The organism is Cryobacterium sp. AP23 (assembly GCF_054075385.1).
The window spans coordinates 2,490,842-2,712,247 of sequence record NZ_CM133415.1 but is presented as its reverse complement, the minus strand read 5'-3'; the positions used below and the strand labels follow the sequence as shown (position 1 = coordinate 2,712,247).

The 221,406-nt window shown below is 68.7% G+C and carries 223 protein-coding genes, 1 tRNA gene and 2 pseudogenes (2 of these 226 only partly in view); 118 read left to right on the top strand and 108 right to left on the bottom strand.

The window, feature by feature from the left end; genetic code table 11:
• The 3 genes from kdpA to ACU5E9_RS12855 all read right to left on the bottom strand — a co-directional run.
• Positions 1–536 carry the 5' portion of a potassium-transporting ATPase subunit KdpA gene (gene kdpA, locus ACU5E9_RS12865; RefSeq protein ID WP_456810311.1) on the bottom strand. 1,138 nt of this gene lie to the left of the window's left edge, so the window shows 536 of its 1,674 coding nt (coding positions 1–536); it begins with the start codon at positions 534–536; its stop codon lies beyond the left edge, outside the window.
• Positions 536–625 carry a K(+)-transporting ATPase subunit F gene (gene kdpF / locus ACU5E9_RS12860; protein ID WP_456810310.1) on the bottom strand — a complete coding sequence of 30 codons (90 nt, stop codon included), beginning with the start codon at positions 623–625 and terminating at the stop codon, positions 536–538. The genes kdpA and kdpF overlap by 1 nt, the downstream gene beginning before the upstream one ends.
• A gap of 460 nt (positions 626–1,085) precedes the next feature.
• A complete protein-coding gene (locus ACU5E9_RS12855; protein ID WP_456810309.1) occupies positions 1,086–1,595 on the bottom strand; it encodes a septum formation family protein in 510 nt (169 codons plus the stop codon).
• Between the two features lie 265 nt (positions 1,596–1,860).
• Between ACU5E9_RS12855 and ACU5E9_RS12850 the strand changes: the two genes are divergently transcribed.
• From ACU5E9_RS12850 to ACU5E9_RS12840, 3 genes are all read left to right on the top strand, one after another.
• Entirely contained in the window at positions 1,861–2,361 is a 501-nt protein-coding gene (locus tag ACU5E9_RS12850) for a Dps family protein (protein WP_456810308.1), read from the top strand.
• A 166-nt stretch (positions 2,362–2,527) separates the two neighbouring features.
• Positions 2,528–2,983 (top strand): SRPBCC family protein, encoded by a 456-nt coding sequence (locus ACU5E9_RS12845; protein WP_456810307.1) that lies wholly within the window; start codon positions 2,528–2,530, stop codon positions 2,981–2,983.
• A 337-nt stretch (positions 2,984–3,320) separates the two neighbouring features.
• Positions 3,321–4,433: an LCP family protein gene (locus ACU5E9_RS12840; protein ID WP_456810306.1), complete on the top strand. Its 1,113-nt coding sequence runs from the start codon at positions 3,321–3,323 to the stop codon at positions 4,431–4,433.
• Here ACU5E9_RS12840 and kduI read toward each other — a convergent pair.
• Positions 4,430–5,260 (bottom strand): 5-dehydro-4-deoxy-D-glucuronate isomerase, encoded by an 831-nt coding sequence (gene kduI / locus ACU5E9_RS12835; RefSeq protein WP_456810305.1) that lies wholly within the window; start codon positions 5,258–5,260, stop codon positions 4,430–4,432. The two genes, ACU5E9_RS12840 and kduI, sit on opposite strands and share 4 nt — an antisense overlap.
• Before the next feature lie 417 nt (positions 5,261–5,677).
• On the opposite strand from kduI, the gene ACU5E9_RS12830 reads away from it, so the two are divergent.
• The 4 genes from ACU5E9_RS12830 to ACU5E9_RS12815 all read left to right on the top strand — a co-directional run bounded on the left by ACU5E9_RS12830 (position 5,678) and on the right by ACU5E9_RS12815 (position 9,489).
• Entirely contained in the window at positions 5,678–7,138 is a 1,461-nt protein-coding gene (locus tag ACU5E9_RS12830) for a glycoside-pentoside-hexuronide (GPH):cation symporter (RefSeq protein ID WP_456810304.1), read from the top strand.
• A 75-nt stretch (positions 7,139–7,213) separates the two neighbouring features.
• A complete protein-coding gene (locus ACU5E9_RS12825; protein ID WP_456810303.1) occupies positions 7,214–7,945 on the top strand; it encodes a fumarylacetoacetate hydrolase family protein in 732 nt (243 codons plus the stop codon).
• Positions 7,946–7,954: 9 nt separating this feature from the next.
• Positions 7,955–8,188: a tautomerase family protein gene (locus ACU5E9_RS12820; protein ID WP_456810302.1), complete on the top strand. Its 234-nt coding sequence runs from the start codon at positions 7,955–7,957 to the stop codon at positions 8,186–8,188.
• Positions 8,189–8,268: 80 nt separating this feature from the next.
• Positions 8,269–9,489: an LCP family protein gene (locus tag ACU5E9_RS12815; protein ID WP_456810301.1), complete on the top strand. Its 1,221-nt coding sequence runs from the start codon at positions 8,269–8,271 to the stop codon at positions 9,487–9,489.
• Between the two features lie 26 nt (positions 9,490–9,515).
• Here the strand turns inward: ACU5E9_RS12815 and ACU5E9_RS12810 are convergent, their stop codons facing one another.
• Positions 9,516–9,896: a DUF5655 domain-containing protein gene (locus ACU5E9_RS12810; RefSeq protein WP_456810300.1), complete on the bottom strand. Its 381-nt coding sequence runs from the start codon at positions 9,894–9,896 to the stop codon at positions 9,516–9,518.
• Between the two features lie 65 nt (positions 9,897–9,961).
• Here ACU5E9_RS12810 and ACU5E9_RS12805 point away from each other — a divergent pair, with 65 nt between their 5' ends.
• The 4 genes from ACU5E9_RS12805 (at position 9,962) to ACU5E9_RS12790 (ending at position 14,923) form a co-directional block, all read left to right on the top strand.
• Positions 9,962–10,513 (top strand): TetR/AcrR family transcriptional regulator, encoded by a 552-nt coding sequence (locus tag ACU5E9_RS12805; protein ID WP_456810299.1) that lies wholly within the window; start codon positions 9,962–9,964, stop codon positions 10,511–10,513.
• A 94-nt stretch (positions 10,514–10,607) separates the two neighbouring features.
• Entirely contained in the window at positions 10,608–12,911 is a 2,304-nt protein-coding gene (locus ACU5E9_RS12800; protein WP_456810298.1) for an MMPL family transporter, read from the top strand.
• A 30-nt stretch (positions 12,912–12,941) separates the two neighbouring features.
• Entirely contained in the window at positions 12,942–14,273 is a 1,332-nt protein-coding gene (locus ACU5E9_RS12795) for an MFS transporter (protein ID WP_456810297.1), read from the top strand.
• A complete protein-coding gene (locus tag ACU5E9_RS12790; RefSeq protein WP_456810296.1) occupies positions 14,270–14,923 on the top strand; it encodes a nucleoside/nucleotide kinase family protein in 654 nt (217 codons plus the stop codon). Before ACU5E9_RS12795 ends, ACU5E9_RS12790 begins: the two co-directional genes overlap by 4 nt.
• A 33-nt stretch (positions 14,924–14,956) precedes the next feature.
• On the opposite strand, the gene ACU5E9_RS12785 is transcribed toward ACU5E9_RS12790, so the two are convergent.
• On the bottom strand, positions 14,957–15,751 hold the full coding sequence (locus tag ACU5E9_RS12785) for a DeoR/GlpR family DNA-binding transcription regulator (RefSeq protein WP_456810295.1): 795 nt from the start codon (positions 15,749–15,751) through the stop codon (positions 14,957–14,959).
• A gap of 56 nt (positions 15,752–15,807) precedes the next feature.
• On the opposite strand from ACU5E9_RS12785, the gene ACU5E9_RS12780 reads away from it, so the two are divergent.
• Positions 15,808–16,488, top strand: coding sequence for an NUDIX domain-containing protein (locus ACU5E9_RS12780; RefSeq protein WP_456810294.1), 681 nt, complete (start codon positions 15,808–15,810; stop codon positions 16,486–16,488).
• Positions 16,489–16,537: 49 nt separating this feature from the next.
• Here ACU5E9_RS12780 and ACU5E9_RS12775 read toward each other — a convergent pair whose 3' ends face one another.
• Together ACU5E9_RS12775 and ACU5E9_RS12770 are read right to left on the bottom strand one after the other, a co-directional pair.
• Positions 16,538–17,023, bottom strand: a complete 486-nt coding sequence (locus ACU5E9_RS12775) for an SRPBCC family protein (RefSeq protein ID WP_456810293.1) — start codon at positions 17,021–17,023, stop codon at positions 16,538–16,540.
• A 37-nt stretch (positions 17,024–17,060) separates the two neighbouring features.
• Complete coding sequence (locus ACU5E9_RS12770; protein ID WP_456810292.1) at positions 17,061–17,537, bottom strand: SRPBCC family protein; 477 nt, start codon at positions 17,535–17,537, stop codon at positions 17,061–17,063.
• 386 nt (positions 17,538–17,923) lie between these two features.
• Here ACU5E9_RS12770 and ACU5E9_RS12765 point away from each other — a divergent pair, with 386 nt between their 5' ends.
• The 3 genes from ACU5E9_RS12765 to ACU5E9_RS12755 all read left to right on the top strand — a co-directional run bounded on the left by ACU5E9_RS12765 (position 17,924) and on the right by ACU5E9_RS12755 (position 19,700).
• Complete coding sequence (locus ACU5E9_RS12765) at positions 17,924–18,847, top strand: hypothetical protein (protein ID WP_456810291.1); 924 nt, start codon at positions 17,924–17,926, stop codon at positions 18,845–18,847.
• A gap of 47 nt (positions 18,848–18,894) precedes the next feature.
• On the top strand, positions 18,895–19,275 hold the full coding sequence (locus ACU5E9_RS12760; RefSeq protein ID WP_456810290.1) for a hypothetical protein: 381 nt from the start codon (positions 18,895–18,897) through the stop codon (positions 19,273–19,275).
• 107 nt (positions 19,276–19,382) lie between these two features.
• The gene (locus ACU5E9_RS12755) at positions 19,383–19,700 is read left to right on the top strand and encodes a DUF7882 family protein (RefSeq protein WP_456810289.1); all 318 of its coding nucleotides are present in this window, start codon (positions 19,383–19,385) and stop codon (positions 19,698–19,700) included.
• A gap of 15 nt (positions 19,701–19,715) precedes the next feature.
• Here the strand turns inward: ACU5E9_RS12755 and ACU5E9_RS12750 are convergent, their stop codons facing one another.
• A complete protein-coding gene (locus ACU5E9_RS12750) occupies positions 19,716–20,531 on the bottom strand; it encodes an MBL fold metallo-hydrolase (protein ID WP_456810288.1) in 816 nt (271 codons plus the stop codon).
• Positions 20,532–20,668: 137 nt separating this feature from the next.
• Complete coding sequence (locus ACU5E9_RS12745; RefSeq protein WP_456810287.1) at positions 20,669–21,682, bottom strand: zinc-dependent alcohol dehydrogenase; 1,014 nt, start codon at positions 21,680–21,682, stop codon at positions 20,669–20,671.
• A 166-nt stretch (positions 21,683–21,848) separates the two neighbouring features.
• Between ACU5E9_RS12745 and ACU5E9_RS12740 the strand changes: the two genes are divergently transcribed.
• Positions 21,849–22,781 carry a LacI family DNA-binding transcriptional regulator gene (locus tag ACU5E9_RS12740; RefSeq protein WP_456810286.1) on the top strand — a complete coding sequence of 311 codons (933 nt, stop codon included), beginning with the start codon at positions 21,849–21,851 and terminating at the stop codon, positions 22,779–22,781.
• Positions 22,782–22,866: 85 nt separating this feature from the next.
• Here ACU5E9_RS12740 and ACU5E9_RS12735 read toward each other — a convergent pair whose 3' ends face one another.
• Positions 22,867–23,559: a DUF4386 family protein gene (locus ACU5E9_RS12735; protein WP_456810285.1), complete on the bottom strand. Its 693-nt coding sequence runs from the start codon at positions 23,557–23,559 to the stop codon at positions 22,867–22,869.
• A 183-nt stretch (positions 23,560–23,742) separates the two neighbouring features.
• Positions 23,743–24,300 (bottom strand): TetR family transcriptional regulator, encoded by a 558-nt coding sequence (locus ACU5E9_RS12730; protein ID WP_456810284.1) that lies wholly within the window; start codon positions 24,298–24,300, stop codon positions 23,743–23,745.
• Positions 24,301–24,352: 52 nt separating this feature from the next.
• On the opposite strand from ACU5E9_RS12730, the gene ACU5E9_RS12725 reads away from it, so the two are divergent.
• The gene (locus ACU5E9_RS12725) at positions 24,353–26,077 is read left to right on the top strand and encodes an FAD-dependent oxidoreductase (protein WP_456810283.1); all 1,725 of its coding nucleotides are present in this window, start codon (positions 24,353–24,355) and stop codon (positions 26,075–26,077) included.
• On the top strand, positions 26,074–27,141 hold the full coding sequence (locus ACU5E9_RS12720; protein ID WP_456810282.1) for an SDR family NAD(P)-dependent oxidoreductase: 1,068 nt from the start codon (positions 26,074–26,076) through the stop codon (positions 27,139–27,141). The genes ACU5E9_RS12725 and ACU5E9_RS12720 overlap by 4 nt, the downstream gene beginning before the upstream one ends.
• 178 nt (positions 27,142–27,319) lie before the next feature.
• On the opposite strand, the gene ACU5E9_RS12715 is transcribed toward ACU5E9_RS12720, so the two are convergent.
• Together ACU5E9_RS12715 and ACU5E9_RS12710 are read right to left on the bottom strand one after the other, a co-directional pair.
• Positions 27,320–28,255 carry an SDR family NAD(P)-dependent oxidoreductase gene (locus ACU5E9_RS12715; protein ID WP_456810281.1) on the bottom strand — a complete coding sequence of 312 codons (936 nt, stop codon included), beginning with the start codon at positions 28,253–28,255 and terminating at the stop codon, positions 27,320–27,322.
• Complete coding sequence (locus ACU5E9_RS12710; protein ID WP_456810280.1) at positions 28,255–29,052, bottom strand: SDR family NAD(P)-dependent oxidoreductase; 798 nt, start codon at positions 29,050–29,052, stop codon at positions 28,255–28,257. The genes ACU5E9_RS12715 and ACU5E9_RS12710 overlap by 1 nt, the downstream gene beginning before the upstream one ends.
• A 54-nt stretch (positions 29,053–29,106) precedes the next feature.
• Here ACU5E9_RS12710 and ACU5E9_RS12705 point away from each other — a divergent pair, with 54 nt between their 5' ends.
• On the top strand, positions 29,107–29,712 hold the full coding sequence (locus tag ACU5E9_RS12705) for a TetR/AcrR family transcriptional regulator (protein ID WP_456810279.1): 606 nt from the start codon (positions 29,107–29,109) through the stop codon (positions 29,710–29,712).
• A gap of 6 nt (positions 29,713–29,718) precedes the next feature.
• Here ACU5E9_RS12705 and ACU5E9_RS12700 read toward each other — a convergent pair whose 3' ends face one another.
• Complete coding sequence (locus ACU5E9_RS12700) at positions 29,719–30,819, bottom strand: hypothetical protein (protein ID WP_456810278.1); 1,101 nt, start codon at positions 30,817–30,819, stop codon at positions 29,719–29,721.
• 230 nt (positions 30,820–31,049) lie between these two features.
• On the opposite strand from ACU5E9_RS12700, the gene ACU5E9_RS12695 reads away from it, so the two are divergent.
• From ACU5E9_RS12695 to ACU5E9_RS12655, 9 genes are all read left to right on the top strand, one after another.
• Complete coding sequence (locus ACU5E9_RS12695; RefSeq protein WP_456810277.1) at positions 31,050–32,057, top strand: sugar phosphate isomerase/epimerase family protein; 1,008 nt, start codon at positions 31,050–31,052, stop codon at positions 32,055–32,057.
• Complete coding sequence (locus tag ACU5E9_RS12690; RefSeq protein WP_456810276.1) at positions 32,054–33,814, top strand: dihydroxyacetone kinase family protein; 1,761 nt, start codon at positions 32,054–32,056, stop codon at positions 33,812–33,814. Before ACU5E9_RS12695 ends, ACU5E9_RS12690 begins: the two co-directional genes overlap by 4 nt.
• Positions 33,811–34,278, top strand: a complete 468-nt coding sequence (locus ACU5E9_RS12685; protein WP_456810275.1) for a ribose-5-phosphate isomerase — start codon at positions 33,811–33,813, stop codon at positions 34,276–34,278. Before ACU5E9_RS12690 ends, ACU5E9_RS12685 begins: the two co-directional genes overlap by 4 nt.
• A complete protein-coding gene (locus ACU5E9_RS12680) occupies positions 34,278–35,288 on the top strand; it encodes a 4-hydroxythreonine-4-phosphate dehydrogenase PdxA (RefSeq protein WP_456810274.1) in 1,011 nt (336 codons plus the stop codon). The genes ACU5E9_RS12685 and ACU5E9_RS12680 overlap by 1 nt, the downstream gene beginning before the upstream one ends.
• A 35-nt stretch (positions 35,289–35,323) precedes the next feature.
• Positions 35,324–36,088 (top strand): triose-phosphate isomerase family protein, encoded by a 765-nt coding sequence (locus ACU5E9_RS12675; RefSeq protein ID WP_456810273.1) that lies wholly within the window; start codon positions 35,324–35,326, stop codon positions 36,086–36,088.
• A 77-nt stretch (positions 36,089–36,165) separates the two neighbouring features.
• Positions 36,166–37,137, top strand: coding sequence for a tripartite tricarboxylate transporter substrate binding protein (locus ACU5E9_RS12670; RefSeq protein WP_456810272.1), 972 nt, complete (start codon positions 36,166–36,168; stop codon positions 37,135–37,137).
• Positions 37,134–37,691: a tripartite tricarboxylate transporter TctB family protein gene (locus tag ACU5E9_RS12665; RefSeq protein ID WP_456810271.1), complete on the top strand. Its 558-nt coding sequence runs from the start codon at positions 37,134–37,136 to the stop codon at positions 37,689–37,691. Before ACU5E9_RS12670 ends, ACU5E9_RS12665 begins: the two co-directional genes overlap by 4 nt.
• A gap of 9 nt (positions 37,692–37,700) precedes the next feature.
• Positions 37,701–39,209: a tripartite tricarboxylate transporter permease gene (locus ACU5E9_RS12660; RefSeq protein ID WP_456810270.1), complete on the top strand. Its 1,509-nt coding sequence runs from the start codon at positions 37,701–37,703 to the stop codon at positions 39,207–39,209.
• 63 nt (positions 39,210–39,272) lie between these two features.
• On the top strand, positions 39,273–39,968 hold the full coding sequence (locus ACU5E9_RS12655) for a GntR family transcriptional regulator (RefSeq protein WP_456810269.1): 696 nt from the start codon (positions 39,273–39,275) through the stop codon (positions 39,966–39,968).
• A gap of 14 nt (positions 39,969–39,982) precedes the next feature.
• On the opposite strand, the gene ACU5E9_RS12650 is transcribed toward ACU5E9_RS12655, so the two are convergent.
• A complete protein-coding gene (locus ACU5E9_RS12650) occupies positions 39,983–40,561 on the bottom strand; it encodes a DUF1697 domain-containing protein (RefSeq protein ID WP_456810268.1) in 579 nt (192 codons plus the stop codon).
• Positions 40,562–40,682: 121 nt separating this feature from the next.
• Between ACU5E9_RS12650 and ACU5E9_RS12645 the strand changes: the two genes are divergently transcribed.
• A complete protein-coding gene (locus ACU5E9_RS12645; RefSeq protein WP_456810267.1) occupies positions 40,683–41,144 on the top strand; it encodes an SRPBCC domain-containing protein in 462 nt (153 codons plus the stop codon).
• A gap of 143 nt (positions 41,145–41,287) precedes the next feature.
• Positions 41,288–42,748, top strand: coding sequence for an MFS transporter (locus tag ACU5E9_RS12640; protein WP_456810266.1), 1,461 nt, complete (start codon positions 41,288–41,290; stop codon positions 42,746–42,748).
• 139 nt (positions 42,749–42,887) lie between these two features.
• Here ACU5E9_RS12640 and ACU5E9_RS12635 read toward each other — a convergent pair whose 3' ends face one another.
• From ACU5E9_RS12635 to ACU5E9_RS12620, 4 genes are all read right to left on the bottom strand, one after another.
• The gene (locus ACU5E9_RS12635) at positions 42,888–43,280 is read right to left on the bottom strand and encodes a hypothetical protein (protein ID WP_456810265.1); all 393 of its coding nucleotides are present in this window, start codon (positions 43,278–43,280) and stop codon (positions 42,888–42,890) included.
• On the bottom strand, positions 43,277–43,852 hold the full coding sequence (locus tag ACU5E9_RS12630; RefSeq protein ID WP_456810264.1) for a PadR family transcriptional regulator: 576 nt from the start codon (positions 43,850–43,852) through the stop codon (positions 43,277–43,279). Before ACU5E9_RS12630 ends, ACU5E9_RS12635 begins: the two co-directional genes overlap by 4 nt.
• Positions 43,853–44,038: 186 nt before the next feature.
• The gene (locus ACU5E9_RS12625; protein ID WP_456810263.1) at positions 44,039–44,653 is read right to left on the bottom strand and encodes a hypothetical protein; all 615 of its coding nucleotides are present in this window, start codon (positions 44,651–44,653) and stop codon (positions 44,039–44,041) included.
• Positions 44,654–44,662: 9 nt separating this feature from the next.
• On the bottom strand, positions 44,663–45,526 hold the full coding sequence (locus ACU5E9_RS12620; RefSeq protein WP_456810262.1) for an endonuclease/exonuclease/phosphatase family protein: 864 nt from the start codon (positions 45,524–45,526) through the stop codon (positions 44,663–44,665).
• Between the two features lie 205 nt (positions 45,527–45,731).
• Here ACU5E9_RS12620 and ACU5E9_RS12615 point away from each other — a divergent pair, with 205 nt between their 5' ends.
• From ACU5E9_RS12615 to ACU5E9_RS12585, 7 genes are all read left to right on the top strand, one after another.
• On the top strand, positions 45,732–48,275 hold the full coding sequence (locus tag ACU5E9_RS12615) for an MMPL family transporter (RefSeq protein ID WP_456810261.1): 2,544 nt from the start codon (positions 45,732–45,734) through the stop codon (positions 48,273–48,275).
• Positions 48,272–48,910 carry a TetR/AcrR family transcriptional regulator gene (locus ACU5E9_RS12610; RefSeq protein ID WP_456810260.1) on the top strand — a complete coding sequence of 213 codons (639 nt, stop codon included), beginning with the start codon at positions 48,272–48,274 and terminating at the stop codon, positions 48,908–48,910. The genes ACU5E9_RS12615 and ACU5E9_RS12610 overlap by 4 nt, the downstream gene beginning before the upstream one ends.
• Positions 48,911–49,099: 189 nt before the next feature.
• Positions 49,100–49,366, top strand: coding sequence for a Sec-independent protein translocase subunit TatA (gene tatA, locus ACU5E9_RS12605; protein WP_456810259.1), 267 nt, complete (start codon positions 49,100–49,102; stop codon positions 49,364–49,366).
• Positions 49,367–49,372: 6 nt separating this feature from the next.
• The gene (tatC, locus tag ACU5E9_RS12600; protein ID WP_456810258.1) at positions 49,373–50,173 is read left to right on the top strand and encodes a twin-arginine translocase subunit TatC; all 801 of its coding nucleotides are present in this window, start codon (positions 49,373–49,375) and stop codon (positions 50,171–50,173) included.
• Positions 50,174–50,207: 34 nt separating this feature from the next.
• Positions 50,208–50,537 (top strand): Sec-independent protein translocase TatB, encoded by a 330-nt coding sequence (locus tag ACU5E9_RS12595; protein WP_456810257.1) that lies wholly within the window; start codon positions 50,208–50,210, stop codon positions 50,535–50,537.
• A gap of 13 nt (positions 50,538–50,550) precedes the next feature.
• Positions 50,551–51,153 (top strand): fumarylacetoacetate hydrolase family protein, encoded by a 603-nt coding sequence (locus tag ACU5E9_RS12590; RefSeq protein WP_456810256.1) that lies wholly within the window; start codon positions 50,551–50,553, stop codon positions 51,151–51,153.
• An 8-nt stretch (positions 51,154–51,161) separates the two neighbouring features.
• Positions 51,162–52,130 carry an acetylxylan esterase gene (locus tag ACU5E9_RS12585; RefSeq protein ID WP_456810255.1) on the top strand — a complete coding sequence of 323 codons (969 nt, stop codon included), beginning with the start codon at positions 51,162–51,164 and terminating at the stop codon, positions 52,128–52,130.
• Positions 52,131–52,134: 4 nt separating this feature from the next.
• On the opposite strand, the gene ACU5E9_RS12580 is transcribed toward ACU5E9_RS12585, so the two are convergent.
• Positions 52,135–52,818 (bottom strand): FadR/GntR family transcriptional regulator, encoded by a 684-nt coding sequence (locus tag ACU5E9_RS12580; protein WP_456810254.1) that lies wholly within the window; start codon positions 52,816–52,818, stop codon positions 52,135–52,137.
• Between the two features lie 283 nt (positions 52,819–53,101).
• On the opposite strand from ACU5E9_RS12580, the gene ACU5E9_RS12575 reads away from it, so the two are divergent.
• From ACU5E9_RS12575 to ACU5E9_RS12545, 7 genes are all read left to right on the top strand, one after another.
• Positions 53,102–54,592, top strand: a complete 1,491-nt coding sequence (locus ACU5E9_RS12575; RefSeq protein WP_456810253.1) for an ABC transporter substrate-binding protein — start codon at positions 53,102–53,104, stop codon at positions 54,590–54,592.
• Between the two features lie 60 nt (positions 54,593–54,652).
• The gene (locus ACU5E9_RS12570; RefSeq protein ID WP_456810252.1) at positions 54,653–55,606 is read left to right on the top strand and encodes an ABC transporter permease; all 954 of its coding nucleotides are present in this window, start codon (positions 54,653–54,655) and stop codon (positions 55,604–55,606) included.
• A 2-nt stretch (positions 55,607–55,608) separates the two neighbouring features.
• Positions 55,609–57,594: a dipeptide/oligopeptide/nickel ABC transporter permease/ATP-binding protein gene (locus tag ACU5E9_RS12565; RefSeq protein ID WP_456810251.1), complete on the top strand. Its 1,986-nt coding sequence runs from the start codon at positions 55,609–55,611 to the stop codon at positions 57,592–57,594.
• On the top strand, positions 57,591–58,394 hold the full coding sequence (locus tag ACU5E9_RS12560; protein WP_456810250.1) for an ABC transporter ATP-binding protein: 804 nt from the start codon (positions 57,591–57,593) through the stop codon (positions 58,392–58,394). The genes ACU5E9_RS12565 and ACU5E9_RS12560 overlap by 4 nt, the downstream gene beginning before the upstream one ends.
• Positions 58,395–58,413: 19 nt before the next feature.
• Positions 58,414–59,340, top strand: coding sequence for a dihydrodipicolinate synthase family protein (locus tag ACU5E9_RS12555; protein WP_456810249.1), 927 nt, complete (start codon positions 58,414–58,416; stop codon positions 59,338–59,340).
• A complete protein-coding gene (locus ACU5E9_RS12550; protein ID WP_456810248.1) occupies positions 59,337–60,272 on the top strand; it encodes an ROK family protein in 936 nt (311 codons plus the stop codon). Before ACU5E9_RS12555 ends, ACU5E9_RS12550 begins: the two co-directional genes overlap by 4 nt.
• A gap of 87 nt (positions 60,273–60,359) precedes the next feature.
• The gene (locus ACU5E9_RS12545; protein ID WP_456810247.1) at positions 60,360–61,037 is read left to right on the top strand and encodes an N-acetylmannosamine-6-phosphate 2-epimerase; all 678 of its coding nucleotides are present in this window, start codon (positions 60,360–60,362) and stop codon (positions 61,035–61,037) included.
• A gap of 19 nt (positions 61,038–61,056) precedes the next feature.
• Here the strand turns inward: ACU5E9_RS12545 and ACU5E9_RS12540 are convergent, their stop codons facing one another.
• The 3 genes from ACU5E9_RS12540 to ACU5E9_RS12530 all read right to left on the bottom strand — a co-directional run bounded on the left by ACU5E9_RS12540 (position 61,057) and on the right by ACU5E9_RS12530 (position 64,231).
• Complete coding sequence (locus tag ACU5E9_RS12540; protein ID WP_456810246.1) at positions 61,057–62,202, bottom strand: hypothetical protein; 1,146 nt, start codon at positions 62,200–62,202, stop codon at positions 61,057–61,059.
• 165 nt (positions 62,203–62,367) lie between these two features.
• Entirely contained in the window at positions 62,368–63,405 is a 1,038-nt protein-coding gene (locus ACU5E9_RS12535; protein WP_456810245.1) for an LLM class flavin-dependent oxidoreductase, read from the bottom strand.
• A 121-nt stretch (positions 63,406–63,526) separates the two neighbouring features.
• Positions 63,527–64,231: an NADPH-dependent F420 reductase gene (locus ACU5E9_RS12530; RefSeq protein ID WP_456810244.1), complete on the bottom strand. Its 705-nt coding sequence runs from the start codon at positions 64,229–64,231 to the stop codon at positions 63,527–63,529.
• A gap of 57 nt (positions 64,232–64,288) precedes the next feature.
• On the opposite strand from ACU5E9_RS12530, the gene ACU5E9_RS12525 reads away from it, so the two are divergent.
• Positions 64,289–64,630 (top strand): winged helix-turn-helix transcriptional regulator, encoded by a 342-nt coding sequence (locus tag ACU5E9_RS12525; protein ID WP_456810243.1) that lies wholly within the window; start codon positions 64,289–64,291, stop codon positions 64,628–64,630.
• An 86-nt stretch (positions 64,631–64,716) separates the two neighbouring features.
• Here ACU5E9_RS12525 and ACU5E9_RS12520 read toward each other — a convergent pair whose 3' ends face one another.
• The 3 genes from ACU5E9_RS12520 to ACU5E9_RS12510 form a co-directional block, all read right to left on the bottom strand.
• Positions 64,717–65,139, bottom strand: a complete 423-nt coding sequence (locus ACU5E9_RS12520; RefSeq protein WP_456810242.1) for a DoxX family protein — start codon at positions 65,137–65,139, stop codon at positions 64,717–64,719.
• Between the two features lie 66 nt (positions 65,140–65,205).
• Positions 65,206–65,964, bottom strand: a complete 759-nt coding sequence (locus tag ACU5E9_RS12515) for a hypothetical protein (protein WP_456810241.1) — start codon at positions 65,962–65,964, stop codon at positions 65,206–65,208.
• A gap of 159 nt (positions 65,965–66,123) precedes the next feature.
• Positions 66,124–66,921: a carbonic anhydrase gene (locus ACU5E9_RS12510; RefSeq protein WP_456810240.1), complete on the bottom strand. Its 798-nt coding sequence runs from the start codon at positions 66,919–66,921 to the stop codon at positions 66,124–66,126.
• Between the two features lie 340 nt (positions 66,922–67,261).
• Here ACU5E9_RS12510 and ACU5E9_RS12505 point away from each other — a divergent pair, with 340 nt between their 5' ends.
• Positions 67,262–67,708 (top strand): hypothetical protein, encoded by a 447-nt coding sequence (locus ACU5E9_RS12505; protein WP_456810239.1) that lies wholly within the window; start codon positions 67,262–67,264, stop codon positions 67,706–67,708.
• Positions 67,709–67,896: 188 nt separating this feature from the next.
• On the opposite strand, the gene ACU5E9_RS12500 is transcribed toward ACU5E9_RS12505, so the two are convergent.
• From ACU5E9_RS12500 to ACU5E9_RS12455, 10 genes are all read right to left on the bottom strand, one after another.
• Positions 67,897–68,817: a carbohydrate kinase family protein gene (locus ACU5E9_RS12500; RefSeq protein WP_456810238.1), complete on the bottom strand. Its 921-nt coding sequence runs from the start codon at positions 68,815–68,817 to the stop codon at positions 67,897–67,899.
• Positions 68,814–69,809, bottom strand: coding sequence for a glycosyl hydrolase family 32 (locus tag ACU5E9_RS12495; protein ID WP_456810237.1), 996 nt, complete (start codon positions 69,807–69,809; stop codon positions 68,814–68,816). Before ACU5E9_RS12495 ends, ACU5E9_RS12500 begins: the two co-directional genes overlap by 4 nt.
• Positions 69,810–69,818: 9 nt before the next feature.
• Positions 69,819–70,610, bottom strand: a complete 792-nt coding sequence (locus ACU5E9_RS12490; RefSeq protein ID WP_456813539.1) for a carbohydrate ABC transporter permease — start codon at positions 70,608–70,610, stop codon at positions 69,819–69,821.
• A 161-nt stretch (positions 70,611–70,771) separates the two neighbouring features.
• Positions 70,772–71,722, bottom strand: a complete 951-nt coding sequence (locus ACU5E9_RS12485; RefSeq protein ID WP_456810236.1) for a carbohydrate ABC transporter permease — start codon at positions 71,720–71,722, stop codon at positions 70,772–70,774.
• A gap of 70 nt (positions 71,723–71,792) precedes the next feature.
• Entirely contained in the window at positions 71,793–73,025 is a 1,233-nt protein-coding gene (locus tag ACU5E9_RS12480) for a sugar ABC transporter substrate-binding protein (RefSeq protein ID WP_456810235.1), read from the bottom strand.
• A gap of 167 nt (positions 73,026–73,192) precedes the next feature.
• Positions 73,193–74,200 (bottom strand): LacI family DNA-binding transcriptional regulator, encoded by a 1,008-nt coding sequence (locus ACU5E9_RS12475; protein ID WP_456810234.1) that lies wholly within the window; start codon positions 74,198–74,200, stop codon positions 73,193–73,195.
• Positions 74,201–74,430: 230 nt separating this feature from the next.
• Complete coding sequence (locus ACU5E9_RS12470) at positions 74,431–76,137, bottom strand: glycoside hydrolase family 13 protein (RefSeq protein ID WP_456810233.1); 1,707 nt, start codon at positions 76,135–76,137, stop codon at positions 74,431–74,433.
• Between the two features lie 55 nt (positions 76,138–76,192).
• Entirely contained in the window at positions 76,193–77,110 is a 918-nt protein-coding gene (locus ACU5E9_RS12465; RefSeq protein WP_456813538.1) for a carbohydrate ABC transporter permease, read from the bottom strand.
• Positions 77,111–77,115: 5 nt separating this feature from the next.
• The gene (locus ACU5E9_RS12460; protein ID WP_456810232.1) at positions 77,116–78,003 is read right to left on the bottom strand and encodes a carbohydrate ABC transporter permease; all 888 of its coding nucleotides are present in this window, start codon (positions 78,001–78,003) and stop codon (positions 77,116–77,118) included.
• A gap of 22 nt (positions 78,004–78,025) precedes the next feature.
• On the bottom strand, positions 78,026–79,270 hold the full coding sequence (locus ACU5E9_RS12455) for an ABC transporter substrate-binding protein (protein ID WP_456813537.1): 1,245 nt from the start codon (positions 79,268–79,270) through the stop codon (positions 78,026–78,028).
• A 151-nt stretch (positions 79,271–79,421) separates the two neighbouring features.
• Between ACU5E9_RS12455 and ACU5E9_RS12450 the strand changes: the two genes are divergently transcribed.
• Positions 79,422–80,642: an ROK family protein gene (locus tag ACU5E9_RS12450; protein WP_456810231.1), complete on the top strand. Its 1,221-nt coding sequence runs from the start codon at positions 79,422–79,424 to the stop codon at positions 80,640–80,642.
• An 88-nt stretch (positions 80,643–80,730) separates the two neighbouring features.
• On the opposite strand, the gene ACU5E9_RS12445 is transcribed toward ACU5E9_RS12450, so the two are convergent.
• The gene (locus ACU5E9_RS12445; protein ID WP_456810230.1) at positions 80,731–82,023 is read right to left on the bottom strand and encodes a GNAT family N-acetyltransferase; all 1,293 of its coding nucleotides are present in this window, start codon (positions 82,021–82,023) and stop codon (positions 80,731–80,733) included.
• Between the two features lie 161 nt (positions 82,024–82,184).
• On the opposite strand from ACU5E9_RS12445, the gene ACU5E9_RS12440 reads away from it, so the two are divergent.
• The 3 genes from ACU5E9_RS12440 (at position 82,185) to ACU5E9_RS12430 (ending at position 86,714) form a co-directional block, all read left to right on the top strand.
• A complete protein-coding gene (locus tag ACU5E9_RS12440) occupies positions 82,185–85,292 on the top strand; it encodes an esterase-like activity of phytase family protein (RefSeq protein WP_456810229.1) in 3,108 nt (1,035 codons plus the stop codon).
• 335 nt (positions 85,293–85,627) lie between these two features.
• Positions 85,628–86,164 (top strand): NUDIX domain-containing protein, encoded by a 537-nt coding sequence (locus tag ACU5E9_RS12435; protein WP_456810228.1) that lies wholly within the window; start codon positions 85,628–85,630, stop codon positions 86,162–86,164.
• A gap of 64 nt (positions 86,165–86,228) precedes the next feature.
• Complete coding sequence (locus ACU5E9_RS12430) at positions 86,229–86,714, top strand: GNAT family N-acetyltransferase (protein ID WP_456810227.1); 486 nt, start codon at positions 86,229–86,231, stop codon at positions 86,712–86,714.
• 16 nt (positions 86,715–86,730) lie between these two features.
• Here the strand turns inward: ACU5E9_RS12430 and ACU5E9_RS12425 are convergent, their stop codons facing one another.
• Positions 86,731–88,248 carry a hypothetical protein gene (locus ACU5E9_RS12425; protein WP_456810226.1) on the bottom strand — a complete coding sequence of 506 codons (1,518 nt, stop codon included), beginning with the start codon at positions 88,246–88,248 and terminating at the stop codon, positions 86,731–86,733.
• A gap of 271 nt (positions 88,249–88,519) precedes the next feature.
• Complete coding sequence (locus tag ACU5E9_RS12420) at positions 88,520–89,236, bottom strand: TetR/AcrR family transcriptional regulator (RefSeq protein ID WP_456813536.1); 717 nt, start codon at positions 89,234–89,236, stop codon at positions 88,520–88,522.
• Positions 89,237–89,358: 122 nt separating this feature from the next.
• Here ACU5E9_RS12420 and ACU5E9_RS12415 point away from each other — a divergent pair, with 122 nt between their 5' ends.
• Together ACU5E9_RS12415 and ACU5E9_RS12410 are read left to right on the top strand one after the other, a co-directional pair.
• Positions 89,359–90,093, top strand: coding sequence for a DUF4386 domain-containing protein (locus ACU5E9_RS12415; protein ID WP_456810225.1), 735 nt, complete (start codon positions 89,359–89,361; stop codon positions 90,091–90,093).
• Complete coding sequence (locus ACU5E9_RS12410) at positions 90,090–91,085, top strand: NAD(P)-dependent alcohol dehydrogenase (RefSeq protein ID WP_456810224.1); 996 nt, start codon at positions 90,090–90,092, stop codon at positions 91,083–91,085. The genes ACU5E9_RS12415 and ACU5E9_RS12410 overlap by 4 nt, the downstream gene beginning before the upstream one ends.
• A gap of 81 nt (positions 91,086–91,166) precedes the next feature.
• Here ACU5E9_RS12410 and ACU5E9_RS12405 read toward each other — a convergent pair whose 3' ends face one another.
• The 3 genes from ACU5E9_RS12405 to ACU5E9_RS12395 form a co-directional block, all read right to left on the bottom strand.
• Positions 91,167–92,342: an alcohol dehydrogenase catalytic domain-containing protein gene (locus ACU5E9_RS12405; protein ID WP_456810223.1), complete on the bottom strand. Its 1,176-nt coding sequence runs from the start codon at positions 92,340–92,342 to the stop codon at positions 91,167–91,169.
• Positions 92,343–92,511: 169 nt separating this feature from the next.
• Complete coding sequence (locus tag ACU5E9_RS12400) at positions 92,512–93,432, bottom strand: 5'-3' exonuclease (protein WP_456813535.1); 921 nt, start codon at positions 93,430–93,432, stop codon at positions 92,512–92,514.
• A gap of 90 nt (positions 93,433–93,522) precedes the next feature.
• The gene (locus ACU5E9_RS12395; RefSeq protein WP_456810222.1) at positions 93,523–94,179 is read right to left on the bottom strand and encodes an ANTAR domain-containing protein; all 657 of its coding nucleotides are present in this window, start codon (positions 94,177–94,179) and stop codon (positions 93,523–93,525) included.
• A gap of 194 nt (positions 94,180–94,373) precedes the next feature.
• On the opposite strand from ACU5E9_RS12395, the gene ACU5E9_RS12390 reads away from it, so the two are divergent.
• Both ACU5E9_RS12390 and ACU5E9_RS12385 read left to right on the top strand, forming a co-directional pair.
• The gene (locus tag ACU5E9_RS12390; RefSeq protein WP_456810221.1) at positions 94,374–94,736 is read left to right on the top strand and encodes a PadR family transcriptional regulator; all 363 of its coding nucleotides are present in this window, start codon (positions 94,374–94,376) and stop codon (positions 94,734–94,736) included.
• The gene (locus ACU5E9_RS12385) at positions 94,736–96,085 is read left to right on the top strand and encodes a permease prefix domain 1-containing protein (RefSeq protein ID WP_456810220.1); all 1,350 of its coding nucleotides are present in this window, start codon (positions 94,736–94,738) and stop codon (positions 96,083–96,085) included. The genes ACU5E9_RS12390 and ACU5E9_RS12385 overlap by 1 nt, the downstream gene beginning before the upstream one ends.
• A 6-nt stretch (positions 96,086–96,091) precedes the next feature.
• Here ACU5E9_RS12385 and ACU5E9_RS12380 read toward each other — a convergent pair whose 3' ends face one another.
• Positions 96,092–96,877: a GAF and ANTAR domain-containing protein gene (locus ACU5E9_RS12380; RefSeq protein WP_456810219.1), complete on the bottom strand. Its 786-nt coding sequence runs from the start codon at positions 96,875–96,877 to the stop codon at positions 96,092–96,094.
• A 6-nt stretch (positions 96,878–96,883) separates the two neighbouring features.
• Positions 96,884–97,549 (bottom strand): GAF and ANTAR domain-containing protein, encoded by a 666-nt coding sequence (locus ACU5E9_RS12375; protein ID WP_456810218.1) that lies wholly within the window; start codon positions 97,547–97,549, stop codon positions 96,884–96,886.
• A 153-nt stretch (positions 97,550–97,702) separates the two neighbouring features.
• Between ACU5E9_RS12375 and ACU5E9_RS12370 the strand changes: the two genes are divergently transcribed.
• Positions 97,703–98,203: a DUF6328 family protein gene (locus tag ACU5E9_RS12370; RefSeq protein ID WP_456810217.1), complete on the top strand. Its 501-nt coding sequence runs from the start codon at positions 97,703–97,705 to the stop codon at positions 98,201–98,203.
• 2 nt (positions 98,204–98,205) lie between these two features.
• Here the strand turns inward: ACU5E9_RS12370 and ACU5E9_RS12365 are convergent, their stop codons facing one another.
• Positions 98,206–98,451, bottom strand: a complete 246-nt coding sequence (locus ACU5E9_RS12365) for a hypothetical protein (RefSeq protein ID WP_456810216.1) — start codon at positions 98,449–98,451, stop codon at positions 98,206–98,208.
• A gap of 143 nt (positions 98,452–98,594) precedes the next feature.
• Between ACU5E9_RS12365 and ACU5E9_RS12360 the strand changes: the two genes are divergently transcribed.
• From ACU5E9_RS12360 to ACU5E9_RS12340, 5 genes are all read left to right on the top strand, one after another.
• Positions 98,595–99,764 (top strand): epoxide hydrolase family protein, encoded by a 1,170-nt coding sequence (locus tag ACU5E9_RS12360; protein ID WP_456810215.1) that lies wholly within the window; start codon positions 98,595–98,597, stop codon positions 99,762–99,764.
• A 113-nt stretch (positions 99,765–99,877) separates the two neighbouring features.
• A complete protein-coding gene (locus tag ACU5E9_RS12355) occupies positions 99,878–100,690 on the top strand; it encodes a cation-transporting ATPase (protein WP_456810214.1) in 813 nt (270 codons plus the stop codon).
• A gap of 56 nt (positions 100,691–100,746) precedes the next feature.
• Complete coding sequence (locus ACU5E9_RS12350) at positions 100,747–101,112, top strand: hypothetical protein (protein ID WP_456810213.1); 366 nt, start codon at positions 100,747–100,749, stop codon at positions 101,110–101,112.
• Between the two features lie 103 nt (positions 101,113–101,215).
• Entirely contained in the window at positions 101,216–102,178 is a 963-nt protein-coding gene (locus ACU5E9_RS12345; protein ID WP_456810212.1) for a quinone oxidoreductase family protein, read from the top strand.
• Positions 102,179–102,285: 107 nt separating this feature from the next.
• The gene (locus ACU5E9_RS12340) at positions 102,286–102,513 is read left to right on the top strand and encodes a thioredoxin family protein (RefSeq protein ID WP_456810211.1); all 228 of its coding nucleotides are present in this window, start codon (positions 102,286–102,288) and stop codon (positions 102,511–102,513) included.
• A gap of 77 nt (positions 102,514–102,590) precedes the next feature.
• Here ACU5E9_RS12340 and ACU5E9_RS12335 read toward each other — a convergent pair whose 3' ends face one another.
• Together ACU5E9_RS12335 and ACU5E9_RS12330 are read right to left on the bottom strand one after the other, a co-directional pair.
• Positions 102,591–102,851 (bottom strand): GlsB/YeaQ/YmgE family stress response membrane protein, encoded by a 261-nt coding sequence (locus ACU5E9_RS12335; RefSeq protein WP_456810210.1) that lies wholly within the window; start codon positions 102,849–102,851, stop codon positions 102,591–102,593.
• Positions 102,852–102,922: 71 nt separating this feature from the next.
• Positions 102,923–103,240 carry a hypothetical protein gene (locus tag ACU5E9_RS12330; protein ID WP_456810209.1) on the bottom strand — a complete coding sequence of 106 codons (318 nt, stop codon included), beginning with the start codon at positions 103,238–103,240 and terminating at the stop codon, positions 102,923–102,925.
• Positions 103,241–103,393: 153 nt separating this feature from the next.
• Between ACU5E9_RS12330 and ACU5E9_RS12325 the strand changes: the two genes are divergently transcribed.
• The 5 genes from ACU5E9_RS12325 to ACU5E9_RS12305 all read left to right on the top strand — a co-directional run bounded on the left by ACU5E9_RS12325 (position 103,394) and on the right by ACU5E9_RS12305 (position 109,425).
• Entirely contained in the window at positions 103,394–103,969 is a 576-nt protein-coding gene (locus ACU5E9_RS12325; protein WP_456810208.1) for a MarR family winged helix-turn-helix transcriptional regulator, read from the top strand.
• 23 nt (positions 103,970–103,992) lie between these two features.
• Entirely contained in the window at positions 103,993–104,457 is a 465-nt protein-coding gene (locus tag ACU5E9_RS12320; RefSeq protein ID WP_456810207.1) for a MarR family winged helix-turn-helix transcriptional regulator, read from the top strand.
• Positions 104,458–104,641: 184 nt separating this feature from the next.
• On the top strand, positions 104,642–106,858 hold the full coding sequence (locus ACU5E9_RS12315; protein ID WP_456810206.1) for a putative bifunctional diguanylate cyclase/phosphodiesterase: 2,217 nt from the start codon (positions 104,642–104,644) through the stop codon (positions 106,856–106,858).
• 95 nt (positions 106,859–106,953) lie between these two features.
• Positions 106,954–108,048 carry a Gfo/Idh/MocA family protein gene (locus ACU5E9_RS12310; RefSeq protein WP_456810205.1) on the top strand — a complete coding sequence of 365 codons (1,095 nt, stop codon included), beginning with the start codon at positions 106,954–106,956 and terminating at the stop codon, positions 108,046–108,048.
• A gap of 9 nt (positions 108,049–108,057) precedes the next feature.
• Positions 108,058–109,425 (top strand): glucose-6-phosphate dehydrogenase, encoded by a 1,368-nt coding sequence (locus ACU5E9_RS12305; protein WP_456810204.1) that lies wholly within the window; start codon positions 108,058–108,060, stop codon positions 109,423–109,425.
• A gap of 52 nt (positions 109,426–109,477) precedes the next feature.
• Here ACU5E9_RS12305 and ACU5E9_RS12300 read toward each other — a convergent pair whose 3' ends face one another.
• Entirely contained in the window at positions 109,478–109,867 is a 390-nt protein-coding gene (locus tag ACU5E9_RS12300; protein ID WP_456810203.1) for an MmcQ/YjbR family DNA-binding protein, read from the bottom strand.
• A gap of 59 nt (positions 109,868–109,926) precedes the next feature.
• Between ACU5E9_RS12300 and ACU5E9_RS12295 the strand changes: the two genes are divergently transcribed.
• Positions 109,927–110,103, top strand: coding sequence for a hypothetical protein (locus tag ACU5E9_RS12295; protein WP_456810202.1), 177 nt, complete (start codon positions 109,927–109,929; stop codon positions 110,101–110,103).
• A 13-nt stretch (positions 110,104–110,116) separates the two neighbouring features.
• On the opposite strand, the gene ACU5E9_RS12290 is transcribed toward ACU5E9_RS12295, so the two are convergent.
• Positions 110,117–110,187, bottom strand: a tRNA-Gly gene (locus ACU5E9_RS12290).
• Positions 110,188–110,257: 70 nt separating this feature from the next.
• Between ACU5E9_RS12290 and dcd the strand changes: the two genes are divergently transcribed.
• Together dcd and ACU5E9_RS12280 are read left to right on the top strand one after the other, a co-directional pair.
• On the top strand, positions 110,258–110,863 hold the full coding sequence (dcd, locus tag ACU5E9_RS12285; RefSeq protein WP_456810201.1) for a dCTP deaminase: 606 nt from the start codon (positions 110,258–110,260) through the stop codon (positions 110,861–110,863).
• Between the two features lie 122 nt (positions 110,864–110,985).
• On the top strand, positions 110,986–111,507 hold the full coding sequence (locus ACU5E9_RS12280) for a hypothetical protein (protein ID WP_456810200.1): 522 nt from the start codon (positions 110,986–110,988) through the stop codon (positions 111,505–111,507).
• A gap of 38 nt (positions 111,508–111,545) precedes the next feature.
• On the opposite strand, the gene ACU5E9_RS12275 is transcribed toward ACU5E9_RS12280, so the two are convergent.
• Positions 111,546–112,721, bottom strand: coding sequence for a haloacid dehalogenase type II (locus tag ACU5E9_RS12275; RefSeq protein ID WP_456810199.1), 1,176 nt, complete (start codon positions 112,719–112,721; stop codon positions 111,546–111,548).
• Between the two features lie 290 nt (positions 112,722–113,011).
• Here ACU5E9_RS12275 and nrdD point away from each other — a divergent pair, with 290 nt between their 5' ends.
• Both nrdD and nrdG read left to right on the top strand, forming a co-directional pair.
• Entirely contained in the window at positions 113,012–115,228 is a 2,217-nt protein-coding gene (gene nrdD / locus ACU5E9_RS12270) for an anaerobic ribonucleoside-triphosphate reductase (RefSeq protein ID WP_456810198.1), read from the top strand.
• A 10-nt stretch (positions 115,229–115,238) separates the two neighbouring features.
• On the top strand, positions 115,239–115,841 hold the full coding sequence (gene nrdG, locus ACU5E9_RS12265) for an anaerobic ribonucleoside-triphosphate reductase activating protein (protein WP_456810197.1): 603 nt from the start codon (positions 115,239–115,241) through the stop codon (positions 115,839–115,841).
• A 23-nt stretch (positions 115,842–115,864) separates the two neighbouring features.
• On the opposite strand, the gene ACU5E9_RS12260 is transcribed toward nrdG, so the two are convergent.
• Positions 115,865–116,413, bottom strand: coding sequence for a hypothetical protein (locus ACU5E9_RS12260; RefSeq protein ID WP_456810196.1), 549 nt, complete (start codon positions 116,411–116,413; stop codon positions 115,865–115,867).
• Positions 116,414–116,567: 154 nt separating this feature from the next.
• Between ACU5E9_RS12260 and ACU5E9_RS12255 the strand changes: the two genes are divergently transcribed.
• The gene (locus tag ACU5E9_RS12255; protein WP_456810195.1) at positions 116,568–117,395 is read left to right on the top strand and encodes a CPBP family intramembrane glutamic endopeptidase; all 828 of its coding nucleotides are present in this window, start codon (positions 116,568–116,570) and stop codon (positions 117,393–117,395) included.
• Here ACU5E9_RS12255 and ACU5E9_RS12250 read toward each other — a convergent pair.
• Positions 117,392–117,679 carry a DUF1905 domain-containing protein gene (locus tag ACU5E9_RS12250; protein WP_456810194.1) on the bottom strand — a complete coding sequence of 96 codons (288 nt, stop codon included), beginning with the start codon at positions 117,677–117,679 and terminating at the stop codon, positions 117,392–117,394. The two genes, ACU5E9_RS12255 and ACU5E9_RS12250, sit on opposite strands and share 4 nt — an antisense overlap.
• Before the next feature lie 26 nt (positions 117,680–117,705).
• A complete protein-coding gene (locus ACU5E9_RS12245; protein WP_456810193.1) occupies positions 117,706–118,371 on the bottom strand; it encodes a GntR family transcriptional regulator in 666 nt (221 codons plus the stop codon).
• A 322-nt stretch (positions 118,372–118,693) separates the two neighbouring features.
• Between ACU5E9_RS12245 and ACU5E9_RS12240 the strand changes: the two genes are divergently transcribed.
• The 4 genes from ACU5E9_RS12240 to ACU5E9_RS12225 are packed head-to-tail and all read left to right on the top strand — an operon-like array spanning position 118,694 to position 124,014.
• The gene (locus ACU5E9_RS12240; protein ID WP_456813534.1) at positions 118,694–119,857 is read left to right on the top strand and encodes an NRAMP family divalent metal transporter; all 1,164 of its coding nucleotides are present in this window, start codon (positions 118,694–118,696) and stop codon (positions 119,855–119,857) included.
• Positions 119,858–119,874: 17 nt separating this feature from the next.
• Entirely contained in the window at positions 119,875–120,660 is a 786-nt protein-coding gene (locus tag ACU5E9_RS12235; protein WP_456810192.1) for a LamB/YcsF family protein, read from the top strand.
• 13 nt (positions 120,661–120,673) lie between these two features.
• A complete protein-coding gene (locus ACU5E9_RS12230) occupies positions 120,674–122,293 on the top strand; it encodes a 5-oxoprolinase subunit B/C family protein (protein ID WP_456810191.1) in 1,620 nt (539 codons plus the stop codon).
• On the top strand, positions 122,290–124,014 hold the full coding sequence (locus ACU5E9_RS12225) for an acetyl/propionyl/methylcrotonyl-CoA carboxylase subunit alpha (RefSeq protein ID WP_456810190.1): 1,725 nt from the start codon (positions 122,290–122,292) through the stop codon (positions 124,012–124,014). Before ACU5E9_RS12230 ends, ACU5E9_RS12225 begins: the two co-directional genes overlap by 4 nt.
• Before the next feature lie 105 nt (positions 124,015–124,119).
• Here the strand turns inward: ACU5E9_RS12225 and ACU5E9_RS12220 are convergent, their stop codons facing one another.
• From ACU5E9_RS12220 to ACU5E9_RS12195, 6 genes are all read right to left on the bottom strand, one after another.
• A complete protein-coding gene (locus ACU5E9_RS12220; protein WP_456810189.1) occupies positions 124,120–124,572 on the bottom strand; it encodes a VOC family protein in 453 nt (150 codons plus the stop codon).
• Between the two features lie 66 nt (positions 124,573–124,638).
• The gene (locus ACU5E9_RS12215) at positions 124,639–124,974 is read right to left on the bottom strand and encodes a nuclear transport factor 2 family protein (protein WP_456810188.1); all 336 of its coding nucleotides are present in this window, start codon (positions 124,972–124,974) and stop codon (positions 124,639–124,641) included.
• A gap of 84 nt (positions 124,975–125,058) precedes the next feature.
• Positions 125,059–125,865: a MerR family transcriptional regulator gene (locus tag ACU5E9_RS12210; protein WP_456813533.1), complete on the bottom strand. Its 807-nt coding sequence runs from the start codon at positions 125,863–125,865 to the stop codon at positions 125,059–125,061.
• Positions 125,866–125,935: 70 nt separating this feature from the next.
• Entirely contained in the window at positions 125,936–126,826 is an 891-nt protein-coding gene (locus tag ACU5E9_RS12205) for an aldo/keto reductase (protein WP_456810187.1), read from the bottom strand.
• Positions 126,827–126,939: 113 nt separating this feature from the next.
• Complete coding sequence (locus ACU5E9_RS12200; RefSeq protein ID WP_456810186.1) at positions 126,940–127,647, bottom strand: alpha/beta hydrolase; 708 nt, start codon at positions 127,645–127,647, stop codon at positions 126,940–126,942.
• A gap of 73 nt (positions 127,648–127,720) precedes the next feature.
• Positions 127,721–128,314: a TetR/AcrR family transcriptional regulator gene (locus tag ACU5E9_RS12195; protein ID WP_456810185.1), complete on the bottom strand. Its 594-nt coding sequence runs from the start codon at positions 128,312–128,314 to the stop codon at positions 127,721–127,723.
• Between the two features lie 33 nt (positions 128,315–128,347).
• On the opposite strand from ACU5E9_RS12195, the gene ACU5E9_RS12190 reads away from it, so the two are divergent.
• Positions 128,348–129,340 (top strand): DMT family transporter, encoded by a 993-nt coding sequence (locus tag ACU5E9_RS12190; RefSeq protein WP_456810184.1) that lies wholly within the window; start codon positions 128,348–128,350, stop codon positions 129,338–129,340.
• Between the two features lie 26 nt (positions 129,341–129,366).
• Here the strand turns inward: ACU5E9_RS12190 and ACU5E9_RS12185 are convergent, their stop codons facing one another.
• Positions 129,367–129,747: a DUF2255 family protein gene (locus ACU5E9_RS12185; RefSeq protein WP_456810183.1), complete on the bottom strand. Its 381-nt coding sequence runs from the start codon at positions 129,745–129,747 to the stop codon at positions 129,367–129,369.
• A 216-nt stretch (positions 129,748–129,963) separates the two neighbouring features.
• Here ACU5E9_RS12185 and ACU5E9_RS12180 point away from each other — a divergent pair, with 216 nt between their 5' ends.
• The gene (locus tag ACU5E9_RS12180) at positions 129,964–131,082 is read left to right on the top strand and encodes a DNA alkylation repair protein (RefSeq protein ID WP_456810182.1); all 1,119 of its coding nucleotides are present in this window, start codon (positions 129,964–129,966) and stop codon (positions 131,080–131,082) included.
• On the opposite strand, the gene ACU5E9_RS12175 is transcribed toward ACU5E9_RS12180, so the two are convergent.
• Positions 131,079–132,185, bottom strand: coding sequence for a zinc-binding alcohol dehydrogenase family protein (locus tag ACU5E9_RS12175; protein WP_456810181.1), 1,107 nt, complete (start codon positions 132,183–132,185; stop codon positions 131,079–131,081). The two genes, ACU5E9_RS12180 and ACU5E9_RS12175, sit on opposite strands and share 4 nt — an antisense overlap.
• Positions 132,186–132,292: 107 nt before the next feature.
• Here ACU5E9_RS12175 and ACU5E9_RS12170 point away from each other — a divergent pair, with 107 nt between their 5' ends.
• The 3 genes from ACU5E9_RS12170 (at position 132,293) to ACU5E9_RS12160 (ending at position 134,018) form a co-directional block, all read left to right on the top strand.
• Positions 132,293–132,856 carry a helix-turn-helix domain-containing protein gene (locus tag ACU5E9_RS12170; protein WP_456810180.1) on the top strand — a complete coding sequence of 188 codons (564 nt, stop codon included), beginning with the start codon at positions 132,293–132,295 and terminating at the stop codon, positions 132,854–132,856.
• Positions 132,857–132,918: 62 nt separating this feature from the next.
• Positions 132,919–133,518, top strand: coding sequence for a TetR-like C-terminal domain-containing protein (locus ACU5E9_RS12165; RefSeq protein WP_456810179.1), 600 nt, complete (start codon positions 132,919–132,921; stop codon positions 133,516–133,518).
• Positions 133,519–133,526: 8 nt separating this feature from the next.
• Positions 133,527–134,018, top strand: a complete 492-nt coding sequence (locus ACU5E9_RS12160) for an FBP domain-containing protein (protein ID WP_456810178.1) — start codon at positions 133,527–133,529, stop codon at positions 134,016–134,018.
• Between the two features lie 19 nt (positions 134,019–134,037).
• Here ACU5E9_RS12160 and ACU5E9_RS12155 read toward each other — a convergent pair whose 3' ends face one another.
• The 3 genes from ACU5E9_RS12155 to ACU5E9_RS12145 all read right to left on the bottom strand — a co-directional run bounded on the left by ACU5E9_RS12155 (position 134,038) and on the right by ACU5E9_RS12145 (position 138,276).
• Positions 134,038–135,117 carry a carboxylate-amine ligase gene (locus ACU5E9_RS12155; protein ID WP_456810177.1) on the bottom strand — a complete coding sequence of 360 codons (1,080 nt, stop codon included), beginning with the start codon at positions 135,115–135,117 and terminating at the stop codon, positions 134,038–134,040.
• Between the two features lie 119 nt (positions 135,118–135,236).
• Positions 135,237–136,748 (bottom strand): amidohydrolase family protein, encoded by a 1,512-nt coding sequence (locus ACU5E9_RS12150; protein ID WP_456810176.1) that lies wholly within the window; start codon positions 136,746–136,748, stop codon positions 135,237–135,239.
• A gap of 49 nt (positions 136,749–136,797) precedes the next feature.
• On the bottom strand, positions 136,798–138,276 hold the full coding sequence (locus ACU5E9_RS12145) for a purine-cytosine permease family protein (protein WP_456810175.1): 1,479 nt from the start codon (positions 138,274–138,276) through the stop codon (positions 136,798–136,800).
• Positions 138,277–138,409: 133 nt separating this feature from the next.
• On the opposite strand from ACU5E9_RS12145, the gene ACU5E9_RS12140 reads away from it, so the two are divergent.
• Entirely contained in the window at positions 138,410–139,912 is a 1,503-nt protein-coding gene (locus ACU5E9_RS12140; RefSeq protein WP_456810174.1) for a PucR family transcriptional regulator, read from the top strand.
• Between the two features lie 118 nt (positions 139,913–140,030).
• On the opposite strand, the gene ACU5E9_RS12135 is transcribed toward ACU5E9_RS12140, so the two are convergent.
• Complete coding sequence (locus ACU5E9_RS12135; RefSeq protein WP_456810173.1) at positions 140,031–140,831, bottom strand: isocitrate lyase/PEP mutase family protein; 801 nt, start codon at positions 140,829–140,831, stop codon at positions 140,031–140,033.
• 84 nt (positions 140,832–140,915) lie between these two features.
• On the bottom strand, positions 140,916–141,563 hold the full coding sequence (locus ACU5E9_RS12130; RefSeq protein ID WP_456810172.1) for a DNA-3-methyladenine glycosylase: 648 nt from the start codon (positions 141,561–141,563) through the stop codon (positions 140,916–140,918).
• Positions 141,564–141,750: 187 nt separating this feature from the next.
• Between ACU5E9_RS12130 and ACU5E9_RS12125 the strand changes: the two genes are divergently transcribed.
• Both ACU5E9_RS12125 and ACU5E9_RS12120 read left to right on the top strand, forming a co-directional pair.
• The gene (locus ACU5E9_RS12125; RefSeq protein WP_456810171.1) at positions 141,751–141,975 is read left to right on the top strand and encodes a hypothetical protein; all 225 of its coding nucleotides are present in this window, start codon (positions 141,751–141,753) and stop codon (positions 141,973–141,975) included.
• 88 nt (positions 141,976–142,063) lie between these two features.
• Positions 142,064–142,618, top strand: a complete 555-nt coding sequence (locus tag ACU5E9_RS12120; protein ID WP_456810170.1) for a hypothetical protein — start codon at positions 142,064–142,066, stop codon at positions 142,616–142,618.
• A gap of 75 nt (positions 142,619–142,693) precedes the next feature.
• On the opposite strand, the gene map is transcribed toward ACU5E9_RS12120, so the two are convergent.
• Positions 142,694–143,470 (bottom strand): type I methionyl aminopeptidase, encoded by a 777-nt coding sequence (map, locus tag ACU5E9_RS12115; RefSeq protein ID WP_456810169.1) that lies wholly within the window; start codon positions 143,468–143,470, stop codon positions 142,694–142,696.
• 141 nt (positions 143,471–143,611) lie between these two features.
• Here map and ACU5E9_RS12110 point away from each other — a divergent pair, with 141 nt between their 5' ends.
• The gene (locus tag ACU5E9_RS12110) at positions 143,612–144,190 is read left to right on the top strand and encodes a sugar O-acetyltransferase (RefSeq protein WP_456810168.1); all 579 of its coding nucleotides are present in this window, start codon (positions 143,612–143,614) and stop codon (positions 144,188–144,190) included.
• Between the two features lie 7 nt (positions 144,191–144,197).
• Positions 144,198–144,767, top strand: coding sequence for a TetR/AcrR family transcriptional regulator (locus ACU5E9_RS12105; RefSeq protein ID WP_456810167.1), 570 nt, complete (start codon positions 144,198–144,200; stop codon positions 144,765–144,767).
• Between the two features lie 12 nt (positions 144,768–144,779).
• Here ACU5E9_RS12105 and ACU5E9_RS12100 read toward each other — a convergent pair whose 3' ends face one another.
• The 4 genes from ACU5E9_RS12100 to ACU5E9_RS12085 form a co-directional block, all read right to left on the bottom strand.
• Entirely contained in the window at positions 144,780–146,108 is a 1,329-nt protein-coding gene (locus ACU5E9_RS12100) for an MFS transporter (RefSeq protein WP_456810166.1), read from the bottom strand.
• A gap of 74 nt (positions 146,109–146,182) precedes the next feature.
• Positions 146,183–146,686 carry an N-acetyltransferase family protein gene (locus ACU5E9_RS12095; RefSeq protein WP_456810165.1) on the bottom strand — a complete coding sequence of 168 codons (504 nt, stop codon included), beginning with the start codon at positions 146,684–146,686 and terminating at the stop codon, positions 146,183–146,185.
• A gap of 67 nt (positions 146,687–146,753) precedes the next feature.
• The gene (locus ACU5E9_RS12090) at positions 146,754–147,263 is read right to left on the bottom strand and encodes an SRPBCC family protein (protein WP_456810164.1); all 510 of its coding nucleotides are present in this window, start codon (positions 147,261–147,263) and stop codon (positions 146,754–146,756) included.
• Positions 147,264–147,360: 97 nt separating this feature from the next.
• Positions 147,361–147,843, bottom strand: coding sequence for a 2'-5' RNA ligase family protein (locus tag ACU5E9_RS12085; protein WP_456810163.1), 483 nt, complete (start codon positions 147,841–147,843; stop codon positions 147,361–147,363).
• A 224-nt stretch (positions 147,844–148,067) separates the two neighbouring features.
• On the opposite strand from ACU5E9_RS12085, the gene dnaK reads away from it, so the two are divergent.
• The 5 genes from dnaK (at position 148,068) to ACU5E9_RS12060 (ending at position 153,091) form a co-directional block, all read left to right on the top strand.
• Positions 148,068–149,933: a molecular chaperone DnaK gene (gene dnaK / locus ACU5E9_RS12080; RefSeq protein WP_456810162.1), complete on the top strand. Its 1,866-nt coding sequence runs from the start codon at positions 148,068–148,070 to the stop codon at positions 149,931–149,933.
• Positions 149,933–150,625: a nucleotide exchange factor GrpE gene (locus ACU5E9_RS12075; RefSeq protein ID WP_456810161.1), complete on the top strand. Its 693-nt coding sequence runs from the start codon at positions 149,933–149,935 to the stop codon at positions 150,623–150,625. The genes dnaK and ACU5E9_RS12075 overlap by 1 nt, the downstream gene beginning before the upstream one ends.
• Positions 150,618–151,622 (top strand): DnaJ C-terminal domain-containing protein, encoded by a 1,005-nt coding sequence (locus tag ACU5E9_RS12070; RefSeq protein WP_456810160.1) that lies wholly within the window; start codon positions 150,618–150,620, stop codon positions 151,620–151,622. The genes ACU5E9_RS12075 and ACU5E9_RS12070 overlap by 8 nt, the downstream gene beginning before the upstream one ends.
• Positions 151,623–151,631: 9 nt before the next feature.
• Positions 151,632–152,045, top strand: a complete 414-nt coding sequence (locus ACU5E9_RS12065; protein ID WP_456810159.1) for a heat shock protein transcriptional repressor HspR — start codon at positions 151,632–151,634, stop codon at positions 152,043–152,045.
• A 107-nt stretch (positions 152,046–152,152) separates the two neighbouring features.
• On the top strand, positions 152,153–153,091 hold the full coding sequence (locus ACU5E9_RS12060; RefSeq protein ID WP_456810158.1) for a LysR family transcriptional regulator: 939 nt from the start codon (positions 152,153–152,155) through the stop codon (positions 153,089–153,091).
• Positions 153,092–153,154: 63 nt separating this feature from the next.
• Here the strand turns inward: ACU5E9_RS12060 and ACU5E9_RS12055 are convergent, their stop codons facing one another.
• From ACU5E9_RS12055 to ACU5E9_RS12025, 7 genes are all read right to left on the bottom strand, one after another.
• Entirely contained in the window at positions 153,155–153,457 is a 303-nt protein-coding gene (locus tag ACU5E9_RS12055) for a putative quinol monooxygenase (protein WP_456810157.1), read from the bottom strand.
• Positions 153,454–154,338 (bottom strand): aldo/keto reductase, encoded by an 885-nt coding sequence (locus ACU5E9_RS12050; RefSeq protein ID WP_456810156.1) that lies wholly within the window; start codon positions 154,336–154,338, stop codon positions 153,454–153,456. The genes ACU5E9_RS12055 and ACU5E9_RS12050 overlap by 4 nt, the downstream gene beginning before the upstream one ends.
• An 18-nt stretch (positions 154,339–154,356) precedes the next feature.
• Complete coding sequence (locus ACU5E9_RS12045; RefSeq protein ID WP_456810155.1) at positions 154,357–155,358, bottom strand: NAD-dependent epimerase/dehydratase family protein; 1,002 nt, start codon at positions 155,356–155,358, stop codon at positions 154,357–154,359.
• On the bottom strand, positions 155,355–156,326 hold the full coding sequence (locus ACU5E9_RS12040; protein ID WP_456810154.1) for an aldo/keto reductase: 972 nt from the start codon (positions 156,324–156,326) through the stop codon (positions 155,355–155,357). The genes ACU5E9_RS12045 and ACU5E9_RS12040 overlap by 4 nt, the downstream gene beginning before the upstream one ends.
• A 93-nt stretch (positions 156,327–156,419) precedes the next feature.
• Complete coding sequence (locus tag ACU5E9_RS12035; protein ID WP_456810153.1) at positions 156,420–157,379, bottom strand: hypothetical protein; 960 nt, start codon at positions 157,377–157,379, stop codon at positions 156,420–156,422.
• 148 nt (positions 157,380–157,527) lie between these two features.
• On the bottom strand, positions 157,528–158,460 hold the full coding sequence (locus ACU5E9_RS12030; protein WP_456810152.1) for a carbohydrate kinase family protein: 933 nt from the start codon (positions 158,458–158,460) through the stop codon (positions 157,528–157,530).
• 30 nt (positions 158,461–158,490) lie between these two features.
• Positions 158,491–159,054 (bottom strand): dihydrofolate reductase family protein, encoded by a 564-nt coding sequence (locus ACU5E9_RS12025; RefSeq protein WP_456810151.1) that lies wholly within the window; start codon positions 159,052–159,054, stop codon positions 158,491–158,493.
• Between the two features lie 165 nt (positions 159,055–159,219).
• Between ACU5E9_RS12025 and ACU5E9_RS12020 the strand changes: the two genes are divergently transcribed.
• Positions 159,220–159,522 (top strand): hypothetical protein, encoded by a 303-nt coding sequence (locus ACU5E9_RS12020; protein WP_456810150.1) that lies wholly within the window; start codon positions 159,220–159,222, stop codon positions 159,520–159,522.
• A gap of 15 nt (positions 159,523–159,537) precedes the next feature.
• Positions 159,538–160,497, top strand: a pseudogene (locus tag ACU5E9_RS12015) (NtaA/DmoA family FMN-dependent monooxygenase); the annotation flags it as partial.
• A gap of 12 nt (positions 160,498–160,509) precedes the next feature.
• Here the strand turns inward: ACU5E9_RS12015 and ACU5E9_RS12010 are convergent.
• From ACU5E9_RS12010 to ACU5E9_RS12000, 3 genes are all read right to left on the bottom strand, one after another.
• Positions 160,510–161,472: an aldo/keto reductase gene (locus tag ACU5E9_RS12010; protein WP_456810149.1), complete on the bottom strand. Its 963-nt coding sequence runs from the start codon at positions 161,470–161,472 to the stop codon at positions 160,510–160,512.
• Positions 161,473–161,609: 137 nt separating this feature from the next.
• Positions 161,610–162,893: an NtaA/DmoA family FMN-dependent monooxygenase gene (locus ACU5E9_RS12005; RefSeq protein ID WP_456810148.1), complete on the bottom strand. Its 1,284-nt coding sequence runs from the start codon at positions 162,891–162,893 to the stop codon at positions 161,610–161,612.
• A 10-nt stretch (positions 162,894–162,903) separates the two neighbouring features.
• Positions 162,904–164,187 carry an NtaA/DmoA family FMN-dependent monooxygenase gene (locus tag ACU5E9_RS12000; RefSeq protein WP_456810147.1) on the bottom strand — a complete coding sequence of 428 codons (1,284 nt, stop codon included), beginning with the start codon at positions 164,185–164,187 and terminating at the stop codon, positions 162,904–162,906.
• A gap of 246 nt (positions 164,188–164,433) precedes the next feature.
• On the opposite strand from ACU5E9_RS12000, the gene ACU5E9_RS11995 reads away from it, so the two are divergent.
• From ACU5E9_RS11995 to ACU5E9_RS11970, 6 genes are all read left to right on the top strand, one after another.
• On the top strand, positions 164,434–165,906 hold the full coding sequence (locus ACU5E9_RS11995) for a UTRA domain-containing protein (protein WP_456810146.1): 1,473 nt from the start codon (positions 164,434–164,436) through the stop codon (positions 165,904–165,906).
• 214 nt (positions 165,907–166,120) lie between these two features.
• Positions 166,121–167,782 carry an ABC transporter substrate-binding protein gene (locus ACU5E9_RS11990; RefSeq protein WP_456810145.1) on the top strand — a complete coding sequence of 554 codons (1,662 nt, stop codon included), beginning with the start codon at positions 166,121–166,123 and terminating at the stop codon, positions 167,780–167,782.
• 55 nt (positions 167,783–167,837) lie between these two features.
• On the top strand, positions 167,838–168,713 hold the full coding sequence (locus tag ACU5E9_RS11985; RefSeq protein ID WP_456810144.1) for an ABC transporter ATP-binding protein: 876 nt from the start codon (positions 167,838–167,840) through the stop codon (positions 168,711–168,713).
• Positions 168,710–169,507: an ABC transporter ATP-binding protein gene (locus tag ACU5E9_RS11980; protein ID WP_456810143.1), complete on the top strand. Its 798-nt coding sequence runs from the start codon at positions 168,710–168,712 to the stop codon at positions 169,505–169,507. Before ACU5E9_RS11985 ends, ACU5E9_RS11980 begins: the two co-directional genes overlap by 4 nt.
• A gap of 25 nt (positions 169,508–169,532) precedes the next feature.
• Positions 169,533–170,543 carry an ABC transporter permease gene (locus ACU5E9_RS11975; RefSeq protein WP_456810142.1) on the top strand — a complete coding sequence of 337 codons (1,011 nt, stop codon included), beginning with the start codon at positions 169,533–169,535 and terminating at the stop codon, positions 170,541–170,543.
• Positions 170,540–171,484 carry an ABC transporter permease gene (locus ACU5E9_RS11970; RefSeq protein WP_456810141.1) on the top strand — a complete coding sequence of 315 codons (945 nt, stop codon included), beginning with the start codon at positions 170,540–170,542 and terminating at the stop codon, positions 171,482–171,484. Before ACU5E9_RS11975 ends, ACU5E9_RS11970 begins: the two co-directional genes overlap by 4 nt.
• A gap of 21 nt (positions 171,485–171,505) precedes the next feature.
• Here the strand turns inward: ACU5E9_RS11970 and ACU5E9_RS11965 are convergent, their stop codons facing one another.
• The 3 genes from ACU5E9_RS11965 to ACU5E9_RS11955 form a co-directional block, all read right to left on the bottom strand.
• The gene (locus tag ACU5E9_RS11965) at positions 171,506–172,123 is read right to left on the bottom strand and encodes a hypothetical protein (RefSeq protein WP_456810140.1); all 618 of its coding nucleotides are present in this window, start codon (positions 172,121–172,123) and stop codon (positions 171,506–171,508) included.
• A gap of 109 nt (positions 172,124–172,232) precedes the next feature.
• Positions 172,233–172,796, bottom strand: a complete 564-nt coding sequence (locus tag ACU5E9_RS11960; RefSeq protein WP_456810139.1) for a GrpB family protein — start codon at positions 172,794–172,796, stop codon at positions 172,233–172,235.
• Between the two features lie 53 nt (positions 172,797–172,849).
• The gene (locus ACU5E9_RS11955) at positions 172,850–173,434 is read right to left on the bottom strand and encodes a TetR/AcrR family transcriptional regulator (protein WP_456810138.1); all 585 of its coding nucleotides are present in this window, start codon (positions 173,432–173,434) and stop codon (positions 172,850–172,852) included.
• Between the two features lie 180 nt (positions 173,435–173,614).
• Here ACU5E9_RS11955 and ACU5E9_RS11950 point away from each other — a divergent pair, with 180 nt between their 5' ends.
• A complete protein-coding gene (locus ACU5E9_RS11950) occupies positions 173,615–174,235 on the top strand; it encodes an NADPH-dependent F420 reductase (protein ID WP_456810137.1) in 621 nt (206 codons plus the stop codon).
• Between the two features lie 92 nt (positions 174,236–174,327).
• The gene (locus tag ACU5E9_RS11945; protein WP_456810136.1) at positions 174,328–175,098 is read left to right on the top strand and encodes a hypothetical protein; all 771 of its coding nucleotides are present in this window, start codon (positions 174,328–174,330) and stop codon (positions 175,096–175,098) included.
• 58 nt (positions 175,099–175,156) lie between these two features.
• On the opposite strand, the gene ACU5E9_RS11940 is transcribed toward ACU5E9_RS11945, so the two are convergent.
• Positions 175,157–176,449, bottom strand: a complete 1,293-nt coding sequence (locus ACU5E9_RS11940) for an NtaA/DmoA family FMN-dependent monooxygenase (protein WP_456810135.1) — start codon at positions 176,447–176,449, stop codon at positions 175,157–175,159.
• Positions 176,450–176,748: 299 nt separating this feature from the next.
• On the opposite strand from ACU5E9_RS11940, the gene ACU5E9_RS11935 reads away from it, so the two are divergent.
• Positions 176,749–177,123 carry a cupin domain-containing protein gene (locus tag ACU5E9_RS11935; RefSeq protein WP_456810134.1) on the top strand — a complete coding sequence of 125 codons (375 nt, stop codon included), beginning with the start codon at positions 176,749–176,751 and terminating at the stop codon, positions 177,121–177,123.
• Positions 177,124–177,204: 81 nt separating this feature from the next.
• On the opposite strand, the gene ACU5E9_RS11930 is transcribed toward ACU5E9_RS11935, so the two are convergent.
• The 3 genes from ACU5E9_RS11930 to ACU5E9_RS11920 form a co-directional block, all read right to left on the bottom strand.
• Positions 177,205–177,705: a glutathione peroxidase gene (locus ACU5E9_RS11930; RefSeq protein ID WP_456810133.1), complete on the bottom strand. Its 501-nt coding sequence runs from the start codon at positions 177,703–177,705 to the stop codon at positions 177,205–177,207.
• Positions 177,706–177,846: 141 nt separating this feature from the next.
• Positions 177,847–178,695 carry a DUF1206 domain-containing protein gene (locus ACU5E9_RS11925; protein ID WP_456810132.1) on the bottom strand — a complete coding sequence of 283 codons (849 nt, stop codon included), beginning with the start codon at positions 178,693–178,695 and terminating at the stop codon, positions 177,847–177,849.
• 7 nt (positions 178,696–178,702) lie between these two features.
• On the bottom strand, positions 178,703–182,077 hold the full coding sequence (locus ACU5E9_RS11920; protein WP_456810131.1) for a DEAD/DEAH box helicase: 3,375 nt from the start codon (positions 182,075–182,077) through the stop codon (positions 178,703–178,705).
• Positions 182,078–182,191: 114 nt separating this feature from the next.
• Here ACU5E9_RS11920 and ACU5E9_RS11915 point away from each other — a divergent pair, with 114 nt between their 5' ends.
• Positions 182,192–183,361: a class I SAM-dependent methyltransferase gene (locus tag ACU5E9_RS11915; RefSeq protein ID WP_456810130.1), complete on the top strand. Its 1,170-nt coding sequence runs from the start codon at positions 182,192–182,194 to the stop codon at positions 183,359–183,361.
• Between the two features lie 114 nt (positions 183,362–183,475).
• On the opposite strand, the gene ACU5E9_RS11910 is transcribed toward ACU5E9_RS11915, so the two are convergent.
• The 7 genes from ACU5E9_RS11910 to ACU5E9_RS11880 form a co-directional block, all read right to left on the bottom strand.
• Positions 183,476–184,093, bottom strand: coding sequence for a histidine phosphatase family protein (locus tag ACU5E9_RS11910; RefSeq protein ID WP_456810129.1), 618 nt, complete (start codon positions 184,091–184,093; stop codon positions 183,476–183,478).
• Positions 184,094–184,140: 47 nt separating this feature from the next.
• The gene (locus tag ACU5E9_RS11905; RefSeq protein ID WP_456810128.1) at positions 184,141–185,460 is read right to left on the bottom strand and encodes a glycosyltransferase 87 family protein; all 1,320 of its coding nucleotides are present in this window, start codon (positions 185,458–185,460) and stop codon (positions 184,141–184,143) included.
• Between the two features lie 165 nt (positions 185,461–185,625).
• Entirely contained in the window at positions 185,626–186,483 is an 858-nt protein-coding gene (gene purU / locus ACU5E9_RS11900) for a formyltetrahydrofolate deformylase (RefSeq protein ID WP_456810127.1), read from the bottom strand.
• Positions 186,483–187,112: a sarcosine oxidase subunit gamma gene (locus tag ACU5E9_RS11895; RefSeq protein WP_456810126.1), complete on the bottom strand. Its 630-nt coding sequence runs from the start codon at positions 187,110–187,112 to the stop codon at positions 186,483–186,485. Before ACU5E9_RS11895 ends, purU begins: the two co-directional genes overlap by 1 nt.
• Positions 187,105–190,074 carry a 2Fe-2S iron-sulfur cluster-binding protein gene (locus ACU5E9_RS11890; RefSeq protein ID WP_456810125.1) on the bottom strand — a complete coding sequence of 990 codons (2,970 nt, stop codon included), beginning with the start codon at positions 190,072–190,074 and terminating at the stop codon, positions 187,105–187,107. The genes ACU5E9_RS11895 and ACU5E9_RS11890 overlap by 8 nt, the downstream gene beginning before the upstream one ends.
• The gene (locus tag ACU5E9_RS11885) at positions 190,071–190,394 is read right to left on the bottom strand and encodes a sarcosine oxidase subunit delta (RefSeq protein ID WP_456810124.1); all 324 of its coding nucleotides are present in this window, start codon (positions 190,392–190,394) and stop codon (positions 190,071–190,073) included. Before ACU5E9_RS11885 ends, ACU5E9_RS11890 begins: the two co-directional genes overlap by 4 nt.
• 28 nt (positions 190,395–190,422) lie before the next feature.
• Positions 190,423–191,643, bottom strand: coding sequence for a sarcosine oxidase subunit beta family protein (locus ACU5E9_RS11880; RefSeq protein WP_456810123.1), 1,221 nt, complete (start codon positions 191,641–191,643; stop codon positions 190,423–190,425).
• Between the two features lie 131 nt (positions 191,644–191,774).
• Between ACU5E9_RS11880 and ACU5E9_RS11875 the strand changes: the two genes are divergently transcribed.
• Positions 191,775–192,446: a GntR family transcriptional regulator gene (locus ACU5E9_RS11875; protein WP_456810122.1), complete on the top strand. Its 672-nt coding sequence runs from the start codon at positions 191,775–191,777 to the stop codon at positions 192,444–192,446.
• Between the two features lie 17 nt (positions 192,447–192,463).
• Here the strand turns inward: ACU5E9_RS11875 and ACU5E9_RS11870 are convergent, their stop codons facing one another.
• The gene (locus ACU5E9_RS11870) at positions 192,464–193,255 is read right to left on the bottom strand and encodes an IclR family transcriptional regulator (protein WP_456810121.1); all 792 of its coding nucleotides are present in this window, start codon (positions 193,253–193,255) and stop codon (positions 192,464–192,466) included.
• A 241-nt stretch (positions 193,256–193,496) separates the two neighbouring features.
• On the opposite strand from ACU5E9_RS11870, the gene ACU5E9_RS11865 reads away from it, so the two are divergent.
• Both ACU5E9_RS11865 and ACU5E9_RS11860 read left to right on the top strand, forming a co-directional pair.
• A complete protein-coding gene (locus ACU5E9_RS11865; RefSeq protein WP_456810120.1) occupies positions 193,497–194,225 on the top strand; it encodes an isochorismatase family protein in 729 nt (242 codons plus the stop codon).
• Positions 194,226–194,260: 35 nt separating this feature from the next.
• On the top strand, positions 194,261–195,613 hold the full coding sequence (locus ACU5E9_RS11860; protein WP_456810119.1) for an MFS transporter: 1,353 nt from the start codon (positions 194,261–194,263) through the stop codon (positions 195,611–195,613).
• A 90-nt stretch (positions 195,614–195,703) separates the two neighbouring features.
• On the opposite strand, the gene ACU5E9_RS11855 is transcribed toward ACU5E9_RS11860, so the two are convergent.
• From ACU5E9_RS11855 to ACU5E9_RS11840, 4 genes and pseudogenes are all read right to left on the bottom strand, one after another.
• Positions 195,704–197,248, bottom strand: coding sequence for an APC family permease (locus ACU5E9_RS11855; protein WP_456810118.1), 1,545 nt, complete (start codon positions 197,246–197,248; stop codon positions 195,704–195,706).
• A gap of 37 nt (positions 197,249–197,285) precedes the next feature.
• Positions 197,286–198,161, bottom strand: a complete 876-nt coding sequence (locus ACU5E9_RS11850; RefSeq protein ID WP_456810117.1) for a universal stress protein — start codon at positions 198,159–198,161, stop codon at positions 197,286–197,288.
• Positions 198,158–200,218: pseudogene (locus tag ACU5E9_RS11845) on the bottom strand (primary-amine oxidase); the annotation flags it as partial. The gene ACU5E9_RS11850 and the pseudogene ACU5E9_RS11845, both read right to left, overlap by 4 nt.
• Positions 200,219–200,234: 16 nt before the next feature.
• The gene (locus tag ACU5E9_RS11840; RefSeq protein ID WP_456810116.1) at positions 200,235–201,665 is read right to left on the bottom strand and encodes a gamma-aminobutyraldehyde dehydrogenase; all 1,431 of its coding nucleotides are present in this window, start codon (positions 201,663–201,665) and stop codon (positions 200,235–200,237) included.
• A gap of 273 nt (positions 201,666–201,938) precedes the next feature.
• Here ACU5E9_RS11840 and ACU5E9_RS11835 point away from each other — a divergent pair, with 273 nt between their 5' ends.
• From ACU5E9_RS11835 to ACU5E9_RS11820, 4 genes are all read left to right on the top strand, one after another.
• Positions 201,939–203,318, top strand: coding sequence for an LLM class flavin-dependent oxidoreductase (locus tag ACU5E9_RS11835; protein WP_456810115.1), 1,380 nt, complete (start codon positions 201,939–201,941; stop codon positions 203,316–203,318).
• 53 nt (positions 203,319–203,371) lie between these two features.
• Complete coding sequence (locus ACU5E9_RS11830) at positions 203,372–204,388, top strand: methionine ABC transporter ATP-binding protein (protein ID WP_456810114.1); 1,017 nt, start codon at positions 203,372–203,374, stop codon at positions 204,386–204,388.
• Positions 204,385–205,119, top strand: coding sequence for a methionine ABC transporter permease (locus ACU5E9_RS11825; RefSeq protein WP_456810113.1), 735 nt, complete (start codon positions 204,385–204,387; stop codon positions 205,117–205,119). The genes ACU5E9_RS11830 and ACU5E9_RS11825 overlap by 4 nt, the downstream gene beginning before the upstream one ends.
• A 150-nt stretch (positions 205,120–205,269) precedes the next feature.
• Complete coding sequence (locus ACU5E9_RS11820) at positions 205,270–206,184, top strand: MetQ/NlpA family ABC transporter substrate-binding protein (RefSeq protein WP_456810112.1); 915 nt, start codon at positions 205,270–205,272, stop codon at positions 206,182–206,184.
• 188 nt (positions 206,185–206,372) lie between these two features.
• Here ACU5E9_RS11820 and ACU5E9_RS11815 read toward each other — a convergent pair whose 3' ends face one another.
• Positions 206,373–207,116: a class I SAM-dependent methyltransferase gene (locus tag ACU5E9_RS11815; RefSeq protein ID WP_456810111.1), complete on the bottom strand. Its 744-nt coding sequence runs from the start codon at positions 207,114–207,116 to the stop codon at positions 206,373–206,375.
• A 73-nt stretch (positions 207,117–207,189) separates the two neighbouring features.
• Between ACU5E9_RS11815 and ACU5E9_RS11810 the strand changes: the two genes are divergently transcribed.
• The 4 genes from ACU5E9_RS11810 (at position 207,190) to ACU5E9_RS11795 (ending at position 209,527) form a co-directional block, all read left to right on the top strand.
• The gene (locus ACU5E9_RS11810) at positions 207,190–207,468 is read left to right on the top strand and encodes an ArsR/SmtB family transcription factor (RefSeq protein ID WP_456810110.1); all 279 of its coding nucleotides are present in this window, start codon (positions 207,190–207,192) and stop codon (positions 207,466–207,468) included.
• Between the two features lie 11 nt (positions 207,469–207,479).
• Complete coding sequence (locus ACU5E9_RS11805; protein ID WP_456810109.1) at positions 207,480–207,872, top strand: VOC family protein; 393 nt, start codon at positions 207,480–207,482, stop codon at positions 207,870–207,872.
• 184 nt (positions 207,873–208,056) lie between these two features.
• On the top strand, positions 208,057–208,983 hold the full coding sequence (locus ACU5E9_RS11800) for an intradiol ring-cleavage dioxygenase (RefSeq protein ID WP_456810108.1): 927 nt from the start codon (positions 208,057–208,059) through the stop codon (positions 208,981–208,983).
• Positions 208,984–209,056: 73 nt separating this feature from the next.
• Complete coding sequence (locus tag ACU5E9_RS11795; protein WP_456810107.1) at positions 209,057–209,527, top strand: MaoC family dehydratase; 471 nt, start codon at positions 209,057–209,059, stop codon at positions 209,525–209,527.
• A gap of 93 nt (positions 209,528–209,620) precedes the next feature.
• Here the strand turns inward: ACU5E9_RS11795 and ACU5E9_RS11790 are convergent, their stop codons facing one another.
• Positions 209,621–210,373, bottom strand: coding sequence for an SDR family NAD(P)-dependent oxidoreductase (locus tag ACU5E9_RS11790; protein WP_456810106.1), 753 nt, complete (start codon positions 210,371–210,373; stop codon positions 209,621–209,623).
• Positions 210,374–210,549: 176 nt separating this feature from the next.
• On the opposite strand from ACU5E9_RS11790, the gene ACU5E9_RS11785 reads away from it, so the two are divergent.
• Genes ACU5E9_RS11785 through ACU5E9_RS11770 form a run of 4 tightly spaced genes read left to right on the top strand, consistent with a single transcriptional unit; the run spans position 210,550 to position 214,470 of the window.
• Complete coding sequence (locus ACU5E9_RS11785) at positions 210,550–211,464, top strand: VOC family protein (protein WP_456810105.1); 915 nt, start codon at positions 210,550–210,552, stop codon at positions 211,462–211,464.
• A complete protein-coding gene (locus ACU5E9_RS11780) occupies positions 211,461–212,114 on the top strand; it encodes an alpha/beta hydrolase (protein WP_456810104.1) in 654 nt (217 codons plus the stop codon). The genes ACU5E9_RS11785 and ACU5E9_RS11780 overlap by 4 nt, the downstream gene beginning before the upstream one ends.
• The gene (locus ACU5E9_RS11775; protein ID WP_456810103.1) at positions 212,111–213,151 is read left to right on the top strand and encodes an LLM class flavin-dependent oxidoreductase; all 1,041 of its coding nucleotides are present in this window, start codon (positions 212,111–212,113) and stop codon (positions 213,149–213,151) included. Before ACU5E9_RS11780 ends, ACU5E9_RS11775 begins: the two co-directional genes overlap by 4 nt.
• 53 nt (positions 213,152–213,204) lie before the next feature.
• Positions 213,205–214,470, top strand: coding sequence for an MFS transporter (locus ACU5E9_RS11770; protein WP_456810102.1), 1,266 nt, complete (start codon positions 213,205–213,207; stop codon positions 214,468–214,470).
• A 9-nt stretch (positions 214,471–214,479) separates the two neighbouring features.
• Here ACU5E9_RS11770 and ACU5E9_RS11765 read toward each other — a convergent pair whose 3' ends face one another.
• The gene (locus ACU5E9_RS11765; protein ID WP_456810101.1) at positions 214,480–215,466 is read right to left on the bottom strand and encodes an aldo/keto reductase; all 987 of its coding nucleotides are present in this window, start codon (positions 215,464–215,466) and stop codon (positions 214,480–214,482) included.
• Positions 215,467–215,516: 50 nt separating this feature from the next.
• Complete coding sequence (locus ACU5E9_RS11760; protein ID WP_456810100.1) at positions 215,517–216,422, bottom strand: helix-turn-helix domain-containing protein; 906 nt, start codon at positions 216,420–216,422, stop codon at positions 215,517–215,519.
• Between the two features lie 101 nt (positions 216,423–216,523).
• Here ACU5E9_RS11760 and ACU5E9_RS11755 point away from each other — a divergent pair, with 101 nt between their 5' ends.
• Entirely contained in the window at positions 216,524–217,708 is a 1,185-nt protein-coding gene (locus ACU5E9_RS11755) for an MFS transporter (RefSeq protein WP_456810099.1), read from the top strand.
• Between the two features lie 183 nt (positions 217,709–217,891).
• Here ACU5E9_RS11755 and ACU5E9_RS11750 read toward each other — a convergent pair whose 3' ends face one another.
• The 3 genes from ACU5E9_RS11750 to ACU5E9_RS11740 all read right to left on the bottom strand — a co-directional run.
• On the bottom strand, positions 217,892–218,782 hold the full coding sequence (locus tag ACU5E9_RS11750; RefSeq protein WP_456810098.1) for a fumarylacetoacetate hydrolase family protein: 891 nt from the start codon (positions 218,780–218,782) through the stop codon (positions 217,892–217,894).
• Positions 218,783–218,810: 28 nt separating this feature from the next.
• Positions 218,811–219,965 carry a beta-galactosidase BglB gene (gene bglB / locus ACU5E9_RS11745; RefSeq protein ID WP_456810097.1) on the bottom strand — a complete coding sequence of 385 codons (1,155 nt, stop codon included), beginning with the start codon at positions 219,963–219,965 and terminating at the stop codon, positions 218,811–218,813.
• Positions 219,966–220,063: 98 nt separating this feature from the next.
• Positions 220,064–221,406: the 3' portion of an MFS transporter gene (locus ACU5E9_RS11740; protein WP_456810096.1), read on the bottom strand. It continues 16 nt past the right edge of the window; the window shows 1,343 of its 1,359 coding nt (coding positions 17–1,359); its start codon lies off the right edge, out of view; the stop codon is at positions 220,064–220,066.

Here is a 221,406-nt window from a genome sequence, read left to right as displayed (position 1 = left end):
AGCGGCAGCAGCAGCCGCAGCACCCCGCGGGTGAGGTCCACCCAGAAGTTGCCGATGGTGCCGGAGCGGCGCAGCATGAGCCCCCGCACCAGAGCGACCGCCACCGCCAGGCCCACTGCCGAGGAGACGAAGTTCTGCACCGCGAGGCCGGCGATCTGCACCGTGTAGCCGAGGGTGACGTCGGGGGAGTACGACTGCCAGTTGGTGTTGGTGACGAACGACACGGCGGTGTTGAACGAGAGTCCCTCCGGCACCGCCGGGAAGCCGAGCGAGTAGGGCAGCACGGCCTGGGCGCGCTGTATGGCGTAGACGAACAGCACCCCCACCAGCGAGAACGCCAGCACGCTGCGCAGGTACGCCGGCCAGGTCTGCTGGCCGCGGGCATCCACCCCGATCAGGCGGTAGAAGCCACGCTCTACGGCGAGGTCCTTTCGGGAGGTGTAGATCGTGGCCATGTAGTCGCCGAGCGGCCGGTAGATGACGACGAGCACGGCAACGAGGGTGAGGGCCTGCAGGATGCCCAGCCAGACCGACACTAGAACCGCTCCGGTTTCACCAGGGCCAGCACCAGGTAGCCGAGGGCGCCGACGGCCAGCACCGCGGCCACGATGTCGAACACGATCACAGCTTCGCCACCCCCCAGGCGACGACGCCGATCAGTGCGAACACGGCGATCACGCCGAGCACGTAGACAAGGTCAAGCATGAAATTTCTCCGTCCGTAGGCCGCCGCGGTCAGCGGTCGGCGCCGTGCTCCCCAGGAGCACCAGACGAGTAGACACCCCGGTTCGGTCGCACACGGGATTCCTAACGACTCCCTAACGCCGAAATCCCGCGACCCGTGAGTTCGGCCCCGAATGTTCGCGTTGTGCGGGATTCAGCTCACGGTTCGCGGGCATGAAAAAAGCCCCGGTGCTGCTCGCGCTTTGGGGGGAAAGGGAGCTGGCACCGGGGCCAATCGTTGGAGTGGGGGAACTCCATGTGCAACAGTACGTGGTCTGCGCTGCGAGCGGGCTGGACGCGGCCTAAGAAGTTTCTATGTTCGCGATTTTTGTGCCCATGCCGGCCACACCCGGGACCGGTGGGTCAGAGGGCCACGCCGGCGAGTGAGCCGGTGGTCTTGTCCGCTCCCATCACGATGCAGAGGATCTCGCGGTCGCCGTTCTCCCAACTACCCTCGGTCGGCGAGAGGTAGTTGAAGTCCAGCGCGGATTCTTCGTAGGACGTGCCGACGAAGTTGGGGAATTCGGCGACACAGCCGTCTTCGGCGGCCTGGCTGATGACATCGTCGCCCGGGTAGGCTTCCTCGGCGCTCACGTCGAAGGCGAAATACGCCTCGTAGTCGTGGGCTTCGGAACAGGGGATCGCCTGGACGCTGTCGATCTCCTCGGCCTCCTCGTCGTTGAAACAATCGCCGACGGCGAGGGAGAAGACATCGGCCTCGCCGGCCTCGCTGATCTCCTGCGTGTCGGCGTCGCGGGCCGCTTCCTTAGGGAAGAGGTCGGTGATCGCGCTGCAGCCCGAGAGCGCCAGGGCGCCGACTGACAATACGGCGGCGACGAGGACCAGGCGCAGGCGAGGGACGGCGTGGGACATGGTGGTGCCTTTCGAAAGCGGGGACGGGCGTGCGGGACGGCACGAAGGGATGTGTGCCACGGCGAGACGCGATGGCCGCCGGCGCTCGAACCCCGAAAAAAATTGGCGCTGGCGGCGATTCCATATTGGCCGAATTCGAAACATCTGCGCAAGCATCCGGTCGTGAATTTACGGCGGGACCGACTAGGGTTCTGTCTGAAACAGGCGCGGCACGAGCTGGCCATTCGGCCGTCATCGTTCCCGCCGACGACGAAGGGAATCACCAATGAAGGCATCCGCAGAGCTCGGCAGCAACCTGCAGTCGGTGCTCGTCGACCTGATCGAGCTGCACGTCCAGGGCAAGCAGGCGCACTGGAGCGTCGTGGGTAAGAACTTCCGCGACCTTCACCTGCAGCTCGACGAGATCATCGACGACGCCCGTATTTTCACCGATGAGCTGGCCGAGCGGATGCGCGCGCTCGACGCCCTGCCCGACGGACGCACCGAGACCGTCACCAAGACCACGCACCTGCCCAAGTTCCCCGCCGGCGAGGTCGACACCACCGAAACGGTGATCCTGGTCACGGCGCTGCTGACCGCCACGGTCGACAACATCCGCGAGATTCACGAAGCAGTCGACGAAGAAGACCCGGCCAGTGCGGACATCTTGAACGGCTTCATTCTGAAGCTCGAGCAGTACATCTGGATGGTCAGCGCCGAGGACCGGAAGCCCCGGAAGGCCACCGCCAAGGATTCCACCCGGCCGGTCGGCACCGCCAAGATCTGAGCACCCGGGTAGGACCGCCACCTCAGCAGGGGAATAGGCGGATCGGGTGCCCGGCGTGACGAATCACCATTCGGCACCGTCACAGCAGTAGCACCAATTCGCACCATCGAGCTCGCGGCCGCCGCGAGCCACGACAACCCCGCGACACAGGACAGAGGATGACCCGATGACCCAGGTAATCGAAACAATCGACGTGGATGTTCCGGTCCGCACCGCCTACAACCAGTGGACCCAGTTCGAGTCGTTCCCGCAGTTCCTCGACTTCGTCGAGAGCATCAAGCAGCTCGACGACACCCACACCCACTGGAAGGTGAAGATCGGCGGCGCCGTCCGCGAGTTCGACGCCGAGATCTCCGAGCAGCACCCGGACGAGCGCGTGGCCTGGAAGAGCACCTCAGGCGACGAGCACCACGCCGGAGTGGTCACCTTCCACCGGCTCAGCGACACCACCTCCCGGGTCACCGTGCAGCTGGACTGGGAAGCCGAGGGCTTCCTCGAGAAGGTCGGCGCGGTGTTCGGCGTGGACGACCACGTGATCCGCAAGGACCTCAAGCAGTTCAAGACCTTCGTCGAGAACCCCGCCCACCAGGGCGAGGGCTGGCGCGGGGACGTCACCATCTAGGCTGACACGGTTCAACCTGACACGGTTCAACCTGACACGGTTCAACCCAACACCGTTCAACCCGACACCGTCGGCGCCGCGGGGAGTATTCCCCGCAGCGCCGACGGTGTTTCGGTTGGAGTGCTACATTCCCTGCTGACACGGTACGAGGGACTCGATCGGTGACCAGGGACCAGCAGAGCACTGCCGCCGTTGCCGCCACTGCGGCAACTCCCGCAGGCGTTGCCCGGCACGGCCGGCTCAAGCGGTCGAACCCGGTCACGAGCCTGCTGGCCATGGTGGCCGTGGCCCTGGTCGTGCTCCTCGTCAGCGGCGCCGCGGTCGCGGCGCTCTTCGTGTGGCAATTCACCAGCGAGGTGTCGGCCAACTCGATCGAATCACCGGCGACGGTGACACCCAGAAGCCGATCAACATCGGCAGCTACGAAGACGGGTTCAACATCCTCATCGTCGGCGTGGACAACGACGCCGCCCAGGGCGCGGCCTACGGCATCCGTGACATCGCCCTGAACGACGTGAACATCCTGGTGCACGTGTCGGCCGACCACGCCAACGCGGTGGTGGTGAGCATCCCCCGGGACCTGATCGTGGCGCATCCGGACTGCACGAACCCCGACACCGGCGAGCAGGTCGGCGAGGTGTCGGCCGCACCGATCAACCAGGCCATGGCGCGGGGCGGCCTGCCCTGCGTGGTCGACACCGTCGCCGGGCTGACCGGGCTGGACATCCCCTTCGCCGGACTCGTGTCCTTCAGCGGGGTCGTTCGGATGAGCGATGCGGTCGGCGGCGTGCCGATCTGCCTGTCCGAACCGATCAACGATCCCCTCGCCGACCTCAACCTCCCGGCCGGCACGAGCGTCGTCGCCGGCCAGACGGCCCTGTCGTTCCTGCGCAGCCGGCACGGCGTCGGCGACGGCAGCGACCTGTCCCGGATCTCGTCGCAGCAGCTCTACCTGGCCTCGCTGATGCGCACGGTGCAGGGCGACGGCACCTTCACCGACCTGCCCCGGCTGCTCTCCCTGGCCAACGCGGCGGCCCGCAACATCCAGCTCTCCACGACGCTGGCGTACCCGGAGACCATGGTGTCGATGGCCCTGGCGATCAAGGACATCGAGCCGGAGCGGATGGTGTTCGTGCAGTATCCGGGAACCACCGAGAACCCCGCCTACCCGGGCAGGGTGACGCCGCTCCAGGACCTCGCCGACGCGATGTTCGCCAAGATCACCGCCGACGAACCGTTCTCGCTCACCGCCGAGGAGCCGGCGGAGGCGCCCGTCGCCGACCCGCCGGGGGACACCCCGGCCGATCCGGCGGTCGACCCTGCGGCCGACCCCGCTACCGACCCGGCGACACCGGATGCGCCGACGCCGACGCCCGCGCCGGAGGTGCTGGACGGGCTCACCGGCCGGACCGCCGCTGATGAGTCCTGCGCGGAGGCGTTCAGCGGCTAGCGCAGCTCGGCGGGCTGGACGTGGTCCATGTCGTCGAACGCCTTGTTCTCGCCGGCCATCGCCCAGACGAACGAGTAGCTGCCGGTACCGAAGCCGCTGTGCAGCGACCAGCTCGGCGAGATGATCGCCTCGTTGTTGGCCACGACGAGGTGGCGGCTCTCGGTGGGCTCACCCATCAGGTGGATGACGCGGTGCTCGGCAGCGAGGTCGAAGTACAGGTAGCACTCGGTGCGGCGGTCATGGGTGTGGGCCGGCATGGTGTTCCACATGCTGCCCTCGCTGAGGACGGTCACGCCCATCACGACCTGGCAGCTCTGCACGCCATTGGCGTGGATGTACTGGTTGATGGTGCGCTCGTTCGAGGTGGTGGGGTCGCCGAGCTCGCGCACGGTGCCCTGGCCCTTGGCGACCAGCGTGGTGGGGTACGCGGTGTGCGCGGTGGCCGAGAAGAGGTAGAACGAGGCCGGTGCGGCCGCGTCGGCGCTGGTGAAGACCACATCGGTCACACCCCGGCCGATATAGAGGCACGCGCCCGGCTCGAGGTCGTAGCCGGTGCCGTCGACCGAGATCGTGCCGGCGCCGCCGACGTTGACGATGCCCGCTTCCCGGTTCTCGAAGAACGTGTCGGTGCGGAGCAGGTCGAAGGTGCCCAGCGTGATGCTGGTCTGCACCGGGCGGGCGCCGCCCAGCACGATGCGGTCTTCGTGGGTGTAGGTGGCGCGGAACTCGTCGTCAGCGAAGAGATCGTCGACCAGGTAGTTCTCCCGGAGCGCCGCGGTGTCGAATGTGCGGATCTGGGCGGGATTGGTGGAATGACGCAACTGCATTGTTTTTCTCATTTCCTGGGGAGGCATCTGCCGCGGGCCGCGGCGGCGAAGGCTGATGTTCCGTCTCGCGGAACAACATACCAGTAATCTATGCCCGTGCGGAACATTGCCGCCGAAATAAGGACTTAGGTCCCATGGTATATAGGCGCGCCGCCCGTACTCTGAGTCTGTACCACGGCCAAACATTCCGTCCAGCGGAATCCGCGGCGTGGGACTGAAGCTCAACGAGGAGGAACCAGTGAACCCGCCCGCCGCCCGGCCCGCAGCATCCGCCGCCGGCGCACGCACCAGCTTCGGCTGACTCCTTACGCGCCCGCCTGACCGGCGCATCTTCCCCACCCCGCCCGCGTGCCCGTCCTCGGCCGCGTCGCCCTCCACGCACACCCATGATTGCAACCGAAAGAGTGATAGCGCCCCATGAGTATCCAAGACAACATTGACGTCGTCCCGGACGCAGCGCCCGTCGTCGCAGCCGACGAGGCTGAAGGCACCCTCACCGGAAAGGAGAAGGTCGCCTACGGGTTCGGTGACCTCGGCAATGGGTTCATGTTCGACCTCGGCCAGGCCTACCTCACCAAGTTCTGGATCGACACCGCGGGCATCGGCCCGGCAGTCGTCGCGCTGATCTTCGTTCTGGTCAAGCTCTTCGACGCGGTGATGGACACCGTCGCGGCGCTCTTCATCGACGGCCGCAAGGTCGGCAAGCGCGGCAAGTTCCGCCCGGTGATGATGGTCTCCGCCTTCATCCTCGCGGTGATGACCGTGGTCACCTTCACCATGCCCGACGTGGCCATGGGCTGGAAGATCGCCTTCGCCGCCGGTACCTACGCCATCTGGGGCGGTGTCTACTCCTTCGTCAACGGCCCGTACGGTTCACTGGCCTCGGTGATGACCCGCAACATCAAGGAACGCGCCCAGCTCGCCACCTCCCGCCAGGCCGGTTCGCTCGGTGCCCAGTGGATCTGTGGCATCGCCTTCATCCCGATCATGATGATGCTCGGTGGCATGACCTCCAAGAACTACATGTGGGCCGCCCTGGTCATGGCCGTGCTCGGCATGGCCTCGTTCGCGCTCTGCTACCGCGGCACCAAGGAACACGTTGTCGTGAACCGGGAAGCCAACAAGGAGAAGACGAGCCTCAAGGACTACGGCCGCGCCGTGCTCACCAACCGGCCGCTGCTCGGCCTGGTGCTGATGAGCCTGTTCACCATCTCGTCGATGAACGTGAACAACATGATGATGATCTTCTTCGCCGAGTTCAACCTCGGCAACATCGCCCTGATGGCCGTGCTCAACTTCGTGATGATCGGTGCCTCCATCGTGGGCATCATGTTCATTCCGAAGCTGGTCGTGCGTTTCGGCAAGAAGCGCACCGTCATGGTGAGCTTCGCTGTTGCGGTGGTGGCCAACGGTTTGAACTTCATCATCCCGACCAACCTGTGGACGTTCATGATCCTCGTCACCATCGGGTACGTCGCCCTGTCCATCCCCAACGGCATCACCTGGGCCTTCGTCTCCGACACCATCGACTACGGCGAATGGCACACCGGCGTGCGCCGTGAGGGCATGACCTACGCGGCATTCAGCTTCTCGCGCAAGGTCTCGCAGTCCCTCGCCGCTCTGGTGGGCGCCGGCATGCTCGCCGTGTCCGGCTACGTGGCGCAGGCCACGACGCAGTCGGAAGGCACGCTGCTCGGGATCAAGGCCGTGATGACGCTGTACCCGGCCATCGCGCTCACCATCGCCGCCGTCATCATCTACTTCATCTACAACATGAACGACGACAAGTACCGTCGCATCGCCAAGGACCTGAACGAGGGCCGTTGGGAACACGGCATCATCGGCGAGAGCACCCGCGCCTCGCTCGCAATGAAGTAGTCCACAAACGCTATACCGCAGGGGGCGCCGCTGGTGCCCCCTGTTTCATCCCCGGCAACGTCAGGAAAGTAGCTCATGCGCATCGCTCGACTCGAAACTCCGACCGGCCCCCGCCACGCCGTCGCCTCCGGCGACAGCTGGAACCTCATCGACGACCCGTTCGCCGCACCACTGGTCTACACCGGGGAGTCCATCCCGACCGCCGACGCCGTGCTCCTCGCCGCAGTCGACCCGCGCGTGGTCGTCGGCATCGGCCACAACCAGCCGGGCAACCCGTTGCCGATGCAGGCCTGGCACAAGTCGGTGCACACCGTCGCCGGCACCGGCGACGACATCTTCGCCGTGCGCGGCGTGGGCACCGTGAACATCGAGGGCGAGCTCGCCGTGGTGATCGGCGCATCCGCCACGAACCTCACCCTCGACAACGCCTTCGATGCCGTGCTGGGCTACACCGTGGCCAACGATGTCACCAACGTCGACCAGTGCCCGATCGACCAGCGCAACTTCCAGGGCAAGAGCGGCAAGAACTACACCCCGCTCGGCCCGTGGATCGAGACCGATATCGCCGACCCCGAGAACGTGGCCACCGAGGTGGTCATCAACGGCGCCGTCGTGGTGAACTCGGGCTCGTTCAACCTGCCCTCCTCGGTCGCTGCCACGCTCGTCTACGTGACGAAGTGGCTCACCCTCGAGCCCGGCGACGTGGTGCTCACCGGGGCACCCGGCACCGACCTTCCCGTGCGCCCGGGTGACACCGTCGACATCACCCTCGCCGGTATCGGCACCCTGAGCAACACCATCGCCTAAGGAACAGACATGCCCAACATCACCGTTCAGCTACTCGCGGGGCGCGACATCAACCAGCGCCGAGCCTTTGTTCACGACGTCACCGACAGTGCCGTTCTGACCCTGGGTGCGCGCCGCGAAGACGTCCGGATCGTTTTCGAGGAGATCACGCCGGACATCGTCGCGAACGGCGGGGTCCTCGCCAGCGAAGACGAGAGCCGCGCAGCGGTCGTCAACCGTTTCGTCCCCGAGGCCAGCTCGTAACACCCCTCGCCCGGCGCTCGCCCAGCGGGGGCTGCTAAGTTCCGGTACTCAAGCAGCAGGATGAAGGGTGGGCTTTGCCGGTGAGTGAACGACGTGCGCAGATCAAGGGGATCGCCCGGCACGGGCGGTTGAGGCGAAGCGGCGCCGTGCGGACCATCATCATGATGGTCGCCGCGTCGCTCGCCGTGCTCCTGGTGAGCACCGTCGGGGTCGTGGGCATCGCCGTCTGGCAGCTCAGCAGCAAGATCACGGGCAACTCCATCGACATCGGGAGCAACGATGCGGCTGCGCCGCCGCCCAACCTCGGCGCCTACGAGAACGGATTCAACATCCTCATCGTCGGTGCCGACAACGACGCCGACCAGGGGCTGGCCTACGGCGAGCGGGATGCGACGCTCAACGACGTCAACATTCTCGTGCACGTGTCGGCGGACCACAGCAACGCGGTGGTGGTGAGCATCCCGCGTGACCTGATCGTGGCGCATCCGGAGTGCACGAACGCCGACACCGGCGAGGTCTTCAGCGCCATGTCGGCCGCCCCGATGAACGAGGCGATGGCCCGCGGCGGGCTGACCTGCGTGGTCAACACCGTGGAGGGCCTCACCGGCCTCGACATTCCCTACGCCGGGCTGACCTCGTTCAATGGTGTGGTGCAGATGAGCGACGCCGTCGGCGGCGTGCCGATCTGCCTCACCGAGGCGATTGACGACCCGCTGGCCGACCTCAGCCTGCCCGCCGGCACCAGCGTGGTCTCGGGCCAGACGGCGCTGGGCTTCCTGCGCAGCCGGCACGGCGTCGGCGACGGGAGTGACCTGTCCCGCATCTCGTCGCAACAGATCTACCTCGCGTCGCTGATGCGCACCGTGCAGGCCGACGGCACCCTCACCGACCTGTCGAAGCTGTACGGCCTGGCCACCGCCGCGTCGCAGAACATCAAGCTGTCCACGACCCTGGCCCGCACCGACACCATGGTGTCGATGGCGTTGGCGCTCAAGGACCTCGACCTGGAGCGGCTGGTCTTCGTGCAGTACCCGGGAACCACCGAGGACCCCGACTTCCCGGGCAAGGTGGTGCCGTCGCAGGACCTGGCCGACGAGATGTTCGCAAAGATCGCCGCCGACGTGCCGTTCAGCCTCACGCCGACCGTGCCGGCGGAGGAACCCGTCGTCGCCGATCCGCCGGTGGAGGCACCGGAGGGGACCGTTCCGCCGGAAACGGTGGAGGCGGCCCCGGAGGCGATCGACGGACTCACGGGCCGCACCGCCGGCGACGAGTCCTGCGCCCAGGCCTACAGCGGTTGACGCGCATCGGCTGACCGCCCGCGGCGCTATCCCGCCTTCGTCCAAGCCTCCCGCAGGCAATCGACCACCTCGTCGTCGAGGTCGTGAACGCTCCGCAGCTCGAGGTGGTGCATGAAGTGGTTGAGGGTGGGCTCGGCCACCTCCTTCCACCGGGGCGAGGTGTCGAACCTGTCGAGGTCGATGGTGAGCACCAGCGGGGCCACGGCCCCGGAGAGGTAGTGGCCGGGAAGCCAGGTCCACGCGAAGGAGCGGTCGCGGCGGAACGCGACCTGGCTCTTCGTGACGCGGACTTCGGCCTCGCCGATGGACAGGACGGCCGCGCACACTGTGTCGAAGAGCGTCCGCGCGAGCGGATCGCTCCCTTCGAAGTACTGCTCGAGCGGGATGGGCTTCGTCAATGCGGTCATGTGCTGCAGGGTAGTACCGACTGCCCGGTCTCGTGCGGGGTGACCACTATGTCTATAGTGATGGCATGGCATCAACCCGGGACCGGGCCCTCGAGGCGGCCGTCGACCTGCTCGGCCGGCAGGGCTTGCGAGCGCTGACCCATGTGCGGGTCGACGAGCACGCCGGGTTGCCACGCGGGTCGACGTCCAACTCCTTCCGCACCCGGGCCGCCCTGCTTGACGGGGTCGTCGCCTGGGTGGCTGAGCGCGAGCTGGCGGATTCCGCGGCCGGCATCGACCTGGCCACGCTCACCGCCGACCAGCTGGTGGATGCCTTTTGCGCGCTCCTCGAGGCGCAGACCGGCCCGTTCGGCACGCGCACCCTGGCCCGCTACGTCCTGTTCCTCGAATCGGCCAGTCACCCGGCGCTGCGCGCCCCGATGGTGGCGAACCGGCACAGCTTCGAAGAGCTGGCCACGGCCATGATGACGAGCCTCGGCGCGCCGGATCCGCAAACCGCCGCCCGCACCCTGATGGCCTGTGGCGAGGGGCTCATTCTGCATCGACTCACCGTCGACCCCGAACTGCCGTTGCGCCCCTCGGTCGCCCTGCTTGTGCGAGCCTGCCTGGCCGGGTGACCCTCCGGTGTGAGGCCACCGGCCCTTCACGACGGCCTCGACGAGAGTAGTTTGGCGGCGGAACGCTTGTTCAGGAGTGAAGGAAACATCCGCCATGTTGCGAAAACTGGGCGTGAGCGTCGCCCGCCATCGCCTCGTTTTCCTGTTGTGCTGGGTGGTGGCACTGGGCGCGTGCCTGGCCACGGCCCTCTTCGGGGCCACCGGGGAGAGCCTGTTCGACCGGCTCTCCAGCGAGGGCCCGTCGGTGCAGGGGGAAGCGCAAGCGGCCGCCGACCGGATCGACGGCCCGGACAGCGAACAGACCGAGTCGCTCTCGCTGCTCGTGCACCCCACCGATCTTGCCTCGCCCGACCTCGCGGCGATCCTGGAATCCGCGACCATCCGGCTCTCCGAGGTCGACGGGGTCACCCAGGTCATCAATCCCCTCGTCATCCCGCCCATGCCCGACGGCACCGTCAACCCGGCCGCCGTGCCGCTGCTCTCCGCGGACGGCGAGGGGATGCTCCTCACCGTGGAGATGGAGACCACGGACGGCTCCGTCAGCGACTCGCTGCTCGACTACGTGCACCGCTTGCTCCAGGTGTCGGCCGACGAGGTCAGCCAACTCGACCCCGCCGCCCGGGTGGAGGTGGGCGGGGCGCCCCTGGTGGTGGACTCCCTCGTCGCGGTCGCCGAGTCCGACCTGCAGAAGGGCGAACTGATCGCCCTGCCGATCGCGCTGCTGGTGATGCTGGTCATCTTCGGCGGCTTCCTCGCGGCCGGGATTCCCCTGGTGGGCGCCATCGCGTCGATCATCGGCGCGCTCGGGATGCTCTACGCGTTCACCTATGTTTCCGACATCGGCATCACCGTGATGAATGTGATCACCGTGATCGGGCTGGGCCTGTCCATCGACTACGGCCTGCTGATGGTCAGCCGGTTCCGCGAGGAGTTCCGGGCGCGGGTCGGTGGGGCGGGTCCGGGTGCGGCGCCCGGCCCGCACGGGGAGCCGGGCGCGGACGTGCCCGAGCCCGCGACCGGGCAGCTGGCCTTGCTGCCGCACCACCGGCATAGCCGGCACGAGCTCATGCTGCAGGCGGTGGGCAGCACGGTGAACTCGGCCGGCCGCACCGTGTTGTTCTCCGGGCTCACCTTCGCCATCGCCACCGCCGGGCTGCTCGTGTTCGAGCCGGCGATCATCCGCGCCATCGCCATCGGCGCCATCTGCGTGGTGCTCATCGCCATCCTCACCGCCCTGGTCCTGGTGCCGGCGCTGCTCGGCTACCTCGGCGAACGGTTGCTGCAACCCGGCCTGCTCACCCGCATCCCGGGCGTGGGCCGGTGGCTGATCCGGTTCGGGGACATCGCCCCGGAGGAGGGCGTCTTCTCCCGGCTGGCCCGCTCCGTTCAGCGCGCGCCGGTGCTCGTCTCTATCGCGGGGACCGCGGTGCTGCTGCTGCTCGGGAGCCCGGCGCTGGCGATGACGGTATCGAACAGCGCCGACGACGCCATCCCGCGCTCGTCCAGCCAGTACGACTTCCTCACCACCCTCACCGAGGAGTTCCCGCTGGCCACCGCACCCCGGGTTCAGCTGGTCTCAGACGCCGACGAGGCCGCAGCGACGGCGTGGGCCGACGAGGTCGCGGGCCTGCCGGGAGTGACGGATGTCACCGCACCCGTAGACATGGAGGGGTACCAGGTCTCCACGGTCACCGTCGACGCCCACCAGGGCACCGACGTGGTGCGGGAGATCCGCGCCGACCGGCCGTCCTTCGACGCCTGGGTCGGCGGCACCGACGCCCAGGCCGTCGACTACCTCGACTCGCTCGCGCGGGGCGCCCCGTGGGCGGTGCTGATCATCGCCCTGGCCACCTTCGTGCTCCTGTTCCTGATGACCGGGTCGGTGATCATCCCGCTCACGGCCCTGGTGATCAGCGCCATCTCCCTGGGCGCCGCCGCCGGCGTGCTGGTCTGGGGCTTCCAGCAGGGCAATCTGGCCGGGCCGCTCAACTTCGACGCCGCCGCCATCTCCGGCGTCGACGCCCTGGTGCTCACGCTCGTGCTCACCTTCGGCTTCGGCCTGGCGATGGACTACGAGATGTTCCTGCTCGCCCGCATCAAGGAGCACCACGACCGCGGCGAGGACACCCGCACGGCGATCGAGACCGGCCTGCAAAGCTCCGGCCGCATCATCACCTCGGCCGCGGTGATCATCGTGCTGGTCTTCGCCGGCTTCGCCACCGGGGAGCTGATGCAGATGAAACAGATCGGCACGGCCCTGGCCGTGGCAGTGCTGTTGGATGCGACCCTGGTGCGGGTGGTGCTCGTGCCGGCCGTGCTCACCGCGCTTGAGCGCATCCTGTGGTGGGCCCCGCGCTGGACCGCGCCCATCCACGCCCGCTTCGGCCTGAGCGAGTAAGCCGGGGCGCTGACGTGGTTGACTCGTGGCATGGCTACTCGGGGGCGCGCGGTTCAGGAGCGCGCCCGCCGTGACGGCCCGTTCGGGTTGGCCCCGTTCCGCTGGCTGCTCACGGCCCGCACCATCGCCACCCTGGGCAATGCCGCCGCCCCGATCGCCCTCGCCTTCGCGGTGCTCGACCTCACCGGGTCGGCCGTGGACCTCGGCATCGTGGTGGCGAGCCGGTCCATTGCCAACGTCACGGTGCTGCTGTTCGGCGGGGTGATCGCCGACCGGCTGCCCAAGCACATCCTGCTCGTCGGCACCTCGCTCGCGGCCGCGGCCACCCAGGCCGTCGTGGCCACCGTGGTGCTGTCCGGCTCGGCCACGATCCCGCTGCTCGTCATCCTCAGCGTGCTCAACGGGGCCGTGGCCGCCGTCAGCTTCCCGGCGTCGGCGGCGATCGTGCCGCAGACCGTGCCCGTGGCGCAGCTGCGTCCGGCCAACGCCCTGCTCCGGCTCAGCCTCAACGGCGGAGCGATCCTCGGTGCCAGCCTCGGCGCGATCCTCATCGCCGCGGTCGGCCCCGGCTGGGGGCTGGCGCTCAACGCCGCATCCTTCGCCCTGGCGGGTCTGTTCTTCGCCTTCGTGCGCACGCTGCCGGCCGGCCGCGCCGTGCCGGCCGCCGGCGCCGCGCCCCCGGCCAATATGCTGCGGGAACTGCGCGAAGGCTGGCGGGAATTCGCCAGCCGCACCTGGGTATGGGTGGTGGTGGCGCAGTTCGCGCTGGTGAACGCCGCCTTCGTCGGGGCGATCGCGGTGCTCGGCCCGCTCGTGGCCGACGCCACCTTCGGCCGGGCCAGCTGGGGGCTGATCATCGCCGCCGAAACCGTGGGTCTCGCGCTCGGCGGGCTGCTCGCCCTGCGCTGGCGGCCGCGGCACGCGCTAGGCATCGGCGTCGGCCTGGTGATCGTCACCGCGCTGCCCATCGTGGGCCTGGCCGTGTTGCCGCTCGTGCCCCTGCTGGTCGCCTTTTTCCTGCTCGGCGGCCTGGCCATCGAACAGTTCGGGGTGGCCTGGGACCAGTCCTTGCAGCAGAACGTGCCGCAGGAGAAACTCGCCCGGGTCTACTCCTACGACGCCGTCGGCTCCTTCATCGCGATCCCGGTGGGCGAGATCCTCGTGGGGCCGCTCGCGCACACCTACGGCACCACCCCGGTGCTGCTCGGCTGCGCCGCCGTGATCGTGGTCGCCAGCCTCGCGGCGCTCTCGGTGCGGAGCGTGCGCCGGCTCACCGTCGGCCCAACCGTGGCGGGGCAGACGAAGGCACCCGCATCCGCAGCCGTCGAACCAGACATCGAGCCCGACAGGACCCCCGCATGAGTCTCACCCCAGCCGCCGCCATCCGCGAGCTCGCCGACGACCTCCGCGCCCGCGTCAGGCAGACTGCCGAGCGCCAGATCATCGGCATCGTGGGCACGCCTGGAGCAGGCAAATCCACCGTCGCGCGGGCGCTCGCGGACGAGCTGGGCACCGACGAGATGGGGGCCGCCCTCTGCGTGGTGGTGCCGATGGACGGTTTCCACCTCGCCACGTCCATCATCGACGGCACGCCCCTGCAGCACCGCCGGGGCGCCATCGACACCTTCGACGCCGACGGCTACCTGTCGTTGCTGCGCCGGCTGCGCGCCCGGGACGAGGCGGTCGTCTACGCGCCGGAGTACCGGCGCGGGCTGGAGGAACCCATCGCCGCCTCGATCGCCGTTCCCGCCTCGGTGCCGATCGTACTCACCGAGGGCAACTACCTTCTGGCCGCCGCCGACCCGTGGCCGCAGATCGCCCGGCTTTGCGACGAGGTCTGCTTCGTCGATACCCCGAGCAGCGTGCGCCTCGCCCGCCTGATAGCCCGCCACGTGCAATTCGGCATGACGCAGGAGCAGGCCACGGCCTGGGCGAATGGGCCGGATGCCACCAACGCTCGGTTGATCGCGTCCACGCTCAGCCACGCGGATCGGTTCATCCCCTGGTCGTGACCGCCCGGCGACCGACCGGCATAGGGGTAGAAACTAGGCGGTGAGGATGGCGACGCCGCGGTCCCGCAGGTCGGCCACGGTGCGGTCCGCAGCAGTGCGGTCGGCAGCGTGGTTGTCGTCGGCGCGGTCGTACCCCGTGTCGGTGACGATGCCGGCGATCTCGCTGAACGGCAGCACCCGGTAGGGCGATGCCACCCCGATCTTCTCGGCGCTCGCCAGCACGTAGGTGTCGGCCGCCCGGTCCGCGAGGGCCCGCTTCATGGCCGCCTCTTCCACGTCGCCGGTGGTCAGGCCCGCGCTGGCGTGCACCCCGGTGACTCCCAGCAGGAACAGGTCGGCCGTGATCGCCTGGGCGGCCTCGACCGCGGCGGCGCCGCAGGTCACCATCGAGTGCTTGAACAGCCGGCCGCCGAGCAGGAACACGTCGATGCCCTCGTGTGGCAGAAAGGCCGCCGCGATCGTCGGGCTGTGGGTGATGACGGTGCAGCTCAGGTCACGGGGGAGGGCGTGCACCACGGCCAGGGTCGTCGTGCCGCCGTCGAGGATGACGGTGCTGCCCGGCACGACGAGTCGGGCGGCGCGGGCGGCGACCCGGTCTTTGCTGTCCGGCTGCACGAGAGTGCGCTCCGCGTACCGGGCGAGCGCGGGCGACACGGGCAGCGCCCCGCCGTAGACCCGCTGGCAGAGGCCCGCGGCGGCGAGCTCCCGCAGGTCCCGGCGCACGCTGTCGTCGGACAGACCCAGTTCGGCGGCGATCTCCTTTGCCACGATCGCGCCGTCTCTGGCGAGCCGGTCGAGCAGCAGCGCCTGACGTTCCGCAGCCATCATTCCGCGTTCCTTCCAGTTTGTGCACGTTCCTGCACGTTTGTACTACTCTAGCGGACATGACCGCCTCCGCTGATGAACACCAGCCCCTACGCCTCGGCGTCGACATTCCGGACGGCCGGGGACGCACCGGACTGCAGCTCGCGGGTGCCGACCTGACCGGGAACCCGGCCGTGACGGTGCAGCGGGTGGAGGTGACCAGCGACGGCTGGCATGTGCTCCGGCGCACCACCTTCGGCTATCGTCGGCGCGACGGCGTCGTGGAGACCCAGCAGCGCGAGACCTACGACCGCGGTAACGGCGCGACCATCCTGCTCTACGACCCCGCCCGGAGCACCGTGCTGCTCACCCGGCAGTTCCGCTACCCCGCCTACGTCAACGGCCATCCAGACGGCATGCTCATCGAGGCCGCGGCCGGCCTGCTCGACGACGACGCCCCCGACGTCGCGATCCGCCGGGAGGCCGGCGAGGAACTCGGCGTGGCCGTCGGGGAGCTGCGGCACCTGTTCGACCTCTATATGAGCCCGGGTTCGGTCACCGAGCGGGTGCACTTCTACGCGGCCGAATACGAACCAGCCGACCGGGTGGATGCCGGCGGGGGCCTGGCCGAGGAAGGGGAGGACATCGAGGTGCTCGAGGTGGCGTTCGCCGACGCCCTGGTCATGATCACCGACGGCCGAATCGTTGACGGCAAGACCGTCATCCTGCTGCAGTGGGCGGCGCTGTCCGGCCTGCTGTGACCGAGGTGCCGGTCGTTGTTCAGCCGGTTGTTGTTCAGCTGGCCGTTGTTCAGTCGGTCGGACGCCGGCCGTGCGTGGCGGCCTCGGCTTCGGCGAGCTCGGTGAGCTTGTCGAGGGACTTCGGCCAGACCTCGGCGAACATGTCGGCTTCATCCTCGTCTACCTCCAGGTCGACGGCGAGGGTGGTGACTCCGTCGGACTCGGTGAAGGTGTAGTTCTCGTGGGTGCCCTGGTGATTCCGGGCGTACTCGCTCTCGGTGTCAACGCCGCCGTTCATGATGACGCCGGTGTACTCGATCGACACGAACTCGTGCGGGCGGTGCTCGGCTATCCTGCCGACCATGCCGCCCATCGGTTCGTCGTCGTCGCTGTCGCCGAGGAAGCGGATCTCACTGCCCGGCAGCCAGGATCCCTCGAAGTGCGAACCGGGGAAGGACACGCCAGTCCACTGCCGGTAGGTGGCGTCCTCGAGCATCGTCTCCCAGACGACCTCGGCGGGGGCGTCGATTTCTGTGGAGAAATGTAGGGTTTTCATGCCGGGAGCCTAGCCCCGCCCGGCCAGCACCGACAGGTCAGGCGCTGTCGTCGTCGTGCCCGGCCGCGGCCTCGGCGAGGTCCTTGAGCTTGGCCAGGCCCTTCGGCCACAGCTCGCCGAAGAGTTCGGCGTAGGTGTCGGCCGTGTCCACATCGATGGTGACCGTCGTCACCCCGTCTTCCTCCCGGAATGAATAGGCCTCGCGAGCACCGATCAGCTGCCGGGCCTCGCGGCTCGTCGTGTCGTCGACGTCGTTCACGATCTGGCCCTGGTATTCGATCAGGACGTACTCGTACGGACGGTGTTCGGTGATCACCCCGTACATCCCGTTCATCCCGCCGTTCGGGTTGCTGCCGAGGAAGCGGATCTCGCTGCCCGGCAGCCAGTCGCCCTCGAAGTACGAGTTCGGGTTGAAGGCGCTCGTCCACTGCCGGTACGAGGTGTGATCGAACATTGTGGTCCACACGACCTCGGCCGACGCATTCACTCGGATTGAGAAATGCTGCGTCTCCATGCGGCGAGTGTAGCTCCGGGCGGGTTCGGCAACTAGTGGCCGATCGCGCGCGGGAATATTTCGAAGGTTTCTTCGGTGCGTTGCCTGTGGATAACCCTGTGCACAGTGTGTGGAAACCCCGCGAATACGGGCTGGAGGCTGTGGATTACGCTGTGGAATCGCTGGGGAGAGCGCTGTGCAGTTCGGCGGGAAAACGTCGGCGCGTCGATGGCTCGGCCGCGCCATCCCGTGCTAGAACTCTCGAAAACCCGTCCATCGAGGGCTTCCCGCGGGCGACCGGCCGCCCCGCGGTCACGAGTGGGTGCGAACTGGGTTTAGCCTGAGCTTCAGCGGCGCCTGACGGCCGTGGTGGGGTGCGCACCGGCGCGTGCCCCGGAAAGCAGCCAGTGAGCGCAACGGATGTAACCAGATCGGCGGAGTTCGACGCCTTCGGCCCCTGGGTGGACCAGGTGCACAATGCAACCGAGGTGCCCGGCCTGTACCGGGACTACCCGCTGGACTTCACGGCCAGCCGACTGGTGCTCAAGGTGCCCCGCAACATCACCCGCCGGGACGCCCTGCCCAGCATGGACCTCTACGACCATCTCGTCATCGCGGCCCCGGACGCGCTCGTCGTGTTGAGCCGCGCCGAGCGCGGGTACACCGAGAGCACGATGGGCTACAGCGATATCGTCGCGGTCACCGATGCCGTCGACCTCGTCGACGGCCGCCTCAGTATCCTGGCGCGCACCGGCGCGACCCTCACCGTTCCGTACAACGGGTCGTCCCAGACCGTGATCGACCGCCTCACCGCGCTCCTGGGCGAACTGTCGCTCGCCGCGACGCCGCCGACCTCCCCGGTCGTGCTGCCGGTGCCGGACGCCCCGCCGGCCGCCCTGGATCTGCTCGACCTGGGTAAGCAGGATGTGGGCCTGGTCACCGCCTACTTCGACCTGTTGCGCCATGCCTTCGGGGCGACGCTGCTCGCCGCCCACGGCCGCACCGGCCTGGACCCGCGCGGCGGCCTCCTCACCCGCGCGATGCACGCCTTCTACCCGATGACCCTGCACGGCGCGGTGCTGTGCCGCACCGACCAGGAATTGCACATCCTCGGCCGCCAGGCCTGGTTGGTGCGCGGCAAGACCCCCGACCTGTCCCGTTCGCACACCACGATCCCGCTGGCCGCGATCGAACAGATCAGTGTGGCGCCGCATCCGCTCTACCCGGGTGCCAGCGTGGTCGCGCTACGCCTGGGCGCGGCCGTCTTCGACATCGTGGTGCCGGAATCGTCGGCGGCCGAACGTGCCCTCACCGGGGCGCCCGCCGTGTGACGGCGGGGTCATTCCCAAGACGCCGTGCCGCGGTTATCGTCGGTGGCATGAAGCGCATCACGTACGCCGGCGGGTCGATCCTGACCGGTGATGACGTTGCGGAGGCACTACTCGACTACGTCACCGAGCACTCCCGCGGTGAGGACAGTGTGGCCGTGGACATCGTGGTGCGCGAACTCGACGGCACCACCCGGACGCACACGCTCGTGCTGGGCCCGGCCACCGAGCTCGACGTGGCGGATGTCGCGGAGGAGACCCTCGAGGGTGAGGGGGAGCTGTTCCCGCTGCCGATCTTCCCGCCCGGCCGCATCCTGGCCGTTGAGGTGCCGTCGGCCGAGTCCGAGGCCGAGGCGGAGGCGCATGCGGCGGACTTCAATCGGGCGGTCAATGAGATCGACGCCGGCGCCGACCAGGGATACGACGAATAACGCGTCATCGGGCGCTGTGGTCACCGGGCTCGCCGCGGCCTAAACTTTTCTCAGGGGGTGGGTCGCGCCGGATCGTGCGGGACCGACACCAGCAAACGAGGAATGTGATGGGCAAGTTCATCTACGGGTCGCCGGCGATCTCCGTGGACATCGACGACCGCACGCTGGCGCACCTCAAGGTCGTCATCGTGGCGAAACTGCGCCGCGGCGAGAGTTTCGCGTTCTCCTGGGAGAGGTCAAAGGATTCCGGCAGTGGGCACAGCTCCATCTGGCTGAATCCGGCCGTGCCCCTCGATTTCGAGTTCTCCGGCAAGCGCGAGCCGTCACTCAACCGGTCCTGGATCGACGAACTCGTGCAGGCGGCCAACACGCCGGCGGGCCTGCGCATCATTCCCGAACCGCCCGAGCGGCCCCACGCCACCTGACCGGCGTCGACCGGCTCAGGTGAGAGCGTCGAAGTCGCCACGCACCCAGTCCCAGTGCCGGTCGGCCGAGCGGCGCACGACCCCGCGGGCATCCTGGTCGATCACGTTGTCGAAGTTGCCGTACAGCCGGTCGAACTCGAACCGCTCCAGGGCGCGGGCGATGCGTTCGACCACCGGGCCCGACAGCGGTAGCCGGTTGGGGTAGCTGCGCATGAAGCTCACCGTTCGGCGGTCGGGGTTGGCGAACACCGTGTCGCCGCTGAGCAGCACGCCGCGGCCGGCGGCGCCCTCCTGCCAGTGGATGACGGCGCTGCCGGGGAAGTGCCCGCCCACCTGCACCAGCGTGACCCCGGGCAGCAGGGCCACCTCGGTCGACCAGGGTTCGATCACCGGGTCGGGCCGCGCCACCCAGGCCAGATCGGCCTCCGCGACCAGCACCGGCGGGCGGCCGAGGGCCCGGCTCCATTCCACCTGCACGCCGAACATGTGCGGATGGCTGGCCACGATCGCGCGCACGGGCCCGTGCTCGAGCACCCGGCTGGCGATGTCGTTGTCCACGAACCCGATCGGGTCCCAGAGCACGGTTCCGGTGGGGGTGCAGAGCAGCTTGGCCTGCTGCCCGATACCTACACCGGGGGAGCTGTGGATACCGAACAGGTCCGGCTCGAGCTGGCGGAGGTGTGCCTGGCAGCCCGCCTCGTGCAGGTCGTTGAGCGTCGTCCACTGCTGCCCGGCGGCGGGGACCCATTGGCGTTCGTCGGCGCAGATCGCGCAGACGCCGGCGTTGTCGGCGTGCTCGACGCCGCAGGTGGCACAGATCCAGAAGCTCACAGAGTTCCTTCCGCGGTGCAGCACAGACGGATGTTCCCGTCAGTATGCCGCCGCGATGCCGAATTGCCCACCTGCGGACGAGTTGCCCCGCTGGGCCGGGGCAAGTCGACCGCAGCGGGGCAACTCGGGTGTGTCTCTCAGTCGAAGGTGACGACGACCTTGTCCGCGGCGCCGGGCGTGTGCGCGGTCACGAGCGCCTGCTGCACGTCGGCGAAGTCGAACTGGTCGCTCACGATCACGGCGAACTTCTCCCAGTGCTCGGCGATCTCCTTCGTCACCTCGAAGATCTCGGTGGGGTAGCCCATCGACGTGACGATGTTCACCTCGGCGACGAGGATCGCGCCGAAGTCGACGCTGACCGGCTTCTTGTGCACGGCGACGATGCCCAGGGTGGCGTTGTGCTTGGCGGCCTTCAAGGCTGTCTCCACCACAATCGGGGCGCCGGCGGCGTCGAGGTAGATGTCGGTGCCCGCGCGCGGCGCGCCCATGGCGGTGGTGCCGGGGCCGTGCAGCTCGGTCAGGCGGGCGAGCACGTCTTCCTCGGTGGAGTTGATCACGGCGTCGGCGCCCACGGCGAGGGCCTTCTCCAGGCGGGAGGGCAGGATGTCGACGACCACCACGTGGGAGGCGCCGCTGATCTTGTAGCCGATGGCCGCGCCCAGGCCGATCGGTCCGGCGCCGAAGATGACGACCTTGTCGCCCGGCTTCGGGTTGGTGCGGTTCACCGCGTGCCGGGCCACGGCCATTGGCTCGTTGAGCGCGGCGACGTAGAACGGCACGTGCTTGGGCATGATGGCCAGGCTGGTGCCCAACACGGCGTTCTCGATGAGCAGGTACTCCGCGAGGGCGCCGCTCGCCCCGCCGCTGCCGATCATGGCTTCGCGGGAGGCGATGGGGTTGATCACGACGTGGTCGCCCACGGTGATGCCGGTGACGTCGGCTCCCACCTCAACGACCTCGCCGGCCGGCTCGTGCCCGAGCGGGGTCTTGCCCTGGCGGGGCGGGATGCCGCCGATCTCGACGTAGAAGCCGTCCGAGCCGCAGATGCCGCAGGCCCGCATCCGCACGAGCACGTCGGCCGGTCCGGCCGTGGGCTGGGGCACGTCGACAACTGCCGTTGTGCCGGGACCGGTAACCAGTACAGTCTTCATTTCTTCCACTCTCCACCCGGGCCCAACGGTCCTACTAATTCGAATTAGTTGACGCTAGCACCTATCGTCCGGGTCAACCCGGGAAGTGGCTGAGCGGTAGCTGAGCAATCGCATGCGGGCATCCGCCCACCCGTCGAGCGATAAAGTCGGGGAAACGGAGGGGATCATGGGCGCCAAACGAGCGACAATGCGGGACGTGGCCGCCGCCAGCGGCGTCTCACCCGCGACCGTGAGCTTCGTCCTCAACGGGGTCGCCAACCAGACCATCTCGCCGGCCACCCGCGAACGCGTCGAGCGCGCCGCCCGCAACCTGGCCTACGTGCCGCACGGCATCGCCAAGGCGTTGCGCGAGGGCTCCTCCCGCATCGTGCTGCTCACCCTCGACCCGGCGTTCGGCGGTGCGGGCAGCGAGGACTACATCCGCGGCCTCGACACCGAACTCACCCAGCACGGCTACGTCCTGCTGGTGCGGCACGGCCCCACCTCCCGCGCGTCTCTGGCGGCGATGGTCGACACCGTCTCGCCCAAGGCGGTCATCGACCTGGCGGCCATCTACACCTCGGGCGCCCCGACCGCGGATGACGGCGGCTGGGTCAACGGGCTGCCCGCGCACACCGCGGTGCAACTGCGCCACCTGGCCGAGTCCGGCCACACCGGCGTGGCCGTGGCCTCACCCGACGACGACGCGCTCGCCCGGCTGGCCGGCGTGCGGCTGGCCTCCGCGAGGGAGGCCGCGCCCGCCCTCGGCCTCGACCCCGTCGAGAGTCTCACCGTGCCCGGCGACGTGCCCGGAACGGTGACCGCGCTGCGGGAGTTCCTCGCCGCCCACCCCCGCATCACGGCCATCGCCGCATTCGACGACCGGGTGGCCCTCCGGATCCTCGCCGCCCTGACCGAGCTCGGCCGGCATGTCCCGCAGGACATCGCCGTGATCGGCTTCAACGACACGGAGCACGGTGCGGTGGCCACCCCGCCGCTCACCAGCGTGCACATCGACGCCGAGTCCTTCGGCCGCCTGGCCGCGCGCCGGGCGCTGGGCCTCGCCGTCGCGGACGTTGTACCGGCCCCCGCCCGCATCATCCGGCGCGCCTCGGCCTGACCCGCGCCGATTTGCCCACCTGCGGTCGAGTTGCCCCGTTCCACGGGGGCAAGTCGACCGCAGCGGGGCAACTCGGGGACGTCGGTCACAGCAGCAGCGCTACCCCGGTGGCCACCAGCCACAGCGACCAGACGATGTACGTCACCGGCGTGAGTCGGGCCGCGAGGGCCCAGCCGTGGTTTTCGAACGAGCCCACGAACTCGAACGAGCACAGCACGAGCACCGCCCCCACGACGATGCCCACCACGCCGAGCCACCCCGACAGCAGGTCGGTCTGGGTGATCGCGACGCCCACGAGCACACTCCAGGCGCCGGTGAAGAGCAGGCCGAGGTGCTCGCCGACCGCCACGCCCAGGTAGCGGTGGAACGATTGGAAGACGATGTCGACGGCCTGCTTGCGGCCGGGAGGCGCATCCGGGTCGGCGTTGACCCGGGCCAGGTAGGGCACCAGGAACGGCCACCGGATGAGCCCGAGGAACTGCACCAGGGCGGCCAGCACGCCCACTATCGTGCTGAGCGAGAGCACCGTGGCTGAGGCGCCCCGCAGCGCGGCCGGCAACAGCCCGGCCAGGACGGCCAGGAGCACCGGCGTCATCGCGAAGGCCCACCAGAGCAACACCAGGCGGGAGCCGCCCCGGCGGAACCGGGCGAGGACCTCCTCGGTGGGGCGGCGCAGGATGTCGGGATAGTCGAAGGCGATGGCCAGGCCCGCGAAAACCGCGTTGAAGACCAGCGGGAGCACGATCAGCAAGACGGCGGCCGCGACGGTCTCGGTCATGGTTCCACCTCCGCAGCGCGTTGAGCTGGGGCATCTTCAGGACTGGCCTTGGCGAGCCTAGGCAGGGCGCGACGAAGCCGCAAGGCCGGATGCGCGGCCACCGAGTTGTCCACCTGCGGACGAGTTGCCCCGTTCCACCGGGGTAACTCGTCCGCAGCGGGGCAGGTCGGGTGCGCAGCGGGGCTAGCGCGGTGTGAACGCCGCGTGGAACAGGCCCCAGGCCCGCCGGGCGACCTCGGGGCGGTCGGCGGCGTCGCTGCGGGCGAGCACCCCGGCCAGCATGGAGACCGCGAGGAAGACATCCGCCGCGGCGACGTGCTCGCCGATCCGGCCGGCCTCCTGTTCGCGGACGAGCAGCCGGCCGACGATCTCGTGGAACCGTTCGCCCAGGTGCTGGACCCGGGGTTCGTGCACGTCGGCGGCGATCAGGTCGATGAACGCGGTGGACGCCAGCGCCTGCTCGATCACCCGGTCGAGCAGGTCGTCGAGGGTGCTCTCCGGCCGGTCGACGAAGTCCTCCAGCGCGGTGATGTTCTCGTCGAAGATGGCGATCGCCAGGGCGGTGCGATCGGGGAAGTGCCGGTAGAGGCTGCCCTGCCCCACGCCGGCCCGCTTGGCGACGGCACTCAGCGGCGCCGAGAAGCCCTCGGCGGCGAAGACCTCCCGGGCGGCGGCAAGGAGGGCGCGGCGATTCTCCGGCCCGGCGCTCGGCCCGCGATTCGCTTTGGATTTTTGGGTCACCGAGGTAGGTTACATCCGGACAGTGTTGTCCGGATCGATCGAGGAGGAACGCATGACCGCTCACTGGGATCGCGAAGTAGACGTACTTGTAGCCGGATCGGGCGCCGCGGGTTTGACCGCCGCCATCACCGCCGCCGACGCGGGCCTCACCGCCCTCGTGGTGGAAAGCACCGATCGATGGGGCGGCACCACCATGCTCAGTGGCGGTGGCCTGTGGATGCCCACCAATCCGTTGATGAAGAAGCTCGGCATCCCCGACTCCCGCGCCGACGCGCTCACCTACATGGAGGCGGCGATCGGTGATGCCGGCCCGGCCAGTTCCACCGAACGCCGGGAGGCCTTCGTGGATGCCGTGCCGCGGGTGTTCGGCCTGCTCGAGGGCCTCGGGGTGCGCTGGTGCGCCGCCAAGGACTATCCCGACTACTACCCGGACCGGCCCGGCGGCCGGATCGGCCGCGGCATCGAGGTGCAACCGTTCGACGCCAAGAAGCTCGGCGACTGGGTCACGCGGTCCCGCATCAAGCAGAGCGTCCCGGCGCCGCTGAAGACCGATGACGTCTGGCTGCTGTCCCGGGCCTGGTCCACGCCGAGCGGCTTCGTGCGCGGCGCCCGGTTCGTCTTCCGCACCCTCGGCGGCGTTGTCACCGGCAAGCGCCTCTACGGCCTGGGCGCGGCGCTGGTGATGACGCTCATGGAGATCGTGCGCCGGCAGGGCACGGAGGTGCTGCTGAACTCCCCGGTCAGCGAGCTGGTGCTCGAGGACGGCCGGGTGGTCGGCGCGATCATCACCACGGATGCCGGACCGGTGCGTATCCGCGCCAGGGCCGGAGTGATCCTGGGCGCCGGCGGCTTCGCCCAGAACCAGGAATGGCGCCAGAAGTACCACGGCATGCCCGGCAACAGCTCCGCCGCCGACGGCGACCAGGGCACCGCCATCGACGTGGGTGTTCGCGCGGGCGGGGCGCTCGCCATGATGGACGACGCCTGGTGGGGCTCGGCCGTGCCCATGAACGACGGCACCGCGCAGTTCATGCTCTCCGAGCGGTCGATGCCGTTCGGCATCATCGTCGACCAGGCCGGCTCCCGATACCTCAACGAGTCGGAGAGCTACATCGACTTCGGCCACGAGATGATCGAGCACCACAAGCAGACCCCGGCGATCCCGTCCTGGCTGATCGTGGACGTTCGGCATCGCCGCCGGTACCTGTTCTCCCCGTTGCTGATGGGCGGCAAGTCGCTGCGCGACAGCGGCACCGTGGTCACCGCTGCCACCCTGCCCGAGCTCGCCGGCCGGCTGGGCATCGATCCGGCCGCGCTCACCGCGACCGTCGAGCGGTTCAACGGCTTCACCCGCAGCGGCGTCGACCTGGACTTCGGCCGCGGGCGCACGCTCTACGACAACTACTACGGCGACCCGGGCGTGAAACCCAACCCCAACCTCGGCCCGCTGGAAAAGGGGCCGTTCACGGCCGTGAAGGTGGTGCCGGGCGACCTCGGCACCAAGGGCGGCCTGCTCACCGACGAGCACGGCCGGGTGCTCACCGAGGCCGGGGCACCGATTCCCGGTCTCTACGCCGCCGGCAACACGACGGCATCCGTGATGGGGCACACCTACCCGGGCCCGGGCTCCACCATCGCCCCCGCGGTGGTGTTCGGCTACCTCGCTGCGCTGCACGCGGCCGCCACGCGCGCCTCCGACACCCCCGCCTCCCTTACCCCCGCCTCCGCGCCCCCTGCGGAGCCGGTCCTCCCCACAGAAAAGGACACCCTCGCATGACCCAGAGCACCCTCACCGCCGATTCCTCCGTCGGAAGCTGGCTCGACGACCCCACCGGTGGCCCGATCCTGCGGGACCTGCTCGCCCAGGCCGGCCAGAGCGCCGACGTCCTGCGCCCGGTGCGCAAGCTGGCGATCAAGCGCCTGGTGAAGCTCAGCAAGGGCCAGTTCCCGGCCGAGCTGATCGACGAGCTCGTGCGCCGGGTCGAGGCCGGCGACGTGCCGGCATCCACTGCGGCCACGGATGCGCCGGCTGCGGCGACCGCGGCGGCGTCCGCCGGTCCGGCCCCGGTCGAGCGTCCCGAGTGGGTGGAACGCCTCGACAGCGGCCGGTTCACCGGCAAGACCGTCATCGTCACCGGCGCCGGTTCCGGCATTGGCCGGGCCACCGCGTCCCGGGTCGCCCGCGAGGGCGGCCGGGTCATCGCCGTCGACATCTCGCAGGAGCGCCTCGACGACGTCGTGGTCGAACTGGCCGGGGCGGACATCGTGCCGGTGGTGGCGAACATCACCGACGACTCCGCCGTCGCGGCGATCCTCGAGGCCGCCGGCGGCCGCATCGACGCCCTCGCCAACGTCGCCGGGATCATGGACGACATGACCCCGGTGCACGAGGTGACCGACGCCGTCTGGAAGCGGGTGTTCGCGATCAACGTGGATGGCACCATGAAGCTCATGCGCGCCGTGGTGCCCGGCATGCTCGAACGGCAGTCCGGCTCGATCGTGAACGTGGCCTCAGAGGCGGCGCTCCGCGGGTCGGCGGCCGGGGTGGCCTACACGGCGTCCAAGCACGCCGTCGTCGGGCTGACCAAGAGCAGCGCGTACATGTACGGGCCCAGCGGCATCCGGGTGAACGCGGTGGCCCCCGGCCCCACGATCACCAACATCGAGGCCACCTTCGCGTCTGAACTCGGCGCCCAGCGGGTGCGCGCCGGCATGGCGCTGCTGCCCGATGCCGTCGAGGCGGATGCGCTCGCCGCGTCGATCACCTTTCTGCTCAGCGATGACGGCGTGAACGTGAACGGCCAGGTGCTGGCCAGCGACGGCGGCTGGTCGGTCGCCTAGCCGCCAGGTCTCGACAAGCTCGACCACCGCCCTGGTCGCGACCACACGCCGGTCGAGCTTGTCGAGACCCCGTGAGCCGCCGTTTCGACGCGGGGCGGGAACGCAGACACGGTCACCAGGTCTCGACAAGCTCGGCCAACGGAAGGGTCGCGGCCCCGGACACGTCGCCTGTAGGCGGTCAGGCGGCCGCGACGAGATCGGCGGACACGTCCCAGAGCCGGCGGGCGGTGGACGGGTCCAGTGCGTGGGGGAGCACGCCATGGATGCCGTCGACGATCGCCGGCACCACGGCCGCGGGCCGGCAGTCCTCGTAGTAGCCCGGCGCTCCCACGCCGAGCCTGGCCCGGGTGGCGACAAAGACCGAGGTCGCCGCCCCCTGCGCCGGACTCTTCCCCGGGTACCGGCGCTTCATGCCCGCCAGCACCTTCGGGTCCCAGTGCCGCTGCAGATTCGTCCAGATGCCGCCCGGCATCAGCGCCGCCGCCGCGATGCCGTCATCCGCCCACCGCCGGGTCGCTTCGAGGGCGAACAGCACGTTCGCGGACTTCGACTGGCCGTAGGCCACCCCCGAGTCGTAGGCATCCCGGGTGAAGAACAGGTCGTCGAACCGGATGCCGCTGGAGGCGTGCCCGCTGGAACTCACCGAAACGATCCTCGCCCCGCCGGCGGCGGCCAGCGCCGGATGCAGCGCCGTCGCGAGAGCGAAATGGCCCAGGTGGTTCACGGCGAACTGCATCTCCCATCCGGCGGGCGTGCGCGACAGGGGGCTGTGCATGATGCCGGCGTTGTTCACCAGGATGTGCAACGGTCCCGACCACGACATGGCCAGCGCCCGCACCGTGGCCAGGTCGGCCAGGTCGAGGTGGGCCACCCGCACGGCACCGCTGCCCGTGCTCGCCCGAATGCTCTCGGCCGTGCGCTCGCCGGCCGTCAGGTCCCGGACGGCGAGGGTCACGCTCGCGCCGGCGGCCGCCAAGGCCCGTGCGGTCTCCACGCCGATCCCGGAGCTTGCCCCGGTGACGAGAGCGGAGCGTCCGCCCAGATCGATGCCCCGCACGACATCCAGGGCGGTCGACTCGGCGCCGAAGGCCGCAGGTGCGGTTATCCCGGGCATCAGCTGACCCGGGTGTTGGCGATGCCGCCGTCGACGTCGAGCACGGTGCCGTGCACGAACGACGCCTCGTCAGAAACGAGGTACCGCACCGCGAAGGCGATGTCGACGGGGCGCACCGGTTGGCCTGCGACGGTCGCGGCGGTCATGACCGCGATCACGTCCGCGCTCCCGGCGTTGCCCGGGGTGCTCGTCGCGCCGGGAGCGACGGTGTTCACGCCGACGCCGCTCGGGCCGAATTCGGCCGACCAGGTGCGGGTCATCTGCTCGAGCGCGGCCTTGGAGGCCGTGTAGATGGCGCCGAAAGGCAGGCCCACCCGTGACATCCAGGACCCGATGTTCACGATCGACCCGCTGCCGCGGGTCGCCATCGCCGGAGCGAGTTCGGCGACGAGCACATGCGGCGCGCGGATGTTCGTGGCGAGCACGGCGTCGAGGTCGGCATCCGCAAGCGCGGCGGTGGGTGTGGCCGGGTAGATGCCGGCGTTGTTGACGAGGATGTCGACCCGGCCGCCCAGGACGGCGGTGGCCTCCTGCGCAAACCGGCGGATGTCAGCGTACGAGCCACCGAGGTTGCCGACCACCGCGTGCGCGGTGCCGCCGTCGGCGGTGATCTGGTCGACGACGGCCTGGGCACGCTGGGCGTCGCGGCCACTCACCACCACCTCCGCGCCGGAGGCGGCCAGCACACGGGCGATGGCCTCGCCGATGCCGCTGGTGGACCCGGTGACCACGGCGGTGCGTCCGGCGAGGCGGGAATCGGGGGACAGGGACTGGAGTTCTTCGGTATTGGACTTCACGGTCCATTCGTATCACAACATGGACCGCGCGGTCCAGTACGGTACGATCGAGGAATGGAGGAGAAGAAGATCACCGCTCGGGGCCGGGCGACCCGGCAGCGGATCATTGAGGCTACCGGCGAGCAGATCCTCGCAGCGGGCATCGGCGGCACCACCCTCGACACCGTGAGGGCCGCCACCCTCACCAGCAAGAGCCAGCTCTTCCACTACTTTCCCGGCGGCAAGACCGAACTGGTGCGCGAGGTCGCGACCTGGGAAGGTCAGCAGCTGCTCGAGGCGCAGGAACCGTACATCCACGACCTGAGCACCTGGGAATCCTGGAACGCCTGGCGTGCCGCGTTGGTGGACTACTACCTCGGCCTCGGCCGCTGGGCCTGTCCGATCGGGTCGCTGGCGACCCAGGCCGCGATGACCGACCCCGACCTCGAGGCCTTTTTCAGCGCCAGCATGGCCGAGTGGAGGGACACGCTGGCCGCGGGCGTGGCGAAGATGCAGGCCGGCGGCCTGATCGACCACGAGGTCGACCCCCAGCGCATTGCCGTGGTGATCCTGGCCGCCATCCAGGGAGGCCTCGTGCTCAGCCAGCCGATGCGGTCGGCCTGGCCGCTGGAGGCGGCCCTCGACTCGGCGCTCGAGCCCCTCCATCAGGCGGCTACCTGACCGGAGCTACCTCTCGGCCCCGGGTGCGGACACGCTCGCCCGACGGGGGCGGTAACGGCCGGAGACCACGCCGATGAGCCACTCGATCGGGCCCTTGCCCACGAACCGCCACCAGAGAATCCCGACCAGCGGCACCCCGAGCACGAGCACAAGCCAGGCCACCGGGTCGGTGGTGCCGAAGCTGATGCCGTTGGCGGACATCCACGCCACCACGGCCACCTGGAACACGTAGAGCGACAGCGAGATCGACCCGATCGCCTTGAGCGGCAGGAACACCGCCCGCACCACGGCGGCCACCCGCTCCTGCCGGATCGAGGCGAGCAGCACGATCACGCCGAGGGTGAACAGCACCAGACCGGCGTCGTGCAGGGTGTCGAGGTAGCTGCCCGACGGGCTGAAGCCGGCGTCGGTGGCACCGCGCCAGAGCGGACCGAGCCACCAGGCGGGCACCGAGAGCGCGAGCATGATCCAGCCCGCCCGGCGGCCGCCGAACCGGATGCGGAACAGCAGCGCCCCGAACAGGAACCACGGCAGCAGGTTGGTCACCCGGTAGTGCGGGCTGAGGAACAGCCATTCGAGGAGGAAACTCGCCGGGGACCGCTCGCCGGCGGTGATCAGTGGGCCGGTCGCGGCCAGCATGGCGTTGTTCAGCGGGGCGCCGATCACGAGGACCACACCGAGCACGATGACGAGCAGCCGGCTGCGCAGCAGCACCAGCGGCGTGCCGATCGCGAGCACGATGCCCAGGAACGAGAGAATGACCGCGATCCAGCTGCCCCAGGTGGACAACAGCAACCCGAGCAACACCAGGATCGCGCCGCGGATGACGTTCTGCACGATGACCGTCCGCACCGCGCGCGGATCGCTGCCGGCCTTGGCCAGCACGATGGCCGCGGCGGCGCCCATGGTTACGGCGAACAGCGGTGAGGCCAGGTCGTTCAACTGGCCCTGCAGGAATGCGGTGGCCGGCGGCTGGTCGACCATGATCGGGCCGGCGTGGGCGACGAGCATCGCCAGGATGGCCACACCCCTGGCCACATCGGGCACGAGGTAGCGGTCCCGCTGCAGACGCGGGGCGATCGGAACGACAACGGCGGACCCGGCCATGCGGTCACCTCTCGACGGCTGTCTGGCACCCGGGGGTGTGGAGTGGCTCCACCGTAGCAGTCGCCGGTTACCGCTGATTCAGGGGGCTGGGACCGGGTCGAAAGAAATTTCCTGACAAATTCTTGACAAATCATCGACCTGTCATAGATCCTATAGGAATCAAGATGTAGGAAATCAGGACATCAACACACGCCGCCCTCAACGCAGCGAAACACAATGGAGTGGAACAAGTGACCTATACACGCGAGGACTGGCCGATCGCCGCCGCGCTGCTGCAATTTCCGGGGCAGCTGCGAGACGGCTCATCGGTGCAGGACGCGAATCCGAGCGAGTGGGTATCGACCCTCGCCGAAGTGGCCTCGACCGGTTTCACCCACGTCGACCTCACCGACAGCTGGTTGCGGATCGGGGACCTGAGCCCGAAACGCCTCGACGACTTCGAGCTCGCCACCGTGGAAGCGGGAGTCAGCATTCCCTCCCTGTCGATCACGCGGAAGAGCGTCGTCGATCCCGAGTCCGGCGCCGACAACCTGGCCTACACGCACCGCACGCTCGAAGCGGCGGCGGCTCTCGGCGTGAACGTGCTTTCCCTGGGACTCCACCGCACCCTGACGGCGGAACAGAAATCGCGCCTGTGGTTCTGGACCGCGCAGGGCGCCGTCGACCCGGTGGGGGACCCCGACTTCTGGCAGCTGGCCGTCGACCGCATCCGTGACCTCGCTTCGCACGCCGAGGACTACAGCATGCAGGTCTCGGTGGAACTCTACGAAGACACCCTGCTCGGCACCGCCGACAGCGCGGTGCGACTGATCACCGACATCGACCGGCCGAACGTGGGCATCAACCCCGACATCGGCAACCTCGTGCGGTTGCACCGGCCGATCGAGGACTGGGCCGAGATGCTCGAAAAGACCCTGCCGTACGCGAACTACTGGCAGGTCAAGAACTACTTCCGGGACGAGAACCCCGACACCGGATCCATCGTCTCGATCCCCGCACCGCTGGCGCTGGGCTTCATCGACTACCGGCGCGCGGTTCACCGCGCCCTCGAGCTGGGCTTTTCCGGCATCTTCTGCTGCGAGCACTACGGCGGCGACGGGCTCGGTGTGAGCGCGATCAACCAGCGTTACCTCCGCACCCTGCTCCCTGAGGCCCCAACCAGCTCAGCCCCGAGGAGCCCCGCCCCCGAACGGCTGCCAGTGAAAGACCAGCTGCCAATGAAAGAAGAGACGAGATGACGCGCATCCTGAACGACCCGCACAGCTTCGCCGATGAGGCGCTGGCCGGGTTCGTCGCCGCGAACAAGCAGTACGTCCGCCGCATCGACGGCGGCGTGGTGCGGTCCACCCGCATCCCCACCGGCCAGGTCGGCCTCGTGGTCGGCGGCGGATCCGGCCACTACCCCGCCTTCGCCGGGCTCGTCGGCGCGGGCCTGGCCTCCGGGTCGGCCTGCGGCAACATGTTCGCGTCCCCCTCCGCCGGGCACGTCTACCGGGTGGCCCGGTCGGTCGACCGCGGTGCCGGTGTCATCCTCAGCTTCGGCAACTACGCCGGCGACGTGCTCAACTTCGGCCAGGCCGAGAAGCAGCTTCGCGACGAGGGCATCGACGTGCGCACCGTCATCGTCACCGACGACATCGCCAGCGGCTCGATCGACGAACTGCACAAGCGCCGCGGCATCGCCGGCGACCTCACCGTGTTCAAGATCGCCGGGGCCGCCGCCGAGGCGGGCTACTCGCTGGACGCCACCGAGGAGGTCGCCCGGCGCGCCAACTACCGCACCCGCTCCCTGGGCGTCGCCTTCACCGGATGCACCCTGCCGGGCGCCTCGACACCGCTGTTCTCGGTCGAGGCCGGAATGATGGCGGTCGGCCTGGGCATCCACGGCGAACCGGGCATCTCCGAGGAGCCGATCCCCACCGCCCGCGACCTGGCAGCGCTCTTGGTGGGCAAGCTCCTGGCCGAGAAGCCGCCGGAAGCCACCGACCGCGTGGTGCCCATCCTGAACGGCCTCGGCGCGGTCAAGTACGACGAACTGTTCGTGCTCTACGCCGCGGTGAGCGAACTGCTCACCGACGCCGGGCTCACGGTCGTGGCTCCGGAATGCGGCGAACTGGTCACCAGCCTCGACATGGCCGGCGTCTCCCTCACCCTGTTCTGGGTCGACGCCGAACTCGAAGACCTCTGGGAGCACCCCGCGGATGCCCCGGCGTTCCGCAAGGGCTCCATCCGGGCCGAAGCCGACGACAGCCTGCACGAGGACGACGCCCTCGTCGCCGCCGCCGTCACCGAGGGCGCCGAGCAGCACGCCGCCGCCCCGCTCGCGCTGGAATTGATCACGCTCGTGCGGGACACCCTGGTGCAGAACGAGGAGGCGCTCGGCCGGCTCGACGCCATCGCCGGTGACGGCGATCACGGAATCGGCATGGTGGCCGGCGCCCAGGGCGCGGTCGCCGCGGCCGCGCTGGCCCTCGAGGGTGGCGCCGGCGTCGGCCAGGTGCTCGAGGCGGCCGGCACCGCCTGGGCCGAAAGCGCCGGCGGAACCTCCGGTGCCCTCTGGGGCGTCACCTGGCGCGCAATCGGCAGCACACTCGGTGCGGCCGGGCACCTCGACCGCGCCACCCTCGTGCAGAGCGCCGGCGCCGGCCTGAACGCGATGACCGACCTCGGCGGCGCGATGGTCGGCGACAAGACCATCATCGATGCGTTCGCCCCCTTCGTCGCCGCCCTGGAAAACGGCCTCGAGGGCGGTGCCCTCAACAACGCCGACTCCGCCGACCGGCTCTGGCAGGACGCCGCGGCCGTCGCCACCGCCGCGGCCGCCGCGACGGCCGACCTCAGGCCGAGGCTCGGCCGGGCCCGGCCGCTCGCCGAAAAAAGTTTCGGCCACCCGGATGCGGGCGCCACTTCTTTTGCCCTCATCGCGACCGCCATCGGCGCGTCGATCACTCGCACCCTCGCCCAAACCCACAGCGAAGAAGGAAGTCTCCGATGAACACCCAACTGCGCATCGCGATCGGCAGCGATGAGGCTGGTTACGACTACAAAACCATCCTCAAGGCCGACCTCGAGGGAGACCCGAGGGTCGCACTGGTTGTCGACGTCGGCACGAACGCGGCGGCCGACACCACGGCGTACCCCCACGTCGCCGTCGACGCGGCCCGCCTCGTCGCGGCAGGTACAGTCGATCGAGCGCTGCTGATCTGCGGCACCGGACTCGGTGTCGCGATCTCGGCGAACAAGGTCAACGGCGTCCGCGCCGTCACCGCGCACGACAGCTACTCCGTCGAGCGCGCGATCCTGAGCAACAACGCGCAGGTCCTCACCATGGGCCAGCGCGTGATCGGCATCGAGCTGGCGAGGCGACTCGTCGGTGAATGGCTCGGCTACAGTTTCGACCCCCAATCCTCATCGGCGTCGAAAGTCGATGTCATCACGAGCTACGAAGGAACCAGCTGATGTCGAACGACACGTCGGTGCAGCGCCGACCACGAATTGCCCTCACCCTCGGCGACCCGGCCGGAGTGGGCCCAGAACTCGCCGCCAAGTTGCTGGCCCGCCCGCAGACCCTGGCCTCGGCCGAGGTGTACATCCTCGCCGACGCCTCCGAGGTCGCCGCGGCCGCCCAGGTGGCCGGCGTCACCATCCCGATCAGCGACACCCCGAAGGTCGGCTACGCCGTGGTCCTGGACGACGGCACCGCCCCGGCCGTGCCGATCGAAACCAAGAAGGTCAGCCTCGAGGCCGGAGCGCGGGTCAAGCACCAGCTGCACCGCGCCCTCGCCCTGGCCAACAGCGGTGACGTGGACGCCATCGTGTTCGCCCCGCTGAACAAGACCAGCCTGCACCTGGCCGGCATGCACGAGGAGGACGAGCTGCGCTGGTTCGCCAAGGAACTCGGACACACCGGGGTCACCAGCGAACTGAACGTGCTCCCCGGCCTCTTCACCGCCCGGGTCACCTCGCACATCCCGATCTCCGAGGTCGCCGCGAAGATCAAGACCCCCGCCGTGGTGGCCGCGATCCAGCTCCTGGACAGCGTGCTCAAGGACTCCGGCCTGCCCAACCCGCGCCTGGCCGTGTGTGCGCTCAACCCGCACGCCGGTGAGAACGGCAACTTCGGCCGCGAGGAGATCGACGAGATCGCCCCCGGGGTCGTGGCCGCACAGGAACTCGGTATCGACGCCTCCGGCCCGTTCCCCTCCGACACCGTCTTCCTCGCCGCCAAGCGCGGCGACTTCGACGGCGTGGTCACGATGTACCACGACCAGGGCCAGATCGCGATGAAGCTCATCGGGTTCGACAGCGGCGTCACCATCCAGGGCGGCCTGCCGGTGGTCATCGCCACCCCCGCCCACGGCACCGCGTTCGACATCGTCGGCAAGGGCATCGCCGACCTCGGCGCCACCGCGCACGCGTTCGACCTCGCGGTCGAGATCGCGTCCCGCCGGCTGCCGGTCACCGCGTAACCACCATCCACCATCAACCCGCTGAGGAGGACGACATGACCTTCACCACATCCGCTGCAGGGACTTTCGTCTTCGTCAGCACCAAGACCTACCTGGGCTACGCGCAGTCGCTCGCCTGGCTGGAGCGCGTTCGCGCCCTGGTCGGCGAGCGGCCATGGGTGGCGCAGTCGAACCTGCAGATCGCCGTCTTCCCCACCTTCCCGGTCATCCCCGCGGCGGTGGAGCTGTTCGCGGCCTCGCCGATCAGCGTGGGCGCCCAGAACGTGAGCATCGAAGCCGGACCGATCACCGGCGAGGTGACCGCCGGCCTGCTCGCCGAGATCGGCGCGGGCTACGCCGAGATCGGCCACGCCGAACGGCGCGCCCTCGCCCACGAATCCGACGAGGACATCGCCTCGAAGGTGCAGGCCAGCGTGGCAGCCGGCCTGATCCCGCTCCTCTGCGTGGGGGAACCCACCCGCCAGTCCACGGCCGACGCCGTCACCGTCGTCCTGGGCCAGATCGAGTCCGCGATCGCGCTCACCGGGCCGGACATCAGCCTGGTCCTCGCCTACGAACCCGTCTGGGCGATCGGCGCCAGCCGTCCCGCCGACGCCGGGTTCGTCAATGAGGTGGTCAGCGCCCTGCATGATCGGATGCCCCGGCCCTGGCCGGTGCTCTACGGCGGCAGTGCCGGACCGGGCCTGCTCGCCGACCTCCCAGCCGTTTCCGGCCTCTTCCTCGGGCGCTTCGCCCACGACCCCGACAACTTCGCTCGAGTCCTCGACGAAGCGCGCGACCGAACCGCGGTATCCACATGAACCCATCAACCTCACCCGCACCATCCCTCAGCAGCACCAACCCGCACCTGCGCACTATCAATACAAGGAGAACGACAATGGCGTCACGCATTCTGAAAGTTTCGGCCCTGGGCCTCATCATGGTTGCCGGCCTCGCCGGCTGTGCGGCCGGCGGCGCCGCCGGAGCCGAAGACGGCGAATTCGCCCCGTCGGCCGACGCCCGCATGATCGTGCCGTTCAGCGCCGGCGGCGGCAGCGACCTCTCCGGTCGCGGCATCGCGGCGGGGCTGGAGAAGGTCACCGACGTCAACGTGAGCGTCGAGAACCGCGAGGGCGGATCCGGCGCGGTCGGCTACTCCTACTTCCTGTCCCAGAAGGGCAAGGACAACTACCTCCTCGCCGCGGAGACCGCGCTGCTCGCGCTGCCCCTCACCCAGGACGTGGAATTCGACTACACCAGCTTCACGCCGATCATGAAGCTCGGCGATGACTACACGCTCCTCGTCGTCCCCCAGGACTCCCCGTTCGAAACCTGCACCGAGGTCGTTGACAAGGCCAAGGACGACCGCGTGATCGCCGCGGTGTCCGGCGCAACCAGCCTCGACGAGATCGTCTTCACCCTCGTCGAGCAGGCCGAGAACGTCGAATTCGACCGGGTGCCCTTCGAATCCGGCAGCGAGGTACTCGCGGCCCTCCTCGGCGGCAAGGTCGACGTCGCGTCGCTGAACCCCGGCGAGGTCCTCGGCCAGATCCAGTCCGGCGACCTCAAGGCCCTGTGCGCCTTCTCCGAAGAGCGTTACGAGTACGAGGAACTCGCCGACATCCCCACCGCCAAGGAAGAGGGCATCGACGTGGCCTTCGCCCAGTTCCGCGGCTTCATCGCACCGGGCGACATCTCGGAGGAAGCCACCGAGTACTGGATCGCCGCCGCGAAGGAATTCGAACAGTCCGAGGACTACACCACCTACATCGAGGACAACCTGATGCAGCCCAACGCCGTCTACGGCGACGAGTTCACCAGCTACCTCGAAGGCAACTCCGCCGACCTCGACAAAGTGATCAACAAGTGAATGAGACCCTCACGCACCGGGCGGGCATCGCCTGGGACGCCGTCCTCGGACTGATCGGCCTCTACGCCGTGGTCAGCGGCTTCGGCTACCAGGTGCTGCAGGAGAACGGCGAGATCGGCCCCGGCTTCCTCCCGGCGGTGGCCGGCGGCCTGGTGGCCCTCTTCGCCGCGATCGACCTGGTCAACAAGCTGCGCCGCACCCCGGAGCACGACGTCTACGACGACGACGCCGCCCTGATCGGCGACACCGCCGCGATCACCCTGCGGGAAGAGATGGAGCCGGCCGATATCGACATCTTCGGCCGCACCCAGCACCAACGCAACCGGATGCTGCTCGCGGTCCTCGGCATCATCATCGTCACCGTCGCCCTCGTGCCGCTCCTCGGCTTCCTCATCTCCTTCGGCCTGATGCTGATCGCCATTGCGGTCGCGGTCGAACGGCGCAAGTGGCTGCCCTCCCTGATTGTCACCGTGGTCGCCCTCGGCGCCACCTATCTGATCTTCGTCGTCGTCCTGCGGGTTCCACTGCCGCAGGGCCTGCTCGGCCTGATCTAGGAGCCAACAATGCTCGACAACCTCCTGCTCGGCTTCCAGACCGCGCTCACGCTCGAGAACATCTTCTGGTGTTTCATCGGCGTGGTGCTCGGCACGGTCATCGGGCTGATGCCCGGCCTCGGGTCCACCACCGGTGTGGCCATCCTCATTCCCCTCACCCTCACCCTGGAGCCGGTCACGGCGCTGATCATGCTCGCCGGCATCTATTACGGCGCGCAATACGGCGGCACGATCACCTCGGTGCTGATCTCGACACCGGGGGAGGCGGCAAGCGTGGTCACCACGCTCGACGGCTACCAGATGGCCCGCAAGGGCCGGGCGGGTGCCGCCCTGGCCATCTCCGCCATCGGGTCGTTCATCGCCGCGATCATCTCGCTCGGCCTGCTGATGGCGCTCGCGCCGCCGCTGGCCAAACTCGCGCTGAACTTCGGGCCGGTCGAGAACCTCGCGATCATGATCCTCGGCCTGGTCATCGTCGTCAGCTTCGCCGGCGGCTCCCTGGCTCGCGGCCTCATGATGGCCGCGATGGGCCTGCTCATCTCCACCGTCGGGGTGGCCACCGGCTTCAGCAACGCCCGGTTCACCTTCGGCAACATCGACCTGCTCGGCGGCATCCCCTTCGTCGAGGTCATGATCGGGCTCTTCGCCGTCGGCGAGGTGCTGCACCAGATCCGGGTCGGCGCCGCCGCACCGATCAAGGCGCGGTTCAAGGACATGGTCATCACCCGGGACGAGCTCAAGCGCAGCATGCCGTCGATCCTCCGCGGCAGCGGCATCGGATTCGTGCTGGGCATCCTGCCCGGCGCCGGGTCGACGCTGGCCTCGTTCATGTCCTACGGCATCGAAAAGCGCATCTCCAAGAACAAGGCCAACTTCGGCAAGGGCGCCATCGAGGGTGTCGCCTCCCCGGAGAGCGCCAACAACGCCGCGGCCAACGCCAACTTCGTGCCCACCCTGGCCCTCGGCATCCCCGGCGGCGGCACCACCGCCGTGCTGCTGGGCGCCTTCACCATCTACGGGCTCCAGCCCGGGCCGCTCCTGTTTGAGACGAACCCCACCCTGATCTGGGGACTGCTCGTGTCGTTCTTCATCGGCAACGTGATGCTGCTGGTGCTCAACCTGCCGCTCGCCCCGGTGTTCGCCCAGATGTTGCGGCTGCCGTACGGCTACCTCTACCCGATCATCCTGCTCACCAGCCTGGTCGGCGCGTACTCGGTCAGCAACAACATGTTCAGCGTCGTGCTCGTGGTGATCTTCGGTGTGGTCGGCTTCATCATGAAGGAACTGGACCTGCCCGTTGCCCCGCTGGTGCTGGGCCTCGTGCTCGGCCCGCTGTTCGAGAAGTCGCTCGTGCAGACCTCCGCACTCGGCCAGGGCAGCTTCTTCATCCTGCTCGAGAGCCCCATCGCGGTCATCGTGCTGGTGCTCGCCGTCGTGCTGGCCGCCGGGCCCTCCGTCGGCCGCCGTATCCACGAACGCCGCACGGCGGGCAGCCGCAGCCGTCAGCTCACCCGATGACCGATCGCGGTGAGTGCGGCACACAGGCGGGACGCCCGAATGCTCGTCGGCTAGGGTGAGACAATGTCGACGGGATCGTTCGTAAAAGGGGTGGCGTCCCGCCAGGTTTTGGCCGATCAGGTCTATGAAGAGCTGCTGGCCGCGCTCATCGACGGGCGCCTGGCGGCCGGCGAAAGCCTGAACATCGACGCGCTCGCCCGGGACTTCGGAATCTCACCGACACCGATCCGGGAAGCCCTCGCCCGGCTGGAATCCACCGGACTGGTGATCCGCGCCGCGCTGAAGGGCTACAAGGTCGCACCGCTGTTCTCGGTTGACGAACTCAGTGAGCTGATGGAGGCCCGGCTGGTGCTCGAACCGGAGAACGCCTTCCGGGCCTGCGGGCACTCCACCGACGAGTTCGTCACCGAACTCGACTCCTCCATCCAGCAGCTGTCCCGCTCGGCCGAGCGGAACGGGGCGGAGACCATCCGGCCGTACTGGCTGGCCGACGAGCGCTTCCACCGGCTCATCGCGGAGCAGTCCGGCAATCGTTTCCTGCTCTCCGCGTACACGGCCCTCGGCGGGCATGTGCAACGGTTCCGGCTCTTCGGCGGGCTCGTGGTGAGCGACGCCGACCGGGCCATCGCCGAGCACACCGAGATCCTGGATGCGATCCGGCTGGGCGACGCGGAGGCCGCGCGGGTGTCGATGGAGCGGCATATCAAGAACGTGCGCAACCGCGCGATCGACGATAAGGAACACCTGCCGCACTCCTGACGGCGGCGTACCGGTCAGCCGCGGTCGAGCGCCTCGAGCAGGCGCGTGGTGGTGCGCCAGCTGCGCACCGTCACCCGTTGGAAGACCGGCAGGCTCATGAACCGGGTGATGCGGGTCGTGGTGGCCCGCGCCGCCACCCGGGAGAAGTAGATCGCGTCGGGGCCCTTCGCCACCGCATCCACCCCCTCCCGCAGCTGCGGCAGCTGCGCCCACGCCTCGTCGACCGTGAGCGGATGCTTGAGGAAGAACACCTCGCTGCGCAGCTCCGCCGACCCGTGGTCGGGCGGTGCCGCGGCAACCGTGGCAGCCAGCTCCTGCCGGGAGCGCACAACCACCAGAAGCGGAATGCCGAAGCGCACGCGGAGCATCCGCTCGAGGGTGTCCTCCAGGCCGGTGTCCTCCAGGGCGGTGTCTTCCAGGGCGGTGGCGGCGGCCGGCGGTGCGGTGAACAGCACGTTCCCGCTCTGGGCGACCGTGCGGGCATCCGTGTAGCCCGCCTCCCGGAAGCACTCGGCCAGGGCCGGCATGGCGATCAGGTTGGTGCCGCCGACGTTGATCCCGCGCAACAGGGCGACAAACGGTGAGGTGGGCATGGTGACCCCGAGCGTACGCCTGCCGGGTTGGGTACTCTCGATGAAGCGCGTTGGCAGAACTGTCCACGCCGCTCGGCGGGCAAGGTCTCGTCGCACTCAGCTCGACCGCGAAGGAAACACCGTGTCAGATCACGCAAGAATCAAGGGCCACACCGTGACCCGCACCGTGCACATCGAGGCCTCCCGCGCGAGCGTCTGGGAGGCGCTGACCGACCCCGAGGTGATGGTGAAGTGGTTCGGAGACGGTGTGGGGTTCGCCGCGCTCGAGCCCGGGGTTACCGGCAGCATCGACTGGGAGGACTACGGCAGCTTCCCGATCGAAATCACCGAGGTAGAGCCCGGTGTCGCGTTCGGCTTCCGGTGGTCGGGCATCCCCGCCGAAGCACTCGACGAGTACTCGACGCACGTGCGCTTCACGATCGCCGATTCCGGCACCGGGACGGATGTCACGGTGGTTGAGTCGGGCTTCGACACCCTCCCCGGCGGCACCCGCTACCGTCGCGACCGTCTGGAGCAGAACCGAGAGGGCTGGGACGTCGAACTCGACGAGCTCGCGATCCTCCTCGAGGGTGCCGCCGAGTAGCTGGTGGTTTGGGCAGATTCTCGTCGGTGACGATGTCTCTGCTGACAGGTCCTGCCAGTACCTGCCCTGGCAGGACCTGTACCCACTTCACGCGAGCCACTTGACTGGAACACAGCCCCACCCGTTCCAGTGAAAGAAGCAGCATGACGACGACAGCACCCAGTGAGAGCCCCACCCGGGCGCATACCGGGGCGATCCTGGCGATCATCCTGGTCAGCTACTTCATGATCATCCTCGACAACTCGATCGTGTTCACCGGCCTGGCCCGCATCCGCGACGACCTCGGCTTCACGACCGCCGGGCTGTCCTGGGTGCAGAACGCGTACACCCTGGTCTTCGGCGGGCTGCTCCTGCTCGGCGCCCGCGCCGGCGACGTCTTCGGCCGCCGTCGCATGTTCATCATCGGGCTGAGCATCTTCGCGCTGGCGTCCCTCGCCATCGGCGCCGCCCAATCGGCCGAGTGGATGCTGGTCGCCAGGGCCGTACAGGGAGTCGGCTCCGCGATCCTCGCGCCGGCCACCCTGTCGCTGCTCACCGCCAGCTTCGCCGAGGGGCACGCGCGCACCCGCGCCGTCGCCGCGTACGGCTCCGTCGCCGGCATCGGCGCGAGCGTGGGCCTGGTGCTCGGCGGGGTGCTCGCCGACCTCACCTCGTGGCGGGTCGGGTTCCTCATCAACGTGCCGATCGGCGCGCTGATGATCATCGCCGCGCTGCGCTTCATCCCCGCGTCGACCCGCCAGTCCGGCCGGTTCGACGTGCTCGGCGCCATCACCTCCACCCTGGGCATGACGGCGCTCGTCTACGGCATCGTGCGCTCGGCCGAAGAGGGCTGGGCCGACCCGGTCACCCTCGCCGCGGTCGCCGCGGGTGTGGTGCTCCTGGCCCTGTTCGTGCTCGTCGAGTCCAGGGCCGCCCAGCCGATCATGCCGCTGCGTTTGTTCCGCAACCGGCAGCGGTCCGGTGCGAACGGCGCCCGGATGCTCTTCCTCGGCGCCATGATGGGCTATTTCTTCTTCATCACCCAGTACATGCAGGGAGTGCTCGGCTTCAGCCCGTTGCAGGCCGGACTCGGCTTCCTGCCGATGACGGTGGTGAACTTCGCCGTTGCGCTGGGCATCCCGCGCCTCACGCGCCGGTTCGGCAACTCGGCGCTGCTGGTCACCGGCATCGGGATCACCTTCGTCGGGATGCTGTGGCTCGGCCGGGTGGGCGTCGACAGCGACTACCTCACCGCCGTCGCCCTGCCGATGGTGCTGATCGGGTTCGGGCAGGGCCTGGCCTTCGCGCCGATGACCGCGGCCGGGGTCGCCGGCATCGAACCCCGCGACGCGGGCGCTGGCTCCGGACTGGTCAACGTGGCGCACCAGCTCGGCGGTTCGCTCGGACTCGCGGTGCTCGTGGCCGTCTCCGCCGGCGTCACCGGAGGAGGAGACGGCACGGCCGCTGTCGCCCAGGAGGCCTCAGCTGCGCTGACCACCGGGGCGCTGCTGCTCGCCCTCTCGCTCATCGTCGCCGCGGTCTTCGTCGCGGGCCGCAAGCGTCCCGCCGCGAGCAAGCGCGCCATGTCGAGCGAGCCCGCCGCACGCACCGCCGCGGACGCGTAACCGGCCCGGCCCGCCCTCGCGGCACTAGTTGGTCCCGGTGGCACGTGTACGTACACGTGCCGCCGGGACGAGCGCGTGCCGCGACGGGGCGAACGCGTGCCGACGGGACGAACGCGTGCCGCGAGGGTGCCGCGGCAGGTCAGCTGAGCGCGACGATGGTCGTGAGGACCGCCAGCAGCGCGCTCAGCGGCGCCATCGTCCAGCGCTCCGGCCGGGAACGCGACATGCCGTTCAGCAGGATGCCGAGCACGAAGTAGGCGGCGAGCACCCAGGTCGCCACGTCGGTGACGGCGGGCCAGGGAATGACCGCGGCCAGTCCGGCCCGCTGCAGCACCAGCACGCCGAAGACGAGGTATAGGCCGATCGAGATGGCGCTACCCAGACGTTTCTGCACCGGGAGCACGCGGTCCTGCCCGCCCCAGGCGAAGTGCCCGAGTGGTGCCCCGAAGATGAGGGCGGCCTGGAACACGATCAACCCGACCATGAGCACGCAGAACAGGATCGCGGCGCCGGTGACCAGCTCGGCGCTCATGACGACTCCGTCGCAGAGAGGGGCACGGGCGGCGTCGCCGCCGCGAGGCCGTCGAGAAGCTCCAGCGCCTCATCCGCCCACGCGATCGACGCCCGGGCGGAGTGCTCACCGGCGAGCACGGTGAGCAGGATGTACGGCGCATCCGGCCCGGTGTCGGCCTGCACTTCGGCCCGGATGCCGCGCATCCCCTCGAGTTCGGCCTCGGCCTTGGCCCTGGCCTCCTGCACCAACTCCCGGCAGGCGACGTCGCCGAGCTGGCGGCCGAAGAACAGCCGCAGCAGCAGTCCGTTCCGGGGCTGAGCGGACTGCGGGGGCTCGGCGAGCAGCTCGCGCAAGCGGATGCTGCCGGCCGGCGTGATCGTGAACACGGATGATCCGGCCCGCGCCGCCGCCTGGCGCTCGATCAAACCGTCGCGTTCGAGCGCCGCCAGCGCGGGGTAGATCTGGCCGAAGCTCTCCGCCCAGAAGTGCCCGAGCGCATCCCGGATCTGCTCCCGCAGGGCGTAGCCCGTCATCGGCGCGATACTCAGGCCGCCGAGCACCGCCATCTGGGTCTGTTCCGACACGGCCATGCGCGCCCTTCCTCTCTCTACGAGATATATCTATCAGATAGAGACGGCGGTCCGCAAGGGGGATTGGGCGGCCCTCGCACGGCCAACTGTTACCGCAGCGGACAAATGCACCCGGCACACCGGGTGCAATTGTCCCCACGGGGAACAGTTGGGCGATGGAGCGGGAGGTCATATCGGCAACACCCGTCAGACCTCGTCGGCGAGCAGGTTCTCTCGGCGGGGCTGCCCGAGGGCGGCCGGGCCGGCCAGGAACCGCATGCAACAGCCCGCGAGCAGCGCTCCGGCGCCGCCCCAGACCAGGTCGCCGATCGAGTCGGTGTAGCCGACGAAGATCTCGGGGTCGAGGAAGGTGTGGCCGATCCACTCGAAGATCTCCCAGAACACGCCGAGCGCCAGCCCCAGCGCCGTGGTGACCACGACGGTCGAAAGCAGCGGCCGGGGCAGGGTGGCGGCATCCGCCACGACCCTGAACTGCACGAGGACGATGTAACAGAGCGCGGCGCACAGCCCGTTGGTGACGAAATGCACCGGCAGGTCCCACCAGCGGGTGGTGACGTAGATGTCGAGCACGCTGCTCCACACCGCCACGAGCACCACGATCCCGAAGGCGATGTCGACGCTCGGCCGGAGGCCCAGGATGCGGGGGAGCAGCATCCCCCCGGCCGTGAGGGCGAGGCTGACCCCGGGGATCGGGCCCCAGCCGATGCTGGCGACCACGATGCCCGCCAGGGCCAGGGCGCGCAGCGCGTCGGCGGTGACCTCCGCGGCGCCGGTGGGGCGCCGCAGCTGGGTCTGAATCATGCCAGCACCCTAGCCGGATTGTTCCCCGGTCGGCGAGGGGGCCAGGCGCAGCACGGCCTGCACGGGTTCGTGGTCCGACGCCGCACGCCCGTCGTACCGGGCGGCGTTGATGCCGGCGCTGAGCACGTCGACGCCCGGTGCGGCCAGCACGAAGTCGATGCGCGCTCCGCCGCGGCGGCGGGGCTTGTAGTGCGAGAGGGTGCCCCACTGCGGCGTCAGCTGTTGGGCCGCCGCCGTCCAGGTGTCCCGCAAGCCGCCCTCCGTCGTCAGTCGGCGGTACACGGCCGAGTCGGCGGATGCGTTGAAGTCGCCGGTGACGACGACCGCGGCAGCCGGCTCGGCGGCCCGGGCCATGCGCACCCGGTCGAGCAGGAAGGTCGCCGACGTGAGCCGGGACCGCCAGGAGAGGTGATCGAAATGGGTGTTGAACGACAGCACCCGGACGCCCGTGGCGGTATCGGTGAAATCGGCCGACACCACCACCCGTCGCACCAGGTTGCCCCAGGACCGTGACCCCGGGGTCTCCGGCGTCGCCGACAGTGCCCATTGCCGCCAGTCGGTGAGCTCGAGCCGCCGGGAGTCGTAGAAGATCGGGTTGCGTTCGTCGCGTCCGTCCGCGTGACGGCCGCGACCCACCCAGCGGTAATGCGGCCCGAGGGCCTCGGCCACGACATCAACCTGGTCGGCGAGCGCCTCCTGCACGCCCAGCAGGGTGGGCTGTTCGGCCACGAGCAGGCGGCGCAGCAGTGGTTTGCGGGTGTCCCACCGGTCGGGGCTGTCCGGGCGCAGGGTGGGCAAGCGGCGGCGGATGTTGAAGGTCATCACCTGCAGGTCGGGTGCGGCGACCGCACCCACCAGCGCCGTATCCGCCATGACCCCACCGTACTCGCGCGGGTCGACCGGGGGCCGCGCCCCACCGCGTCGGCCTGCCATAAGATAGATGTTGCACTCAGTGCTACGTTGCACCCAGTGCGACGTTGTCATCAGTGCCACCCCGGCGCGCCGCTCGGCCGTGCCCCGCCATCCGCCCTCACCTCGGCGCTGGCACCCGCACCCGTTCCACAATGAATCGAGAGTCATGGCTTCGCTGCTCTACCGCCTCGGACGTGTTTCCGCCCGCCGCGCCTGGATCGTCATCGTCTCCTGGGTTGTCATCCTCGGCCTCGCCGTGGCCGGCTACCTCTCCTTCGGCGGAACCCTCGGTTCGGCCGTGTCCATTCCCGGCACCGCCACCGCGCAGGTCACCGACCAGCTCGCCGAGAAGTTCCCGAGCGCCAGCGGCGGCTCCGGCGCCCTGGTCTTCCACACCGCGGATGGCGCTGAATTCACCGCTGAGCAGCAGGCCGGCATCAGCGACCTGCTGGTGAGCGTCACCGAGGTCGACGGCGTCTCCGCCAGCACCGACCCGTTCACCACCCAGGCGCAGATCGACGACCAGACCCAGCAGGTCGCCGACGGTCAGCTGCAGATCACCGACGGCGCCACCCAGCTCGACCAGGCGCAGGCGCAGCTCGATGCCGCCGCTCCGCAGCTCGCCGCGGCACAGGCCCAGCTGGATGCCGCGCGCGCCCAGCTCGAACAGGCCGGCGCTCCCGCCGCCGCGCTCGAACAGCTTGCCGGCCAGCAGGCCCAGCTCGACGCGCAGCGGGCCCAGGCCGACGCGGGCCAGGCCACCCTCACCGAAAGCCGGGCAGCGCTCGACGAACAGGGTGAGACCCTCGACCTCTCGGCCGAACTGCTGGCGATGTCATCGGGCATCCGCACCGTCTCGGCGGACGGCACCGCCGCCGTCGCCAACATCGTCTTCGACGAGGCCCAGATGGAGGTGACGCCCGAGACCAAGGACGCCGTGGTCGAACACGTCGAGGCGGCCGTGCCGGCCGGCGTCGACGCCGAATTCTCCAACGACCTCACCCAGGGCATCCCCGAGATCTTCGGTGTGGGCGAGGCCATCGGCCTGGTCCTGGCCGCGGTCACCCTGCTGGTCATGCTCGGCACGATCATCGCCGCCGCCCTGCCGATCGTGAGCGCCCTGGTGGGCGTGGGCGTCGGCGTGGTGTCGTCGCTCGCGCTGTCGGGTGCGATCGAGATGATGTCGATCACCCCCGTTCTCGGTGTGATGCTCGGCCTCGCCGTCGGCATCGACTATTCCCTGTTCATCCTCAACCGGCACCGCCGCCAACTGCTCGAGGGTGTCGAATTGCAGGAATCCATCGGCCTGGCCAACGGGACCTCCGGCAACGCCGTGGTCTTCGCCGGCTCAACCGTGCTCGTGGCCCTGCTGGCGCTGAACATCACCGGCATCCCGTTCCTGGGCATGATGGGCACCGTCGGCGCCGTCTGCGTGGCCGTAGCGATCCTCATCGCCATCACCCTCACCCCGGCGCTGCTCTCGCTCACCGGCATGAAGGTGCTCAGCCGCAAGGCGCGCACCCGCATCGGCCACCCCGACGTTGCCAAGGTTCCCACTCAGCCGATGCGCACCGGCCGCGCCGTCGCGACGCTGATCGCCGGCGTGATCGTGCTCGTCATCGTGGCCCTGCCGGCGCTGTCGATGCGCCTGGGTCTGCCCGACGGCTCCTCCGAAGCGCAGGACTCCACCCAGTACCGGGCGTTCAGCCTGATCGAGGAGCAGTTCGGCGCCGGCGTGAACGGCCCGCTCCTCGTGGTGGCCGAGATGCCGGATGCCATCAGCGACGACGACCTGCTCGCCGAACAGGTGCGCATCGGCACCGAGCTGCTCGCCCAGAACGACGTCACCGCGGTCGCCCCGATCGGCGCGTCCGACGACAGCACCCTGCTGGCGTTCCAGGTCATCCCCGGGGACGGTCCCACCAGCGAGTCGACCGAACAGCTGGTGCGCGACCTGCGCGACCTGTCCCCGCTCGAGGGCGACGTGACCCTCGGCGTGGCCGGCAGCGCCAGCGGCAACATCGACATCTCCGAGAAGCTGGGCGCGGCGCTGCCCGGCTACCTCGCCGTGGTGATCGGCCTGTCGCTGATCATCATGGTGTTCGTGTTCCGCTCGATCCTGGTGCCGATCACCGCCACCCTCGGCTTCGTGCTGTCGCTGTTCGCCACCTTCGGCGGCATCACCGCGATCTACCAGTGGGGCTGGCTCGGCGCGGTGTTCGGCGTGCACGATCCCGCCCCGATCCTGAGCTTCCTGCCGACGATCCTGATCGGCATCCTGTTCGGGCTCGCGATGGACTACCAGCTGTTCCTGGTGTCGGGCATGCGGGAGGCGTATGCGCACGGCGCGCCCGCCCGCCTCGCCGTGCAGCGCGGCCTGCACGCCGGCCGCACGGTCGTGATCGCCGCGGCGATCATCATGATCTCGGTGTTCGCCGGGTTCATCTTCTCCAACTCCGCCATCATCCGCACCATGGGCTTCGGGCTGGCATTCGGTGTGCTCGTCGACGCATTCGTGGTGCGGATGCTGCTGATTCCCGCCGTGATGCACCTGCTGGGCGAGTCCGCCTGGTGGCTGCCCAAGTGGCTCGACCGCATCCTGCCGGATGTCGACGTGGAGGGCGCGTCGCTGGAGCGCACGCATCCGCACGCCGCGCCGGCTGACGTGCCGAATGATGTGCCGGAGCCGCCGTTGGTCCCGCGCCGATGACAAGCGCGCCGGCCCCGGACCGCCGGGTCGCGTTGAAGGAACGCCACCGCCAGGCGATCATCGACGCGGCCAGGCTCATCATCGCCGAGCGCGGTTCGCCGCGGTTCAGCGTCGACGAGCTGGCGGCCAGGGCCGACGTGTCCCGGCGCACCGTGTTCAACCACTTCGCGTCGATCGACGACGTGGTGCTCACCGTCTGCACGGACGTTCTCGGGGTCGTCATCGACGCCTTCGCCGCGGCCGCTGCCGCCACCCCGGTCGGTGACGGCTCGCGGGCCTCGATGTTCGACGAGATCGCGCAGACCCTCCGGGCCGCCGACCTCGTCTCCGCCATCGTCGCGCTCGCCCCCGCGGTCGGCCTCGACAACGGACCCCGCGCCCAGCAGTTCATGCAGGAGGCGTTCGCGCGCACGGCGACGACGCTGGCCGTCGAGGTGGAGCGGCGCACCCCCGGCGCGGACCCGCTGGACGTGGAGTTGCTGGTTTCCTCCCTGTTCAACGGTGTGACCGTGATCGCCCGGCACTGGGCCATCCGCACCGGCATGGCCGTGGACACGGCGTCCCGCCAGGCCTGGACGGATCTACTCGACCACCTGATCAGCAGCGTGCAGAGCGGGTACCTCCGCGCCCCGTAGCGCGGCATCCGCTCTCGTTCGCAAACTTCGGCCCTTCGTGGGTCGGGGCACCCGCGGAAGTCTGCAAACGAGCGCAGCCACTTGAGAAAACCCTTGCATCCGGCCTCAAATCGGGTAGCGTATGACGTCAGACGTTCTCCGCAGGAGTTCCTGCGATCCATACGTTCCCCATACACGAGAGGCGACATCATGCTTGCAAACCTCACCGGATGGCACATGGTCATCATCCTGGCGATCGTTCTGTTGTTGTTCGGCGCGCCCAAGCTGCCGGGCCTGGCCCGCAGCGTCGGCCAGTCGATGCGCATCTTCAAGAGCGAAGTGAAGACCCTGAAAGACGACGACACCGCGGATGCGTCCGACGCCGCTGCCGGACTGACCCAACCCGTGCTGACCCAACCCGGCAACCCGGTCGCCGAGCCCATCTCCCTCCCGACGCGCGCATCCACCCGGCTCTGACCCATCGTGACCACCGTCACGAAGGGAAAGTCCGCCCGCGACGGGAACATGACGCTGGGTGGTCACCTGATCGAGCTCCGCAAGCGCATCACCCGGGCGGCGATCGGCATCCTGCTCGGCGCCGTTCTGGGCTGGCTGCTCTCCGAGCCCGTGCTCGATGCCCTGCGCATTCCGATCAGCGCTATCGCCGAAGCACAGGGTCGCACCTCTGAACTGAACTTCACAACGATCTCGGAGGCCTTCGACCTGCGCATGCAGATCGCCATCACCGTGGGCGTTGTGATCTCGTCGCCGGTCTGGCTTTACCAGATCTGGGCGTTCTTCGTGCCGGGCCTGCAACGACGGGAGAAGCAGTACGCGATCTCGTTCGTGGCCTCTGCAGTGCCGCTGTTCCTGGCCGGCTGCGCGGCGGGCTGGTTCGTGCTGCCCAATATGGTGGCCCTGCTCACGTCATTCGCACCCGAGGACTCGGCAGCGATCATCAGCGCCAAGGGCTACTACGATTTCGTGCTCAAGCTCGTGGTCGCCATCGGCATCGCGTTCGTGCTGCCGGTGTTCCTGGTGCTGCTCAACTTTGCCGGCGTGCTGAGCGCCAAGTCGATCCTTGGGTCGTGGCGGATCGCCATCGTCGTGGTGATCATCTTTACTGCCGTCGCCACTCCCGCCGCCGACGTGATGTCGATGTTCATGCTCGCGGTGCCGATGATGGCGCTGTACTTCGTGGCCGGATTCATCGCCTGGCTCCACGACCGGCGAGCCCGGAAGGCATCCGACCGGATTGACCAAGAACTGGCCGGACTTCGATGATCGACCGGCCCTCAGCAGTGAAGGAGCTGCGTCCATGTTCGGTTTGACGTTCGACAAAGTCATCATCATCGTCATCATCGCGGCCTTTCTGCTCGGCCCCGAACGCATCCCGCACTACGCCGCCATGCTCGGCCGGTTCGTGCGCAAGGCCAAGGAAATGGCCAACGGCGCCAAGGACCGGCTCAAGGATGAGATGGGCCCGGAGTTCGACGAGGTGGACTGGAAGAAGCTCAATCCCCGCCAGTACGACCCCCGCCGCATCATCCGCGATGCCCTACTGGACGACGAGCCCGCCGGCCCCGGCCTCAGCCGGGCCGAACGGGTCACCGCGACCGCACCGCTCGACCCACCCGTTACCCCGTGAAAGGCACCATTTCGTGAAGATCGCACGCACCAGCACACCAGGCCTCGTCGTCGGCATCGGCCACAACGCCGACCCGCACACCACCCTGCCCGTGCAGGCCTGGCTGAAATCGGTACGCACTGTCGCGAACGACGGCGACGAAATCGTTCTGGCCGCGGATGCCGGAATAGTCGTGGCCGAGGGGGAGCTCGCCGTGGTCATCGGCCGGACGGCCACCCGCCTGACGGTGGAGAACGCGTTCGAACACGTGCTTGGATACACGATCGTCAACGACGTCACCAGCGCCGAGCGGAACGCCGTGGACAACAAGAACTTCGAGAGCAAGGCGGGCACCAACTACACCCCGCTCGGCGCCTGGATCGAGACCGAGATCGCCGACCCGGAGAACGTCGAGATCATCGTGGAGGTCAACGGCCGGGTGGTCGCCTCGTCGGGCACCTTCAACCTGCCCTCCCGGGTGGTCGACACCCTGGTTTACGTCACCCGCTGGATGACCCTGGAACCCGGCGACATCGTCATGACCGGATCGCCCAACACCGCGGCCGAGTTGAACCCGGGCGACGAGGTGGCGATCACCATCCCGGGGATCGGCACCCTGCGCAACACGGTCCGCTGAGCGTCCGGATGCTGTTGGACCTACCCGAAGCAGAGCTGCACGCCTACCGAAGCTCGCAGACGGACCCCGAGGATTTCGACGAGTTCTGGTCGGAGACCCTGCAGTCGTCCCGCCGACATCCGCTGGCTCTGGCCGTGCAGAAGGTCGACGCGGGCCTGGCCACCCTCGACGTCTATGACGTCACCTTCGCCGGCTATGCGGGGGAGCGCATCAAGGCCTGGCTGCGCGTGCCGGCCGGCACCACAGCCGCGCTGCCCACGATCGTGCAATTCCACGGCTACGGCCGCGGCCGGGGTGACGCCATCGAGAACCTGCTCTGGGCATCCGCCGGCTACGCTCACCTGGAGTTGGACACCCGCGGCCAGGCCTGGAGCGGCTCGCGGGGCAGCACCCCCGACCTGACCGGCTCCGGCCCGCAGGTACCCGGCTTCCTCACCCGCGGCATCGATGCTCGGGAGTCCTACTACTATCGGCGCCTGATCGTCGACGCCGTGCGGCTGGTCGACGCCGCGGCCGACCTGCCGCTCACGGATGCGGCCAGGGTGCTGGTCACCGGCATCAGCCAGGGCGGCGGACTGGCGCTGGCCGTCGCCGGCCTGATGCCCGGCCTCGGCGGCGTGGCGGCCCGGGTGCCGTTCCTCTGCGACTTTCCCCGGGCGATCATGATCACCGACCGAGACCCCTACAAGGAGATCGCGAATTACCTGTCCTGGTACCGCGACCGCGCCGCCTCTGTGTTGCAGACGCTGTCGTACTTCGACGGCGTCAACTTCATCAAGCGCGCCACCGCGCCGGTGTGGCTGTCTGCCGCGTTGATGGACCCGATCTGCCCGCCCTCCACGGTGTTCGGGGCGTTCAACGCCTACGACGGGCCGAAGGAGATCACCGTCTGGCCGTTCAACGGCCACGAAGGCGGTGGGGTGGACGACGAGCAGGCGGTGCTCGACATCGCCCGGCGCACCATCGCGGCGGGGTAGTTGGTTAGTCGGTGGCGCTCTTCAGCGCCGCCTTCTCCAACGAGCGTCGCAACGGCTGGTAGTGCGCCACGACGGCGGCCCGGTATGCGTCGAGGTCGCCGGCCTTGGCGGCCTCCAGCATCGCGCCGTGGGCGCGGGCGGTGTCGTCGATGTCCTCGGCCGGGGCGATGCCGAGTTTCGGGTACAGCACGGTGTTGATCTCCCAGAAGGCGGTGACGAGCTGTCCGACCAGGGTGTTGTCGAGATAGGCGAGTAACCGGGTGTGGAAAGCCAGGTCTTCCTCGGCGAACGCGGTGCCGGACGCCGACTTCGCCACCATGGTCGACACCAGGCCCTCGAGGACCTCATCCGTTTCTCCGTGCAATGCGTCGATGATCTGCTGGGCCATGACGATGTCGAGCGCTTCGCGCACCTCGATCACTTCACGCAGCGCGGCGAAGTCGTCCTGCGGGCGCAGGACGCCGCGGAAGACCAGACCCTCGACCAGGGGAGCGAGGGAGAGTTGGCCGACATAGGTGCCGTATCCGTGTTTGACTTCCACGATGTCAAGCGCCGCAAGGGTCCGGATGGCCTCACGAACGCTGGATCGGCTAACCCCCAGTTCAGCGCAGATTTCGGTTTCCGTGGGCATGAGGTCGCCGGACTTCAGGCCCTTGGTGAGGATGAAATCCTTGATCTGGTCGGTCACGGAACTACGTTTCCGGGACGTTTCGGAGGCGAAAACTCCTGCTTTCGATTCATCGATATTCAGCATCCGTGCTTGACCTTTCACTCGTGGGTGTATAACTTCAATCTAACACGTAGGACGTCTGACGTCTGATTAAGCTTTCCGAATATGAACGAAAGGCAATCCGATGCTTCAAGAAACACTTCAGGGGAAGACTAGTCGCAGGGTCTTCCTCCAGGTCGCAGGCGCAATGGGCTTGGTGGCAACACTGTCAGCCTGTAGCGGCCCCGCCTCCACCAACAGCGTGGCACCGACCACCGCCGACGGCCCGGGCGTTGACAAGAACGGAACCATTGAAGCGGGCATCTCCTATGCCCTCTCCACCGGTTTCGACCCGATGACCACCACCGGCGCCGTCACCGTCGCCGCCAACTGGCACGTGCTCGAAGGTCTGGTCGAGCTCGACCCGGTCACCCGCGAGGTCTATGCAGCACTCGCGACCGAGTTGCCGACGGTCAAGGGCAAGAGCATCACGGCGGTCTTGCGCGAGGGCGCGGTCTTCCACGATGGCAGCCCGGTAACGGCAGACGACGTCGTCTTCTCGTTCCAGCGCGTGCTCGACCCGGCAAACGCGTCGCTCTACCTGACCTTCCTGCCGTTCGTCGACTCCATCGCGAAGGTCGACGAGACCACGGTCGTGATCACACTCAAGCAGGAGACCGCCCTCGCGCTGGAGCGCCTCTCCGTCGTGAAGATCGTCCCCAAGGCGCTGGTCGAGGCCGACAAGGTCGCCTTCGACTCCCTGCCCACCGGCACCGGCCCGTACAAGATGCTGTCGGCCGTCAAGGACGACAAGATCATGTTCGAGCGCTTCGACGCCTACACCGGCGCCCGCCCCGCCCTGGCTGCGGCGATGACCTGGAACCTGCTCTCGGATGCCGCCGCCCGCGTCACCGCGGTGCAGTCCGGGCGGGTACAGGCGATCGAGGACGTGCCCTACATCGACGTCGCTTCGCTCAAGGACGCGACGGTGGAATCCGTGCAGTCCTTCGGCCAACTGTTCATGATGTTCAACACCTCGGTCGCGCCGTTCGACGACAAGCGGGTGCGGCAGGCGTTCCGCTACGCCATCGACTACGACAAGCTCATCAACACCGGCATGCTGGGCCAGGCCACCGCGGCCACCAGCTACCTGCAGAAGGAGCACCCGTCGTACCAGAAGGCCAAGACGGTCTACACCTACGACCTGCCCAAGGCCAAGAAGCTGCTCAAGGCCGCCGGAGTCGACGGCCTGACGATCACCCTGCTGGCCACGGACACCAGCTGGGTGAAGGATGTTCTGCCGCTGATCAAGGAAGACCTCGACGCGGCCGGCATCCTGACCACGATCGACACCAACCAGTCCGGGGCGCAGTACAAGACCGTCGACGAGGGCAACTACACCGTGATGGTCGCCCCGGGTGACCCGTCGGTCTTCGGAAACGACGCTGACCTGCTGCTGCGCTGGTGGTACGGCGCGGCCACCGTTTGGCCCACCAAGCGGTACCGCTGGGCCGAGTCGGCCGAGTTCGCCGAACTGACCGGCTACCTCGACGACGCCATGGCAACCTCCGATGCCGCCGCGCAGAAGAAGCTGTGGGGCAAGGCTTTCGACCTCATCGCCGAGGAATGCCCGGTGTACCCGCTGGTGCACCGCAAGCTGCCGACAGCCTGGAACGAAGACGCCATTACCGGTTTCAAGCCGGTTGCCTTCACCGGCCTGTCCTTCCTCGACGTCGCTCGCACGGCTCAGTAATCCAACGGGGGCCGGCCGACTGGCCGGCCCCCACTCCAATCCTTCTTAGAGGAGACATTTGTGACCGCGCTGCTCAGGCTCATGGCCCGAAGAATCGCCGTGCTCCCGATTATGATCCTGGGCATCACCGCCCTCGTCTTTTTCGTTATGCAACTCGCGCCGGGAGACCCGGCCATCAACGCCCTCGGGGAGAGCTCGTCAGAGACCGCCAGAGAGGCCTATCGCGAAGACGCGGGCCTCAATGACCCCCTGATCGTGCGCTACCTCACCTTCCTGGCCAATCTGGTGCAGGGCAACCTCGGGGTCACGGTGCCGCCGGCCAGCAAGGTGACCACCCTGATCGGCTCCGCCTTCCCGCTCACCGTGCAGCTGACCATCATGGGCCTGCTCATCGCCGTGGTGCTCTCACTCAGCCTCGGAGTGACCGCGGCGCTCTACCGTGACCGCTGGCCCGACCAGCTCATCCGGGTGGTCTCGATCGCCGGCATCGCGGTGCCGTCGTTCTGGCTCGCCATCCTGCTGATCCAGAACTTCGCCCTCGGACTCGGCTGGCTGCCCACCGGCGGCTACGTCAACATCAATGACTCCTTCACCGGCTGGCTGGGCACCATGATCCTGCCGGCGATCTCGCTCGGCATCCCGGTCGCCGCCTCCCTCACCCGGGTGGTGCGCACCTCGATGGTCGAGGAACTCGACCGGGACTATGTGCGCACGGCCATCGGCAGCGGCCTGCCGCGCAGCGTCGTGGTGAGCCGCAACGTGCTGCGGAACGCGCTCATCACCCCCGTGACGGTGCTCGGCCTGCGGGTCGGCTACCTCATCGGCGGCGCGGTCATCATCGAGGTCATCTTCGACCTGCCCGGCATGGGCAAGCTCATCCTCAACGGAGTGACCAACAACGACATCAACCTCGTGCAGGGCGTGACCCTCACCGTCGCCCTCGCCTTCGTGGTTGTCAACATCATCGTCGACATGCTCTACCTGCTCATCAACCCACGGATTCGGACGGTATAACGATGCGTCGATCACTCAACGCACGACTGAGCGTGCCCGCCCAGCGCTTCGGCGCCATGCCGCTCGGCTCCAAAATCGCCCTCGCCTTCTTCGGCCTGGTCGTGCTCGTCGCCCTGCTCGCGCCGGTCATCGCCCCGTTCGACCCGCTCAAGTCGGGCATCCCGGCACTGCCGCCGTCGTTCGAGCACCTCTTCGGCACCGACCGGAACGGCCGCGACATCTTCTCCCGGCTTCTCTACGGCGCCCGGTTCTCCCTGGCCATCGGGCTGGGTGCCACCGCCCTCGCACTGATCGCGGGTGCGATCATCGGGTCGATCGCGGCCACCGCGTCCCGCTGGCTCAGCGAGACCATCATGCGCATCCTCGACATCATCATGTCGTTCCCCGGCATCGCCCTGGCGATCGTCTTCGTCGCCGTCTTCGGCAAGGAGCTGCCGATCCTGATCTGCACGATCGCGTTCCTCTACGTTCCGCAGATCGCCCGGATCGTGCGCGCCAACGTGATGGCCCAGTTCGGTGAAGACTATGTCTCCGCCGAACGGGTGATGGGCGCCCGGCTGCCGCACATCCTGTTCTGGCACGTCGCCCGCAACTGTGCTGCCCCGATCATGGTGTTCGTCACCGTGCTCGTCGCCGACGCGATCGTCTTCGAAGCCAGCCTGTCGTTCATCGGCGCCGGCGTACAGGACCCGGCACCGTCCTGGGGCAATGTGATCTCCTCCGGCCGTAACCTGCTGCTCAGCGGCGGCTGGTGGGCCACGTTCTTCCCCGGCATGCTCATCCTGGTCACGGTGCTGTCGCTGAACATCCTCGCCGAGGGGCTCACCGACGCCCTGGTCAAGCCGGCCACGAAGAACGCCAAGGCCGTTGCGACGGTGTCAGCAGCCGACAGCGCCACCACGACGACCGTGTCCGTGGTGGAGGTGGCCGCGGCATCCGTGCCCCTCGAGGTGCACCTCGCCCAGCTGCGGTTGATCGAATCGACTCGCACCGACCGGCTGGTGTACACCGGTGACGCTGCTCCGCTGCTGGAGGTGAAGAACCTGAGCATCCGCTTCCCGAACCGGCACGGCGACATTGCCGTGGTCGACAACGTGAGCTTCTCGGTGCGGCCCGGCGAAACCATGGCCCTGGTCGGCGAGTCCGGCTGCGGCAAGAGCATCACCAGCCTGGCCATCATGGGCCTGCTGCCAGACACTGCCGAGATCACCGGGCAGATCCTCTTCGAGGGCCGGGACCTGCTGACGATGCCGCGCAAGGAGCGCCAGGCCCTGCTCGGCCACGAGATGGCAATGGTCTACCAGGATGCGTTGAGCTCCCTCAACCCGTCGATGCTGGTGCGCACCCAACTCGGCCAGCTGATCAAGCGCGGCGGCACCCGCAGCGCCAGGGAGTTGCTCGAATTGGTGGGCCTGGACCCGGACCGCACCCTGAAGAGCTACCCGCACGAACTCTCCGGCGGGCAACGCCAGCGGGTGTTGATCGCGATGGCACTCACCAGGAACCCGAAGCTGATCGTGGCCGACGAACCCACCACCGCGCTGGACGTGACCGTGCAGGCCCAGGTGATCGACCTGCTGAACGACCTGCGCGAGAAGCTCGGCTTCGCCATGGTCTTCGTGAGCCACGACCTCGCCCTGGTCGCCGAGCTGGCACACCGCATCACCGTGATGTACGCCGGCCAGGTGGTGGAGTCCGCACCGACGACCGCGCTGCTGATGAGCCCGCGCCACGAGTACACCCGTGGCCTGCTCGGCTCGGTGCTGTCGATCGAGGACGGCGCCACCCGGTTGCATCAGATCCCCGGCACAGTGCCCTCACCGCGGGACTTCGCCACCGGCGACAGGTTCGCGCCGCGATCGAGAAGCGGCGATGCGGTGCGGGCCCAACGCCCGGAGCTGCGCCCGGTGACCGGCACCCTGCACCTGGTGTCCACCCACAACGATGCCCTCCTGGCACCGGATGACGAACTGGAGACCACACGATGACCACCAGCAACGAGATCCTGCGGCTCGACGATATCCATGTCATCCACACCGCGCGCACCGGAACCCTGTTCCGTCGCGACAAGGTGCACGCCGTCAACGGGGTGAGCCTCACCCTGAACCGGGGCGAGACCATCGGCATCGTGGGGGAATCCGGCTGCGGCAAGTCCACCCTGGCGCGGGTGATGGTCGGGCTGCAGGAGCCGACCAGCGGCACGGTGTCGTTCAACGGCCGCAACATCGTCCGGCGCGACCGGGCCACGGCCAGGGCGTACGGCAAGTCGGTGTCGATCATCTTCCAGGATCCGTCCACGGCGTTGAACGCCCGGATGACAGTGCACGACGTGCTGATGGACCCTCTCCGGGTACACGGCATCGGCACGCCGGTGCAAAGGGAGGCCCGCGTGCGGGAACTGCTCGACCTCGTCGGGCTGCCCGCCTCCACCAGCGAGGTCTTCCCCGGCCAGGTGTCCGGCGGTCAGCGTCAGCGTGTGGCCATCGCCAGGGCGCTCGCTCTCGACCCCGACATCATCGTCGCCGACGAGCCGACAAGCGCCCTGGACGTGTCGGTGCGCGCCCAGATCCTCAACCTGTTGAGTGACCTCAAGGCGAGCCTCAACCTCGGCATGGCGTTCATCTCGCACGACATCCAGACCGTGCGTTACGTCTCCGACCGGATCGTGGTGATGAAGTCCGGCCGGGTCGTGGAGGAAGGCCCCGCCGAACAGGTCTTCCGCAACCCGGCCGATGCCTACACCCGCACCCTCCTCGGTGCGGCCCCCAGCCTTCTCATCCATAACTAAAGAAATCAGGAGTCCATCCATGTCAGTTCCCACCTTCGGCGGCGTCGTCCCGCCCCTCGTCACCCCGCTCACTGCCGACGGAGCGATCGACCTCGAATCCTTCGAGCGCCTGGTCAACCACCTCATCGACGCCGGCGTCGATGGCCTGTTCGTGCTGGGGTCGTCCGGCGAGGTCGCCTTCCTCTCCGATACGGACCGCACCCTTATCCTGAGCGAGGCTGTGCGTATCTCCGCCGGCCGCGTCAAGGTGATGGCCGGCGTCAACGACATGACCCCCGCCCGCGTCGTGCAGCAGATCCGCCTGGCCGAGGCGGCAGGCGTCGACGCGATCGTGGCGACCGCCCCGTTCTACACCCTGCCCAACCAGGCTGAGATCGAGACGCACTTCCGTCTGCTGGCCGCCGCAACCGAGCTGCCGATCTTCGCCTACGACGTGCCGGTGCGAGTGCACAACAAGCTCGGCCTGGAGATGCTGGTGCGCCTTGGCACCGAAGGCATCATCGCCGGCGTCAAGGACTCCAGCGGCGACGACGTCGGTTTCCGCCGGCTGGTGATGGCCAACCGTGCCGCCGGCAGCCCCCTGGTGCTTTTCACCGGCCACGAGGTCGTCGTCGACGGCGCCCTGCTGCTCGGCGCCGACGGCGTCGTGCCCGGACTCGGCAACGTCGACCCGAAGCGTTACGTCGACCTCGTCGCCGCGGCCAAGGCAGGAGACTGGGACGCCGTGCGTCGCATCCAGGACGAGCTGTCCGAACTGTTCGAGATCGTCTTCCAGGCCTCCGGCGTCAGCGGAGAGGCCGCCGGGCTCGGCGCGTTCAAGACCGCGCTGGCGCACCTCGACATCATCGCAACCAACCGGATGTCCCCGCCTGTCCCCGCCCTCACCGGCGAGACCGTCGAGCGCATCCAGGCGATCGTCGACCGCGCGGGCCTCCTGGTGCGATGACCTTCACCATCGGCGTCGATCTCGGCGGCACCAAAACGGCTGCGGGACTCGTCGCCGTGGACGGCACCGTCCTCCGGCGGGTGTCAGCGCCCACACCGGCGGTACTCGGACCTGAGGCCATCCTCCAGACGATCGTCGATCTCGCCACCAACCTCATCGAATCCGCACCCGGCACCATCGCCGGGTGCGGGATCGGCGCGGCCGGCGTGATCGACCCGGTGAGCCGGACCGTGAAGTTCGCCACCAACTCGCTGCCCGGGTGGACCGGCACGCGGCTCGGCGCCGAGGTCGAAGGCCGGCTGGGCATGTCGGTCGCCACCGTCAATGACGTGCACGCGCACGCCATCGGTGAGGCGGTGCACGGCGCCGGCCGTGGCGAACACACCGTGCTGGTGATTGCGGCCGGCACCGGGATCGGCGGCGCGCTTGTGATCGACGGCGCGCTGCAGTCCGGCCGGCACGGCGCAGCGGGCCACTTCGGACACGTGCCCGCCGCGGAAGCAGCGGGCCTGGCCTGCACCTGCGGCGGTGTCGGGCACCTGGAGGTCATCGCTTCCGGGCCGGCAATCCTCGCGTCCTACCTGCACCGTGGCGGCGCGGTGGCCGGCGACACCCAGGAGATCTTCGCCAGGGCCGACGCGGGCGACGCGCTGGCGGCGGAGGTCATCGCCGTCGCCGCGACCGCACTGGGCCGCACTATCGGCGGCCTGATCAACAGCGTCGATCCCGACGTCGTCATCGTGGGCGGCGGCCTCGCTGCCGCCGGACCGCGCTGGTGGGACGCAGTGGAAGGCCAGGCCCGTGCAGAAGCGATGGGCCTGCTGACCGGTTGTCGCATCGTGCCGACCAGCCTTGGCGCGGACTCGGCCATCGTCGGCGCGGCCTCCCTGATTGCAGCAACGACTCTCGACACCGCCCTCACCGCCCCATGACCATCCGCACCGCCTGAAGCACCCCTTCCCTCGCAGCCCCTTCCCTCGCAGCCCCTGCACCGATCAACACGTGAACGGATTCCCGGAATGACCCACCCCCTCCTCGCCGCGCTCAAGGGCGGCCTCATCGTGTCGTGCCAGGCCTACCCGAACGAACCCATGCGGAACCCAGAAACGATGACCCAGATCGCCGAGGCCGCCGTGCGCGGCGGAGCCGTGGGCATCCGCGCCCAGGGCCTCGACGACATCGGCTCGATCCACCAGCGGGTGGCGCTGCCGCAGATCGGATTGTGGAAAGACGGGGCCGATGACGTGTTCATCACGCCGACCCTCGAGCATGCCCTGGCGGTGATCGGCGCAGGCGCCGAGATCGTGGCCATCGACGGCACCCGTCGCGCCCGGCCCGACGGTCTTTCCCTGGCCGAGACGATCGCCCGCATCCACGAACAGACCGACGCGCTGGTGATGGCAGATGTCGGCTCCGCGGCCGACGGTATCGCAGCCTACGAGGCCGGCGCCGACTGCGTGGGCACCACCCTGTGCGGCTACACCGGCGAGCGGACGAAGACCGACGGCCCCGACCTCGAGGTGCTGCGCATCCTCGCTTCGGTCTTGCCGATCCCGGTGATCGCCGAGGGTCGTGTGCACACTCCGGCGCAGGCATCGGCCTGCATCGACGCTGGGGCGTTCGCCGTGGTGGTGGGCACGGCCATCACGCATCCGACGACCATCACCACTTGGTTCGCCGACGCCGTTTCCCGGTAACCCTGCCCGTGGCGTTCGCCTAGCTGATGACCTCGATCGCCAGCGCGAAGGTGTCCACGGTCGCCAACACCTCGGAGCTGCGTGCCGAGGGGATGCCGCCGGCGGTGACGAACACATCGAGTTCGGCGTGCCGCCAGGCGTACTGGACCACGACCGACGGGTCGGTCGGCGAGCCGGCTGTGCTTTCGTCGCGCAGCGAGCGGATGCCCGTGCCGAGTGCTGTGCTGACCCGGGGTTCGATGGCGGCGGGCCCGCTGCCGGCGGGGGCATCCCGTGTGACGAGCTGGTCGAGCGATCGGTCCGGGTGGGCCTCGTCATGCCACACACTGACGAACATCAGCGGGAGTTGCACCGGGTCGGCGCTGTACACGAACCGGCTCTCGTCCTCGTGGCGCTCGGCCTCGACGGTACGCAGTGCCGCGACGATACGCGCCTCCGTGGCCTCGTCGGCTCCGCTGTGCTTGGCCTTGATGGCGCCCCACGAGGTGGCCCAGTCGTCGGCGTCGGTGTAGTCCCAGTCGCCCCAGGGCCAGACTTCCGGAACCTGGAGCCAGGCCATGAAGTCGAATCGCACCTGCACGCCCGCCCCGCTGGCCCCGGCCACCATGGCGGTGCCCATCGTGTCTTGGCTGGTCGGTTCCGGCTCGGGCAGGTCCGGTCGCCAGGACCACGGCACGAAATCCAGGCTGCCGAGAAAGTTGCGCACGTGGAAGAGCACCCCCGCGACCACGAGCAGGCCGGCTGCGCCGAGACCCACCAGCGCTCCGACGCCGGCATCCGGCGCATCCTGGAACGCGATGCTGGCCAGGAAACCCAGCACGGCCATGCCGTAACTCGTGACGTACAGGGTCGGGCGGTCAACGGTGCTCCCGCTGCCCATTCCCATCGGCATCGTCGCAATGGACAGGACGAACATGGTGACGGCGGGCAGCACGAGCAGCCAGGCCGCCTGCGGGTGGAACACCGGGTAGCCGTCGGCGGAAGCGAGCAGGTTCCACGGGTCGGCGGCCGACGTCGTGCCGGCGATGAGACCGATGACCATCACCAGGACCGTGGGCAGCAGGCAGACAACGACGAAGAACCCCACGGTGCCGAGGGCGATCCGGAAGACCAGCCCCTCGGTCTTGGCGGCCTCGGCCTCCTTGGCCTTGCGGGCGCTCACCATGTTGCGTCGTTGTCGGACATGTGTGCCGCCGGCTTTCCAGTTGGTGTCGGCCGGAGGGAATCAGCAGTGTTCGACCGCTCGGGAGCGACCGACCCCCGTCTGGTGCAACCCTAGCGACTCGGTCCTGACCCCACCCGCCACTTTCGGCGCGCGGACCGGGTCCGCCTACTTGGCGGCGAGCATCCGGGCCACCCGGGGCTTCACCTCGGTGGCCAGCAGGGTGAGCGACTCCAGCAGGTGGTCCTGCGGCAGGCCGCCGAAGTCGGCCTGGAAGAAGTGCCGCATGTGGCCCAGGTAGCCGTGCAGGTGCACGATGCGCTCGGCCACGTTATCCGGATCGCCCACGTAGTACGCGCCGGGCGCCGCGGCCTGGGCGTCGAACTGCCGCCGGTCGGGTGCAGCCCAGCCGCGCAGCCTGCCCATCTCCACGTTCAGATTGTGCCAGCCGGGGTAGAACCGCTCCAGCGCTTCCCGCTTGGTCGGCGCGACCAGCCCGAAGGTGGCCACCGACACCTTGATGTTCGTGTGCCCGGCCTGCGCCGCCGACCTGCGGTACAGCTCGGCCAGCGGCGCGAACCGGTGCGGCTCGCCGCCGATGATGCCGTACGAGACCGGCAGGCCCAGCTTGCCGGCCCGCGCCGAGGAGGCCGCGTTGCCGCCGGTGGCCAGCCAGATCGGCAGCCGCCCGGTGACCGGTCGGGGCACCACGGCGAGGTTGTCCAGGGCCGGGCGCACGCTGCCGGACCAGCTGATGTGCTCGGTGGGGCTGTGGTTGATGGTCATCAGCAGGTCGAGCTTCTCGGAGTAGAGCCGGTCGTAGTCGACCAGGTCGTAGCCGAACAGCGGGAACGTCTCCACGGACGAGCCGCGGCCGGCGGTGATCTCCACCCGGCCGCCCCCGGAGATGGCGTCGGCGGTGGCGAGCTGCTGGAAGACCCGCACCGGGTCATCCGTGCTGATGATGCTCGCGGCGCTGCCCAGGATGATCCGGTCGGTCGCGGCGGCGGCCGCGGCGATCAGGGCACCGGGGGAGGACGCCGGCATGCTCACGGTGTGGTGTTCGCCGATGCCGAAGTAGTCCAGCCCTGCCCGGTCCGCGTGCACGATGGCGTCGAAGAGGTTGCGGATGGCCTGCGCCGTGGGCTCTGAGCCCTCGGCCGGATGCAGCGGGGTGTCACCGAAGCTGTAGGCGCCGATTTCCATGGTGGTGTCTGTCCTCTGTCTCTGGAGCGGGGTGTCTTGTGCTGCGGGAGTCTGAGCAACTGTGCCCGAATCGGACAATTGCACCCGGCGCACCGGGTGCAATTGTCCGCACGGGGAACAGTTAGGCGGCCTCGGCCAGCCCCAGCTCGATCTGCAGTTCTGCCGCGGTGTGGCGGCCGCCGAAGATGGGCGAGCCCGGCTCGAATGCCACGCCGGCCTCCAGTGGGCCGGCGTACACCGGGTCGAAGCCGAACCGGTTGATGACCTCGGCCACGACGGCGGCGGATTCGGCGTCACCAGCGATCGCGAGGGCGTGCCGGTCGGGGTCGCCGGCGGGCCGGGCGTCGGTTTCGAGGTCGTGATAGCCGATGTGGTTCAGCGTCTTCACCAGGCGGGAGTCGGCGAAGAAGGAGCCGACGACCTCGCTGCTGCCGCGCGCATCCGTGGTGAATTCGTCGAGCGTGCCGTCGATCGGCTGCCAGTAGTTCATGGTGTCGATCACGACCGTGCCCGCCAGGGTGGCCGGATCCACGGTGCGGAACTTATGCATCGGCACGGCGAGTACCACCAGGTCGGCGGATGCGGCGACGTCCGCCGCCGACATAGCCACGGCGCCCGGGATGACGATGTCCACGATCAGCTGGATGTCGGCCGCGGGCCCGGAGCCGGCGATATGCACGGTGTAGCCGGCCTTCAGTGCGGTGCGGGCGATGGCGGAGCCCACGCGGCCCGCTCCGAGGATGCCGATCGTTCTGACCATGGGGGCCTTTCTGCTGGTGTACCGGCGGCGTTCGAGTTCGACCCGCCGAGTTTCAACTATGCACACTCTCGCTGCCGATGACCACCGGGTGGTAAGCTGCTAATAAATAGTTAGTGAGGTGTCATGAGCGAGTCCACCTTCGCCCTCGACGAGGAAGAGTGCCGCCGGTTCCAGATCTCGGTGGAGCTGGCCGGCCGCAAATGGAGCGCCGCGATCCTGATGGCCGGTGCCCGCGGCGCTCGCCGGTTCTCCGAGTACCGAGCGCTGGTGGAGGGCATCTCGGACCGGGTCCTCGCCGCGCGGCTCAAAGAGCTCGAGCAGGAGGGTCTGATCGAACGCGATGTGCAGCCGACCACCCCGGTGTCGATCAGCTACAACCTCACACCCTCGGGTCGCCAGCTGATCTCCCTGCTGCATCCGCTGGTCACCTGGAGCCGCACCCGCCAGGCGGCGACGGCCTCCTAGCCGCACCTCGCTAGCCGCACCTCGCTGGTCGCACCTCGCTGGTCGAGCTCGTCGAGACCCGGCAGACGCGCCCGCTTGCCGACCTGCTATTTCTTGCGACGCACCAGCGCAGCCGTGGACCATAGCGCCCAGGCGATCAACACCGGCTGGCCGAACAGTCGGCCGATCCGCTTTCCATCCGAGTCCAGCCCGAACGCGTCCCTGTGGTGCACGGCCTGGGCGATGTTGCCGGGGAAGATCGCCGTGAAGAAGGTCGCGGCCAGCAGGCCGACCTTGCCGCGCAGGCTGGTCGGGGCGAACAGCAGCGCGCTGCCGAGCGAGATCTCGGCGATCCCGGACAGCAACACCGTGGTGTCTTCCTTGAGCGGCACGAACTCGGGCACCTGGGCGCGGAAGTCGTCGCGCGCGAAGGTGAGGTGGCTCGTGCCGGCCAAGACGAGGATCGCGCCGAGCGCGATTCGGCCGGCGGTGCGGGCCTTGGAGGCGGGCGGCCGATGGTTCGGTGTCATGGATGCTCCTGTGTCGGATACGAAACGAAGTCGGATACGAAATGAACGAACGCTACGCCCTCGCGGCTAGCGCAGCCCCGCGATGCGCTCCAGTCCGGCACGCAGGATGAGTTCCTCCGGGTCGGCGAGCAGATGGTGGTTGAGGTAGAGCCCCTCCAGCCATTCGAGCACTTCGGCCTCAGGCAGGCCGACGGCCTCCCAGTCCACCGCGGGCCGGGCCAGCACGGCCGGCTGCCCGGTGGCGGGGTCGGTCCAGGCCGTGGCCAGCGGCTCGGTGGGCTCGTCGTGGTCCGGGTTCCAGAGCAGCGCGATGGGGTGGTTGGGGCCGTCGATGTGGTCGTGACCCACGTGGCCGGCGCCCAGCCAGGGCAGCATCAGTTGCTCGCCCTCGAGCTCGAGGTCCACGACCTCCAGCTGCACGGGTTCGGGTGGGCTGGTGGCGTACACGGTGAGACCCAGCGCGCTCCACTCGGCCGCTTCGGCCGCATCCATCGTGAGCTCCTCGAGCAGCTCGCTGACGTGGCGAACGAACGGGCCGGCCCAGGCCAGCAGGCCCTCGGTATCCGCCGCCGGCCAGGGGCTGATGTCGCTGTCGACGCCGTCGGCATTGTGGAAGTGGTGCTCGATGCCCTGCGGCGTGACGTCGAAGTGCAGCTCACCCTCCTCGAAGCCGACATAGATCGCGGCGCCGTCCTCGAACCACTGCGCATCCAGCACCGGCTCCGCGAACCGCGGCGGCAGCGGCGGCGCCACCAACGGGAGCACCCCCAAGTGGAGCACCGCACAGAACTGCGTATTGGGCAGGCGAAGGCTGGGGTCTGACACGATCTCGTCTCCGGGGGTAGAGGCGGGCCGTCGCCCGCATTCCCAGTATGACGTAGGGCCCCGACGTCGCCCGCTTCCCGTGCTGGTTGAGGCCGTGCTGGTTGAGGCCGTGCTTGTTGAGGCCGTGCGGGGCCCGCCGGTGCGGACCCCGCGACGGGTTTAGTCTTCGACCTGCAGCGCGGCAGTCCCGCCGACAACCACCCGGTCACCGAGCGGCTGCGTCGGGCGCGCGTTGTGGCTGTGTGCGCCTTCGAGCGTGCCGATCTGTTCGGTCGACATGGAGATCGGCGTGCCCATCACCACCCACTGCACGTCCTCGGTGCACGGCGGCGTGGTCAGGCTGCCCGAGTACTCGTAGTTCTCCAGCGACGCCGGCAGCACGGCCGCGACATCGAGGGTCACGTCCTCTTCATCCGCCGCATGGGTGGCTGCCTCGATGAACGGCGCCAGCGCGTCGGATGCCGCACCCTCGGTCACGAGGATGCCGAGCACCAGCAGGTCGCCGCCCGCATCCGCGTTCACCAGGTGCAGCTCGGCCGCCGCCGGCTGGCCGTTCACGGTGTGCTCGGACGGCACGTGCGCGTGCATCTGCTGCAGGCTGTACTCCGCACCGCCGAAGGTGAGGGTCTCGCCCTCACCGTCGGACTCCAACTCGACCGCGTGCCCGGTGTCGAAGACGTCACCGTCGGTTTCCTCCGCGCTCAACTCGATGTTGGTGCTCGGTGCGGGCACGGCCGCGGGCAGGTCGATCGGGGACTGGTCGGTACCGACAGCGCAGGTCTCGAAGCTGGAGTCCACGTCGGCCCACGACGCCGGGCCGGTGTCGCCGTCGTACGACCAGTGCGCCGGCTCCGCCGCCGGGGTCGCGCTCGGTTCGGGGGCGGCTGGTGCGCACCCGACAAGGGTGACGGCGGCCACCGCGAGCGCTGAGGTGATGAGCCAGGATCGTGCGGACATGGGAACTCCTAGAACTGCATAGACGACGCCGCACCGAAACATGCGACGTGACCACTCTCCGGAGAGAGGCGCCTTCCTGAATCATCCTCTCGGCGCGAAGCGCCTACTGCCGCTGGCGTAGGACCTTCGGTCCCATCGCGATCCTTGCCCGCGGCAGCGGATGCGTCGTCACTGCACCTCCTGTGGGCGACCGCTACCGCTATAGCGGGCGCAATCGCCCATACGAGGTGCGTCCGTTAGGGCTCGTCCGATCATTGCCTCGCTTGGTCTCGACAGGCTCGACCAGCGAGACAGGCTTGACCAGCGGGAGAGGTCGAGCACCGGCTGCTAACTTCGAAGGATGGGTGGGAAGCAGTATTCGGGCAACGGCTATTGGGCCGGGCAGCTGGGGAGCACGGGGGTGCTGGGCCTCGCGTTCGTGATCGGCGGTCCCGTCGGCATGGTCAGTGACCCTGAAGAACCGGGCCGCTGGCTCATTGTTTTTCTGATCGGGGTCGCGTTACTGCTCACCTTCGTGTGGTTGCTGCGCTCGTTCCGCTCGTCGAGTAAGAAGCAGCGCGCGGTCTACGCGTGGGCCCTCATGCAGCAAAATGGTGCGCTCTCCCGCGACGGTGTGAAACCGACGAACGATATGCAAGCCATGGCGGTCGCCCGACGCGCGCGGGATGGCCAGCTCTCCGCCGCCGAACTGCGCCAGTTGCAAGCGCTTCGACCAGACTCGCTCTACCCCGGTGATCCTCCTCGTACGGGGCCCACTGCGCCCACGTTCACCGATCCCAATATCTAGCCGACGCCACTTTCCGGCTCACCCGGCCTCGTTCGACGACCTGTCGAACACTTCCGCACTGGCGAACACTGCGTCGGGCGGCGCCGTCTTCACCAGGCCCGCCGGGCAGGCATCGAGAGTACGTCGCTCCATCGATTGATCCACACCCAGTTGCCCAGCTGAAGGCAGGTCTTGATCCCGTGCCCAGCTCACGCCGCCGGCAGCTCCTCTCGGGTGGGCGGGTCGGCGCCCGGGCGGGAAACGGTGATCGCCGCGGCTTCGGCGCTTCGGCGCATGATGCGCTCGAGCACGCCGAGGGGCAACTCGCGCAAGGCCGCCCGCCGATCTGCACCGGCGACATCCGCGTCGACCAGCCCGTCGATCAGCGCGCCCATGAAGGTGTCGCCGGCGCCGACGGTGTCGACCACGGTCACCAGCGGGGCCAGGATCGAGACCCGGCCCGCAGCCGTGAGCGCGAAGGCGCCCTCGCCGCCGAGGGTGACCACCACTGCGGCCGGGCCCAGTGCCAACCAGTCGGCCGCGGCCTCGCTCAGGCCTTGGTTGGGCCGCACCCAGCGCAGGTCTTCATCGCTCACCTTCACCACATCGGCGAGGCCCACCAGTTGCTCCATCCGGGCCCGAGCGGCGGCAGCATCGTCGATCAGGGCGGGGCGGATGTTCGGGTCGAAGGTGATGGTGGCGTTGTCGCGTCGCTCTTCGACCAGGCGAAGCACGGCCGATGCCCCCGGCTCGATGACCGTGGCGATCGAGCCGACGTGCAGCACGTCGGCCGGGCCGGCCAGCAGGGTGTCCACGGACCAGGCCAGGTCGAACTCGTAGGTCGCCGCTCCCGAGGCATCAAGTAGTGCCGTCGCGGTAGAGGTGTGCGCCCCGGTCGCGCTCCCCGCAGACACTCGTACCCCCGAGCCTTCCAGCCAGCCGCGCACCGCACGGCCGCGGTCGTCGTCGCCCAGGCTGGTGAGCAGCTGCGGATGCCGGCCCAGGCGCCCCAGTGTCAGCGCCACATTGGCCGGGCTGCCGCCGGGTGCCTCGTGCCGGGAGCCATCGGCCCGCTGCACCAGATCCACCAGTGCCTCACCCACCACCAGCACCCGCGCGGACTCGTTCACTGGGCGGCAGCGGCGAAGTCGGTCGCCGTGGACGAAGAAACCTCGGGCCGGTGCACGAGCCCGAGCACCGGATCGGCCGTGACGGGAATCGGGTCGCTCAGCGTGCCGACGAACTCGCCGTCGACGATGTTGATGAAGCCGAGCAGCACCCAGCCGCCGTCGGCATCCTGAAGCAGCCGGGCGGCATAGAGATCGGTGCGGTCGAAAAGCACCGAGCCGGTGAAGTCCACCTGCTCGAGGCGGGCATCCACCGCCACGCTGTACACGCCGCCCACCTCTCCGGCCGCCTGACGTTCGGGCGAGAGTTCCGAGACGCCGCAGCAGAACAGCAGGATCGGCACCCCGTCGACGATCTCGAACTGGAACACCTCCAGCTGGCCGAAGCCCTGACCGGGGTGGCTGAGCGGCGGCTGCACCGTCCAATCGATGAGGTTTTCGCTGGTGGCGTGGCCGAGCACACCGCGCACCAGCGGGTCGCCGGATGCCGCGCGGGCGGTAATCAGCATCTGCCAGGTGCTCTCGCCCGGGAACCGGAACACCCATGGGTCTCGCCAGGCCTCGTCGTGCCAGAGCGACAGGTCGAGCTTCTCGTAGTGCGCGGAGTCGGCCTCGACCAGGGGGTCGGTGGAGACCTTGGTCCAGGTGAGCAGGTCGGGGGAGGTGGCCGCGCCGACCCGCTGCACCATGGTGTTTTCGGCGCGTGAGGTGCCGGTGTAGAACATCCACCAGAGGCCGTCGTCGGCCTGCACCACCGATCCGGTCCAGGTGGTGCCGTCGTCGAAGGCGGGCGCATCTGAGATGATCAGGGCGTCCTGCACGACGGTCCAGTTGGTGAGGTCGGTGCTGACGGCGTGACCCACGATGGGGTGCCGGTGCCGCCGGTCGGGGTTGCCGAGGGCGCGGCTGGCGTGCAGGTAGAAGGCGTGCGTGACGCCGTCGACCTGCACGTACCAGGAGTCCCAGATCCACTTATCGGGCAGTTGGAGCGACATGGTGCGGGCCTAACCTTTCACACCGCTGGACGCGATGCTGTTGACGAATGAGCGTTGGAAAGCGATGAACAGGGCCACCACGGGCAGGGTGATCAGCGTGGAGTACGCCATCACCTCTCCCCACGAGACGTTGAGCTGGAAGAAGTACTGCACTCCCACCATCACCGGGCGGAGCTCCTCGGTTTGCACCACCATCAGCGGCCAGAGGTAGGAGTTCCAGGCGGGCAGGAAGGTGAGGATGGCGACGGTCGCGATGGCGGGACCGGAGAGCGGCATCACCACCTGCCGATAGATGCGGAACCAGCCGGCGCCGTCCATCCGCGCGGCCTCGTCGAGCTCCTTGGGGATCGACTCGAAGTACTGGTGGAACAGGTAGATCGAGAACGCATTGGCGATGAACGGGATGATCTGCACCTGGTAGGTGTCGATCCAGCCCTTGGTGAACATGAAGCCCATCTCGCTCAGCTCGAACGACGGCAGCTGGTTCACCCACCACACCAGCGGCAGGGCCAAGGTCTCGAACGGCACGATCAGCGTGGCGATGATCAGCGTGAGGATCACGGTCTTGCCGCGCACCCGCATCCGGGAGAGCGCGAACGCGGCCAGGCTGTTCACCAGGATGCCGGCGACAACGGTGATCGCCGAGATGCCGATCGAGTTGATCAGGAACCGGGCGGCGGGCACCCGATCGAACACGGCGGCGTAGTTGTCCATCGAGATGTTGCCGATGGGCAGGAACGCGGCGATCGACGATAGGTCGCCGAAGATCTGCTGGTCGGGCTTGAGCGACGACACGAACATGAACAGGATCGGGAAGAGGAACAGAACGGCCAGGCCGATCCGGAGGATCCAGCCGCCGAGGCCGATCACGCGCTTCTTCTTGGCGGTCTTCTTGCCCAGCACCACGTGCGGGGCGGATGCCGGGGCCACTTCGGGAATCGCTACTTGTGAGATCGCCATGATCAGGCCTTCTCTCTGCTGAGGAAGCGCTGCACGACCGAGATCAGCAGCACGATAACGAAGAACACGAGGGAGATCGCCGAGGCGTAGCCGGTCTCCTGCTGGGCGAAGCCGGATTCGACGGCTTCGTAGACCACCGTGGTGGTGGAGTTCAGCGGGCCGCCCTGGGTCATCACGCTGATCTGGGTAAATAGGCTCAGGGCCTGGATGGTGATGGTCACCAGGATCAGGCTGCGCGTCGCGGAGAGGCCCGGCCAGGTGATGTACCGGAACCGCTGCCAGGCGGTGACGCCGTCGAGGTCGGCGGCTTCATATAGGTCGGCCGGAATCGTCTGCAGCCCGGAGAGCCAGATGATCATGTGGAAGCCCACACCCTGCCAGACCGACATCAGGATGATCGCCGGCATCGAGGTGGAGGTGTCGTTCAGCCAGTCCGGTCCGGTGACCAGGCCCATGGTGACCCGTTCGATGATTACGTTGATCAGGCCGTCTTGCCGGTACATGAACAGCCAGAGCAGCGAGACGACGACCATGGAGGTGACGACCGGCAGGAAGTACACCGTGCGGAAGAAGGTGGTGCCCTTGACCTTCTTGTTCACCAGGATCGCCATCACCAGGGCGAGGCCGGCCTGCAGCGGAACGACGACCACGGCGAAATAGGCGACGTTGAGTAGTGCGCGGAAGAACGAGGCATCCGTGAACAGTCGCGCGAAGTTGTCGAGGCCCACGAAGATGGCCGGGTAGGGCGAGATGAGCCGGGCGTTGGTGAATGCCAGCCCGAACGCGAGGATCGCGGGGACGAAGATGAAGAGGGCGAGCAGCAGCACCGCGGGGGCCAGCATGGCCAGCCCGGCGACGTTCTCGGTCTTGCTGGTGCGGTCCCGCTTGGGCCGGGTGCTGCGCACCGGGCGTGGGGCGGATGCCGCGGGGGGTCGTTCGAGTGTGGTGGTCATGAGAGTCTCCCTGAGCGAGGGCGGGGGCGCGGCTGTCAGTTGAGGCACTGAGCCGCGCCCCCGCGGTCGACTACTTCTGCGTGTAACCGCCATTGGACTTGATGTTGGCGTCGATCGCCTTGACCGCCGCGTCGAGGGTGCTCTGCGGGTCGCCGCCGTTGATGATGTCCTGCGTGGCCTTGGTGAACTCCGTCGCGATGAACGGGTAGGCCGGGGTCTCCGGGCGGAGCACGGCGCTCTGGGCGGAGAACTCGCGGAAGATGGCGAGGTTGCCGCCCTCTTCGAATCCGGGCACAAGCGCGGCGGCGGCATCCGTGGCGGGGATGGTGGCGGTGGCCACCGAGACCGCGGCGATGTTCTCGGGGGAGAGCGAGTAGGAGAGGTAGTCCATGGCCGCCTCCGGGTTGGCGCAACCGGTGGTCACGCCCCACTGCCAGGAACCGCCGCCGATCTTGGTGCCTTCGCCGAGGTCGACGGAGGGCATCACGGCCAGGTCGTCGCCGAGCGCGGCGGCGTTGTTGGCGGCCGCCCAGCTGCCGCCGTACTGGATGGCGGTGACGTTGTTCTGGAAGTCGAGCGCGGAGTCGGCGCCGCTCTTGGTGGCGATGTAGCCGTTGGTGGCGAGGCCCTGCATCCACTCGGCCCATTCGAGGGCTTCGGGACCGTTGAGCACGCCGTCGGCGGACTGGTAGTCGCTGCGGTCGACGAGATCGCCGCCGAAGGACTGCAGCAGCGGGGAGAACGCGTAGGGGTACCACTCGCCCACGTCGCCGGTGCCGATGTCGAGCGGATTCTTCCAGGTGCCCTCGGCCTTGAGGGTGGCCAGGGCGGACTCGAACTCCTCCTCGGTCCAGGGCTGGTCGATGGTGGCCACGCGGATGCCGGCGTCGGCGAGCACCGACTTGCGGGCGAACATTGCCAGTGCCACGTCGTAGTAGCCCACCGAGTAGGTCTCGCCGTTCCAGATGCCCAGCGTGCTGGGCAGGTTTTCGTCCAGGTCAACGCTCAGATCCAGCGGGGTGAGGTACTTGGCCCAGGCCCAGTTGGGCACGTTCGGGCCGTCGATGTCGACGATGCAGGGCAGCTTGCCGGATGCCGCGGCCGCGATGACCGAGTCGTTGTAGGAGGCCTGCGGGAACGCCTGCAGCTTCACCGTGTTCTCGTCCTGGCTCTCGTTGTAGCCGTCGACGATGGCCTGCACGGCGGTGAGTTCTTCGGTGTTGCCGCCGTTGTGAGTCCAGATGGTGAGCTCACCATTCTTGCCGTCGGAGCCTGCGGTGCCGCCGCTGGCGCAGCCGGCCATCGTTGCAACGAGACTGGTGGCGACTAAACTCGCTACGATCAGGCGCTTCTTTGCGTGTCGCATCTTCATTCCTTCTTATCGGTTGGGGTGGGGGTGTCTCGACGGAGGCGTCGATCGTCGCGGCCGTTCCAGCGGTCGCGAAGTGTGGAGGTGGGCTCGTCGCCGCGTTAGCGCGGTGGCGGGCCGACTGACTGCCGCAGAACCAGCGGACAGTGCATGCGAATCTGCTGCGGAGCCGAGTCGGCGTCGCCCGCCAGTTCGGCCGCGAGCCGCTCGATGGCCCAGCGGCCCATCTCGTAGTGCGGCAGCGCGATCGAGGTGAGCCCGGGCAGCAGGGCATCGGCCAGAACCTCGAAGTTGTCGACGCTGACGATGCTGAGGTCGCGGGGGATCTCCAGGCCGGCCAGGTGGGCGGCTTGATAGGCGCCCATCGCCATCCGGTCGTTGAAGCAGAACAGCGCCGTGGGCCGGTCAGTGAGAGCGAGCAGCCGGCTGGCCGCATCCCGCCCGGGACCGGTCATGGACTCGCTCACCGTGACCAGCGACTCGTCGAAGGCGATGCCGTGCGCGGCGAGAGCGGCCCGGTAGCCGTCGAGGCGGCCGCGGGTGGCCGGGATGTCGTCGATGTTGCCCAGGTAGCCGATGCGTCGGTGCCCGGCGGCGAGCAGGTGCTCCATCGCGGTGACGGCGGCGCCCTCTTCGTCGGGCACCACCGAGGAGAGGTCGGTGCGGTCGCTGGATGCGTCGAGCAGAACCGTGGGAACCCCGCTCAAAGCCGCCGGCAGCTCAACGGCCTGGTGGTACATGCGGGCGTAGATGATGCCGTCGACGCTGTGCTGCAGCAGGGCGTCGATGCCGCGGTCTTCGATGCGGGAGTTGCGGTTGGAGTTGACGACCATGAGCACCTGGTCGTTGGCCGCGGCGGCTTCTTGGGCGCCGAGCAGCACGTTGCCGGCGTAGGGCGTGGTGGAGATCTCGTCGCTGACGAAGCCGATGATCTGCGAGCGCTTGCTGCGCAGTCCGCTGGCGAGTCGGTTGGGTGCGTAGTTGAGGCCTTCGGCCACCGAACGCACGCGTTCCCGGGTGGCATCGCTGATCTGGCCGCCGCCGCTGAGCGAGTGCGACACGGTCGTCACGGAGACGCCGGCCGCGGCCGCGACCTCTCGAATTCCCACACGCTTGCTCATCATTGAACCCATTCCCAAAAACGTTTTTGTTGATCTGGGTGTGAGCTTACATAAACGTTTTTGTGAATGTCAAGCGTGCAGGGCACATCGCCCGATCCCATTGCCCAGACGGAGGGCCCCGCACGATAAAGGGCCCCAGCCGAACCCTGCCGCCCTCACCGTCCTGCACGGTGTATTGACGACGGCGCTGCAGCTGGGGCCGGCCCGGTGGCCTCGAATTAGTCGGTGCCGCGACCGCCAAACCACACCGTGGCCTCGCCGGGGAGGCTGCCCGCGTCGAGGGCGCGGCTGGAGAGCGCCACATCGTCACGGTCGACCGCGTAGGGTTCGATCCCGAAGTTGGTCACGACCTCCCAACCGTTGGGGCGGCGGTAGCGCAGAACGTCGGAGCGCCCCGTCGGAATCCACTCCAGGTGTTCCCCGGTCTGCAGCGAGTGCCGTTGCGCGAGGGCCCTGCGGTACAACTCGAGTGACGAGAAGGGATCTGTGCTCTGGGCCGCGACCGTGTAGTCGGCGAACCACGCCGGTTGGGGCAGGTGAGACCCGCCGGTTCCGAAGCCGAACGCCGATTCCGGGTCGCCGTCGGCTTCCCACGGCAGGGGGACCCGGCAGCCGTCCCGGCCGAGGTCGGTACCGGCGCTTCGGAAGAAGGTCGGGTCTTGCCGATCGGCGGCCGGGATCTCGGCGACCTCATGTAAGCCCAGCTCTTCGCCCTGGTAGAGGTAGCTTGAGCCGGGCAGGCCCAGCATGAACAGGGTTGCGGCGCGCGCGCGACGCGCGCCGGCCGCTCGATCGAGCACGGGCGACACCCCACCGGAGATCACCCAGTCGACACCGTGCTTGCGTACCGGCCGGCCGGAGCCGTCACGATCAGGTTGGGGGAGTCCGTATCGGGTCGAGTGCCGCACGACGTCGTGGTTCGACAGCACCCAGGTGCTGGACGATCCTGACGTCTCAGCCAGGGCGAGGTTGTCGCGCACCACCGTCTCGAACTGGCCGGCATCGAAGTCCGCTTCGAGCAGGTCGAAGTTGAAGGCCTGGCCCAGGCCAGTGGGGCTGGCGTACAGCGGCACCCGCGCCTTGTCCACCCAGGCCTCCGCGACGGCCGTGCGCGGCGGGTCGTAGGAATCGAACACTCGGCGCCACTCGGCGTAAACCTCGTGCACGTCGTCGCGGTCCACCATTGGATGCATGCCATCCCGGGGCAGGGCGTCGAGCTGCGCCTGGGACGGCAGCGGCTCCGTAAGGTCCTTGGTCAGCATGTGGGCCACGTCGATCCTGAAGCCGTCGACGCCGCGATCCGACCAGAATCGCAGTGTCGTCAGGAAGTCGGCGCGTACCTCCGGGTTGGCCCAGTTGAGGTCCGGCTGCTCGATGGCAAAGTTGTGCAGGTACCACTGACCGTCCGGAACCCGTTCCCAGGAAGACCCCCCGAAGGCGGAGACCCAGTCGGTGGGCGGAAGTGAGCCATCCGGCCCACTGCCTTCGCGGAAGAGGTAGCGTTCACGCGCTTTGGACCCCCGACCGGAGGCGAGCGCCTCCTGGAACCAGGAGTGCTGGTCGGAGGTGTGGTTGGGAACGATGTCGACGACGACCCGGATGCCGCGTAGGTGCAGCGCGTCGAGCATCACGTCGAAGTCGGCCAGCGTGCCGAGTCGGGGATCGACGTCTCGATAATCCGCCACATCGTATCCGCCGTCGGCCAGGGCCGAGGGATAAAACGGACTCAACCACACCGCATCGATGCCGAGCTCGTGCAGGTAGTCGGCCTTCGAGGTGATGCCGGGAATGTCGCCCAGGCCGTCACCGTTTGCGTCGGCGAAGCTGCGGGGATAGATCTGGTAAACCGCGGCCTGGCGCCACCACGGTGCTGGCTCACCGAACGGGTTCTGGGTAGGGGACTGCGCGACGTCGACGATGCTCACTTGATTGGTTCTCCTTGGGATCTGGGCGTAAATGATGCGGGGTCCGGCCGGGGCGTCAGCCCTTGACGGCACCCTGCGTGACGCCTTCCATCACCCAGCGCTGGGTGAAGAGATAGACGATGATGGCGGGCGCCATTGCCATCAGGTACGAGGCGAATGACACGTTGTAGTTGTTGCTGAACTGGGTCTGGAAGATGCTTTGCACGACCGGCAACGTCTGCAGCGCGGCATCAGAAGTTATGAGCGACGGCATCATGAAGTCATTCCATGAGGCCAGGAACGCGAAGATTCCGACGGTCGCGCTCATCGGGGCCAGCAGGGGAAAGATCAGTCGCCAGAAGGTCTGCCACGTGTTGGCGCCGTCGATGCGTGCGCTTTCTTCCAGCTCGGTCGGGATCGACCGTAGGAAGGCCGTGAACAGCAGGATGCTGAAACTCAGCTGGAACATGATGTGGAGGAGTGTGACGCCGACGGGGTTGTCGAGCCCGAGAAGCCCAGTCAATTGGATCTGGGGCAGAGCCACCACCGGGAACGGAATGAACATCGCCGCGAGCAGGTAGAAGAACGACCAGCGGAACAGCTTGCGGTCCCAATTGCGGGAGATGGCGTAGGAGGCGAGAGCGCCCAGGATCACGGTGCCGACGACGGTGCCCGCCGTGATGAGGATGGAGACCATGAATGCAGCGGGGAAGTTCGTGAGGTTCCAGGCCGTGACGAAGCCGTCGACACTGAACGGGGCGGGAAGCGAGAAGGCGTTGCCGTCGACTGCTTGCGCCTGGGTCTTGAACGCCATCGAGATCGTCACGTAAAGAGGAACGACCACAGTGACGGCGCACAACAGCAGCACGATCATGGTGGACAAGCTGGACTTGTGTCCGCGGCCCCGGGTGGCACGGACGGGCGCGCGGCGCGCTGTGCCGTCTTCGAGTGTGGCCGTGGCATCGATGCTCTCGGCGATGAGGGCGGGCTGCATGGTCATTAGATCGCGTTCCTTCCACGGGTGAGTCGGAGTTGAAGCACTGAGATGACGACGACGATGACGAAGAACATCGTCGCGTTGGCCATCTGATAGGCGTAGTCGCCTCCGGTAAAGCCCGTGACGATAGTCATCGGGATGCTTCGGGTAGCGGTGCCCGGGCCTCCGTTGGTGAGGCCGACGATGACGTCGTAGGCGTTGAGGAAGTTCTTGAAGCCGAGCAGGACATTGATCACGACGTAGCCGACCACAAGTGGAAGGGTGATCCGCAACAGCTGCTGCCACTTGCTCGCGCCGTCGAGGCCGGCCGCCTCGTAGACATCCCCGGGTATCGCGAGCAGGCCGGCGATGTAGATCAGAAGCGTGCCGGGGATCGCCTGCCAGGCGGTCACGATCACGATGCCGACCCAGGCGAGGTCGGGATTGGCGAGAATGCTCTCGCTCAACCAGCTGATTCCGGTCGCCTGCCCGAATGCCGGGAGCGAGTTGGAGAACAGGAAGTTGAAGACGTAGGCGATGATGATGCCGGACACCACCATGGGGATCACGAACACCGTGCGCAGCGCCGTCTTGAGCCGGATCTGCGCCGTCAGTCCGACCGCGAGCAGGAACGCGATCGCGTTCACCAGTACGACGGTTACGGCAGCGAACCCGAACGTGAACAGGTAGCTCGAGAGGATGGCGGGGTCGGAGAACATCGCCACGTAGTTGATCATTCCCACGAACTCCCAGTCGCCGAAACCGATCGAGTTGGTGAAGCTGAAGAAGATGCCGATGATCGCCGGGACTGTGATGGCCAGGGTGAACAGCAGAAGGCTCGGTACCAGGAAAGCCAGGTAGATGCCTTCGACCTTGCGCCTCGGCCGCTGGGGCATTGTCGTCGTTGTCATTGCCGGTTCCTTTGCTTGTCGGCTACTGGCGGAGCGCAAGTCGCGCCCAGTCCGCGTCGAGGGTCTTGAGGGTGTTCTGCACACTGCCGCCAACCGCGATGCCCTGGAGGTAGTTCTCGGCGGGGATGGTGAGGGGTATTTCCTTCGATGCCCCCTGGTAAAACTCGGCGGCGTCGTAGTACTCCTTCATCCCGACGATGCGCGGGTCGGTAACCGGTGCGGCGTCGGTGGTGGTGCCGTAGCCGAGCTGGGCCGCGTTGTAGGCGTCGATGACGTCCTTCTGGAACAGGTAGCTGAGGAACTCCCTGGCCGCGTCCTTGTGCTTGGACGCCTCGGGGATCCAGGCCGCCAGGTCGATGTTCACCCGCACCTGGAGGTCCTCGGGGTCGTCGGTCATGGGCAACGGGAAAGTGCCGAGGTCCAAATCGGGTGCGGTCTTGGCGATCTCGCCGAGGGCCCACGGGCCCTGCAGATACATGGCCGCCTGGCCCTGGGCGAACGCGAGGTTTCCGTCGCCATATCCCTTGCTCGCGGCATCCGGGTTCGCGTAGTTGTCAATGAGGAGCTTCATCCGGTCGACCGGGTCTGCAAGAGTCTTTTCGAATGAGACAGGCGAGTCGGGGCCGACGTCGGTGCCGAGCGAGTCCATCTCGTCATAGAAACTGGCCACGTCTACTTCGCCGCCGACCGTGTAATCGAACCACCCCTGTGCAACGGTCCACGGGTCTTTGAAGGTGCCGTAGAACGGGGTGATTCCGACTGCTTTCAGCTGGTCGCACACCGCAATGAGCTCGTCGTAGGTCTTCGGCACCTGAAGACCCTGCTCCTCGAAAATCGCCTTGTTGTAAATGACGGATGCCGCCATCACGGAGTACGGCAGAACACTCGTGCGGCCGGGATAACTCGCGTACTGGCCGACGAGATCCTGCACCTCCGGAAGAATACGGTCGACCTCCGGCATATCGGAAAGGTCACTCAGGGCGCCACGCTCCATGAAGCGGGCCATCTCCATGTTGTAGTTGAGCATCCCCAGGTCCGGCGGATTGCCGCGGAGGAAACCGGCCTGCAAATTGGTCGACGAGTCGAGGACCACTTCAACGTCGTCCTGGGTCGCGTTGTACTCCTTGATCAGCTCGCGGAAATACGGGATCGCCTCCGGCTTGGTGAGGTAAAAACGCACGGTCTCTGGGGAGTCTGCTCCAGCGCAGCTGGTGAGTGTCGCTCCCGCCAGGAGGAGACCTAAAGTGGCTGCCAACACGCGGGGAATGCGGCGACTGAATCGGTCCACGCTATCGTCCTTTCAAAAACCGTCATTGGTATTCTTCGGATTAGTTCGACTATTAGATTTAGGGTCCAAATCAATAGGACTGCCACAATAATGCAACAAAGGAATACGAGAGTCAAGAGGTTTGCCTGCCATGCTGAACGCCGTCGCCCCGGAGTCACGCGCCAGCCTGCACGCGATGCTCGACTTCGCCTGGGGTGCCGACGCGTTCGTGAGCACTGAGGCCATGGAGGCTACCGGGCTCACCCGGTCGACGGCCATTGCGGCGCTCGACGAGCTCATCGACTTCGGCCTAATCCGAGAACTGCCGAACGCCCGAGCGGTAGGTCTGTACCAGAAGGGGCGACCCTCGCGTCGGTTCGAGCTCTGGCCTGACGCTGCCGTGGTCGTCGGCATGGATGCGGGTCGATCACACCTCACCACCACAGTGGCCGACCTTCGCGGGAAGGTGCTCGCTCAGGAGACCGTTGAGCTGGGCGCCCACAAGGAAGACCCGCGGGTGCGCCGAGCCGCCGTGGTTGATGCCATCGACTCCGCCCTGAGCGCCGCGGGGCGTTCCCGCACCGAGGTGCTCGCCGCGTGCATCGGGGTTCCGGCCCCCGTCGACGCTTTGGGCGGATCGCCCGAGCAACGCGAGGGATTCTGGCGTCGAATGAACCCGGACCTGCTCGAGCTGCTCGAGGACTGGGTGCCCATCGTGCGGATCGAGAATGATGCGTCCCTGGCCGCTGTGGCAGAGGGCTCTGCCGGAGCGGCTGTCGGGTTGCGAAACTTCGTGGTGCTGTTGGCAGGTGACCGCTTGGGTGCCGGCGTCGTCGTCGACGGGCATCTCCTCAAGGGCGCCCATGGCGGCGTCGGAGAGATGAAGGCATTCGATTTCGTCTTCGGCGTCGAATCGGCTGCGGGGATTGGCCTGAAACTCACTGACTGGGTGGTGCAAGCCGCCGCCGCCGGCCAAATCCCGGCGGGGCACCCCTTAAGCGGCGTGCCCGACCGGCTCCTCACGGGTCGCGCGGTCCTCGACCTGGCCCGGCAGGGTGACCTGTGGTCGAAAGGCCTCGTCGATCGTGCGGGGGCACTACTGGCACGCGTAACTGCGGTGTTCGGCAGTCTTTACGACCCCGAACGGGTGATTGTGTCGGGGGCGGTAGCGGACGGACTCGCCGAGGTGATCGATGTCGCGCGCACGCGCCTGCCGACGGAGTTGGACCTCCCAGCGCCCGATCTGAGGCAGTCGTTGCTCGGTGCGACCGCGGTCGTTTCCGGCGCCGTGTCGGCCGCGCTTGAAGCCGCCCGAACGGATGTGCTGAGGCTCGGCGCTGACGAACTGCGCTGGCGCAAAGCCGGGAGCTGAGTAGCGGCTGTACACCGCGGGCGGGAAACCATCGCCGGAACGCCGTCACTCGACGGGAGCCGATGTGGCGTTGCAGGCCGGTTCCTGCCTAGAAGTGCGTCAGGCAGTGCGCCGGCCGCTCCACTGCGAAGAGCCTCGCCGCATTGAACGCCGCACCCGAGGTGTGTTCGTGCACCTTGCCCGCCGCGACCAGTGACACGGGGTTGACCCCGCCGAGGTAGATGGAGGAGAGAGCGGCGATGTCCAGGTCCAGGTCGGACGCCGCGGCGGAGTCAGTGACTCGCGCTGTGCCGCCCTGCACCTCGAGCAAGAACGTGCCCGCCGTGAGACCCAGACCGTCGGTGACCTTCAGAACCAGGGTGCCGTCGGCGGCGTATAGGCGGGCTTCGAGGGCCTGGCGCACATCGAGGATGCGTAGCCAGAGCAGGTCCCGGGGGTTCGACGCCGCGATGCACCGCGAATCGGTCAGGGCCCAGCTGAGCGGGTTGTCGACCGACGCCTCGTTCCAGGTGACCCGCTCCACCAGGTCGATGGCCGCCAGATACTGCCAGAGCTCCAGGTAGGCCGCCGGGGTCGCGGTCACCAGGTCAACAATCTCCATCGTCGCGGGGGTCTTGTCCCAGCCGCCGAATCGGTACGAGACGTAGCCGTCGACCGAACCGTCGGCCGAATAGTGCAGGGCCGCCTTCACCTTGGCGTCTGGGCCGCCCTCGCGGCTCGCCGCCCCGGCGGCCAGCTGACGGTAGAACTCCTGCCGGCCGATGGAGCCCGGCTGCTCGCCGTGCAGCCGGGCGAAGACCTGCGGTGCCAGCTCGAGAAGCACCGTGGGGTCGGCGACCTCCACGCTGCCCACCGGCACATGGTCGAGCCGGAACTTGGCACCGGTGTCTACCGTGATGCTCTGCTCGGAGGTGGCCACCCCGAAACCGAAACGACCATAGATCGACGCCTCCGACGCGGTGAGGGCGGCGATGGCGATTCCCTTGCTCTTGGCCAGGGCGAGGTCCTCGGTCATCATGCGGCGGAGCAGACCGCGCCGCCGGTGGGAGGTGCGCACGGTCACCCCGGTGATCAAATGCGCATCCAGCAGCCTGCCGAAGCCGATGTTGAGGGTGTTCGGCTGGGTGCCGAACGTGGCCACCGGCACCTCGTTGCCGAGCGAGTGCGGCGCCGGTTGGCCGGTTTGGTAGGCGCCCGTGTAGACGGCGCCGTCCACGCGGCTCCTGGCGATGGACTCCTGCATCCGCTCGTCGGTGCTGCGCTCTTCATGGAACCCGAACGACACCGCCTTGTCCCAGGCCGTTGCTTCCGCGTATCCCGCTTCGCCGGGGGCGGCCGGCTCGAACCGGCGGATCTCATAGTCTGCATTCATCGGGGACATGGACCCGAGTTTACGGAAGTCCTCTCTCCGGCCGCCGCATTTGCCTGCCGTACACCGCGCCGTTGCTAGCCAGACTCCCGCGGGTCATCCCGACTTTCCCGGACGCCGCCACGCTCGGTGGGTACGCCTGTACAGACCGCGTAAGTGACCCAGGGGAAGCAATGCCGATTTCCAGACCAGCCCGCCGCGCCACCCTGATCGTGGGGGCCGCACTCATGGCCAGCTGCGTCGCCGCTGCCCCGGCGCTCGCCGCGACCCCGGCCCCGGCCGAGACCTCGTCGGCGTTCCACCGCACCGCCACCTACCCGGTCTACCTCAACGCCCCCGCCGGCGTCGACCCGGCTGCCACCACCGCCGCCGAGATCTCCGGCGTCACCGATGACGGTAACACCGTCATCTACACGGATGCCCCGGGCAAGCGCATTGGCTTCCTCGACATCACCGACGTGAACAACCCCGTCGGCACCGGCAGCATCTCCCTGGCCGATCTCGGCCACGCCGACGACCAGCCCACCTCCGTGGCCGTGTACGGCGAGTACGTGCTCGTGGTCGTCGACGAGAGCGGCGGAGACTTCGTCTCGCCCTCCGGCCGGCTCGACGTCATCCGCATCAGCGACCGCAGCGTCGTCACCAGCATCGACCTGGGCGGCCAACCCGACTCCATCGCCATCAGCGCCGACAAGACCTACGCGGCCATCGCCATCGAGAACCAGCGCGACGAAGAGGCCACGCCCGAGGGCGGCGAGGAGGGCGACCTGCCCCAGCTGCCCGCCGGCTTCGTTCAGGTGATCGACCTGAACAGCGACCCCACCACCTGGGCACCCACCCCGGTTCCGTTCGTCGCCGACGACGGCACCGCGCTGCCCTCGTTTGTAGACGCCGGCCTCGACTCGCCCACCGACCCTGAGCCCGAGTATGTGACCATCAACAGTGCCAACCAGCTGGCGGTCACCCTGCAGGAGAACAACGGCATCGTGCTCGTCGACCTGGCCAGCAAGGACATCACCAAGGTCTTCAGCGCCGGCGCAGTGACCGTCACCGGGATCGACACCGAAGATGACAAGGTGATCAACCTCACCGGTGAGATCACGGATGTTCCGCGCGAGCCCGACTCGATCGCCTGGGTCGACGACACCCACCTGGCCACCGCCAACGAGGGCGACTGGAAGGGCGGCACCCGCGGCTGGACCATCTTCGACGCCACCACCGGCGACGTCGCCTGGGACGCCGGCAACACCTTCGAGCATCTCGCCGTGGCCAATGGCGTCTACAACGACGACCGCGCCGGCAAGAAGGGCAGCGAACCCGAAGGCCTGATGGTCGCCACCATCGACGGCACCAAGTACGGCTTCGTCGCATCCGAGCGCAGCAACTTCGTGGCCGTCTACGACCTCGCCGACCCGGTCAACCCGGTCTTCCTGCAGATGGTCTTCGCCACCAACGGGCCCGAGGGCCTGCTCGCCGTGCCCAGCCGCAACCTGCTCGTCACCTCCAGCGAGACCGACGACGCGGAGGCCGGAGTGCGCGCCTCGGTCGCCCTGTTCGAACTCGGCGCCGGCACGGTCGACAAGGTCGAGGCGGGCCAGCCGAGCATCGTCTCCGACGACGTCGACGGCCTGCCGATCGGCTGGCAGGCGCTCGGAGCACTGAGTGCCAAGCCCGGCGACACTGGCCACATCTACACCGCGAGCGACTCCGCACTCTCGCCGAGCACGATCTTCACGGTCGACGTCACGGCCGAGCCTGCGCGCATCAACGACAGCCTGGTCGTGACCGAGAACGGTGAACCGGCGGTGCTCGACATCGAGGGCCTGCACGCCCGCGAGCAGGGCGGCTTCTGGCTCGCCGGCGAAGGTGCCACCGGTGCCGAAAATGCCCTGTACCGCACGGATGCGGCCGGCGCGATTGAAGAGACCGTGGCATTGCCCACCGACGTCTCCGATCACATCGCCAAGTGGGGCCTGGAGGGAGTCACCGCCACCACCGACGCTGACGGCAACGAGCAGCTCTACGTGGCCGTGCAGCGTCCGCTCTGGGCAGACCCGGCCGACCCCACCACCACGGTCGACGGCGACGGCGTCACCCGGATCGGTCGCTACGACGTGACCGAGAAGAGCTGGACCTGGTTCGGTTACCAGCTGGAGGCTGACGCCGGTGACGGCGACTGGATGGGCCTGTCCGAGATCGTCGCGGTGAACGAGAACACCCTCGCCGTCATCGAGCGAGACAAACGCAATGGCCCCGCTGCCGCGGTGAAGCGCATCTACACGGTCACGCTGCCGGAGACCGACCCCGCAGAGGGCACGTTGCCGATCCTGCCCAAGAGACTGGCCTACGACGTGCTCTTTGACCTCGAAGCCACCAACGGCTGGACCCAGGAGAAGCTCGAAGGCCTGACGGTCGGCACGGACGGCAATGTCTACGCCGTCACGGACAACGATGGGCTCAATGACGCCACCGGCGAGACGGTTTTCCTGAACCTCGGCACCTCAACCGACGTCCTCGGCGTCGTGGCGCCGACGCCGACCGAGACGCCGACGCCGACTGCGACGCCGACTGCGACGCCGATGCCGACCGCGACGCCGACGCCGACTGCGACGCCGACCCCTGCCGAGACGCCGACCCCTGCCGAGACGCCGACCCCTGTTCCGTCCGCGACTGAGACACCTGCCCCGGTGCCCACAGCGACCGAGGCACCGGTCCCGGTCCCGTCGGAGACCGAGACCCCGTCCCCGACGGAAACTGAAGCGCCGGCCCCGGTGCCGTCGGATGGGCAGACGCCGGCTCCCGTGCCGCCGGCCGCCGAGACTCCGGCCCCGACACCGTCCGCAACCGAGACGCCAACCCCGGTCCCTGCCGACGCGACCACCCGCACGCCATCCGTCTCGATCGCTGATGCCGACCTTCGAGTCGAGGCTGGCAGCACCATCAACGTGGCAGGTCGGGACTTCACCGCGGCCGAGCAGCTCACGCTCGTGCTGCACTCGTCGCCCGTGCGACTCGGTGCCGTCACGACTGATGCGCAGGGCACCTTCGGCACGCAGGTCACCATCCCGGTGAACACCGAAGCCGGCGCTCACCGCATCGTGGTGGCGGCAGCGAATGGAGAAACCGCTGAAATCGCATTCACCGTGGTGGCCTCTGGATCCGCGACCACGGCCCTGGCCAACACCGGGGTCAGCTCACTGACTCCGATGCTCGGCGGCGCACTCGCCCTTCTGGTCACCGGAGCCGGAGCGCTGCTCATCCGACGACGCCAGCGCGCCTAGCCTGCCGCGCCGCTCGCCGAGCTGGCGCATCGCCGAGGAGGTTCCCCGATCCGTCGGGGCGCCTCCTCGGCCCCGTCGTGGGGCACGCTGAGAAACCGGCGAATACCGGTCGCCGGGACGATTCAGGCACCCGGGCTGTTAGCGTCGAGGCAAGCGAGATCCCATCTACCGATTCGGGTCCGCCTGCCCAGGAGGAACGTCATCGATCCCCAAATCATTGTGGCTGTGGTGTTGCTTCTCGTCGTGGGCGCAGGGGGACTCGGTGTCAGCAAGCGGCGCCGCAAAGAAGCCGACGACTGACTAGCGAGCACGACGAGCCAACGAAAGTGGGCACCATGACTGAAGCCGTTTCCACCCGTGAGGTGTATCGCAACGCCTGGATGACCGTGCGGGAGGACATCATTCGACGGCCGGACGGGTCCGCGGGCGTGTACGGCGTCGTGGACAAGCCCGACTTCGCCATTGTCGTGCCATACGCCGACGGCGGGTTCTGGCTGGTCGAACAATTTCGATACCCGGTCGGACGCCGTGCGTGGGAGTTCCCGCAAGGGTCCTGGCCCGCGGAGAAGGGCGGCAGCCAGGTGGACCTGGCCCGTGCCGAGCTGCAGGAGGAGACCGGGATGCGTGCCGGGGACGTTCGCCACTTGGCGCACTTCTACAGCGCCTACGGCCACAGCAGTCAGGGCTGCGACCTCTACCTGGCCACCGAGCTGACGCCGGGCCCGCCGGAGCGCGAGATCACCGAGCAAGACATGGTGCACCAGTGGTTCAGCGAAGAGGATTTCCGCCGCATGATCCGCGAGGGCGACATCGTGGATGCGGCAACGATCGCGGCGTACACCTACGTGGTGCTCGATCGGGTAAGCCAATAGCGGTGCCAGCGGCATGCAGCATTGCCTTGCTACCCGTCCGGGTGCGTGGGGCAAGGGTGGATCCGTGACTGCTCCGGAGGCAGTGGCAGTTCGGGACTACGACCCGCGTGATGCGCCGAGAACCCTGGACATCTTTCTCGATGCCGTGAAGATCACTGCCTCCAGAGACTACGTGCCCGAACAGATTGCGGCATGGGCAGGGCCTCAGGATCGAGAAGTCGACGCATGGAACAGCGCCCGGGCCGAATGCGGCACGGTCGTGGCGATTCTCGACAGCGACATTGCGGGCTTTTCGGACGTGAGCGCGGACGGCTACATCCACATGATGTTCGTCTCTCCTCAGTTCGGCCGCCGCGGAGTCGCGAGTGCGCTTCTGATTGATGTCGAGCGTCGGGCTCGACGGCTCGGCGCAACCTCCCTGTCAACGAATGCGAGCATCACGGCGCGGTTGTTCTTCGAGCACCACGGATTCGTCGTTGTCGCCAAACAAAATCCGGTCATCCGAGGCATCAGCCTGACCAACTACGGGATGCTCAAACCGCTGCCGTAGAAGCCGACGTAGAGACTCAGAACGGCGGGTTTTCGGGGACCGGTGGCGACGGGTGGCGCTTGGGCTGGTGCCGGGACATCAGGTAGCTGTCGTCCGCGGGTCGCTTCCGCGTTTTCGGTCCCACGGTGGGCGGTTTGGGCCGGGGTGGGCCGATCGGGTTGGCTGGGTCGGTGCGGTAGGTCCGTTTTCCGGGGGAGGTCCAGACGAGCACACCGCCGGGATCTTGCATCACCGACCACTGGGAGAGGTGTTTGAGTCGGTGGTGGCCTTCGCAGAGGTGCGCGAGGTTCTCCAAGTCGGTACCGCCGTCGTATTGCCGGTCCTGGGTGTGGTCGATGTCGCTCTTCACCGCGGGGCGGGAGCAGCCGGGGAACCGGCAGGTTTCGTCGCGCATCCGCAGCACCTTGCGCATGCCTTTCGTGATCTTCTGCTGCTTCTTATCGACCGAGAGGATCACCCCGGATTCGGGGTGGGTGAGCACGCGGGTGAAACTCGGCGCGTTCGCCGTGATTCGCTGGGCCGCGTCGGGGGAGATCGGCCCGTACCCTTCCAGGGTGGCGGGTTCCTCGTCCAACCCGAGCAGGGTCATCACCGGCACGGTGATCATCACAGTGCCGCGGATGCCGGCGCCCATCCCGGTCGGGGTGATCCCGTCCAACAACAACGCGGCGGTGACGTCGGCGCGGAGCTGGTCGAGGGTGCGAGCGGGCGTTTCGCGGGTGGCGTTCTGCTCGAGGCCGAACGCCGCCCCGGTCTGTCCCGCTCCGGCCCCGGTGTCTCCGGTGCCGGCGCTGGCGTGGCGGGCGGCCGCGTCGCTGTCCGGGGTGGGGTCGCCGAGCTTCTTCAAGCCCGTGGCCATGCTGGTGATCCGGTCCCAAGCCGCCTTGGTCTGTTCGGCGGTGCCGTACCAGTGCAACCAGCCCATCCCGTCCTGCGCGGGCTCCCAAAACGTGCGCCGATCCTTCAGCGCGTCCTTACTGCGGGTCACGATCGACTCCGGATGCCGTCTTTCTCGGAGCCGGCGGGCGCGATCTGTTAACCGGCCCACCGGCTGCGACTTCGCCACCGGCAGCACGGCCTCCTCGAACGCGGCCTGCTCCGCATCGGGGACGGCGCGGATCTGGTCGAGCAGGGCGGTCGCGTGCCGGTAACTGATCTCACCCTTCGACAGCGCGTCGAAAGTGAGCGGTGCGCAGCTGTAGAGGAACCGGGCCTCATCGAGTTGATGTTCGATGGTGCGTTCGGCGGTGCGAGTCAGACACGCCGTCTCGGTCACGATGGTGCGGCGGGCGATCTTATGCTCGTCCCACCGCGCGTAGGCGGCGGCGCGGGCCTGGTCCTCGGTCATGGTCGCCGCGTTCCGGTCCGCCGCGGCGATGGACTCCCGGTCACCGTGCAGGCGGGACGAGACCCGGGGGTCTTCGCTCCAGTCCTGCAGTTCCAGCAGATGCTCGATCCGGCGAGCCTGCGCCTGCGCGATGACGCGGTCTTCCGCCGCAATCCGCTCGGTCCGCTCGGCCAGTTCATCGCGCACCCGCTGATCCATGGTCGGATCCGGCTGGTACGCCGCGGCCGCGGCCGGTGCCGGCGTGGGTGCGGGTCGGGGCTCGGGTGTGGCAGTGGGTTGTTGTGGATCTTGTGGGACGCGTTCCGGAGAGTGGTCGTCATCATCCGGAGCGGGCGGTGGTGCCTGATCGGGGCTACTCATAATGAGATCGTCTCACCTACCACCGACATTCCTGCCCACCCGACCGACCCCATTCGCGACCCGTGAGAAGAACCCCAAAAAGGCGAAAATCTGGGGTTTAGCTCACGGCTCGGGGGAGGGGAAGGGCGGAGGACCAACCGGATTGGTGGAGGCGTTCGAAGCCGTCCAGGAGGAGGTCCAGGGCGAACTCGAACTCGAACCTGTCGTCGCATCCACGCGCCACAGCGGTGTCGTCGTGCGCGGCCGCGGCGCTGATCTGCCCAATGTTGGGGTAGCGCTCGGCCAGCAATCGACCCTGCGCCTCGATGAACTCCGGGGTTACCTCAACCGGCGCAGAACCGCCAGGGGGAGCGGGTTGGTCGAAGAGTTCCTGGGTGAAGCCCCACATTCGACTGCCCAGCGCGTGCATGACGTGGTGGGTGAGGTCCACCGAGAAGCCGCCGGCCAGGAACATGCCGATCGTCGACTCCAGGTAGGCGAGCACGGTTGGGGTGTGATCGGTGCGTGACTCGAGCACCTGGCGGGCCCAGGGGTGCCGCAGCAGTACCCCACGAGCCGAGAGGATGCGCAGGCGAACCGCCGACTTCCAGTCGACGTCGGAGCGCGGCGGGTCGATCTCGGCGACAATCACTTCGACCATGCCGTCGAGCAGCTGCTCTTTGTTAGCCACGTGTTTGTACAGCGCCATGGGCACCACGCCGAGGTCCTCGGCGAGCCTGCGCATGCTCAGCGCGTCGATGCCGATTTGATCGGCCAGCCCGACGGCGGCCTGCAGCACGCGGTCGCGGTTGAGCCGCACCCGCGGGGTGGTCATCACCATTGCTGGTCCCTTCCGAGCCGAATCGGCCTCGCCCATTGACAGGAGTACAGCGTACACCTTAGAGTCATGGCATCTGAGTGTACGTCGTACACCTTTCTCTTTTCAAAGGAGCTCTCATGACCCCCACGAGACGGGCAGCGATCCTCATCGGTGCCCTGTTCCTGCTTACCGAGGTCGGCGCCATCGTCGGCCGTCTGCTCTACGCGCCGGTGCTCAATACGCCCGGCTACGTCCTCGGCACGGGACGCGACGCGTCTGTAGTCGTCGGCGTACTCTTCGAAACGATGCTGGTTGTCGCCGTGGTCGGCACCGCGGTGGTCCTCTATCCCGTGGTGAAGCGGAGCTACCCCACCCTGGCGCTGGCCTACGTCGCGGCCCGCATCCTCGAAGCGGCGATCATCGTCGTCGGCATCCTGAGCCTGCTCACCGTGCTGATGCTGCGGGCGCAGCCCCACGGCGTCGACGACGGCGCCCTCGAGGGTGTTGCGGCCGGGCTGCTCGCGTTGCAGGACGGCACGTTGCTGTTCGGCCCCGGCTTTGCCCTGGGCATCGGCTCGATTTTCCTGGCGGCGCTGATGTTCGCCTCCCGACTGGTGCCGCGTGCCATCGCGGTTCTCGGTCTGGTCGGCGGCGGGATCATCACGCTCTCGACCGTGCTGGTGCTCTTCGGCCTGTACGGCCAGTTTTCCGCCGTCGGTCTGCTCGTCGCTCTGCCGGTGTTCGCCTGGGAAGTGTCGCTCGCGCTCTGGCTCATCGTCAGGGGCTTCAACCCCGCGGCCATTGAGCGGATGGGCGTTGAGCGGATGCTGCCCGCCCACGACGGGGTAGACCGGGCGGAGGTGACCCGATGAAGGCCGCGATCTGCCGGAGGTTCGGCGGGCCTGAGGTCGTGGAGCTCGGCGACGTGCCGACGCCGACGCCGGGGCCGGAGGATGTGCTCATTCGCGTCATCGCCAGCACCGTGAGCATCGCCGACCACAGGTCACGGTCCAGGGACGTTCCGCGGGGACTCGTCGTGCCGACGGCGCTCGCGCTCGGGATCTTCCGGCCCCGCAAGCGTGTGCTGGGGATGGACATTTCCGGCGTCATCCAGGCGGTGGGGGAGAAAGTCACCCGGTTCGCTCCCGGCGACGAGGTGATCGCCATGCTCGGCGGGAAGTTCGGCGGCCACGCCGAGTTCGCCCGCATCAAGCAGGACGGTGCGATCGCGGCCAAGCCAACGAACCTGAACTTCGACGAGGCCGTTGCCCTGGTGTTCGGCGGCCTCGCCGCGCACGGGTACCTCAGCCGGACCGCGATCACGACTGGCACCCGAGTACTGGTCAACGGGGCATCCGGCGCGGTCGGCACCGCCGCAGTGCAGCTGGCCAAGAACCTCGGCGCGCACGTCACCGCGGTGTGCGGCGCCCGCAACGCCGACCTCGTCAGCTCGCTCGGCGCCGACCGGGTGATCGATTACGCCAGTATCGACTTCACGACCGAAGCCGACACCTACAACGTGATCATGGACTGTGTCGGCAATGCACCATTCGAACGGGTGCAACACCTGATCGAACCGGGCGGAGCGCTCCTGTTGGTCATCTCCGACCTCACCGGACTGCTGCGCGCGAAGCCCCGGTCCCGGAAGAGCGGCAAGCTCATCACGGCCGGTGGTGTCCCCTATCGCGCCGTTGACCTGGAGTTCCTTGCCGGCCTCGCGGAGTCGGGACGGCTGCGGCCGGTGATCGACCGCAGCTTCGACCTCGCCGACATCGCCGCCGCCCACCGTTTCGTCGACGCCGGACACAAACGCGGCAACGTCGTGCTGCGCGTGGCAGCCGGCCCCGACGCGCCCGCTACGTGACCGCCGGTGCCGAGATGCCCGCTTGCGGACGAGTTGCCCCGGTAGGGCGGGGCAACTCGTCCGCAGCGGGGCAACTCGCGATTACGGCGTCAGCACGACCTTGATACAGCCATCGTCCTTGGCGCTGAAGGTCTCGTACATCTCGGGCGCGCGGTCCAACGGCACCCGGTGCGTGACGAGGTCCTCCACGCCGAGAGGGTCGGTGGGGTCTTCCACCAGGGGCAGCAGGTCGCCGATCCAGCGCTGCACGTTGCACTGGCCCATCCGCAGCTGGATCTGCTTGTCGAACATGTTCATCAGCGGCATCGGGTCGGCGACCCCGGAGTACACGCCGCTCACCGAGACGGTGCCGCCGCGGCGCACCAGGTCCAATGCCATGTGCAGGGCGGCCAGGCGGTCCACGCCCACCGTGGTGAAGACCTTCTTGGCCACGGCATCCGGCAGCAGGCCGGCGGCGTACTGGGTGAACGCGGCGGCGGGGTTGCCGTGCGCCTCCATGCCCACGGCGTCGACGACAGAGTCCGGCCCGCGGCCGTCGGTGGTGGCCTTGAGGGTGGCGACGAGGTCGTCGGCGAGGTCGAAAACCTCCACGCCGTACTTTGCAGCCATCGCGCGGCGCTCCGGCACCGGGTCGACGCCGAGCACCCGGAGGCCGAGATGGCGGCCGATCCGACTGGCGAACTGGCCGACGGGGCCGAGGCCGATCACCGCTAGGGTTCCACCGGCGGGCACGTCGGCGTACTGCACGCCCTGCCAGGCGGTGGGCAGAATGTCGCTCAGGAACAGGTAGCGCTCGTCGGGGAGGTCTGCCCCGACCTTGATGGCGTTGAAGTCGGCGAAGGGAACCCGCAGCTTTTCGGCCTGACCGCCGGGAACCGAGCCGTACAGCTCACTGAAGCCGTAGAGACTGGCGCCGGTGCCTGAGTCCCGGTTCTGGGTGGTCTCGCACTGGGTAGTGAGGCCCTGGTTGCACATGAAGCAGTCCCCGCAGGCGATGACGAACGGGATGACGACTCGGTCACCCACCGAAAGCGTAGTGACGTCGGCACCGACTACCTCCACGATGCCCATGTTCTCGTGGCCGAGAACGTCGTCCTTGGCCAGGAACGGACCCATCACGTTGTAGAGGTGAAGGTCGGAGCCGCAGATGGCCGCTGACGTGATGCGGATGACCACATCCGTGGGCTTCTCAATCACGGGATCGGGGACGACCTTGACCTCGACTTTTTTGGAGCTCTGCCAGGTGAGTGCTTTCACGGTTTCCTCTTCACTGTCCGGTCGTGCCGGGCGTCGCCGTTCGGCCCCTGTAGGGGCGAATCTGACTAGCCTCGTGCAGCCGCAGGGCAAACTCAAGGAAGCTGGCAGAATCTCCAGACTCGGCCTCAATCCGTGACGAATCGGGGATTCAACCGTCGCGAAAGCGGCTTCAGGCCAACGCGGCCAGGGCCTCCCGGGCGCGTTTCATCGACGAACTGAGTCCCCACTTGGCGTCCAATCGCTCGAGCTCTTCCGCCTGCTCGGGTGTGCTCATGCGGATGCGGGCGTCGAATTTCGGCAGGTCCAGGTCGCGCACAACTTTCACCACCTTCGGCGCCACCGCGAGGTAGTCCGCAGCGGCGACGATCTTCGACCGCACTGCCGCGGCCAGTTTCACGTCCGGGTCCGCCGCGGCCGCGACGATCCCGTCCAGGTCGCCGAACTCGGCCAGCAGCGTGGCAGCGGTCTTCTCGCCCACTCCGGCCACACCCGGCAGGCCGTCGGAGGCGTCACCGCGCATCGCGGCGAAGTCGGCGTATTGGGTGGGGGAGACGCCGGTCTTGGCGGTCAATGAGGAGTCGGTGAGGATCTCCAGCCGGGACATGCCGCGGCCGGTATATATCACCCGCACGTCGCGGGAGTCGTCGACGAGCTGGAAAAGGTCGCGGTCACCGGTGACCACATCCACCGGGATCGACGCGTGCGAGGCGAGGGTGCCGATGACGTCGTCGGCTTCGTGCTGGGCGGCGCCGATGATCGGAATCCCGAGCGCGGTCAGCACCTCGCGGATGATCGGCACCTGCGGGCTGAGCAGGTCGGGAACGACCTCGATCGACGGGTCGGCATCCGTCGCCGGCTCGGCCGCCACCCGGTGCGTCTTATAGGTGGGGATCAGGTCCACCCGCCACTGCGGCCGCCAATCGTCATCCCAGCAGGCCACGATCTCGGTCGGCTGGAATTCGGTGCTGAGCCTGGCAATCATGTCGAGCAGCCCGCGCACGGCGTTGATCGGCTCGCCGTTGGGTGCCAGCACGGTGTCTGGCACGCCGTAGAACGCACGGAAGTACATGGCAGCGGTGTCGAGGAGCATCCGGCGTTCGGGTTGAGTGGTCACGGCGGCATCCTGCCACACCAACACCGGGTGATCCAAGTGCGCCGGTGTGGTGCCGTCTGCGGCGTTCTATTCGGAGGACTCGGAGAAGTCGAGCCGCCCGGCAACGACATCGTTTGCGACTTCCTCAACGGTGCGCCCGTCTGAGTGGGCGTACGCCCGTATTCGGGAGAACGCATCCGTTGCGGTGATGTTGAGTTGGGCGAGCACCATGCCTGTTGCCTGGTGCACCTGTCTGCGCCATTCGATCGGTGCATGTTTATCAAGGGACTCCTCCAGGGCGATGTCGATGGCCTCGCGGAAGGCGGGCCCCGCGATGGCGCGGCTGAGGATGACCCCGATCTCGGCGGCACTGTCACTGAGCGGACCCGCCGTTTTGCGGTAACACAGCACTGCTCCCGTGCACACCGCGCCCAGCATCAACGGGAAGACGAAGATGGCGCCTACGCCCAGGTCATTCGCGCTGTGAACGAAAGCCGGCCAGCGGTGGGTCGCGGCCAAGTCGGGGACCGCGACCATGGACCCACTGGCAAACGCTTCGAAGAGGGGACCCTCGCCCAGGTCGAAGTGCAGCTCCTCTAGCCGCTTCGAGGTCTGGTCCGTGGAATGGAGCGGCACCGATCGTCGACCCTGGTCGAATACCGAAATCGAAGCACCGGCGACGGCCATCAGTTCCAAAAACGGGGAAGCCAGCTTGCTTCCCACAATTCGCGAGACATCACTCATGTCAGAGTCACCCGACTCGTTTGTAATCGCCCGAGCGGCGTTCCATCGGTGTGAGCGCCGCCGTATCTGAATCAACTGTAGAACGCCGACCGGGCCCATTCAACAACCTGATTTCCCCGCAGGCGATCGTTGCGTTGATACCTAGAGCTGCTATGGTTCATGCATTGCAGCTCTAGGTATCGAAGGAGGCGCCCGTGCGCATCGAGAAGGACCTGGTCGCGGCCGCAGCCACCCCGCTGGTGTTGGGAATCCTGTTGGACGGAGAACTCTACGGCTACGCCATCCTCAAGCGGGTCGGCGAACTCTCCGGCGGCAGCTTGCAGTGGACCGATGGCATGCTCTACCCGCTGCTGCACCGGCTGGAACGACTGGGCTACGTGACCTCGTTGTGGGGCACGTCTGAGGTCGGCCGCCGGCGCAAGCATTACGCCATCACCGACTCGGGCCGGGAGCAGCTGGCCGAGCGGCAGGAACAGTGGACCGTCGTGGCCGACGCGCTGCAGAAGGTGTGGCAGACCGTGCCCCGGCCGCCCGCCGTCACCGAAGGGTGGGCCTGATGGACCTCGACACCGACCTTGAAGCCCAGATCGACAGCTGGCGCAGCTACGTGCAGCGCCGGCAGGCGATCGCCGCCGCCGACGTGGACGAACTGGAAGACCACCTGCGCGGGCAGATTGACAACCTGCTGGCGAACGGGCTCGATCACGACGAGGCCTTTCTCGTGGCGATCAAACGGCTCGGCAACCTCGACGCCATGTCTCTGGAGTTCGCTCGCGAACACTCCGACCGGCTGTGGAAGCAGCTCGTGCTCGTTCCCGAAGACGCAGACGAGAATCGTGCGCCGGCCTGGCGGGAACTCGCCGTGGTGCTCGGCTTCGCCCTCGGCACGGGCATCGCGGTCAAGGTCGGCCTGCTCCTGGCCGGTGACGGCGGCGGCCTGGCCCGCAACCTCGGCCTGCTCGTCTTCCCCTTCCTGGCCACCTACTTCGGGTGGAAGCGCCGGCTGACGGTGCCGGTGGCCGCGACCCTGCTCGGCTCGGTCGCCGTGCTCGCGGTCCTGCTCAACTTCTACCCGTTCGCCGTCGGCGGGTCCACCGAACTGCTCGCCATCCTGCACGCCCCGGTGCTGCTCTGGGTGGTCGTGGGTGTGGCCTACGTCGGCGGCCGCTGGCGGTCCGACGCCCGGCGGATGGACTTCGTGCGGTTCACCGGCGAACTCGCGATCTACTACACGCTGCTCGCCCTCGGCGGGGCGGTGCTGTTCGGGCTGACCTTCGCGGTGTTGTCTGCCGTCGGAGTCGACCCCGAACCCGTGCTCATCGAGTGGATCCTGCCGATCACGATGCCCGCCGCCCTCGTCGTGGCCGCGTGGCTGGTCGAGGCCAAACAGAATGTGGTGGAGAACATCGCCCCGGTGCTCACCCGGGTCTTCACACCGTTGACGATTGTGATGCTGCTGGCCGTGCTCGCGGTGCTGGCCACTGCGGGCGGCCTCGGCACCGTGGATCGCGACCTGCTCATCCTGATGGACGCCATCCTGGTGCTCGTGCTGAGCCTGCTGCTCTATTCCATCTCCGCCCGGGACTCGCTCGCCCGGCCCGGTCTGTCCGACGTGTTGCAGCTGGTGCTCGTGATCGTGGCCCTCGCCGTGGACGCCGTGATGCTCACCGCGATGCTGGCCCGCATCACCGAGTTCGGCTTCAGCCCCAACAAGATCGCCGCTCTCGGCCTCAACCTGCTCCTGCTCGTGCACCTGGTGCGCACGGCCTGGCTCACGGTCGGTTTCCTGCGCGGCCGGCGCCCCTTCGCCGCGCTCGAGACCTGGCAGACCCGGTACCTGCCGGTCTACAGCGGGTGGGCGCTCGTAGTTGTCGCGGTCTTCCCGCTGGTCTTCAACTTCGCCTGAGGGCGGTCAGCGGGCCTGAGTTGCCAGGGCCTCGGCGGGGATGCTTCGGTCCACAACACCCTCGGCGGCGGCTCGCAGCGTGACATCGTGCGCGCGGGCGTAGTCGCGGAGCGCGGTGAAGGCCTCGGTCATGGTGCAGGAACGCACCTGGGCGAGGACCCCCTTCGCCTGCTCCACCAGGATCCGGGTGTCCAGCGCCAGGTGCAGCTGGGCTGCCACCACCTCGGGCTGCCGGAAGCTGCGTTCGTGCAGGATGCCGACGGTCGCGACATCCGCCAGCGCCTGGGCGAGTTGGGCGTCCCGGCTGCTCAGGGCGCCGACGGTGGTGCTCAACAGGTTCATCGCGCCGATGACCTCGCCGTGCAGACGCAGCGGGGTGGCGTGCGCGGCGCGGAAGCCCTGGTCGAGGGCGCTTCGGCGAAAACGCGGCCAGGCGGCGGAGTCCGCGGCGATGTCGGGAACGCTGACCACCGCGCCGGTGTTGAAGCAGTCGACGCACGGTCCGGCGCCCGCCGCGACGATCATGATTTCCACAATCTCGGCTTCTTCGCTGGTGGAGGCGACCAGCTCGAGCTGGCCGGAGCCGTCGGCCAGAAGGATGCCGCCGGCCTGCACGCCGAGGAGGTCGGTGCAGGTGTTCATGAGCGTGGACAGGAGGTCGAGGACGTCGTAACTGTCGACCAGTGTGCCCGCGACGCGCACGAACGCGTCGTTGATACGTTCCTCACGGGTGCTGCCCTCACGGGTGCTGCCTTCACGGGTGATGTCAGCCGCGTGTTCACTATCGTTCATGTCCGCCTACTCCGGGAGTTCTGCGAAATTGAGGCGACGGCTGACGACGTCGTGGGCAATCTCTTGAACGGTGTATCCGCTAGAAAAAGCGTATGCCCGAAGCCGGGATAACGCATCGGTTGCCGAGATATCAAGTTGAGTCAGAACCATACCGGTCGCCTGATGGATTTCCCGCCGCGACTCAACCGGTGCCTCGTGATCGGGCGATTCGTGGTCGGCCAGAACGATGGCCCGACGGAAGGCGGGCCCGGCGATGGCACGACACAGGGACACGCCGATGTCGACGGCCTTGGCGTCGAGCGTACCGGGGCTGCTGCGGTAGCAGGTGACCGTGCCCGTGCAGGCCGCCCCGAGCATCAGCGGGAAAGCGAAGATGGCGCCCACCGTCAGCTCGGCGGCGCTCTGCAGGAACGCCGGCCACTGGTCGACGGCGTCGAGGTCAGAAACCGATACCAACGCCCCGGTGGCATAGGCGTCGACGGAGGGGCCCTCGCCGAGATCGAACTGGATCTCCTCCAACCGGGTGGAGGTGGGATCGGTCGACTGGATCAGGGAGGCGCGGCGGCTCTGGTCGAAGACCGAAATGGCCACACCCGTGATCGGCAACAGCTCCAGGAACGGGGACGCCAGGCGACTGCCCGCCGGGCGCGGCGTTCCAGAGACCTCGCTCATCAGCCCACCACTCGCATCCGTTGTCACTTCATCACACGTCCACGTTAGTCCTGCCCGGATGCTGATGGTTGGCTCCGTCATGATCAACGACCGCGTGCTGCTGCTTGTGGGTAGGGTCTGAACAAGTTTCCGTGATCTTCGAAAGGCCAAGCAATGTCTTACTCCCCTCGTCCACCGGAGGAACCCGACGCGGGCCACGACGGCCGAGCCGAAACTCAAACGGAGCGGCTGGATCGCAACTGGGCCGAACTGCTGCAGGAACTCAGGGTGATCCAGACGGGCACCCAGATCCTCACCGGCTTCCTGCTGGCTGCGGTGTTCCAATCGCGGTTCGAAGACCTGGACGCCTTCCAACAAGACGTCTACCTGGTCCTGGTCGTCATGTCGGTTCTCACGACGCTGGTGGGGCTGGCGCCAGTGAGCCTGCACCGCGTGCTTTTCCGCCAGCAGGCCAAGGATCGCATCGTGCGGTTCACCGATTACTTCGTGCAGGTCACCCTGGCCGGCGTTGCGTTCACCGTCGCCGGAATCGGTCTGCTGATCTTCGACCTGGTGCTGGGGCGGGCGTGGGGAATCGGCTTCGCGGTCTTCATCCTGATCGTGGTGCTCGTGATCTGGGTGGTGGTTCCGCGTCGGATTCGCCACGCCGCCTAGCGCTACTTCTTCGAGAATGTATTGGGGTCGAGGCCGGCGATGCGTCCCGCGTGCCCACGGAGGGTGTCCTCGTCGAGCGTCAGGCCGGCATCGGCGAAGCGCTGGCGCAGCGCGTCCAGGATCTGGGCCTCGTCGTGGCCGGCCAGGTCGGCCTCTTCCTGCACGAGAATGCCCGCGACCTTGGCGTCATCCGGTTGGAAGTGCTGCTCCTGGATCGGTTCGTCCTGGGTGTCACCATTGCGAGTCATGTCATCCTCTTATCACCGGAACTTCGTCGAGGCCAGTGAGCCCCACCCTGCCAGTCTGGCGGAGAACACTGTTAAGTAGGGGCATGGACCGCACTCTCGTGCATAGGGCACCGTGCTGAAGGGTTCGCAGTAGGGTGACTGCCATGCCGACCGCCGCCGATTCCCCCGAGCCGTTCATCGCGACGACGTCCGCCGCGGAGCTGGATGATCTGCGCGCCCGGTTACGTGCGACCCGCTGGCCGGATGCGCCGGCGGATGCGGGTTGGTCGCTCGGCACCGACGTCGCCTATCTGCGGGAACTCGTCGACTACTGGGCGGAGGAGTTCGACTGGCCCGCGCAGGAGGCCGCGCTCAACCGGCTGCCGCGGTTCCGGTTGCCGGTCGATGGCCTGGGCATCCACTTCGTGCACGCCCGGGCCGTTGCACCCACCGGGCCGGTGCTGCCGGTGGTGCTCAGTCACGGCTGGCCGGACTCGTTCTGGCGCTACTCCAAGGTCATCCCACTGCTCACCGACCCGGGCGCGCACGGCGCAGACCCGGCGGATGCGTTCGACGTGGTCGTGCCGGACATGCCGGGCTACGGGTACTCCGACACCCCCACCGGCCCGCCGCTCAACTCCATCGACGTCGCCGCCCTGTGGGCCCAGCTCATGACAACGCTCGGCTACGACCGGTTCGGGGCGGCCGGGGGTGACATCGGCAGCCACGTGAGCCGGTACCTGGCGCTCGACCACCCCGATCGGGTCGTGGCCGTGCACCGCACCGACGCGGGCCTGGCGGCCTTCGACGGCGACCCGGCAGGCCTCGCCCCCGAGGAGCGCGCCTGGCTGCAGGGCGCCGCCTCCTGGGGCGCCGCCGAGGGAGCGTACGCGGCCATACAGCGCACCAAACCGCAGACCATCGCCTTCGGCCTCACCGATTCCCCGGCTGGCCTTGCGGCCTGGATCGTGGAGAAGCTGCGGGCGTGGAGCCACTGCGCCGGCGACCTCGAGCGACTCTTCACCAAGGACGAGATCCTCACCAACCTCACGATCTACTGGCTCACCGGCACCATCGGGTCGTCGATGCGGATGTACAACGCCAACGCCGCCATCCCGCCCGCCCAGCTCTCCCGTCGGGTGGGGGTGCCGTCGGGCTTTTCGATCTTTCCCGCCGACCTGGTGCGCCCGCCCCGGGCCTGGTTGGAGCGCACCGCAAATGTGGTGCGCGCCACCGAGCCCGCTCGCGGCGGCCACTTTGCGCCGTTCGAGGAACCCGAGCTGTACGCCCAGGAGCTGCGCGAGTTCTTCCGGCCCTTTCGGGCGGCCCTCTGATTCGAGCCCGACCTCACGGCGGGCATGGAGGCTTTGCACAGACGGAATCGGGAAAACTGGGTATCCGTCACTTCGAAGGGCCTCCTGTGAGCAATTTCCAGCGCATTCTGAACATGGCTTCAAAAGCCCTCGACAAGTCGGGGAAGTCGACCGCGAACCCGTCCGGGAACGCGGACTGGCGTGACGTCGTGCGCGCCGCGGCCGACAAGGTCACCGGGGATACCCGACCAGCCGGTGCCCAGGCAGTATCCCCCGCCCAGCCGGCCGGCCAGCCGGCTCCCGCGCCCGTCCGGGCATCCGCACCGCAACGACCCCTCAACCCGGAGGACTCGTCCGCGATCGCCCGCTACGACTACCTGTTGAAGACCGCGCAGCCGGAGCAGCTCGAGCAGGTGCACCGTGACGCCTTCGCGCGGCTCACGCCCGCGCAGCGTGACCAGGTGAACGCGCAACTGCGAGCCGAGTTGCCGGCGAACGAGCACCCGGCATCCGCCCAGCCCGCCGATCTCGCCCGCGCCGCCGCCCGCGGCGAGGCGCACAAGCCCGGCTTCCTGCGCGGACTCTTCGCCAAGAGCAACGGGCGCGGGGGAGCCGGCGCGCTCGCCGGGGCCGGTGTCGGGGCGGTGGCCGGCGTCGGGCTGGGAGCTGCCGGCGGTCTCCTCGCCGCCGTGGCGGGTGGAGCCGTGCTGAGCAGCGTGGCCGCTCCCATCCTCGAGCAGGCCGCCGGACTCGGCGTGGACTTCGAGAACCTGGCCGGCGGCGTGGGCGACCTCACCGCGGGTGCCGAGGACTACGCCGGCGGGCTCGGCGAACAGCTCACCGATCTCGGCTCGAACGTCGAAGCCCCGGCACTGGGCGACCTGGCGTCGAACTTCGAGATCCCGGGACTGGGCGACCTCGGCCGTCTCTTCGGCCGCGACAGCTAAGCACCCGGCGCCACCGGCCCGGCGGCCTCACTTTCGACCTGCTAACGTCACTGATCATGCTGCCAGAGGACTGGATCGAACACCGCCGTGAGGATCGCGAGCTGGTGGGCTGGATCGTGCCGACCGGCGAGGGATTCCGGCCCGTCGATCGTCTCGGCCGGTGGGTGACCGCCGAGCCGGTCGACTGGCTCGAGGCCGAGGAGACCCTCGAGGCCCTCGGGATCGGTTTTCTGGCCGATCGTTATCTGCTGCGCCTGCCCGATGGCACCGAGCGGCCGGTGCGGATCAGCGAGGCGAGCGCCGACGGCGTGACCGTTGTCGCCGACGAGTACGGCAGCGCGTCCGCCGTCGGCGGCCAGAGCGATCGGTACCGGCTGCCCTTTCCCGCGCCAGCCGAACTGACGACGGCACCCGGGAGATGACGGACCACGCTCCGGTGTGCGGTCTCGACCGCGTTCCGGAGCCGCGGCCGCACTTCACGGTTGCCCTCGGTAGCGTGGGGTGCAGTGACCTAAGGAGTTTCGTATGAAAGCGATCGTCGTCGAACAGCCGGGCGGAGCGGACGAACTGCAGTACCGCGACAGCCCGGAGCCCACGCCGGGCCCCGGTGAGGTCCTCGTGCGCACGGCTGCCGCCGGCGTCAACTTCATCGAGACGTACCAACGCGATGGCACCTACCCGATGACATTCCCGTATGTTCCCGGCGCGGAAGGTGCCGGCACGATTGCGGCGCTCGGCGACGGGGTCACCGACCTGCGGGTCGGACAACGCATCGCGACCGCCGAGGGATCCGGCACGTACGCGGACCTCTTCCTGGTGGACGCCGAGAAAGCCGTGCCTGTTCCCGACGACCTCGATGACCGGTCGGCTGCCGCGCTGCCGCTGCAGGGCTTCACCGCTCACTACCTCGCCACGTCCACCTTCCGGGTCGAGCCCCAGCACACCGTGCTGCTGCACGCCGGCGCCGGCGGCGTCGGGCTGCTCCTCACCCAGCTGCTCCGGCGCATCGGCGCCACCGTCATCACGACGGTGTCGACGGACGATAAGGAAGCTCTGAGCCGCGCCGCGGGTGCGGACCACGTGCTCCGCTATGACGGTCTCGCCGACGAGGTGCGCGCCCTCACCGGAGGTCGCGGCGTCGATGTCGTCTACGACGGCGTCGGCCGGGACACGTTCGATGCGTCACTGGCGAGTCTCGCTCCGCGGGGGATGCTCGTTCTGTTCGGCGGCGCATCGGGTGCCGTGCCGCCGGTGGACCCGATGCGACTGAATCGCGGCGGATCACTCTTCCTGACCCGGCCGACGATGAAGGATTACCTGCAGACCGTGGAGGAACGCCGGTGGCGCGCCCGGGAACTGTTCGAGGCCATTTCGGCTGGGGAGCTGGACGTCCGAGTCGGGGCGGCGTACGCGCTGGCCGACGCCGGTCAGGCTCACCTCGACCTGCAGGCCCGGGCCACGACCGGGAAGTCCATCCTTCTGCCGTGACACCAGACTCCTCAGCAACTCCCGAAGCGACGCAGGCGAATCCGGATGCGGCCGTGCATTTCGAGCTGTTCTCCACGTCGTTTTGCGGCGCCTGCCGACGGACTCACATGGCGCTCAACAGGGTGCTTCAATTGGTTCCCGGATCAACACTCACCGAGTTCGACGTCGCTGGCGACCCGGAACGCGCGGAGTCGCTGGACATCGCCCACACCCCGACCACCATCATCCGTGACAGCTATGGCCACGAGGTGTACCGGGCCGTCGGTGTGCCGTCCCTGCCTCAACTCCTGGTCGCCACCGCGCGCGCCCGTGATGCGGCTGCCCCCGCGCGCTGATCGCGCCCTGAAGGACCCAGGCCAACAGAAAAGGCACCGACCCCAGCGGGGTCGGTGCCTCTTTCTTGTGTTGCAGGTTACCGGCGACGCCCGGTGAGAGCGCCGTAGATCACCAGGACGATGATGGATCCGCCGATGGCCAGGAGCCAGGTGGAGAGGGAGAAGAAGTCGTTGATGCCCACGTTGAAGATGAGCCCGCCGAGGAAACCGCCGACGATGGCGCCGACGACGCCGAGCAGCAGGGTGACCAGCCATCCGCCGCCGTCCTTGCCGGGGAGGATGAGCTTGGCGATGGCGCCGGCGATGAGGCCGAGAAGAAGGAATCCGAAGAAGCCCATGAGTGTGTCTGCTTTCTGATCTTGGTACGGGTGAACGGTAGTGCTGTGGTGCGGGAGGAAAAGTCGGTGAGTCAGGCGGCCAGGGCCCCCCGGAAGTAGACGGGGCGGGGTGCCCGCTTGAAGATGGGCCGCGGTGGCGCCGTGCGGGACGGCACGGCGGCGGGCGCCTGCAGGTGCAGTGCGAGCGCGGCCTGCGCGGCCGGGATGCTCGTGGTTTCCGCCACGATCGAACCGGTGCTGCTGCGGACGCTGAAGTGCCCGTCGACGAACTCGACCACACCGGCGTGCTCGCCATTGAAGGCGGCGACCCACAGGTTGCTCTCCGGGTTGTACCAGGCGATGTCCGCGGTGCGGGTTTCGATGCCTGAGTCTGCAGTGAAAAGCGTCATGCTCGTGCCTTTAGCTAGTGGGTCTATTAGTTCGTCTGTCTAGTAATAAAATACATGAGACAAAAAGGAATCGCAAAATGACTGGAGATCCGCTCGCTGTTAAGCATCTGAGCGGCCGGGGTGACATTTTGTTAGAAGAACTAGTATTCAAGGATGGTTTATTCGGTGCAGGACGCGGGGACGCATTACTGGTATTCCGACGACGCCCAACGGGAACGGAGCGTCGCCGTTCTCGAGGCGATGCGCACGTATCGCGCGGCGGAATCCGCGATGCGCAGCCGCACCCAACGCTCAATGGGGCTGGGCGAGAACGACCTTCTCGCCCTGCGTTACCTGCTCACCGCCAAACAGGACGGCCGCTCGATCGGGCCCAAAGAACTGACCACTTACCTGGGCATCTCAAGCGCGTCGACGACCGTACTGATCGACCGGCTGGAGCGAGCCGGTCAGGTACGGAGGGAGCACAGCCCGTTTGACCGGCGCGCGTTGATTCTCGTTCCCACCGCCAGCACCGACGCGGAGATTCAGGCCGCCCTGGGCGACGTGCCGGCACGGATGGTCGAGGTTGCGAACCGACTGGATCCGGCGCAGGCCAAGGTCGTCATCGATTTCCTCCACAACATGCGCGCTGCGGTCGACGAGATCGACGCACACGTCGATTCCGGAGACTCCGCGTCCCAGAGCTCCGCCCCCGAAGGCTCCACGGCCGCCTCCTCGTCACCACGTTGAGTGATTCCAGCTCGCCGGAACCGGTGGCGTCACCCCAGGCGGCCGAACTCATCGCGACCCTGCTCGACTACCGGCGTGCCGAAGAAGCAATGCGCCGCCGCACTCGCGACTCGATACGTATGGGTACGACGGACCTGCAGGCGCTCCGGTTCCTGATCAAGGCCCAGGGAGAGCAACGGATCGTCTCTGGCCGCAACCTCGCCGACCACCTCGGGATGACCTCGGCTTCGGTGACGGCGCTGCTGGATCGTTTGACCAAGAGCGGCCACGTTCAGCGCACGCCGCATCCCACCAACCGGCGCAGCAACATGGTCACCGCCACCCCGGGATCCGACGGCGAAGTCCGCCAGACCCTCGGGGCGATGCATGCCCGCATGATCGAAACCGCCCGGGCACTCAGCCCAAAGGACGCCGCGCTCATCGAGCAGTTCCTGACGACGATGACGGCCGCCGTGGACAGCGTCGACGCGGTCAGTTCAGCCGGCTGACCCCAACGAGCGCTCAGGACGCCGGTCTCGCCGACTTTCTCGGGACGGATCGGCGATAACGAGCCGTGCCGTTTGACTGAGTCCCCTAATCTGAACCCGGGGGGTGCAGTTGTGGATGCTTAGGGAAAGGTACGACGCTCGTCCAGCCGGTCCTCGGGGAGTTCGATCCTGGTCCATGTGGGTCATGACGCTGCTCCTGGGCGCCTATGTGGTCGGCCTCGTCTTCCACGGCGACGATTACAGCCCGTTCATCGACGGCTGGTTGGGGTCGCTAACGCAACTGGTTCCGGCCGCCGTGTGCTGGCTGGCGCTAGCTCGCTCGGGGTCACGACGGTTGCAGGTCGGCCTGGCCGCCAGCGCTGTCACGGCGTTCGCTCTCGCGAACGCCTATTACATCGTGTCGCTGTCCGGCGCGCAGGCCCTGCCGTTTCCCTCGTTTGCCGACGTGGGTTACCTGCTCTATTACCCGCTGACACTGGCCGCCCTGATCACGCTCATGCACCGTCAGGTGCGCAAGCTGTCGTGGCCGGTCATCCTGGACAGCGCTGTGGGAGCACTGAGCTCCGCCGCCGTCCTGGCGGTGCTTCTGAGCCCGGTGGTGTCTTCGGCGATGGACGGCCCGCTGTCGCTTGCCACGGTATTCGCTGTTGCCTACCCGTTGTTCGACATGGTGCTGGTGGGTGCGATCGTCGGAATTGCCGCGACCCGGGGGCTCGACGCGGGTCGGCTGTGGCCCGTCCTGGTTGTGGGCCTGATGGTCTTCACCACCGCGGACATCGTCTACGCACTGCGTTTGGCTACCGACACCTATATTGTGGGCACGCCTCTTGACGCTGGGTGGGCCATCGGCCTCACCCTGATGGCCGTGTGGGTCTATGGATCGGCACCCCGCGACGACGCGCCGAGCCGGGCGACGGCCAGCACTTGGTCGCTCGCCATGCCGGCGCTGGCCACGGCCGCCGGACTCGCGATCCTCGTGTTGAGCAGCGTGACAAACGTGTCCTGGCTGGCCATCCTGTTGGCGAGTGTGACGCTGGTCATGGCGGCCGTGCGCACGCAGCTGGCGTACCGGCAGCTCGAGAAGATGGCCGACCTGCAGAGCCAGGCGCGCACTGACGACCTGACAGGTTTGCCCAACCGGAGGGCGCTCTACACCGATGTGCCACTTCGGCTGGCCGAGTCACCCGAGGGGCCCAGCGCACTCCTGCTGCTGGACCTCGACCGGTTCAAGGAGGTCAACGACAGCCTGGGCCACGACGTCGGTGACCGGCTGCTCGTACAGGTGGGCCAACGCCTGACCCAGCAACTCCGGGGCGACGACCTGCTGGCCCGGCTGGGCGGGGACGAGTTCGCGCTCCTGCTGCGCGACACCGGCCCCGAGCAGGCGCAGGTCATTGCCTCCTCGCTGCGCGCGGCCCTGGCCGAGCCCTTCACCCTCGAGGGCATTGCCCTGCAGGTCAACGGCAGTATCGGCATCGCGCTGTTTCCCGACCACGGCCACGACCTGACGGGACTGCTCCGCAAGGCCGACATGGCGATGTACGCCGCGAAGGCAGCACGCGCTGGACATCAAATCTACGATGGCGCCAAGGACAGCCGCGGCGACGAGAGGCTGCGCACCCTGCAGGAGCTGCGCACCGCCCTCCGCAACGACGAGCTGGTGCTTCACTACCAACCCAAGATCGACCTGGCCACCGACGACGTGAGCGGGGTCGAAGCGCTCGTGCGCTGGAACCACCCCAGCCGGGGCCTGCTCTTCCCTGACTCGTTCCTCACCCTGGTCGAGGAGGCCGGGTTGATGCACGACATGACGCAGATCGTGCTCGGGAAGGCGCTCGACGCGGCCGCGATCTGGCAGGCGCGCGGCCGGCCGTTGACCGTGGCCGTCAACCTCTCGGCCAGCTCGCTCATCGACGCCGGCCTGCCCTCCCGCATCACCGCGATGCTCACGGAACGCGCGCTGAGCGCATCGGCGTTGATGCTGGAAATCACCGAGGACTTCCTGATGCAGGATCGTGATCGGGCCCACGCCATCCTGACGCTCCTGCGCGAGAGCGGCATCCAGATCGCCATTGACGACTTCGGCACCGGGTACAGCTCGCTGTCGTATCTGCGGGACCTGCCCATCGACGAGCTCAAACTCGACCGCTCCTTCGTGCTGCCCATGGCCGACAACGAACGAGCATCCACACTCGTGGCCTCCACCATCGGATTGGCCCACGGTCTCGGCCTCCGCATCGTCGCCGAGGGCGTGGAGGTTGAGGATGCGTACCTCGACCTGGTCCGCCTGGGCTGCGACCACGCCCAGGGGTACTTCATGTCCCGCCCGCTCCCGGCCGCGGAACTGGATGACTGGATCGAGCGGCGGGCGATCACTGCCCGCGACGCGGCACTGCGCTAGTCACCCCTTATTGCCGCCGTCCTTGCCCAACCGGCCTGCCGGGCGTTACGGTCGTAAACGGCATTCGACGACGTGGCCGAGAATGGAATCGCAACGTGAACAGCAGTAACGAGACCGCGGCGCGAATCGATTTCGCCATCATCGGCAGCGGATGGCGCAGTGAATTCTTCCTCCGCATCGCCCGGGAGCTCCCGGACCGATTTCGGGTCGTCGGGCTCGTGACCCGCAGCGATGCCACCGGACGGGCGATCCGAAGCGGGTGGAGCGTTCCGACCTTTCCCACCATCGACCAGCTCGTCCAGCACACGACACCAAAATTCGCTGTGGTGTCGGTTCCGCGCCAGGTGGCGCCGGAAGCGATCACCCGCCTTGCCGGCCACGGGATCCCGGTGCTCACCGAGACCCCGCCCGGGTCGGACGTGGAGGCAACCCTCCCGCTGTACAGACTCGTGGCCGATGGCGCGATCATCCAGGTGGCCGAGCAGTACCACCTGTCTCCGCTGCTGTCCGCACAGTTGGCCATCGCACGCTCGGGAAGGCTCGGCGAGGTCAGCCAAGTGATGGTGGCCCAGTGCCACGACTACCACGGGGTGAGCATCATCCGTCGGGCACTCGGTGTGGGCTTCGCCGCTGCGCGGATCACCGCGTCGGAGTTCCGGTCCCCGCTGGTGCAGGGGCCCGGCCGCTCGGGAGACCCCGACCAGGAGGTCGTGGTCGAAGCGAACCAGGTGACGGCCCGGTTGGAGTTCGGCGATCAGTTGGGCGTCTACGACTTTGCTTCTGAGCAGTACTTCTCCTGGATCCGCGCCAACCGGCTCCTCATCCGTGGCGATCGCGGCGAGATCAACGACCTCGAGGTGCGGTATCTGCAGGACTTCCGCACCCCCATGTTCCACACCATCCGCCGAGTCGACACCGGCGAGGGCGGGAATCTCGAGGGACGTTTCGTCCGCGGCCTCATCGCCGGCGACGAGTGGGTTTATCGCAACCCGTTCATGCCGGCCCGATTGAGTGACGATGAACTCGCCATCGCGGAATGCCTGGTGCGGATGAGCGCCCACGTCGACGGCGGGCCGCCGTTCTACAGCCTGGCTGAAGCTTCGCAAGACCACTATCTGCACCTGCTCATGAAGCAGGCGGTTGAGACCGGCGAGGTCGTCACGTCCACTCCCCAGCCGTGGGGCGACTAGGTTCGAACAATGGCTGAACACCGTAAGACCCTGGTAATTTTCGGCGCGGGCGGAGACCTGAGCACCCGGTTGCTCCTTCCCGGTCTCGGCCAGCTTCTCGCGGCCGACCGTGACATCGAGCTCGAGTTGATCGGTGCGAGCAACGCGGAGCTCTCCACGGAGGCATGGCAGGAGATGCTCCGCACCGCCTTCGCGAAGGGCGGAGCCGACCCGGATGCCACTGAAGCGGTCGTTGCCCGTAGCCGCTACTTCGTCGCCGATGCCACCGACGCGAAGGACCTGAGCCGGATCCTCGGCGAATGCGCGACCGCGCCCGCCCTGTACTTCGCGCTTCCGCCGGCCGTGACCGAGGCCAGCTGCCGGGCGCTTGACACCATCGAGCTTCCTGAGGGCACCTCGCTGGCCCTGGAGAAGCCATTCGGCACCGACCTGGCCAGCGCGGTTGCGCTCAACCGCCTCGTCTCGCGCCTCGTCCCCGAGTCGAGGATCCACCGCGTGGACCACTTCCTCGGCAAGTCCACGGTGCTGAACCTGCTCGGCCTTCGCTTCGCGAACCGGATTTTCGAGCAGAACTGGAACGCGGAGAACATCGAGAAGATCGAGATCCACTACGACGAGAAACTCGGCCTGGAGAGTCGCGCCGGGTACTACGACAAGGCGGGTGCGCTCGTCGACATGATCCAGAGCCACCTGCTCCTGGTGCTGGCCCTGGCCACGATGGAACCGCCCTCGACCCTCGACTCCGACGACCTGCGCGGGGCGATGGCGCAAGCCCTGCGTGCGACCCACCTGTGGCCGGGCGAACCCGAGTTGGTCGCGCGCCGCGCGCGGTACACGGCCGGCACGATCGACGGCCGCGACCTGCCCTCCTACGCGGACGAGAAGGGTGTCGACCCGGCGCTGAAGACCGAGACGCTCGCGGAGATCACCCTCGCCGTCGACAACTGGCGGTGGGCCGGGGTTCCCATCGTGTTGCGCTCGGGGAAGGCGCTCGATGACACCCGCAAGGACATCGTGGTCACCTTCAAGCCTGTGCCTCACCTGCCCATCGGGCTGACCGGCCCCACCGCGCCCACCACGCTGCACATCGCGCTCGACCCGAACGGGATCAAGCTCGACATCAACGTCAATGGAGAGGGCGACCCGTTCACCCTCGAGACAGTGTCACTCGAGTCGGATCTCGGTGCCGGAGCGCTGGATGCCTACGGCGAGGTTCTCGCGGGCATCCTGACCAGCGACCCGTCAATCTCGGTGCGCGGGGACGTCGCCGAGGAGTGCTGGCGGATCATCACCCCGATCCTCGAGGCGTGGAAGAAGGATGCCGTGCCGCTGGATGAGTACCCGGCCGGAAGCGCGGGCCCAGCCAGCTGGCGCTGAGGCAGAGCGTGACGTTGGTCCGCTCGGGTCTGGCGACGTTCGGCCGACCGTTTCACTCCTCCGGGTGCTGGCCGAAGCTCGCTGGGTCGACCGGTCGTTGATTCCGCGGCAGGTTCTCAACGACCAGCAGGTACGACTCGGTCACGAGTTCGTCAACGAGTGAAAGGCCGAGGCCGTCGCCGGGGTGCAGGGTGATCCAGTGCCTCTTGTTCATGTGGTAACCCGGAGTGATCTCTGTGAACTCCTGCTGCAGACTGAGGCCGTTGTCCGGCTTCGACTTGAGTGTCACGACCGGCTCGCCTCCCACCTCGGTTTGAAGCATGAACACTTTCCCGCGCACTTTGTAGACATCCCAGCGCTCGCCGAACGGATGGGTCAGTTCCGCACCGGGCAGCGCCTGAATCCGATCGGCGGCGCGCTCCTGCAACTTTCTACCGTTCACGACGTTCCTTTGCTGGTTGGCTGGTTATTGCACGCGAGAGATCGGCCGCGGACCGGCGAGTGGTCCTCGTCTCCCTCACCGGACCCGGGCGCCACCTGGAGGGGCCGGTAACCGCGATCTGGCGTCAACTCGAGGAGCAGACCGTGAACGGGTTGACCTCGTCGGAGCAGGACCAGCTGCGGATCTTGCTGCTTCGCGTCGCAACCTCGATCACATCAGCTGTGACGAACGACTGAACGGCTCTCAGGGAGCGGATGACGGGAATCGAACCCGCGCTATCAGCTTGGGAAGCTGAAGTTCTACCATTGAACTACATCCGCGCGACCAGGCCGCCGAAGCGGCACTGGAACCGTGCCAGCCTATCAAGACTTGCGCCGCTAGGCTGGCACCGTGCTTCTCTCGGATCGTGACATCAAGGCCCAGATCGACGCGGAACGTATTGCGCTTACGCCTTACGACCCGGAGATGATCCAGCCGTCGAGCATCGACGTGCGGCTGGACCGGTTCTTCCGGTTGTTCGACAACCACAAGTACCCGTTCATCGACCCCGCCGAGGATCAGCCCGAACTCACCCGGCTGATCGAGGCCAAGGGCGACGACCCGTTCATCCTGCACCCCGGTGAATTCGTGCTCGGCGCCACCTTCGAGGCCGTCACCCTGCCCGACGACGTCGCTGCGCGTCTCGAGGGCAAGAGCTCGCTGGGCCGGCTCGGCCTGCTCACCCACTCCACCGCCGGGTTCATCGACCCGGGTTTCACCGGGCACGTCACGCTCGAGCTCAGCAACGTGGCCACCCTGCCGATCAAGCTGTGGCCGGGCATGAAGATCGGCCAGCTGTGCTTCTTCCAGCTCAGCTCGGCGGCCGAGAACCCCTACGGATCCACCGCCTACAGCTCCCGCTACCAGGGCCAGCGCGGCCCGACGGCATCCCGGTCGCACCTGAACTTCCACCGCACCGACGTCGGCACGACGGATGCCGGCAGCCTGGGCGCGTAGTCGGCTCGCGAGCTGAGAGAAAAGCCCCTTCCGGGTGCGTTTTTTGGGGTTCTGCTCACGGTTCGCGGGAGGTGGAACGTGACGTTCACATGGGCGTTACGTGGGGGCGGTAAAATTCGGGCATGACCACCTCAGAGTCCCGTTTCGCCGAGGCGCTGATCGCCGACGGTCCCACCCCGGAATATCCCGGGCGCATGCGCCGGTTCGGCCAGCTCGTGGGCACCTGGGCGGCGCACGGCAGCAAGCTCGACGAGGCCACGGGAGAGTGGACCGAACGGGAGTTCACCTGGATCGTGCAGTTCGTGCTCGACGGGCGTGCGGTGCAGGACGTCGAGGTCGTGGCCAGCACCACGCATCCGTCGGGCTTTGAGACCATCGCCACCGCCGTGCGGGTCTACGACCAGCTGGCCGGAGCCTGGCGGGTGAGCTACTTCGCCCCGACCCTGGGGGAGTACTGCCACCTGATCGCCACCCCGTACCGCAACGGGCTGCGCCAGGACGGCACCGGCACCGACGGCCGCCCCGTGCGCTGGAACTTCACCTCGATCACCGAGGACGGCTACACCTGGGAGGGCTGGGTGAGCGACGACGAGGGCTCCACCTGGCACCTGGTGGAGCACAACGAGGCCGTGCGGGTGCACTGAGCCGTACGGGGGCACTGAGTCATACGGGTGCACCGGACTCAGCTCGGTGCACCGGCCTCGGCCACTCTGGTGTGCACGACGATCTCGGAATGCAGGGTGCGATGCACCGGGCACATGTCGGCGATCTCGCTCAGTCGCTGACGCTGCTCGTCGGTTAGGTCTCCCTCGATCCAGAGCACCCGCTCGATGTGGTCGATCTGCCCGACGACGGTCTCACAGTCGGCGCAATCCTTGGCGTGGACACGGTTGTGCCGAAGGGTCACGGTCACCTTGTCCAGCGGCCAGTCCTTGCGCTCGGCGTACATCCGCAGGGTCATCGAGGTGCACGCGCCCAGGCCGGCCAGTACCAGGTCGTACGGCGCCGGGCCGGTATCAGTGCCGACCGGCCGGGGCTCGTCGGCGGTGAGCCGGTGCGGGCCGACGGTGATCTGCTGCGCGTAGCCGCCCGTTCCGGTCTCGGTCACCACCACGAGGCCCTCGGCCGGGTCGGGTAGTTCAGCGGATGCCGGCGGCGCAGCTTCGGCTGCCGCGGCCGGCACATCAACCAGCACCGTGGCCAGTTCCGCCAACCGGGTCACCGTGTAGTCCGGTGCCGTGAAGTAGCTCGGGTAGGTGTCACCGCTGCGGTTCAGCCAGGCCGTGGCCAGGCCCGCCCGCGCGGCGCCGTGGATGTCCCACGGGTGCACGGCCACGAGCAGCAGGTCGGCGGGTCGCACTCCGCACGCCGCGGCCGCGTAGTCGTACGCGGCCCGCGCCGGTTTCCAGAGCCCTGCCTCTTCGACGCTGAGCAGGGCCTCGAAGTCGTCCACGAGCGCGTCCGTGGCCAGGAGCGTCCTGGCCACCTCGGCGGAGCCGTTGGACAGGGTCACCAGTCGCAACCCGGCGCCCTTCAATGCGCGAACCCCCTCGGTGACATCGGGATGCAGACTCAGCGACCCGAATCCCGCCATCACGTGCTCCACCGCGTCGTCGACGCTTCGCAGCAGCGGCACGTCGCGGAGGACGCCGCGTAGCAGTTCGGACCCGATCGCCGAGAATGGTGCCGCGCCGCCAGCCGCGGCGAGGGCGAAACCATCCCTGAGCAGCGCAGCGAACCAGGCGGAGGCAAGGTGCGCCGGAGCGCCGACCTGCACGAACCGGGCCTGCATGTGGCCCAAGTTCGAGAGGGTTTCATTGACGTCGAAGACGATGACTGCCGGGGCGGTGGTGTTCATGGATTCGGATCCTTTGCGGCCGGCTGAGCCGGCGTTGGTCACGCCGTTCTTGTGGTGAGTGTATGCGAGCGGGGAGATCGCCGGCAGGGTCGGCGGCGTGTCGCCGAGGCGCTTCCCGCAGCCCCGTGACGCAACACGCCGACGCCGTCGGGGTGCACAAGTGTGCACCCGGCAACACTGTCGTATCCGTGCCGTGTTCTCGGCCTTCGAATGGCACCGACCACTACATCTAGCGGCACTAGGGACCAAAGCCCCCTAAATGTAGTGAGGCTCGTCCCTATGCTGAAGGCGTGAATCCAACCACCAGCGCCCCCGCCCACCCGACGACGACGTCGGCCCTGCACACCATCCAGGTCGTCAAGCGCGACGGCCGGCGGGTGGCCTTCGACAACACCAAGGTCTTCGACGCCCTGGCGAAGGCGGCGGCGGAGATCCACGGCGAGATGAGCCCGTTGGTGCACCGGGCTGTTGTGGAGATCGTGGCTGCCGTGGACCGGGAGATCGCAGGCCGGTTCAGCACCGACATCAAGATCTACGAGGTGCAGAACATCGTGGAGCACGCCCTGCTCGAAAGCCACGAATACGATCTGGCCGAGAAGTACATCGGCTACCGCACCCAGCGTGACTTCGCCCGCAGCAAGTCCACCGACATCAACCACTCGATCATCAACCTGTTGAGCAAGGACTCCAGCGTGGTGAACGAGAACGCCAACAAGGACAGCGACGTCTTCAACACCCAGCGCGACCTCACCGCTGGGGCAGTGGGCAAGGCCATCGGGCACAAGATGCTGCCGCCGCACGTCTCGAATGCGCACCAGAAGGGCGACATCCACTTCCACGACCTGGATTACAGCCCGTACGCACCGATGACGAATTGCTGCCTCATCGACTTCACGGGCATGCTCAGCCGCGGTTTCCGCATCGGCAACGCCGACGTGGAGCCGCCCAAGTCGATCCAGACCGCCACCGCGCAGATCTCGCAGATCATCGCCAACGTGGCCTCCAGCCAGTACGGCGGATGCTCCGCCAACCGGGTCGACGAGCTCCTGGCCCCCTACGCCAGGGAGAACTTCGCCAAGCACCTCGCCGACGCGAAGCGGTGGATCGGTGATGAGACCGAGCATCGCCCGTTCGCGGAGGAGAAGACCCGCAAGGACATCTACGACGCGATGCAGAGCCTCGAGTACGAGATCAACACGCTGTTCACCTCCAACGGGCAGACCCCGTTCGTGTCACTGGGCTTCGGGCTGGGCACCGACTGGTTCGAGCGCGAGATCCAGCGCGCCATCCTGCAGATCCGCATCGACGGCCTCGGCAGCGAGAAGCGCACCGCGATCTTCCCCAAGCTGATCTTCACGCTCAAACGCGACCTCAATCTGGCCGCGGGCGACCCGAACTACGACATCAAGCAGTTGGCGCTGGAGTGCTCCACCAAACGGATGTACCCGGACGTGCTCAGCTACGACAAGATCGTCGACATCACCGGCAGCTTCAAGGTGCCGATGGGCTGCCGCTCCTTTCTGCAGGGCTGGACCGACGCCGACGGCAACGACGTCTCCGAGGGCCGGATGAACCTCGGCGTGGTGACGCTGAACCTGCCGCGCATCGCGCTGGAGGCAGCGGGCGACAAGGAGAAGTTCTGGGGCATCCTCGCGGAGCGCCTCGAGATCACCCGCGACGCCCTGGTCTTCCGGGTCGAGCGGTGCAAGCAGGCGACCCCCGCGAACGCGCCGATTCTGTACGTCTACGGGGCGTTCGGCCAGCAGCTCAGCCGCACCGACTCCGTCGACACCCTGTTCAAGGACGGCCGCTCCACCGTGTCGCTGGGCTACATCGGGCTCTACGAGGTGGCCGCCTCCTTCTACGGCGGCGCGTGGGAGTCCAACCCGGAGGCGAAGGCGTTCACTCTCGAGATCCTCACCGCGCTCTCCACCTCCACCAAGGCCTGGACCGAGGAGTACGGCTACCAGTTCAGCGTCTACTCCACCCCGAGTGAGAGCCTCACCGACAGGTTCTCCCGACTGGACAAGGCCAAGTTCGGCTCGGTGGAGAACATCACCGACAAGGATTACTACACCAACAGCTTCCACTACGACGTGCGCAAGAACCCGACGCCGTTCGAGAAGCTGGACTTCGAGATGGACTACCCGCAGCTCTCCTCCGGCGGCTTCATCCACTACTGCGAGTACCCGGTGCTGCAGCAGAACCCGAAGGCGCTCGAAGCGGTCTGGGACTACGCCTACGACCGGGTCGGCTACCTCGGCACCAACACCCCGATCGACCGCTGCTACAAGTGCGACTTCGCCGGTGACTTCACCCCCACCGAACGTGGCTTCGCCTGCCCCGATTGCGGCAACGACGACCCGGCCACCTGCGACGTGGTCAAGCGCACCTGCGGGTACCTCGGCAACCCGCAGGCCCGGCCGATGGTGCACGGCCGCCACCAGGAGATCGTCTCCCGGGTCAAGCACATGGCCGGCGCCACCGGTGTCAGCGGCCCGGCCTAGGCGACTGAGGATGCGGCATCCGGCGCCCCGGGAATGGTTGGCCGACAAGCTCAGCCAGGGCTTCGTGGGCGACTACAAACCGTTCATGTTCGTGGACGGTGAGGGCGTGCGCTGCAGCCTGTACGTGAGCGGATGCCTGTTCGCCTGCGAGGGCTGCTTCAACCGGGCCACCTGGAACTTCCGGTATGGCAACCCGTACACCGCCGAGCTCGAAGACCGGATCCTCGCCGACCTGGCCCAGCCGTACGTGCAGGGCCTGACCCTGCTCGGCGGCGAACCGTTCCTGAACACCGGGGTGTGCCTGCAGCTGGTGCGCCGGGTGCGCGCGGAGTTCGGCGCCGGCAAGGACATCTGGTCGTGGACCGGCTACACCTTCGAGGAACTGCTCCTCGACAGCGCCGACAAGCTGGAGCTGCTGGGCCACCTTGACGTTCTCGTGGACGGCCCGTTCGACGAGTCGCTCAAGGACCTGCGGCTGCAGTTCCGCGGCAGCAGCAACCAGCGCATCATCGACGTGCCCAGGTCCCTCGCCGCCGGCCACACGGTGCTCTGGGCCAACCGGGTGGATGCAACGAGGAGCTACGAGCAGCTGGAGAAGCAGGCGCTGATCTGAGGTTGTCCGCCGCGAGGTGGGCGTCAGAGGTGGTTGTGCACGTACGCCCACCGACCCCCGAGGGCCGCGGTGAGCTCGGCGCGCAGGGTGCGCGCCACGTCGGCCGGATCGAACACACCGCCCTGCTGGGGCAGCGACTGCGGATCGAGCACAATGGCCAGCGAGCCCACGGCGACCGATCCCTCGAGGTCCCAGTCACCGAGCAGCGCCTCGTGCCCGCAGCTCTCGCAGCGCGCAACAGGCTCCACGCGTTCCTCGCCCCACTGCTCGATCTGATCCCAGGCGTCGCCGACGGCGCCGCAGGCCGGGCAGGCCGGCGCATCGGTGCCGTCGCCGGCCACCCAGTACAGCCCCGGGGCGATCACGAAGGTCATGCCGCCGAAGCCGGGCCAGCGGGGCAGCAGGCCGGCGGACTCGCGCAGGGCCGGCTCGGTCGGGAACTGCCAGTCGGTGCCGTCGAAGGGCGCCGCCCAGCCTGAGGCGATGAGCCACTCGCGCACGGCCGCGATGCGCCCGTCCGCTCCGGCGTCGGGCGTGCTGATGTCCACAAGCTGTTCTCGATGATCCCCCATGGCGCCAATTATGGGTCCGCCAGTCCCGTGGAGGGGGAGAAATTCGCGAATCGCCGCATCCGGAGCCCTCCGCAATGTTTGTGTCGAGGCTTTCTTGGTCCTATTTTCTTGTTGAGGCTGCGCATCCGCCGGCCAGGAACGAGGGGGTCAGCAGGTGCCAGAGCAGCAACGGGTGTCGTGGTGGAAGGCGTTCTGGGACCGCGGCGGGTGGTGGCGTGCGCTCCTGCTCGCCGCTGCGTATTTCGTTCTGTATGAACTCGGATCCCTCCTGTTCGCGCCCCTGGCCGAATCGCTCACCGACCCGTCGTCGGCGGCGGCGATCCTGGTCTATTACGTGTTGCCGATCGCCCTGGGCAGCGTCCTTCTCCTGGTGTTCGCGGTGTCGGTCGGATGGCTGTCCACACTTTTCCACCGCCAGCCGATCCGAGGGCGCGGTTGGATGTGGATCGCCGTTGTCGTTGTGCTCGGATTCAACATTCTGCGGTTCGCGACCATCGACTACAGCGAGGCCGGGTTCGACGTCGTGGCGGCCTGGCTGCTGGCGGGGCTGTTCATCGGGTTCGCCGAGGAGGTGCTCACCCGCGGCTTCGTGGTGAACATGCTGCGCACAGCCGGCTTCCGTGAAGTGTCTGTCGCGGCCATCTCCGCAGCGATCTTCTCAGGGCTGCACGCCGGAAACCTGCTCTCGGGCCAGCCCCTGTTCACCACGGTGCTGCAGCTGGTCTACACGTTCGCGTTCGGCGTCTGCATGTACCTTGCGCTGCGGGTGACCGGCAACCTGATCGCGCCGATTCTGCTGCACGCCAGCACTGATCCCAGCGTCTTCCTGCAGGGCATGTACCCCGTTGACAGCCCACTCGCCACGATCGCGGGTGCGGGGAACATCCCCGTCATCCTGACCGGCCTGATACTCCTCATCTTCATTCGCGGCCGGGTCGCGACGGCGCCCCTCGAGCGGGACACGGCCGGAACGATCGCTTAGGTCAACCGCTCTGACAGGCGCACGAGGACGTCGTCCCCGACGTCTTTGCCGAGCTTCGTGCGGAGCTTGGCGCTGATCGACAGCATGTGCCCGCCCGATCCGGTGGGCATCAGGCCGGCCGTGACCGGCTGGTCATCCACCTGCGCCACCACGCGGACGGCCTTGCCGGTGCCGAACAGCTCCACCGAGCCGGGGACCTCGACACACGACCACAGCTCACCCTTCACGAGCACTCCGATGGGAGCAGTGAAGGAAAACTGCATCGGGCCGATACCTGTGCTCACGAGGATCTCCATTCAACGACTGACGGTCAAGCGGGAATGCGCGCGTAGGCGGCGACGATCGTGCGTTCGGACTGCAGCAGGTAGTCCTCCAGCGCGTCCGCGGCTGCCGCGGCGTCGCCGGCGAGGTAGAGCTCCAGCACGGCGGCGTTGCGCTCGAGGAAGGGGCGGTGCAGGTAGTCCGGGTCGTCGAGCAGGCCGAAGGCCAGGCGCAGCTCGGCGGAGATGTTCGCGTAGAGCCGATCGAGGTGGTCGCTGTCGGCGAGGGCCACGATCGCGGAGTGGAAGGCCATGTTGGCGGTGCCCACCGCGATCCAGTCGTCGGCGTCGCGGCTGGCCTGTGCGGATTCCACGGCGGCGCGCATCCGTCGGCTGGCGGGATGCCGGGCCGGAGCCGTGCGGAGCGCCTGGCACTCGATCATGCGGCGCACCCGGTAGATGTCGATGATCGAGGCGAGCGACGGCACGGCGACGAACACGCCGGCATGCGGCTTGTGCACGAGCAGGCGCTCGTGGGTGAGCATCCGGAAGGCTTCGCGCAGGGTGTTGCGGGAGACGCCGAGGCGCACGCTGACCGCGGACTCCGACAGGCGCTGGCCGGGCACGAAGTCGCCGTCGATCAGCAGCCGGCGCAGGCTCTCGGCCGCCTGGTCCGCGCGGGAAAGACTGTCGTCCGCTTCGTCATGTTCCGCCACGTCGCCACTCTAGCGATTGCGGTCCCGGACCGCGGGGCAGAAGCGGCCTACCTTGTTCACCGAAACATGCCGGAAACGAACTGTTTACCCGATTGATTGTTCAACAATCCGCCATCCATCGTTCACGCGCCTAGGCTCGATGCGTGGGGTTCCGGTCCCCTCGAGCTGAAGTACACCCGATGGATCTTTCCCCCCGACGAAAAGGATGTGCCCCTTGACCGACCCCGCCACCACCGCCCCACCCGCGGAACCCACCGAACAGCAGAGCGTCCGCAGCATCGCGAAGAGCCGCCGCACCGCCCTGATCGGCGCGCTGTTCCTGATGGCCACCTCGGCTATCGGCCCCGGCTTCATCACCCAGACCGCCACGTTCACCGCGCAGATGGGCGCCGCGTTCGCGTTCGGCATCCTCGCCTCGATCCTCATCGACTTCGCCGTGCAGCTGAACATCTGGCGCATGATCACGGTCAGCGGCAAGCGCGCACCGGAGCTGGCCAACCTCGCCATCCCCGGCAGCGGCTTCGTGCTCGCCTTCCTCGTCATCCTCGGCGGCCTGGTGTTCAACATCGGCAACATCGCCGGGGCCGGCCTCGGCCTCAACGTGCTGACCGGCCTGGACGCGAAGATCGGCGGGCTGCTCAGCGCCCTGTTCGCGATCGCGATCTTCCTCGCCAAGCGGGCCGGCGCGGTCGTCGACCGGGTCGTCGTCATCGCCGGGCTCGTCATGATCGTGCTCACCGTGATCGTCGCGTTCATCTCCCAGCCGCCGATCGGGGATGCGCTGCGCCAGACCGTGTTCCCCGACGAGATCAACTTCGCCACCATCACCACCATCGTGGGCGGCACCGTCGGCGGTTACATCACCTACGCCGGCGCGCACCGCCTGCTCGCCAGCGGCACCGCCGGGGTCGAGCACGTCAAGGAGGTCAACCGCGCGGCGTTCAACGGCATCCTGGTCACCGGCATCATGCGCTACGTGCTCTTCCTGGCGATCCTCGGCGTCGTGGCCGGCGGCGTGATCATCGACACCTCGGGCACCGCGGCCAACCCCGCCGCCCAGGCATTCCAGGCCGCGGCCGGCGAATTCGGCCTCCGCGTCTTCGGCGCGATCTTCTGGATCGCCGCGATCACCAGCATCATCGGCGCCGCGTACACCTCGGTGTCGTTCCTGCCGGTGTTCTCCAAGAAGATCGTCGGCCGTGCCGCCGACCTCGCCACCATCGTCTTCATCGTGGTGTCGCTCGGCGTCTACCTGCTCATCGGCACCGCCCCGGCCACCCTGATGGTATTCGTCGGCGGCTTCAACGGCCTGATCCTGCCGATCGGCCTCACCATCTTCATGTACATCGGCTGGTTCCGCGGCGACCTCATGAACGGCTACCGCTACCCCAAGTGGCTGCTCGTGATCGGCACCCTCGCCACGGTACTCACCTGGTACATGGCCGTGATGGCGGTCGGCCCGATCTTCTCGCTGCTGACCCTCTAAGGACAGAAGGACACCGCATGAGCACCATCGACCTGAACAGCGACCTCGGCGAAGGCTTCGGCCGCTGGACCCTCGGCGACGACGCGGAAATGCTCGGCATCGTCACCAGCGCGAACATCGCCTGCGGCTTCCACGCCGGCGACCCGCTGGTCATCCGCCAGACCGTGATCGGGGCCCGCGACGCCGGGGTCGCGATCGGTGCGCACGTGGGCTACCGCGACCTGGCCGGGTTCGGCCGGCGCAACATGGACGTCTCCAGCGCCGAGCTGGTCGCCGACGTGATCTACCAGATCGGGGCGCTGCAGGGCATCGCCCGGGCCGCCGGCACCACCGTCACCTACGTGAAGCCGCACGGCGCGCTGTACAACACGATCGTGCACGACGTCCGCCAGGCCAACGACGTGGTGACCGCCATCCGCGAGATCGACCCGACCCTCGCCCTCCTGGGCCTGCCGGGCTCCGAGGTGCTGCGGGCAGCGGATGCCGCGGGCCTCCGCACCGTGACCGAGGCCTTCGCCGACCGCGCCTACACCCCGGCCGGCACCCTGGTCTCGCGCCGGGAGACCGGATCGGTGCTGCACGACGCCGAGCAGGTGGCAGCACGGATGGTGCAGCTGGCGACCAAGGGCACCCTCACCGCCATCGACGGCAGCACCATCACCGTCGCCGCGGAGTCGATCTGCGTGCACGGCGACAGCCCGGGCGCCACCGAGATGGCCCGCCACGTGCGGCAAGCCCTCACCGCGGCCGGCATCGGCCTCACCGCCTTCGCCCCGCGGCCGAGCGAGACGCGGACCGCCTAGGGTGAGCGCCGGCATGCGGTTCCTCCCGGTGCGCGACGACGCCCTGCTGATCGAACTCGACGACCTCGACAGCACCCTCACGCTGTTCGACTCCCTCACCAGCGACCCCATCGCCGGCACCGGCGAGCTGATCCCGGGCGCCCGCACCCTGCTCGTGTCCTACCGGCCGAGCGCCGTGACGCCCGCCGAAATCGTGCGGTCCGTGCGCTCCCGCGACCTGGGCGCCCGCGTCGCCGGCGACGGAACCCGCATCGAGATCCCCGTGTCCTACGACGGCGAAGACCTCGACGAGGTCGCCGGCCTGCTCGGCATCAGCGCCGCCGAGGTGGTGCGACTGCACACCGGGCAGGACTACGCGGTCGGCTTCACCGGGTTCGCCCCCGGGTTCGCCTACCTCTCCGGCGGGCACCCCGCCCTGGACGTGCCGCGGCGCTCCTCCCCGCGCACCCGCATCCCGGCCGGATCGGTGGCCCTCGCCGGCACCTTCAGTGGCGTGTACCCGCGGGAGAGCCCCGGCGGCTGGCAGCTCATCGGCACCACCACGGCCCGGATGTGGGACCTCGCGCGCGACCGCCCCGCCCTGCTGCTTCCGGGCGACCGGGTGCGGTTCGTGGACGTGTCCGGCCAGGGCGGCGACACCGCCGCATCCGCTGCCGGGTCATCAGCGGTCGGGTCGGCTGACCCGACGCTGCCGGCCGCCGCCGAACCCACCCACGCGCTGGAGATCATCGCCCCGGGCATGCTGACGCTGCTGCAGGATCTCGGCCGGCCGGGCTACGCGAGCATGGGCGTCTCCAGCTCCGGCGCCCTCGACCCGGTCTCGCTGCGCGACGCGAACCGGCTGGTCGGCAACCCCGCCGGCACCGCCGGGCTCGAACTCACCTTCGGCGGGTTGCGACTGACGGCCCGCGGCGAGCAGGTGCTCGCCCTCACCGGTGCCCCGGCGCCGCTCAGCATCACCGGCCCCAACGGCAGCCGTATCGTGCACAGCGGTCACCCCTTCGCGCTCGGTACGGGGGAAACACTCGTCGTCGGCACGCCCACAGCGGGGCTCCGCAGCTACCTCGCCGTGCGCGGCGGCTTCGACCTGGCACCCGTGCTCGGCAGCCTGTCGACCGACGTGCTGGCCGGCCTCGGCCCGGCACCGGTGACCGCCGGGGCGGTGCTGCCGGTCGGAATGCCCCGCGGCATTCCCGCGGTCGGCCTGCCCGGTTCGCCGGCCGCGCCCCTCGACACCACCGAGGTCGTGCTCGATGTGGTGCTCGGCCCGCGCACCGACTGGTTCTCGGCCGACGCCGTCGACGTGCTCACTGGCCAGAGCTGGCTGGTCAGCCCGCGCTCCAACCGGGTGGGGCTGCGCCTGGAGGGCGAGTCCCTCACCCGCGTGATCGACGCCGAACTGCCCAGCGAGGGCACCGTCGCCGGGGCGATCCAGATCCCGCCGAACGGCCAACCCGTCCTGTTCCTCGCCGACCACCCCCTCACCGGCGGCTACCCGGTGATCGGATCGGTGGCCACCCACCACCTGCCGCTCGCCGGCCAGCTTCCGCCGGGCGCGCGCATCCGGTTCAACCCCATCGGCCCGTTCGCCGAATTCTCCGCCGCATCCGACAACCCCGAGGTACAGCCATGAAGAAAGTCCTGATCGCCAACCGGGGAGAGATCGCCGTGCGCATCATCCGCGCCTGCGCCGACCGCGGGCTCGACACCGTGGGCGTGTACGCCGACAGTGACGCCGACGCCCTCCACGTGCGGATGGCCACCCAGGCGTGGGGCCTCGACGGCGACAGCCCGGCGACCAGCTACCTCGACGCCGACAAGCTCATCGCCATCGCACAGAAGAGCGGCGCCGACGCCGTGCACCCCGGCTACGGGTTCCTCTCCGAGAGCGCCGCGTTCGCCCGCCGGGTCGCCGAGGCCGGGCTCACCTGGATCGGGCCGAGCCCGGAGAGCATCGATCTGCTCGGCGACAAGATCGCCGCCCGCCAGCTCGCCGCCAGCGTCGGCGCGCCCCTCGTGGCCGGCACCCCCGACCCGGTGGCATCGGCGGCCGACGCCGTCGCCTTTGCGGAGGACCACGGCCTGCCCATCGTGATCAAGGCCGCGTTCGGCGGCGGCGGCCGCGGAATGCGGGTGGCCCGCAGCCTCGACGAGGTCGCCGAACAGTTCGACGCCGCCGTGCGCGAGGCCGTCACCGCATTCGGCCGCAGCGAGTGCTTCGTCGAACAATTCCTCGACGCCCCGCGGCATGTGGAGGTGCAGGTCGCCTGCGACAGCCACGGCAACGTCGTCGTCCTCGGTACCCGGGACTGCTCCCTGCAGCGCCGCAACCAGAAGCTCGTCGAGGAGGCGCCCGCCCCGTTCCTCACCAACGAGCAGCGGGAGCGCCTGCACACCTCGGCGGCCGCCATCTGCGCCGCCGCGAACTACCGGGGCGTGGCGACCGTGGAATACCTGCTCAGCGTGGACGGCACCATCTCGTTCCTCGAGGTGAACACCCGGCTGCAGGTGGAGCATCCGGTCACCGAGGAGACCACCGGCGTGGACATCGTCGCCGAACAGCTGCGCATCGCCGAGGGCCTGCCGCTCTCGGTGCAGTCGACGCCGACGCCCACCGGGCACTCCTTCGAATTCCGGATCAACGCCGAGAATGCTGCGCGCGGGTTCCTGCCGACCCCCGGCACCATCACCCGGTTCGAGGCCCCGACCGGCCCGGGCATCCGGGTCGATTCCGGCGTCGAGACCGGCACGGTGGTCTCCGGCCGGTTCGACTCCATGCTGGCCAAGCTCATCGTCACCGGGCCGACCCGCGAGATCGCCATCCGCCGTGCCCGCCGGGCGCTGGACGAGTTCGTGCTCGAAGGCATCGCCTCGGTGCTGCCGTTCGACAAGGCGGTGCTGCGCGACGACGACTTCGTCGGTGGCGAGGCGCTGAACGTGCACACCCAGTGGATCGAGACGACCTTCGCCGAACGAATTCCCGCCGAGGCGCTGCGCCCCGAACCCGTGGAACCCGGGATCACCAGCAGCTGGATCGAGATCGACGGCGTGCGGCACACGCTGCGGATGCCCACCGGCGCCATTTCCACCGGCGTACCCGTCGCCGGCGCGGAGACCGGCGATCTCGCTCCGGCCGACACCGAGCAGGCGGGCGTGGTCGCGCCGATGGCGGGAACGCTCATCACCTGGCTGGTCGAGGACGGCAGCGTGGTCGCCGAGGGCGACCCCGTCGTGGTGATGGAAGCCATGAAGATGGAGACCACGATCGTGGCAACCAGCTCGGGCACCCTGCACCACGCCTATGCCCCCGGCGACGCCGTGGCCGCGGGGGCGCAGCTCGCCTCAATCGACTGACCGGGCGCCGCACGCAGGTAGGAAATGGTGAGATTTCAAGGACGCTTTCGGCAATTGCGTCCTAGCAAACTCACTTTTTCCTTGTAAAGCGCTGCCGCGCGCGTGTCAGCCGGCCGGATGCCCCGCCCGGGCGGCGTCTCCGTCGGGGGTGGCGTCGGCGAGCACCTGCAGGTAGTGCGGGTTCGTCATCACGCCGAGCACGTTGCCGAACGGGTCGACCACGGCCGCGGTGGTGAACCCCTCGCCGCGCTCGCGGAGGTCCTCGCGCAGGGTGGCGCCGAGCTCCAGGAGCCGGTCGACGGCCGCCCGCACATTGTCGACGTGCCAGTTCAGCACCGCGCCACCGGGCGCATCCGCCGACGGTTGCGGGGCATACCGGGCGTCGATCAGGCCGAGCTCGTGGCCGTAGTCACCCACCCGCCACTCGACGTAGCCGGGCATGCGGAAGTACGGCTCCATGCCGAGCAGCTCGGTGTACCAGGCTGTCGCGGCGTCGTGGTCCGCCGCCCAATAGCTCACGTTGCTCATGCCGCGCAGGGTTCCGGTCGGTGCGTTCATGGTGCGTTCCTCTCGTCGAATCGGTAGGTTCCTTCCACCGTAGGCAGGGCGTCGAGAAACGCTAGGTCAGGGTGCGATGAGCAGGTCGGCGATCTGCCCAGCGGCATTCACTGTGAAGTGGTGGCGCAGATCGACGACACCGCCGGGGAAGTTGCCCTCGAGCCGGGTGGTCACCGTGACGGTGTCGCCGGCACCCTCGGTCGACAGCACACGGGTCGTGTAGTCGAACTCGCTGGCGGCGGCGCCCAGCCATCCGTGGATTTCGCGCAGCCCGGTGTAGCTGCGGCCATCGTCGGTGACGCGGGACTCCGGGGCGAACAGGCCGATGGCGGCGTGTTTGTCGGGGCCGGCCATGTGGGCGAAGTACTGGGAGACGGTGGTGGAGCTGGTCTGGGTAGTCATGTCTTCAGGCTCCGCCTTCCCCCAAGGGGAGAGTCAAGCCCGGCGAATGCCGCGCGCCGCGCGCCGCGGGCCGCGCGCCGGAGGTCAGCGCCCGGTGCGGACGATCGGCCAACCGATTTCGGTTGTGGCCGGGCCACCCGCCGCCTCGTCGAGGTAGGTCTCGCGGATCGGACCGTCGATGCCGAGCTCATGCGCGGTGACATACCGGCCCAGCGCGCCGTAGACCTGACCGATGGTGTCGTCGGTGCCGCGGTGCGTGCCCACGGCCAGGTCCACCGGCGGCAGCAGCTCGAGCCGGGCCCGGCCGAGCGGCTCCCGGGGCACCTCGAGCGACGCGACGGGCACGAACAGGGCCGCCGGGCCACGCTCATCGAGGAACAGTTCGGTGCTCCAGATTCCGCCGCGTGCCCCCGTTGCGCAGAGCGCCGTGGTCTGCAGCACCAGTTCGAGGTCGCGGGTGGCCGCGGTGTACCAGTCGCCGAGGTCGGCCAGATCGATGGTGCCGCGGATGACGAGCGCCGGCATCGCCGGCACGCTGCGGAGGGTCACCGCCAGCGGACTCTCCGAGGCTGCGAGCAGGCCCTGCAGCCCGGCCACGGCCGCCCGGGTCTCCTCGAGCTGCACCTGCAGCCGGGTGAGGTGCCCCGCGATCAGCTCGTTCCGCTTCTCGAGTTCGGTAGCGGCGAGGACCTCACCGATGAGCTGAACGGGCATGTCCAGGGACCGGAAATGTCGGATGACCTGGGCATCGTCGATCTGCGCCTCGCTGTACATCCGGTAGCCGTTACCGGGATCCACCCGGGCCGGCGCGAGCAGGCCCACCTGGTGGTAGAAACGCAGCGTCTTCGCGCTGAGGCGCGTCGCCCGGGAGAAATCCCCGATCGTCATCATGGTGGTCACACGTCCATCCTGGTCCTTCCCCCAGGGGGAGGGTCCAGAGATGGTCCAGCGACCCGTCGCGTCAGCTCTCCGGAATGCTGAACTGACCGGGCGGGCGCACCGCGTCGGGGTCGGGGCCACTGCGCACACCGAGGTCGAGGGCGTCGATCCGCGTGAGCTGGTCGGCGCTGAGCGCGAAGTCGAAGACGTCGAAGTTCTCCGCGATGCGCTCGGGACGCACTGACTTCGGGATGGCGCTGCGACCGTTCTGCAGGTGCCAGCGCAGCATCACCTGCGCGTTGCTCTTGCCGTGCTCGGCACCGATCGCGGCGATCACCGGGTCGTTGAGCGCGTTCTTGCCCGTGCCGTCGTTCCAGTTTCCCGGATAGAAGGTGATGCCGCCGATGGGAGACCAGGCCTGGGTGACGATGCCGAGGGCGGTGTTGGCCGCCGCGTTCTCCTTCTGCGCAAAGTACGGGTGCAGTTCGATCTGGTTCACGGCCGGCACGACAGTGCTGCCCTCCATCAGCCGTTCGAGGTGGGGCCCGGTGAAGTTGCTGACCCCGATCGCCCGCACCCGGCCGTCGGCCAGCAGCGTTTCGAGCGCACGGTACGCCTCGAGGGTGATGTCGAACTGCCACGGGGCGGGCTGGTGCAGGATGAGCAGGTCGAGCGTGTCGACGCCGAGCTTGCGAGTGCTGACATCGAACGCGTGCAGGGTCTCGTCGAAGCCGTACTGGCTGATCCACACCTTCGTCTCGATGAAGATCTCGTCGCGATCCACTCCGGATGCCCGGATTCCCTCACCGACCTGGCGCTCATTGAGGTAGGCCGCCGCCGTGTCGATGTGCCGGTAGCCGGTGCGGAGTGCGGACTCGACGGCCGCGGCAGTGTCCTCCGCTGAGCTCTGGAAGACACCGAGCCCGAGGGCGGGCATCCGGACGTCGTTGTTGAGGGTGAGGTAATCGGTCATGACTCAACCGTAGAACCGCGACCCGGCGCGAGGGAGACCCTGGCAAGGCCTCTCTCGCCGGGCCCGCTGAGGGCGCGGGCAGCCTCCGATAGAAGTCGAGCCCGGTCGTGTTCTCAGGACCGGCCGAGTAAGGCCTCGACCTGGTCGACGACGAGGTCGGGACGAGTGATGAACGGGTGGTGCCCGGTGGGCACCTCGACGGAACGGGTCGCCCGGGCCGCATGGAATCTCTGCAGCTCGACCGACGTACTACGGTCCTGCCCGCAGACGATGTAGGTCGAATCGACTCCCTGCCAGCCGGCAACGGTCGTCGGAGTAATAAACGCCCCGGCCGCCTGCGCCGTGACCCGCTCCCACGCCTGCTGTTGCGTCGCCGCGTCGGCATCCTGAAGGAACCGGGCCCCGAAGGTGGTCGCGTCGTAGCCGGCCAGGCTCAGCGTGCCGTTCTCGTTGGCGGCGATCGACACCGGATCGCTCTCGCCGCCCATGATCATGGCCTGCGACTCACCGACATTGGGCAGGTAAGACGACACGTAGAGCAGGTGCGCGACCGCGGGATGCGGGCCGGCCTCGGCGATGATGGTGCCGCCGTAGGAGTGGCCGACCACGATCGCGGAGTCCACCTCATCCAGTGCCCGGCGAAGCGCCGCCGCGTCTGCGACCAGACCGCCGGCGACCTCCTCTGGCGTGGTCTCGCCGCAGGAGGGCAGGGTCACGGCGCGGCTGAGGATGCCGGTGCGCTCCGCGAGCAGATCGGCCGTCGGCTGCCACCACCAGGGCGCGTCTCTCACCAGGGCGCCGTGCACGAAGAGCAGCTCCATCGGGTGTTCCTTCCGCGAGTGACCCGTTCCGCCGAGCTGGACGCTCAGTTGAGAACGAGGATAGTCGGTGCGATCAGAGAATCGCCGCCGCGGCCTCCCGCGCGGCCGCGAACGGGTCGGCGAAGGTGCCCATGCCCGTGGTCACCAGGGCGCCCTCGTAGAGCAGCATCAGGATGTCGGCCACGTGGTCCGCATTGGCCACGCCGGCGTCGCGGCAGAGCTGCGCGAACACGTCGCGCATCCACTTTTTCTGCCGGGTCGCCTCGGCGGCGATCGGATGCGCCGGGTCGCTGGTCTCGGCCCGGGCGTTGATGGCGCTGCAACCCTTGGCGCTGTTCGACAGTGCCCAGCGGGCCGAGACGTCGAACACCGCCAGGATGCGGTCGACACTGCCGGGACGTTCGTCCGCCAGTTCGCCAGCAAGTTCGCTGGCGAGGAAGTCCCGCCAGCGCGCGTCGCGTCCGCGAAGGTAGGCCACCGCCAGCGCCTCCTTCGACCCGAACTGGTCGTAAAGGGTCTTCTTGGTCACCCCGGCCGCCGCGGCGATCGTGTCGACGCCGACGGCGTGGATGCCGTCCCGGTAGAACAGGTCGGACGCCGCCGCCAGGAGCCGCGCGGCGGCCGGCGTGTACTGCGGCAACGCCTCGGGCAGGTTCGCGGAAGTCATGCTCCGACTATACCGGTCAGTATACTCGGCGACATGAGTAAACAGATCGGTATACCCGAACGCCTGATTCTGGTCGGGGCGGCGGCCGCCTTCGTGCTGACCTGGAGCTCCGGTTTCATCATCGCGAAGGTCGCCACCAACACCGCGCCCGCGTTGACCGTGCTGTTGTGGCGATTCGTCGTGGTCGCGGCGCTCCTGCTGATCGCGGTCCTGGTGCTGCGGCTGCGCCGTCGGGAGCTCGTGATGCCCCGCTGGCGGAACATCCGCCCGCACCTCACCATCGGGCTCTTCGCGCAGTTCGGCTACATCCTCCCCGTCTACCTGGCCGTGGGTGCCGGGGTGTCCACCGGAACGACCGCCCTCATCGACGCCATCCAGCCCCTGGTGGTGGCGACCCTGGTCGGCCCGCTGCTCGGGTTGCGGGTGCGCGGGCTGCAGTGGCTGGGGCTGCTCCTCGGCGCGATCGGGGTGGTCCTGATCGTCGCGGCGGATGGCTCCACCTCGATGTCCCCGACGCCGGCCTACGCCCTTCCGCTGATCGCACTGGCCAGCCTCGTGACCGCCACCTTCCTGGACCGCCGCACCACCGCTCGCCTCGGGGTCTTCGCCACGCTCAGCACGCACGCGGCGGTCACCCTGGTGGCGGTCGCCGTGCTCGCCGCCGTCACCGGCAGCCTGGTGCCGCCGGCCGGCGCCGACTTCTGGGTCTCGACGGTGCTGACTGCGGTGTTCCCCGCCCTGATCGCCTACGCGCTGTACTGGTACCTGCTGCGCCGCCTCGGCATCACGAGCCTGAACGCGCTGCTGTACCTGGTGGCCCCGACCACCGCCGTCGCCGGCAGCATCCTCTTCGGGGAGCCGTTCACGCCGGTCACCCTCGCGGGCCTGCTGCTCGGCGGGGTCGCCATCGCGCTGGTCATCGCGCCCGGCCGCCGCGCGACGCCCGAACGTAAAGGCGGAGATCTTCGGGACACGCCGCCCGGGGAGCCCAGCAGCACGGCGAGCCGCGAAAAACTCCGCCTTTAGCGATCCGGGCGCCGATCGGGCACCGGTCAGTCGGCGCGCGGAAGCAGCCGGAACGTCGTCGCCTCGGCGTCCGGGCCGGTGACCGTGCCGACGATGTTGGCGCCGTACCGGTCGTACTTGGCGTGGTACGCGGCGTCGATGGCCGCATGCGCCTCCGGTGCGGCGGCGGCGAAGGTGACGTCCTTCTCCACCCCGCCGGCGCGGATGCGGCCGGTGCCGCTCTTCGTCGCCCGCACGAACCACGGGTTGTTCGAGCCGTAGGCGGAGCGGATGTAGATGTCGTCGCCGGCGCGCACCACCCAGATGGTGACGTACGGCCGCAGGGTGCCGTCGGTGCGGGTGGACGAGACCTTGAGTTCCTCGGCCGTGCCGATGCGGGTGAGTTCGTCTGCGGTCCAGTCGCTCATGCGGGGAGCTCCGTTCGGGTCGGGTCGGGGAGGCGGCGCGGGCGGTGGACGCCGCGCGGTTCTGCTGTCGACGCTACCCACGGTCGCGGGTGCCCAACAGGTTCTGCCAGTACCGGTCAGCCAGTACCGGTCAGCCCGTACCGGTCAGGCGATGTGCCACGCTGGAGACCACCACCACCGCCATCACCAGCACGCGTCACCCTCATCAGGAGTCCCATGCCCTTCGCCGACGAACTGATCGGAGTCCCCACGGCCCGCGCGCTCGCCGCGGCCATCCAGGCCGCCGCACCGCAGGCCCCGCTCAGCGCCCTGCACGCTGCCGCCGAGGCTCTCGGCCCGCTCTCACTGCGGGAGCGCAGCGACCTGCTGCGGGACGCCCTGCTGGCCGACCTGCCCGGCGACTATGACTCCTTCGCCGGCACCATCCGTGCCGCCGCGGCGGGTACGCTGCCGTTCAGCGGCTGGCTGATCTGGCCGGTCACCACGGCCATCGCCGTGAAGGCCGTCGACGCCGGCACCGACGCCGCGTTCGACGACGGCATGCGGATGCTCGCCGCACTCACTCCGCGGCTCACCGCCGAGTTCGCCATCCGGCTGCTGCTCGCCCACGACCTTGACAGGGCGATGCCGATCGTGCTCGGCTGGACCGCTTCGGACAATGCGGATGTGCGCCGGCTGGCGTCGGAGGGCACCCGCCCGTTCCTGCCCTGGGCCATCCGGGTGCCGGCGATCCTGGCCGAGCCCACCGCGACCCTGCCGGTGCTGCACGCGCTCTACCGCGACGACGACGAGGTGGTGCGCCGCTCGGTCGCCAACCACCTCAACGACCTCAGCCGGCAACAGCCCGCACTGGTCACCAGCACCACCGCCGCCTGGTTGGCCGCGCCCGACGCGAACACCGCCCAACTCGTGCGGCACGCGCTGCGCACCCTGGTGAAGAAGGGCGACCCGCTGGCACTGGCGCAGCTCGGCTTCCACCCCGCCGAGGTGGAGGTGCACGGGCCCGACCTGGACGCACCCGCGGTGCCGTTCGGCGGCACGATCGGCTTCACCGTGAGCATCCGCAACACCGGTCCCGAGCCGACCCGGCTGGCCGTTGACTACGTGATGCACCACCAGAAGGCCAACGGCAGCCTCACCGGCAAGACCTTCAAGCTCACCACCGTGACGCTGGCGCCGGGCGAACAGGTCGACCTGGCCCGGTCGCATTCGTTCCGCGCCATCACCACCCGGCGCTACCACCCGGGCACGCACGCCCTCGAGGTGCAGGTGAACGGGGTCGCCTCCGGCCGGGCCGAATTCATCCTGCTGCCGGATGCCGGGCCGCTCGCCTAGAGGCTCACCACGATCTTGCGGGCCGACACGCCCCGGCGCAGGGCGTCCAGGGCCGGCTGCACCTGGTCCAGGCCGCGCCCCACCACCTCGGCGGCCGGCGTGGGCAGATACCGACCCTCGGCAAGTGCGGCCGGCAGGAAGTCTTCCCAGAGCATGGGACCGACCTCGTTCGTCATGAGCGAGCTGCCCCACACGAACCGGGCCCTGATGCCGTGCACCAGGCACCGCGCCTGCAGGGCGACGTTGCCGGCGACGAGCACCGACATCGCGCGCACGAAGGCGAGGTTCACCCCACGCAGAGTGGCGAACGAGACCGACGGGCTCGCCAGGGCGACCCGCTTCGCGCCGGTCGCGGCCGCTATCGCCACACTCGGTTCGGCGGACCCGGTACCCACGGCGAGCACTCCCGCGACGGTCACGCCATTCAACGCGGCGACGATGTCGGCCACGACCGTGGGGCTGGCATAGTCGAAGACGCGGCCGGCGCCGAGTGCGCGCATCCGCTCGTGGTTGTGCGGGGAGGCCGTGGTCACCACGTCGTAGCCCGCCGCCACGGCAAGTTGGATCGCGTTGCTGCCCACGCTCGTGGCACCACCCCACACCACCACCGCCTGCCCGGTGGGCACGGCAGTAATGGTGGGGTGCCGCAGGCCGAGGTGGTTCTGCTGGAACAACGCGGTCGCGGCGGTCGAGATCGCCAGCGGCAGCACCACCGCCTCCTCGAAGGCCATGGTCGCCGGCAGGGGCGACGTCAGTTGCGCTCGGGCCACCGTGTAGTGCTGGAAGCCACCCTCGGCCGCGTGGTCGCGGCCCTTCTCCATCCCGACCGCGTAAGCCACAACCCGGTCGCCCACCCGGAACCGGGTGACGGCGCTGCCGACCTCGACCACCTCGCCGGCGACATCCTCCCCGAGCACCATCGGGTACGGCAACCAGCGGTACATGAAATCACCGCTGGACTGCTTGATGGTGTCCAGCGGGTTGACCGCGAGCGCCCGGTTGCGAATCACGATGTCGGTCGCGCCCGGTGGGGTGTAGGGCGCCGGGCGCACGGTGAGGTCGGAGTATCGGCCGTCCAGCCAGGCCGCGGTGTTGGTGGGCATGAGAATTCTCCGTTGGAGTTGCGGCCGCCCGGTGACGACACGTTGTGTCATCACTATAACGACAGTTCGTGTCATCAGCCACCAAATTGACTGGGTACTGTGGGCTCATGAGTCGATGGGCACCGGATGCAGCGCTGCGGCTGGAAAGCGCCGCCCTCGAACTCTTCGCGGAGCAGGGGTACGCCGCCACGACCGTGCCGCAGATCACGGCACGGGCCGGCCTGACCACACGCACCTTCTTCCGGCACTTCACCGACAAGCGTGAGGTGCTCTTCCTGCGTGACCGGGAGTTTCCTGCCGTTGTTGCCGCGCTGGTCGCTGCCGCACCGCCCTCGCTCACGCCGATGGACCTGGTCATGCACGGCCTGGAGACCGTGACGGGCGAGAACTTCGACGGCTGGCGCGACGGCATGATCCTGCGCCGGGCTGTGATCCGCTCCGACGAGCATCTCCGCGAGCGGGAGCTGCTCAAGTCGTCGCGGCTCGCCGAGGCCATTGAACACGCCCTCATCGCCGACGGGGTCGACGCGTCCGAGGCGGCTCTGGTCGCTCCCTTCGGCGTGATGCTCTTCGACGCCGCGCTCACCGACTGGCTCGACGCCGGCGACGGCCGCCGGCTGCCCGACGTGCTGCGCGCCACCCGCACCCGGTTGCGGGCACTGATCGACTGACCCTGCTCCACCCGAATTACCTATAGGCTGTAGTTTATTAACTACAGCAGGTAGGAACATTCATGAAGCGACCCGGACTGACCGAAGCACGGCTGGTCGCCGCCGCCGCCGCCCTCGCCGACGAGGCCGGGCTGGCCGCGGTGACGGTCTCCGCCCTCGCCCGGCGCTTCGACGTGCGGCCGGCGAGCGTCTACTCGCACGTCACCGGACTGGACGCCCTGCTCGATGCGACAGCGGCGCTCGCGCTGGGAGAACTCGCCGACCGCCTCGCCGAGGCGCTGCCCGGCAAGTCCGGCCGGGACGCCCTGTTCGTCTTCGCCGACACCCACCGCGACTACGCCCGCGCCCACCCGGGGCGGTGGCAGGCGGCGCAGCGCCGGGTCGCACCGGAGGCCGCCGCGGCCGGCGCCGGCGGCCGGATCGCCCGGGCCGCGCGGGCCATCATGGCCGGCTACGGCCTCAGCCCCGACGACGAGGTGCACGCCGTGCGCCTGCTCGGCAGCGCCGTCAACGGCTTCGTGGCGTTGGAGGCGGGCGGCGGGTTCGACCACTCCACCCCACCCGCCGCCACGAGCTGGCACCGGGTGCTCGACGCCGTCGACACGTCGCTCCGCAACTGGCCTGCTGCCGCCGCCCACCCGCATCCGACCCCCACCGATTGAGACACCACATGCTTCCCCTCACCGACGCCACCATCCGGAGTTCGTTCGTGAACGCCTCCCGCAAGGTCGTGGCCGACATCACGCTGCCGGCCGGGTTCGCCGAGATCGACTGGGCGGAACTGGACTACCTCGGGTGGACCGACCCCAAGATGAAGCGCCGGTCCTACGTGGTCGTGACCGTCGACGGCGAACCGGTGGGCGTCGTGCTGCGGCAGTCGGATGCCTCCCCGCAGCGTCGTGCCCAGTGCTCGTGGTGCCGGGACGTGAAGCTGCCCAACGAGGTGGTGCTGTACAGCGCCCAACGGGCCGGCGCGGCCGGACGTAACGGCAACACCATCGGCACCTGGGTCTGCGACGAGTTCCAGTGCTCGGTCAACGTGCGGAAGCTCCCGTCCATGGCCTACATCGGCTTCGACGTGGCCGCCGCCCGCACCGAGCGCATCGAGATGCTCCGCATCCGCTCGGCCGGGTTCGTCGCCGAGGTGCTCAACGCCGGATAAGGGCCCACACCGACCGGGGCTAGGCGAAGGCGCTCTCGTACACGCCGCGCAGGCCGGGGATCCCGCCGGCCTGGAACGCGCGCTGCTGGGTTTCGGCGCCCGTGCCGTCCTGCCAGAGGCGGTCGAGCAACTCCACCACCCGGGGCCGGTCGCCGGCCTCATCCAGCGCGTCGCCGACATGGCGGAGCAGCTTGTCGGTCACCACCCACGCCGGGGCCAGGTCCCGGGTGCCGGGATCGACGAGCCGACCACGGATGCCGTCCCGCGAGGCGTGCCAGAGCGCGGCATCCATCAGCTCGGGCTCCAGCTCGGGCGGCGGCGTGCCCCGTTCGGCCTCGAGGAGCCCGGTCACGACCAGGGCGCGGGCCAGCGCCGCCAGCAGCAGGGTGGAGTCGAGGTCGAGCTGGGCGTCGGCCACCCGCACCTCGAGGGTGGGATATTTCTCGGACAGCCGGGCGTACCAGGCCACCGTGGCCGTGTCGACGGTGCCGGCCACGCCCACCAGCCGGGCCAGGCGCCGGTCGTAGTCGGCCGCATCGGCGAACACCGGCGGGCACCCGGTGGTGGCCCAGCGGCGCATGATCACCGCCCGCCAGGAGGCGAACCCGGTGTCCTGGCCGCGCCAGAACGGCGAGTTGCCGGTGAGCGCCATCAGGGTGGGCAACCACACCCGCACGCTGTTCAGGGCATGCACCCCGGCCTCCCGGCTGGGCACACCCACATGCACCTGGGTGGCGCAGATCTGGTGGTCGCGCAGCATGCCGCGCACCTCCGACCCCACCGTGCGGTACCGGGCCGCATCCGTGAGGGTGGGCGCGGGCGGAGCGTCGAAGCTGGTGCCGGTGCCCACCAGCATCGTGCCGCGCCGACGGGCGGCCGCCGCGGCCCCGGCCCGGAACGCGGCCAGGTCGGCCGCGGCCTCGGCCAGGTCGGAGAAGACCGCTGTGGCCCGCTCGAGTTGGGAGACCAGGAACTCCCTGGTCACCCGCCCGGCCGATTCCGGCGGCAGGTCGTGCAGCACCGCGTCGGCCAGCCCGGCCGGCTGGAGGGTAGGGGGATCGACGAGGAAGAACTCTTCCTCGATGCCAAACGTCGTCATCTTCGGATGTCCCACCGACGGGGTGGATGCCGCACCACGGGCCTCGCGGCTCGTGGTGCGGGCTCGGACAGCAACATCCTGTCACCCCCGGCCGGGCAGGGGAACCGGCCGGCCACGGGTCAGGCGTGCGTGTGCCCGCTGAACCGGTGGATGTCGGACGGGGTGCTCATCGCCCGCTGGTACATCTGGGTGAACGGCGCGGCGAAAACACTGTTCGCGGCGTCGAGGCGGTCCTGCCAGGCCCGCAGCTCCACCAGCCGCTCGCTGAGCTCGGCACGCACGGCCGCCTCGTCGATCGTGGTGATCGTGCCGTGGTCCACCACGATGCGGCCGGCCACCATCACGGTCTCGATCGACGAACCGTTCTCGGAGTAGACGAGCTGCACGTCCAGCTTCTGCCGGGGCGTGAACGCCAGGGTCTCCAGGTCGAAAATCACCAGGTCGGCCTGCTTACCGGCCTCCAGCGACCCGATCGTGGCCTCCCGCACGGCGCTCCGGGCGCCACCGAGCGTCGCCGCGTGCAGCACCTCGCCCACCGTGGGCCAGGCGGTGAAATCGGGCTCCGTCACCTTGTGCAGCAGGGCGGTGGCCTTGATCACGTCGAGCATCCGCGGGGAGTCGCTGCTCGAGCAGCCGTCGGTGCCGAGCCCGAGGTTCACGCCGGCGTTCAGCAGCTCCCGCCACGGCGCGATGCCGGAGCCGAGCTTCATGTTCGAGATCGGGTTGTGCGAGACGGAGGCACCGGCATCCGCCACCATCTCGATGTCCTCCGGGGTCAGCCAGATGCCGTGCGCGAAGGTGGTGTTGCGCACCAGCGCGCCGATGCCCGACAGGTACTTCACCAGCGACTGGCCGTACTTCTCGCTGCCGGTCACGAGCTGGGTTTTGGTCTCCAGCACGTGGATGTGGAACTCCGCGTCGAACTCCAGCGCCAGTTCGGTCGCCCCCACCAGCACATCCTCGCCACAGCGCTGCGGCGCCGACGGTGCCACCATGTAGCGCAGCCGGCCGTTGCCGCGGCCGTCGAGGGTTTCGAACGCCCGGCGGCTGAGCGCCAGGTACTCGGCCGCGGTGGGCACGGTGAGGGTGCGTACCTCGGCCGCGACCGCCGGCGGCAGGTACTCGTCCATGAACGGCAGAGTGTCGGTGAACGGCTTGCTGATGATGTGGCCGGAGATGTTCGCCCGCACCCCCACCTGGTCGTAGGCGTCGAAGACCGCGGTCAGCTGCTCGAAGTCCTGGTCCGGGTTCTCCAGCACGTCGTCGACCAGCGCCGTCACCCCCGACTTCAGAGACTCGATCGCGAAGAGCTTGCTGCGGAGCGCGATCAGATCGGGTTCCACCCGGCTGTTGCCGAGGATCGGATAGCACATCGCCATCCACAGCTCGAGCGGCAGGTTGTCGTAGCGGCCCTTGTACAGCGCCTCCCAGGAATGGGTGTGCGCGTTGACGAGCCCGGGGATGACGAGCTTGTCGGTGCCGTTGATCACGGTGTCGCCGGCGGTGGCCTCGAGGGTGGGGGCGATGCTCTCGATCACGTCGTCGACGATCCTGATGTCGCGGCGCACCGGGTCGCTGCCCGAGACGGGATCCATGGTGATGACGGTGGCGTTCTTGATGAGGTAGGACATGACAGCTTTCGACGTGAGGTGTGGTGACGCGTGGGGAGGGTGGGGAGGGTCAGGCGGGCACGTTCGCCCGGGTGACGACCGGCGCCGGGGCGGCCACGGCCCGCTGCCGGGTGAGCCAGGCCTTGTGGCTGGTGCGGGCGAGCAGGTAGTAGCTGAGGGCGGCGCTGAGGCCGCCGGCCAGCCAGGACAGGTCGATGCCGCCCAGCAGTGCGGACACCGGGCCCTGCAGCACCGCGACGGAGCTGCTCAGGAACAGCCAGGTGAAGATCATGCCGATCAGGAAGGAGACGAGGGCGCGGCCGCCGATGTCGGCCATCCGCTTGCCGCCGATCGGGTCGAACACGAAGCCGAAGTCGGTGGAACGGCGGTCGAAGACGAAGTAGTGCACCATCATGACGCCGGCCCAGGGTGCGACCCAGGCGACGATGCCGATCAGCCAGGCGTCGAGCACGGCGGCGACGTCGTCCTGGAAGATGAACACGATGCAGGCGATGAAGGCGAGGATGCCCATCACGACGTTGAGCACCCGCCGGTTCACCTGTACGTCGAGCGCCTGTACGGCCAGGCTGAACGAGTAGATGTTGAGCACATTGGTGGCGATGGGGCCGTGCAGCACGAGCAGCAGAACTGGGATGGCCAGGGCGCCGAAGTTGCTGACGATCAACTCGCCGGGGTCGACGCTGCCGTTGGTGGTGGCCAGGGTGGCGCCGAGCAGTCCGAGCCAGATGACCGGGATGAACTGGCCGAGGGCGCTGGCCAGGAAGAGCTTGCGCTTGGGCTGGGTGGGGCCGATGAACCGGGAGTAGTCGCCGGCGTAGGCCAGCCAGGTAATGCCCCAGCCGATGCCGATGGCGGTCATCACGATGGACATCGCCACGATGCGCTCGGTGCCGGTGAGGCTGACGCCGGCCGGTCCGGCGTAGTTCCAGTCGATGTCGATGAAGAACCAGGCGAAGACCGACATCAGCGCGAGCACGACGAGGGTGGGCGGCACGGTCCAGCGTTCGAACGCGGCGATGGCCTTGTAACCGGCGAGGGCGATGGCCACCTGCACGGCCATGATCAGGGCGGCGACGCCGATCTTCCAGCCGTAGTTCGGGTCATCGGGGTTGAGCCAGCCGAGCTGGCCGAAGAGGGCGATCACCAGGTCGAGCACGATCCAGGTGTTCACCGCGCACCAGCCGATCACGACGACCGCCTGGATGGCGGCCGGCACGTAGTTGCCGCGGCGGCCGAACACGGCGCGGCTCAGCAGCAGCCCGGTCACGCCGGTGCGCTGGCCGAGGAGCACGAACAGGCCGAAGATCGCCATGCCCACGACGTTTCCGGCGATCAGCACGGTCATGGTGTCCCACAGGCCCAGGCCCATCTGGATGCCGAGGGCGCCGAGCACCCAGTTGATCGGGGCGATGTTCGCGCCGGCCCAGATCCAGAACTGGCCCGACATCCGGGCGGTGCGCTGCTCATCCGGAATCGGTTGGAGACGGTCTTCGACGTCGTGCTGGCCTGAACTCGAGGCGGCGGTCATGGCTTCTCCTCATGAGGGGTGGGAATGTGGGGGCTCGGTGCGAGCTCGGAATTCAGTTTGCGAGTGCCGTATTTCCTGCGCCTGCGGTTTTGTGTAAATTCGTCGTGACGCAGATTGGACAAAACGTATGGTCATGACGGTTCGGCAGATTTTCGAGGATGCCTACTTCTTCGCGGCCGATCCGGCCGTGGTCGCGGGCTTCGCGCACCTCGATTCGCCGCTGCGGTGGGTGCACGCGAGTGAGCAGCGCGACATCGCACCGCTGCTCCGCGGCGGTGAACTGGTGCTGATGGAGGCGGTCAACCTGGCCGCCGACACCGCCACCGATGCCGACCGAACCGCGTATTTACGCTCCCTGAGCGAGGCTGGGGTGGCCGCGCTGGCGATCGAGCTGACCGGCCGGATGCCGGCGATCCCGGCGGTGATGGTGGAGTGCGCCACCGAACTCGGGCTGCCGCTGATCGCCCTGCACCGGCGCATCCCGTTCGTGCAGATCTGCGAGAGCATCAACACCCAGCTCGCCGACAGCTCGCTGGTGCGACTGCGGCTGGCGGACAGTATGTCCATTGCGCTCTCGGATACGGTGCGGGAGCTCACCGAGATCCCCGCCATGCTCGCCGTGCTCAGCGCGCAGACCCACGCCGAGGTGGTGCTGATGTCGCTCTCCGGGGAGGAGATCGGCCGTGCTGCCGGTCCCGGCGGGCCGGTGTTGCCGCTTTCCTTCTCCGCTCCGGTCAGCTTCGGCGGCACCGTGGTGGCACACCTCACCCTGCGCCCCCGGGAAGAGGCCGACATCTACCTGATCAACGCGGCGCTGGAGCGGGCGCCGGAGCTCCTGGCGATCGCGTTGCTGCAGCTGCGTCCGCCGACGAGCGACGAGCGGCTGATCGGCCAGTTCTTCGCGATGTTGAGCGCGGGCGCGCCGGCGGATGCGGAGCCGGAGCGACTGCCGGAGATCGCGGACACGCTGGGAGTGCCCGCCGACGGTGCGTTCGTGGGCATCGTCGCCGACCTGTCCGGGGACATCCAGTCGTTGCGGGCGGTGCGCCAGGCGCTCGACGGCCAGGCGCCGGGCCAGCTGAGCCAGCTGGTCGGCACCGATTTCATCGTGTTGCTCTGGTGCGACGATCGCCTCGACCTGGAGAGGATGCGCGCCGCCGTGCGCGCCCGGCTGGAGGAGCTGGTGGCGGAGGGCCTGCCGGCGATCGTGGGCATCGGACCCGGCAGCTCCGGGCGGTCCGGCCTGGTGCGGGAGGTCGCTGCCGCCCGAGGCGCCGTGGCCGTGGCCGATTCCCCGGCCGGCGGGCTGGTCGCGGATGCGCGGGAACTCGCCGTTCCCCGGCTGCTCGAGACGCTCAGGGCGCGTGACGCCCAGCCGGTGCTGGACGCCTTCGTCGAGGAACAGCTCGGGGCGCTGAACGCGCTCGACCCGGACCTGCTCGCGACCCTCGCGGCCCTGATCGACAACTGGGGCAGCAAGACCGCGGCGGCCCGGGCGCTCGGGGTGCAACGCCAGACCCTGCACCACCGCATCACCCGGATCGAGGGCGTCGTCGGGCCGCTGTCGGGCCTGGGCGCCAGCACGGCGCCCCTGGTCGTCGCTGCCCTGCTCAACCGGGTGCTTCGTAACCCGTAGCCGGCCTCGACGGGCATAACTCCTGCAATTTCCCGGACCGCGGGGTGGTGCCCCCGGAATCATGCGGCTCCAGGGCGCGGCAGAGGAATTCTGCAGGAGTTATGCCCACTGCTGGGGGTTAGAGCTCGAAGGGGAAGCCGAGGTCCTCGGGGTAGTCGCCGAGCGCGGTGAGCGTCGTCGCCGCGCGCTGCAGTGCGGCGAGGGCCAGGCCCAGGGTGCCGGGGCCGAAGCTGACCCGGGAGATGCCGAGTTCGGCCAGGCGCGGCAGCGGCACCAGGCCGGGCGCGCCGATCACCGAGATGCGGCCGTTGACCTCGTCGAGGGCGCGCTTCACCTTGTCCTCATCGCCGAGCCCGAGGAAGAAGATCACGTCCGCGCCGGCGTCGAGGTAGGCGTTGGCGCGCTCAACCGCTTCGGCCCAGTCGCCGCCGCCGGCGAGGGTGTCGACGCGGGCGTTGATCACCAGCGGCACCCCGGCCGCCTCGGCGCCTTCGCGGGCAGCGGCCACCCGGGCGGCGGCGGTCTTGATGTCGAACTGCGGCGCCTTCGGGGCGCCGATGGAGTCCTCCAGGTTGATGCCGGCCGCGCCGGCCTCCTCGATGAGGCGACGGACGTTCACGGCCACGCCAGCGGCATCCGCCGCATAGCCCTTCTCGAAGTCGATCGAGACCGGCAGGTCGGTGGCGCCGGTGATGATGCGGGCGGCGATGATGGCCTCGTCGACGCTGAGGCCCTCGCCGTCCTGGATGCCGCGGACGTTGGAGACCGAGTGCGAGGCGCTGGCCAAGGCCTTCACGCCGGGGGCCTCTGAGACGATCTTCGCTGTGATGGCGTCCCACACGTTCGTGACGATGAGCGGCGTGCCGGGCACGTGCAGCGTGTTGAGGAGTTCGGCCTTCTGGATCAGTGTGTTGGTCATGGAATCAGTCTGCCCGTCCCGTTGCGGCTTGTGCCGGTGGGTTTCAGACAATGACGTGTTACTCAGGGGAGTGCCAGAAAGCGTTCAGGTTCGGCGGGCGGCCGGTTTGTAGGCCGAGACCGACGGTTCGCCGGGCAGCCAGTACCGCCACGGGAATGCGGCCCCGTCGCCGCTGGGTCCGCTCAGGCCCACCCGGGGGCCGGTCTGGTGCGAGAGCACGCGGTGGTCCTCCGGCAGCCAGACGCTCCACTGCCCGCCGAACAGGTCGTCGCCGTCATCCCGGCGGGTGGCGTCCAGGCACTGGGCCACGCAGGCGGGCCCGCGGGCGAGCTGCCAGTCCGGCAGCGGGCTGATCCGCGGCTTGGCGGAACGGCGGGCGCGGGCGAGGTCGGCGCCCAGGATCACCTCGCCGGCCCGCACCAGGCAGCCGTACGGTTGGCCGGCCCGCCCGGTCACCAGGTTGATCGCGTGGTGCATGCCGTAGGTGAAGTAGCAGTAGATGTGCCCGGGCTCGCCGAACATGCTGGCGGTGCGGGCGGTCCTGCCGCGGTACGCGTGCGCCCCGGGGTCACGCTCGCCGCCGTACGCCTCCACCTCGGTGAGGCGGATGGCCACGGTGCCGTCGGCATCCGTGCGGGCCAACACCGCGCCGAGCAGCTCGGGACCCACGACCAGCGAATCTCGGGCGAAGAACGCGCGCGGCGCCGGGACGAAGCCGGGAAGGAAGATCATCGCACCACCCTAAACCGACCCGTTATGGGCGTATCCGGCAATCGTGGGCGGTGACACCCTGTAAGCAGTCGACGGCTTGCAGTTGAAGGATCTGACCCTGAGCCCGAGATGCGGTTGAGGGAGGCACGTGGTTGTGGAAAGAACAGTGCAGGCAATTTCTCTCAGCATCGCTGACCGCCACTTCCGTTTGCGTACGACAACCGACCTGGCCGAGTTCTCCGCCCGCCTCACCGCCGCGGTGCGCTCCGGCGGCGGCATGGTTGACATCCCCGTTGCCGGCGAGGGACGCGTGATCGTGCTGGTCTCCCCGGGAGTGAGCGTCGTGCTTGAGACCCACGAGGTGGACCCCGGCATGTTTCTCGAGCAGGGCACGGTGGTGCCCTGGCTCGGTGCCGACGACATCGAATACTGACTTTTTGCGCGCCGATCGGGCCGGATTCGACACGCCCGGGTCCGGCCGGCCCTATCTTTGCCGGCGCGTGCTGTTGTTGACTGAATCGATGGGGAACACACGGAACACCTATCGAACCGTCCTGAACATCCTGGGGGGAACCGCCCTCCTGGCCGGACTGGCCGCCTGCGCGGCCGGTCAACCGGAGGCCACCGGCAGCGCCGCACCGACGCCGAGCCTCGCGCCCAGCGCATCCGCAAGCACCACGGCAACACCCACGCCGGAAACGGGCACGGACCCGGTCGAGACGGCCGCCTGGGCCGCCGGCGTCGTTCCGACCGGAGGCTCCGACGGCTTCATCCTGGCGCAGAACGGGCACTTCGAGGCCGGAACGCCCGGGGCCTTCACCGTTCAGCTGGCCACGCTGCCGCCGGGAGGCTACTCGGTGTACTTCGCCTGCCGCGGCGACTCCGAGACCACCGTCACGCTCGCCGTCGCGGGTGATGACGCCGCGACCCTCTCCGGCGGTTGCGCCGGCGAGTCGACCGGAATGGACGTCACCACGACGGCCGACGGGGTCACCTTCCAGGTGACCGGCGAGAGCGGCGAGGCCGTGGACTGGGCGCTCGCCGTCACCGACCTCCTGCCCCGGACGGAGGGCTGAGCGACACGGCGCCGGGCTCCGGTGCTCTGGGCGGCCGTGCTGGCCACCACGCCGCTGGGTTAGCCGGCAGCGGCCCTACGCTGCGGGCCGGGGCCGGGTGAGCACGATCGGGCCGTCGTCGGTGATAGCGATGGTGTGCTCGGAGTGGGCGCCGCGGCTGCCGTCGGCGCTCCGCAGGGTCCAGCCGTCGCGGTCGGTCTTGAGCTTGTCGGTGCCGCGGAGGAACCAGGGTTCGATCGCGATCACCAGGCCGGCCCGCAGCGGGTAGCCGCGGTGCGGCCGGCCGGCGTTGGCCACGTGCGGGTCGCCGTGCATGGTGCGGCCCACCCCGTGGCCGCCGAAGTCGAGGTTGACGCGCAGGCCCGCCGCCTCGGCCAGGCTGCCGATGGCGTGCGAGATGTCGCCGATCTTGTTGCCGATCACGGCGGCGGTGATACCGCCCGCGAGGGCGTCTTCGGTGAGCTTGATCAGGGCGAGGTCCTCGGCGCGAGCGGCGCCGGCAACCAGGCTGACCGCCGAGTCGGCCACCCAGCCGTCGACGGAGGCCGCGAAGTCCAGGCTTACGAGGTCGCCGTCGGCAATCGTGTAGTCGTGCGGCTTGCCGTGCAGCACCGCGTCGTTCACCGAAGTGCAGAGCACGTAGCCGAACGGTCCGCTGCCGAACGAGGGGGCGTAGTCGAGGTAGCAGGACTCGGCGCCGCGGGCCCGGATCAGCTCGTGAGCGTAGGCATCCAGCTCGAGCAAATTCGTGCCGACCGTGGCGCGGGCCCGGAGCGCCGTGAGGGTCTCGGCGACGAACGCACCGGCAGCCTGCATCTCATCGATTTCCGCCGGAGTGCGCAACTCGATCATTCCGCCACCTTTCCTACCGTGTCGGCGCCGCCGAATGCAACGTCCGTCTCCCAGTCTGGTGGATGCGCGGCCGCCCGGCGTGCCCGAGACCCGCCCGCTCATCAGTGTACGAACGTACCTCCAATGGGTACACTCGTACACATGACGGACTATTTCGCGAACGATTCCCGCAGCAACCGCGAACGAATGCTCGCCGGCGATCTCTACATCGCCGATGATCCCGAGAACGAGCGGCTGGCCCAGCGCGGGGCCCGGCTCGCCGACGACTACCACCGGGCCGTTTTGGCCGGCGAGCCCACGGCCCGCCCGCTGCTGGAGGAACTCCTCGGCAGCCTCGGCGACGATGCCTTCATCAAGCCGCCGTTCTTCGTCGACTACGGCGAGAACATCCACCTCGGCGCGCGCACCTTCGCCAACTACAACCTCGTCGCGCTCGACGTCGCCCCGATCAGGATCGGTGCGGACTGCCAGATCGGTCCGAACGTGCAGCTGCTCACGCCCACGCACCCGATCGAGCCGCAGCCCCGGCGCGACAAGCTCGAGGCGGCACAGCCGATCACGATCGGCGACAACGTCTGGCTCGGCGGCGGTGTCATCGTCTGCCCTGGGGTCACGATCGGGGAGAACAGCGTCATCGGCGCCGGCGCGGTCGTCACCCGCGACATCCCGGCGAATGTGGTTGCCGTCGGCAACCCGGCCCGCGTCATCCGGTCGATCTGAGACCGGCATGAATCCCCGAGGCGAAGGCACGCCCATCGTGGTTCGGCGGGTGGACCCGGACCGGCGCAGCCGGATCATCGACGCGGCGCTCGACGTGATCGCGGCGGACGGCGTCGCCGGCACCTCGCATCGCAAGGTCGCGGCGGCCGCTGACGTGCCGCTGGGCTCGATGACCTACCATTTCACGGGCATGGACGAACTCCTCCGGGAGGCGTTCACGCGGTTCGCCGACCGCGTGGCCGACCGGTTCGACCGGCGGATGGCGGGCATCCGGGACCTGGACGACGCCCTCGAGGCTGTCGCCGCGAATGTCACCGACGACATCTACGCCGAACCCGACGATTTGGTCCTCACCCACGAGCTGTACACCCTGGCCGCGCGGGAGCCCGCCTTCCGCGCCATCACCGAACAGTGGATGGGACGCACCCGCGCCGTGCTCGAGCAACACTTCGACCCGCTCACCGCCCGGCTTCTCGACGCCCTCATCGAGGGGCTCACCATCCACCGCGCGCTGGACCGGGTGCCGGCCGATGCGGCGAGTGTCACCGTCGCCGTCCGGCGCATCGCGCGCACCTGACCCGCGCCAGGGTCAGCCGGGCTGATTTTGCCGAGCCTTCACCGGCAGCAGCAGCAACAGCCCGACCAGCAGCACCAGCATGATGCCCAGGATTCCCCAATAGGTCTCGCCGAAGATCGTCACCATGAGCGCGAATGCGGTGGGCGCCAGGAAACTCGCGGCCCGGCCGGTGGTGGCGTACATTCCGAACACCTCGCCCTCCCGCCCGGCCGGGATCAGCCGGGCCAGGAACGTGCGGCTGGCCGACTGGGCGGGGCCCACGAACAGGCACAGCGCCAGGCCCGCGGTCCAGAACACGATCTGGCCGCCGTCGTGCAGCAGGAAGACCAGGCTGCCGCTGACGATCAGGCCGATCAATGCGGTGACGATCACCGGTTTCGCGCCGAGCCGGTCGTCGAGCACGCCCACGCTGATGGTGGCGATGCCGGCGACGACGTTCGCGGCGATCGCGAAGATGATCACCTCGCCGGCGGAGAAGCCGAACGCTGAGGCGGCGAGCACACCGCCGAAGGTGAACACCCCCGCCAGGCCGTCCCGGAAGATGGCGCTCGCCACGAGGAAGTACACGGTCTGCCGGCTGGTGCGCCACAGCCTGGCCACGTCACGGCCGAGCTCAACATAGGACTGCAGGAAGCCGACCCGGGGCCGGCTCGCGGCATCCGGGGCCCGGTACTCGGGCACCCGCAGCAGGACCGGTAACGCGAACAGGGCGAACCAGGCGCCCGCCACGAGCATGGTCACCCGCACGTCCAGGCCGTCCTCGCCGGTGACGCCGAACAGCCCCACCTCGGGACTGATGAAGCCGAAGTACACGATCAGCAGCAGCACGATGCCGCCGATGTAGCCCATGCCCCAGCCGAAGCCGCTGACCTTGCCGATAGTGCGCGGCGTCGACACCTGGGCGAGCATGGCGTTGTAACTCACCCCGGCGAGCTCGAAGAACACGTTGCCGGCGGCCAGCAGCACCAGCCCGAGCAGCAGGTACTCGGGGGAGGGCTGCACGAAGAACATGCCGAGGGTGAGCCCGACAACGATGAAGGTGTTCGCGCCGAGCCAGAACTTGCGCCGGCCGGACGAGTCCGAGCGGGCGCCGGTGACCGGGGCGAGCACGGCGATGAGGAACCCGGCGATGGCGAGCGCCCAGCCCAGTTGCGCGGCGATGACGTCTTCGTCGCCGAACGATTCACCGGTGAGGTAGACGGCGAAGACGAAGGTGGTGACCACGGCGTTGAACGCGGCCGAGCCCCAGTCCCACAGGCTCCAGGCGATGACGGCGGCGCGAGTGGGAGCAGGGGCCGCTGGGGCGTGGGCGGCGCCGTTGCCGTCGAGTGTCTCGGTCATGAGGCAACACTAAGGCTGTGCGGTGAACAATGGGCGTCGGATGCGGGCGAGTTCGCGCCGCATCGCCGCCGGGCTCATTCGGGCCGGGGCTCCTCGAGGAAGCGGTGCATCACGTGCAGGCCCACGAAGCCGTGCACCGGGTGCCGGAACGAGCCGGGAACCGTGGCGAGGACGGTGAAGCCGAGCGACTTCCACAGGCTCACCGCGTTGTGGTTGGTCTCCACGACGGCGTTGAACTGCATGGCCCGGAAGCCCGCGTTCGCGGCCTGCTCCAGCACGTGCCCGGCCAGGGCACGGCCGATGCCGCGCCCGGCGGCGCTGGAGGCCACCATGAAGCCGGCGTTGGCGACATGGCCGCCGGCCGCCGGCTGGTTGGGGTGCAGCTCAGCGGTGCCGAGCACCCGGCCGTCGTCATCCGCCACGAACACGCGCCCGCCGGCCTTGCCCATCCACCACTGCCGGGCGTCGGCCTCGGAGGTGTCCCGCGGCCAGCAATAGGTCTCGCCGGCCGCCACAACATCCCGCAGGAACGGCCAGATCTGCGCCCAGTCCCCGTCCCGGGCTTCCCGAATCTCCATCTCCCCAAGTTACCGTCCCTCGACCCGTGACCCGGGCCCCGAAAACGTGCCGTTCTCGGGGTTCAGCTCACGGTTCGGGGAGCTGAGCCGCGGCGACGCTGGCGAGGACTACGGGATCTGTGCAGCCCCGGGCGAAACCGCCAATGCGCCGGTCGATGTCGCGTTGCAGGATGACGGCGCCGACGCGTTCGGCGATGGGGGCCAGCCAGCGCGGTTTGCAGGCGAAGTTGTAGCGCCAGACGGCCAGCGTGCCCGCATCCGTGCCCGCATCCGCACCGGCCGCGGCGCTGAATCTCCACCCGCCGGCGAGGCGTTCGAAGAACCACGAACCCTTCGTCATCTTCATGCCGACGTTCGACGGCGGGTTGTACGACACGTATTCGCTTTCCATCCGGAAGCCCAGGCGTTGCACCGTGTAGGTGCGCACACCCTTGGCGGGCGCCGGTGCGCCACCGAGGAAGTATTGCCGCCGGATGAACGGATCCCAGCGCATCCGGATGTCACCCGTCGTCTGCGACACCGCGAATGCGGTCTCCACGCTCACGGGAACGATGCAGCGGGACTCGACGACGGGCATGCCCCATGTTATGCGGCCCCGCCCCGCCCCAACTGTTCCCGAAGCGGACAATTGCGCCCGGCACACCGGGTGCAATTGTCCGCAGGGGGAACAGTTGTCACGGGTGGAGGAGGGGAGTGGTAGCCAGGACCGTGCGCCCGGCGGCGTGGGCGCGGGGGAGCATGTCCACCAGGGCGAGCTGGGTGAGGGTGAGGATGTCGCCGGGGTGCAGGCGGGCGGGCGGCTTGTGGGTGACGTGGGCGCGAAAACCCGGGCCGGTGAAGGCGGGCTCGTCCGGCTCGGCGGCGAACGGGCGGATGGCGGCGACGAGGGCTTGGTGCAGCCCGGTGAGGTCCTCGGCGGGGTCGATCAGGGTGACGGGGATGTCGTGTCGGCGCCCGAACAGCTCGTCGTCTCCCGCGACCACGGTCACGGGCGGCCGGGTGCGGGCGACCGCGGCCATGGCCGTCGCGATCTCGGCGGCCGGGGCATCCGTGAGGAACGGCGGCAACACCGTGACGTGCAGCGGCCACTCGGCCACCGTGAAGCCATCACCGTCCCGGAGCGGCGTCACCGGGAGCACAATCACGAGTCGGGGCATGCCGTCACGTTACGCGAGCCGTGAGTACAACCCCGAGATGGGCGCGTTCTCGGGGCCCAGGTCACGGGTCGCGAAATGTGAATGTGCTGGGAGTTGAGCCAGAGGGACTCAACTTTGGGGCTCCCAGCTTGACTCGATTTTCGGCCGGTGCCACACTTGAGTCAGCAACGCTCAAGTCTCAGAATCACGGCTTGAACCCACACTTTTGAAGGAGATACTCTCACATGGCTCGTGCAGTCGGCATTGACCTCGGAACCACCAACTCGGTGGTGGCCGTTCTCGAGGGTGGAGAACCCACCGTCATCGCAAACGCTGAAGGCTTCCGCACCACGCCTTCCGTCGTGGCATTCACCAAGGACGGCGAAGTACTCGTCGGCGAGACGGCCAAGCGCCAGGCCGTGACCAACGTCGACCGCACCATCTCGTCGGTCAAGCGCCACGTCGGCACCGATTGGACCGTCGGCATCGACGACAAGAAGTACACCCCGCAGGAGATTTCCGCCCGCATCCTCGCGAAGCTCAAGCGCGACGCCGAGCAGTACCTGGGCGACAAGGTGACGGATGCCGTCATCACCGTTCCCGCGTACTTCAACGACGCCGAGCGCCAGGCCACGAAGGAAGCCGGCGAGATCGCCGGCCTCAACGTGCTGCGCATCATCAACGAGCCCACCGCGGCCGCCCTGGCCTACGGCCTGGACCGTGGCAAGGAAGACGAGCTCATCCTGGTCTTCGACCTCGGTGGCGGAACCTTCGACGTCTCCCTCCTCGAGGTGGGCAAGGACGACGACTTCAGCACCATCCAGGTGCGTTCGACCGCCGGTGACAACCGCCTCGGCGGCGACGACTGGGACCAGCGCATCGTCGATCACCTGATCAAGCGCTTCAAGGACTCCACCGGCGTCGACGTCTCCAAGGACAAGATCGCCAAGCAGCGCCTCAAGGAAGCCGCGGAGCAGGCGAAGAAGGAACTCTCTTCGAGCATGTCCACCAGCATCCAGCTGCCCTACCTCTCCCTGACGGAGAACGGCCCGGCCAACCTCGACGAGACGCTCACCCGCGCCCAGTTCGAGAAGATGACCGAAGACCTGCTCGACCGCACCAAGAAGCCCTTCCAGGACGTCATCCGTGAAGCCGGCGTCAAGGTCGAAGACATCGCACACGTCGTTCTCGTCGGTGGCTCCACCCGTATGCCCGCCGTGTACGAGCTCGTCAAGGCCGAGACCGGTGGCAAGGACCCGAACAAGGGCGTCAACCCGGACGAGGTCGTCGCCGTCGGCGCCGCCCTCCAGGCCGGTGTGCTGAAGGGCGAGCGCAAGGACGTCCTCCTCATCGACGTCACCCCGCTGAGCCTCGGCATCGAGACCAAGGGCGGCATCATGACGCGCCTCATCGAGCGCAACACCGCCATCCCCACCAAGCGCAGCGAGACCTTCACCACCGCCGACGACAACCAGCCGTCCGTGGCGATCCAGGTCTTCCAGGGCGAGCGCGAGTTCACCCGCGACAACAAGAACCTGGGCACCTTCGAGCTCACCGGCATTGCGCCGGCCCCGCGCGGCATCCCGCAGGTGGAGGTCACCTTCGACCTCGACGCCAACGGCATCGTGCACGTGTCCGCCAAGGACAAGGGCACCGGCAAGGAGCAGTCGATGACGATCACCGGCGGCACCGCGCTGGGCAAGGAAGACATCGAGCGCATGGTGCGCGAGGGTGAAGAGCACGCCGCCGAGGACAAGCGCCGCCGTGAGGCCGCCGAGACCCGCAACACGGCCGAGCAGCTCGCCTACTCGATCGAGAAGCTGATCAAGGAGAACGACGACAAGCTGCCCGAGGACGTCAAGTCCGAGGTTCAGGGCGACGTCGACGCTCTCAAGTCCGCCCTCGCCGGCGACGACGATGACGCGGTCAAGACCGCGTTCGACAAGCTGAACGAGAGTCAGGGCAAGCTCGGCGAGGCCATCTACGCCTCCAGCCAGGCGGATGCCGCCGCCGGCGAGTCCGAGACCGCCGCGCCTGCCGACGACGCCAAGTCGGACGAAGACGTTGTCGACGCCGAGGTTGTCGACGACGAGGACGAAGCGAAGAAGTAATGACAGACACCAACCGTCCGGACGAGAACCGTCCCGAGGACGAGTCTGCTGCTGCGGGAGCGCCCGAATCGGGCGCCCCCGCGGCGGGCGGGCTCGGCGCCGGGACCGACGCAGAAGCCGAACTGGCTGCTGCGGTTGACGCGACCGAGGCATCCGAAGTGCGCCAGGGCGACGAGCCCGCCACCGACGACGCCGCGACCGCCGAAGGCATCGAGGAAGACGAGCTGACCGTGCAGGACATCCTGGACGCGGCCAACCTCGAGGTCTCCGACCCCTCCAGCGAGCACCTCGCCGACCTCAAGCGGGTTACCGCCGAGTACGCGAACTACCGCAAGCGCACCGAGGCCAACCGGGAGATCGAGCGCGAGCGCGTCACCGGTGAAGTCGCCAAGGTGCTCCTGCCGGTGCTCGACGACCTGTACCGGGCCGAGAAGCACGGCGACCTCGAGGGCGATTCCGCCTTCGCGACCATCGCCGCCAAGCTGCGCGCCAGCACCGAGCGGATCGGCCTCAAGCCGTACGGCTCGGTCGGCGACGTGTTCGACCCCACCGTGCACGAGGCCATCTTCCAGCAGCCCAGCGCTGACGTCGAGGTGGAAACCGTCGGCGATGTCGTCGAGACCGGCTACTACCTCGGGTCCTCGCTGTTGCGGGTAGCCAAGGTCGTCGTGCAGGTACCGAGCGATGGCTAGCCAGGACTGGTTCGATAAGGACTTTTACAAGGTTCTCGGAGTCTCGAAGGACGTCTCCGCGGCCGACCTGAAGAAGGCCTACCGCAAGCTCGCGCGCAAGTACCACCCGGACTCCAACCCGGGCAACGCGGCGGCGGAAGCCAAGTTCAAGGAGATCAGCGAGGCCCACTCGGTGATCGGTGACCCCGAACAGCGCAAGGAGTACGACGCCGTGCGCGCCATGGGCGGTGGAGCTCGCTTCACCGCCCCTGGCCAGGGTGGCCAGCAGGGCGGTTTCGACGACGTCTTCGGCGGCATGTTCGGTGGTGGAGCCCGGCAACAGGGCTACTCCTACGAGCAGGCCGGTTTCGACGACATCCTCGGCGGCATGTTCGGTCGCGGCGCCCAGGGTGGTGGTGGCCGGTTCGGCACCTCCACCGGCGGCTTCCGTGGCCAGGGCGGGCCGACCAGGGGACGCGACGTGATCGCATCCACCACGGTCGACTTCATCACGGCCACGCAGGGTGACCAGATCACACTGCAGACCCAGGAGGGTCGGCCGATCAAGGTCAAAATTCCCGCCGGCGTCGCCGACGGGCAGAAGATCAAGCTGCGCGGGCAGGGGCAACCCAGCCCGGACGGCGGCGAGACCGGCGACATCGTGCTCACCGTCACCGTGCGCAAGCACCCGGTGTTCGAACGCGAGGGCCTCAACCTGCGCGTGAACGTGCCGGTGACCTTCGTGGAGGCCGCGCTCGGCGCCACCATCGAGGTGCCCACCCTGGGTGGGCCCCCGGTGAAGCTGCGGGTGGCTCCCGGCACCCCGAGCGGTCGGGTGCTGCGGGTCAAGGGCCGTGGCGTCGTCACGCCGAAGGGCTCCGGCGACCTGCTCGCCGTGGTCCAGGTGGCTGTGCCGTCGCACCTGTCGAAAGACGCCGAGGAGAAGCTGCTCGCGTTCAACGAGGCGCTGCCCAAGGAGAACCCGCGCGACGACCTGCTGCAGCGGGCCAAGGGTTAGCGAACGCCGATGGATGAGAACACCCGGGTCTTCGTGATCAGTACCGCCGCAGAGCTTGCCGGGATGCACCCGCAAACCCTGCGGCAATACGACCGCCTTGGGCTCGTCAGCCCCGGCCGCACGCCGGGCCGCTCGCGCCGCTATTCGATGCGGGACGTGGCCCGGCTGCGGGAGATCGCCGACCTCGGGGCAGAGGGCGTGAGCCTGGAAGGCATCCGTCGGATTCTCGCGCTGGAGGACACCGTGCGCACCCTGGAAAGTCGGGTGGGTGACCTCGAGGCCGCCCTGGCCGACGAGCTGCTCAACCGTCCGGGCCGCCGCGTCTTCGCGGCGGGCCTGGCCGGGGACGTCACCTCGATGCGCGCCGGCACTCGCACCCGCCGTTCCAACCAGATCGTGATCTGGCGCCCCCTCGACAAGTAACCGCGGCACGTAACCCTCGCGAGTTGCCCCGCTGCGGACGAGTTGCCCCGGTACAACGGGGCAACTCGTCCGGACGGGGGCAAGTCGGCGAACCATAGACTTGCTGAATGGAACTGCGCCAGCTTGAGCACTTCGTGACGGTCGCCGACGAACGCCACTTCACCCGGGCAGCGGAGCTGCTGCACATCTCCCAGTCCGGGCTGTCCGCCTCGATCCGGGCCCTGGAGATCGAACTGGGCACCTCCCTGTTCATCCGCAGCACCCGCCGGGTCGAGCTCACCGCCGCCGGCCAGGCTCTGCTGACGGATGCGCTCCGCACGCTCGCCAGCGCCGCAGCCGCCCAGAATGCCGTCGCCGCGGTGCGCGGCCTCATGCGCGGACGCCTGACCGTGGGCGCGGAACCGTGCCTCGGCTCCGTCGACCTGCCCGCCGAGCTGGCCCGCTTCCGCACGGCCAACCAGGGCGTCGAGGTGCGGCTGCGCCAGGTGGGCTCGGTCGAGCTCATCGAGGGCGTCGCGAGCGGCACCACCGATGTGGCCCTCGTCGTGGACACCGGCGACACCCCGCCCGGCGTGCGGTTGCACCGCCTGAGCAGCCAGAAGATGGTGGCGCTCTGCCATCCCGACCACCCGGTGGCGGCGCTGGCCGAGGTGGACCTCGACACCCTGCGCAGCGAGCCGTTGATCGGATTCCAGGCCGGCTGGGGCGCGCACATGCTCGCCCGGCGGGCGTTCGCCGCGGCCGGCTTCGAGTACCGGGCGGCGATGGAGGTCAACGACGTGCACCCGCTGCTCGAGCTGGTGGGCTACAACCTGGGCGTGGCGATCGTGCCCACGAGCTTCGCGCTGAAACGGCCGGACGACCTCGTGGCAGTGCCGTTGCCGGCGAACGTGCCGGAGTGGGCGGTGGCGGTGGCGGTCGCCGACGAGCCGAGCCCCGCGGCGTCGGCGTTCCTCGAACAGCTGCTCGAGGATGTCGCCGCCGCGCAGGCCGGCACGTCGGTGGCGAGCGACCTGCCGGTCGACGCGATCGGCTCGGCCGCCTAGCGCTGCCCTGCCCAGAACGGCTGCTACGACCAGACCGCCGTAGCGACGATCCGGCCGCTGCGGCTAGACGGCCAGGGGGATCCGCCCGGAGAACACGGTCTTCACCGGTGGGGCGGCGAGCGCCTCACCGAGCCGGCTGGCGCCCTCGGGGGTGAGCCGCCACGCGGCGTACGCGTCGTGGTCGGCTGCGCTGGCCCACAGCTCGACGACGATCACGTGGGCGGGGTCGGCGTCGTCGACGATCACCTCGAGTCCCTCGTTACCGGGCCAGGCGCGGGTCGCGGTGAGCACCTCGTTCAGCAGGGCCGGCACGGTCTCGAGCGCGGCCGGGTCCAGCTGCAGGTCGAGGTGCACGATCGCGGTCATGCGGACACCGCCTCGGGGGTCGCGGTTGCGGAGAGCATGGAGAGTTCCTCGTCCGACAGGATGAGATCGGCTGCGCGGGTCGAGTCACGGATACTCTCTGGCCGGCTCGCCCCCGGGATGGGGATCACCCGGGGAGATGCGGCCAGGTGCCAGGCCAGGGTGACGACCTGCGGGCTCACGCCATGGGCATCCGCCACCTGCTGGAACGGCGCGAACCGGGTGCCCAGGTCGGCGGCGGACTTGATGCCGCCCAACGGGCTCCAGGACAGGAACGCGACACCGAGCTCGGTGCAGAGGTCCAGCTCGGGCTGGCTGCTGAGGAATGCCGGCGAGTACTGGTTCTGCACGCTCGCCAGCCGGCCGCCGAGGATCGCGTAGGCCTCCCGGATCTGCTCAGGGTTGGCGTTCGAGATGCCGGCCAGGCGGATGACGCCCTCGTCGAGCAGGTCGCGGATGGCGCCGATGGAGTCGGCGTACGGCACCGCGGGGTCGGGCCGGTGGTGGTGGTACAGGTCGATCGCGTCGCCGCCGAGCCGTTCGAGCGACGCGTGCGCGGCCCGCTTGATGTACTCGGGGCGGCCGTCGACGTACCAGGTCCCATCGCCGGGGCGCAGGTGCCCGCCCTTGGTGGCCACGACCACCTGCGCGGTCTCGCCGCCCCAGGTCGCAATGGCGCGGGCGATGAGGGACTCGTTGTGGCCGACCTCATCGGCGTGCAGGTGGTACGCGTCCGCGGTGTCGAACAGGGTCACGCCCTCCTCGAGGGCGGCGTGGATGGTGGCGATGGAGCGGGCTTCGTCCGGCCGGCCCTCGATCGACATGGGCATGCCGCCCAGGCCGATGGAACTGACGGTGCGGTCGCCGATGAGTCGGGTCTTCATAATGTCCAATCTGTGGGGTCAGGAGAGCGGGGAATGCGCGGCAATCAGCCGGTCGAGGGTGGCGTTCAATTCGGCATCCACGACCTGCTGTTCCGGATGCGCGTCGAACCAGGCGATCGCCTCCCGGAAGCCCAAGGCCACTGGGGTGGTGCAGACGAAATCGGGCACGAGCGCCTTCACCTTGCTGTTGTCGAAGATCACCGAGTGCGACCGGTCGCCGAGCAGCCCGCCGCTCCACTCCGGGTTCTCCGCGGCCATGGTGTCGCTGGCCACGTGCACGATCCGGGGAGCGGGGGCGCCGGCGGCACGGGCGTACTCGGCATAGATGGCGTCCCAGGGCAGGTACTCGTCCGAAGTGATGGTGAAGCTCTCACCCACGGCCTGCGAGCGGCCGAACAGGCCGACGAGGGCCTTGGCGAGGTCGGTGCTGTGCGTGAGGGTCCACAGCGACGTGCCGTCGCCGTGCACCACCACGGGCTGGCCGGTGCGCATCCGGTGGATGTCGGTCCAGCCGCCGAGGAGGGTGATCTGGGTGCGGTCGTAGGTGTGTGACGGACGGATGATCGTGACCGGGAAGCCCCGCTCGCGGTAGGCATCCATCAGCACGTCTTCGCCGGCGATCTTGTCGCGGGAGTACTGCCAGAACGGGTTGTGCAGTGGGGTGGATTCCCGCACCGGCAGCGACGCCGGCGGCTTCTGGTAGGCCGAGGCCGAGCTGATGAAGATGTACTGGCCGCAGCGGTCGGCGAACTGACCGATGTCGGCGCGCACGTGCTCCGGGGTGAAGGCGACGAAGTCCACCACCACGTCGAAGTGGCGCTCGCCGAGCGCGGCCTGAACCGCGGCCGCTTCGCGCACATCCGCGGTGAGCAGCTCGGCGGCCGCCGGCGCCGAGCGCAGGTCGGACTGGCCGCGATTGAGCACGGTGAGCCGGTGGCCGCGGGCCACGGCGAGTTCAGCGGCGGCGGTGCTGATGACGCCGCTGCCGCCGATGAATAGAACACTCAGGCCGGCGCTCACCAGGCGTAGTCTTCCGGCGCGGTCTTGTAGCCGGGGAAGATCTCGTCGAGCCGCGTCAGCGCGACCTGGTCGAGCTTCACGTCCACCGCACGCAGGCCCGCCTCGAGCTGCTCCATGGTGCGCGGGCCGATGATCGGGGCGGTCACGGCGCTCTGGTGCATCAGCCAGGCCAGGCCGACGTCGCCGGGCAGGTGCCCGAGCTCGGCGCAGAAGGCCTCATAGGCCTCCAGGGCCGGCCGGTGCTGTTCGATCTTGGCAGCCGACTCCGGTGAGACCCGTCGGCCGCCGGCGTTCTGCTTCTGCAGCACGCCGCCGAGCAGGCCGCCCTCCAGCGGTGACCAGGGCAGGATGCCCATCCCGTTGGCCTGCGCGGCCGGGATGACCTCGCGTTCGATGTCGCGCTTGAGCAGGTTATACAGCGACTGTTCGCTGACCAGGCCGGTGAAGTTGCGGCGGCGGGCCTCGGCCTGCGCGGTCGCGATGTGCCAGCCGGCGAAGTTGCTGCTGCCGGCGTAGATGATCTTCCCCTGCGCGACGGCGGTCTCCATGGCCTGCCAGATCTCGTCCCACGGTGTGTTCCGGTCGACGTGGTGGAACTGGAAGAGGTCGATGTAGTCCGTCTGCAGGCGGGTCAGGCTCTCGTCCAGGCTGCGGCGGATGTTCAGGGCCGACAACTTGCTGTCGTTCGGCCGGGAGGACATGTCGCCGTAGACCTTGGTGGCCAGCACCGTGTTCTCGCGGCGGTCGCCGCCCTGCGCGAAGTACCGGCCGAGGATGCTCTCGGTGGCGCCGCGACCCAGCGAGGAGCCGTAGCCGTTGGCGGTGTCGAAGAAGTTCACCCCGGCCGCCTGGGCGGCATCCATGATCTCGAAGGAGGTGGCCTCATCCGTCTGGGGTCCGAAGTTCATGGTGCCCAGGCAGAGACGCGAAACTAACAGGCCGGACCGACCGAGGTGTGTGTATTCCATTCCCTCAGGCTGCTCCTGCCGCCGGGCGCTGTCCAACAGGAGAGATGGATGTGATCCATCACCTGGGCTTCTCAATCGCGCCGGCGGCCGGGGTCAGTCGGTGTCCAGGGCGCCGGGGCGCCCGGAATCGTGAGGCTGCCGGCTGGCCGTGACGGCCAACAGGTCGAGGGACAGCCGGGGATCGGGGCGGAGCGCCAGGTTCACCAACGCCCGGATTTCCCAGCGCACGTGCAGGTTGCCGATCGACATCGACGGGGCGGGCAGCCCGGCGGGTGTCTCCACCGCGAACGGCAGATCGACCACCGTGCCCGCGGTGAGCGTTCCGGCCGGGCCGGCCGTTGCGGAGGCCATCACCGCTTCGGAATGCCGGTAGCCTTCCGATTCGCTCGCGTCCGGGTCGGCGGTGCGGCCGGGGCCACCCCATACTTCTTCGCAGCGCACCAGCTGCACGCGCACGCCGCGGGTTTCGACCTCCTCGCGGGCTCGCGCCCGCAGGATGCCGGTGAGCGGGGTGCCGGGTTCGAGCACCCGGGAGGACAGCGCGATGAATTCGAGGGCGACCTGCCCGAGGTGCTCGCCGACCGGCGGGTGGCCGATGTCGGTGGCGCTGGTCTGGCCCCAGGACTGCACGTCGATCAGGCGTTCGCGCTTGATGATCTGGCCGCCGGCGGCCTGGAGCACCACCCGGACGGACCAGCCGACGTCGATGAGGTCACCGCGCACGGAGGCGAGGCCGTCGCTGGGCATGGGCAGGCTGTGCGACAGCACCCGGGTCTGCCCAGCCGGGATCGCACCCGGCGCGGGCACCGTCACAGCGGTGAGCAGTTCGGTGGACCGTTCCCGGGCGGGAAACACACCGCCGAAGACGTTGCCGCGACCGTAGGTGTAATTGACCTTGCGGATCAGGGCGATCTCGGCCCGTTCGATCAACGCCGGTCGGAGGGCGGTGATCCGGATGGATACCCCCAGCGAATTACCTTCGATCACCACGCCGTCTGAGGGGGTGAGTTCGACCGAAACCTGCACTGCTGTATCGGTTGTTGTGACAGCCATGTCGCACCAAACTTCCTATAACCCGCTGCCAGTGACCCTCTTGAGGGGGCAACGTACGCACAGTAAAGCCGGGGTGGCATGGCGGGACAAGGGGATTGACTTGGCCGGTGCGCTCTGCTTGCCAGTCGTGCTTGCCTGTCGTGCCCGGTCAGGCGCCCAGCAGTTCCTCGACGGTGGGCGGATTGGCGCCGGCCCGTGACACCGTGATCGCGGCGCTGGCCAAGGCGGTCTGGCCCAGCAGGCCGAGATCCGTCGGGCTCAGCGCATTCTGCAGGATCGCCTCGGTGGCGTCGCCCACGAGGATGGCGTAGAGCAGCCCCGACATGAACGAGTCGCCGGCGCCGATGGTGTCGACCACGCTCACCGGATGCGCGGCCAGCTCGGTCGTGGCGCCGCCGGCCCGCAGGAGCGCACCATCGCCGCCGCGGGTGATCGCGAACAATGCCACACCCGCTGTCACGTAGTCCCGGGCGATCTGGTCGACGCTCCGGCCCGGATACAGCCAGGCGGCATCCTCGTCGCTCATCTTCACCACCTGTGCCACCGCAACCAACTCCTCCACGGCGCGCAGCACGTCGTCGCGGCTGCCCATGATGCCCGGCCGCACGTTGGGGTCGTAGCTGAGCAGGGTGCCGGCCGGCGCTGTCGTGAACGCGGTGTGCACGGCGCGGGCGCCGGGTTGGAGCGTCGCGGCGATGGAGCCGGTGTGGATGAGGGTGCACGGGGACGGCAGCGGCAACACCGGCAGCTCCCAGCGCAGGTCGAAGTCGTAGCTGGCGGCGCCGGCCGCGTCGAGGGTGGCGGTGGCGCTGGAGGTGGCGCCTGCCGTGACCGACCCGGGGAGCACATCGACGCCGGCCGCGGCAAGGTGGCCGGCGATGACCTCACCGAACGGGTCGGCGCCGATCTGGGTGACCAGCGTCGTCGGAACGCCGAGCCGGCCGAGCCCGTAAGCCACGTTCATGGGGCTGCCGCCGGCGTGGCTGACCGGTTCGGCGCCCGGCCGGCGCACGATATCGATCAGCGCCTCACCGATGACGAGGGCGCGGGTGTGCGGGGCAAGCGAGCGGGCAGGCGTCATCGTCCGGGTCCAATCCGTGGGGGTTTGAGCCTATCGGCGCACGCGGTAGCCCAGGTAGACCACCCCGCTGCGGAACGCGTATTCGTCCGTCAACTCCAGCTCGAGGCGGAGGTCGGCCGGCAGGAACGACGTACCGCCGCCGACGACCACGGGGTTGAGGAACAGCTGCACCTCGTCGATCAGCCCGGCGGCGAACGCCTGCGCGGCCAGGTGCGGGCCGCCGATCGAGAGGTGACCGGATGCCGTCTCCTTCAGGGCGCGCACCGCATCCGGGTCGAAGGTGCGCTCGAGGCGGGTGCGCCGGCTCGACACGTCGGCCAGGGTGCTGGAGTACACGATCTTCTCGGCGGCCTGCCAGATCGCGGTGTAATCGCGCATCACGGCGGGCAGGTTGTCGTCGTCCAGATGCATCGTTTCCCAGGCCAGCATCACATCGTAGAGCCGTCGACCGTAGAGGTAGGTGCCGACCGAACGCTCCAGGTCGTTGACGAAGGTATGCACCTCCTCATCCGGGGCGCTCCAGTCGAATGTGCCCTCCCTGTCGGCAACGTAGCCGTCCAATGAAGTGATCGCCGTGTAGATGAGCTTCGCCATTGTGCTTGCCTCCTGCGCCCCGACGCTACTCCGGTCGCCGCGCCGCGGCCAGATCCGAAGGCAGCGCAATCCGGCGGTAACACGGGCTCTCCCTGTGGGAAATGCGCTGCCGGTGGAATGGACGGGCAACCGACACGACGAAGGGCAGGACCGAATATGTTCCACATGGGCTGGTTTCTCAACTACACCGTTCCCGGCTGGGGCAAGGCCTGGTCGGGCGAACCCGCCAGGGATTGGACCAGCCCCGACCTCTACATCGAACTCGCCAAGGCCATGGAACGCGCCCGGTTCGACTTCATGATGCTCGAAGACGGCTCCTTCATCCCCGACGCCTATCAGGGCACCGCCGAGTACTACCTCGCCAGGGCCTCGCACGCACCGAAGCACGACCCCGCGATCCTGGTGCCGTTGCTCATGCAGGCCACCCGGCACCTCGGCGTGATCATGACCGTCGCCACACCGTACTAACCGCCGTTCGCCGCCGCCCGCCTGATGGCGAGCCTGGACCACCTCTCGCACGGCAGGGCCGGCATCAACCTCGTCACCGCACACAATGTGCGCACCGCGCAGAACTTCGGCCGCGACGAGCACTTCGAACACGACCTGCGCTACGAGATGGCCGGGGAGTGGATCGACCTGGTCAACCAGCTGTGGACCTCGTGGGAACCCGACGCCGTGGTCGCCGACTACGCGAGCGGCATCTACGCCGACCACACCAAGGTGAACGCGGTGAACTTCGAGGGCAGGTTCTACAAGTCCCGCGGGCCGCTGAACACCATCCCCTCCCCGCAGGGCCGCCCGGTTGTCTGCCAGGCCGGTGGTTCCCCGGCCGGCCGCGACCTCGCCGCGCGGCACGCGGACACTGTCGTCGCATCCGTGCCCGGCATCGCGGCGATGAAGGAGTACCGCGCCGACATGAACGAGCGGCTGGTGAAGGTGGGCCGCGACCCGAAGGACGTCAAGATCCTCTTCACGATCTCGCCGGTGTTCGGCGAGACGCACGACGAGGCCGTCGCCAAGAAGAAGCGCATCGACGCCACCACCGTGGAGGATGCGCTCGCGCGGATCTCCTGGAGCAGCGGCATCGACTTCTCCACCTTCGACCTCGACGCCCCGCTGCCCACGATCACTACGGATGCGGGAACCACGACCACGCTCGGCATGCTGCAGGGCGCCGACCCCACCACCACGCTGCGCGAGATCGCCCAGCGGCCGGTGCGGCTGGGTTCGCTCGAGGTGAGCGGCACCGTCGACGAGGTCGCCAGCGTGATGGAGGAGGCCATGCAAGAGGTCGGCGGCGACGGGTTCCTCATTGCCGGACAGCTCTCCCGCCGCTACATCAGCGAGGTCACCGACGGGCTGGCCCCGGTGCTGCGCCGCCGCGGCCTGATCCGCAGTGAATACACCGGAGCCACCCTGCGCGACAACCTGACTGAGTTCTGACCGCGGCGGTGGTTACGCCGCCGCCGGAGCAGTTCCGACCAGGGCGGACACGGCGTCGAGGGTCTCGAGCTCGGCTGCGCTGAGGTCCAGTTCGGCCGCGGCCATCAGGGCGGGAAGCTGCCCGGCCACCCGGGCGCTGGCGATGGGAGCCACGACCGTCGGCTTCGCCTGCAACCACGCCAGGGCCACGGTGGCGATCTCCACACCGCGCAGGGTGGCGATCTCGTCCAGGGCCGTGACGACGGCGAGGCCCTCGTCGGTGAAGTAGCCGCCGGCCATCTGCTCGCGGGCGGTGCCGGCGAGGTCGTCCCTGGTGCGGTACTTCCCGGTGAGGAATCCGCTGGCCAGGGAGAAGTACGGTGCGACACCGAGGTTGAAGCGTTCCGCGACGGGGGCGAGATCACGCTCGAACTCGTCGCGGTGAACCAGGCTGTACTGCGGCTGCAGGGCAACCGGGAGGGCGAAGCCGTGGCTCTGGGCGATGCCCACCCACTCTTCGATCCGGGCTGCGCTGTAGTTGGAGACGGCGACGTGGCGCACCTTGCCGGAGACGACCAGGTCGTTGAAGGCGGTGACGGTTTCTTCCAGCGGGGTGGCCGCATCGTCGAAGTGCGCGTAGTACAGGTCGATGTGGTCGGTGCCCAGGCGCTGCAGCGATGCGTCCGCCGCCGCGGCGACGTTGGCGGCGGACAGCCCCCGGAAGTCGGGGTGCTGGCTTACCTTGGTGCCCACCACGACGCTGTCGCGGTTGCCGCGCCTGGACATCCACCGGCCGATTATGGTCTCGGACTCGCCGCCGGAATTGCCTGGCGCCCACGCGGAATATCCGTCGGCAGTGTCGATGAAGTTGCCGCCGGCAGCGGTGTAGGCGTCGAGCACCTCGATCGAGGCGGCCTCGTCGGATGTCCACCCGAAGGTGTTGCCGCCGAGAGCGAGCGGGAAGACGGTCAGGTCGGAAGAGCCAATGGTGCGCATGGGGTCCTTTCAAGAGGTTCCCCACTGACAGCCCTGCTCGGCTCCGGAAAATTCCGTGCCCGCCGAATCGCGAAAGCGGCCGTGCGGTCACCACGCCAGTTAGGAGGTGACCACACGACCGCTTTCGCGGGACGAGGTTAGAACGCGCGCAGGTTGCCGCGCAGGGTGTCCGCGGTGTACTCGGAGCGCATCAGGCCGCGACGCCGGAGCTCGGGGGCGAGGTCGCCGATGACATCGGACACCGCCCGGGCGGTGATCTCGTTGCCGACGAGGAACCCGTCGCCGCCGACTTCGGCCATGACGGCTTCCATCTGGTCCGCCGCGGTGGCGGGGGAGCCGACGATCTCCAGCCCCGGCGGCACCTGCGAGGCGATCTCGCGCAGGGTCATGTGCTCGCGGCCGGCGAACCACGAGGTGGTGCTGGTGCGCGCGGCGTTCGTCTCGATGGCCGGCACCGGCTCGTCCAGCTCGAACTTCGAGAAGTCGATGCCGCTGGAGAACGACATCCGGGCGAGCTGCTTGTGCACGTTGCCGGCCGCCTTCTCGTGCTTACGGCGCAGCAGCTCCTGCGCGTCTTCGTCGGTGTCGCCGATGGTGAAGTCGGTGAGGAACAGCACCCGGATGTCCTCGGGGTTGCGCCCCAGCGCCTGGGCCCGGCTCAGCACGTCGTCGCGGAACGCCTTCATCGACTCGATGGTGCCGCTGGGCGCGACGATGGTGTCGGCGACGGAGGCGGCGAAGTCGCGCCCGACCGGGGAGCCGCCGGCCTGGCAGATGACGGGTACCCGCTGCGGTCCCGGCGGCAGGTTGAGCGGGCCGCGGGAGGCGAAGTACTCGCCCTCGTGGTTGATCTTGTGGATCTTCGTGTGATCGGCCCAGACCCCGTTCTCGGCGTCGTCGACGACGGCGTCCTCCTCCCACGAGGTGAGCAGGGCGCGCACGACGTCCATCCACTCGGTGGCCATGCGGTACCGCTCGTCGTGCTCGTAGTGCTTCTCGAGCCCGTAGTTCTGCGCGGTTCGGTCGTTATGTGCCGTGACCAGGTTGAACCCGACCCGCCCCTTGGAGAGGTGGTCGAGGGTGCTCATCAACCGGGCAGCGAGGAACGGCGGGTAGAACGACGTGGTCATCGTGCCGATCAGGCCGATGCGCTCAGTGTTCGCGGCCAGCATCGGGATCAGCGCCATCGGGTCCATCTTGGGCGCGCCGAACGACGTCTTGAGCGAGTACTCCATCGACGAGCCGTAGGCATCCGGGATGAACGAGCCGTCCTCGATCATGAGGTAGTCGAAGCCGGCTCGCTCGAGAGTGCGCGCGAAGTCGACGTACGTGTCCGGGTTGGGGAACTGGTTTCCGCGGTCGCTGTGGATGTCGTCCCACGCTTGGGGCTTGTAGGTGAGGAACCAACCGAGATGGAACATTTCAGGTCTCCTAGTAGGCGAGAAGGTTGTCGCGGAACGTGCGTCGGGTGTAGCTGGACCGGATCGCGCCGCGGCGGCGCAGAGCCGGGGAGAGCCCGTCGGCGATCTCCGTGATGTTGCGGCGGGTGACCGGCATGGCGATGAGGTAGCCGTCGCCGCCGGCGTAGTCCATGTACTCGTCCATCTCCTGCGCAACAGACTCGGCCGTGCCGACGAGCCGCACGGATTCCTGGGTGCGCCGGTTGAGCACTGCTTCACGGATGGTGGCGCCCGAGCGGGCGAAGTCGGCCATGGTGCTCTGGTGACCTTGGTTGTCGGACATGTCGGGGAACGGCGCATCGATGTCGAATTTCGACCAGTCGATGCCGGTGATGTAGGAGAAGCCGGCGAGCTGGGCGTCGATGTTCTCCGCAAACCCGCGCTTGGCGGCGGCGTCGCGCTCCTGCGCATCCGACATGGTCTCGCCGATCACGGGGCTGACCAGGAAGAGCACCTTGATGCTCTTCGGGTCGCGGCCCTCGGCGATCGCACGGCGGCTGACGTCGTCGCGGTACTCCTTCATCTCTTCGGCGCCGCGCGCCGCGGCGATGATGGTGTCGGCGTTGCGGGACCCGAAGTCCCGGCCGGAGGACGAGCCGCCGGCCTGGCAGATGATCGGGTGGCCCTGCGGGCCCGGCACGGTGTTCAGGGGTCCGCGGGAGCGGTAGAACTTGCCTTCGAAGTCGATCGGCCGCACCTTGGTGTGGTCGGCGAAGGTGTTCGTCGCCTCGTCCATCACCATCGCGTCCGAGTCCCAGGAATCCCAGAGCTGCTTGACGATGTCGACCCATTCGTTGGCGCGCACGTAGCGTTCGTCGTGCGGGATGAGGTTCTTGATGCCGTAGTTCTGCATCGCGGTCTCATTGCTCGAGGTCACCAGGTTCATGCCCACGCGGCCGCCGGTGACGGTGTCGAGGGTGGAGAGCAGCCGGGCGGCCATGAACGGGTGGTAGAACGTGGTGGAGATCGTGGCGATCACACCGATGCGCTTGGTGGCGTTGGTCAGGTAGGGGATGAGCGGCAGCGGGTCGAACCGCACGTGGCCGCCCTTTTTCACGCTCGCCTCGAAGGTGCCGCGGTGGTTGTCGGGCAGCACCGAGGAGTCCTCGAGCATCATGTAATCGAAGCCGGCGCGTTCGAGCGACGTCGCCATGTCGATGAACAGTTGCGGCTGACCGACGTCCTGCGTGACGTTTCCGGTCCAGGGGCCGTTCCAGCCGTAGACACCGAAACCGGTGCCCAAAAACCATCCCATATGGAACATTGACGTCACTTCCCATCCTTTTCATGAAAGCGCTGTGAACCTGCGCTCTGTACCGAGCAGTAGATGGGCGGCGCATTTCTTGTTAGTGGCCGCTTCGTTTCGCTCGTATTACGCTTCCCGTTCGGGGGGTGCTCCGGGCAAGGGGACAACGTAACGTGGGGAGGACCAAAGCCTCTGGCGAGTGGTCCGCACGCAGCTGCGGCGGATGCCCCGGGGCCGCACGGATCGGGAGCTGACATGTCTTTCACCTACAACGAGCAGCGCGCATCCGTGTTCCAGCGGCGTCGTACCCTCAACCAGACGCCGCTGCACACCTCGACCAGGCGCACCTATGAACAGCTGCGCAGCGTCATCCGGGCGGGCCTGGCCACCCGGGCGAGCAACCTGGAAGAGCTCACCATCTCGCAGGACTTCGGCGCCTCCCGTAACTCGGTGCGCCTCGCGCTCGCCATGCTGGTGCAGGACGGCCTGATCTCCCGGGCGCCCCGGCGCGGCACCATCCTGACCAACCACCTCGTGCAATTCTCGATTCCGCACATCCCGCCGCGTGACTACTCGCCGACGCCGGACCAGGAAGCCGACGGACTGGACGTGGTGTCGCTGCAGGATGGCGTGATCCCGACCCCGGATGTCATCCGGGAGCTGCTCGGAACCGACGCGGAGTTCGTGCTCACCTTCGTGCAGCTCGGATTCTCCGGCGACCACCCCGTCTTCCAGCGCACCGGGGTGGTTCCGCTGCACGTGGAGCCGGCAGCGTTCTTCGAACGCCTGCACTCCTTGATCGGCGTGTCGACCCCGGAGCGCAAACTGCCCTCCGACCGGTACCTGGCGGCCCGCGACGAGGACTTCACCGGCGAGTTCCTGACGCTCTTCGACGCTCCGTTCGGTGCGACCCACAACCGGGTCGAGGCGTTGGACGCCGACGAGCAGACGGCCAAGCTCCTCCAGCTCGAGCCCGGCGCACCGGTGCTCTGCCGGCAGCAGTTCACCCTCGACGCCACGGGTGCCGTGCGGGAGTACACGTTCACCCACTTCCGCGGCGACCGCACCACGCTGGCCGATGTGCGACCCCTGCGCAGCACCGACGCCAGGCGGATGCCGGACCGCTGGATCGGCCGGCTCGACCACGAACTCATCGCGAGTGTCCGCCCCGACGAGGACGAGCAGTCCGAGCCCGTCACTCCCGCTCGCCCGGCTGCGCAGCCGGGCTCCACCGCGAAGACCGCCGTGGTGTCGGTTCCCGTTGACGACCACCCCGAGGCGCGTGTGTCCGGGATCACCCTGACCCTCGTCGAACACGCCATCGTGCCGGCCTCTCCGCTCGTGCGGGCTCGGATGGATATCGAAGACGACTCCGTTGCGATGATCGAACAGATCGGGTTCCTCGACGATAAGCCGCTGTTCGTGCGGGTGACGTACCGGCGCAGCGCCGACCTTCCCGAGGTCATCCGGGTGGAGGGCAGGCTCGCCGCGGCGGGCGGGGCCCCCACGGTCGCGGGCTTCGAAGACCGGTATGGCCGGCCCCCTGGACGCTCCCTCACCGCGGTCGAGGCCGTGCGACCCGACAAGCGCACGGCAACGGCCATGCGCGTGCCCGAGGGCACACCCATGCTGGTCCGGGAACTGCTCCTCGAAGACATCGACGGTGTGGTCCGGGAGCTCAGCTTCACCCATTTCCGGAGCGATCGGGTCGCAATCGAAGACGACTGAACTCAGTTTCCCTCGCGCAGGGGAAGCGAAATCCCTAGGAAACATTGAGGGAGCGGTTCGGTAACACACGTCCCTCAGGCTGTTGGAATACCAACCGCACCGTCGGAATTAGGACCTCGACACCCTGCCCGACGCGGCACCACCCACATCATCGTGTTCCTTCATCGTGCCAGCGACACGACTCTTCCGCCCGCCTTGAAATTGGAGTTCCGTCATGTCCCCGAAGTCCCGTTCCTCCCGCAGCCGGAGGGTCATCACCCTCACGGCGGCGTTTGCCGCTGCAGCCGTCGCGCTCAGCGGATGCTCCAACCTCGGCCCGGCAGCATCCACTGAAACGTCGGGCTCCAGCACCGTCGTCGAGGTCGTGCCGGCCCTGTCGACGCAGATGAGCTACGACACCAGCTACGCGATCACGACCTCCTACTACTCGACGTTCGACATGCTGAACGCCGGATTGATCCGCAAGGCCTACGTGGACGGCGACCAGGCCGGCACCCAGGTTCAGGACCAGTACAACTTCGAAGGTCTCCTCGCCGAGAGCTACGACGTCAGCGAGGACGGGTTGGTTTACACCTTCAAGCTGCGCGACGGTGTGATGAGCGAGCACGGCAACGAGCTCACCGCCGACGACGTGGTGTGGTCCTTCCAGCGCAAGTTCGGCGCTACCACGAGCATCCTGCCCTACATCGGCAAGCCCGGCCTCGTGAGCGCCGACCAGTTCACCGCGGTCGATGAGAGCACCGTGCAGCTCACGCTCACGAACGCGGCCTACGGCTTCACCGTGCTGTCGATCCTCGCCGGCGCATCCGGCAGCATCTACGACGCGACCTTCCTCAAGGAGAACGTGGCAGCCGACGACGAGTGGGCGACGACGTTCACCTCCGGTCGCTTCGACTTCGGCTTCGGCCCGTACCGGGTCGAGAGCGTCGACGCCGCGAGCGAGATGGTGTTCGTTGCGAACCCGGACTACGCGCTCGGCGAGCCGGAGATCACCAAGGTCATCCAGCGGGTCGTCCCCGACGCGGGCAACCGCGCCCAGGCGCTCAAGTCCGGCGACGCCGACATCGCGCTCGGCCTGTTGCCGAGTGACCAGAAGGAGCTCGCCGAGGATGAGAACGTGCTGGTGCCGACCAAGTCGCGCAACGGGTACCTGATGCTCTCGCTGAACACCACCCTCGAGCCGTTCACCGACCTCGCCGTGCGCAAGGCCTTCGCGGTCGCGATCGACTACGACCAGATCGTAGACGGGGTCTTCCAGGGCCGTGCGGAGAAGAACAACGCCATGCTGCCGGCGGATGCCCCCGGGCACTCCGACGAGGATCTTCCGGAGTGGGAGTACGACCCCACCGCGGCCAAGGCAGCGCTTGAAGCGGCCGGCCACACCGAGCAGATTCCGGTGACCCTCTCGGTCGCCTCCGAGGACAAGACCCTGGTCGACTCCGCCGTCGCGATCAAGAGCGCCGCCGCGGACGCCGGGTTCGACGTGACCGTGGAATCTGTGCCGGCCACACAGCTGCAGGAGAAGGCCAGCACCGGCCAGACCCAGCTGGTGCTCTCCAAGAGCGAATCGGTAACCCTGTCCCCGCCGTACATGCTCGGCCTCCTGACCACCCCCGGGTCGTCGTCGAACTACGCTCGCTGGTCCGACCAGACCTTCCAGGACCTCGTCACGGCCGGCTCGGCATTCGCCGACCCGCTCAGCGACGAAGCCGGTGTGGCCTGGAACGCTGCCGAGAGCTACTGGCTCGCCGAGCAGGTGCCGAACATCTTCATCGGCCAGGTCTCCGAGGACTCGGCCGTGAGCTCCAGCCTCGACGGCTGGACCTGGCGCACCGACCACGCGGTCGACGTGTCGGCAATGACCCTCGCCGACTGAGCCTGACCCACCCCACCCCCTCCCGACTCACCCCGAACGACACGAAAGGACAGCCATGGCCATCACACAGATGCCGAGCGCATCCGGACCCCTGGTCGACGTGCAAGACCTGTCGATCCGCTACCAGGGCACCACGGCCCCCGCGGTCGACCGGGTTTCGCTCACCGTCGCCCCTGGAGAAACCGTCGCTGTCGTGGGTGAGTCGGGGTCGGGCAAGTCCACCCTGGCGTGGGGCATCGCCGGCCTCATCACCAACCCCGCCACCTCGGTGGACGCCACCGCGCTGCGCTTCGACGGGCACCCCGTCGAGCGCGGCGCGGGGGCCGTGCTCCCCGCTCACGTGCCGGGGATCAGCATGATGTTCCAGGACGCGAGCACCTCGCTCGACGCCCTGTGGACGGTCGGCGACCAGCTGACCGCGGTGCTCCGCGACACCTTCAGACTCTCCAAGCGCGCCGCGCTGGTCGAGGCCCGCGACTGGCTGCACCGGGTCGGGCTCACCGACGATGACCGGGTGCTTCGGGCGCGGCCGTACGAACTCTCCGGCGGGATGCGCCAGCGCGTGATGCTCGCGATCGCCCTCGCCTCCGCCCCGCGCCTGCTGATCGCGGATGAACCCACCAGCGCGCTGGACGCCTCGCTGTCCCGGCTGTCGATGGAGCTCATGACCGAGCTCGGTCGCGAGCTCGGCACGGCGCTGCTGATCGTGAGCCACGACATCGCCATGTGCACCGAGTTCTCGGATCGCATCGTGGTCATGTACAAAGGCCGCATTGTTGACGGTGGCCAGTCGCGCACCTTCGCGCAGACGGCGGTGCACCCGTACGCCCGCGGCCTGCTCGCCTGCATCCCCACCTTCGAGCACCTCGACGATGAGCGGCTGCCCACGCTCGAGGACTTCCTTACCGGAACCGGCGAGGTCGCAGCATGAGCGCCGGCCTGGTCCTGACGGGCGTCGTGAAGCGGTTCGGTTCGAGCCGGCACCCGCACACCGCCGTCGACAACATCGATGACAGCTTCTCACCCGGCCAGACCGTCGGAGTGATCGGCCAGTCCGGGTCGGGCAAGTCCACCCTCGGGCGGATGCTCTGCGGGCTCGAGACGGCCAGTTCGGGCTCGATCACCTGGAACGGGGAGGAGATCGCCGACATCCGCCGCTCCCGGACGAAGCTGAGCGAATTCCGTCGTGACCTGCAGATGATCGGCCAGGACACCACGTCATCGTTCGACCCGCGCCGGTCCCTCCGCGAATCGATCATGTTCCCGGCGATGCACCTGCTGGGCCTGTCGGCGAAGGATGCCTGGCAGCGCACCGATGAGACGCTGCTCAAGCTCGGCCTCGACCCGGCCATGGCGAACCGCCCGCCGGCATCCGTGTCGGGTGGCCAGCGGCAGCGGTTCTCGATCGCCCGGGCGCTGATCGTGGAGCCGTCGATGCTGATCTGCGACGAGGTGGTCTCTGCCCTCGACGTTTCGGTACAGGGCAGCATCCTGAACTTCCTCAAGCAGTACGTGCGCGAACGCGGCGCCGGGATCGTTTTCATCTCCCACGGCCTGCCCGCCACCGCGTTCGTCTCCGACGAACTGCGGGTCATGTACCAGGGTCGGTTCGTGGAGCAGGGTCTCACCCGCGACGTCGTCGGTTCGCCCGCCCACCCGTACACCCGCGAACTCCTCGCCGGGTACAACGACGCCGCTTCGACCGGGGAGGCCCGAATTGCTTGACCGACTTCGCCATCAGCGCTGGTGGATGACCCGCCTCGCGCTCCTGCCGCTGCACTTGGCCGTGTTCACCCTGGTCACGTTCGTGATCCTGCGGCTCGTGCCGGGTGATCCGATCATCTCGGTGCTGGGCCCGAACTACACGCAGGAAGCGTACGACCTGATGCAGAAGAGCCTCGGGCTCGACGGCTCGGTCTGGCACCAGCTCGGCAACTACTTCGCCAACCTGTTCCAGCTCAAGCTCGGCACCTCGATCCAGACCGGTGCCAGCGTGGCGACGGAGCTGGCGGAGCTGTTGCCCAGCACCATCGAACTCGCCGTGCAGGGTCTGCTCGTGACCGTCATCGTGTCGGCCGTGTTCGGTCACATCGCCGTGTTCCACCCGCGCACCTGGGTCGCGAAGATCGTGACCGCGTACGCCAGGGCCGCCGGTGCACTGCCGGAGTTCGTGCTCGCGGTCGCCGGGCTGTTCCTCTTCTACACGGTGCTGCACTGGGCCCCCGCGCCCCTCGGCCGGCTCTCCACCGACCTGCCGCAGGAGGTGACGATCACGGGTTTCCCGTTCCTCGACACCATCATCCAGGCCTACTGGCCCGGCACCCTCTCGATGGCGGCGCACCTGTTCATCCCCATCCTGGTGCTCACCGCCGCACAGTCGGCGGTGGTCATCCGCATCCTCGTCTCGAGCCTGCAGGATGCCGTCGAGGACCCCGCCACCCACTTCAGGCTGTCGACCGGCGCGAGCCGTCGTACCGTGCTCAAGAGCATCTACCGCCGCGCGGCTCCGCCCGTCGTGACAATGGTCGGGCAGATGTTCGGCTACCTCGTCGGCGGCGCGATCGTGCTCGAGACCCTCTTCGGCTTCGCCGGGGTCGGCCAGTACGCCGTCAAGGCGGTGCAGACCAACGACTACCCGGCCATGCAGGGCTTCCTCCTCGTCATTGCCGGACTCACCCTGGTCGTGTACCTGCTCGTGGACCTGGTCACCATGCTCATCGATCCCCGGCGCCGCCCGGGAGGAACCGGAGAAGCCGCATGACCGCTCCCACCCAGACCAGCCCGGCCCGCACCAGCCCGGCCCCGGTCGGCCGGCGTGCTGCCGCCGGGCGTCTCCCGCGGCGGAAGATCAGGATCCTTCCCCTCATTCCGGCGGGGATCATCGTCCTGGTGGCGATCGTCGCGCCGTTCTTCGCGCCGTACGCTCCCGACCGCGTCACCGGCCCGGCATCGGAGGCGCCGTCACTCGCGCACTTCTTCGGCACCGACAGCGCCGGGCTCGACATCTTCTCCCGCGTCATCTGGGGCACCCGCTACGACCTCACGATCGCGATCGCGGCGGCACTGCTCTGCACGGTCATCGGAATCGCCGCCGGGCTCGTTCTCGGCAGCAATGAACACGCCCAGGGGCTGGCCGGGCTGGCCGCTCGCTCCGGAACGCGGACCTTCGACCTCATCCAGGCGGTCCCCGGCCTCTTGATCGGCCTGGTCGTGGTGTCGTTCTTCGGCGCCTCGATCCCGTCGCTCACCGTGGCCATGGCGCTCGTGCTCGCCCCGGTGCAGATGAGGCTGGTGCGGGTGGAGGTGCTCCGGGTTCGGGGGGAGGCCTACCTCGACGCGGCGCGGATGTCCGGCCAGAGCGAGGCGCGCCTGCTCGTGCGCCATGTGCTGCCGAACTCGATCTGGGCGGCGCTGGAGAACATGGCCTACCTCTTCGCCACCAGCATCCTGCTCACCGCCTCGCTCGGCTTCGTCGGTGTGGGCCTGCAGCCGCCGACGCCGGAGTGGGGAACGATGCTCTCCGGCGGAACCAACGACGCCCTGAGCGGTCGCTGGTGGGCGGCGGCCTTCCCCGCCGCCGCGATCATGGTGACGGTGTGGGCGTTCGCCACGGCGTCACACGCCCTCTTCGGCCGGCTGCCCGCGTCGGCCTCGGTCGCCGCCACCGCGCCGGTCCTCCGCGAGGACCCGGCAGCGGCCTGATCCGTTTCGCCAGAGCACCCCCTACCGGTGGATCGAGGTGGCCGCTGTGCCTGGCCCGAAAATCTTCTCATCGATCTGAATTGAGAACGGTGACTCGACATCCGCCGCGTGGATCAACCTGGTCGACTCGTGGATCACCCGGGTCGCATCCGGGCTGCCCTCATCGGCAATCCGGATGACGCCAATCACGCCGACACCGAAGTCTGGTCGCTCACCGATCATCGGGAAGGGAACATCCTCGGGCCAGGTGGCGTGCAGGTCAGCGACGAGCTGGTCGGCCGCTGCGGTGTATTCAGCATCGGTGAACCCGGCATGCTCAATGATCCGCGCCGGCTGCCCCGTTGAGTTGACCGCATCCAGGACCGCGGGTACCGCGTCATCGGCGAAACCGATGACGGGCTTATGTTCGCTGTCGAAGTAGAAGAATGCGTAGTCATCTGGGAACGACTCCAAGACTGGACCCACAGCCGTGGCGAATTCTTCGTTCGGAATGGCTGCGATTTCGATTTCGGCAGTCGTGAGTTGGTCGGCAGTCGAGGCCGCGGTCGGCTCAATGCCCGCAGCGGAAGCTGCCGCGCAACCGGACAACGCGAGTGCCGTCAGTGCAGCGACGACTACCCAGGAAGCGGATTTCTTCATTGTTGCGAACTCCAACCCCGTCGCTAGAGGCGTGTATCAACGAATGTCCGGCGCGGTCTCCGGGGTTCCGCCTCATCCAGTCAGGCTGGTTCGCCTTCGACTCAGCACCCTACCCGCGGGCAGCTCTCGCTCGCGCTTTGATCGCGAGAATGACGTCGGTCTTGGCGTCCGCGTAGGCGTTCATGTCGTCCCATCGGCTGTGGAGCAACGACCTCTTGGTGCTTTCGTAGAGGGCGCGATCGTCCGCGTTGGAACGCAGCCAATCCCGGAGGAGCAGGTAGTCGACCACCGCAGGGTCGCCCTGCTGATAGATATGCACGTGAACGTCGCGGGTCGGCGTGCGCACCAGACGATGCCCTGGCTCGCGGGTTCTCAATTCATACCCGGCGGCCAGCAGCGCGTCGAGGTAGTCCTCTTCGGCGGTGATGTCGTCGACGGTGACCACGATGTCGATAATCGGTTTCGCCGCCAGCCCGGGGACGGCGGTGGAGCCGATGTGCTCGACGCCGACGGTCGCCGACACGAGAGCGGTCAGGATGCGGCGCCGGTGCTCCAGGTAGAGGTCGGGCCACCGCTCGTCATAGCTGTGGAGCTCGAGCCTGAGTGGTTCGGTGCCGCCCACCAGCTCTACCGTCGCGACGTCCGGCCGGCGCGCGCTGCTGTTTTTCTTCACCGGAACATCCTCGCATCCGGGCCTGCCGGCCACGACACGACGCCGAAGTGAACCTACGCGGCTGGGTCCGCTGTGGTGGGGATGGCGTTGTCGACGAGGACCGCTGCGATGGCGGCGGCGGTCGCGAAGGTGTCGGTGTTGAGGACTCGGCTGCGGGCCGAGGCGCCGTCCAGGAGCAGCGCCAATTGCTCGCCGAGCTGTTCGGGGTCGGTGGCGCCGGCCTCGCGGGCGGTGTTGATGAGCCGGGCGGCAAAGTCCTGTTTGTAGGTGCGGGCGTATTCGCGCGCAGGATGGCCCGGGTCCTGGATCTCGACGGCCGCCCCGATGAACGGGCACAGGGGCGAGTGGATGTCGAAGATGGCGAGGAGTCGTTCGCGGGCGGCGAGGTCGGTGCGGTCGAAGACCTCGGGGAGGATGTCGGGATCGAATCGGCGCAGGTACTCGGCGATGACCTCGTCCTTGCCGGCGAAGTGCTGGTAGAGCGTCCGCTTGGACACTCCGGCCACGGCGCAGAGCTGGTCCATGCCGGTGCTGTTGATGCCTTGATCGGGGAACAACTGTTGCGATGCGCTGAGGATGCGCTCGCGTGCGCCCCTGCCGCGGCGCAGGCCTTGCGGCCCCTTTTCCAACTCCGTCATCTGCCCAGTCTAGCCGCCTTCGGTACCGATCGGTGTGCATAACTTGCGCCCGGCGGCCCCGGCCGATACGTTACGTACGCAGATCGGTGTACATAGATCGCACGATCTGCCATCGTCGCCGGCGAACCCTGCCAGCACGCCCGCACGACCAACTGATCCAAAGACAAGGGAACTCACGCCATGACCACCATCAGCATCATCGGTTCGGGCAACATGGCCACCGCCATCGGCACCCGCGCGGCCAAGCACGGCCACACCATCGAACTCATGAGCCGCAACACCGCCACGGCTCAGGCGCTTGCCGACCAGATCGGCCACGGGGCCACCGTCGGCACGTTCGGTGCACGGCCGGCGGGTGACATCGTCATCGTCGCCGTCCTCTACGAAGGCGCCGTCGACGTCGTCGCGCACTACGGCGATGCGCTGGCCGGGAAGACCCTCGTCGACATCACCAACTCGTTCAACGCCGACGGAACGGGACTTGTGACCACCCCGGGCAACTCGGTGTCGCAGCAGATCGCCGCGGTCGCCCCCGAGGGCGCCCACGTCGTGAAGGCGTTCAACACGATCCTTGGCGGCGTCCTTGCTGAAGACAAGCCCGTGGACGTGTTCTTCGCCGGCGGCAGCGCCGAGGCGAAGGCACGTTTCGCGGCGTTCGTGGAGAGCCTGGGCATGCAGCCCCTCGACGCCGGGGGGCTCGAGATGACCCACGCCCTTGAGTGGGCCGGCATCCTCCTGGTGGGCCTGGCCCGCAACGGCGCCGGCTTCGACATCGCCCTGGGCGCCGGGGTCCTCCGGTAATCCGCGGCGACGGGAACCCATCCGCTCGCTCCGGACACTCTCTAATAACGAACGAATCAGGCGGACGTTAATCAGCCAAGAGGAGGGCCCGGATGAAGAGGACTGTGTCCTGTCTCCTGGGCGTCGCGCTGACGACGCTCGCCGTGGCTGGATGCGCGGCGTCCGTTGCCGATCCGGCGCCGGGTAGCGCACCGACCCCCTCGGTTGCCGGTGACGGTTACCTGTGCGGCGGATTGCCGATCTCGCGGGACGCCGTGGAGGCGCGAATACCGCTCAGCGCCATTGGTGAACGGGGGCGGATCGCGCTCGCGGAGGCGGTGTGGGACGACGGCAGCCCGATCGACCTTCCGCCGGAGGAGGACTGGTACGTGGCGACGACGACGGACGACCTCGTTGGCGTCATGCGCGACGTGGACGTGGTGGAGGATCCGGCGTACGGCGGAATCGTCCCCGACCATGAGGTGCAGACGGTCGCCTGGGTGGACGACGCGACGAATCTCACGCCCGGATGGTACGGGGCGTCGAGCGGGGCGTGTGCGCTGACCGTGGACCTGGGTGACCTGACTGTCCCCGCGATCGAGCTCCAGACACCGCCGGACGCCCTGTCGCAGGAGTTGCATCTTCTCGTGACTGAGGAGACCTGCAATTCGGGCGACGATGCGGAGGGACGGATCGAAATCGTGAGCCTCGAGGAGAGCGACGACCGGGTGAGCCTGGTGCTGGGAGTGCGGCCGCGCGGCGGCATCAACGCCTGCCCGTCCAACCCCGCGACGCCGTTCACGGTCACCCTGTCCCAACCGCTCGGCGAGCGGGAGGTCGTCGACGCGGGACTCGCCGATCCGCGACTGCTGACGACGAACTGACAACACAAACGACAACGGCCCCGCTGCCGGAGGGCAGCGGGGCCGGGAACGTCCGGACCTAGAAGGCGAACAGGTTCTCGCGGAAGGTGTCGAATTCGTACCCGTCCCGGATCAGGCCGCGCTTGCGCAGCTCGGGGGCGAGTCCGTCGCAGACCTCGGTGATGTTCTTGCGGGTGACGGGCAGTGCGATGAGGAACCCGTCGCCGCCGGCTTCCTGCATGACCTCGTCCATCTTGGCCGCGACGGTGGCGGGGGAGCCCCACATGTCTACGGACTCGGTGCCGCGGCGCTGGCCGGCCAGGGCATCCCGCAGGATCTTGCCCTTCGAGGCCTTGATGAAGTCATCCACCACGCTCTGATGGCCGTTGTGCTGGCCGGTGATGTCCGGGATCTCGGCGTCCAGGTCGAACTTGGACCAGTCCAGGCCCGAGATGTACGACATGCGCATCAGGGCGGCGTCGACCGCGCCGGCGGCGACGGTGTCGCGGCGGCGGCGGCGCTCGTCGGCCTCCTCGTCGGTGTCGGCCAGGATGGGGTCGACCAGGAACATGATCTTCACATCGGAGGGGTCGCGGCCCTCCAGGATCATCCGCGCGTGCACGTCTTCGCGGTACTTGCGCATGGCCTCGGGGCCATCGACCGACGCGAGGATCGTGTCGGCGTGCTTGGCGCCGAAGGCCATGCCGGCCGGTGAGCCGCCCGCCTGGCAGATGATCGGATGTCCCTGCGGCGACGGCACCGTGTTCAGCGGGCCGCGGGTGCGGTAGTACTTGCCCTCGAAGTTGGCGTGGTGCACCTTGCTCGGGTCGGCGAAGGTGTTGGTGGCTTCGTCGAGCAGGAGCGAGCCGGGCTCCCAGGTGTCCCAGAGGGACTTGACGGCGCGCACCCACTCATCCGCCATCAGGTAGCGCTCGTCGTGCTCGAAGTGCTTCTCGTAGCCGTAGTTCTGGGCCGCGGCGTCGGGGGAGGCGGTGACGAGGTTCACGCCGACCCGGCCGTTGGTGAGGTGGTCGAGGGTGTTGAACAGGCGCGCCGCCAGGAACGGGGGATAGAACGTCGTCGCGGCGGTGGCGATGATGCCCAGATGCTTCGTGCGCTCCGCCAGCAGCGGGATGAGCGGCATCGGGTCCATTCGCACGATGCCGGCTCGGAGGGACTCGTCGAGCGTGCCACGGTAGGTGTCGGGGATGACGGAGGAGTCCTCCATCATCATGTAATCGAAACCGGCCCGCTCCAGGGACGTCGCCATGTCGATGAAGAGTTGGGGATTCGCGATGTCCTTTCCTGCGTTGCCGGACCATTGCTTGTTCCATCCGTAGGAGCCGAAGCCCATACCGAGGAACCATCCCATGTGAAACACTGTGGTGCCTTCCTGCCTGCGTTCGGTACGTGTGGTGGAGTCGCACGGAACACGAGCCCACCCGGACAGCGATCGAACGTTCCGATCACCTGTGAGTAGTCGAACAGCGGCGCATTTCGCCTCAGTGCCGTGTTTGTCACCGGGAGATTACGCCGGGGCGAAGCCAGGGTTCGGGCGGGGCTATCAGCCGCCGCACACCGGGTTTACGCTGGCTCGGTCACAGGCCGGGCACGACAGTGGGCCGCGTGCCGGAGCCTCCTCGATCGGCCCATCAGAGCTGGGAGGGACCCATGTCCACCGTCACGCACACCCTGCAGGTGAAATCGCATTCCTCGCCCGACGAACGCCGCGCGCCCGAGAAGACACTGCTGGAACTCGTGCACCTGGACGAGTTCTCGATCGGGCGCATGACCATGCAACCCGGCTGGACCTGGGAGGACGACATCAAGCCGGTCGTGCACACCCATTCCTGCCAGCTGCTGCATGTGGGGTACTGCATCTCGGGCAAGCTCGAAACGACCCTCGAGGACGGCACCAGCGCGAGCATCGAGCCCGGCGACTCGTACCTGATCCCGCCCGGGCACAACGCCCGCGTGATCGGCGACGAACCGTACGTGGCGATCGAGATGCACAGCGCCGCGTCCTACGGCGTGATGCCGTCGTAAACCCTGCAACTGTGCCCGTTCCGGACAATTGCACCCGGTGTGCCGGGACCATTTGTCCGGACGGGGAACAGTTAGCGGCTGTTAGGCGGCGGAGGGGACCTCGGCGAGGCCGGACTCGATCGCCGCGATCACCTCGGGGGAATCCGGCAGGGTGGTGGGGCGGAACCGGTTGATGGAGCCCGAGGGGGAGATGACGAACTTCTCGAAGTTCCACTTCACCTTGCCGGCCTTGCCCGCACCATCCGGCGTCTGGGTGAGCTCGGCGTAGAGCGGATGCTGCGAGCCGCCGTTCACCTTCGTCTTCTCCATCAGCGGGAAGGTGACGCCATAGGTGGTGGAGCAGAACTCCTGGATCTTCTCGCTGGACCCGGTCTCACCGAGGGCGAACTGGTTGCAGGGGAAGCCGAGCACCGTGAAGCCCTGGTCGGCGTAGGTGCGCTGCAGCTGCTCGAGGGTCTCGTACTGCGGGGTGAGGCCGCAGCGGGAGGCGACGTTGACAACGAGCACGACCTTGTCGGCGTACTCGGCCAGCGAAGTGGTGGAGCCGTCGGCGGCGGTGAGGGGAATCTCGCGAATGTTCATGCCCACAGATTACTTCGAAATCGAAGCAGTCTGGCGGCTGCGCACCCAACTCCCAGCCTTTGCGCGACCGAGGGGCTAACTGTTGCCAATGCGGACATTTGCGCCCGGTGTGCCGGGACCAAATGTCCGGACGGGGAACAGTTAGTGCCGCAGGAACGCCGCCCGGGCCACGAGGTAGAGCCCGAACGCGATGAGGCCGGCGGCGACGATGTTCAGCAGCACCGGGCCGGACTGCAGGGTGAGCAGGTAACGCAACCCGGCGTCGAGGCCACCCACCCAGCGGGAGTCGGCGAACACCGCGGCGGCGACCAGCAGCCCGCCGGTGACCAGGAAAGCGACACCTTTCGCGGTGTGGCCGAAGACCCCCAGGGTAAGCACGATCACCTTAGTGGGACCCCACAGGTAACGCAGCTCCTCGCGGAAGTTGCGGCGCACCCCGCGCCAGACCAGGCCGCCGCCGATGATGCCCACCGTGGTGCCGACCGCGAGGAGCAGAAACAACCCGATCGGGCTCTCCACAATGGCGGCGTCGGCGCGGCGCACGCTCTCCGCGCCGCCCGCGCGGGCGCCGAGCGCCACCCAGAACGTGACGGTGCCCAGCAGGGCGAAGCCGAGCGCCTTGCCGACGTTGAGCGAGCGCCGGAACACCAGGATGCGCCGGTTGGGCGCGACGCTGAACGCGGCGTTGGTGCCCTGCCAGAGGGCCAGGCCCCACAGCGCCACGGTCGACAGCCAGAGCACGGCGAGGCCGCCCGGGCGAGTGGCGATGGCGCTGAGCGCGCCGAGCTGGTCGGCCTCGCCGGCCCCGCCGTTCGCAATCTGCAGGCCGATCCCGCCGATCAGGGCGTGCACGAGGCCGTTGGCGAGCAGCCCGATCCGGGCGGAGGCGCGCACCGACCGGTTGCGGTGCGCGCGTTGCGCGGCCTGCTTCATCCGCTCGCGGGCGTCGCCCGGCCGGTCCGCCTCGGAGGGGGCGGGCGTGTCTGTCACGGGCGGGCTACTCGAGCAGTTCGCGGATGTCGGAGGCGGTGAGCCCCTGGCCGGTGCCGCGGGTGGCGCCGTCGGTCATCACGCTGTCGAACAGCTTGGCCTTGACGGCCTTGAGCGCCATCACCTTCTCTTCGATGGTGTCGGTGGCCACGAGCCGGTAGACCATCACGTTCTTGGTCTGGCCGATCCGGTGCGCCCGGTCGACGGCCTGCGCCTCGGCGGCGGGGTTCCACCACGGGTCGAGCAGGATGCAGTAGTCCGCCTCGGTGAGGTTGAGGCCGAACCCACCCGCCTTCAGGCTGATCAGGAACACCGAGGTGTCACCGTTCTTGAAGTCGTCGATCGCTGCGGCACGGTTGCGGGTGCGGCCGTCCAGGTAGGAGTAGCTCACGCCGGCACCGTCGAGGCGGGCACGCACCTTGGCAAGGTAGCCGGTGAACTGGCTGAAGATCAGGGTGCGGTGCCCCTCGGCCACCACGTCCTCGAGTAGCTCCATCAGCACGTCGAGCTTGCTCGACGGGATGTCGGAGTACTTGTCGTCGTACAGCGACGCATCCAGGCTGAGCTGGCGCAGCATGGTGATTGACCGGAAGATCTCGAACCGGTTCTGGTTGAGGTCGCCGAGCAGGCCGAGCACCTTCTGCCGCTCGCGTTGCAGGTGCATCTGGTACACCCGGCGGTGACGCGGGTGCAGGTCGAGCTGCAGCACCTGCTCCTGCTTGGCGGGCAGGTCGCTGGCCACCTGGTCCTTGGTGCGGCGCAGCATGAAGGGGCGGATGCGCCGGCGCAGCTGGCTGAGCCGCTCATTGTCGGCCTGGGTCTCGATGGGCCGCTGGTAGTACTCGGAGAAGCGGGCGGCGTTGGGGAACAGGCCCGGCGCGGTGATGGAGAGCAGGCTCCACAGCTCCATCAGGTTGTTCTCCAGCGGGGTGCCGGTGATGGCGAGCTTGAACGGGGCCCGCAGCCGCTTGGCGCACTGGTGCGCCCGGGACTTGTGGTTCTTCACGAACTGCGCCTCGTCGAGGAGCAGGCCGGCCCAGCTGACGGCGTCGTACTCGTCGAAGTCGAGCCGGAACAGCGTGTATGAGGTGATCACGACATCCGCCGTCGCCACGGCGTGGCCGAGCGAGGCGCCGCGCTTGGCGGTGGTCTCGGTGATCGCGGCGACCGACAGGCTGGGCGCGAACCGGGCGCACTCGGTGGCCCAGTTGTGCACGACGCTGGTGGGCGCCACGACGAGGAACGGCTTCTTGTCGGTCTGCCGCTCGCGGGCGTCGACGATGAGGGCAATGGCCTGCAGGGTCTTGCCCAAGCCCATGTCGTCGGCGAGCACGCCGCCGAGGCCGGTGTCGTGCAGGAAGCCGAGCCAGTCGTACCCGGTCTGCTGGTATGGGCGGAGGGAAGCGTTCACAGCGGCCGGCAACGGCCGGGTGGCGATCTCGGCACCGTCGGCGAGGCCGGCGAGGGTGTCTCGCCAGGCGGCGGCTTCGGCCTCGGCGGTGCCGAGGTCCTGCAGTTCCTCCCAGAGGTCGGACTGGGTGCGGTTGATGCGCAGGGAGTCGTTCGGGGAGTCCTGCAGCCCGCGGGCCTCCTCGATGAGGCGGCGCAGCTGCTGCAGCTCCGGCCGGTCGAGGCTGAAGTAGGTGCCGTCGGGCAGGATCATCAGTTCCTGGCCGGTGGCCAGTGCCCGGAAGACCTCGTCGAAGGGTACGTCGTCACCGTCGACGGTGACCCGCACCGACAGGTCGAACCAGTCCCGGCTCTCGGAGCGGGCTGAGGTGGCGAAGGTGAGCAGGGGCGGTGCGGCCGCCTCCCGGTACTCGGGGGCGTCGCCGACGAACTGCACCAGGATGTCGTCCGCCGCCTCGAGCACGGGCAGTACGGCCTCGAGGAACTCGATCATGCGGGCGCCGTCGAGGGTGGCGTCGGCGCGGAGCAGGCCGGGGGAGTCCGGTGCCCCGGCGATGGTGGGGGCCGGGGCGGGCTGGCCCGGCAGCTCTGCGGCGAACAAGGCGGGCAGGTGAGCGGGGAACGACTGGAATATGCCGGTAACGGCATGAAGGATGCGGGCCTCGTCGGCGGCGTCCCGGTAGCCGGCCGGGGCGTCGCTGGTGGCCGGACCGCGGAGCGGCGCAATGGCGGGTTCACCGGAGCCGCCGGCACCGCCGGTGTAGTGCCAGTCCCAGTGCAGGGTGATGCGGGCATCCGCCTGGGCGATGATCGACAGCGCCAGCACCGGGCGGGCGGTGTCGGGCAGGTCGAAGGACTCGTCGGTGCTGGTGAGCGAGAGCTGGCCGCGCAGGAACGGGTAGAAGTCGGCGAGGAAGACGCTCTCTTCGTCGGCCGGCACGGTGATGGGGGTGTGCGCGGAGGCGAGCACGCGCAGGTCGCGGCCGACCTGCCGGGCCAGCGGGGCGATGGTGAGGCGCAGGTCGGCGGTGTCGGCGGCCCAGGTGAACAGGCCGTGCGCGGGGTCGCCGATGTAGCCCAGGGCGCTGCGGTCCAGGGCCCGGCCGTCCAGCGAGATGGTGGGGAACAGGGTGAGGCCGTTCTCGTCGCGCTTGATGTCAAGGGAGAGTTCGGCCGGTTCCGCGGAAACGAGCACCGGGTCCTGACCCGGGGTGGTGCCGATGAACGGGATCCCGGCCTCCTGGGCCTCGCCGAGCAGGCCCCACAGCGCGCGGTTGGCGAAGCCGTCCAGATGCAGCCACGGGTCGGTGGTCACGTGGTAGCGCTGCCCGGAGGAGTACAGCTCGAAGATGGCAGTGAGCACCCTCAGCTGGGCCCGGTTGAGCATCCCGCGCGAGTAGGCCAGGTTGTCCCAGGTGAGGTTGCCGCGGATCCACTTGCCCTTCTTGCCGCGCACCATCGGCCGCACGCCCAGTCGGGCGAGGGAGATGGTGGGAGTGGGCAGGCGTGCCGCGCGCGGCGGGGGCAGCAGTTCGAACTGCAGGGCGAGGGCGGTGCCCGTGGTGGGTTCGGACTCCGGGGCGCGGGTGAGCGGGGCCAGCGCGCTCTGCCAGGTGGCCGGGGCGGCGGTGCGGGCGCGCTGGGCCTCGGCCGTGTGCGGCGCGCGGGCCAGGTCGGCGGCGGTGGACCGGCTGGCCAGCAGCAGTGCGACGACGTGCTTGCAGTTCAGGCCCACCGGGCAGCTGCAGGTGCCGGATGCGCGCACGACCGTGCCGCTGGCATCCTGCTGGAACGTGACGGTGACGTCGTAGGGCCGCGCCTGGGTTCCACCGACCGTGCCGAGCAGCCGGCTACCGCCGAGTTGCCAGGTTTGGTCCTCGACCCGGCCCTCCTTGGCATACCGAACCCCGCGCGAGTACGCCTGCGGCCCGACGAGGCGGGCGATCTGCAGGTCGCTGAGGTTGTGGGCCATAGGGTTGCGGTTTCCGTGTCGGTTCGGTGAGCAGGGGTCTCTTATTGTCCCACGCCGCGGCGGGGCTCCCGAGCCGCTCGAGTTCCCGGCCGTCGTGGCGACTATTCTGAGCGGATGCCTGAATTTCCGTTCGAGCGCCTGCGACGCCGGCCCGATGTCGAGGCGGCGAACCTCTTCGCCGTCGACGCGAGCGACCGCCTGATCCTCGATGAGGCCGCCGCGTCGCTGGCCGGCGCCGGCCCGGGCGAGGTCGTGGTGCTCGAAGACCACTACGGTGCCCTGACCCTCGCGGCGGCCGCGCAGCTGGGCGACCGGCTCGGCGCGCCCGCAGGCATCCGGGTGTACCAGGACGGCCTCTCCGGGCAGCATGCCCTGGACCTGAACGCGGCCGACCTCGCGGGCACGGATCCCGACCTCGCCGACCTGGCCGGGGCGTACCGGCACGTTTCGCTGGGTGCGGAGCTGTTCAGCGGCGCCCGGCTGGTGCTGATGCAGCTGCCCCGCAGCCTGGCCGCGCTCGACGAACTGGCCGGCGCCATCGCCCGGCATGCCGCCCCGGACGTGACCGTGATCGCCGGCGGCCGGATCAAGCACATGAGCGTGGCGATGAACGAGGTCCTGCGCCGGCACTTCGGTGGCGTGTTCGTGAGCCAGGCCCGGCAGAAGTCACGGGCACTCCTGGCGACGCAGCCGATCCGGCCGGCGTCGGCGGAGTCCGACTGGCCGCGGTCGGTGGAACACGCCGACCTCGCCCTCACGGTCTGCGCCCACGGCGCCGCGTTCGCGGGCACCACCATCGACATCGGCACCCGCTACCTGCTCGACTTTCTCGACCGGATGAAGCCGGACGCCGTCGACGCGATCGACCTGGGCTGCGGCACCGGGGTGCTCGCGGCCAAGCTGGCCCTGGCCCGCCCGGCCCTGCGGGTGCTGGCGACCGACCAGTCCGCCGCCGCGGTGGCGTCGGCGGCGGCGACCATGCGGGCCAACGGGGTGGCCGACCGGGTGCGGGTGCTGCGCGACGACGCCCTGAGTGCGCAGCCGGATGCGTCGGCCGGGCTGATCCTGCTGAACCCGCCGTTCCACATCGGCTCGTCGGTGCACGCCGGGATCGCCCTGAAGCTGTTCGAGGACGCCGCCCGGGTGCTGCGCCCCGGCGGCGAACTCTGGACCGTGTGGAACACTCACCTGGGCTACCGCCCGGCGCTGACCCGCATCGTCGGCCAGACCCACCAGGTGGGCCGCAACACCAAGTTCACGGTCACGGTCTCGTCCCGCCGCTAGGCACGCAGCATCGCAACTGTTCCCGAATCGGACAATTGCACCCGGTGTGCCGGGACCAATTGTCCGCAGGGGGAACAGTTAGCGGACGGGACGGGGTCCGGGTCCGGGGAACGGCTAGAGGGCGGCGAGGGCCCCGGCGTCGAGGGTGTCGGCGTCGAGCAGCTCGTTGTTGATCACCGTGGCGGTCCAGCCGGATTCCGGGTTGTACTGCACGACCGACATGGCGGCGTTGGTGATCGGCGGGATGTCCCGCTCGAGCGCCGCCATCAGGCTGAGCCGGATGAGCGTGCCGTGGCACACGACGATGATGCGGGCGCCCGGGTAGTCCTCGGCGAGCTCGCGCAGCGCGCCCAGGCCGCGGCCCGACACGCTGTCCTCGGCTTCGGCGCCGCGGAACGAGCCGTAGCTGCCATCCACCCGCAACGCGTCGAGCTTGGGGCCGGCGGAGAGTCCCTCGGCCGGGCCATAGTTGCGCTCGACCAGCCCGGGCAGGTGCCGGATCACTTCGAGCTCGAGGTCGACCGCGATGATGTCGGCGGTCTCGGCCGCCCGCGACAGCGGCGACGCGACCACGAAGTCCCACTCGTACTGCGACAGCGGCGCCACGGCCTCCGTCGCCTGACCGCGCCCGACATCGTTCAGTGGCACGTCGGTTGCCCCCTGAATGCGCCCGGCGGCGTTCCAGTCGGTCTGGCCGTGGCGGACGAGGGCGAAGGTCGTTGTAGCAGTCACTTGTCCATTCTGCCTTGTATCGGCTGGGAACCGGCCTGTCGCATCCGTCACCGGGCGGCCACGCCCGCGCCGGCGGTGCGCCGGCCGAGCGGGGCGGATGCCCGCGCGCCGCGCCGGGCCATGCGCCAGAGGCCGGCCACCGACCAGCCGAGCAGCACGACGAGGAGCCCGTTGCGCAGGGTGAGGAGCAGCACGGCACCCGGGTCGCCGTGCACCAGTGGCAGGTAGAACACCGGGAAGACCAGGGTGGTGAGCAGGCCGATGCCGACGGTGAGATACGCCGCAACCCGCCAGTGCGCCCAGTCGTGGGCGATGCCGACGGTCACGACCGGGGCGATCCACAGCATGTACTGCGGGGACCCCACCTTGTTGAACACGACGAAGACCGTCACCAGCGCCAGTGCGCCCAGCAGCATCAGCTGGGCCTGGTCGCGGCTGCGGCGGAGCGCCACGAGCATCACCACGAAGATGCCCGCGACGGCCAGGAACATCAGCGGCGTCATCGCTGCCGCCACGACACCGGCGCCCGGCCCGCTCACCTCGCGGGTGGCGATCGCCTGGTTCTGGTAGATCGTGGTGCCGTGCTGGCCCATCGCCGCCAACCACACCCACGGGGTCGTCACCGGCGCCTCCAACTGCAACGCCCGGTCGGACTGCATGGTCACGAAGCCGGTGAGGTTGCGCAACCCGCCCGCCGCCCAGAGCATGACAGTGATGCCGGCCGTGATCACCGCCCCGGTGACAAGCACGCTCACCCGGCGGCGACTCGCGACCACGACCGCGAGCAGCACCGCGGCCGGCCACACCTTGATCCAGGTGGCCACGGAGAGCAGGGCCGCGGCGACCACCGGGCGCCGGGCCAGCAGCACCAGGCCCAGGATCACGATCGGGGCGCTGAGCCCCTCCAACCGCAGCAGGCCCACCGGGCTCAGCAGGAGGCTGACCAGCAACCAGAACCACGCCGCCGGGTAGCCGGCCCTGGCCCGGCCCCAATCGGTGAGGATGCCGACGGCCGCGACGTTGAGGCCCGCGGTCATCAGGAACCAGAGCAGTTGGTAGAGCAGCGGCCCGGCGACATCCGCCAGCACGATCGGCACGATCGCGCCGATGGGGTAGACCCACTGAACGTCCACGCCCTGCCATACGTGGTTCAGCAGCGCCTGCTCGGCCCAGACCCGGTACAGCGGCAGGTCGCCGAGCACCCGGCCGGTGAGGATGGTGGGCAGCAGGGCGAACAGGAAGAGCAGGTGCAGGCCGAGGAAGCCGAGCAACAGGGTGCGCGGGCTCCGCAGCCACTCCCGCCGGGCGGGGGTGAGGGCCGTGGTCAGGCGTTGATCGACATATTCGACGAAATAGGACACTGGCACGTCACTTTCAACCCAGTCACACCCGATGGAGCCGGCACGTGCGCCCGCACAGGGCGGGACAGTTGGGAGTGTACGAATCGAAAGTGAAAGCAAAACGACGAGAAGCTGTCCGGAAGGGGCGCGCGACTGAGAGTGCGTTCAGGGCGCGCCCGCCCGGGCGTCAGGTTAGCGCAGCACCACCGTGCGGTTGCCCCGCAGGAAGACCCGGCCCTCGCAGTGCCAGCGCACCGCGTTGGACAGCGCCTTGCATTCGGTGTCTCGGCCGGCGGCCACGAGGTCCTCCGGCCCGTAGGCGTGGTCCACCTCCACCACCTGCTGGGCGATGATGGGTCCCTCGTCCAGCTCGCCGCTCACGTAGTGCGCGGTGGCGCCGACGGTCTTCACGCCCCGGGCATAGGCCTGGTGGTACGGCTTGGCACCCTTGAAGCTGGGCAGGAACGAGTGGTGGATGTTGATGGCCCGGCCGTCCAACCGGCGGGTGAGGTCGTCGCTGAGCACCTGCATGTAGCGGGCCAGCACCACCAGCTCCACGTCGAACTGCTCGACGAGCTCGACCAGCCGTGCCTCGGCGGCAGGCTTGGTGTCGGCGGTGACCGGCACGTGGAAGAACGGGATGCCGTGCCATTCGACGAGGGTCTGGTGGTCGGTGTGATTGGAGACCACCGCCACGATGTCCACCGGCAGCTCGCCGATCCGGGCCCGGAACAGCAGGTCGTTCAGGCAGTGGCCGAACTTGGACACCATGATCAGCACCTTGCGCTTGGCGCCGTGCGGCTCGATCCGCCAGGTCATGCCGTAGCGTTCGCCGATGCTGGGGAACGCCGCCGCGAGCCGGTCGGCGGCCGCGGCGTCGGCATCCGGTGAGAAGTGCACCCGCATGAAGAAGTGCCCGCCGGCGCGCTCGCCGTATTGCTGGATGTCGACGATGTCGCAGTCGTGCTCGAGCAGGAAACCGGACACGGCGTTCACGATGCCCTTCTGCTCCGGGCAATCGAGCGTGAGCACGTACTCCACGGCGGGCATCAGGCGACCCCGGCAGTGGCGTACTCGCGCATGCCGTCCAGCAGCCAGCGGCACAGGAAGTCCGCGAAGGAGGCGCGGGGCAGCAGCCGGTAGGTCTCGTCCGCGGTTTTCCAGAGGAGCACCGGGATGCCGCCGACCTCGGTCGAGACGGCCGTTTTGGGCGGGAGGACGCGGGGATGCAGGTCGAGGGAGCAGCCCTTCTCCAACACGTCCCTGGCGCGCGGGCCGGAGAGTTCGAAGGTGGTGCGGTTGGCGGAGAGGTCCACCACCTGGCCGGGGTCGTCGGCCAACGCGTCGACGAGCCTGTCGACCAGCTCGGGCGCATCGTCGTCGCCGGCCGGGGCGACCACGAGGAACTCGGTGGGGCCCAGCCACAGCACCGCCGTCTCGGCGGTGCCGCCCACCTGCCCAGAGCCCCGGGGCAGCTCACCGGTGACCGCGGCGATCCGCCGCCCGGCGTCGGCGCCCGGGTGCACCCGGATGCCCACCATGACCAGGAAGGGCAGTTCGGCCAGCCGGGCGCTGCCGGCCACCGAGCCGGACACACACGCATCCAAGAGGTGCGCCGCCGGGCTGCGCCGGAGGGGGGAAGTGATGCGCGGGTTCTCCAGCGCTGTGAGGTCAGCCATCCTTGCGGGTCCCTTCGGGGTCGAACAGCACGGTTTCGGCGATGACGACGTCGACCAGTTCGGTGCCCGCCACGGCCACGAGGGCCTCGCCGATCCGGTTGCGGCCGTTCTTGATCAGCGCCAGCGCGAACGAGCGGCCGAGCGCCGCACTGTCGTAACTGGAGGTCACGAATCCCTGCATCGGCACGGGTGCGGTCGAGGGATCCATGGGGATCCCCGGTTCCACCAGCTGGGTGCCCTCCGGCAGGCGGATGCTGCCGTCGACCGGCAGCACGCTCACCAGGTGCTTGCGGTCGGGGCTGCCGGCGCGGGCGCGCGCATACGACCGCTTGCCGATGAAGTCCTTGACCTTGGACACCACCCACTCCATCCCGGCGTCCTGTGGGGTGACGGTGCCGTCGGTGTCCTGGCCCACGATCGGGTAGCCCTTCTCGGCCCGCAGCACGTGCATAGTCTCGGTGCCGTACGGGGTGATGTCGAACTCCGCACCGGCGGCCGCGACCGCCTCCCAGGTGGCCAGCCCGTACCAGGAGGGCACGCTGATCTCGTAGGCGAGCTCCCCCGAGAAGGAGATCCGGCAGATGCGCGCCCGGATGCCCGAGGCCAGCACGGTGTCGCGCCAGGTCATGAACGGGAACGCGTCGGCCTCGAGCCCGCCGTCGGCCGCGAGGGCGGGCGCCATCCGGGCCAGGACCGCGCGGGACTTCGGTCCGACGACGGCGATCGTGGTCCACTGTTCGGTCACCGAGGTGAACCAGACGTCCAGGCCCGGCCATTCGGTCTGGTGCCACTCCTCGAGCCAGTCCAGTACCTTCGCGGCACCGCCGGTGGTGGTGGTCATCAGGAAGCGGTCCTCATCCAGCCGCAGGGTCACCCCGTCGTCGAAGATCATGCCGTCCGGGGTGCACATGACGCCGTAGCGGGCGGCTCCCGGCGCGAGTTTCTTGAACGCGTTGGTGTAGATGCGGTTGAGGAATTCGCCGGCGTCGGCGCCCCGGATCTCGATCTTGCCCAGGGTGGTGGCGTCCATGAACCCGACCGAGGTCCGCACGGCGGTAGTTTCCCGCAGCACCGCGGCGGCCATGTCCTCGCCGGCCCGGGGGTAGTACCACGGGCGCTTCCACTGGCCGACGTCCTCGAATTCGGCGCCGTTGGTCTCGTGCCACGGCTGGATCGAGGTCAGCCGGGCCGGGTCGAAGAGGGGTCCGCGCTGCCGGCCGGCCAGGGCGGCGAAGGCCACCGGGGTGAACGGGGCGCGGTAGGCGGTGGTGCCGATCTCGCCGATGCCGGCGGTGTCCCCGCCGCCGTGCCGGAGGGCCGCGGCGATGACCCCGATCGCGTTGACGCCGGAGGTCTTGCCCTGGTCGTTCGCGGTGCTGATGGAGGTGTAGCGCTTGACGTGTTCCACCGACCGCATGCCCGCCGTGGTGGAGCGGAGGACGTCGGCGACGGACTGGTCGCGCTGGAAGTCCACGAAGTGGTGGTGCCAGTCCGCCGGCCCGCCGGTCTGGCCCGGCACCAGCCAGAGCTGCCGGGTCGGGGCGGCAGCCCGGGGCGCCCCGTGTGCGGCGACGACGTCGTCCGGGCCGCTGCCGCCAGCGGATGAACCGGCCCGCGCGGCCGCCGCTGCGCCGGCGGTGAGCCCCTCGGCGACACAGTCGGCCAAGACGAAGCTGCCCCGGCCGGAGCCGGCCACCTGCTGGGCGGGAACGACGGTGGCGGGCACGAACGCGGCGAGCTCGTCATCCCAGCGCAGTCTGCCCTGCCGTTGGGAGTGCAGGTGCACCACGGGGGACCAGCCGCCCGAGACGGCCAGCAGGTCGCAGTCGAGCTCGTGCACCGCGGGGGTGAGCCCGTCGGCGGCGTCGAGGCCCCTGACCGTGACCCCGGTGAGCCGGTCGGTGCCGGTGGTGTCGGCCACCGCGCTGCCGAACAGCACCCGGATGCCTGCGGTGACGGCCGCCGCGGCCCGGTCGCTGGGCTGCTCCCTGGCGTCGACCACCGCCTCGACCGCGATGCCGGCGGCCGTGAGGTCGTCGGCCAGCGGGTAGGCGCTGTCGTTCGTGGTGGCGATCACCACCCGGGACCCGGCCGCGACGGCGTAGCGGTTGAGGTAGCTGCGCACCGCGGAGGCGAGCATGATGCCGGGCCGGTCGTTGTTGTCGAACACCAGCGGCCGTTCGTGCGCGCCGGGGGCCAGGACCACCTGCGCGGCCCGGATGTGCCAGATCCGCTGGCGGGAGACGCCGGGCGCCGCGGCTGCGGCCAGGTGATCGGTGCGGTTCTGCACGGCGATGACATAGTTGGCGTCATACGACCCGAACGCCGAGGTGCGAGTGAGCACCGTGCACTCGGCCGCGGACGCCAGTTCGGCTGCGACGTCGTCCACCCAGGCCAGCGCATCCCGGCCGTCGATGGTGTCGGCGAGGCCCGGCGCGGGGGAACCGGACAGCAGGCTGCCGCCGAGTTCGGGTTGGTCGTCGATGAGGATCACCCGGGCGCCGCCGCGCATCGCCTCCCGGGCGGCGGCCAGCCCGGCCGGGCCGCCGCCCACCACGAGGACGTCGGTGTGCACGTACTTCTTGTCGTACTCGGCCAGGTCCTCGGCCGGGTCCAGCCGTCCCAACCCAGTGAGCAGCTCGGCGGTGAGGCCCGGCACCAGCGATACGCAGGTGGCGGGGAGCATGGACTCGGCGACGTGGTCGGCAAAGCGCGGTTCGACCCGCAGCATGGCGTTGGGTTCCTCGACCCCGGCGGCCAGGATGCCCCGCGGCCGGTCTTCGTAGAGCGAGTTGCCGGCCCGGAGCCGGCCGTTGGCCAGCAGTGCGGAGGCCACGGTGTCACCGGGATGGCCGGTGTAGTCCTGGCCGTCGGCGGTGAACGCCCAGCTGACGCTGCGGTCGATCCGGCCGCCGGTGCCCAGGCGGGCGGGCTGCGGGTGGCGGGGCTCTGGCGTGGTCATCGCACTGCTCCTTCGGCCGCCGCGGGCAACGCGGTGGACGGGTCGGGGTTCACCGGGCGCGGTTCGCCCATCCGGTAGACGGCCTGGATGTCGTAACTTGCGGTGTCGCGCAGCATGTTGAACCACTGCCGGCAACCGGTGCTGTGCAGCCACCGTTCGGCGAACACGCCATGGGTGTTGTCACGGTAGAAGAGGTACTCGGCCCACTCGCGGTCGGTCAGCTCGGCGGGGTTCTCCGGGTAGGGCACGTGGGCCTGGCCGCCGTAGTGGAACTCGGTCTCGTTGCGGGGGCCGCAGTGGGGGCAGGGAATCAGCAGCATGGTCTCATCGCTTTCTCACGCGTCGCGTCTAGTGGGCCACGGCGGCGGCGCCGTGTTCGTCGATCAGGGCGCCGGTTTCGAACCGCTCCAGCGCGAACGGCTGGTTGAGCGCGTGGGCCTGACCGGTGGCGATGGTGTGCGCGAAGGTGAGCCCGGCCACCGGGGTGCCCTTGAACCCGCCGGTGCCCCAGCCGCAGTTCACGAACATGTTCTCCACCGGGGTGGTGCTCACGATCGGCGAGGCGTCGAGGGTGGTGTCCACGATGCCGCCCCAGGTGCGCAGCACGTGCGCCCGGGCGAAGATCGGGAACAGCTCCACCGCGGCGGCCATCTGTTGCTCGATGACGTGGAACGACCCGCGCTGGCCGTAGCCGTTGTAGGAGTCGACGCCGGCGCCCATCACCAGTTCACCCTTGTGCGCCTGGGAGACGTAGACGTGCACGTGGTTGGACATCACCACCGTGGGGTGCACGGGTTCGTGCAGTTCCGAGACCAGCGCCTGCAGCGGGTGCGACTGGATGGGCAGGCGGAACCCGGCCATCTCCGCGAGCATCGAGCTGTGCCCGGCCGCGCACAGGCCCACCTTCTCGGTGTGGATGGTGCCCCGGCTGGTCTCGACGCCCACCACCCGGTTGCCGTTCTTCACGAAGCCGGTGACCGCGCAGTTCTGGATGATGTCCACGCCGAGTTCGTCGCACTTGCGGGCGAAGGCCCAGGCCACGTGGTCGTGCTTGGCGATCCCGGCGCGCGGCTGGTAGGTGGCGCCCATCACCGGGTAGCGGATGTTGTCGTTGATGTTCAGGATCGGGCAGAGTTCCTTGACCTGGGCCGGGTCCAGCCACTCGGCGTCGACGCCGTTGAGCTTGTTCGCGCCCACCCGGCGGATGCTCTCCCGCACGTCCCCGAGGGTGTGGGCGAGGTTCATCACCCCGCGCTGGCTGAACAGGAAGTTGTACTCGAGCTCCTCCGGCAGCACCTCCCAGAGTTTGAGGGACTGTTCGTAGATCGCCGCGCTCTCGTCCCAGAGGTAGTTGGAGCGGATGATGGTGGTGTTCCGGGCCATGTTGCCGCCGGCCAGCCAGCCCTTCTCCAGGATGGCGATGTTGGTCATGCCGTGGTTCTTGGCCAGGTAGTACGCGGTGGCCAGGCCGTGCCCGCCGCCGCCCACGATCACGGCGTCATAGGAGGGCTTGGGGTCCGGGTTCCGCCAGAGGAAGTCGGGGTGCTCCGGAAGCTGGTCCGCGCTCACTGTGCTGCTCCAATGCCTTGAAATACCATTCACACACTGTTGATATATCAGTGTGGGGGCAATGCTAATGTGGATGCAGCGACAGAGTCAAGGCGCCTGGCGCACGGAGTGACGGAGCGACGGAGGAACCGATGAGCGGAGCGCACCTCCTGCCGGCGCCCCCGGTTCCCGAGCTCTCCCTGGCGGAGTCCGCCTATCTCGCCCTCCGCGACAAGCTGATCATGCTCGAGATCCGGCCGGGCGCACCGATCAACGACGGCCAGCTCGCCGAGGAGCTCGGCGTGGGCCGAACCCCGGTGCGGGAGGCCATCAAGCGCCTGGAAATCGACCACCTCGTGGTCTCCTACCCCCGCCGCGGTACCTTCGCCACGGTCGTGGACATCACGGAGCTCGCCGACGTCTCAGACATCCGCACGCTGCTGGAACCGCTGGCCGCCCGCCGTGCCGCCCTGAACGCGAACGCCGAGACGCGCGCCGAACTCCGGGAGCTGGCCCGCACGATCGGCTCGATCGCGGCCAAGCCCGTCGACAAGTACGAGCTGATGCGTCACGACATGGCCGTGCACCGCACCATCTACCGGGCCGCCGGCAACCCGCACCTGGAGGACACCCTGGTGCGGTACGACAACCTGGCCACCCGCATCTGGGTCCTGGTGCTCGACAAGGTGCCGTCGGTAACGAGCCATGTCACCGAACACGTCGCCCTGCTCGAGGCGGTCGCCGACGGCGACGCCGAGCGGGCTGCCGACCTGGCCCTCGAGCACGTCTCCAGCTTCGAGAAGACCATCCGTCGCGTGCTCTGACCCGCGCGGGTGCCGGGTCAGCTGGCGGGGTTGCCCAGCCGGGCCGAGACCGTGCGGGCGGTGTCGAGCACCGCGCCGGTGAGGAACTCGATGCGGTCGGCGCCGGTCCGGGAGCGCGGCGCGGACGTGGTGATGCAGCCGACCACGACGCCGCGGTAATCCCGTACGGCGGCCGAGACGCCGACCTCCTCGAAGGTCGTGAAGCCGTCGTTGACGGCATAGCCCTGCTCGAGGACCTGCGCCAGCGCCGGCCGCCAGTCGCCGGCGAAGGGGGAGTCGGTCGCGCGGGTGACGGTGCCGGCCTCGAGCAGCTGCGCCGCCTGGTCGGGGGAGAGGTCGGCGAGGAACACCCGCACGGAGGAGCTCTCGAACCGGCCGTAGCGGGTTCCGATGGATGCCGTGTGCTTGACCTGGTGCGGGCTGGGGATCTGTTCGACGACGATCGCCGCTGATCCGTTCCATACCGCGAGGGCGCTGGTCTCGCCGGTCAGCTCGGTGAGCTCTTCGAGGCCGGCGTGGGCCGCGCGGCGCACGTCGAGCTCGGCCAGGAGTGGACCGGTGAGCCCGATCAGGCCGAGGCCCAGCCGGAATCGGCCGGTGTCTTCGTCACGTTCGACGTAGCCGGCGGCAGCGAGCCCGGTGAGGATGCGGGACACGGTGCTCTTGTGAAGGCCGACCTTCTGGGCGATCTCGGTGACGCCGAGCACCGGCTTCTCGATCGAGAACGCCTCGAGCACGCCGAGGCCGTTCAGTAGCGACGCCGCGGCTCCCTGCGGGGCGTCGTCACCCTGGCGTGGCCTGCCTGCCATGTTCCCACTCGTTTCTTCGCCGTTCTGCGCCGCCCGCCGACCGGCCTGCAGCCCCTCAATCATAGGTCCGGCGGTCGATCCGGCCCGGCCCGGCGAGGCCCGGCGGCGGCCGTATTCGACCCATCGCAACGAAACACGGAATTAACATCACCGAAACCCGTTGTTGCACAAGCAGCAACTAATTTGATCTGCAAGCAACAACAAACATGATGGTCGCCATCATCCACCGCAAGGAGAAATCATGAGCCAGGACGTCACCCTCGAGCAGGACCTCAACACCCAGCTGAACGAACTGCTGGAGAAGGCCTTCGCCGCCGGCACCGAGCAGTACCACGAGCTCGGCTTCAAGCGTCGGGTCGGCTACGGCACCCGACCGGCCATCATCCACATCGACATGGCCAACGCCTGGACCCGCGAGGGCCACGCGTTCTCCTGCGAGAACATGGACACGATCATTCCGGCCTGCCAGGACCTCAACGAGGCCGCCCGCGCCAAGGGCATCCCGGTGATCTACACGACCACCGCGTACGACATCACCGACCGCTCCAAGCCGTCCGACATGGGCCTGTGGGCGTCGAAGATCCCCGTCGAGCTGCTCGCCATCGGCTCGGAGGAAGTGAAGATCGACGACCGCATCAAGCCGGAGGCCGGCGAGCTGGTCATCACCAAGAAGCGCGCCAGCGCGTTCCCCGGCACCAACCTGCAGCAGTTCCTGACCGTGAACCGCATCGACACCGTCATCATCACCGGCGTCACCGCGGCCGGATGCGTGCGCCACACCGTCGAGGACGCCATCGCGGAGGGCTTCCGCCCGATCGTGGTGCGCGAGGCCGTCGGCGACCGGGTCGCCGGCACCGTGGCCTGGAACCTGTTCGACATCGACTCCAAGTTCGGCGACGTCGAGCCGCTGACCAACGTGCTCGACTACCTCAACGCGCTGCCCGCGTTCGTCGAAACCACCACTCCCTAACCCTCCGACGCTGCACTCCGACCAAGGGAGCCATCATGTCCTCGCCTCACACGCCCCACTCCAGTCCAACCACCTTGCGGAAGGTGACGGGTGCCGCCGCGGCCGGCACCGTTGTCGAATGGTTCGACTTCGCCATCTACGGCTTCCTCGCACCCGTCATCGCCCGGGTCTTCTTTCCCGCCACCGACCACATCACCGGGCTGCTCCAGACCTTCGCGGTCTTCGCCGTCGCCTTCGCCCTCCGGCCCCTCGGCGGTGCGTTCTTCGGCATGCTGGGCGACCGCATCGGCCGCAAGAAGGTCCTGGCGCTGACGGTCCTGCTCATGTCCGGCGCCACCGCCGCGATCGGATTCCTGCCCTCCTACGAGAGCATCGGAATCTGGGCGCCCCTGCTCCTGATCCTCGCCCGGAGCGTGCAAGGCCTCTCGGCCGGCGGCGAATACGCGGGCGCGGTCACCTTCGTGATCGAACACGCACCCGCGGGCCAACGCTCCCGCTACAGCAGCTGGATGCCCGCCGCCACCTTTGCCTCCTTCTCCGCTGCGGCCCTGCTGTGCTACCTGCTCACCGCGAACCTTTCCGAAGAGACCATGGACAGTTGGGGCTGGCGCCTGCCGTTCCTGGCGGCACTGCCGCTGGGCCTGCTCGCCTTCTACATCCGGCAACGCCTGGACGAGAGCCCGCTGTTCCTGGAGGTGCGCAACAGCGCCTCGGTGCCGCACTCGCGGTTGGGCCAGACCCTGCGCGAGCAGTGGAAGCCCATGCTGACGCTTGGCGGCTACATCAGCCTGACGGCGTTGTCCTTCTATACCTTCTCCACCTACATGACGACCTTCCTCCGCGAAGTGGTGCAGCTTCCCGCCGACCAGGTGCTGATGAGCAACGTCATCGCCCTGGCCTGCGCTGCGGCCCTGGCGCCGGTGATCGGACGCATCTGCGACCGGATCGGGCGGCGCGTGACCATGGTCACCTCGGTCGTGCTGCTGGGCGGCCTGGCCATCCCCGCCTACCTCCTCGCCTCGACCGGCGGGTTCGGCACGGCCCTGACCGGACAGCTCCTGCTGGCCGTCGGGGCCGTGACGGCCAACGTGGTGACGGCGGTGCTCCTGTCGGAGGTGTTCCCCACGAACGTGCGGTACACCGCATCCGCCATCACCTACAACCTCAGTTACGCCATCTTCGGTGGCACGGCACCGTTCGTGGCGACGGCCCTGATCGCCGCCACCGGGAACAACCTGGCCCCGGCGATCTACCTCACGGTCATCGCCGCCGGGGCGCTGGTCGCGGCCCTCCTGCTCCCGGAAACCAGCGGACGCACCCTGAAGGCGTCCGCGGCCGCGCTGGTCGGCGGCGCGGCCGAGGCGCCCGTGCCCGCCCGGCGAGGCTGAGCAGGGCGGCCGCCGCACCCCGTGTGGCGCCTCGCGCCCGCTGTAGCGGGCGCGGTCGGCCATGAGGGGTGCGGTGAGGCCGCGCGGGGCCTAGGTGTCGCGGGAGGTGCCCTTGGTGAGGGTCTTGCCCTGGAAGAACGCCGGGTCGACCCTGCGCATGATCACCATCAGCACGATGCCGGTGATGAAGAGCACCATCGCCAGGATGAACACCAGGCCGACACCACCGATCTCCGAGCCGCTGCCGTATTCGGGGTTGGTGCTGTCGATCAGGGTGGTGGCGAAGATCACCGCCAGGATGATGCCGCCCAGCAGCGGGGCGAGCAGCTTGAGCAGGAACGCCCGCGCGCTGGAGAACAGTTCCCGGCGGAAGAACCAGACGCAGGCGAACGCCGTGACGCCGTAGTAGAAGCAGATCATGATGCCCAGGGTGAGGATGGTGTCGGTGAGCACGTCGGTGCTCAGCACCCGCATCACCGCGTAGAAACCCCAGGCCACCACGCCGGCGATGACGGTGGCGAAGCCCGGCGACTTGAACCGTGGGCTGATCGCGGCGAACCGCTTGGGGAAGGCGCGGTAGTGGCCCATCGAGAGCATGGTGCGGGCCGGCCCCACGAAGGTGGACTGCAGCGACGCCGCCGAGCTGGAGAGCACGGCCAGCGACATCAGGACGGCGAATGGGCCCATCACGGGGCCAGCGAGGGCGGCGAAGACGTTGCCCTGGATGTCTTCGTTGCCGAGGCCCAGCTCGCCGGTGCCAACGCCGGAGAACATCAGCGCCGAGACCGACACCAGGATGTAGAGGACGAAGATGATGCCGACGGTGAGGGTGGCCGCCCGGCCCGGGGTGCGCTCCGGATCCTTGGTCTCCTCGTTCATTGTCAGGGTGACGTCCCAGCCCCAGTAGATGAAGATCGACAGCGAGACCCCGGCCGCGAAGGCGGAGAACGACGGGGTGAGGAACGGGTTGAACCACGAGGCGCTGAACCCGAGCGCGTCGAACGCGGTGCCGGCCGAGAAGTGCACGAGGGCGGCGACGCTGAACCAGACCAGCACGAGCAGTTGGAACGCGACGAGCACGTACTGCACCATTTTGGTGGTCTCCATGCCCCGGTAGGACACGTAACAGGCGCCCACCATGAACACCAGACAGGTGAGGATGTTGATCCACACGTTGCCGGCCAGGTCGGCCAGCCCCGGGTCGCCGAACACCTGCGCGAGCAGGAGGTAGAAGAAGTCCACCGCCACCCCGGCCAGGTTGGACAGCACCACGACCGTGGCCACGATCAGGCCCCAACCGCCCATCCAGCCCAGCCACGGACCGAACGCGCGCGTGGCCCAGGTGAACGACGTGCCGGCATCCGGCATGGCGTTGTTCAGCTCGCGGTAGCCCAGTGCCACGAGCAGCATCGGGATGAAGCCGACGATGAAGATGCCGGGCATCTGGGTGCCGACCGCCGCCACCGTGGGGCCGAGTGACGCGGTGAGCGTGTAGGCGGGGGCGATGCAGGAGATGCCGATGACGGTCGCGCCGAGCAGGCCGACGGACCCGGCGCTGAGGCCCTTGGAGGAGAGCCCGCCGGCGCTGGCCGACGGGGCGGCCGGCGTGGGCCGGGGAGCGGATGACTGTGCCATGGACCTGTCCTTTGCTCGGATCAGCTACGGGGTCGAATCAACTGCCGGCGGGATTGGTCGGAACGACGACCAGGGGAACCGGCAGGGCGTGCAGCATGCGGTGGGCGGTGATGCCGAGGAAGATCGTGCGCGGCGCGGCCAGGCGGCTCGAGCCCACGAAGGCGAGCTCGTCGGGGCGCCAGTCCAGCGCTTCGACGGCCTCCTCCACGTTCTTGCCCTCGCCGACCGCGGTGGTGATGATGCCGTGGCTGTGCGAGTGACGCTCGTAGTAGGCGAGCACCGCGTCGAGGTGCGCGGTGCTGCCGGCGGCGGCGGGCGACTGCTTCTCACGGCTGGCGTCGACTTCCACCAGGGTCACGAAGCGCAGTTCGACGGCGAGGTCGTCGGTGAAGGCCACCAGCGAGTCGAGCAGCGCCTCCCACCCCGGCCGGGTGCCGATGGCGCAGGTGATGCGGGTGAGCTGTGCCGGGGCGCGATACCCGCGCGGCGCGAGGGCGACCGGAACGGGGGAGGCGTGCAGCAGGGCGTTCGCGACGCTGCCGATGGTGAACCGGTTGAGCAGGCCGCCGCGGGCGGCGCCCACCACGATCCGGTCGGAGTCCAGGTCGGCGGCGGCCTGGATGAGGCCCTCAGAGGTGGAGTCGGCCCAGAGCAGGTGCGTGCTGGCCGTGACGTCGCCGGGCACCCAGTCGGCCGCCTCGGTGAGCCACTGGGTGGCCTGGTTGGACAGCAGCACTTCGAAATCCGAGCTCGCGGCGTGGATCTTCGCCGGCGCCGCCGAGAGACGCTGCAGCACGAGGCAGATGCGCAACTCGGCCGCGGTGGCCCTGGCCAGCGCGATGCCCAGCTCGAGGGCCTCGCGGCCCTGGCTGGTGGCCTCGTAGGCCACCACGTAGTTCGCTACTCGGGTCACGGTGTTCTCCTCGGTTCCGTCGGTTGCGCATCCGGTTCGGGGCTGCCGTGTTCGTGCTGGTGGTCGGCCACCGCACCGGAATGGTCGTGCTCAGGGCTGCCGTGCTCCATGGAGCCGTGCTCCATGCCGCTGTGGTCCATGCCGGGCGCGCAGTGCGCGGGGCTCGGCTCCACGTCGAGGGACGGGTTGCGGTCGAAGAAGCCCACCGGCTTCAGCCAGAACGACACCGTGTCAGCGGGCATCACCGGCCATTCCTCCGGCCGGGTGATGTGGTGGATGCCGAAGGTGTACCAGAGCACCACGTCGGTGTCGCGCACGGCGCGGCCGGCCCGGATCCACTCGGGCAGGCCGTGGTCGATGCCGCTCTGGTTGACGAACTCGCCGCAGGGCCAGCGCTGGGTCTCATCGGCCGGGGTGACCCAGACGGTGTGGCCGATCACCTGGGCGCGTTGCAGGGCCGGCGCAGTGGGATGGAAGAACGACGGGATCGCACCGGTCGGCACGAGCTTGTACGACACCGGGGTGCCGAGCCCGTTCAGGGTCTGCTCGTTCACCACCTTCCAGGCCCGCTGGGTGTTCCAGTCGAAGTCGTCGAAGCCCTCGGTCTCGATGGGGGTGTTCTGCTGGGTGATCGCCAGCCCGAGCGGGTTGGTGTCGTCGATCGGTTCGATCCGGGTCTCGCTGCGGAACACCGTGTTCGCCTCCCCGTCGATGTCGAGGTCGAGCCGGGCCACGATGAAATGCTGGTGGAACGGCGCGTAGGTGCGCTCGTCGACGAGGGTGCCGTTGGGGTGCGGCTGCCCGGCGTCGAGGTGGGTGACCACCATGATGCCGGTGGCGCGCACCTCGCACTCGATGTTGCCGTCCTGGTAAAACCGCCAGTAGACGAGGTACTCGTAGTTGGCCACGGTGACGTGGAAGGACACCACGAGCCGGCGCATCCGGCGCACCTCGGCGCCGCCGTCGTGGTCGACGTGCTTCCACAGCACCGCGTTGTCTTCCTCGTGGATGCAGAACGCGTTCGGGATCGTGTACGGCTCGCCGGCGCTGTTGTGCAGCACCGCGTCGATGTACCGGATCTCACCCAGGCAGTCGCAGCCGAGCTCGAGCGAGGTGGTCATGAACCCCAGGCCCCACTCGCCGATGTCGAACGCGGTGCGGCGGAAGTGGTCGACGCTGGGGTCGCGGTACGGCACGACCATCTCGGCGAACGACAGCCGGTTGGCGATCGGGCGCTCGCGGCCGGCATCCGTGTAGGTCACCCGGTGCAGTGTCATGCCCTCGCGGTAGTTGAAGCCCACCCGCAGCGACCAGTTCTGCCATTGCACGAGGTTGCCGTCCACGCTGAAGCCGGGACCCTGTGGTTGCACGATGTCCAGCGGCTTGAGGGGCGGCCGGGTGCTGGCGTTCCGGATGCGCTCCGGCACCAGGTGCGGCACGTACTCGCCCATCACGTTGGGAGGGTCGACGGTGAAGGTGTCCTCCACGGCGAGCAGGTTCATGGTGTTCACGTCGATCACGAAGTGCAGCCCGCTGACCGGCCCCGCGTAGGGGTTGGCGCCGGCGCCGGCGCGCACCCAGACATCCGCCCAGCCCAGGCGCAGGCCCCGGTAGACGTCGGGGATGACGGCGTCGCCGTAGGTCCAGGTGTCGATGAAGACGTGCTCGAGGTCGGTGATGCCGCGCTTGGCCAGCGCCGCCACGACCTCCGGATGCGCCCGCAGTGCCGCGTCGGCCTCCTCCCACTCGTCCACGGTGAAGTTGGCCTGCATCCCCACGGCCTCCGACCATTCGAGCAGGGTGTCTGCGTCGAGGGAGACCACGGCCACCCAGGTGCGGTTCTCGGCGCGGTGCAGCACCACCAGGCGGGCGCGCCGCTCCGGGGCGACGCCGGTCGCGTCGAACTCCGCGATCGCGGCCCTGGCCGGCTCGACGAGTTCGATGGAGGCGAACCGCCAGCCTGCGCCGACGTGGTGTTCGCGGGCGAGCACGGCGGCGGCCTGGCTGAACTCCGCGGCGGTGAGGGGGTCGAGCGGATGGAAGGTCATCGGTGTCCTGTTCTGTCTCTTCGAGCTATTCGAGCGAGCTCATCACGTGCTTGATGCGCGTGTAGTCCTCGACCCCGTACATGGAGAGGTCCTTGCCGTAGCCGGAGTACTTGAAGCCGCCGTGCGGCATCTCCGCGGTGAGCAGGATGTGGGTGTTGATCCACACGGCGCCGAAGTCCAGGTCGCGGGACACCCGGAGCGCCCTGGCGTGGTCGCGGGTCCAGACGCTCGAGGCCAGGGCGTAGCGCACGTCGTTGGCCATGCTGATGGCCTCCTCCTCGGTGCTGAAGCTCTGCACCGTGATCACCGGCCCGAAGGTCTCGTCCTGCACGATCGGGTCGCTCTGGCGCACCTGCGTCACCACGGTGGGTTCGAAAAAGAAGCCCGCCTCGCCGACCTGGTGGCCGCCCGTGCTGATCACGGCGTGCGCCGGCAGCGCGGCCACCTTGTCGACCACGTCGGTGAAGTGCCGCACGTTGTTGAGCGGTCCGAAGTAGTTGTCGGCGTCGTCGGCCGACCCGGTGGTGCGCAACTCGGCCTCGGCCGTGAATGCGGCGACGAATTCGTCGTGGATGGCCTCGTGCACGAGCACCCGGGTGATGGCGGTGCAGTCCTGGCCGGCGTTGTAGAAGGAGAAGTCGGCGATCGCGGAGGCGACCTTGGCCACGTCGACGTCGGCGAAGACCACCGCGGGCGCCTTGCCGCCCAGTTCCAGGTGTGCGCGCTTGAGGGTGTGCGCGGCACTGGACGCCACGGCGATGCCGGCGCGCACACTGCCCGTGATCGACACCAGGCCGGGAACGGGGTGCTCGACGATGAAGGAACCGGTGCCGGCGTCGCCGAGCACGATGTTCATCACCCCGTCGGGCAGGATGCCCTGGCTGATCCGGGCGAGCTCCAGGGTCGATTCCGGAGTGGTGTCGCTGGGCTTGAGCACCAGGGTGTTGCCCACGGCCAGGGCTGGGCCGATCTTCCAGATCGCCATCAGGAACGGGAAGTTCCACGGCGTGACCTGGCCGACGACGCCGATGGGTTCGCGGCGCACCCAGGAGGTCATGCCCTCGAGGTACTCGCCGGCCGACTTGCCCTCGAGCAGCCGGGCGGCGCCGGCGAAGAAGCGCAACTGGTCGGCGCCCGCGGCCACCTCGTCGGCCGCGATCGTGGCGCGCGGCTGGCCGGTGTTGCGGTGCTGGGCCTCCACGAGGGCGTCACTGTTGGCCTCGACCGCGTCGGCGAGCTGCAGCAGCGCCAGCTGGCGTTCGCCGGGGGTGCGGCGGCTCCATGCCGGGAACGCGGCCTTGGCGGCCCGCATGGCGTCGTCGACATCGCCGGAGGTGGAGATCGGCGCCCTGGCCACGATCGCTCCGGTGGTGGGATCGACGATGTCGAGCACCTCGGTGCCGGCCGGCGTGACGAATTGGCCGTTGATGAAATTGGACAGTGTCGGGGTGCTCACGGGGCTCCTCTACGTCGAGTAACAAGGCCGGAAACGCTGCCCTGGCCGCACGGCGGCAGAGCAGCGATTCGGGGCCAGTATGGCACTTGGCCGGGAGAAAAGGCACCCCCGGGCCTCCGCGGTCGACCGGCCGGAGCACTAAGCGGCGGCGCAGTTTCTTGCACTCGCACAGCCCGGACGGATTCCGCATCGCAGCACCTGCGACACATCCGTGTGTGACGCTGTGTTTCGACGGGGGATGTGCCCGGCGCCCGGAAACGTGAGCATGGGGGAATGCCCAGACAGATTCGCTTCAACGCCTTCGACATGAACTGCGTCGCCCACCAGTCCTCCGGGCTGTGGCGCCACCCCGACGACCGGTCGCAGAGCTACACCGACCTCGCGTACTGGACCGAGCTGGCCAAACTTCTCGAGAAAGGCCGCTTCGACGGTATCTTCCTGGCCGACGTGCTGGGCACCTACGACGTCTACGGCGGCACCAACGAGGCCGCGATCCGCAATGGTGCGCAGATCCCCGTCGCCGACCCGTTGCTGGTCATTCCCGCAATGGCATATGTCACCGAGCACCTCGGTTTCGGCGTCACCGCCGGCACCGCCTACGAGCACCCGTACCCGTTCGCCCGGCGGATGTCGACGCTCGACCACCTCACCAAGGGCCGGGTCGGCTGGAACGTCGTCACCGGGTACCTGCCCTCCGCCGCCCGCAACATGGGCAACGAGGACCAGCTCGAACACGACGACCGCTACGACTACGCCGACGAGTACCTCGAGGTGCTCTACAAGCTCTGGGAAGGGTCGTGGGAAGACGACGCCGTGGTGCGTGACGCCGCATCCGGTGTCTTCACCGACCCGAGCAAGGTGCACTCGATCGGGCACTCCGGCAAGCACTTCCAGGTGCCGGGCATCCACCTCTCCGAGCCGTCGCCGCAGCGTTCGCCCGTGATCTACCAGGCCGGCGCCTCCAGCCGTGGCATCGCTTTCGCCGCCGGCAACGCCGAGGCGATCTTCGTGGCCGCGTCCACCAAGGAGGTACTCAAGGGCACCGTCACCAAGATCCGCGACGCCCTCGAGTCCGCCGGCCGCGACCGGTACTCCGCCAAGATCTACACGCTGCTCACGATCATCACCGACGAGACCAGCGAGAAGGCCCAGGCCAAGTACCTCGACTACCTCAGCTACGCCAGCGAAGAGGGCGCCCTCGTCTTCATGTCGGGCTGGATGGGTGTCGACCTGTCCGAGTTCGCGCTCGACGAGCCCATCGGCAACGTCAAGAGCAACGCGATCCAGTCGGCGGTGGCCAACTTCCAGGCCGCGAACCACGACGGCTCGGAGTGGACCGTGGGCGACATCGCCCGGGCCGGCGCGATCGGCGGGCTCGGCCCGTTCATCGTGGGCTCCGGCGTCGAAATCGCCGACCAGCTCGAGGAGTGGGCCGCCGAGACCGACGTGGACGGGTTCAACCTCGCCTACGCGATCACGCCGGGCACCTTCGAAGACGTGGTCACCTGGGTGGTGCCCGAGCTGCAGAAGCGCGGCGTCTACCCGACCGAATACACCGAGGGCACCCTGCGTCAGAAGCTGCACGGCCGCGGCGACCGCCTGCCCGACGAGCACCACGGCGCGAACTTCCGCGTCGGCGTGCCCGTCGTCTGACCTTCCCGCCACCCGCACACGCACCTCCAACCGGACTCGACAGGGAGCCCCGCATGATCAGCCTCGAACAGCTGACCAAGGTCTACGGCCACGGTGACCAGCGCACGGTTGTGCTCGACCGCCTCGACTTCAGCGTCGACGCCGGCGAGATCTTCGCCGTCGTCGGGCCGAGCGGTGCCGGCAAGAGCACCCTGGCGCAGTGCGTCAACCTGCTCGAACGACCCACCAGCGGGTCGGTGCTGGTGAACGGGGAGAACCTGTCCCAGCTCAGCGAGAAGCAGCTGCGGGTGGCGCGCCGGCGCATCGGCACCATTTTCCAGTCGGATGGCCTGTACTCCCGCCGCACCGCTGCCCAGAACGTGGCGCTGCCGCTGGAGTACCTCGGCGCAACGAACGCGGAGACCCGCGCCAGGGTGGCCGAGCTGCTCGACCGGGTGGGACTCTCCGACAAGGCCGGGCACTACCCGCACCAGCTCTCCGGTGGGCAGCGGCAGCGGGTGGGCATCGCCCGCGCCCTGGCGCTCCGCCCCTCCGTGCTGCTCAGCGACGAGGCCACCTCGGGCCTTGACCCCGACTCCACCCGCTCGATCGTGGCGCTGCTCAAGGAACTGCGCGACGACCTGGGCCTGTCGATCCTCTTCATCACGCACGAGATGGACACCGTGCTGCAGGTCGCCGACTCCGTCGCCCGGCTCGACCACGGCCGGATCGTGGAGAGCGGCCGCATCGTGGAACTGCTCCGCGACCCCGCCTCCGGGCTCGGCCGGGCCCTCCGCCCCGCGCGCTCGCACGAGAGCGCCCCGGCCGACGCCACCGAGTGGTTCGTCAGCTATACCTCCGCGAACGTGCCGGCCGACTGGCTCACCCGGCTCGCCGACCAGCTCGGCAGCACGGTGTCACTGCTCGGCGCCTCGATCGAGACCGTCGACGGCGCCACCGTCGGCCACGCCAGCATCGGTGTCACCGGCGCCAACCCCGACCACCTCATCGCCGTGGCCCGCAGCCTCGGCCTCGACGCCCGCGCCGAGCTGCCCGCCCAGCCCGCCGAGATTCTGGAGCCGGTCGCATGAGCCTGCAGCTGAACAACAACGTGCCCATCGCGGAGATCCCCGCGCTGGTCTTCCCCGCCCTGCTCGACACCCTCATCATGGTCGGCATCGTGATGCTGATCGTCGTGCTCGTCGGCATCCCGCTCGGCGCCCTGGTGCACAACCTCGCCCCGGGCGGCCTGTTCGAGAACCCCGCCCTGCACACCACGATCAGCTGGATCGTGAGCATCGGCCGGTCGTTGCCGTTCCTCATCCTGATGGCGTCCATCGTGCCGTTCACCCGGTTCATCACCGGCACCAACATCGGCATCGCCGCCGCGGTCGTACCCATGTCGATCGCTGGAATCGCGTTCTTCACCCGCATCGTGGAGAACTCCCTCCGCGGCGTGCCGCCCACCCTGGTGCGCGTCGCCAAGGCCTCCGGGGCGTCGCCGCTGCAGATCATCCGCTCCGCCCAGCTCAGCGAAGCACTGCCGTCGATCATCGGCGGCCTCACCATCAACACCATCGCCATGATCGAGTACTCCGCCATCGCCGGCACGATCGGCGCCGGCGGCATCGGCTACGTCGCCGTCACCTACGGCTACCAGCGCTTCGACAACACCGTGATGCTCGCCACCATCGTGATCCTCGTGGCCACGGTGGCGTCGGTGCAGCTGATCGGCGACCGGCTCGTGCGCCTCACCACGCCGCACAGCCGCACCAACGCCCGCGCTCCCCGCGCCGCCCGCCGCGAAGCGAGCCTGGTATGACGCGCCGGATGCCCGGGGCGAGCTGTCCGGCCTGACCTTCGCCGCGCTCGCCTGCTCGACCCGCATACCCTTCCACGCGCGTACGTCCCCCGCGCGCACTCTTCCCGCACGCCTGCACCAGCCCGCAGACCACACTCCAGAAGGATCCCCATGTCTACGCCCCACACCCCCGCCACGCCCGCTACCGAACCGCACGGCTTCGCGCTCAAGAAGCGCCGCCGCTGGCCCTGGATCGCCGGCATCGCCGTGGTCGCCGTCGCCGCAGCGACCGCGATCGCCGTGCCGCTGCTCAACCCCGCGAAGTCCGCCAACGCCACCGAGGGCGCCACGCTCATCGTCGCCACCGCCGAGGGCAACGCGGCCGAGCAGGCCCTGGTGAACTTCGTCGCCGAAGAGGTCGCACCCAAATACGGCATCACGGTCGAGTTCAAGGGCCTCGCCGACAGCAACACCATCAACCGCGCGGTGAGCGAGGGCGAGATCGCCGGCACGGTCTACCAGCACAAGCTCTGGCTGAGCCAGGTGCTCGAGTCCAACCCCGACTTCAAGGAGACCGCCGCCACGCCGGTGTTCCGTTGGGGCTTCGGACTCTGGAGCGACAAGTACACCAGCGTCGACCAGGTGCCGGATGGCGGCACGGTCTCGTTGTACTCCGACCCGGCCAACGAGGCCCAGGGCCTCTGGTTGCTCAAGGAAGCCGGCCTGATCACGCTCAAGGAGGGCACGACGGCCGGCACCGCCACGCAGGATGACATCGCCACCAACCCGAAGAACCTCAAGTTCACCCTGCTCGACTTCGCCGCACAGTCCCGCGCGCTGCCCGACCTCGACCTCGCCGCCGGTTACACCGAGTACTACCTGGCCGCGAGCATCCCGATCGAGCAGCAGATCTTCGCCCCGGCCGCGCCCGACGAGTTCGCCGGCCAGCTCACCATTGGCAGCGACTTCGCCGACACCGAGAACATCAAGAACCTGGTCGCAGCGTTCAAGGACCCGGCCGTTCAGGAGTTCCTCGAGACCGACGAGACCGTGAAGGGCATCCTGCTCCCCATCGCGGCCGAGTAGCCCGACCGCGGCAGCGTCCGCGAGATCGCCTCACGGGGTCTCGACACGCTCGACCGGCGGATGGGCTCGACCGGCGGATGGTCGTCTGCGGTCGTCTCCATCTCGTTGGTCGAGCTTGTCGAGACCTCGTGAGCGGTTGCGGACGACGCGAGTCCCCGCCATCCGTGCTCACGGCTGGTTCGACAGGCTCAGACAGCGGCCGGACCGGCCCGCACGATCGTCACGCGCGTGCGGTACGGCATGCGGTACTCGGTGCGGCCGGCGAGGTCGGGGTGGGTGTCGAGCAGTTCGGCCAGCCGCACCAGCAACTCCGCCCGGTCCGGCGCGTTCATGGTGATCACGTAGCTCCGCGAGGTGACCATCGCGATCAGCTCCTCGCGCGTCATCGGGTTCTCCCAGAGGAACTCGGCAAAATCCTCGATCCTCAGGGGCGCCGCGACGACCGGTTCGTGGCTGTTGTACTGCTCCGCCTTCGACGACCCCATGACCTCGCCGAGCCGCTCGACCCACTCCACCTCCGGGTCGCGGATGTTCCAGACCAAGGCGAGCGCCCCGCCCGGGCGCAGCACCCGCGCGACCTCGGCCGAAGCCACGGGCACATCGACCCAGTGCCAGGACTGCGCGAAGGTGACCAGGTCGGCGCCGGCGTCCTCCAGCGGCAACGCCTCGGCGGTGCCCGCCAGCGCGTTCACCGCGGGATGGTTTGCCGTCAGCCGGGCCCGCATGACCGGGTCGGGTTCCACCGCGGTCACGGCCAGGCCGTGGGCGACGAGGGAAGCGGTGAACTTGCCCGTCCCCGCTCCCACATCGACCACATCTTCCACGGCTCTTGCCCGCTGCAGCATCCAGTCGACGGCCGCGGCCGGATAGGTCGGCCGCCCGCGCTCGTAGTCGCCGACGGCCTGGCCGAATGAGAGGGCATCTGTGGTCATGCCGTCCAGTCTAGAAACGGCCACCGGGGCACCACCTTGAAATGCAAGCTGTTGCTTGCCTAATATGGGTGGCATGGGAGACATCTTCCGGGCCCTCGCCGACCCGACCCGGCGTCAGATCCTCGACGAACTCGTCGTGCGCGACGGCCTGACGCTGTTCGAGATCTGCGGCCGGCTGGCGATGCTGCACGGCGTGGCTTCCACTCGTCAAGCGATCTCCCAGCACCTCGCGGTGCTCGAGGAGGCGGACCTGGTGCGCACGCGCCGGGTCGGCCGCACCAAGATCCACCATCTGAACACGGAACCCCTCCGGGCGGTCGTCGACCGCTGGCCCATCACCTCCAACCGCTAAGGAGCACGCGCATGCCCATTCGCATCAACCTCACCAGCGTCTTCGTCGACGACCAGGCCAAGGCCCTCGCCTTCTATACCGAGAAGCTCGGCTTTGTGGTGAAGAACGACGTACCCATCGGCCTGCACCGGTGGCTCACCGTCGTCGGGCCGGGGGAGCCCGACGGGGTCGAGTTGCTGCTCGAGCCCGACGAGCATCCGGCGGCGAAGGCCTACATGGCCGCGCTCGTCGAGGACGGCATCCCGGCCACCTCGTTCGCGGTCGACGACGTGGCGGCCACCGTGCGCGAGCTCGAGGCCAAGGGCGTGACCGTCACCCAGCCGGCGACGCCGATGGGCCCGGTCGTCGTGGCCACCATCGACGACACCTGCGGCAACCTGATCCAGCTCACCAGCCCGGCCTGAATCACATTCGATTCCGAACTTCGCACCCGTGTTTCACTCGAGAACCCTGCGAAGTTCGAAATCGAGCGGTCGCGGGACCGTTACTTGGTCTCATAGCGGGCTCATAGGACTACCCAAGGGATTTCAGGAGAAGCCGGAGGACGCTGGGGACCTACCGCACCCGCCCCGATGTCGAGAGGCCGCCATGAGCCGCATCCCCGAACCAGACTCCACCCCGGACGGCCCCAGCTACGAGGGCCGCCTCCTCGCCCGCGCCGACGACGAGGTCGTCGACCAGGGTGTCGCCTTCGACCTGGGCACGCTGATGAGCCGCCGCAAGATCCTGAGCCTGATCGGCCTGGGCGCCGGTGCGGTCGCCCTTGCGGCCTGCACCACCGGCGCCGGCGGGACCACCTCGACCGCCGCAGCTACCGCCGCCGGGGAGATCCCGGATGAGACGGCCGGCCCGTACCCCGGCGACGGCTCCAACGGCGTCAACGTGCTCGAGCAGTCCGGCATCGTGCGCAGCGACATCCGCTCGAGCCTCGACGGCGGCCTCACCGCCGAGGGCGTTGCCATGACGTTCACCCTCACCGTGTTGGACATGAACAACAACGACGCCCCGTTCGCAGGCGCCGCGGTGTACGTCTGGCATTGCGACGCCGCCGGCGGCTACTCGATGTACTCGGACGGCATCGAGGACGAGACGTACCTGCGAGGTGTGCAGGTCGCCGACAGCGCGGGCACGGTCAGCTTCACGTCGATCTACCCCGCCTGCTACACCGGCCGTTGGCCGCACATTCACTTCGAGGTCTACCCCGACGTGGGCGCGATCTCGGATGCCGGCAACGCGATCTCCACCTCGCAGGCGGCGCTGCCCGAATCCACCAGCAGCACCGTCTACAAGCTGCCCGGATACGCGGGCTCCACCGCGAATCTCGCGCAGGTCACCCTCGCCGACGACAACGTGTTCGGCGACGACGGCGGGGCACTGCAGCTGGCGACCGTGACCGGCGATGCCACCTCCGGGTATGTGGTCAGCCTCACGGCGCGGGTGGACACGAGCACCACGCCGACCGCGGGCTCTGCGCCCGGTGATGGTGGCGGAGGAGGGGCGCCGCCCAGCCGGTGACCCGCGAACGCGGTGCCGGCGCCGACACGGCCGGCACTGAACCGGCCGCACGCGCCGGTACAGTGGCATCCCTATGAATGATGTGTTCGCCGTTGCCTTGACCGACCGCTATTTCGAGGACTACCTGCCCGGTCTCGTCGCCGAGTACGGGGCGGAACTCGTCACCGAAGCGAGCATCGTGGCGTTCGCCGCCGAGTTCGACCCGCACCAGATGCACGTGGATCCGGTCGCCGCGCTCGCCGGGCCGTTCGGCGGTCTCATCGCCAGCGGCTGGCACACCACGGCCGTGATGATGCGCATCATGGTGGGCAACTACCTGAACGAGCGCACCAGCCTGGGCTCGCCGGGTGTCGATGAGCTCCGCTGGCGCCTGCCCGTGCGCTCAGGGGACGTGCTCTCGGCCCGGTTCACCGTGCTCTCGGCTCGCGCGTCGGCATCCAAGACGGACCGGGGTCTCGTGCACACCCGCATCGAGGTGAGCAACCAGGCCGGCGAGCTGGTGATGTCCCAGGTGATGATGAACCTCATCCTCCGCCGCGCCTGACCTTCGAGTTGCCCCGCTGCGGACGAGTTGCCCCGCTGTGGCGGGGCAACTCGTCCGCACGGGGGCAACTCGCGAGGGTTTCGTCGCGGAGAGTTACTGGGCGGAGTAGCCGCCGTCGACGAGGTGGTAGCTGCCGGAGATGAAGGATGCAGCGTCGCTGAGCAGGAACAGGGTGAGCGCGGCGACCTCCTTGTCGGTGCCGAGGCGGCGGGAGGCGTGCTGCGCCTCGAGTGCGGTGAGCGCCTCGGGGGACAGGCTGGAACGCACCAGGGGGGTGTCGATGAAGCCGGGGCCGACGGCGTTCGTGCGCACGCCATCCGCGGTGTACTCCAGCGCGGCGACCTTGGTGAGGCCGATCAGGGCGTGCTTGCTGGTGACGTACGCGGCGTTCTCCGCGATGCCGACCGAGCCGAGCACCGAGGCCATGTTCACCACGGCGCCGCCGCCGCCGGCGACGATGGCGGGCAGCTGGAACTTCAGGCCGTAGAACACGCCGTCCAGGTCCACCGCGCGGACGCGGTCCCAGGCGGCGATGTCGTAGTCGCCGATCTTCTGCGGTGCGGCACCGATGCCGGCGTTGTTCACGGCCAGGTGCAGGGCGCCGAACGTCTCCTGGGCGAACGTGACGGCGGCTTCGGAGTCTTCCCACTTCGCGGTGTTCTGCGTGAACGCGGCGGCCGTGCCGCCGGCAGCGATGATCTCGTCGACGACCGTCTGTGCGGCCTCGAGCTTGATGTCGGTCACCACAACGGAGGCGCCTTCCGCGGCGAGCTCCCGCGAAATCTCGGCGCCGATGCCGCTTCCTCCGCCGGTGACGATCGCTACCTTGTTATCGAACCTGGCCATGTCGACCACTCCTATCTAATCTGCGTGGATCATTCCTGAATCTGGTGAACCCTATGCGTTCGCATAAAGCAAACCGTTGGTAGGTATTAAGTATTCCCCATCGGAATGGTTGCAGCTACAAGTATTTGATGTATGGTTGTAGGTACAAGCACTTCGCCGCTATCCGGGAGCCAGACATGAGCGTCACATCCGCCGAGCAGATCATCAATGCCGACACCTCCATGGGTGCGGTGACCCTGCGGGTCGGTGACCTCGAGACCATGTCGGACTACTACTCCCACGCGTTCGCCATGGAACCCCTCGAGGAGCGCAGCCGCGCCCGCGAGGTGCACCGGGTGCTCGGCCGTGGAACGACCCCGCTCGTGCGGCTCATCCATACCCCCGACCTGCCCGGGGTCGACCCGCGCCAGGCGGGCCTGTTCCACACCGCCTTCCTCTTCGAAACACCCGAGACCCTCGCGGCAACCGTGTATCGCGCCGCGCAGGACCCGCGCAGCCGTTTCGTCGGCTCCAGCGACCACCTCGTCAGCGAGGCGTTCTACTTCACCGACCCCGAGGGCAACGGCGTCGAGCTGTACACCGACCGCGACCGCGACCGTTGGATCCACGACGGTGAAGAGATCCGGATGGCCACCGAGTACCTCGACCCGAACGCCTACCTGCAGGACCACCTCAACCAGAGGGTTCTGGATGCCGGCCCCTCCATGGCCGGCGCGGTCGGTCACGTGCACCTGCAGGTGGGCGACCTGCAGACAGCGCGGGCGTTCTACGTCGACGCGCTCGGATTCGAGGCCACCCAGACCGGCTACACCGGTGCACTCTTCGCCTCGGCCGGCGGCTACCACCACCACATCGCCATGAACGTGTGGAACAGCCGAGGCTCCGGACCAAGAGCGGCCAGCCTCGGCCTCGGCGACGTGGCTGTCACCGTGCCCGCCGCGGCGGATCTCGAAGCCCTCACCGCGCGACTGAACACCCGGTCGATTCCGTTCGCCGGAGACGGTCGTTCCGTCTCCCTCACCGACCCCTGGGGCACCCAGGTCACTGTTTCCCTGCCCGACCTTTCCACCGAGGAGCTAATCGCCCGATGAACACCCAGCTCACAGACGTCCGCTCGTCCGGATGGTCCGCGGCGATCGCCGAAACCACCCCGGTCGTTCTCCTCCTCCACGGCTACGGCTCCAACGAGAACGACCTGGCCGGGCTCGTCCCCGCGCTGGGTCTCTCGCTCCCGTGGGCGTCCCTGCGCGCCCCGCTCGAACTGGGCAACGGCGGCGCAGCGTGGTTCACCATCACCACACCTGGAAACCCCGACGCGGAGCCCGTGGCCCGGGCCACGGACGCGATCTGGGCCTGGGTGGACGCACACGTGGCGTCCACCACGCCGGTGATCCCCATCGGCTTCTCCCAGGGCGGCCTGATGGCCAGCCAGCTGCTGCGCACCCGGCCCGAGCGGGTGCTTGCTCCCATCGTGCTCGGCGGATTCGTGCTCGGCGCTGCCCAGCCCGGCGACGCGACCCTCGCCGAGAGCCGCCCGCCCGTCTTCTGGGGTCGCGGCTCCGAGGACCGGGTCATCGGCGAACCCGCGATCTCGCGCACCAGCGCGTTCTTGCCGACCCACTCCACCCTGGTCGAGCGGATGTACCCGGGCCTCGCGCACGGGATCAACGCCGCCGAGATCGACGATGTGCGCTCGTTCCTGACGCTGAACGCCGGTGCCGGGTCCGTGAACGGCCGATGAGTTCGGCCACGCCCTTCGAGATCGGGATCTTCACCTTCGGGGAACTGACCAGGGACGCCGCCGGCCGGCACATTCCCGCCGGTCAGCGCCTCGCCGACCTCCTGGAATGGGCGCGGGTGGCCGATCAGGCCGGGCTCGACGTCTTCGGCGTCGGCGAGCACCACCGGGACGATTTCGCGGTGTCGTCGCCGCCGGTCGTGCTGGCCGCGGTGGCCGCGCAGACCACCCGCATCCGCCTGACGAGCACCGTCACCGTGCTCTCCAGCGCCGACCCGGTGCGGGTGTTCGAAGACTTCGCCACCCTCGACCTGATCAGCGGCGGCCGCGCAGAACTCACCGCCGGCCGCGGCGCCTATGTGGAGTCCTTCCCGCTGTTCGGACAGCCCCTCGACCGCTACGACGAGTATTTTGACGACCGCCTGGAGCTGCTGCTGCGCATCCGGGACACGAACCCCGTGACCTGGAGCGGCACCACCCGCGCCGCACTGCAGGATGCCGGCGTGTGGCCTCGCCCGCAGCAGGAGGCGTTGCCGATCTGGATCGCCGTCGGCGGAACACCCGCGTCGGTCGTGCGCGCGGGGTCGCTCGGGCTTCCCCTCTACCTCGCGATCCTCGGCGACCCGGCGCGTTTCGCGCCCCTGGCCGAGCTCTACCGGCGGTCCGCCGCGGAGGCCGGTCGCGAACACGGACGCATCGGGGTGACGTCGCATTTCTACGTCGGGCCGACCTCGCAGGGCGCACGGGACACCTTCTTCCCGCACTATTCCGCCTACATCGGCCAGAACATGCCGCGCGCCGGGCGGCTGGACCGGGACGCGTTCGAGGAGTGGGCGAGCCCGCACGGGGCGCTGTTCGCCGGCAGTCCCGCCGAGATCATCGACAAGATCCTCTGGGAGCACGAGGTCCTCGGCCACACCCGCTTCCTCGCCCAGGTCGGCCTGGGCGGCCTGCCCCAGGCCGAGACGCTGCGCTCGATCGAGCTGCTGGCCACCGAGGTGCTCCCTGCCGTGCGCGCGGCCCTTCATCTCACCGAGTGACCACGACGACGCGGCGCCGCATCCACCCGCACGGCACCCCGTAGGGTGAACTGGTGAATCGAGTCGTCCGGCCAGGCCTCCCCGCACTGCTCGTGGTGGGCATCGTGTTCATCGGCTTCATCCTGCGCGGTCCGATCGTGGCCGTCGCGCCGATCACGGGCGAGATCAGCGGCGACCTGTCCCTGACCGCGGCGCAGGCGGGGCTGCTCACGAGCCTGCCGGTGCTGTGCTTCGCCCTGATGACACCGTTCGCCTCACTGTTCGTCGGCAAGGCCGGTGCGGACTTCGCCACGACGATCGCCATCGTCGGCGTGGGCATCGGCTCGATCGTGCGTTCGGCCGGCAGCGTGGAGGCGACCTACACCGGCACCATCATCATGGGAGCGTTCGTCACCATCGGTAACGTGGTGATCCCCGTCATCATCCGCCGGGACATCTCGCCCGGCCGGGTCGGCATCGTGACCGGCGCGTACACCTCGGCGATGAACGTGAGCTCGATGATCACCTCGCTTGCCACGGTTCCGCTCGCGGCCGCCTTCGGCTGGCGCGGCGCCCTGCTCGCCTGGCTGGGCTTCGTGGTGCTCGCCGCCGTGGCGTGGCTGGTGGCCGTTGGACCCGCGCGGGCCACCCGGTGGGGGCCGCTCAGCCGCACCCTCGAGACCGGTGCGGTGGACACCGTCGCCATCGACACCCGCGGCATCCCGCTCGTGCCGGACGAGCCGCGCACTTGGCGCAGCCTCTCGGCCGTGTTCCTGGCGCTGGCCTTCGGTGCCCAGGCGTTCTCCTACTACGGGGTCACCGCCTGGTTCCCCTCGATCCTCGAGCAGGAGCTCGGCTACTCGCCGGGCGACGCCGGCACGAGCTCGTCGGTCTTCCAGATCGCCGCGGTGGTGGGGGCGCTCGGGGTGCCGCTGCTGTCCCAGCGGATCAGCATCCCGAAGACCTTCGCCCTGGTGGGCGCGCTCTGGATCAGCCTGCCCGTCGGCATGCTGCTCGCCCCGGCGGGAAGCCTCGCCTGGGGATTCCTGGGCGGCATCGCGCAGGGCGGCGGAATCACAATCGTCTTCATGCTCGTGGTGCAGCTGGCGCGGAGCGGCACGCACGCACGCCGGCTCTCGGCGATGGTGCAGGGCGTCGGCTACGCGCTGGGCGCCACCGCCCCATCCCTGATCGGCGCCGTGCACGACAGCACCGGCACCTGGACCCTGCCGATGGGCATCATCCTGGCCGGCACGATGGTCTTCACCGTCGCCGGCCTCGCGGGCGCCCTGCGCGCCACCGGGCCCTCGCCCCGTCGGCTTCGGGGCCCGGGCCGCTAGAGACGCCCGCTATTTCCCGACCAGGCCGAGGTGGGCGTCGTTGTAACGGTTGCCCTGCACGCCGATGCGGTCGGCGACGCCGTTGAGGTCGGCGAGTTCGTCGGCGGACAGCGCCACGGCGGTGGCGCCGGCGTTCTCCTCCAGTCGTTCCAGCCGTCGGGTGCCAGGGATGGGCACGATCCAGGGTTGTTGGGCGAGCAACCAGGCCAGGGCCACCTGGCCGGGTGATGCGTCCTTCGACCGGGCGAGCTCGGTGACGTGGTCAACGAGTGCCTGGTTGGCGGTTCGGTTCTCCTCGGAGAAGCGGGGGATGCTGCCGCGGACATCCCCGTCGGTGAAGGTGGTCGCGGTGTTCACGGTGCCGGTGAGGAACCCCTTGCCGAGCGGGCTGAACGGGACGAAGCCGATGCCGAGCTCGGCGAGGGTGGGGAGCACCTCGGGTTCGGGGTCGCGGGTCCACAGCGAGTATTCGCTCTGTACGGCGGTGACCGGGAACACCGCGTGGGCGCGCCGGATCGTCGTTGCGGACGCCTCCGACAGGCCGAAGTGACGCACCTTCCCGGCCGCCACAAGGTCGCGCACGGCGCCGGCGACGTCTTCGATGGGTACATCGGGGTCGACCCGGTGCTGGTAGAAGAGATCGATGGCATCCACCCGGAGGCGCCGCAGCGACTCGTCGGCGACACGGGTGATCTGCTCCGGCCGGCTGTTCAGGCCCACGGAGGCGCCGTTCTCGATCTGCCAGCCGAACTTGGTGGCGATGACGACGTCGTCGCGGACGGGCTGCAGCGCCTCGCCGACGAGTTCCTCGTTGACGTACGGGCCGTATACTTCGGCGGTGTCGAAGAACGTGACGCCGAGATCGACGGCACCACGAAGCACGCCGATCATCTCGCTCCGGTCGCCCGGGTTGGGCCCGTAGCTCTGCGACATGCCCATACAGCCCAGGCCGATGGCGGAAACGGTGAGTCCCTGACCCAGGGTTCTTGTGTGCATGGTGTTTCTCCTTGCTCGCGTGAGCGCTCTGTTGTGCGCTCCGGTGTGCTCTACGACTGGATGTGGTCGGCCGCTGCTGCGGGCGCGGTGGCGGTCGTGAGGATTTCGTTCGTCGCGGCCCAGCTGGCCAGAACGCGGAGGCCGTCTTCGGCAGGGGACCCGGCCGTGGCGGTGTAGATGGTGAGGTTGAGGCCCTGGTCGGCGGTGAGGTCGAGTGCTTCATAGGTGAGCTCGAGGGTGCCGACGACCGGGTGGCGGAAGGTCTTCGTGCCGGCGGAATGCAGGCGCACATTGTGCTTCGCCCAGCGTGCGCGGAAGTCGGCGCTGCGGGTGGAGAGCTCGCCGACGAGGTCCTGCAGGTCGCGATCGTGCGGGTCGCGGCCGGCCTCGGTGCGCAGGATCGCCACCGAGATGTCGGCGGCGCCCTCCCAGTCCGGGTAGAACCGTTCGGACCGCTCCCGGTCGAGGAAGGCGTAGCGGGCGAAGTTCGGCAGCCGCTCCGGCTCGAGGTAGACATCGGAGTACAGGGCCCGGCCCAACAGGTTCGTCGCGATGAGGTCCATCCGGCCGTTGCGAACGATCGCGGGCGCGTTCGTGATGGCATCCAGGGTCTGTTGCAGCCCCCGGCGCACCTCGGTCTTGCGTGGGTCGCGCCGCGCCCGCCTGGCCGGGGAGGCGTTCGCCGCACGGGCCAGGTCGAACAGGTGCGCCGCTTCGGCGTCGTCGAGCCGCAGCGCCCGGGCCACGGCGTGCAACACCGAGTCTGAGGCGCCGGTGAGGTTGCCACGCTCGAGCTTGGCGTAGTACTCGACGCTGATGTCGGCCAGGGCCGCGACCTCGCTGCGGCGCAGCCCGGGAACCCGCCGGTTCGGCCCGGCCTGAAGGCCGGCCTGCTCCGGGGTGATGCCTGCTCGCCGCGAGACGAGGAAGTCCTTGGCCTCGTTCATGGTGTCCATGTCCTCCACGGTACGACAGGCCGCCGTGCCGCGCGATGTACTGTCAGTACACGTTTCGGGGGAGTGTTCCTCGCCGGGCGGGGACCGGGTTGACTCGTCGGGTGCCGCCCAGAAAACCACCCCACTCTCCGACCGCCCGACTGCCACTGCCCGCCCTGCTGGTGATGGCCCTGACCGGGTTCGTGCTCATCGCCACCGAGACCATGCCGGCCGGCCTGTTGCCGCAGATCGCGGCCGGACTGAGCGTGACCGAGGGCGCGGCGGGGCAATTCGTGAGCGCCTACGCCCTCGGCACGGTCATCGTCACGCTGCCGGCGATCACGCTCACCCGCGGACTCCGGCGCAAACCGCTCCTGCTCACCGGGCTGGTCGGGTTCCTCCTGGCGAACACGATCACGGCGCTCTCGGCCGACCTCGTGCTGTCGCTGGCCACCCGGTTCCTGGCCGGTGGGTTCTCCGGCCTGCTCTGGGGAATGCTCGCGGGCTACGCGTGGCGGATCACCGCCCGCGAACTCGCCGGCCGGGCCCTGTCGATAGCGTCGCTCGGCACGCCGATCGGGCTCGCCGTCGGCACGCCGTTCGGATCCTGGCTCGGCTCCGCACTGGACTGGCGGTGGTCGTTCGGTGCCCTGTCCGCGCTAACCCTGGTGACCATCGGGCTCGCGGTCGTCTTCGTGCCCGATGCGCCCGGCCAGCGCGCCGCCACGCGGATGCCGATCCACCGGGTGGTCATGATCCCCGGCGTCGCGGCGATCCTCGCCGTGATTTTCGTGTGGATGCTGGCCCACAACACCGTCTACACCTACATCGCCGCGTACCTGCGCGCCGCCGCCGTGGGCCTCACAGTCGATCTTGCCCTCGTCACCTTCGGCGTTGCCGCACTGGCCGGGATCTGGATGACCGGCGCGGTCGTCGACCGGGCGCTGCGCCCGCTGGTTCTGGGCAGCATCACCCTGTTCGCCGTCGCCGGCGGTATCCTCCTCCTCGGCCAGAACTCCCTGGTTGCGGTCCTGGTCGCGATCGCGCTCTGGGGCGTCGCCTTCGGCGGCGCTGCCGCCCAGCTGCAGACCGCGATCGGGGAGGCCAGCGGCGCGAACGCCGACACCGCCAACGCCCTCCTGGGGGTGTCCTTCAACCTCGCGATCTTCGCCGCCGGGGTGCTCGGCGCGGTGCTGATCGCCGGCGGCAACGGCCTCATCCTCCCGGTCGCGATGATCGGGCTCGCCGCCGTCGCGCTCGTGATCGCCGGCCTGGCCAGGCGGTCGGCGTTTCCGGTCGGTCGGTGACGCGCTGCCAGCAGAGCGGGTCGTGGGAGTCATCCATTCCCACGCGACCACGAGGTGGGGTACACCCAGGTGGTCGCCGTCCTGATCGACGCCGTCACCGACGTGGACGTGTACGGGCCAGCCGGTCGTTTCCCCGGGCACCACCACGCCCGACGGCAACGAGGGACTGTCAGTACCCCTGTCCTAGGCCGACACGAACGTCGTCGTGAGCTCGCCCAGCCCGGTGACCCGGATGGTCACCGTGTCGCCGTGCTTGAGCGGAACGTGGGCGGTCTGCGCCTGCACCGACCGGGCCGGGGTTCCGGTGGAGATGATGTCGCCGGGTTGCAGCGTGATGATCTGGGACAGGTAGTGCACCAGGAACGCGACGCCGTAGACCATCGCGTCGGTGCTGGACTGCACTGTCACGACGCCGTTGAGCTCGACCTCCATCTGCCGGCCCGCGAGGGTCGGTGCCTCGTCGGTGGTGACGATCCAGGGGCCGAGCGGGCCGAAACCGTCGACGCTCTTGCCGAGGGCCCACTGGCTGGACCGGTTCTGCCAGCCGCGATCGGATACGTCGTTGAAGAGGGTGTACCCGGCGACGTACGCCATCGCATCCGCCTCGGCGACGTCCTTGGCGGTGCGGCCGATCACGACGGCGATCTCGCCCTCGTAGTCCACGTCGGTCGCGGCCAACGGCATCACGACCCGGTCCTGGGGACCACCGATCGTATTGGCCGTCTTGATGAAGACATTCGGGAACGGCGCCGCATCCTCGACCGTCGCCCCGTCGACGAGACCTTCATTGTGGCCTTCGATGTGGCCCCGGTAGTTGTAGCCCAGGCACAGGATGATGCTCGGCCGCACCGGCGGTGCCAGCCGGACATCCGCCAGGCGGGGCAGGGCGGCGAGGTCGGCCTCGGCGACGGCGGCGCGGGCGGCGGCGAGCGCCGAGTCGTCGGCGAGGAGCCCTGCGAGAGTCGCGCTTCCCGTGATCGTGCCCAGCTCCAGGAGCCGGTCGACCCCGTCGGGTCCGGCGACAACGGCGCCGGGTCGTTGCTGTCCATCGAGGTCAACGCTGACGAGTCTCATCTGTAGTCCTTCACGTGTTTCGGTTGCTTCAGTAGTAGGTGCGCCGGTACTCGGCGAGGCACAGGATGGCCATGGCCTGCCCGTATGGCATCGACGTGCAGGGGATCGCCCGGTAGAAGTCGAGGCTGGATCCCATGCCGGTTCCGAATGAGACCTGCAGCAGCTCGCCGTCGGCGGAGACGTTCGCGATGATCGCCTGGACGGCCTTCTCGGCGGTTGGGGCGTATTTCGCATCGAGGTAGCCCTTGCGCACGGCCTTGAGGATGCCGTAGGCGAAGCCTGCCGTCGCGGACGCTTCGAGGTACGACGAGGGGTCATCCAGCAGCGTGTGCCACAACCCCGAGTCGTCCTGGATATCGGCGAGGGCCGCGACCTGGGCGTCCAGCACCTGGATCAGGAAACGCCGCACCGGGTCGGACTCGGACAGGCCCAGCAGTTCGATGAAGTCCGGGATCACCATGGTCAGCCAGGAGTTGCCGCGGGCCCAGCGGGCCTGGGCGAAGTTGGCGTCGCCGTCGAACGACCAGCCGTGGAACCACAGTCCCGTCTCGCGGTCCATCAGGTAGGCGACGTGGGTGAGGAACTGGAACGTCGCCTCCTGGACGTACTCCGTGCGGCCGAGCAGCATGCCGATCTTCGCCAATGGCAACACCGTCATCATGAGGGTGTCGTCCCACATCTGGTGGTGGTTCTCTTCGGCCAGGGTGACGTGTTGCATGCCGCCGTGCGGGGTGCGCGGCATCGACCGCATCGCCCACTCGGCCCAGGAGTCGAGCCAGGGCAGGAGTGTGCGGTCGCCCGTCTCCTCGTACCGGTAGGCGAGGGTGAGCAGCGGCGACATCGTGTTGACGTTCTTGGTGGTGCCCTCGGCCAGCCGGGCGGTGAACCAGGAGTCCACGATGTCGCGCATCTCAGGCTCGCCGGTCTGGTCGTAGTACTGCCAGATCCCGTACAGGCCGATCCCGTGGGTCCATTCCCAGCCCGCCCAGCCCTTGGTGTCGATGACCCGGCCGTCATCCAGCCGAAGCAGGAACTCGCCGGTCTCGTCCGAGATGTTGACCAGATTGTCGGTGAGCCGGTGAACCAGCTCATCGATACCGTCGCGGGAGATGAACCGCTCCGGCGCCCGCAACAGCGCGCTGTGCTTCACCGGCCAGGTCTTCTGTGGCGTCGTGATGGTCATGGGATATCCGTTCGTGGTGCTGGGGTTGCTGGGCGGGTGGGGTGCGACCAGGGCCGCGCGGGAAGGGAGCCCAGATTCCTCCGGGCTCCCGGGCCGGCTCAGGGGAGCCGGATCGACTTCGTCTCGATGTCCTCGAGAGAGGTGCCCCTGGTCTCATCGGACAGGAACGCGGCCACAGCCGCGACCAGGCAGATGCCGAATGCCAGCGAGCCGATCACGAGCGGGATGTTCGCGGTGCCGGGAGGGGCGATCGCGGTGAAGATGCTCGGGAAGAACGACGCGATCATCAGGCCGACGTTCTGGGCGACCGCGAATCCGGTCACGCGCATCCGCATCGGGAACTGTTCCTGATAGAAGGTGGCGAAGGTCGCGTTCCACATCTGGAAGAAGATGCCCTGAACAACGACGACGCACACGAAGACGAGGGGCAAACTACCCTGCTCGATCGCCCAGAGGTAGACCCCGGCGAGCAGACCGCCGCCGATGCCGCCGATGAGCATCAGGGTGCGTCGGCCGATCTTGTCGGACAGTGCACCGAAGAAGGGGATGGTGACGATCGCGACGATATTGGCCACCAGCGTGACCCACAGGAACTCACTCGCGGAGAACCCGTTGCCGTAACCCTCCTGGGTGGCGTAGGCCACACCGAAGATGAGGGTGGCCATGCCGATCACGTTGGTGAGGGTCATCAGGATGCAACGCACCAGAACCCAGAGGTGGGTCTGCACGAGCTCGACGATCGGCAACTTGCGCTTCGCGGTGACGGCGTCGGTGAGGGCGAGGAAGACCGGGGGCTCCTGCACCCGGCGACGGATGATCCACCCGGCGAGGATGACGAGGGCGCTGAGCAGGAACGGGATGCGCCAGCCCCAGGTGTGGAACTGCTCGTCGCTGAGGATCGCGGCGAGCGGGAGCATCAGGCCGGTGGCGAGGATCGAGCCGAACTGGGTGCCCTGGAGGCTGAAGCTGGCGAAGAAGCCGCGTCGGGCGTCGGGCGAATGCTCGACGATCATTGCGCTGGCACCACCGAGTTCGCCGGCGACGGCGAAGCCCTGGACCAGGCGCAGCAGCACCAGGAGGATGGGCGCGAGCACGCCGACCTGGCCGAAGGTCGGCAGCAGGCCGACGAGGAAGGTCGCACAGCCCATCAGCAGCATGGCGAAGGTGAGCACGTTCTTGCGGCCGTGCCGGTCACCCCATGCGCCGAGGACGATGGCGCCGATCGGGCGGGAGACGTAGCCGACCGCGTAGGTCGCGAGCGACGCGATGATGGCGACTGTCGCGTTCCCGGACGGGAAGAAGACTGTGGGGAAGACGAGGGCCGCGGCCTGCGAATACAACGCAAAGTCGTAGTACTCGAGAGCGCTTCCGATCCAACCGCTCATCGCGGCCTTCTTCGGGTCGCGTTTTCCGATGCCGGCTTCTGGGAGGGCCGGCCCGG

Bases quoted from the DNA above. Each gene is read 5' to 3' on its own strand.
- ACU5E9_RS12700 (WP_456810278.1), bottom strand. From the start codon at position 30,819: ATGGCCGGGTCCGCCGTTGTCGTTCCGATCGCCCCGCGTCTGCAGCGG.
- ACU5E9_RS12000 (WP_456810147.1), bottom strand. From the start codon at position 164,187: ATGGGATGGTTTTTGGGCACCGGTTTCGGTGTCTACGGCTGGAACGGC.
- ACU5E9_RS12790 (WP_456810296.1), top strand. From the start codon at position 14,270: ATGAGTCTCACCCCAGCCGCCGCCATCCGCGAGCTCGCCGACGACCTC.
- ACU5E9_RS12445 (WP_456810230.1), bottom strand. From the start codon at position 82,023: ATGTCCCCGATGAATGCAGACTATGAGATCCGCCGGTTCGAGCCGGCC.
- ACU5E9_RS12635 (WP_456810265.1), bottom strand. From the start codon at position 43,280: ATGAGCGCCGAGCTGGTCACCGGCGCCGCGATCCTGTTCTGCGTGCTC.
- ACU5E9_RS12040 (WP_456810154.1), bottom strand. From the start codon at position 156,326: ATGGAATACACACACCTCGGTCGGTCCGGCCTGTTAGTTTCGCGTCTC.
- ACU5E9_RS12055 (WP_456810157.1), bottom strand. From the start codon at position 153,457: ATGACCGCGATCGTGCACCTCGACCTGCAGCTGGACCCGGCCGCGCTC.
- ACU5E9_RS11950 (WP_456810137.1), top strand. From the start codon at position 173,615: ATGACCACCATCAGCATCATCGGTTCGGGCAACATGGCCACCGCCATC.
- ACU5E9_RS12190 (WP_456810184.1), top strand. From the start codon at position 128,348: ATGAGTAAACAGATCGGTATACCCGAACGCCTGATTCTGGTCGGGGCG.
- ACU5E9_RS12705 (WP_456810279.1), top strand. From the start codon at position 29,107: ATGGAGGAGAAGAAGATCACCGCTCGGGGCCGGGCGACCCGGCAGCGG.
- ACU5E9_RS12325 (WP_456810208.1), top strand. From the start codon at position 103,394: ATGGTTTATTCGGTGCAGGACGCGGGGACGCATTACTGGTATTCCGAC.
- ACU5E9_RS11875 (WP_456810122.1), top strand. From the start codon at position 191,775: ATGAGCGGAGCGCACCTCCTGCCGGCGCCCCCGGTTCCCGAGCTCTCC.
- ACU5E9_RS12420 (WP_456813536.1), bottom strand. From the start codon at position 89,236: ATGACCACCCCGCGGGTGCGGCTCAACCGCGACCGCGTGCTGCAGGCC.
- ACU5E9_RS12755 (WP_456810289.1), top strand. From the start codon at position 19,383: ATGGGCAAGTTCATCTACGGGTCGCCGGCGATCTCCGTGGACATCGAC.
- ACU5E9_RS12315 (WP_456810206.1), top strand. From the start codon at position 104,642: ATGACGCTGCTCCTGGGCGCCTATGTGGTCGGCCTCGTCTTCCACGGC.
- ACU5E9_RS12395 (WP_456810222.1), bottom strand. From the start codon at position 94,179: ATGAGTGATGTCTCGCGAATTGTGGGAAGCAAGCTGGCTTCCCCGTTT.
- ACU5E9_RS12360 (WP_456810215.1), top strand. From the start codon at position 98,595: ATGCCGACCGCCGCCGATTCCCCCGAGCCGTTCATCGCGACGACGTCC.
- ACU5E9_RS12215 (WP_456810188.1), bottom strand. From the start codon at position 124,974: ATGACTACCCAGACCAGCTCCACCACCGTCTCCCAGTACTTCGCCCAC.
- ACU5E9_RS12785 (WP_456810295.1), bottom strand. From the start codon at position 15,751: ATGATGGCTGCGGAACGTCAGGCGCTGCTGCTCGACCGGCTCGCCAGA.
- ACU5E9_RS11815 (WP_456810111.1), bottom strand. From the start codon at position 207,116: ATGACCACAGATGCCCTCTCATTCGGCCAGGCCGTCGGCGACTACGAG.
- ACU5E9_RS11800 (WP_456810108.1), top strand. From the start codon at position 208,057: ATGAGCCGCATCCCCGAACCAGACTCCACCCCGGACGGCCCCAGCTAC.
- ACU5E9_RS11975 (WP_456810142.1), top strand. From the start codon at position 169,533: ATGACCCGCCTCGCGCTCCTGCCGCTGCACTTGGCCGTGTTCACCCTG.
- ACU5E9_RS12150 (WP_456810176.1), bottom strand. From the start codon at position 136,748: ATGTCCTACCTCATCAAGAACGCCACCGTCATCACCATGGATCCCGTC.
- ACU5E9_RS12545 (WP_456810247.1), top strand. From the start codon at position 60,360: ATGACCCACCCCCTCCTCGCCGCGCTCAAGGGCGGCCTCATCGTGTCG.
- ACU5E9_RS12620 (WP_456810262.1), bottom strand. From the start codon at position 45,526: ATGGCGGATACGGCGCTGGTGGGTGCGGTCGCCGCACCCGACCTGCAG.
- ACU5E9_RS12555 (WP_456810249.1), top strand. From the start codon at position 58,414: ATGTCAGTTCCCACCTTCGGCGGCGTCGTCCCGCCCCTCGTCACCCCG.
- ACU5E9_RS12775 (WP_456810293.1), bottom strand. From the start codon at position 17,023: ATGAAAACCCTACATTTCTCCACAGAAATCGACGCCCCCGCCGAGGTC.
- ACU5E9_RS11775 (WP_456810103.1), top strand. From the start codon at position 212,111: ATGAGTTCGGCCACGCCCTTCGAGATCGGGATCTTCACCTTCGGGGAA.
- ACU5E9_RS12715 (WP_456810281.1), bottom strand. From the start codon at position 28,255: ATGCCCGGGATAACCGCACCTGCGGCCTTCGGCGCCGAGTCGACCGCC.
- ACU5E9_RS11920 (WP_456810131.1), bottom strand. From the start codon at position 182,077: ATGGCCCACAACCTCAGCGACCTGCAGATCGCCCGCCTCGTCGGGCCG.
- ACU5E9_RS12030 (WP_456810152.1), bottom strand. From the start codon at position 158,460: ATGACGCCTGCCCGCTCGCTTGCCCCGCACACCCGCGCCCTCGTCATC.
- ACU5E9_RS12220 (WP_456810189.1), bottom strand. From the start codon at position 124,572: ATGAACGCACCGACCGGAACCCTGCGCGGCATGAGCAACGTGAGCTAT.
- ACU5E9_RS12810 (WP_456810300.1), bottom strand. From the start codon at position 9,896: ATGACCGCATTGACGAAGCCCATCCCGCTCGAGCAGTACTTCGAAGGG.
- ACU5E9_RS12805 (WP_456810299.1), top strand. From the start codon at position 9,962: ATGGCATCAACCCGGGACCGGGCCCTCGAGGCGGCCGTCGACCTGCTC.
- ACU5E9_RS11985 (WP_456810144.1), top strand. From the start codon at position 167,838: ATGGCCATCACACAGATGCCGAGCGCATCCGGACCCCTGGTCGACGTG.
- ACU5E9_RS12830 (WP_456810304.1), top strand. From the start codon at position 5,678: ATGAGTATCCAAGACAACATTGACGTCGTCCCGGACGCAGCGCCCGTC.
- ACU5E9_RS12260 (WP_456810196.1), bottom strand. From the start codon at position 116,413: ATGGGGGATCATCGAGAACAGCTTGTGGACATCAGCACGCCCGACGCC.
- ACU5E9_RS12625 (WP_456810263.1), bottom strand. From the start codon at position 44,653: ATGATTCAGACCCAGCTGCGGCGCCCCACCGGCGCCGCGGAGGTCACC.
- ACU5E9_RS12375 (WP_456810218.1), bottom strand. From the start codon at position 97,549: ATGAGCGAGGTCTCTGGAACGCCGCGCCCGGCGGGCAGTCGCCTGGCG.
- ACU5E9_RS12280 (WP_456810200.1), top strand. From the start codon at position 110,986: ATGACCACCTCAGAGTCCCGTTTCGCCGAGGCGCTGATCGCCGACGGT.
- ACU5E9_RS12385 (WP_456810220.1), top strand. From the start codon at position 94,736: ATGGACCTCGACACCGACCTTGAAGCCCAGATCGACAGCTGGCGCAGC.
- ACU5E9_RS12235 (WP_456810192.1), top strand. From the start codon at position 119,875: ATGAGCACCATCGACCTGAACAGCGACCTCGGCGAAGGCTTCGGCCGC.
- tatA (WP_456810259.1), top strand. From the start codon at position 49,100: ATGCTTGCAAACCTCACCGGATGGCACATGGTCATCATCCTGGCGATC.
- ACU5E9_RS12110 (WP_456810168.1), top strand. From the start codon at position 143,612: ATGACGGACTATTTCGCGAACGATTCCCGCAGCAACCGCGAACGAATG.
- ACU5E9_RS12435 (WP_456810228.1), top strand. From the start codon at position 85,628: ATGACTGAAGCCGTTTCCACCCGTGAGGTGTATCGCAACGCCTGGATG.
- ACU5E9_RS12745 (WP_456810287.1), bottom strand. From the start codon at position 21,682: ATGAAGACTGTACTGGTTACCGGTCCCGGCACAACGGCAGTTGTCGAC.
- ACU5E9_RS12845 (WP_456810307.1), top strand. From the start codon at position 2,528: ATGACCCAGGTAATCGAAACAATCGACGTGGATGTTCCGGTCCGCACC.
- ACU5E9_RS11885 (WP_456810124.1), bottom strand. From the start codon at position 190,394: ATGCTGCTGATTCCCTGCCCCCACTGCGGCCCCCGCAACGAGACCGAG.
- ACU5E9_RS11780 (WP_456810104.1), top strand. From the start codon at position 211,461: ATGAACACCCAGCTCACAGACGTCCGCTCGTCCGGATGGTCCGCGGCG.
- ACU5E9_RS12035 (WP_456810153.1), bottom strand. From the start codon at position 157,379: ATGGCTGTCACAACAACCGATACAGCAGTGCAGGTTTCGGTCGAACTC.
- ACU5E9_RS12060 (WP_456810158.1), top strand. From the start codon at position 152,153: ATGGAACTGCGCCAGCTTGAGCACTTCGTGACGGTCGCCGACGAACGC.
- ACU5E9_RS11995 (WP_456810146.1), top strand. From the start codon at position 164,434: ATGTCTTTCACCTACAACGAGCAGCGCGCATCCGTGTTCCAGCGGCGT.
- purU (WP_456810127.1), bottom strand. From the start codon at position 186,483: ATGCCCGCCGTGGAGTACGTGCTCACGCTCGATTGCCCGGAGCAGAAG.
- ACU5E9_RS12010 (WP_456810149.1), bottom strand. From the start codon at position 161,472: ATGCGCACCATTGGCTCTTCCGACCTGACCGTCTTCCCGCTCGCTCTC.
- ACU5E9_RS12075 (WP_456810161.1), top strand. From the start codon at position 149,933: ATGACAGACACCAACCGTCCGGACGAGAACCGTCCCGAGGACGAGTCT.
- ACU5E9_RS12725 (WP_456810283.1), top strand. From the start codon at position 24,353: ATGACCGCTCACTGGGATCGCGAAGTAGACGTACTTGTAGCCGGATCG.
- kduI (WP_456810305.1), bottom strand. From the start codon at position 5,260: ATGCAGTTGCGTCATTCCACCAATCCCGCCCAGATCCGCACATTCGAC.
- ACU5E9_RS12340 (WP_456810211.1), top strand. From the start codon at position 102,286: ATGGCGCTCAACAGGGTGCTTCAATTGGTTCCCGGATCAACACTCACC.
- map (WP_456810169.1), bottom strand. From the start codon at position 143,470: ATGATCGAGTTGCGCACTCCGGCGGAAATCGATGAGATGCAGGCTGCC.
- ACU5E9_RS12795 (WP_456810297.1), top strand. From the start codon at position 12,942: ATGGCTACTCGGGGGCGCGCGGTTCAGGAGCGCGCCCGCCGTGACGGC.
- ACU5E9_RS12195 (WP_456810185.1), bottom strand. From the start codon at position 128,314: ATGACTTCCGCGAACCTGCCCGAGGCGTTGCCGCAGTACACGCCGGCC.
- ACU5E9_RS11750 (WP_456810098.1), bottom strand. From the start codon at position 218,782: ATGAGACTCGTCAGCGTTGACCTCGATGGACAGCAACGACCCGGCGCC.
- ACU5E9_RS12595 (WP_456810257.1), top strand. From the start codon at position 50,208: ATGTTCGGTTTGACGTTCGACAAAGTCATCATCATCGTCATCATCGCG.
- ACU5E9_RS12825 (WP_456810303.1), top strand. From the start codon at position 7,214: ATGCGCATCGCTCGACTCGAAACTCCGACCGGCCCCCGCCACGCCGTC.
- ACU5E9_RS11855 (WP_456810118.1), bottom strand. From the start codon at position 197,248: ATGGCACAGTCATCCGCTCCCCGGCCCACGCCGGCCGCCCCGTCGGCC.
- ACU5E9_RS12660 (WP_456810270.1), top strand. From the start codon at position 37,701: ATGCTCGACAACCTCCTGCTCGGCTTCCAGACCGCGCTCACGCTCGAG.
- ACU5E9_RS12740 (WP_456810286.1), top strand. From the start codon at position 21,849: ATGGGCGCCAAACGAGCGACAATGCGGGACGTGGCCGCCGCCAGCGGC.
- ACU5E9_RS12345 (WP_456810212.1), top strand. From the start codon at position 101,216: ATGAAAGCGATCGTCGTCGAACAGCCGGGCGGAGCGGACGAACTGCAG.
- ACU5E9_RS11860 (WP_456810119.1), top strand. From the start codon at position 194,261: ATGTCCTCGCCTCACACGCCCCACTCCAGTCCAACCACCTTGCGGAAG.
- ACU5E9_RS12565 (WP_456810251.1), top strand. From the start codon at position 55,609: ATGCGTCGATCACTCAACGCACGACTGAGCGTGCCCGCCCAGCGCTTC.
- ACU5E9_RS11980 (WP_456810143.1), top strand. From the start codon at position 168,710: ATGAGCGCCGGCCTGGTCCTGACGGGCGTCGTGAAGCGGTTCGGTTCG.
- ACU5E9_RS12495 (WP_456810237.1), bottom strand. From the start codon at position 69,809: ATGTCGCTCCAACTGCCCGATAAGTGGATCTGGGACTCCTGGTACGTG.
- ACU5E9_RS12205 (WP_456810187.1), bottom strand. From the start codon at position 126,826: ATGACCGATTACCTCACCCTCAACAACGACGTCCGGATGCCCGCCCTC.
- ACU5E9_RS11955 (WP_456810138.1), bottom strand. From the start codon at position 173,434: ATGACGGAGTTGGAAAAGGGGCCGCAAGGCCTGCGCCGCGGCAGGGGC.
- ACU5E9_RS12355 (WP_456810214.1), top strand. From the start codon at position 99,878: ATGGCTTCAAAAGCCCTCGACAAGTCGGGGAAGTCGACCGCGAACCCG.
- ACU5E9_RS12820 (WP_456810302.1), top strand. From the start codon at position 7,955: ATGCCCAACATCACCGTTCAGCTACTCGCGGGGCGCGACATCAACCAG.
- ACU5E9_RS11760 (WP_456810100.1), bottom strand. From the start codon at position 216,422: ATGGACACCATGAACGAGGCCAAGGACTTCCTCGTCTCGCGGCGAGCA.
- ACU5E9_RS11940 (WP_456810135.1), bottom strand. From the start codon at position 176,449: ATGGGATGGTTCCTCGGTATGGGCTTCGGCTCCTACGGATGGAACAAG.
- ACU5E9_RS12670 (WP_456810272.1), top strand. From the start codon at position 36,166: ATGGCGTCACGCATTCTGAAAGTTTCGGCCCTGGGCCTCATCATGGTT.
- ACU5E9_RS12130 (WP_456810172.1), bottom strand. From the start codon at position 141,563: ATGATCTTCCTTCCCGGCTTCGTCCCGGCGCCGCGCGCGTTCTTCGCC.
- ACU5E9_RS12655 (WP_456810269.1), top strand. From the start codon at position 39,273: ATGTCGACGGGATCGTTCGTAAAAGGGGTGGCGTCCCGCCAGGTTTTG.
- ACU5E9_RS12510 (WP_456810240.1), bottom strand. From the start codon at position 66,921: ATGTCCGCACGATCCTGGCTCATCACCTCAGCGCTCGCGGTGGCCGCC.
- ACU5E9_RS12185 (WP_456810183.1), bottom strand. From the start codon at position 129,747: ATGAGCGACTGGACCGCAGACGAACTCACCCGCATCGGCACGGCCGAG.
- ACU5E9_RS12770 (WP_456810292.1), bottom strand. From the start codon at position 17,537: ATGGAGACGCAGCATTTCTCAATCCGAGTGAATGCGTCGGCCGAGGTC.
- ACU5E9_RS12640 (WP_456810266.1), top strand. From the start codon at position 41,288: ATGACGACGACAGCACCCAGTGAGAGCCCCACCCGGGCGCATACCGGG.
- ACU5E9_RS12210 (WP_456813533.1), bottom strand. From the start codon at position 125,865: ATGATGACGATCGGGGATTTCTCCCGGGCGACGCGCCTCAGCGCGAAG.
- ACU5E9_RS12560 (WP_456810250.1), top strand. From the start codon at position 57,591: ATGACCACCAGCAACGAGATCCTGCGGCTCGACGATATCCATGTCATC.
- dnaK (WP_456810162.1), top strand. From the start codon at position 148,068: ATGGCTCGTGCAGTCGGCATTGACCTCGGAACCACCAACTCGGTGGTG.
- ACU5E9_RS12275 (WP_456810199.1), bottom strand. From the start codon at position 112,721: ATGAACACCACCGCCCCGGCAGTCATCGTCTTCGACGTCAATGAAACC.
- ACU5E9_RS11790 (WP_456810106.1), bottom strand. From the start codon at position 210,373: ATGGCCAGGTTCGATAACAAGGTAGCGATCGTCACCGGCGGAGGAAGC.
- ACU5E9_RS11965 (WP_456810140.1), bottom strand. From the start codon at position 172,123: ATGAAGAAATCCGCTTCCTGGGTAGTCGTCGCTGCACTGACGGCACTC.
- ACU5E9_RS12120 (WP_456810170.1), top strand. From the start codon at position 142,064: ATGGGGAACACACGGAACACCTATCGAACCGTCCTGAACATCCTGGGG.
- ACU5E9_RS12305 (WP_456810204.1), top strand. From the start codon at position 108,058: ATGGCTGAACACCGTAAGACCCTGGTAATTTTCGGCGCGGGCGGAGAC.
- ACU5E9_RS12020 (WP_456810150.1), top strand. From the start codon at position 159,220: ATGGGCTGGTTTCTCAACTACACCGTTCCCGGCTGGGGCAAGGCCTGG.
- ACU5E9_RS12610 (WP_456810260.1), top strand. From the start codon at position 48,272: ATGACAAGCGCGCCGGCCCCGGACCGCCGGGTCGCGTTGAAGGAACGC.
- ACU5E9_RS12685 (WP_456810275.1), top strand. From the start codon at position 33,811: ATGAACACCCAACTGCGCATCGCGATCGGCAGCGATGAGGCTGGTTAC.
- ACU5E9_RS11810 (WP_456810110.1), top strand. From the start codon at position 207,190: ATGGGAGACATCTTCCGGGCCCTCGCCGACCCGACCCGGCGTCAGATC.
- ACU5E9_RS12135 (WP_456810173.1), bottom strand. From the start codon at position 140,831: ATGACCAACACACTGATCCAGAAGGCCGAACTCCTCAACACGCTGCAC.
- ACU5E9_RS12735 (WP_456810285.1), bottom strand. From the start codon at position 23,559: ATGACCGAGACCGTCGCGGCCGCCGTCTTGCTGATCGTGCTCCCGCTG.
- ACU5E9_RS12675 (WP_456810273.1), top strand. From the start codon at position 35,324: ATGACCTTCACCACATCCGCTGCAGGGACTTTCGTCTTCGTCAGCACC.
- ACU5E9_RS12505 (WP_456810239.1), top strand. From the start codon at position 67,262: ATGGGTGGGAAGCAGTATTCGGGCAACGGCTATTGGGCCGGGCAGCTG.
- ACU5E9_RS12230 (WP_456810191.1), top strand. From the start codon at position 120,674: ATGCGGTTCCTCCCGGTGCGCGACGACGCCCTGCTGATCGAACTCGAC.
- ACU5E9_RS12465 (WP_456813538.1), bottom strand. From the start codon at position 77,110: ATGCAGCCCGCCCTCATCGCCGAGAGCATCGATGCCACGGCCACACTC.
- ACU5E9_RS12165 (WP_456810179.1), top strand. From the start codon at position 132,919: ATGAAGCGACCCGGACTGACCGAAGCACGGCTGGTCGCCGCCGCCGCC.
- ACU5E9_RS12540 (WP_456810246.1), bottom strand. From the start codon at position 62,202: ATGGTGAGCGCCCGCAAGGCCAAGGAGGCCGAGGCCGCCAAGACCGAG.
- ACU5E9_RS11865 (WP_456810120.1), top strand. From the start codon at position 193,497: ATGAGCCAGGACGTCACCCTCGAGCAGGACCTCAACACCCAGCTGAAC.
- ACU5E9_RS12005 (WP_456810148.1), bottom strand. From the start codon at position 162,893: ATGTTCCATCTCGGTTGGTTCCTCACCTACAAGCCCCAAGCGTGGGAC.
- ACU5E9_RS11870 (WP_456810121.1), bottom strand. From the start codon at position 193,255: ATGGCAGGCAGGCCACGCCAGGGTGACGACGCCCCGCAGGGAGCCGCG.
- ACU5E9_RS12490 (WP_456813539.1), bottom strand. From the start codon at position 70,610: ATGTTCGTGTCGTCGCTCAAGCCCGACCAGCAGATCTTCGGCGACCTA.
- ACU5E9_RS12550 (WP_456810248.1), top strand. From the start codon at position 59,337: ATGACCTTCACCATCGGCGTCGATCTCGGCGGCACCAAAACGGCTGCG.
- ACU5E9_RS12585 (WP_456810255.1), top strand. From the start codon at position 51,162: ATGCTGTTGGACCTACCCGAAGCAGAGCTGCACGCCTACCGAAGCTCG.
- ACU5E9_RS11930 (WP_456810133.1), bottom strand. From the start codon at position 177,705: ATGAACATTCGCGAGATTCCCCTCACCGCCGCCGACGGCTCCACCACT.
- ACU5E9_RS11825 (WP_456810113.1), top strand. From the start codon at position 204,385: ATGAGCCTGCAGCTGAACAACAACGTGCCCATCGCGGAGATCCCCGCG.
- ACU5E9_RS12350 (WP_456810213.1), top strand. From the start codon at position 100,747: ATGCTGCCAGAGGACTGGATCGAACACCGCCGTGAGGATCGCGAGCTG.
- ACU5E9_RS12105 (WP_456810167.1), top strand. From the start codon at position 144,198: ATGAATCCCCGAGGCGAAGGCACGCCCATCGTGGTTCGGCGGGTGGAC.
- ACU5E9_RS11805 (WP_456810109.1), top strand. From the start codon at position 207,480: ATGCCCATTCGCATCAACCTCACCAGCGTCTTCGTCGACGACCAGGCC.
- ACU5E9_RS12050 (WP_456810156.1), bottom strand. From the start codon at position 154,338: ATGAAGACCCGACTCATCGGCGACCGCACCGTCAGTTCCATCGGCCTG.
- ACU5E9_RS11795 (WP_456810107.1), top strand. From the start codon at position 209,057: ATGAATGATGTGTTCGCCGTTGCCTTGACCGACCGCTATTTCGAGGAC.
- ACU5E9_RS12065 (WP_456810159.1), top strand. From the start codon at position 151,632: ATGGATGAGAACACCCGGGTCTTCGTGATCAGTACCGCCGCAGAGCTT.
- ACU5E9_RS12100 (WP_456810166.1), bottom strand. From the start codon at position 146,108: ATGACCGAGACACTCGACGGCAACGGCGCCGCCCACGCCCCAGCGGCC.
- ACU5E9_RS12160 (WP_456810178.1), top strand. From the start codon at position 133,527: ATGCTTCCCCTCACCGACGCCACCATCCGGAGTTCGTTCGTGAACGCC.
- ACU5E9_RS12240 (WP_456813534.1), top strand. From the start codon at position 118,694: ATGGCCACCTCGGCTATCGGCCCCGGCTTCATCACCCAGACCGCCACG.
- ACU5E9_RS11890 (WP_456810125.1), bottom strand. From the start codon at position 190,074: ATGACCACGCCAGAGCCCCGCCACCCGCAGCCCGCCCGCCTGGGCACC.
- bglB (WP_456810097.1), bottom strand. From the start codon at position 219,965: ATGACCATCACGACGCCACAGAAGACCTGGCCGGTGAAGCACAGCGCG.
- ACU5E9_RS12400 (WP_456813535.1), bottom strand. From the start codon at position 93,432: ATGCTCCTCGACACCGCTGCCATGTACTTCCGTGCGTTCTACGGCGTG.
- ACU5E9_RS12380 (WP_456810219.1), bottom strand. From the start codon at position 96,877: ATGAACGATAGTGAACACGCGGCTGACATCACCCGTGAAGGCAGCACC.
- ACU5E9_RS12520 (WP_456810242.1), bottom strand. From the start codon at position 65,139: ATGACACCGAACCATCGGCCGCCCGCCTCCAAGGCCCGCACCGCCGGC.
- ACU5E9_RS12680 (WP_456810274.1), top strand. From the start codon at position 34,278: ATGTCGAACGACACGTCGGTGCAGCGCCGACCACGAATTGCCCTCACC.
- ACU5E9_RS11830 (WP_456810114.1), top strand. From the start codon at position 203,372: ATGATCAGCCTCGAACAGCTGACCAAGGTCTACGGCCACGGTGACCAG.
- ACU5E9_RS12180 (WP_456810182.1), top strand. From the start codon at position 129,964: ATGCCCTTCGCCGACGAACTGATCGGAGTCCCCACGGCCCGCGCGCTC.
- ACU5E9_RS12370 (WP_456810217.1), top strand. From the start codon at position 97,703: ATGTCTTACTCCCCTCGTCCACCGGAGGAACCCGACGCGGGCCACGAC.
- ACU5E9_RS12450 (WP_456810231.1), top strand. From the start codon at position 79,422: ATGCTGAACGCCGTCGCCCCGGAGTCACGCGCCAGCCTGCACGCGATG.
- ACU5E9_RS11765 (WP_456810101.1), bottom strand. From the start codon at position 215,466: ATGCACACAAGAACCCTGGGTCAGGGACTCACCGTTTCCGCCATCGGC.
- ACU5E9_RS12095 (WP_456810165.1), bottom strand. From the start codon at position 146,686: ATGGAGATTCGGGAAGCCCGGGACGGGGACTGGGCGCAGATCTGGCCG.
- ACU5E9_RS11820 (WP_456810112.1), top strand. From the start codon at position 205,270: ATGTCTACGCCCCACACCCCCGCCACGCCCGCTACCGAACCGCACGGC.
- ACU5E9_RS11935 (WP_456810134.1), top strand. From the start codon at position 176,749: ATGTCCACCGTCACGCACACCCTGCAGGTGAAATCGCATTCCTCGCCC.
- ACU5E9_RS12025 (WP_456810151.1), bottom strand. From the start codon at position 159,054: ATGGCGAAGCTCATCTACACGGCGATCACTTCATTGGACGGCTACGTT.
- ACU5E9_RS12850 (WP_456810308.1), top strand. From the start codon at position 1,861: ATGAAGGCATCCGCAGAGCTCGGCAGCAACCTGCAGTCGGTGCTCGTC.
- ACU5E9_RS12440 (WP_456810229.1), top strand. From the start codon at position 82,185: ATGCCGATTTCCAGACCAGCCCGCCGCGCCACCCTGATCGTGGGGGCC.
- nrdG (WP_456810197.1), top strand. From the start codon at position 115,239: ATGCGGCATCCGGCGCCCCGGGAATGGTTGGCCGACAAGCTCAGCCAG.
- ACU5E9_RS11990 (WP_456810145.1), top strand. From the start codon at position 166,121: ATGTCCCCGAAGTCCCGTTCCTCCCGCAGCCGGAGGGTCATCACCCTC.
- ACU5E9_RS12365 (WP_456810216.1), bottom strand. From the start codon at position 98,451: ATGACTCGCAATGGTGACACCCAGGACGAACCGATCCAGGAGCAGCAC.
- ACU5E9_RS12720 (WP_456810282.1), top strand. From the start codon at position 26,074: ATGACCCAGAGCACCCTCACCGCCGATTCCTCCGTCGGAAGCTGGCTC.
- ACU5E9_RS12155 (WP_456810177.1), bottom strand. From the start codon at position 135,117: ATGACGACGTTTGGCATCGAGGAAGAGTTCTTCCTCGTCGATCCCCCT.
- ACU5E9_RS11915 (WP_456810130.1), top strand. From the start codon at position 182,192: ATGCCTGAATTTCCGTTCGAGCGCCTGCGACGCCGGCCCGATGTCGAG.
- ACU5E9_RS11970 (WP_456810141.1), top strand. From the start codon at position 170,540: ATGACCGCTCCCACCCAGACCAGCCCGGCCCGCACCAGCCCGGCCCCG.
- ACU5E9_RS12480 (WP_456810235.1), bottom strand. From the start codon at position 73,025: ATGGCCGGCTGCGCCAGCGGCGGCACCGCAGGCTCCGACGGCAAGAAT.
- ACU5E9_RS12690 (WP_456810276.1), top strand. From the start codon at position 32,054: ATGACGCGCATCCTGAACGACCCGCACAGCTTCGCCGATGAGGCGCTG.
- ACU5E9_RS11945 (WP_456810136.1), top strand. From the start codon at position 174,328: ATGAAGAGGACTGTGTCCTGTCTCCTGGGCGTCGCGCTGACGACGCTC.
- ACU5E9_RS12225 (WP_456810190.1), top strand. From the start codon at position 122,290: ATGAAGAAAGTCCTGATCGCCAACCGGGGAGAGATCGCCGTGCGCATC.
- ACU5E9_RS11895 (WP_456810126.1), bottom strand. From the start codon at position 187,112: ATGGCTGACCTCACAGCGCTGGAGAACCCGCGCATCACTTCCCCCCTC.
- ACU5E9_RS12460 (WP_456810232.1), bottom strand. From the start codon at position 78,003: ATGACAACGACGACAATGCCCCAGCGGCCGAGGCGCAAGGTCGAAGGC.
- ACU5E9_RS12200 (WP_456810186.1), bottom strand. From the start codon at position 127,647: ATGGAGCTGCTCTTCGTGCACGGCGCCCTGGTGAGAGACGCGCCCTGG.
- ACU5E9_RS11835 (WP_456810115.1), top strand. From the start codon at position 201,939: ATGCCCAGACAGATTCGCTTCAACGCCTTCGACATGAACTGCGTCGCC.
- ACU5E9_RS12485 (WP_456810236.1), bottom strand. From the start codon at position 71,722: ATGACCACCACACTCGAACGACCCCCCGCGGCATCCGCCCCACGCCCG.
- ACU5E9_RS12780 (WP_456810294.1), top strand. From the start codon at position 15,808: ATGACCGCCTCCGCTGATGAACACCAGCCCCTACGCCTCGGCGTCGAC.
- ACU5E9_RS12070 (WP_456810160.1), top strand. From the start codon at position 150,618: ATGGCTAGCCAGGACTGGTTCGATAAGGACTTTTACAAGGTTCTCGGA.
- ACU5E9_RS12175 (WP_456810181.1), bottom strand. From the start codon at position 132,185: ATGCCCACCAACACCGCGGCCTGGCTGGACGGCCGATACTCCGACCTC.
- ACU5E9_RS12525 (WP_456810243.1), top strand. From the start codon at position 64,289: ATGAGCGAGTCCACCTTCGCCCTCGACGAGGAAGAGTGCCGCCGGTTC.
- ACU5E9_RS12335 (WP_456810210.1), bottom strand. From the start codon at position 102,851: ATGGGCTTCTTCGGATTCCTTCTTCTCGGCCTCATCGCCGGCGCCATC.
- ACU5E9_RS12330 (WP_456810209.1), bottom strand. From the start codon at position 103,240: ATGACGCTTTTCACTGCAGACTCAGGCATCGAAACCCGCACCGCGGAC.
- ACU5E9_RS12170 (WP_456810180.1), top strand. From the start codon at position 132,293: ATGAGTCGATGGGCACCGGATGCAGCGCTGCGGCTGGAAAGCGCCGCC.
- ACU5E9_RS11785 (WP_456810105.1), top strand. From the start codon at position 210,550: ATGAGCGTCACATCCGCCGAGCAGATCATCAATGCCGACACCTCCATG.
- ACU5E9_RS12760 (WP_456810290.1), top strand. From the start codon at position 18,895: ATGAAGCGCATCACGTACGCCGGCGGGTCGATCCTGACCGGTGATGAC.
- ACU5E9_RS12800 (WP_456810298.1), top strand. From the start codon at position 10,608: ATGTTGCGAAAACTGGGCGTGAGCGTCGCCCGCCATCGCCTCGTTTTC.
- ACU5E9_RS12630 (WP_456810264.1), bottom strand. From the start codon at position 43,852: ATGGCCGTGTCGGAACAGACCCAGATGGCGGTGCTCGGCGGCCTGAGT.
- ACU5E9_RS12615 (WP_456810261.1), top strand. From the start codon at position 45,732: ATGGCTTCGCTGCTCTACCGCCTCGGACGTGTTTCCGCCCGCCGCGCC.
- ACU5E9_RS12410 (WP_456810224.1), top strand. From the start codon at position 90,090: ATGAAGGCCGCGATCTGCCGGAGGTTCGGCGGGCCTGAGGTCGTGGAG.
- ACU5E9_RS12650 (WP_456810268.1), bottom strand. From the start codon at position 40,561: ATGCCCACCTCACCGTTTGTCGCCCTGTTGCGCGGGATCAACGTCGGC.
- ACU5E9_RS12855 (WP_456810309.1), bottom strand. From the start codon at position 1,595: ATGTCCCACGCCGTCCCTCGCCTGCGCCTGGTCCTCGTCGCCGCCGTA.
- ACU5E9_RS12535 (WP_456810245.1), bottom strand. From the start codon at position 63,405: ATGGAAATCGGCGCCTACAGCTTCGGTGACACCCCGCTGCATCCGGCC.
- ACU5E9_RS12090 (WP_456810164.1), bottom strand. From the start codon at position 147,263: ATGCCCGTCGTCGAGTCCCGCTGCATCGTTCCCGTGAGCGTGGAGACC.
- ACU5E9_RS12085 (WP_456810163.1), bottom strand. From the start codon at position 147,843: ATGCCCCGACTCGTGATTGTGCTCCCGGTGACGCCGCTCCGGGACGGT.
- ACU5E9_RS12415 (WP_456810225.1), top strand. From the start codon at position 89,359: ATGACCCCCACGAGACGGGCAGCGATCCTCATCGGTGCCCTGTTCCTG.
- ACU5E9_RS12145 (WP_456810175.1), bottom strand. From the start codon at position 138,276: ATGACCGCCGCCTCGAGTTCAGGCCAGCACGACGTCGAAGACCGTCTC.
- ACU5E9_RS12140 (WP_456810174.1), top strand. From the start codon at position 138,410: ATGACGGTTCGGCAGATTTTCGAGGATGCCTACTTCTTCGCGGCCGAT.